This is a genomic window from Pseudodesulfovibrio indicus (genome assembly GCF_001563225.1).
GTDB classification, from domain to species: Bacteria; Desulfobacterota; Desulfovibrionia; order Desulfovibrionales; family Desulfovibrionaceae; genus Pseudodesulfovibrio; species Pseudodesulfovibrio indicus.
The window spans coordinates 1421805-1648870 of sequence record NZ_CP014206.1 but is presented as its reverse complement, the minus strand read 5'-3'; the positions used below and the strand labels follow the sequence as shown (position 1 = coordinate 1648870).

Annotated in this window: 215 protein-coding genes, 4 tRNA genes, 1 other RNA gene and 3 pseudogenes (2 of these 223 cut by a window edge); 120 read left to right on the top strand and 103 right to left on the bottom strand. The window is 64.0% G+C overall.

Annotated elements, in window-relative coordinates; genetic code table 11:
- Window positions 1–870, top strand: the 3' portion of a protein-coding gene (locus AWY79_RS07620) for a TolC family outer membrane protein (protein ID WP_066807093.1). It extends 462 nt beyond the left edge of the window; 870 of the gene's 1332 nt are visible here — the last part of the coding sequence; its start codon lies beyond the left edge, outside the window; its stop codon occupies window positions 868–870.
- Between the two features lie 668 nt (window positions 871–1538).
- Here AWY79_RS07620 and AWY79_RS07615 read toward each other — a convergent pair.
- The 5 genes from AWY79_RS07615 to AWY79_RS07590 all read right to left on the bottom strand — a co-directional run bounded on the left by AWY79_RS07615 (window position 1539) and on the right by AWY79_RS07590 (window position 9746).
- The gene (locus tag AWY79_RS07615; RefSeq protein WP_066802141.1) at window positions 1539–3635 is read right to left on the bottom strand and encodes an HD domain-containing phosphohydrolase; all 2097 of its coding nucleotides are present in this window, start codon (window positions 3633–3635) and stop codon (window positions 1539–1541) included.
- A gap of 50 nt (window positions 3636–3685) precedes the next feature.
- Entirely contained in the window at window positions 3686–4372 is a 687-nt protein-coding gene (locus AWY79_RS07610; RefSeq protein ID WP_066802140.1) for a transglutaminase-like cysteine peptidase, read from the bottom strand.
- Window positions 4373–4382: 10 nt separating this feature from the next.
- Entirely contained in the window at window positions 4383–5708 is a 1326-nt protein-coding gene (locus AWY79_RS07605) for an HlyD family type I secretion periplasmic adaptor subunit (protein ID WP_066802139.1), read from the bottom strand.
- A 7-nt stretch (window positions 5709–5715) separates the two neighbouring features.
- A complete protein-coding gene (locus tag AWY79_RS07600) occupies window positions 5716–7914 on the bottom strand; it encodes a type I secretion system permease/ATPase (RefSeq protein ID WP_066807092.1) in 2199 nt (732 codons plus the stop codon).
- Between the two features lie 836 nt (window positions 7915–8750).
- Window positions 8751–9746 (bottom strand): zinc-dependent alcohol dehydrogenase family protein, encoded by a 996-nt coding sequence (locus tag AWY79_RS07590; protein WP_066802135.1) that lies wholly within the window; start codon window positions 9744–9746, stop codon window positions 8751–8753.
- Window positions 9747–9889: 143 nt separating this feature from the next.
- On the opposite strand from AWY79_RS07590, the gene AWY79_RS07585 reads away from it, so the two are divergent.
- Both AWY79_RS07585 and AWY79_RS07580 read left to right on the top strand, forming a co-directional pair.
- Window positions 9890–11716 carry a YgiQ family radical SAM protein gene (locus tag AWY79_RS07585; RefSeq protein WP_066802133.1) on the top strand — a complete coding sequence of 609 codons (1827 nt, stop codon included), beginning with the start codon at window positions 9890–9892 and terminating at the stop codon, window positions 11714–11716.
- 152 nt (window positions 11717–11868) lie between these two features.
- Window positions 11869–13452: a sigma 54-interacting transcriptional regulator gene (locus AWY79_RS07580; protein ID WP_066802131.1), complete on the top strand. Its 1584-nt coding sequence runs from the start codon at window positions 11869–11871 to the stop codon at window positions 13450–13452.
- Between the two features lie 91 nt (window positions 13453–13543).
- Here the strand turns inward: AWY79_RS07580 and AWY79_RS07575 are convergent, their stop codons facing one another.
- The 12 genes from AWY79_RS07575 to nifH all read right to left on the bottom strand — a co-directional run bounded on the left by AWY79_RS07575 (window position 13544) and on the right by nifH (window position 24866).
- Window positions 13544–13789, bottom strand: a complete 246-nt coding sequence (locus AWY79_RS07575; protein ID WP_066802129.1) for a hypothetical protein — start codon at window positions 13787–13789, stop codon at window positions 13544–13546.
- 225 nt (window positions 13790–14014) lie between these two features.
- Entirely contained in the window at window positions 14015–15286 is a 1272-nt protein-coding gene (locus tag AWY79_RS07570; RefSeq protein WP_066802128.1) for a radical SAM protein, read from the bottom strand.
- 18 nt (window positions 15287–15304) lie between these two features.
- Window positions 15305–16672 (bottom strand): nitrogenase component 1, encoded by a 1368-nt coding sequence (locus tag AWY79_RS07565; RefSeq protein ID WP_066802127.1) that lies wholly within the window; start codon window positions 16670–16672, stop codon window positions 15305–15307.
- Window positions 16665–18059, bottom strand: a complete 1395-nt coding sequence (gene nifE / locus AWY79_RS07560) for a nitrogenase iron-molybdenum cofactor biosynthesis protein NifE (protein ID WP_066802126.1) — start codon at window positions 18057–18059, stop codon at window positions 16665–16667. Before nifE ends, AWY79_RS07565 begins: the two co-directional genes overlap by 8 nt.
- Before the next feature lie 26 nt (window positions 18060–18085).
- Window positions 18086–18520 (bottom strand): GNAT family N-acetyltransferase, encoded by a 435-nt coding sequence (locus AWY79_RS07555; RefSeq protein WP_066802124.1) that lies wholly within the window; start codon window positions 18518–18520, stop codon window positions 18086–18088.
- A gap of 15 nt (window positions 18521–18535) precedes the next feature.
- Entirely contained in the window at window positions 18536–18838 is a 303-nt protein-coding gene (locus AWY79_RS07550) for a (2Fe-2S) ferredoxin domain-containing protein (RefSeq protein WP_066802122.1), read from the bottom strand.
- 19 nt (window positions 18839–18857) lie between these two features.
- Complete coding sequence (locus tag AWY79_RS07545) at window positions 18858–20030, bottom strand: radical SAM protein (RefSeq protein WP_066802120.1); 1173 nt, start codon at window positions 20028–20030, stop codon at window positions 18858–18860.
- Between the two features lie 73 nt (window positions 20031–20103).
- A complete protein-coding gene (gene nifK, locus AWY79_RS07540; protein WP_066802115.1) occupies window positions 20104–21480 on the bottom strand; it encodes a nitrogenase molybdenum-iron protein subunit beta in 1377 nt (458 codons plus the stop codon).
- Between the two features lie 10 nt (window positions 21481–21490).
- Complete coding sequence (gene nifD / locus AWY79_RS07535) at window positions 21491–23128, bottom strand: nitrogenase molybdenum-iron protein alpha chain (RefSeq protein WP_066802114.1); 1638 nt, start codon at window positions 23126–23128, stop codon at window positions 21491–21493.
- Between the two features lie 22 nt (window positions 23129–23150).
- The gene (locus tag AWY79_RS07530) at window positions 23151–23525 is read right to left on the bottom strand and encodes a P-II family nitrogen regulator (RefSeq protein WP_066802113.1); all 375 of its coding nucleotides are present in this window, start codon (window positions 23523–23525) and stop codon (window positions 23151–23153) included.
- Window positions 23525–23878 carry a P-II family nitrogen regulator gene (locus AWY79_RS07525; RefSeq protein WP_066802112.1) on the bottom strand — a complete coding sequence of 118 codons (354 nt, stop codon included), beginning with the start codon at window positions 23876–23878 and terminating at the stop codon, window positions 23525–23527. The genes AWY79_RS07530 and AWY79_RS07525 overlap by 1 nt, the downstream gene beginning before the upstream one ends.
- A gap of 160 nt (window positions 23879–24038) precedes the next feature.
- Window positions 24039–24866: a nitrogenase iron protein gene (nifH, locus tag AWY79_RS07520; protein ID WP_066802111.1), complete on the bottom strand. Its 828-nt coding sequence runs from the start codon at window positions 24864–24866 to the stop codon at window positions 24039–24041.
- A 325-nt stretch (window positions 24867–25191) separates the two neighbouring features.
- Between nifH and AWY79_RS07515 the strand changes: the two genes are divergently transcribed.
- The 4 genes from AWY79_RS07515 to AWY79_RS07505 are packed head-to-tail and all read left to right on the top strand — an operon-like array spanning window position 25192 to window position 28009.
- Complete coding sequence (locus AWY79_RS07515) at window positions 25192–26286, top strand: LeuA family protein (RefSeq protein WP_066802105.1); 1095 nt, start codon at window positions 25192–25194, stop codon at window positions 26284–26286.
- Between the two features lie 8 nt (window positions 26287–26294).
- Window positions 26295–26426, top strand: coding sequence for a hypothetical protein (locus tag AWY79_RS19530; protein ID WP_257721333.1), 132 nt, complete (start codon window positions 26295–26297; stop codon window positions 26424–26426).
- A gap of 4 nt (window positions 26427–26430) precedes the next feature.
- On the top strand, window positions 26431–27183 hold the full coding sequence (gene modB / locus AWY79_RS07510) for a molybdate ABC transporter permease subunit (RefSeq protein ID WP_066802103.1): 753 nt from the start codon (window positions 26431–26433) through the stop codon (window positions 27181–27183).
- Entirely contained in the window at window positions 27155–28009 is an 855-nt protein-coding gene (locus tag AWY79_RS07505) for a hypothetical protein (RefSeq protein WP_066802101.1), read from the top strand. Before modB ends, AWY79_RS07505 begins: the two co-directional genes overlap by 29 nt.
- A gap of 4 nt (window positions 28010–28013) precedes the next feature.
- Here the strand turns inward: AWY79_RS07505 and AWY79_RS07500 are convergent, their stop codons facing one another.
- Genes AWY79_RS07500 through AWY79_RS07480 form a run of 5 tightly spaced genes read right to left on the bottom strand, consistent with a single transcriptional unit; the run spans window position 28014 to window position 34952 of the window.
- A complete protein-coding gene (locus tag AWY79_RS07500; protein WP_066802099.1) occupies window positions 28014–29078 on the bottom strand; it encodes a phosphatase domain-containing putative toxin in 1065 nt (354 codons plus the stop codon).
- Window positions 29071–31524 (bottom strand): PEP/pyruvate-binding domain-containing protein, encoded by a 2454-nt coding sequence (locus AWY79_RS07495; RefSeq protein ID WP_066802097.1) that lies wholly within the window; start codon window positions 31522–31524, stop codon window positions 29071–29073. The genes AWY79_RS07500 and AWY79_RS07495 overlap by 8 nt, the downstream gene beginning before the upstream one ends.
- A 55-nt stretch (window positions 31525–31579) precedes the next feature.
- Window positions 31580–31945: a response regulator gene (locus AWY79_RS07490; RefSeq protein ID WP_066802095.1), complete on the bottom strand. Its 366-nt coding sequence runs from the start codon at window positions 31943–31945 to the stop codon at window positions 31580–31582.
- A gap of 3 nt (window positions 31946–31948) precedes the next feature.
- Window positions 31949–34015: an ATP-binding protein gene (locus AWY79_RS07485; RefSeq protein ID WP_078063675.1), complete on the bottom strand. Its 2067-nt coding sequence runs from the start codon at window positions 34013–34015 to the stop codon at window positions 31949–31951.
- A 4-nt stretch (window positions 34016–34019) separates the two neighbouring features.
- Entirely contained in the window at window positions 34020–34952 is a 933-nt protein-coding gene (locus tag AWY79_RS07480; RefSeq protein WP_066802093.1) for a phosphate/phosphite/phosphonate ABC transporter substrate-binding protein, read from the bottom strand.
- A 162-nt stretch (window positions 34953–35114) separates the two neighbouring features.
- On the opposite strand from AWY79_RS07480, the gene AWY79_RS07475 reads away from it, so the two are divergent.
- Entirely contained in the window at window positions 35115–35627 is a 513-nt protein-coding gene (locus AWY79_RS07475) for a PH domain-containing protein (protein ID WP_066802091.1), read from the top strand.
- 68 nt (window positions 35628–35695) lie between these two features.
- Here AWY79_RS07475 and AWY79_RS07470 read toward each other — a convergent pair whose 3' ends face one another.
- The 3 genes from AWY79_RS07470 to AWY79_RS07460 all read right to left on the bottom strand — a co-directional run bounded on the left by AWY79_RS07470 (window position 35696) and on the right by AWY79_RS07460 (window position 38074).
- Window positions 35696–36355 carry a hypothetical protein gene (locus AWY79_RS07470; RefSeq protein WP_066802090.1) on the bottom strand — a complete coding sequence of 220 codons (660 nt, stop codon included), beginning with the start codon at window positions 36353–36355 and terminating at the stop codon, window positions 35696–35698.
- Between the two features lie 62 nt (window positions 36356–36417).
- Window positions 36418–37539: a sulfite exporter TauE/SafE family protein gene (locus AWY79_RS07465; RefSeq protein ID WP_066802089.1), complete on the bottom strand. Its 1122-nt coding sequence runs from the start codon at window positions 37537–37539 to the stop codon at window positions 36418–36420.
- Window positions 37540–37624: 85 nt separating this feature from the next.
- The gene (locus tag AWY79_RS07460; protein ID WP_066802088.1) at window positions 37625–38074 is read right to left on the bottom strand and encodes a 4Fe-4S dicluster domain-containing protein; all 450 of its coding nucleotides are present in this window, start codon (window positions 38072–38074) and stop codon (window positions 37625–37627) included.
- A gap of 276 nt (window positions 38075–38350) precedes the next feature.
- On the opposite strand from AWY79_RS07460, the gene AWY79_RS07455 reads away from it, so the two are divergent.
- The gene (locus tag AWY79_RS07455; RefSeq protein ID WP_066802085.1) at window positions 38351–40441 is read left to right on the top strand and encodes a molybdopterin-containing oxidoreductase family protein; all 2091 of its coding nucleotides are present in this window, start codon (window positions 38351–38353) and stop codon (window positions 40439–40441) included.
- A 736-nt stretch (window positions 40442–41177) separates the two neighbouring features.
- Here AWY79_RS07455 and AWY79_RS07450 read toward each other — a convergent pair.
- The gene (locus AWY79_RS07450) at window positions 41178–42536 is read right to left on the bottom strand and encodes a phosphomannomutase/phosphoglucomutase (RefSeq protein WP_066802083.1); all 1359 of its coding nucleotides are present in this window, start codon (window positions 42534–42536) and stop codon (window positions 41178–41180) included.
- A 223-nt stretch (window positions 42537–42759) separates the two neighbouring features.
- Between AWY79_RS07450 and AWY79_RS07445 the strand changes: the two genes are divergently transcribed.
- The 7 genes from AWY79_RS07445 to proX (AWY79_RS07415) all read left to right on the top strand — a co-directional run bounded on the left by AWY79_RS07445 (window position 42760) and on the right by proX (AWY79_RS07415) (window position 49665).
- Complete coding sequence (locus AWY79_RS07445) at window positions 42760–43107, top strand: ArsR/SmtB family transcription factor (RefSeq protein ID WP_066802081.1); 348 nt, start codon at window positions 42760–42762, stop codon at window positions 43105–43107.
- A 15-nt stretch (window positions 43108–43122) separates the two neighbouring features.
- On the top strand, window positions 43123–44226 hold the full coding sequence (arsB, locus tag AWY79_RS07440) for an ACR3 family arsenite efflux transporter (RefSeq protein WP_066802079.1): 1104 nt from the start codon (window positions 43123–43125) through the stop codon (window positions 44224–44226).
- 9 nt (window positions 44227–44235) lie between these two features.
- Window positions 44236–44658, top strand: coding sequence for an arsenate reductase ArsC (locus AWY79_RS07435; protein ID WP_066802077.1), 423 nt, complete (start codon window positions 44236–44238; stop codon window positions 44656–44658).
- Window positions 44659–45431: 773 nt separating this feature from the next.
- The gene (proV, locus tag AWY79_RS07430) at window positions 45432–46655 is read left to right on the top strand and encodes a glycine betaine/L-proline ABC transporter ATP-binding protein ProV (protein WP_066802075.1); all 1224 of its coding nucleotides are present in this window, start codon (window positions 45432–45434) and stop codon (window positions 46653–46655) included.
- Window positions 46655–47485 (top strand): ABC transporter permease, encoded by an 831-nt coding sequence (locus tag AWY79_RS07425; protein ID WP_066802073.1) that lies wholly within the window; start codon window positions 46655–46657, stop codon window positions 47483–47485. The genes proV and AWY79_RS07425 overlap by 1 nt, the downstream gene beginning before the upstream one ends.
- A 24-nt stretch (window positions 47486–47509) precedes the next feature.
- A complete protein-coding gene (gene proX / locus AWY79_RS07420; RefSeq protein WP_066802071.1) occupies window positions 47510–48517 on the top strand; it encodes a glycine betaine/L-proline ABC transporter substrate-binding protein ProX in 1008 nt (335 codons plus the stop codon).
- A gap of 128 nt (window positions 48518–48645) precedes the next feature.
- Window positions 48646–49665 carry a glycine betaine/L-proline ABC transporter substrate-binding protein ProX gene (gene proX, locus AWY79_RS07415; RefSeq protein ID WP_066802069.1) on the top strand — a complete coding sequence of 340 codons (1020 nt, stop codon included), beginning with the start codon at window positions 48646–48648 and terminating at the stop codon, window positions 49663–49665.
- A gap of 473 nt (window positions 49666–50138) precedes the next feature.
- On the opposite strand, the gene AWY79_RS07410 is transcribed toward proX (AWY79_RS07415), so the two are convergent.
- The gene (locus AWY79_RS07410) at window positions 50139–52649 is read right to left on the bottom strand and encodes a sigma-54-dependent transcriptional regulator (protein WP_066807085.1); all 2511 of its coding nucleotides are present in this window, start codon (window positions 52647–52649) and stop codon (window positions 50139–50141) included.
- Between the two features lie 277 nt (window positions 52650–52926).
- Between AWY79_RS07410 and AWY79_RS07405 the strand changes: the two genes are divergently transcribed.
- Window positions 52927–54552, top strand: coding sequence for a sensor histidine kinase (locus AWY79_RS07405; protein ID WP_158509870.1), 1626 nt, complete (start codon window positions 52927–52929; stop codon window positions 54550–54552).
- A 42-nt stretch (window positions 54553–54594) separates the two neighbouring features.
- Here AWY79_RS07405 and AWY79_RS07400 read toward each other — a convergent pair whose 3' ends face one another.
- Window positions 54595–57618, bottom strand: coding sequence for a hypothetical protein (locus AWY79_RS07400; protein WP_066802065.1), 3024 nt, complete (start codon window positions 57616–57618; stop codon window positions 54595–54597).
- Window positions 57619–57967: 349 nt separating this feature from the next.
- On the opposite strand from AWY79_RS07400, the gene AWY79_RS07395 reads away from it, so the two are divergent.
- The 12 genes from AWY79_RS07395 to AWY79_RS07345 all read left to right on the top strand — a co-directional run bounded on the left by AWY79_RS07395 (window position 57968) and on the right by AWY79_RS07345 (window position 70069).
- The gene (locus AWY79_RS07395; protein ID WP_066802063.1) at window positions 57968–58402 is read left to right on the top strand and encodes a response regulator; all 435 of its coding nucleotides are present in this window, start codon (window positions 57968–57970) and stop codon (window positions 58400–58402) included.
- Window positions 58403–58420: 18 nt separating this feature from the next.
- Complete coding sequence (locus AWY79_RS07390; RefSeq protein WP_066802061.1) at window positions 58421–59347, top strand: response regulator; 927 nt, start codon at window positions 58421–58423, stop codon at window positions 59345–59347.
- 3 nt (window positions 59348–59350) lie between these two features.
- Complete coding sequence (locus tag AWY79_RS07385) at window positions 59351–61201, top strand: SLC13 family permease (protein ID WP_066802059.1); 1851 nt, start codon at window positions 59351–59353, stop codon at window positions 61199–61201.
- A gap of 73 nt (window positions 61202–61274) precedes the next feature.
- Window positions 61275–61424 (top strand): hypothetical protein, encoded by a 150-nt coding sequence (locus AWY79_RS19105; protein WP_166671367.1) that lies wholly within the window; start codon window positions 61275–61277, stop codon window positions 61422–61424.
- A gap of 26 nt (window positions 61425–61450) precedes the next feature.
- Window positions 61451–61999, top strand: coding sequence for a YIP1 family protein (locus AWY79_RS07380; RefSeq protein ID WP_066802058.1), 549 nt, complete (start codon window positions 61451–61453; stop codon window positions 61997–61999).
- Window positions 62000–62117: 118 nt separating this feature from the next.
- Window positions 62118–62501, top strand: coding sequence for a response regulator (locus AWY79_RS07375; protein WP_078063672.1), 384 nt, complete (start codon window positions 62118–62120; stop codon window positions 62499–62501).
- 14 nt (window positions 62502–62515) lie between these two features.
- On the top strand, window positions 62516–65104 hold the full coding sequence (locus AWY79_RS07370) for a PEP/pyruvate-binding domain-containing protein (RefSeq protein ID WP_066802056.1): 2589 nt from the start codon (window positions 62516–62518) through the stop codon (window positions 65102–65104).
- Window positions 65092–66777 (top strand): sensor histidine kinase, encoded by a 1686-nt coding sequence (locus AWY79_RS07365; protein WP_335343135.1) that lies wholly within the window; start codon window positions 65092–65094, stop codon window positions 66775–66777. Before AWY79_RS07370 ends, AWY79_RS07365 begins: the two co-directional genes overlap by 13 nt.
- Entirely contained in the window at window positions 66774–67172 is a 399-nt protein-coding gene (locus AWY79_RS07360) for a sigma-54-dependent transcriptional regulator (RefSeq protein ID WP_066802053.1), read from the top strand. The genes AWY79_RS07365 and AWY79_RS07360 overlap by 4 nt, the downstream gene beginning before the upstream one ends.
- Window positions 67169–68101, top strand: a complete 933-nt coding sequence (locus tag AWY79_RS07355) for a sensor histidine kinase (protein WP_066802051.1) — start codon at window positions 67169–67171, stop codon at window positions 68099–68101. Before AWY79_RS07360 ends, AWY79_RS07355 begins: the two co-directional genes overlap by 4 nt.
- Window positions 68098–68526, top strand: a complete 429-nt coding sequence (locus tag AWY79_RS07350; RefSeq protein ID WP_066802049.1) for a response regulator — start codon at window positions 68098–68100, stop codon at window positions 68524–68526. Before AWY79_RS07355 ends, AWY79_RS07350 begins: the two co-directional genes overlap by 4 nt.
- Before the next feature lie 19 nt (window positions 68527–68545).
- Window positions 68546–70069 carry an ATP-binding protein gene (locus AWY79_RS07345; RefSeq protein ID WP_066802046.1) on the top strand — a complete coding sequence of 508 codons (1524 nt, stop codon included), beginning with the start codon at window positions 68546–68548 and terminating at the stop codon, window positions 70067–70069.
- A 213-nt stretch (window positions 70070–70282) separates the two neighbouring features.
- Here the strand turns inward: AWY79_RS07345 and AWY79_RS07340 are convergent, their stop codons facing one another.
- On the bottom strand, window positions 70283–70903 hold the full coding sequence (locus AWY79_RS07340) for a hypothetical protein (RefSeq protein ID WP_066802044.1): 621 nt from the start codon (window positions 70901–70903) through the stop codon (window positions 70283–70285).
- 274 nt (window positions 70904–71177) lie between these two features.
- Between AWY79_RS07340 and AWY79_RS07335 the strand changes: the two genes are divergently transcribed.
- A complete protein-coding gene (locus AWY79_RS07335) occupies window positions 71178–71888 on the top strand; it encodes a 4Fe-4S double cluster binding domain-containing protein (protein WP_066802042.1) in 711 nt (236 codons plus the stop codon).
- A gap of 83 nt (window positions 71889–71971) precedes the next feature.
- Here AWY79_RS07335 and AWY79_RS07330 read toward each other — a convergent pair whose 3' ends face one another.
- From AWY79_RS07330 to AWY79_RS07280, 10 genes are all read right to left on the bottom strand, one after another.
- Window positions 71972–73957, bottom strand: a complete 1986-nt coding sequence (locus AWY79_RS07330) for a monovalent cation:proton antiporter family protein (RefSeq protein WP_066802040.1) — start codon at window positions 73955–73957, stop codon at window positions 71972–71974.
- A 176-nt stretch (window positions 73958–74133) separates the two neighbouring features.
- Window positions 74134–75432, bottom strand: a complete 1299-nt coding sequence (locus AWY79_RS18205) for a (Fe-S)-binding protein (protein WP_078063671.1) — start codon at window positions 75430–75432, stop codon at window positions 74134–74136.
- Window positions 75433–75532: 100 nt separating this feature from the next.
- Window positions 75533–76438, bottom strand: coding sequence for a universal stress protein (locus AWY79_RS07315; RefSeq protein ID WP_066802037.1), 906 nt, complete (start codon window positions 76436–76438; stop codon window positions 75533–75535).
- Window positions 76439–76462: 24 nt separating this feature from the next.
- A complete protein-coding gene (locus AWY79_RS07310; RefSeq protein ID WP_066802036.1) occupies window positions 76463–77383 on the bottom strand; it encodes a CoB--CoM heterodisulfide reductase iron-sulfur subunit B family protein in 921 nt (306 codons plus the stop codon).
- Window positions 77380–77949, bottom strand: a complete 570-nt coding sequence (locus AWY79_RS07305; protein ID WP_066802035.1) for a 4Fe-4S dicluster domain-containing protein — start codon at window positions 77947–77949, stop codon at window positions 77380–77382. The genes AWY79_RS07310 and AWY79_RS07305 overlap by 4 nt, the downstream gene beginning before the upstream one ends.
- Window positions 77950–77984: 35 nt before the next feature.
- Window positions 77985–81428, bottom strand: a complete 3444-nt coding sequence (locus tag AWY79_RS07300; protein WP_066802033.1) for a 4Fe-4S binding protein — start codon at window positions 81426–81428, stop codon at window positions 77985–77987.
- A 16-nt stretch (window positions 81429–81444) separates the two neighbouring features.
- Window positions 81445–82575, bottom strand: a complete 1131-nt coding sequence (locus tag AWY79_RS07295) for a Coenzyme F420 hydrogenase/dehydrogenase, beta subunit C-terminal domain (protein WP_066802032.1) — start codon at window positions 82573–82575, stop codon at window positions 81445–81447.
- 17 nt (window positions 82576–82592) lie between these two features.
- Window positions 82593–83018: a hydrogenase iron-sulfur subunit gene (locus tag AWY79_RS07290; protein ID WP_066802030.1), complete on the bottom strand. Its 426-nt coding sequence runs from the start codon at window positions 83016–83018 to the stop codon at window positions 82593–82595.
- An 11-nt stretch (window positions 83019–83029) separates the two neighbouring features.
- The gene (locus AWY79_RS07285) at window positions 83030–85057 is read right to left on the bottom strand and encodes a CoB--CoM heterodisulfide reductase iron-sulfur subunit A family protein (protein WP_066802028.1); all 2028 of its coding nucleotides are present in this window, start codon (window positions 85055–85057) and stop codon (window positions 83030–83032) included.
- A gap of 25 nt (window positions 85058–85082) precedes the next feature.
- Window positions 85083–85352, bottom strand: a complete 270-nt coding sequence (locus AWY79_RS07280) for a transposase (RefSeq protein ID WP_066802026.1) — start codon at window positions 85350–85352, stop codon at window positions 85083–85085.
- Between the two features lie 581 nt (window positions 85353–85933).
- Here AWY79_RS07280 and AWY79_RS07275 point away from each other — a divergent pair.
- Together AWY79_RS07275 and AWY79_RS07270 are read left to right on the top strand one after the other, a co-directional pair.
- Window positions 85934–87343 carry a sigma-54-dependent transcriptional regulator gene (locus AWY79_RS07275; protein WP_066802024.1) on the top strand — a complete coding sequence of 470 codons (1410 nt, stop codon included), beginning with the start codon at window positions 85934–85936 and terminating at the stop codon, window positions 87341–87343.
- A 96-nt stretch (window positions 87344–87439) separates the two neighbouring features.
- On the top strand, window positions 87440–88156 hold the full coding sequence (locus AWY79_RS07270; protein ID WP_066802023.1) for a DUF599 domain-containing protein: 717 nt from the start codon (window positions 87440–87442) through the stop codon (window positions 88154–88156).
- Window positions 88157–88223: 67 nt separating this feature from the next.
- On the opposite strand, the gene AWY79_RS07265 is transcribed toward AWY79_RS07270, so the two are convergent.
- From AWY79_RS07265 to AWY79_RS07255, 5 genes and pseudogenes are all read right to left on the bottom strand, one after another.
- Entirely contained in the window at window positions 88224–88949 is a 726-nt protein-coding gene (locus tag AWY79_RS07265; RefSeq protein WP_066802022.1) for a 4Fe-4S dicluster domain-containing protein, read from the bottom strand.
- A 10-nt stretch (window positions 88950–88959) separates the two neighbouring features.
- Window positions 88960–91731 (bottom strand): annotated as a pseudogene (gene fdnG, locus AWY79_RS07260) (formate dehydrogenase-N subunit alpha); the annotation flags it as partial.
- 154 nt (window positions 91732–91885) lie between these two features.
- Window positions 91886–92161 (bottom strand): annotated as a pseudogene (locus AWY79_RS18200) (hypothetical protein); the annotation flags it as partial.
- A 22-nt stretch (window positions 92162–92183) separates the two neighbouring features.
- Complete coding sequence (locus AWY79_RS18730) at window positions 92184–92405, bottom strand: hypothetical protein (RefSeq protein ID WP_133987044.1); 222 nt, start codon at window positions 92403–92405, stop codon at window positions 92184–92186.
- Between the two features lie 602 nt (window positions 92406–93007).
- Window positions 93008–94243, bottom strand: a complete 1236-nt coding sequence (locus AWY79_RS07255) for an NAD(P)-dependent oxidoreductase (protein WP_066802021.1) — start codon at window positions 94241–94243, stop codon at window positions 93008–93010.
- Window positions 94244–94462: 219 nt separating this feature from the next.
- On the opposite strand from AWY79_RS07255, the gene AWY79_RS07250 reads away from it, so the two are divergent.
- Both AWY79_RS07250 and AWY79_RS07245 read left to right on the top strand, forming a co-directional pair.
- Window positions 94463–95332, top strand: a complete 870-nt coding sequence (locus AWY79_RS07250) for a DMT family transporter (RefSeq protein ID WP_066802019.1) — start codon at window positions 94463–94465, stop codon at window positions 95330–95332.
- A gap of 149 nt (window positions 95333–95481) precedes the next feature.
- A complete protein-coding gene (locus tag AWY79_RS07245) occupies window positions 95482–96297 on the top strand; it encodes a YkgJ family cysteine cluster protein (RefSeq protein ID WP_066802017.1) in 816 nt (271 codons plus the stop codon).
- A 232-nt stretch (window positions 96298–96529) separates the two neighbouring features.
- On the opposite strand, the gene AWY79_RS07240 is transcribed toward AWY79_RS07245, so the two are convergent.
- From AWY79_RS07240 to AWY79_RS07125, 24 genes are all read right to left on the bottom strand, one after another.
- Window positions 96530–97264 carry a hypothetical protein gene (locus AWY79_RS07240; RefSeq protein WP_133987042.1) on the bottom strand — a complete coding sequence of 245 codons (735 nt, stop codon included), beginning with the start codon at window positions 97262–97264 and terminating at the stop codon, window positions 96530–96532.
- A gap of 29 nt (window positions 97265–97293) precedes the next feature.
- Entirely contained in the window at window positions 97294–100050 is a 2757-nt protein-coding gene (locus tag AWY79_RS07235; RefSeq protein WP_066802013.1) for an FHA domain-containing protein, read from the bottom strand.
- Window positions 100051–100071: 21 nt separating this feature from the next.
- Entirely contained in the window at window positions 100072–101220 is a 1149-nt protein-coding gene (locus tag AWY79_RS19100) for a hypothetical protein (protein WP_199533841.1), read from the bottom strand.
- Window positions 101213–103462, bottom strand: coding sequence for a serine/threonine-protein kinase (locus AWY79_RS07225; protein ID WP_133987040.1), 2250 nt, complete (start codon window positions 103460–103462; stop codon window positions 101213–101215). The genes AWY79_RS19100 and AWY79_RS07225 overlap by 8 nt, the downstream gene beginning before the upstream one ends.
- Before the next feature lie 100 nt (window positions 103463–103562).
- Window positions 103563–104330 carry a ParA family protein gene (locus AWY79_RS07220; protein WP_066802010.1) on the bottom strand — a complete coding sequence of 256 codons (768 nt, stop codon included), beginning with the start codon at window positions 104328–104330 and terminating at the stop codon, window positions 103563–103565.
- Between the two features lie 21 nt (window positions 104331–104351).
- A complete protein-coding gene (locus AWY79_RS07215; RefSeq protein ID WP_078063668.1) occupies window positions 104352–106115 on the bottom strand; it encodes a protein kinase domain-containing protein in 1764 nt (587 codons plus the stop codon).
- On the bottom strand, window positions 106112–106846 hold the full coding sequence (locus AWY79_RS07210; protein ID WP_158509869.1) for a PP2C family protein-serine/threonine phosphatase: 735 nt from the start codon (window positions 106844–106846) through the stop codon (window positions 106112–106114). The genes AWY79_RS07215 and AWY79_RS07210 overlap by 4 nt, the downstream gene beginning before the upstream one ends.
- Before the next feature lie 75 nt (window positions 106847–106921).
- On the bottom strand, window positions 106922–108508 hold the full coding sequence (locus tag AWY79_RS07205; protein ID WP_078063667.1) for a protein phosphatase 2C domain-containing protein: 1587 nt from the start codon (window positions 108506–108508) through the stop codon (window positions 106922–106924).
- A 15-nt stretch (window positions 108509–108523) separates the two neighbouring features.
- Window positions 108524–110053 (bottom strand): VWA domain-containing protein, encoded by a 1530-nt coding sequence (locus AWY79_RS07200; protein WP_078063666.1) that lies wholly within the window; start codon window positions 110051–110053, stop codon window positions 108524–108526.
- Window positions 110035–110715 (bottom strand): FHA domain-containing protein, encoded by a 681-nt coding sequence (locus AWY79_RS07195; protein WP_078063665.1) that lies wholly within the window; start codon window positions 110713–110715, stop codon window positions 110035–110037. The genes AWY79_RS07200 and AWY79_RS07195 overlap by 19 nt, the downstream gene beginning before the upstream one ends.
- Before the next feature lie 46 nt (window positions 110716–110761).
- Complete coding sequence (locus tag AWY79_RS07190) at window positions 110762–112630, bottom strand: FHA domain-containing protein (protein ID WP_066801995.1); 1869 nt, start codon at window positions 112628–112630, stop codon at window positions 110762–110764.
- A 451-nt stretch (window positions 112631–113081) separates the two neighbouring features.
- Window positions 113082–113798, bottom strand: a complete 717-nt coding sequence (locus AWY79_RS07185) for a tetratricopeptide repeat protein (RefSeq protein ID WP_158509868.1) — start codon at window positions 113796–113798, stop codon at window positions 113082–113084.
- Between the two features lie 7 nt (window positions 113799–113805).
- Entirely contained in the window at window positions 113806–113991 is a 186-nt protein-coding gene (locus AWY79_RS18995; RefSeq protein WP_066801991.1) for a hypothetical protein, read from the bottom strand.
- A 16-nt stretch (window positions 113992–114007) separates the two neighbouring features.
- Entirely contained in the window at window positions 114008–115555 is a 1548-nt protein-coding gene (locus AWY79_RS07175) for a SpoIID/LytB domain-containing protein (protein ID WP_066801989.1), read from the bottom strand.
- 87 nt (window positions 115556–115642) lie between these two features.
- Window positions 115643–116476 (bottom strand): hypothetical protein, encoded by an 834-nt coding sequence (locus tag AWY79_RS07170; protein WP_066801987.1) that lies wholly within the window; start codon window positions 116474–116476, stop codon window positions 115643–115645.
- Window positions 116477–116495: 19 nt separating this feature from the next.
- The gene (locus tag AWY79_RS07165; protein ID WP_066801985.1) at window positions 116496–117689 is read right to left on the bottom strand and encodes an S-layer homology domain-containing protein; all 1194 of its coding nucleotides are present in this window, start codon (window positions 117687–117689) and stop codon (window positions 116496–116498) included.
- 227 nt (window positions 117690–117916) lie between these two features.
- On the bottom strand, window positions 117917–118399 hold the full coding sequence (locus AWY79_RS07160) for a hypothetical protein (RefSeq protein WP_066801983.1): 483 nt from the start codon (window positions 118397–118399) through the stop codon (window positions 117917–117919).
- A gap of 303 nt (window positions 118400–118702) precedes the next feature.
- On the bottom strand, window positions 118703–120256 hold the full coding sequence (locus AWY79_RS07155; protein WP_078063663.1) for an SUMF1/EgtB/PvdO family nonheme iron enzyme: 1554 nt from the start codon (window positions 120254–120256) through the stop codon (window positions 118703–118705).
- Window positions 120253–120669, bottom strand: a complete 417-nt coding sequence (locus AWY79_RS07150; RefSeq protein ID WP_066801979.1) for a hypothetical protein — start codon at window positions 120667–120669, stop codon at window positions 120253–120255. Before AWY79_RS07150 ends, AWY79_RS07155 begins: the two co-directional genes overlap by 4 nt.
- Before the next feature lie 82 nt (window positions 120670–120751).
- Window positions 120752–121468, bottom strand: coding sequence for a DUF4384 domain-containing protein (locus AWY79_RS07145; RefSeq protein WP_066801977.1), 717 nt, complete (start codon window positions 121466–121468; stop codon window positions 120752–120754).
- Between the two features lie 212 nt (window positions 121469–121680).
- Window positions 121681–121971: a hypothetical protein gene (locus AWY79_RS07140; protein ID WP_133987034.1), complete on the bottom strand. Its 291-nt coding sequence runs from the start codon at window positions 121969–121971 to the stop codon at window positions 121681–121683.
- Window positions 121972–122082: 111 nt separating this feature from the next.
- On the bottom strand, window positions 122083–122934 hold the full coding sequence (locus AWY79_RS07135) for a tetratricopeptide repeat protein (RefSeq protein WP_066801973.1): 852 nt from the start codon (window positions 122932–122934) through the stop codon (window positions 122083–122085).
- Window positions 122931–124418, bottom strand: coding sequence for a fibronectin type III domain-containing protein (locus AWY79_RS07130; protein ID WP_148651021.1), 1488 nt, complete (start codon window positions 124416–124418; stop codon window positions 122931–122933). Before AWY79_RS07130 ends, AWY79_RS07135 begins: the two co-directional genes overlap by 4 nt.
- Window positions 124415–126565: an AsmA-like C-terminal region-containing protein gene (locus AWY79_RS07125; RefSeq protein WP_066801970.1), complete on the bottom strand. Its 2151-nt coding sequence runs from the start codon at window positions 126563–126565 to the stop codon at window positions 124415–124417. Before AWY79_RS07125 ends, AWY79_RS07130 begins: the two co-directional genes overlap by 4 nt.
- A gap of 530 nt (window positions 126566–127095) precedes the next feature.
- Here AWY79_RS07125 and rsgA point away from each other — a divergent pair.
- The gene (gene rsgA / locus AWY79_RS07120; RefSeq protein WP_066801969.1) at window positions 127096–128202 is read left to right on the top strand and encodes a ribosome small subunit-dependent GTPase A; all 1107 of its coding nucleotides are present in this window, start codon (window positions 127096–127098) and stop codon (window positions 128200–128202) included.
- A 297-nt stretch (window positions 128203–128499) separates the two neighbouring features.
- Here the strand turns inward: rsgA and AWY79_RS07115 are convergent, their stop codons facing one another.
- Window positions 128500–130713, bottom strand: a complete 2214-nt coding sequence (locus AWY79_RS07115) for a response regulator (RefSeq protein WP_078063660.1) — start codon at window positions 130711–130713, stop codon at window positions 128500–128502.
- A 337-nt stretch (window positions 130714–131050) separates the two neighbouring features.
- Window positions 131051–131872: a hypothetical protein gene (locus AWY79_RS07110; RefSeq protein ID WP_066801966.1), complete on the bottom strand. Its 822-nt coding sequence runs from the start codon at window positions 131870–131872 to the stop codon at window positions 131051–131053.
- A 526-nt stretch (window positions 131873–132398) separates the two neighbouring features.
- Here AWY79_RS07110 and AWY79_RS07105 point away from each other — a divergent pair.
- Window positions 132399–132956 carry a cache domain-containing protein gene (locus AWY79_RS07105; protein ID WP_066801965.1) on the top strand — a complete coding sequence of 186 codons (558 nt, stop codon included), beginning with the start codon at window positions 132399–132401 and terminating at the stop codon, window positions 132954–132956.
- Between the two features lie 361 nt (window positions 132957–133317).
- On the opposite strand, the gene AWY79_RS18195 is transcribed toward AWY79_RS07105, so the two are convergent.
- Window positions 133318–133818 (bottom strand): helix-turn-helix domain-containing protein, encoded by a 501-nt coding sequence (locus AWY79_RS18195; RefSeq protein WP_158509867.1) that lies wholly within the window; start codon window positions 133816–133818, stop codon window positions 133318–133320.
- A gap of 272 nt (window positions 133819–134090) precedes the next feature.
- Here AWY79_RS18195 and AWY79_RS07095 point away from each other — a divergent pair, with 272 nt between their 5' ends.
- The 3 genes from AWY79_RS07095 to AWY79_RS18720 all read left to right on the top strand — a co-directional run bounded on the left by AWY79_RS07095 (window position 134091) and on the right by AWY79_RS18720 (window position 135434).
- On the top strand, window positions 134091–134519 hold the full coding sequence (locus AWY79_RS07095) for a hypothetical protein (RefSeq protein WP_066801963.1): 429 nt from the start codon (window positions 134091–134093) through the stop codon (window positions 134517–134519).
- On the top strand, window positions 134516–134779 hold the full coding sequence (locus AWY79_RS07090; RefSeq protein ID WP_078063658.1) for a hypothetical protein: 264 nt from the start codon (window positions 134516–134518) through the stop codon (window positions 134777–134779). The genes AWY79_RS07095 and AWY79_RS07090 overlap by 4 nt, the downstream gene beginning before the upstream one ends.
- A 385-nt stretch (window positions 134780–135164) precedes the next feature.
- A complete protein-coding gene (locus AWY79_RS18720) occupies window positions 135165–135434 on the top strand; it encodes a hypothetical protein (protein ID WP_133987030.1) in 270 nt (89 codons plus the stop codon).
- On the opposite strand, the gene AWY79_RS07080 is transcribed toward AWY79_RS18720, so the two are convergent.
- Window positions 135426–135683: a hypothetical protein gene (locus tag AWY79_RS07080; RefSeq protein WP_066801961.1), complete on the bottom strand. Its 258-nt coding sequence runs from the start codon at window positions 135681–135683 to the stop codon at window positions 135426–135428. The genes AWY79_RS18720 and AWY79_RS07080 overlap by 9 nt on opposite strands.
- A 213-nt stretch (window positions 135684–135896) precedes the next feature.
- On the opposite strand from AWY79_RS07080, the gene AWY79_RS07075 reads away from it, so the two are divergent.
- The 50 genes from AWY79_RS07075 (at window position 135897) to AWY79_RS06830 (ending at window position 168923) form a co-directional block, all read left to right on the top strand.
- Window positions 135897–137867: a DNA-binding domain-containing protein gene (locus AWY79_RS07075; RefSeq protein ID WP_470382002.1), complete on the top strand. Its 1971-nt coding sequence runs from the start codon at window positions 135897–135899 to the stop codon at window positions 137865–137867.
- 3 nt (window positions 137868–137870) lie between these two features.
- Window positions 137871–138563 carry an AAA family ATPase gene (locus tag AWY79_RS07070; RefSeq protein WP_066801960.1) on the top strand — a complete coding sequence of 231 codons (693 nt, stop codon included), beginning with the start codon at window positions 137871–137873 and terminating at the stop codon, window positions 138561–138563.
- Between the two features lie 2 nt (window positions 138564–138565).
- A complete protein-coding gene (locus AWY79_RS07065; RefSeq protein WP_133987028.1) occupies window positions 138566–139189 on the top strand; it encodes a helix-turn-helix domain-containing protein in 624 nt (207 codons plus the stop codon).
- On the top strand, window positions 139182–139391 hold the full coding sequence (locus AWY79_RS07060) for a hypothetical protein (protein ID WP_066801958.1): 210 nt from the start codon (window positions 139182–139184) through the stop codon (window positions 139389–139391). The genes AWY79_RS07065 and AWY79_RS07060 overlap by 8 nt, the downstream gene beginning before the upstream one ends.
- An 8-nt stretch (window positions 139392–139399) precedes the next feature.
- On the top strand, window positions 139400–140011 hold the full coding sequence (locus AWY79_RS07055) for a DUF3164 family protein (protein WP_066801957.1): 612 nt from the start codon (window positions 139400–139402) through the stop codon (window positions 140009–140011).
- A gap of 10 nt (window positions 140012–140021) precedes the next feature.
- Window positions 140022–140414, top strand: a complete 393-nt coding sequence (locus tag AWY79_RS07050; RefSeq protein ID WP_066801956.1) for a hypothetical protein — start codon at window positions 140022–140024, stop codon at window positions 140412–140414.
- 27 nt (window positions 140415–140441) lie between these two features.
- Entirely contained in the window at window positions 140442–140714 is a 273-nt protein-coding gene (locus AWY79_RS07045) for an HU family DNA-binding protein (protein ID WP_066801955.1), read from the top strand.
- Window positions 140713–140779: hammerhead ribozyme type II (locus AWY79_RS07040), an RNA gene on the top strand. The genes AWY79_RS07045 and AWY79_RS07040 overlap by 2 nt, the downstream gene beginning before the upstream one ends.
- 10 nt (window positions 140780–140789) lie before the next feature.
- Window positions 140790–141473 (top strand): DUF7168 domain-containing protein, encoded by a 684-nt coding sequence (locus AWY79_RS07035; protein WP_066801954.1) that lies wholly within the window; start codon window positions 140790–140792, stop codon window positions 141471–141473.
- A gap of 17 nt (window positions 141474–141490) precedes the next feature.
- Window positions 141491–142006, top strand: coding sequence for a hypothetical protein (locus tag AWY79_RS07030; RefSeq protein WP_066801952.1), 516 nt, complete (start codon window positions 141491–141493; stop codon window positions 142004–142006).
- On the top strand, window positions 141993–142268 hold the full coding sequence (locus AWY79_RS07025; protein WP_066801950.1) for a hypothetical protein: 276 nt from the start codon (window positions 141993–141995) through the stop codon (window positions 142266–142268). Before AWY79_RS07030 ends, AWY79_RS07025 begins: the two co-directional genes overlap by 14 nt.
- Before the next feature lie 39 nt (window positions 142269–142307).
- Window positions 142308–142796, top strand: coding sequence for a DNA adenine methylase (locus AWY79_RS18190; protein ID WP_158509865.1), 489 nt, complete (start codon window positions 142308–142310; stop codon window positions 142794–142796).
- Window positions 142733–143152 carry a DNA adenine methylase gene (locus AWY79_RS18185; protein ID WP_078063655.1) on the top strand — a complete coding sequence of 140 codons (420 nt, stop codon included), beginning with the start codon at window positions 142733–142735 and terminating at the stop codon, window positions 143150–143152. The genes AWY79_RS18190 and AWY79_RS18185 overlap by 64 nt, the downstream gene beginning before the upstream one ends.
- 29 nt (window positions 143153–143181) lie before the next feature.
- The gene (locus AWY79_RS07015) at window positions 143182–143598 is read left to right on the top strand and encodes a hypothetical protein (protein ID WP_066801948.1); all 417 of its coding nucleotides are present in this window, start codon (window positions 143182–143184) and stop codon (window positions 143596–143598) included.
- A gap of 13 nt (window positions 143599–143611) precedes the next feature.
- Window positions 143612–143881, top strand: a complete 270-nt coding sequence (locus AWY79_RS07010) for a hypothetical protein (protein ID WP_133987024.1) — start codon at window positions 143612–143614, stop codon at window positions 143879–143881.
- Window positions 143882–143898: 17 nt separating this feature from the next.
- Entirely contained in the window at window positions 143899–144096 is a 198-nt protein-coding gene (locus AWY79_RS07005) for a hypothetical protein (RefSeq protein ID WP_066801944.1), read from the top strand.
- A gap of 345 nt (window positions 144097–144441) precedes the next feature.
- Window positions 144442–144918 (top strand): regulatory protein GemA, encoded by a 477-nt coding sequence (locus AWY79_RS06995; RefSeq protein ID WP_066801940.1) that lies wholly within the window; start codon window positions 144442–144444, stop codon window positions 144916–144918.
- Window positions 144887–145201 (top strand): hypothetical protein, encoded by a 315-nt coding sequence (locus AWY79_RS06990; protein WP_233491025.1) that lies wholly within the window; start codon window positions 144887–144889, stop codon window positions 145199–145201. The genes AWY79_RS06995 and AWY79_RS06990 overlap by 32 nt, the downstream gene beginning before the upstream one ends.
- A gap of 16 nt (window positions 145202–145217) precedes the next feature.
- The gene (locus tag AWY79_RS06985) at window positions 145218–145652 is read left to right on the top strand and encodes a DNA-binding protein (protein WP_066801936.1); all 435 of its coding nucleotides are present in this window, start codon (window positions 145218–145220) and stop codon (window positions 145650–145652) included.
- A 10-nt stretch (window positions 145653–145662) separates the two neighbouring features.
- The gene (locus AWY79_RS06980) at window positions 145663–146265 is read left to right on the top strand and encodes a hypothetical protein (protein WP_066801935.1); all 603 of its coding nucleotides are present in this window, start codon (window positions 145663–145665) and stop codon (window positions 146263–146265) included.
- 185 nt (window positions 146266–146450) lie between these two features.
- Window positions 146451–146924, top strand: coding sequence for a DUF5675 family protein (locus AWY79_RS06975; protein WP_066801934.1), 474 nt, complete (start codon window positions 146451–146453; stop codon window positions 146922–146924).
- Entirely contained in the window at window positions 146921–147532 is a 612-nt protein-coding gene (locus AWY79_RS06970) for a hypothetical protein (protein WP_066801932.1), read from the top strand. Before AWY79_RS06975 ends, AWY79_RS06970 begins: the two co-directional genes overlap by 4 nt.
- A 3-nt stretch (window positions 147533–147535) precedes the next feature.
- Window positions 147536–147853 carry a DUF2730 family protein gene (locus AWY79_RS06965; protein WP_066801930.1) on the top strand — a complete coding sequence of 106 codons (318 nt, stop codon included), beginning with the start codon at window positions 147536–147538 and terminating at the stop codon, window positions 147851–147853.
- Window positions 147854–148153, top strand: a complete 300-nt coding sequence (locus AWY79_RS06960) for a VpaChn25_0724 family phage protein (protein WP_066801928.1) — start codon at window positions 147854–147856, stop codon at window positions 148151–148153. It begins immediately after the preceding gene.
- On the top strand, window positions 148153–148743 hold the full coding sequence (locus AWY79_RS06955; RefSeq protein ID WP_066801926.1) for a hypothetical protein: 591 nt from the start codon (window positions 148153–148155) through the stop codon (window positions 148741–148743). The genes AWY79_RS06960 and AWY79_RS06955 overlap by 1 nt, the downstream gene beginning before the upstream one ends.
- Window positions 148744–148746: 3 nt before the next feature.
- Window positions 148747–150234 carry a hypothetical protein gene (locus tag AWY79_RS06950; protein WP_066801924.1) on the top strand — a complete coding sequence of 496 codons (1488 nt, stop codon included), beginning with the start codon at window positions 148747–148749 and terminating at the stop codon, window positions 150232–150234.
- Window positions 150234–151751: a DUF935 domain-containing protein gene (locus AWY79_RS06945; RefSeq protein ID WP_066801922.1), complete on the top strand. Its 1518-nt coding sequence runs from the start codon at window positions 150234–150236 to the stop codon at window positions 151749–151751. The genes AWY79_RS06950 and AWY79_RS06945 overlap by 1 nt, the downstream gene beginning before the upstream one ends.
- Window positions 151744–151953 (top strand): TraR/DksA C4-type zinc finger protein, encoded by a 210-nt coding sequence (locus AWY79_RS06940; protein WP_066801920.1) that lies wholly within the window; start codon window positions 151744–151746, stop codon window positions 151951–151953. The genes AWY79_RS06945 and AWY79_RS06940 overlap by 8 nt, the downstream gene beginning before the upstream one ends.
- Window positions 151937–153214, top strand: coding sequence for a phage minor head protein (locus AWY79_RS06935; protein ID WP_066801918.1), 1278 nt, complete (start codon window positions 151937–151939; stop codon window positions 153212–153214). The genes AWY79_RS06940 and AWY79_RS06935 overlap by 17 nt, the downstream gene beginning before the upstream one ends.
- A 115-nt stretch (window positions 153215–153329) precedes the next feature.
- Window positions 153330–154193 (top strand): phage protease, encoded by an 864-nt coding sequence (locus AWY79_RS06930; RefSeq protein ID WP_066801917.1) that lies wholly within the window; start codon window positions 153330–153332, stop codon window positions 154191–154193.
- 9 nt (window positions 154194–154202) lie between these two features.
- On the top strand, window positions 154203–154559 hold the full coding sequence (locus AWY79_RS06925; protein WP_066801916.1) for a hypothetical protein: 357 nt from the start codon (window positions 154203–154205) through the stop codon (window positions 154557–154559).
- Between the two features lie 9 nt (window positions 154560–154568).
- Window positions 154569–155549: a major capsid protein gene (locus AWY79_RS06920; protein ID WP_066801915.1), complete on the top strand. Its 981-nt coding sequence runs from the start codon at window positions 154569–154571 to the stop codon at window positions 155547–155549.
- Between the two features lie 108 nt (window positions 155550–155657).
- The gene (locus AWY79_RS06915; protein WP_066801914.1) at window positions 155658–156083 is read left to right on the top strand and encodes a DUF1320 domain-containing protein; all 426 of its coding nucleotides are present in this window, start codon (window positions 155658–155660) and stop codon (window positions 156081–156083) included.
- Window positions 156084–156118: 35 nt separating this feature from the next.
- Window positions 156119–156529: a phage virion morphogenesis protein gene (locus AWY79_RS06910; protein ID WP_233491024.1), complete on the top strand. Its 411-nt coding sequence runs from the start codon at window positions 156119–156121 to the stop codon at window positions 156527–156529.
- A complete protein-coding gene (locus AWY79_RS06905; protein WP_066801912.1) occupies window positions 156526–157062 on the top strand; it encodes a hypothetical protein in 537 nt (178 codons plus the stop codon). The genes AWY79_RS06910 and AWY79_RS06905 overlap by 4 nt, the downstream gene beginning before the upstream one ends.
- Entirely contained in the window at window positions 157046–157237 is a 192-nt protein-coding gene (locus tag AWY79_RS06900) for a hypothetical protein (protein WP_066801911.1), read from the top strand. The genes AWY79_RS06905 and AWY79_RS06900 overlap by 17 nt, the downstream gene beginning before the upstream one ends.
- A gap of 9 nt (window positions 157238–157246) precedes the next feature.
- Window positions 157247–158941, top strand: a complete 1695-nt coding sequence (locus tag AWY79_RS06895; RefSeq protein WP_066801910.1) for a DUF2586 domain-containing protein — start codon at window positions 157247–157249, stop codon at window positions 158939–158941.
- Window positions 158941–159369 carry a hypothetical protein gene (locus AWY79_RS06890; protein ID WP_066801909.1) on the top strand — a complete coding sequence of 143 codons (429 nt, stop codon included), beginning with the start codon at window positions 158941–158943 and terminating at the stop codon, window positions 159367–159369. Before AWY79_RS06895 ends, AWY79_RS06890 begins: the two co-directional genes overlap by 1 nt.
- 33 nt (window positions 159370–159402) lie before the next feature.
- Window positions 159403–159711 carry a DUF6848 family protein gene (locus tag AWY79_RS06885; protein WP_066801908.1) on the top strand — a complete coding sequence of 103 codons (309 nt, stop codon included), beginning with the start codon at window positions 159403–159405 and terminating at the stop codon, window positions 159709–159711.
- 228 nt (window positions 159712–159939) lie between these two features.
- Window positions 159940–161997 (top strand): phage tail tape measure protein, encoded by a 2058-nt coding sequence (locus AWY79_RS06875; protein WP_078063654.1) that lies wholly within the window; start codon window positions 159940–159942, stop codon window positions 161995–161997.
- Entirely contained in the window at window positions 161997–162503 is a 507-nt protein-coding gene (locus AWY79_RS06870; protein ID WP_066801903.1) for a hypothetical protein, read from the top strand. The genes AWY79_RS06875 and AWY79_RS06870 overlap by 1 nt, the downstream gene beginning before the upstream one ends.
- Window positions 162500–163291 (top strand): hypothetical protein, encoded by a 792-nt coding sequence (locus AWY79_RS06865; RefSeq protein WP_066801901.1) that lies wholly within the window; start codon window positions 162500–162502, stop codon window positions 163289–163291. The genes AWY79_RS06870 and AWY79_RS06865 overlap by 4 nt, the downstream gene beginning before the upstream one ends.
- On the top strand, window positions 163284–164030 hold the full coding sequence (locus AWY79_RS06860) for a baseplate assembly protein (RefSeq protein WP_335343134.1): 747 nt from the start codon (window positions 163284–163286) through the stop codon (window positions 164028–164030). Before AWY79_RS06865 ends, AWY79_RS06860 begins: the two co-directional genes overlap by 8 nt.
- A complete protein-coding gene (locus tag AWY79_RS06855; RefSeq protein ID WP_066801897.1) occupies window positions 164027–164461 on the top strand; it encodes a contractile injection system sheath initiator in 435 nt (144 codons plus the stop codon). The genes AWY79_RS06860 and AWY79_RS06855 overlap by 4 nt, the downstream gene beginning before the upstream one ends.
- Entirely contained in the window at window positions 164454–165629 is a 1176-nt protein-coding gene (locus AWY79_RS06850; RefSeq protein ID WP_335343133.1) for a baseplate J/gp47 family protein, read from the top strand. Before AWY79_RS06855 ends, AWY79_RS06850 begins: the two co-directional genes overlap by 8 nt.
- Window positions 165629–166273: a phage tail protein gene (locus AWY79_RS06845; protein ID WP_066801893.1), complete on the top strand. Its 645-nt coding sequence runs from the start codon at window positions 165629–165631 to the stop codon at window positions 166271–166273. Before AWY79_RS06850 ends, AWY79_RS06845 begins: the two co-directional genes overlap by 1 nt.
- 10 nt (window positions 166274–166283) lie before the next feature.
- Complete coding sequence (locus AWY79_RS06840) at window positions 166284–167336, top strand: phage tail-collar fiber domain-containing protein (protein ID WP_066801887.1); 1053 nt, start codon at window positions 166284–166286, stop codon at window positions 167334–167336.
- A gap of 10 nt (window positions 167337–167346) precedes the next feature.
- Window positions 167347–167802 carry a tail fiber assembly protein gene (locus AWY79_RS06835; RefSeq protein ID WP_066801886.1) on the top strand — a complete coding sequence of 152 codons (456 nt, stop codon included), beginning with the start codon at window positions 167347–167349 and terminating at the stop codon, window positions 167800–167802.
- A 226-nt stretch (window positions 167803–168028) separates the two neighbouring features.
- Window positions 168029–168283, top strand: coding sequence for a Com family DNA-binding transcriptional regulator (locus tag AWY79_RS18180; RefSeq protein WP_078063652.1), 255 nt, complete (start codon window positions 168029–168031; stop codon window positions 168281–168283).
- Window positions 168186–168923: a DNA-methyltransferase gene (locus AWY79_RS06830; protein WP_066801885.1), complete on the top strand. Its 738-nt coding sequence runs from the start codon at window positions 168186–168188 to the stop codon at window positions 168921–168923. Before AWY79_RS18180 ends, AWY79_RS06830 begins: the two co-directional genes overlap by 98 nt.
- A 252-nt stretch (window positions 168924–169175) precedes the next feature.
- Here the strand turns inward: AWY79_RS06830 and AWY79_RS06825 are convergent.
- Window positions 169176–169251: transfer RNA gene (locus AWY79_RS06825), tRNA-Ala, on the bottom strand.
- A gap of 136 nt (window positions 169252–169387) precedes the next feature.
- Here AWY79_RS06825 and AWY79_RS06820 point away from each other — a divergent pair.
- The 3 genes from AWY79_RS06820 to AWY79_RS06810 are packed head-to-tail and all read left to right on the top strand — an operon-like array spanning window position 169388 to window position 171695.
- Window positions 169388–170386, top strand: coding sequence for an ABC transporter permease (locus tag AWY79_RS06820; RefSeq protein ID WP_066801884.1), 999 nt, complete (start codon window positions 169388–169390; stop codon window positions 170384–170386).
- Complete coding sequence (locus AWY79_RS06815; protein ID WP_066801883.1) at window positions 170383–171225, top strand: ABC transporter permease; 843 nt, start codon at window positions 170383–170385, stop codon at window positions 171223–171225. Before AWY79_RS06820 ends, AWY79_RS06815 begins: the two co-directional genes overlap by 4 nt.
- On the top strand, window positions 171222–171695 hold the full coding sequence (locus tag AWY79_RS06810) for a GNAT family N-acetyltransferase (protein WP_066801882.1): 474 nt from the start codon (window positions 171222–171224) through the stop codon (window positions 171693–171695). Before AWY79_RS06815 ends, AWY79_RS06810 begins: the two co-directional genes overlap by 4 nt.
- Here AWY79_RS06810 and AWY79_RS06805 read toward each other — a convergent pair.
- Window positions 171692–173992, bottom strand: coding sequence for an ATP-binding protein (locus AWY79_RS06805; protein WP_066801881.1), 2301 nt, complete (start codon window positions 173990–173992; stop codon window positions 171692–171694). The genes AWY79_RS06810 and AWY79_RS06805 overlap by 4 nt on opposite strands.
- Window positions 173993–174282: 290 nt before the next feature.
- Here AWY79_RS06805 and AWY79_RS06800 point away from each other — a divergent pair, with 290 nt between their 5' ends.
- The 5 genes from AWY79_RS06800 (at window position 174283) to AWY79_RS06780 (ending at window position 178630) form a co-directional block, all read left to right on the top strand.
- The gene (locus AWY79_RS06800; protein ID WP_066801879.1) at window positions 174283–175896 is read left to right on the top strand and encodes a DNA repair protein RecN; all 1614 of its coding nucleotides are present in this window, start codon (window positions 174283–174285) and stop codon (window positions 175894–175896) included.
- Window positions 175897–176028: 132 nt separating this feature from the next.
- Window positions 176029–176622 (top strand): MarC family protein, encoded by a 594-nt coding sequence (locus AWY79_RS06795; protein ID WP_066801877.1) that lies wholly within the window; start codon window positions 176029–176031, stop codon window positions 176620–176622.
- 72 nt (window positions 176623–176694) lie between these two features.
- Window positions 176695–177387 (top strand): substrate-binding periplasmic protein, encoded by a 693-nt coding sequence (locus AWY79_RS06790; RefSeq protein WP_066801875.1) that lies wholly within the window; start codon window positions 176695–176697, stop codon window positions 177385–177387.
- Window positions 177388–177440: 53 nt separating this feature from the next.
- The gene (locus AWY79_RS06785; RefSeq protein ID WP_066801873.1) at window positions 177441–178202 is read left to right on the top strand and encodes an acyl-[acyl-carrier-protein] thioesterase; all 762 of its coding nucleotides are present in this window, start codon (window positions 177441–177443) and stop codon (window positions 178200–178202) included.
- A complete protein-coding gene (locus tag AWY79_RS06780; protein WP_066807075.1) occupies window positions 178199–178630 on the top strand; it encodes a GNAT family N-acetyltransferase in 432 nt (143 codons plus the stop codon). Before AWY79_RS06785 ends, AWY79_RS06780 begins: the two co-directional genes overlap by 4 nt.
- Here the strand turns inward: AWY79_RS06780 and AWY79_RS06775 are convergent.
- From AWY79_RS06775 to AWY79_RS06750, 6 genes are all read right to left on the bottom strand, one after another.
- A complete protein-coding gene (locus AWY79_RS06775) occupies window positions 178620–179615 on the bottom strand; it encodes an HD-GYP domain-containing protein (RefSeq protein WP_066801872.1) in 996 nt (331 codons plus the stop codon). The two genes, AWY79_RS06780 and AWY79_RS06775, sit on opposite strands and share 11 nt — an antisense overlap.
- 154 nt (window positions 179616–179769) lie before the next feature.
- Window positions 179770–180660 carry a helix-turn-helix domain-containing protein gene (locus AWY79_RS18990; RefSeq protein WP_158509864.1) on the bottom strand — a complete coding sequence of 297 codons (891 nt, stop codon included), beginning with the start codon at window positions 180658–180660 and terminating at the stop codon, window positions 179770–179772.
- A gap of 19 nt (window positions 180661–180679) precedes the next feature.
- Entirely contained in the window at window positions 180680–181618 is a 939-nt protein-coding gene (locus AWY79_RS06765; RefSeq protein ID WP_166671371.1) for a tetratricopeptide repeat protein, read from the bottom strand.
- Window positions 181619–181728: 110 nt separating this feature from the next.
- Window positions 181729–182499 (bottom strand): hypothetical protein, encoded by a 771-nt coding sequence (locus tag AWY79_RS06760; RefSeq protein WP_066801868.1) that lies wholly within the window; start codon window positions 182497–182499, stop codon window positions 181729–181731.
- Window positions 182483–183055: a glycogen-binding domain-containing protein gene (locus AWY79_RS06755; RefSeq protein ID WP_078063650.1), complete on the bottom strand. Its 573-nt coding sequence runs from the start codon at window positions 183053–183055 to the stop codon at window positions 182483–182485. The genes AWY79_RS06760 and AWY79_RS06755 overlap by 17 nt, the downstream gene beginning before the upstream one ends.
- Window positions 183048–183605 (bottom strand): RNA polymerase sigma factor, encoded by a 558-nt coding sequence (locus AWY79_RS06750; protein WP_066801864.1) that lies wholly within the window; start codon window positions 183603–183605, stop codon window positions 183048–183050. The genes AWY79_RS06755 and AWY79_RS06750 overlap by 8 nt, the downstream gene beginning before the upstream one ends.
- Window positions 183606–183746: 141 nt before the next feature.
- On the opposite strand from AWY79_RS06750, the gene AWY79_RS06745 reads away from it, so the two are divergent.
- The 8 genes from AWY79_RS06745 (at window position 183747) to obgE (ending at window position 188354) form a co-directional block, all read left to right on the top strand.
- Window positions 183747–184268 (top strand): nitroreductase family protein, encoded by a 522-nt coding sequence (locus tag AWY79_RS06745; RefSeq protein ID WP_066801862.1) that lies wholly within the window; start codon window positions 183747–183749, stop codon window positions 184266–184268.
- A complete protein-coding gene (locus AWY79_RS06740) occupies window positions 184268–184888 on the top strand; it encodes an MBL fold metallo-hydrolase (protein WP_066801860.1) in 621 nt (206 codons plus the stop codon). The genes AWY79_RS06745 and AWY79_RS06740 overlap by 1 nt, the downstream gene beginning before the upstream one ends.
- A gap of 45 nt (window positions 184889–184933) precedes the next feature.
- Entirely contained in the window at window positions 184934–185134 is a 201-nt protein-coding gene (locus AWY79_RS06735) for a hypothetical protein (protein ID WP_066801859.1), read from the top strand.
- Window positions 185131–185733 carry a flavodoxin family protein gene (locus AWY79_RS06730; protein WP_066801858.1) on the top strand — a complete coding sequence of 201 codons (603 nt, stop codon included), beginning with the start codon at window positions 185131–185133 and terminating at the stop codon, window positions 185731–185733. Before AWY79_RS06735 ends, AWY79_RS06730 begins: the two co-directional genes overlap by 4 nt.
- A 2-nt stretch (window positions 185734–185735) precedes the next feature.
- Window positions 185736–186467: a ComF family protein gene (locus tag AWY79_RS06725; protein WP_066801857.1), complete on the top strand. Its 732-nt coding sequence runs from the start codon at window positions 185736–185738 to the stop codon at window positions 186465–186467.
- 142 nt (window positions 186468–186609) lie between these two features.
- Window positions 186610–186921, top strand: a complete 312-nt coding sequence (rplU, locus tag AWY79_RS06720; protein ID WP_066801856.1) for a 50S ribosomal protein L21 — start codon at window positions 186610–186612, stop codon at window positions 186919–186921.
- A gap of 21 nt (window positions 186922–186942) precedes the next feature.
- A complete protein-coding gene (gene rpmA, locus AWY79_RS06715) occupies window positions 186943–187212 on the top strand; it encodes a 50S ribosomal protein L27 (protein WP_066801854.1) in 270 nt (89 codons plus the stop codon).
- 110 nt (window positions 187213–187322) lie between these two features.
- Window positions 187323–188354: a GTPase ObgE gene (gene obgE, locus AWY79_RS06710; protein WP_066801852.1), complete on the top strand. Its 1032-nt coding sequence runs from the start codon at window positions 187323–187325 to the stop codon at window positions 188352–188354.
- An 80-nt stretch (window positions 188355–188434) separates the two neighbouring features.
- Here the strand turns inward: obgE and AWY79_RS06705 are convergent, their stop codons facing one another.
- A complete protein-coding gene (locus tag AWY79_RS06705; RefSeq protein ID WP_066801850.1) occupies window positions 188435–188812 on the bottom strand; it encodes a carboxymuconolactone decarboxylase family protein in 378 nt (125 codons plus the stop codon).
- A 90-nt stretch (window positions 188813–188902) separates the two neighbouring features.
- Between AWY79_RS06705 and AWY79_RS06700 the strand changes: the two genes are divergently transcribed.
- Window positions 188903–189832, top strand: coding sequence for a LysR family transcriptional regulator (locus AWY79_RS06700; protein WP_233491023.1), 930 nt, complete (start codon window positions 188903–188905; stop codon window positions 189830–189832).
- Here AWY79_RS06700 and AWY79_RS06695 read toward each other — a convergent pair.
- Window positions 189811–191556 carry a hypothetical protein gene (locus tag AWY79_RS06695; protein ID WP_066801844.1) on the bottom strand — a complete coding sequence of 582 codons (1746 nt, stop codon included), beginning with the start codon at window positions 191554–191556 and terminating at the stop codon, window positions 189811–189813. The genes AWY79_RS06700 and AWY79_RS06695 overlap by 22 nt on opposite strands.
- Before the next feature lie 197 nt (window positions 191557–191753).
- On the opposite strand from AWY79_RS06695, the gene proB reads away from it, so the two are divergent.
- Window positions 191754–192914: a glutamate 5-kinase gene (gene proB / locus AWY79_RS06690; RefSeq protein WP_066801843.1), complete on the top strand. Its 1161-nt coding sequence runs from the start codon at window positions 191754–191756 to the stop codon at window positions 192912–192914.
- Window positions 192914–194077 (top strand): MFS transporter, encoded by a 1164-nt coding sequence (locus tag AWY79_RS06685; RefSeq protein ID WP_066801840.1) that lies wholly within the window; start codon window positions 192914–192916, stop codon window positions 194075–194077. Before proB ends, AWY79_RS06685 begins: the two co-directional genes overlap by 1 nt.
- A gap of 70 nt (window positions 194078–194147) precedes the next feature.
- Here the strand turns inward: AWY79_RS06685 and AWY79_RS06680 are convergent, their stop codons facing one another.
- Window positions 194148–194354: a hypothetical protein gene (locus AWY79_RS06680; RefSeq protein WP_066801838.1), complete on the bottom strand. Its 207-nt coding sequence runs from the start codon at window positions 194352–194354 to the stop codon at window positions 194148–194150.
- Between the two features lie 91 nt (window positions 194355–194445).
- On the opposite strand from AWY79_RS06680, the gene AWY79_RS06675 reads away from it, so the two are divergent.
- The gene (locus AWY79_RS06675) at window positions 194446–194790 is read left to right on the top strand and encodes a helix-turn-helix transcriptional regulator (RefSeq protein ID WP_066801836.1); all 345 of its coding nucleotides are present in this window, start codon (window positions 194446–194448) and stop codon (window positions 194788–194790) included.
- Here AWY79_RS06675 and AWY79_RS06670 read toward each other — a convergent pair.
- The 4 genes from AWY79_RS06670 to AWY79_RS06660 form a co-directional block, all read right to left on the bottom strand.
- Window positions 194765–195550: a hypothetical protein gene (locus AWY79_RS06670; RefSeq protein WP_066807074.1), complete on the bottom strand. Its 786-nt coding sequence runs from the start codon at window positions 195548–195550 to the stop codon at window positions 194765–194767. The genes AWY79_RS06675 and AWY79_RS06670 overlap by 26 nt on opposite strands.
- 95 nt (window positions 195551–195645) lie before the next feature.
- Window positions 195646–195792 carry a hypothetical protein gene (locus tag AWY79_RS19095; RefSeq protein ID WP_166671361.1) on the bottom strand — a complete coding sequence of 49 codons (147 nt, stop codon included), beginning with the start codon at window positions 195790–195792 and terminating at the stop codon, window positions 195646–195648.
- Between the two features lie 116 nt (window positions 195793–195908).
- Window positions 195909–196760 carry an amino acid kinase family protein gene (locus tag AWY79_RS06665; protein ID WP_066801835.1) on the bottom strand — a complete coding sequence of 284 codons (852 nt, stop codon included), beginning with the start codon at window positions 196758–196760 and terminating at the stop codon, window positions 195909–195911.
- A 94-nt stretch (window positions 196761–196854) separates the two neighbouring features.
- Window positions 196855–198048, bottom strand: a complete 1194-nt coding sequence (locus tag AWY79_RS06660) for a putative sulfate/molybdate transporter (RefSeq protein ID WP_066801833.1) — start codon at window positions 198046–198048, stop codon at window positions 196855–196857.
- A 331-nt stretch (window positions 198049–198379) separates the two neighbouring features.
- Here AWY79_RS06660 and argB point away from each other — a divergent pair, with 331 nt between their 5' ends.
- Together argB and AWY79_RS06650 are read left to right on the top strand one after the other, a co-directional pair.
- Window positions 198380–199255, top strand: a complete 876-nt coding sequence (gene argB / locus AWY79_RS06655; RefSeq protein WP_066807072.1) for an acetylglutamate kinase — start codon at window positions 198380–198382, stop codon at window positions 199253–199255.
- Between the two features lie 8 nt (window positions 199256–199263).
- A complete protein-coding gene (locus tag AWY79_RS06650) occupies window positions 199264–200517 on the top strand; it encodes a molybdopterin molybdotransferase MoeA (protein WP_066801830.1) in 1254 nt (417 codons plus the stop codon).
- Between the two features lie 24 nt (window positions 200518–200541).
- Here AWY79_RS06650 and AWY79_RS06645 read toward each other — a convergent pair whose 3' ends face one another.
- The 3 genes from AWY79_RS06645 to AWY79_RS06635 all read right to left on the bottom strand — a co-directional run bounded on the left by AWY79_RS06645 (window position 200542) and on the right by AWY79_RS06635 (window position 204539).
- Window positions 200542–201282 carry an NADase-type glycan-binding domain-containing protein gene (locus AWY79_RS06645; RefSeq protein WP_233491022.1) on the bottom strand — a complete coding sequence of 247 codons (741 nt, stop codon included), beginning with the start codon at window positions 201280–201282 and terminating at the stop codon, window positions 200542–200544.
- A gap of 887 nt (window positions 201283–202169) precedes the next feature.
- Window positions 202170–203600 (bottom strand): adenosylhomocysteinase, encoded by a 1431-nt coding sequence (gene ahcY / locus AWY79_RS06640; RefSeq protein ID WP_066801828.1) that lies wholly within the window; start codon window positions 203598–203600, stop codon window positions 202170–202172.
- A gap of 27 nt (window positions 203601–203627) precedes the next feature.
- Window positions 203628–204539 carry an ArsR/SmtB family transcription factor gene (locus tag AWY79_RS06635; RefSeq protein ID WP_066801825.1) on the bottom strand — a complete coding sequence of 304 codons (912 nt, stop codon included), beginning with the start codon at window positions 204537–204539 and terminating at the stop codon, window positions 203628–203630.
- A gap of 174 nt (window positions 204540–204713) precedes the next feature.
- On the opposite strand from AWY79_RS06635, the gene AWY79_RS06630 reads away from it, so the two are divergent.
- The 7 genes from AWY79_RS06630 to AWY79_RS06600 all read left to right on the top strand — a co-directional run bounded on the left by AWY79_RS06630 (window position 204714) and on the right by AWY79_RS06600 (window position 208129).
- Window positions 204714–205535 carry a PEGA domain-containing protein gene (locus AWY79_RS06630; protein WP_066801824.1) on the top strand — a complete coding sequence of 274 codons (822 nt, stop codon included), beginning with the start codon at window positions 204714–204716 and terminating at the stop codon, window positions 205533–205535.
- Between the two features lie 177 nt (window positions 205536–205712).
- A complete protein-coding gene (locus AWY79_RS06625) occupies window positions 205713–206603 on the top strand; it encodes a universal stress protein (RefSeq protein WP_066801823.1) in 891 nt (296 codons plus the stop codon).
- Between the two features lie 8 nt (window positions 206604–206611).
- The gene (locus AWY79_RS06620) at window positions 206612–207034 is read left to right on the top strand and encodes a PEGA domain-containing protein (RefSeq protein ID WP_066801822.1); all 423 of its coding nucleotides are present in this window, start codon (window positions 206612–206614) and stop codon (window positions 207032–207034) included.
- 2 nt (window positions 207035–207036) lie between these two features.
- Window positions 207037–207519 (top strand): DciA family protein, encoded by a 483-nt coding sequence (locus AWY79_RS06615; RefSeq protein WP_066801820.1) that lies wholly within the window; start codon window positions 207037–207039, stop codon window positions 207517–207519.
- A 39-nt stretch (window positions 207520–207558) separates the two neighbouring features.
- Entirely contained in the window at window positions 207559–207909 is a 351-nt protein-coding gene (locus AWY79_RS06610; RefSeq protein WP_066801818.1) for an Atg14 domain-containing protein, read from the top strand.
- A 60-nt stretch (window positions 207910–207969) separates the two neighbouring features.
- Window positions 207970–208044, top strand: a tRNA-Gln gene (locus tag AWY79_RS06605).
- A 7-nt stretch (window positions 208045–208051) separates the two neighbouring features.
- Window positions 208052–208129 (top strand) — tRNA-Glu (locus tag AWY79_RS06600).
- Between the two features lie 79 nt (window positions 208130–208208).
- Here the strand turns inward: AWY79_RS06600 and AWY79_RS06595 are convergent.
- The 9 genes and pseudogenes from AWY79_RS06595 to AWY79_RS06560 all read right to left on the bottom strand — a co-directional run bounded on the left by AWY79_RS06595 (window position 208209) and on the right by AWY79_RS06560 (window position 219838).
- Entirely contained in the window at window positions 208209–209264 is a 1056-nt protein-coding gene (locus AWY79_RS06595) for a tyrosine-type recombinase/integrase (protein ID WP_066801816.1), read from the bottom strand.
- A gap of 39 nt (window positions 209265–209303) precedes the next feature.
- Entirely contained in the window at window positions 209304–209549 is a 246-nt protein-coding gene (locus AWY79_RS18710) for a MerR family transcriptional regulator (protein ID WP_133987020.1), read from the bottom strand.
- A 278-nt stretch (window positions 209550–209827) separates the two neighbouring features.
- Window positions 209828–210771, bottom strand: a pseudogene (locus AWY79_RS06585) (integrase domain-containing protein).
- Between the two features lie 785 nt (window positions 210772–211556).
- On the bottom strand, window positions 211557–212003 hold the full coding sequence (locus tag AWY79_RS06580) for a hypothetical protein (protein ID WP_066801812.1): 447 nt from the start codon (window positions 212001–212003) through the stop codon (window positions 211557–211559).
- Between the two features lie 41 nt (window positions 212004–212044).
- Complete coding sequence (locus AWY79_RS19590; protein ID WP_335343132.1) at window positions 212045–213481, bottom strand: efflux RND transporter permease subunit; 1437 nt, start codon at window positions 213479–213481, stop codon at window positions 212045–212047.
- Window positions 213403–216015, bottom strand: a complete 2613-nt coding sequence (locus tag AWY79_RS06575) for an efflux RND transporter permease subunit (RefSeq protein ID WP_335343131.1) — start codon at window positions 216013–216015, stop codon at window positions 213403–213405. The genes AWY79_RS19590 and AWY79_RS06575 overlap by 79 nt, the downstream gene beginning before the upstream one ends.
- A gap of 9 nt (window positions 216016–216024) precedes the next feature.
- Window positions 216025–218151, bottom strand: coding sequence for an efflux RND transporter periplasmic adaptor subunit (locus tag AWY79_RS06570; protein WP_066801810.1), 2127 nt, complete (start codon window positions 218149–218151; stop codon window positions 216025–216027).
- The gene (locus AWY79_RS06565) at window positions 218148–218456 is read right to left on the bottom strand and encodes a YHS domain-containing protein (RefSeq protein ID WP_066801807.1); all 309 of its coding nucleotides are present in this window, start codon (window positions 218454–218456) and stop codon (window positions 218148–218150) included. Before AWY79_RS06565 ends, AWY79_RS06570 begins: the two co-directional genes overlap by 4 nt.
- 2 nt (window positions 218457–218458) lie before the next feature.
- Window positions 218459–219838, bottom strand: a complete 1380-nt coding sequence (locus AWY79_RS06560) for a TolC family protein (protein ID WP_066801805.1) — start codon at window positions 219836–219838, stop codon at window positions 218459–218461.
- A gap of 353 nt (window positions 219839–220191) precedes the next feature.
- Here AWY79_RS06560 and AWY79_RS06555 point away from each other — a divergent pair, with 353 nt between their 5' ends.
- Window positions 220192–222264 (top strand): PP2C family protein-serine/threonine phosphatase, encoded by a 2073-nt coding sequence (locus AWY79_RS06555; protein ID WP_233491020.1) that lies wholly within the window; start codon window positions 220192–220194, stop codon window positions 222262–222264.
- A 434-nt stretch (window positions 222265–222698) separates the two neighbouring features.
- Window positions 222699–222773: transfer RNA gene (locus tag AWY79_RS18705), tRNA-Glu, on the top strand.
- A 64-nt stretch (window positions 222774–222837) separates the two neighbouring features.
- Here AWY79_RS18705 and AWY79_RS06550 read toward each other — a convergent pair.
- The 4 genes from AWY79_RS06550 to cooS all read right to left on the bottom strand — a co-directional run.
- The gene (locus AWY79_RS06550; protein WP_066801797.1) at window positions 222838–223464 is read right to left on the bottom strand and encodes a CatB-related O-acetyltransferase; all 627 of its coding nucleotides are present in this window, start codon (window positions 223462–223464) and stop codon (window positions 222838–222840) included.
- An 826-nt stretch (window positions 223465–224290) separates the two neighbouring features.
- Complete coding sequence (locus tag AWY79_RS06545) at window positions 224291–225916, bottom strand: sigma-54-dependent Fis family transcriptional regulator (protein WP_066801796.1); 1626 nt, start codon at window positions 225914–225916, stop codon at window positions 224291–224293.
- Window positions 225917–226080: 164 nt separating this feature from the next.
- Complete coding sequence (locus AWY79_RS06540; RefSeq protein ID WP_233491019.1) at window positions 226081–226824, bottom strand: HPP family protein; 744 nt, start codon at window positions 226822–226824, stop codon at window positions 226081–226083.
- A gap of 219 nt (window positions 226825–227043) precedes the next feature.
- Window positions 227044–227066, bottom strand: the 3' end of a protein-coding gene (cooS, locus tag AWY79_RS06535; protein ID WP_066801791.1) for an anaerobic carbon-monoxide dehydrogenase catalytic subunit. Its footprint extends 1969 nt past the window's final position; the window shows 23 of its 1992 coding nt (coding positions 1970–1992); its start codon lies beyond the right edge, outside the window; its stop codon occupies window positions 227044–227046.

Genomic DNA, 227066 nt, shown 5'->3' with positions numbered 1-227066 from the left:
GTCGGACTGGCTGAAGAGAACATTGCCGCTCACCAGCGCCTGCTCGACTCCATCACCGAGCGCGTCGAAGGCGGCGCCGGAAACCGCGCCGACGAGATGCAGGCCAAGGGCCGCGTCGCCCGCGCCGAGACCACCCTGGTCACCTACACCGGCGAGCTGCGCACCGCCGAGGCCGACTACACCCGCACCGTGGGTGCAGCCCCGAACGTCCTGGCCGAGCCCGAGTACAAGCCCGACTACATTCCGCCCAAGGCCGACCAGATTCTCGATCTGACCATGGAGAACAACCCGAAGATCGCCGTGTACAAGGCCGAGATCGAGGTTGCCGAGCAGACCAAGCAGCAGCTGATGTCCACCTACTACCCGAATATCGACGCCTTCGCGTCCACCCGCCACACCGACAACCTGGACGGCGTGGACTCCTACGTGCAGGACAACAAGGTCATGCTGCGGGCCAGCTGGAACATCTTCAACGGCCTGAGCGACTACAATGATGTCCGCACCGCCACCGCCCGCGTTCGCGAGGCGCAGGACAACCTGCAGAACACCTCCGACGACCTGGTTCGCCAGGTTGCCACCGCCTGGGCCGAGTACGAGTCCAGCCTGAACCAGATCGTCAAGTACCAGGAAGCCCTGCAGTACAGCATCGAATCCCTGGATATGTACCTGATGCAGTTCAACGTCGGTCAGCGCTCCCTGCTGGACGTGCTTGACGCCACCAACGAGGTGTTCTCCAACAAGGTGCAGCTCGAGACCGCCACCATGAACCGCGACTTCACCGTCTACAAGTTCCTGGCCCTGGAAGGTCAGCTGATGAAGACCCTGGACGTCGCCGCCGCCAACTACGACACGATGGCGGAATCCAAGTAAGTTCATAGGACTGCGAGAACAGTCTTCGAGGGCGTGGCCAGCGGGGCCGCGCCCTCTTTTTTTTGGTCATCCGTTCGCCTACGGACGCCCCTTTGCCTGTGCGTTTGCGCCTCGGACGGGCGAATGCGCGGGATGCGCACACCTCTCCCCTTCACTCCGCCGCCCGGCGTCTCCCGCGAAGGGCGACCGCGCTCCGGTGGACGCAGGCAGCCATCCAAGTCCTCCTTCCGATTCCCCCGCCGCCTCCTGACCGGTCATCCCCCCCCGGCATCCTGCCCGCCCTTCTTTCGGACGATTATCTCCGAGTCCGTGTTTCTCCCATACGCCCCCCCTTTCCTTGCGGGCCCCCGTCCCAACCCGCTGCCCGGCCCCCGCTTGCGCCGCTGCCCCGGAGTGGAGCCGCAGGGGAGGAACAAGAAGAGGAGCGGAGGGGTGTCCGCGCAGAGACTCGTTCAAGGCATTCGGCGCGGGGCGCTACGTGGATGGGAGGTAGCGTAATGGGGGAGGGCGCGAGGGGATGGCGTGTGGAGTGGAGTGTGGCCTCCCGCTACCCGAGCGGAGCGCAGTCGGGAGGGAACGATTCCGCAACAGGATTACCGACGAAAATAAAGGCCCCGGCGCGAATGCGCCGGGGCCTGATGACCAGATGGATGGGGTGCGAGTGTCCGCTATTCCTTTGCGCCGAGGAGCTTCTCTGCGGCAGGGGTCTTGATGACCTCGGCCAGGGCCTTGACCACGACGGAGTCGAACTTGGACGACTCGCTGGACAGGATGTCCAGGGCCTGTGCCGGGTCCTTGGCTCCACGGTAGGCGCGGGGGCGGATCATGGCGCAGAACACGTTCAGCACCGACAGGATGCGAGCCAGCATGATGATCTCGTCTTCCTTGAGCTTCTTGGGATAGCCGGAGCCGTCGAGGCGCTCGTTCATCTGATAGATGGCCTTGAGCACGCCCTCGGCGATGTCGATGTCCTTGAGGATGCGGTAGGCATGCTCCACGTGCTCCTCCATGGTCGCCATCTCCTCGTCGGTCAACCGGCCCGGCTTGGTCAGGATCTCGTTGGGCACGAACATCTTGCCGATCTGGGACAGGTTGGCTGCGGTCTCGATCTCGGCGATGTCCATCTCCGAGAGGTTCATGACCTTGGCCACCTCCACGGACAATCCCGCCAGCAATTTGGTGTGGCCGCCGAGGTACGGGTCCGCCGCCTCGATGGTCGAGCCAAGGGCTTCCATGGCGTTCTTGATGAGCCGCTTGTTCTTTTCCTGGGCGGCCACGAACTCGGTCACGTCGCGGTAGACCTCGACAATGCCCTGGCAGGAGTTGTCCACACCGCAGTAGGGCGATTTGGAGACCTGGAACTGGTGGCGCTGGGAACGGATGAAGATCGGCTCGTTGATGGTCATCTTGCGGTTCTCGCGGATGACCACCTCGTCAATGGTTTCCAGCCGCTTGGCGGTGTCGAAACCGAAGACCGCGGCGGTGTCCATACCGATGAGCTCCTCCTTGGGCCGCCCCGCCGCCTTGGCGAAGGCGTCGTTCACATAGGTGAACTTGCCTTGGGTGTCCTTGAGGACGATGAACTCGTCGATGTTCGCGTTGATGGAGTCGATGAACGCCTTCTGCTCCTCGATCTTGGTGGCCAGGGCGCGGAACTGCTCGGCGATGCGCTGGCTCTGCACGCCGGTCAGAATCCACCAGGCCAGCCCGGCGATGAGCAGCGCGGTCAGGATGCCCAGACCGGCCACGATGTAGACAGTGCGGTTGAAGTCCACAATGGGCTTCATGGCGTCGTCGTAGTTGATCTCCTGGACCAGCCACCAGGCCGGTCCCGGTATGCGCACGCCCAGAGAGAACACCTGGGCATCGTCGTCCTCGATGGACGGGCGGATGCCGAACGGGATGTGGCCCTGGTCATCCACCTTGATGGGGAAATTGACGTCCACGAACCCTTCCAGCGTCCACGGCGTGATCTCGCGGTAGCCCGGACCCGCCTTCTGCATGAGCCGGGTCTTCTCGCCCTTGACGGCCAGCGGCGAGTTCGAGAGGAGCTCGGTGATCTCGCCGGAGACCTGGCGGGTCATCATCAGGGCGCCCACGGCCCCCTGGGTGGTCTCGTCCGTGCCGCCGACCGGGTCCGGCGGATAGACCGGCACGAACACGTCCATCTCAAGGCCCTGCGCGGTCTTGCGCAGGGTCGAGTACTGCGGCCCGTTCTCCTTGATCGCGGCCAGGGCCAGGGCGATCTGCTCCTCGTTCATGGGGGGCAGATGGCCGTCGGTGGCGATGTACGCCTCACCCTTGCGGCTCAGGATGCGCGCGTTGAGAAAGCCCGCGTAGGTGGAGAACTCGCGGAGCATGTTCTCCATCATGGGCAGTTGGTCGGCCAGGATCATGCCGTCGCCCTCGACGGCCTGGTCCGAATGGATGGCCCCGAACAGGTTGGACAGGTCTCCGGCATAGGTGTCCACCTCGGAGGCGTAGAGCCGGAAGAGGTCGGACTTGATCAGCCGGTCGCCCTGGTGGGAAAGGTTCTCCAGCCAGGAAGCGATGACCTCGGTCCTGCCCTGGGTCAGCAGTTGAAATCGTTTCTGCTGGTTTTCGAGCACCCCGGCTTCCTTGTCCCGAACCGCCCTGGAGGCGAGGAGGACGATGCCCGCCGAGATGACCAGCACGAACGCCAGGACGACGCCGATCTTGACGCCCTGCCCGGCTCCCCCGATCGACTTCGGGATCGCTGCGGTCGGTGTGATGTTTTCAGCCATGACATTACTCCATCTGGTTTTGCGTGGCCCCGCCACAGGGCGGGACACGCCTATTTCTTCTCGTACGTGGTCTGCTTCTTGGGCGCCACGTGCATCCAGCGGTACTTCTCGTTGACCGAGTACTGCGGGATGTAATGCTTGTACTTCTCGTGGGAGAGGACCATGACGGTCTGGTTGTCGAGAATATAGATGTCGTCCGTTGCATAGACCGCAAGGACGGCGTGGCCGATGCCGCGAATGGCGTCCTTGACGGCCACGATGCGCATCTGGTCGCCGGAGAACCCCAGCTCCTGCAAGCCGTAGAACTTGGCTATGGAATAGTCCTCGCAGTCACCGGACTTCTTGAGGAACTCCCACGGGGTGGCCCAGTACTCGCTGACGCCCCAATTGGCCTTGTCCAGCCGGTACGGCCACTTGTTGAAAAACTTGGTCACCGCCTTGAGCTTGTCGAGCTCCGAAGCGTCCTTGAGGGACGCCTTGAGGGTGTTCCAGGCCTGCTTGGAGGGATGGCTGGCGGTGGCGGCGTCGTTGAAGTATCCCTTCCACGCCTTCATCTTGTCGAGCACGCGGGTCCACTTGGGCAGCTTGCTGAGGCTGCCCTTGAACTCCAGGGTCCCGAGGAGCTGGCGCTTGTCCGGCGAGGCGGCGTGGGCCGTCCCGGCCCAGCCGAGGGTTGCGACGATGGAGGCCGCGCAGAGCGTGACCACGATCGTCCTGTATATCCCCCGGCCAGGCATTCGGGATGTCCTAGCGTTCCCTGAGCGCGTTCTGCTTGGCCTTGAGGAGCGGCTTGAGCAGATAATCCAGGACCGACTTCTCGCCGGTCAGGATGTCCACGCTGGCGGTCATGCCCGGAATGATGGGCAGTTGCTGGCCGTGATAGGTTATGGCGTTCTGCTTGGTCCGGACCTTGACGAGATAGTGGCTCTCGCCGCGCTCGTCCTCGATGGTGTCCGCCGAGATGTTCTCCACCGTGCCTTGCAGTCCGCCATAAATGGAGAAGTCGTAGGCGGTGATCTTGACCATGGCCTTCTGGCCGGGGTGCAGGAAGGCGATGTCTGAAGGCATGACCTCGGCCTCCACCAGCAGGGTGTCGTCCACGGGCACGACCTCCATGATGGATTCGCCGGGCCGGACAACGCCGCCGATGGTGTTGACCATGATGTGCTTGACGATGCCCTTGACCGGCGAGCGCACGTCGGTACGGGTCACGCGGTCGCCGCCGGAACTCAGGTTCTCCATGATCGACTTGAGTTCCTGCCTGCGCTCGTTGATCTCCTCCAGGGCGTGGGTGCGGTATTCCGCCCGGGCCTGGTCGATACGTCCCTTGGCCTCCTTGGCCGCCCGCTGCACGCGGGGAATGCCCAGCGACAGGGCCTCCACGTCGCCGCGCATCTGGACCACGGTCTGTTCCAACCGCAGATAATCAAGCTCGGAGTGGATCTGCTTCTCCACCAGGGGCTTGGCGATGTCGCGTTGGCGCTCGGCCACCTGGAGGCTTTCACGCAGCTGCCTGCGGCGGCCGACCATCTCGTTCACTTCCTGTTGCCGCTGCTGGTACTGGTCCTCCAGCAGCCCGACCTCGATCTCCAGCTTGTCCCGCTGGGCCTTGAAGATGCGCAGCTGATCCTCGGCCAGCTGCGGAGCCTCCTTGAGAACCTCGTCGGGGAAGACCGGATCGGTCCCGTTCGCCTCGGCCTGGAGCCGGGCGATGGCCGCCTTGTGCTCCAGGGCCTTGCTGTAGGCGTCGCGGTAGTAGCTGGCCGCCTGCTCGTTGGACAGCCGGGCCAGGATATCGCCCTTTTGCACGTTCTGGCCTTCGCGCACGAAGAGCTCGTTGAGGATGCCGCCTTCCAGGTTCTGGATCTCCTGGATGCGCTGGGACGGGATGACCCTGCCGAAGCCGCGTGTCCGCTCGTCAAGCATGGCCAGGCTGGCCCATATGATGAAGATGACGATCAGCAGCAGGATGGCGGTGGACATGACATAGGCGAGCTTGTGGCCCTTGCCGTACATGGCCTGGTCCACCTCGCTCATGAAGAGCAGCGTTTCTCTGTCGTATTTATTACTCATTTCGTCCTCACAGGGAAACCTTGATTTGACCGGACCTGAGCCCGTCGAGCACGGCCTGCTTGGGCCCGTCCACGACGATCTTGCCCCGGTCCATGATCACCAGCCGATCCACCAGGTCGAGCATGGAATGGCGGTGGGTGATGACGATGAGCGTCTTGCCTTCGATATAGCTCCTGAGCCGCTCCTTGAGCCGATATTCGGACTGGTTGTCCATGTTGCTGGACGGCTCGTCCATGATCAGGACCTCCGGGTCGGGCAGCAGGGCGCGGGCGATGGTCACCGCCTGGCGCTGGCCGCCGGAAAGGGAGGTGCCGCGCTCGCCGACCATCATGCCGAAGCCCGCCGGATGGTCGCGCACGAAGTCGTTGACCCCGGCGATCTCGGCGGCGGCGTTGATGGACTGGTCGTCCGCCTCGGGCAGGCCGAAGGCGATGTTGTCCTTGAGCGTGCCGTAGAAGAGCAGGCTGTCCTGGGAGATGTACCCCACCTTTCTGCGCAGGTCGGCCACGTCCATCTGGCGCAGGTCGATGTCGCCCACCTGCACCGAGCCCTCCACGGGCTGGTAGAGGCCGACGCAGAGCTTGCCCAGGGTGGTCTTGCCCGCGCCGGTGCGGCCGACGATGCCGACCCGTTCGCCCGGCTTCAGGCTGAGGTTCACGTCGTGGAGAACGGCCTTGTCCGTGCCGGGATAGCTGAAGGAGACGTTGGTCAGGGTCACGGACGGCTCGATGGTGCCGTAGTGGAAGGCCTCCTTGTCCTCGGGCCGCTCGGACGGCATCTCCATGAGCATGTCCAGGGCGTTCAGGGCCATGCGGGACTGCTGATAGCGGGAGAGCAGCCCGGCCACCGCCGACAGCGGGGCCATGGACCGGCCGGACAGGATGTTGCAGGCGATCAGTGCGCCCACGGTCAGCTCGCCCTTGGAGATCAGGTACACGCCGGTGATGATCACGGCCACCGAGACCATCTGGGTGATGAACACCGAGAAGGTGATGGAGATGTTGGCCATGGTCTTGGCCCGGCTGTTGGAATGGGCGGACAGACCGACCACGTTTTCCCACCGCGCCTGCATGCGGCCTTCGGCCATGGAGGTCTTGATGGTCTCCAGCCCCTGGACGATCTCGAACAGGAGCGCGTGTTTCTGGGTGGATTCCTTGTAGTGGTTCTCGATGATGTGCTGGAACGGAATCTGGAGGAACACGCCCACCAGGATGACCAGCGGCACGGCCACGAAGATCGGATAGGCGATGGGCCCGCCGATGAAGTAGATGACCACGATGAACAGCACAAGGAACGGCATGTCGATGAGCGCCACCAGGGACGACGACCCGAAAAATTCGCGCAGGGACTCGAACTCGCGGATGTTGTTGGCCACCGCGCCCGCCGATTCCGGCATGTGGTCCAGCCTGGCGGACATGAGGTGGTTCATGATCTTGGAGCCGATAAGCACGTCCGCGTTGCGGCCCGCCACGTCCACGAAGTAGCTGCGCAGGTTCTTGAGCAGGAAGTCGAAGGTGTAGGCGATGACGATGCCGATGGCCAGCGCCCAGAGGGTGTCGGTGGCGTTGTTCGGGATGACCCGGTCATACACGTTCATGACGAAGAGCGGCGAGGCCACGATGATGATGTTGGTCATGATCGAGGCGCCGATGACGTGCTTGTAGATGGGCCAGAACTTGGCGAGGACGCCCCAGAACCAGCGCTTGGTCTTGATCAGCTTCAGCTCGCTGGCCCGCTTGTCCAGCTTGGACTTGCGGTGGCAGAAGATGGCGTACCCGGTGTACTCCTCCTCGAGCTTGGCCAGGGGAATCTCGGTCTCGTCCATGCCGTGGCCGGGGACCACCACGCGCGCCGCGTTGTTGGTGGTGTCCACCAGGACGCAGGCGTTGCCGCCGCGCAGCAGCAGGATGCACGGCATGACCAGCTTGGTGATGGACCGGAGCTTCTCGCGGTACACGGTCTTGGCGGTGATGCCGATGCGCTCGGCCGAGCGCACGATGGAGGCCGCGGTGATGACGCCCTCCTGCTGGGGAATGCCCGCCTTGAGGGTGGCCGAGGAGACCGGCTTGCCGAGCAGCCGGCTGATGATCGAGAGGCAGATGACCAGGGGCGGCTGGAAATCGATGTCCTTGGGGGTCAGCCGTTCGTCGGTCTCCACGCGCACGGGCTGCTGCATGCCCGGCACGCCGGGAAAGCCCGGAGGCATGCCGGGGGGCATCTGGCCGGGTTGCGGCTGGCCGGGAGCCCCTGGACCGGGTTGCGGCTGGCCGGGCTGTGGTTGGCCGGGAGCGCCTGGACCGGGCTGCGCCTGGCCGGGCTGCGGTTGACCGGCCTGCGGCTGACCCGGTTGTGCCGGACCGGGTTGCGGCTGGCCGGGCTGTGGTTGGCCGGGAGCGCCTGGACCGGGCTGCGCCTGGCCGGGCTGCGGCTGACCCGGTTGTGCCGGACCGGGCTGCGGTTGACCGGGCTGCGGCTGGCCGGAAGCGCCGGAGGTGGGTTGCGCCGGACCGGGCTGGGGTTTCCCGTTGACCGGGGCTCCCGCCGGTGGCTTTGTGGTTCCGCCCGAAGCGTCGGGGGCTGCCGGGGCCGGGCCGGGTTTGGCGGCGGGGGCCGGGTTGGGCATAGGCTTGGCCGCAGGAGCTGGCGCGGTCTTGGCCGCAGGGATAGTCGCGGTCTTGGCCGCGTCCACCGGCTTGGTATCCATCTGCGTCGGCTTGGACGCCGTCCTGGCGGCCGGCTTCGCGCTCTCCGGTTTTCCGGGGCCGGGCTTGGGGCCGTCCTTCGTCGGAGCAGCCTTTCCGTTTTTCGTGGCCGGAGCCGGCTTGGCGGCTGATTGTGACGCTGGGTTTTTTTCAGGGGGCATAGATTTCACTTGGATGAGGATTGATTCACAACGATCGAACCCCCTGTCCGGGGCCGACCGTCCAATTCTTACAGTATTAGATACACAATCTTTCCCCTGAGGCGAAATTTGTCAAGCCCCAAGTGGATTATTCCTTGCTATCCCGGATAGTTCATCCCCAAAATATTCCCGAGAGGAGACTATCCGCTTACCGATACTGCGATCTTGCCCATGGCTTCGCCCCGCTGCCAATAGCGGTGGGCCTCGGCGATCTCCCGGAATCCGAAGCTGCGCTCGTCCAGGAGCACGGCCAGCCGGTCGTCGTCCACCAGCCCGGCCACGTCCGCCAGGATGCGCCCGTGCAGTCCCCGGCCCTTGCCGGTGATCAGCGGCAGGAGCATGAAGACAACGTGCAATGACAGGCTCTTGGCGTGCATCAAGCTGAGGTCGTGGGTGGACCGGGTCACGGTGGAAACCACCCGCCCGTCTATCCGCGCGCCCTCGAAGGACGCATCCAGGGTCGGGCCGCCCACGGTGTCGAAGACCAGGTCGAACCCCTCGCCCCCGGTGCAGTCGGCAACGTATTCGGCCACCGGGGTCTCCCGGTAGTCGATGGGGATGCCGCCCAACGCCTCGACCACCGCCGCCTTGTCCGGGGAGGAGACCGTGGCGTAGACCTCGGCCCCGGCGTGGACGCCGAGCTGCACGGCCATGTGGCCCACGCCCCCGGCCCCGCCGTGGACCAGCAGCCGCTCCCCGCGCCGCAGCCCGCCCTTGTTGAACAGGGCCAGCCAGGCGGTGATGGAGACCAGGGGCAGGGTCGCGGCGTCGGCCAGGTCCATGCACTCCGGCGGCGCGGCCAGGAGGTGCTGGTCCGCGACCATGTATTCGGCCAATGCGCCGGGAATGCCGCGCACGCCGCCCGCACAACCGAAGACCGGGTCGCCCTCGGCCAGCCGGGTGACGCCCTCGCCCACCCCGGCCACCGTGCCCGAGACGTCCATGCCCAGCACGGCGGGCGCGTCCGGGGCGAAGGCCAGTGCCGACCCCAGGGTGGCGATCTTGTTGTCTATGGGGTTCAGGCTGGTTCCGGCCACCTTGATCAGGACCTCGCCCGGTCCGGGTTCGGGCATGGGCAGGTCGCGCTCGGCAAAGACGGGTTCCGGTCCGTATTGTTCCAAAAGCATCGCTTTCATGCAGTTCTCCTTTGACCTTTCCACACTACCGACATCCGGTTTGTCTGTACAGGCCGCAATGGGGTCCGCAGCGGCGACGCCGGGGCGAACAGCGAAAAAAAGTGGACCAAAGGGGGCGGGTGGTTCATCATGCGCGGATGGTTATGCACGCGAACACGAGTCTCGACCAGCCGATTGTGCTGCCCATGTCCCGCGAGGAGATGGATGCGCTGGGCTGGGCCGAGCTGGACATCCTGCTGGTCACCGGCGACGGGTATGTGGACCACCCCTCTTTCGGCGCGCCCCTGCTGGGGCGCTGGCTGGTGCACCACGGCTTCCGCACCGGCATCTGCGCCCAGCCCGCCTGGGACAGGCCGGACGACATCCTGCGCATGGGCCGCCCCAGGCTCTTCGCCGGGGTCACCGCCGGGTCCCTGGACTCCATGCTCGCGCACTACACCGCCTTCCGCAAGAAGCGGTCGGACGACGCCTACACCCCGGGCGGCCAGGCGGGCGCGCGCCCGAACCGCGCGTCCATCGCCTATACCAACGCGGTGCAGCGCGCCTTTCCCGGCCTGCCCGTGATCCTGGGCGGCATCGAGGCCTCGCTCCGGCGCATCTCGCACTACGATTTCTGGTCCGACTCGGTACGCAAGTCCGTGCTCCTGGACGCCAAGGCCACGGCCATCACCTACGGCATGGCCGAGAACTCCATCGTCACCCTGGCCCGGACCATCGAGACCGTGCTGGAGGAGGCGGGCGAGGTGGACCTGCGGGCGCTCAGGCCCCGGTTGGCCGCTCTGCCCGGACTGGTCACCGCCGGTTCGCGCGACGACATCCCGCCGGACGCCGAGGTCATGGAACTGCCCTCCCACGAGGCCATCCTGGCCGACCCGAAACAGCTCATCGAGGCCACCAGGCTGCTGGAGAAACAGGTCCATCAGAACAAGGCCTACGCCATCCAGGAGACCGGCGGCAGGCTGGTCATGGTGGCCCCGCCCGGTCCCCTTCTGGACACCGCGGGGCTGGACGAGCTGGGCGGGCTGCCCTTCACCCGGCTGCCCCACCCGTCCTACAAGCAGCGCATCCCGGCGGCGGACATGATCCGCACCAGCGTGACCACCCACCGGGGCTGTTCCGGCGGCTGCTCCTTCTGCACCCTGGCCCTGCACCAGGGGCGGACCGTCCGCTCCCGCAGCCGGGAGTCCATCATCCGCGAGGCCGAAGCCATCACCGAGGTCAAGGGATGGACCGGCTCCATCTCGGACGTGGGCGGCCCCAGCGCCAACATGTGGGGCGCGCACTGCGCCGCTGACCAGTCCGCCTGCGAGCGGGCGAGCTGCCTGACCCCGCGCATCTGCAAGCATTACCGGGTGGCCCAGCGGGACTTCGTGGGGCTGCTGCGCGCCGTGTCCGACGTGCAGTCCGTGAAGCACGTGCGCGTGGCCTCGGGCTGGCGCATCGATCTCGGGCTGACCGACATGGAGGCCCTGACCGGGCTGGTCCGCGAGTTCGTGGGCGGCCAGGCCAAGGTCGCGCCCGAACACCAGGCGGATTCGGTGCTCAAGCTCATGCGCAAGCCCCCCTTCTCGGTGTTCGAAAAGTTCCTCGACCTCTTCGACCGCGAGTCCAAGAAGGCGGGCAAGAAGCAGTACGTCATCCCGTATCTCATGTCCGCCTTCCCCGGCTGCACCGACGAGGACATGCGCGCCCTGCACGACTGGCTGAACCAGCGCGGCTGGAAGCCCGAACAGGTGCAGTGCTTCATCCCCCTGCCCGGCACGGCGGCGGCCGCCATGTTCCACGCCGGGACCGACATGCAGGGCAAGCCCATTTACGTGGCCAAGACCGACGCCGAACGGCTGCGGCAGCACGCCATCCTCATGCCGGACACCGGCCGCCCGCCCCGATCCGGACCCGGCGGACGTCCCGGGAAAGGGAGGAAGCCCCGGTCCGGAAAGGGTCCGCGCCCCCGGCGGCACCAGGGCTGAGCGCCTTCCGAATATTGCAGATATGTACATCCTCTTATTTGAGTTGACGTTTTTGTAATAATCTACCTCCCTTTTCGTATGCACCGACCGGGCGAAAAGCCAAGTACAGCGCCATTTGTCGCGCGTGGCACTCTGTTTGCTATCAAAGAGGTATGCACGCGAGCGTCCACGGATTAAAGATGTCGGCCCTGTTGGCCATCGCCCAGGTCATCGATCAGGCCATCGACCTGGAGTCGGCACTGGACGGCGTGCTCAAGATCCTTTCCGAACAGCTGTCCATGCAGCGGGCCACGGTCACCCTCTTCGACCCGGAAACCGGACAGCTCTCCATCAACGCCTCCTACGGCCTGACCCTGGAAGAGAAGCGGCGCGGGGTCTACAAGCTCGACGAGGGCGTCACCGGCCGCATCTTCCAGACCGGCGAGCCGTACTACGTCCCGGACATCGACAAGGAGCCGCTCTTCCTGGACAAGACCGGCTCGCGGCGGGTCAAACGCGGCATGATCTCCTTCATCGGGGTGCCCATCATCCTCCACGGCGACCCCATCGGCGTGCTCAACGTGGACCGGCTGTTCGAGGACGAAGTCTCCTTCGAGGAGGACGTGGACTTCCTCAAGGTGGTGGCCACGCTCATCGGCCAGTTCCTGAGCCTGAACGAGAAGATCATGGCCCGCGAGGCCGCCCTGAAACGGGAGAACACCTCCCTCAAGTACCAGATTTCCAAGAAGTCCAAGGGACCGTACATCGTGGGCCAGAGCTCGGCCATGGTCGAGGTCCAGCGCCAGATGGAGAAGGTCTCGCCCACCAGGGCCACGGTCCTGCTGCTCGGCGAATCCGGCGTCGGCAAGACGCTCATCGCGCGCATCATCCACGAGCTGTCCGAGCGCAAGGGCAACCCGTTCATCAAGGTCAACTGCGCCTCCATCCCCGGCAACCTGCTGGAATCCGAACTGTTCGGCCACGAGAAGGGAGCCTTTACCGGGGCCACCAACACCCGGCCCGGCCGGTTCGAGGAGGCGGACACGGGAACCATCTTCCTGGACGAGATCGGCGAGCTGCCCATGGGCCTCCAGGCCAAGCTCCTGCGCGTGCTCCAGGACAAGGAGCTGGAGCGGCTGGGGTCCAACCGAACCCGGACCATCGACGTGCGCATCCTGGCCGCCACCAACCGAGACCTCGGCCACCTGGTGGAGCGCGGCAAGTTCCGGCTGGACCTCTACTACCGGCTGAACGTCTTCCCCATCCGCGTGCCGCCCCTGCGCGAGCGCAAGGAGGACATCACCGGGCTGCTCAACCACTTCCTGCACAAGATGGCCAACGACTACGGGCGGTCCATCCACCTGACCTCCACGGCCCTGGACGCCCTGATCCGGTACGACTGGCCGGGCAACGTGCGCGAGATGCAGAACCTCATCGAACGGCTGGTGATCATGTCCGAAGAGGACCGCATCAGCCTGGAATTTCTCAAGTCCTACCTTTCGCCCGGGCAGACGGCGGCGGTCCAGGAGACCCTGCCCGTGTCCGAGGACGCCCCCCGCCACACCTCGCTCAAGGAGTTCGAGCGCAACGAGGTCATGGCCGCCCTGGAGCGCAACGGCTGGGTCCAGTACAAGGCCGCCGAGGCGCTCGGGCTGTCCGCCCGCCAGATGGGCTACCGGGTCAAGAAGTACGGGCTGGAATCCATGATCGCCGAGGGCCGTGCAAAGCTTCGGCGGCAGAAGGAAAACCAGCTGTAAATTTTCGGCATACCTACCTCCACCCCATACAAGACACCCCCCTCCGGACGGTCCGGCGGGGGGTGTCGGGTTTTTCGGGACGGGGGCGGAGCTATTCGACCGCGCCCAGGGTCCGCACGGAGGCGATCTTTTCCCAGTCGTAGTAGGTGTTGATGTTCAGGCCGTCCTTGACGCAGGTCACGCGGACGAATTCCTCGCCCAGGAACAGGGTCGCGCCCTCGTAGACCTCGCCTTCGTTGACCTGGATCTTCACGTCCTTGCGCAGCTTGCGGGACATGGTCCCCTGCACCGGTTTGGACGCGTATTCAAAGACTTTTTCCAACGTCGCTTTGTTCATCGCTTCATTCTCCTTGATCCGATTGAGGTTACGGGCCGGACAGGGCCGGACCGGCAAAGGGGCGGATCGGGAGCGAACGGAACGGATGCCGGTGCGCGGAGCGCGAGGTGACGTCCGGCACCGTCCGGCGCTGCCGCAACCGCCCCTTGTGGGCTTTTCGGAAGACTCCCCTCGGGCAGGCCGCGACGGCGCGGGTCCGGGACCTCGCGCCGCCGCGCAGCGGGATTAGCCGCAGCCCGCGCCGCCGCCCGCACAGCCGGAACCGATGCCGGACCGGCGGACCTTGAGCGCGTTGATGTCGCCGCCCTCGAACACGAAGCGCAGGGCGTCCTCGATGAAGCCGTCCACGGTGTGGCTCGCGATGCCGTGCTCCTCCAGGAGGATGCGCGGGGTCTCGCCGATGGCGGCGCACAGGACCGCGCGGCAGTCCTTGAGGGTGGCGGCCAGCTCGGCCCAGCGCTGGGGGCCGCACCCCGCTGTCGGGGCCTGGCGTTCCTCGACCATGCGGTAGCCGCCGGATTCGGACCGGCCCCAGATCTGGAAGGACTTGGCCTCGCCCAGGTGCTGGTTGACCAGCAATCCCTCGCGGGTGGCCACGGCCACGAACGGGCGGGCCGTCTCCACTTCGATGGGCTTGAGCTTGGAGCACGCCTGGAGGGTGCCGCACAGGGCGGCGGACTGGTCGTCGCCGAGCAGGCCGACGGCGTCGGCGCGACACCGCTTGCAGTGGGTCATCTGCTCGATGAACGCACCGGCCTCCTTGCGCAGGGGCAGGACGGTCTCGCGGCCCGGTTCCGGGACCTTGGCGAACGGGGTGTCCGCGGTGGGCTTCAGGGGGATCATGTTCTGGATGTCCGCGCCCAGCGAGGCGCAGACCTTGGCGACCTCGACGATGTGCTCATCGTTGACGCCGGGGATGACGATGGAGTTGACCTTGACCGTGATGCCGCGCTCCTTCAGCCCCTTGATGGCCGCGAGCTGGCGGTCCAGGAGGATCTCCGCGCCCTTCTCGCCCCGGTAGACGACGTTGCCGTCCTTGACCCAGGCGTAGATCTTGGCCCCGATGGCCGGGTCCACGGCGGAGATGGTGATGGTCACGTGGGACACGCCGAGCGCGGCGATGTCGTCCAGGTACGGGAGGATGCCCATGCCGTTGGAGGACAAACAGAAGAGCAGTTCGGGATGGCGCTCGTTCAGCAGCCGCATGGTCTCCAGGGTCTCGGCGGGGTTGGCGAACGGGTCGCCCGGACCGGCGATTCCGGCCACGGTGATGCGCGGCTCCCTGGCCAGGACCTTGTCCATGTATTCGGCGGCCTGGAACGGCTTGAGCACGCCGGAGGTCACGCCGGGGCGGGATTCGTTGACACAGTCGTACTTGCGGTTGCAGTAGTTGCACTGGATGTTGCACTTGGGCGCCACGGGCAGGTGCACGCGGCCGCAGCTTCCGGCGGTGGACTTGTTGAAACAGGGGTGCTTGGTGGTATCCTTGACGGTCATGGCCGATCCCTCCATTGGCTAGATGTATCCGTAGCCGATGCTACTATCCGCTTGCTTCTTCTCGATGACGGCGTTGACCACGCGGTCGAACAGCGCCTGGGTGCCCTTGTAGCCGAGGTGCAGCAGCCGCTGGCCGCCGAACCGGTCGTGGATGGGGAAGCCCACCCGGACCAGGGGAACGTTCCACTCCCGGGCGTAGCGGTAACCCTTGGAATGGCCCACCACCAGGTCGGGAGCGAGGGTTTCGGCCTCGGCGGCGATGTCGTGGAAATCCACGGCCTCGCGCACTTCCGGGGCCACTCGGGCCGTGCCGTGGGTGACCTGGGCGATGGCTCCCTCCAGCCCCTTGCCGCGGGAGCCGGTGCCGGCCAGGACCACGTCCACGCCGATCTCGGACAGGAAGGCGCACAGGCCGACGACCAGGTCCTCCTCGCCGTAGACCACGGCGCGCTTGCCAAAAATGTACTTGTGGCCGTCCACGTAGGCGTCCACCAGCCTGCCGCGCTCCAGCTCGTAGCGCCGGGGCATGGGGTTGCCGGACACGGACTCAAGGACCTCGAAGAACCGGTCGGACTCGCGCAGCCCCATGGGCAGGCCGATGCGGTGGTTCTCCACCCCGAACCGCGTTTCGAGGCTGGTGCCGCCGGTCTCGCGGGGCAGGCAGCGGCCGAATTCGATGGTCGCCCGCGCGCCGCTCATCGCCTTGATCTCGGAGATGGGGGTGCCGCCCTCGGGGATCTTCACGTAGTCCTCCAGCGCCGGGCCATCCAGGGTCTCGGAGATGTCGGGCAGGATGGTCGCTTCGATGCCGAAGTGATCGCAGATGTCCCGCAGGTGGCGGATGTCCTCGCAGGAGACCATGTTGGGCAGGATGTTCACCCGCCCGGTGTCCGCGTGGTCCTCGACGCACAGCTGCTCGACCATGGAGCGGACCGCGCCGTGCCACCCGTCGGTGTGGGTGCCGTTGTAGCTGGGGGTCGAGACCCGGACCAACTCTGGCAGGTCGAGGTCACCGAATTCCTTGAAAAACTCGTTGAAGTACATGGGTACGTCGTCGCCGATGGTCTCGGTCAGGCAGGTGGTGGCCACGCCCACGAGCTTGGGCTCGTACTTCTTCATGACGTTGAGAATGCCCTTCTTCAGGTTCGGGCCGCCGCCGTAGATGGCGTTCTTCTCGCCCAGGGCCGACGAGGCGATGTCCACCGGCTCGCGGAAGTGGGAGATGATGTAGCGGCGCATGTAGGTGGCGCAGCCCTGGGAGCCGTGCAGGAACGGGATTCCCCCTTCCACGCCCCGGAAGGCCAGGGAGGCCCCCAGCGGGGTGCAAAGCTTGCAGGCGTTGGTGGTGGAGACGAAATTGGGCCTTGCGGTCTTGACCTTACTCATTGACGGCCTCCTTGCGGGCTGCGCGGATGCGGTTGGCGCGCCGGGGCGCGAACTGCCAGACCGGGGACATGGCCGAGGCGTGGATCTCGCGGGCGAAGTTGAGCATGCCCGTGAACCCTTCCAGGGCCTCCTTGCGCTCGTGGTTGTGGTCACAGAATCCCACGCCCAGCTTGAAGGCGATGGGCCGTTCCTTGACCCCGCCGACAAACACGTCCACGTCCTTCTCCTTGATGAAATGGGACAACTCCAGCGGGTTGGCGTCGTCGATGATGACCGTGCCGGGATCGGTGATCTCGGCCAGCTCGGCATAGTCCTCCTTGGTGCCGGTCTGGGAGCCGACCACCACGACCTTCATGCCCAGGTGCCGGAACGCCTTGACCAGGGAGAACGCCTTGAAGGAGCCGCCCACGTACATGGCGACCTTCTTGCCTTCCAGGTCCTTGCGGTAGCGGGCCAGCTCGGGCATGAGCTTCTGCAATTCGTCGCGGACCAAGGCCTGGGTGCGCTCCACGATGGAGGGGTCCTTGTCCTTGAAGAAGTCGGCCACCCGGTAGAGGGAGTCGGCCATGTCCTCGATGCCGAGGTAGGAGACCCGCTGGAACGGGATGCCGTACTTCTCCTTCATCATCTTGGCCAGGTCCATGGTGGAACCGGAACACTGGACCAGGTTCAAGGCCGCGCCGTGACACCGGGCGATGTCGTTGACCCGGCCGTCGCCGGTCACGTTGGCTACCACCTGGACGCCCATCCTCTCGAAGTACTCGCGGATGATCCAGATTTCGCCGGCCAGGTTGAAATCACCGAAAATATTGACGGAAACAGGCGAGATGCCGGAGGTGTCGCCCTCGCCGATGAGCCGGAACATGGCCTTGCAGGCGGCCTCGTACCCGGCCCGCTTGTTGCCCTTGAACCCCTCGGACATGACCGGCAGCACCGGGATGCCCTTCTTCTCGGTCATCTTGCGGCAGACCGCCTCCATGTCGTCGCCGATGAGCCCCACGATGCAGGTGGAGTAGACGAAGGCGGCCTTGGGGGAGTGACGGTCGATGAGTTCGTCCAGGGCGGCTTCGAGCTTCTTCTCGCCGCCGAAGATGACGTCGGTCTCCTGGAGGTCGGTGGAGAAGGACAGGCGGTGCAGCTCCGGGCCGCTGGAGAGCGAACCGCGGATGTCCCAGGTGTAGACCGCGCAGCCGATGGGGCCGTGCACCAGGTGCAGGGCGTCGGCAATGGGATAGAGGACCACGCGGGACCCGCAGAACACGCAGGCGCGCTGGCTCACCGCCCCGGCCAGGGACTCCCGGTTGCAGGCTATGTCGATGGCGCCTTCGCCGGTCCGGTGGATCTGGTCGCGCCGCTCTTCCAGGATGTCGGCAATCTTGACTGTCATTGATCTTCCCCTAATTCCAGTAAGAATTATAAATGGATATCCGGATGCTTAAAGGTTGCTTCAGGACCGTTCGCCAAGGACGCATCCGGATCGGCAAGGAGCGCGAGCCTCCCCGCCTGGTCGTCCCTGGCCCGGTCGGCCAGCATGTCCACGAGCCGGGCCCCGAGGCCCTGGCCCCGCCTGTCCTCACGGACAACCACATCTTCGATGAGGACGGCGGGGCCGCCTTCGGCCATGCATGTCGTCAACGTCCCCGAACACATGCCGACCACGGTCCCGTCGACGCCGAACGCGGCCAGGACGCGTCCCCGACCGTTTGTCAGCATCCTTTCAAGGCATTGGTTCGGCGTGTCCCCGTTGACGGCGGCGTTCACCCCGCGAGGGGTCACCGTCAGGAGCAGGGACGCGAGACCTTCCAGGTCGCGCATGGTTGCGGGGCGTATGACGACGGCTTCAGGCATCGGACTCTCGATTCGTTAACCGGCCAGGTATTCGGCGCAGGGCTCGCCGTCTTCCAGACCGTCCAAAATTGCGTCGATGGCCTCTTCGGAATCCACACCCTTGAACCACCAGTTCTCGGGCTGGATGACCATGATCGGACCGGATTCGCACTGCTTCAGGCAGGTCGAGCCGACCACCAGAGCGTCCATGCCGCGGTCCAGGATTTCCTCTTCGATGTACTGCAGGAACCCGTCCGTCTGCTTGTTGCAGATGCCCTTGGGGTCCCCGGCTGCGCGGAAGGACTGACAACAGATGATCATTCTCGCAGGAATCGCCATTTCACTACTCTCCTCTTTGTTACTTCTTGTTCTTCTTGCCTTTCTTACCGCCCCCGTAGAGCACATCCACGGTTCCCTCGATCTCGCCGTCCGTGATCAGGACGGACAGACCCTTGCGGCTCAAAATTTGTCTGGGGCTCTCGCCCGCCGAGGCCGTGAGCAGGACGAAACAGTCGCTCAGGGTATCGGCCAGGGTCTCCCACCGCTTGGTCCCGGAACCGGGCTCCGGGGCGTCCCGGGTCTCCAGCAGGCAGGCCAGCCCGTCTTCGCGCGGGCCGTAGACCATGACCTTGATGGCGTGGCCCAGGTGCAGGTCCACGTCCATGCCGGTGGAGCTGACCACGGCCACGTTGGGCCGCTCCCTGGTGGGCTTGGGCAGGATGGCGATGCGGGCGTCGGCCTTGCCGGGATTGTCCAGGCCGACCACGTTCTCGCCGCACTCGTCCCAGGCGGGCATGATGTCTATGTGCCGCCCGGCCAGGTCGCGGATTTCGGCCAGCAGTTCGACGTTGGTCCCGGGGACGTCCTCGTCGGCGTCCTTGCCCGGATGGTAGGGGACCACGGCCATGATGTCCGCGCCCAGGCCGCCCATGGTCCGGGCGATCTCCTCCACGTGGCCCGCATTGTAGCCGGGGTACACGGTGGTGTTGATCTTCACGGTCAGCCCGGCCTTCTTGAAGGCGGACACCACGCGGGCCTGGTCCGTGATCAGCAGCCGGACCGCTTCCTTCAGGGGCAGGGTCCTGGTGGAGGGCCGGACCCAGGCGTAGAGCCGCTCGGCCACTTCGGGCGAGACCGCGTCCACCAGGAGGGTCACGTGGGACACGCCCAGGTCGACCAGCTCCTCGGCGTACTCCGCGCCGTTCATGCCGAGCGTGGTCAGGCACAGGGAAATATCGGGATACTTGTCGCGCACCAGTCGCAGGGTGCGCAGGCTCGGTTCGGGCACGGTCAGGGGGTCGCCGGGGCCGGTGATGCCCACGATGGCCACGGGCTTGCCCTGGTCCATGACGTGATCGAGCCAGTTGACGGCTTCCTCGGGGGCCATGGCCGCCTTGGAGCCGCCTGCGTCCGCAAACCGGATACGGGCATTGGAGCGAGGGGCCACCGGCAGGTGCAGGCGGCCCACGGTCTTGCGGGCGGTCATGCCGAAACAGGGATGGGATGCGTATTCTGCGAGGGTCTTGGACATGACGGCCTTCTTCTGTTTGGGGTTATGTCCGGGGCGGAGGGGGAAGGACTCCGCCCCGGACAGGGTATTGACGCTACAGGACGAGTTCGAACCTCGTCTCCGGATCGTCGCGGTCTTTACGATCCAGCAGCAGAGTCAGGATCTTTTCGAGGAGCCTGAGTCCGCCCTTGTAGCCGACTGTCGGGAAGTACTGGTGACCCTGGCGGTCCAGGATGGGGAAGCCCCAGCGCAGCAGCGGGATGTCCTCGTCGCGGGCGATGTACTTGCCGTAGGTGTTGCCGATGAGCAGGTCCACGGGCTCGTTCTTGATCCACTGGTGCATGAGGAACATGTCGCCCTTGGCCTTGACCTTGACCTCGAAGGGCTTGTCCGCGCAGATCTCCTTGATCCGGGCCTCGAACTTCTTGCCCGGGGTGCCGGTGACGACGTAGACGGGCTGCATGTCCAGGGAGACCAGGAACTCGCACATGGAGATGAGCTGATCCGGGTCGCCCCAGATGGCCACGCGCTTGCCGTAGAAGTACTGGTGCATGTCGGAGATCATGTCGACGAGCTGGCCGCGCTCGAAGGCCACGGAGTCGGGGACGGTCACGCCGGCCACGGTGCGCAGCACGTCGATGAAGCGGTCGGTGGCCGCCAGGCCGAAGGGCATGTCCAGCACGGTGCACGGGACCTTGCACTTGGCGTCGAGCCAGCGCGCGGCGTCGGCCGAGCACCATTCGCCCAGGGCGAGGGTGCCCATGGCGTCGCCGCAGCCCTTGAGCTCCTTGATGGTCACGCCGCCCTCGGGGAACATCTTGTATTCGCCGGTCAGGGGGGCGTTGAGCACGCCGTCGGTGTCCGGGAACAGTGTGATGTCCACGCCGACCATCTGGGCCAGACGCTTGATCTCGCCCATGTCGGCGGGCTCGACCCAGCCGGGGATGACGTTGACCTTGTGGTTCTTCTTGCCCGTGGGCTCGGCGAGCTGGGCCATGGCCTTGACCATGTTGGAGAAGCCGGTCACGTGGGAGCCGACGTAGCTCGGGGTGGGCGCGCCGAGGCAGGTCTTGCCCTCGGGGACCTTGCCGGTCTTCTGGGCCTTGTCGAAGATCTGGTTCAGGTCGTCGCCGATGGTCTCGGACAGGCAGGTGGTGTGGACGGCGATCGCTTCCGGCTCGTAGACCGTGAAGATGTTGTTGATCGCCTGGATCAGGTTGGCCTGGCCGCCGAACACGGATGCGCCTTCGGTGAAGGACGAGGTCGCGGCGGAGATGGGCTCTTTGTAGTGCCGGGTCAGCGTGGACCGGTGGTAGGCGCAGCAGCCCTGGGAGCCGTGGCTGTGGGGCAGGCACCCGTGGATGCCGAGCGCCGCGTACATGGCGCCGATGGGCTGGCAGGTCTTGGCCGGGTTGATGGTGAGCGCCTTGCGCTCCTTGATCTCGGTCGGTGTATGTCTGAGCAATGCCATTTGTCTTCTCCTATTCCCAAACAAAGGTGGCGGTCAGTTCGGGGGATTCCTGCCAGGGGGCCTTCATGTAGGACCACACCTTGGAGCTCACCAGGCGATCGATTTCCTTGTAGAAATTGATGGCACCCTTGAACCCCGCATAGGGGCCGCCGGAGTCGTAGCTGTGCAGCTGCTTCATGGGGATGCCGAGCTTCTGGATGGAGAACTTTTCCTTGATGCCCGCGCAGAAGATGTCGGGCTTGAGCAGTTCCACCAGCTTGTCGGCCTCGTACTGGTTCAGGTCGTCGATAACCAGGGTGCCCTTGTCCATCTGGTCGTTCATGCCCTCGTAGTGCTTGAACTTGAACCCGGCCTCTTCCAGGGCCTTGTATTCGGCCTCGGTCTTGCGCGGGCTGTAGAGCTTCTCGTCGGCCTCGACCTCGATCTCCTCGATGTTGCGGGAGTCGGCATCCACGGTCAGGTTCGGGAGCACCTCGCGGCCTTCGTAGTCGTCGCGGTGGGCGAACTCGTAACCGGCGGACAGGGTCTTCATGCCCATCTCTGCGAACAGGTCCTGGTAGTGGTGGGCGCGGGAACCGCCGACGAACAGCATGGCGGTCTTGCCTTCGGTCCGCTGGCGGACGTCGGCGGCCACGGCATCGACATCGGGCATTTCCTCGGCGATGACGGCCTCGACGCGGTCGATCAGCTCCTGGTCGGCGAAGTACTCGGCGATCTTGCGCAGGGACTTGGCCGTGGACTTGGCACCGATGAAGTTCACCTTGATCCACGGGATGCCGTACTTGGTCTCGAGCATGTCGGCCACGTAGTTGATGGACCGGTGGCACATGACGGTGTTCAGGTCGGCGTGCTGGGCGGAGGCGAACTGGTCGTAGGTCGAGTTGCCGGAGAAGGTCGAGATGTTGGTGATCCCGCACTTCTTGAGGATGCGGTCGATCTCGAAACCGTCGCCGCCGATGTTGTACTCGCCGAGGAGGTTGATCTTGTACTTGCCTTCCTTGGGGGTCTCGTTCTCGCCGACAAGGTGGCTGAAGACCTGGTTGTTGGCGATGTGGTGACCGGCGGACTGGGAAACGCCCTTGTACCCTTCACAGGAGAAGGCGAAGACGTTGCAGTCGCCGAACTTGGCCTTCATCTTCTTGGCCACGGCGTGGATGTCGTCGCCGATCAACCCCACCGGGCAGGTGGCGAAGATGCAGATGCCCTTGGGATGGAAGAGGTCGTAGGCCTCCTGGATGGCGGCCGCGAGCTTCTTCTCGCCGCCGAAGATGATGTCCTGGTCCTGCATGTCCGTGGAGAAACAGTAGGGCATGTAGTTCTCACCGTCGGTGCCCGCATCCGTCTGGTTGCGGCGGGTGAGCCAGGAGTAGAATCCGCAGCCGATGGGGCCGTGGGTGATGTTCACGATGTCGCGGGTGGGGCCCATGATGACGCCCTTGCAGCCTGCGTAGGTGCAGCCGCGCATGGTGATGATGCCCGGAATGGTGCGGACGTTCGCCAGAATCTCGGGCGGCGCCTCGGACTCCGTGGCTTCGTTGATCATTATCTGCTGTGCGCGCTTGCGGGCGACCTTGGGAGGATACTTCTTCAGAAGCTCTTCCTTGATGTCGGTCGGCATGAGCTGCACCACTTTCTTCGTCTTGGCCATTCTCAATACTCCTTATGCGGCCCTAGGATATGGCCTTTGCACCGGTTTCGGCGGTTCTGACGCGGACGGCGTCACCCACGGGCAGGACAAAGATCTTGCCGTCGCCCGGCTTACCGGTCTGATTCACTGCGGTGATGGCGTCGACCACGTCTTCCACCATGTCGTCCGGGACCACTACCGTGACCATGCGCTTGGGATACAACTTGCCCTTCTCGCCCAGCACTTCGGCGGCTTCTTCGTAACCGCTCTCCACGCCTTCGACGACGGCGGCATTGACGAACCCCTTGCCGCGTCCCTCGGCGGCGTGGGCGAAGAAGGCGTCCACGCCGGCCTTGGTCAGAGCGGCCTTGGTCTGGTTCATCATGTTCATGCGCACGACTGCGATGACTTCCTTCATTACGCGGCCTCCTCGGAAGCTGCGGCGGTGTCGCACACGCCGGAACTGATGGTGTAGACGTCCTCCACCGGGGAGACGAAGATCTTGCCGTCGCCGAACGCGCCCTTGGAACCGGAGCGGGCCGCGTCCATGATGGTGGCGATGACGAAGTCCTTGTCCGCGGCTTTGACGACGCACATCAGCATGGTCTTCGGGATCTCGTCGTAGGTGACCTCACCGATCTTGATGCCGCGCTGCTTGCCTCGACCGGCGACGGAGTACTTGGTGACTGCGGGAAAACCGTTGTCCATCAAAGACGCCAGAACCTCATCCGCTTTCTCGGGCCGCACAATTGCTCGTACCATGATCATCATTTTCGCTCTCTCCTATCTCTTCTTTATTGTTGGACTTTGATTGCTTAAGCCGCTTTTCGTCCGCCTGTTGTCGGGGATGGTTCTCCCCTGTGAGCGCGGAATCTTCCGGGGTCCCGCGCTTTCGAAACAGGCCTTTGGACCGGTTGTTCGAGTCGGGGGACTAGGCTTCCATGATGCCGTAGTCGAGGAGGAGCTGTTCGAGCTCTTCGATTTCCAGCGGGGTCGGGATGACGAACATCTCGTTGCCGTCGATGGCTTTGGCCAGGCCGCGGTATTCGTCGGCCTGCGGGACGGAGCCGTCCCATTCGATGACGGTCTTGCGGTTGATCTCGGCGCGCTGCACGTCGTTGTCGCGGGGCACGAAGTAGATCATCTGGGTGCCCAGCTTGGAGGCCAGCTCGGTGATCAGGTCGGCCTCGCGGTCGGTGTTGCGGGAGTTGCAGATCAGGCCGCCCAGACGGACACCGCCGGACTCGGCGTACTTCATGATGCCCTTGCAGATGTTGTTGGCGGCGTACATGGCCATCATCTCGCCGGAGCAGACGATGTAGATTTCCTGGGCCTTGCCGTCGCGGATGGGCATGGCGAATCCGCCGCAGACAACGTCGCCGAGAACGTCGTAGAAGGCGTAGTCGAGACCTTCGGACTCCTCGTAGGCGCCCAGGGACTCAAGCATGTTGATGGAAGTGATGATGCCGCGACCGGCGCAGCCGACGCCGGGTTCCGGGCCGCCGGACTCAACACACCAGGTGCCGCCGAAGCCGGGCTTGCGGATGTCGCCCAGCTCCACGTCCTCGCCTTCCTCGCGCAGGGTGTCCAGGACGGACTTCTGGGCCAGGCCGCCGAGCAGCAGGCGGGTGGAATCCGCCTTGGGATCGCAACCGACAACCATGACCTTGCGGCCCATTTCGGCCAGACCAGCGACGGTGTTCTGCGTGGTGGTGGACTTTCCGATGCCGCCCTTTCCGTAAATTGCTACTTTCCTCATGATTTCTCCTCCATGGGTTTGTTTGCGAAAGATGAAGTCCCTAAGGCAAAGGGTGTGCCAAACCGCAAACCACACTTCAACCTACCGGAATCATGGAGAATCTAGTAAAACCTACAGATCGGGCGTTACCTACGAAAAGTGTAGGTCCGCACAGCCGGAGCCGACACAAGTGTTGCAGCCTACAAAAACGTAGGTAATTCCCTCTCTTTTACGTCAACAAAAATATCATGTAAATTCGATGCATTAAGCAAAATACACCATTTGGCATCGTTCCTGCTCATGGTTGTTCAGAAGTTTTCGCAACCATACAGAGGATACAAACGACATGTTGATCGACACCACACTCAGAGAAGGGGCGCAGCTCTTCGGCGCCTATTTCTCCATGGAAGCGCGGGAACGGATCGTCACCGGCCTGCTGTCCGTAGGCGTGGACGAGATCGAGCTCGGCTGGGTCGGCCAGGAAGGGCTGGCCGAACTGGTCGGCCGGGTCCGGGCGAGACGGGGCGAAACCGCCCTGTCCGTGTGGTCCCCCTGCCGCGAGGCGGACATCCGCAAGGCCGCCGGGTTGGGCGTTGACCGCATCAACATCGGGGTCCCGGTCTCCGACCTGCACATTGAAAACCGCCTGGGAACCGACCGCGAGGGGCTGCTCGAACGCCTGGCCCGCACCGTTCTCGCGGCCGGGCTCCTCGGTATCCGCTACGTCTCGGTCGGCCTGGAGGACCTCTCCAGGGCCGACGCGGACTTTGCCCTCAAGGCGGCCCGGCTGGCCCAGGACGTCGGCGCGTCCCGCGTCCGCCTGTCCGATTCCCTGGGGCTGCTCACCCCGCTGCGGACCGCCGAGCTGGCGGCCGCCTTCGCCGGGGAACTCTCCATCGACCTGGCCGTGCACTGTCACGACGACTTCGGCATGGCCACCGCCAACGCCGTCACCGCGCTCCAGAGCGGAGTGCGCTACGCCGACGCCAGCCTGCTCGGTATCGGCGAGCGATCCGGCATCGCCGCCACCGAAGAGCTGGCCGCCTATCTGACCCTCAAGGAGGAAAGCCATGCGTACCACGTTGAGAACCTTCGCGACCTCTGCCATTTCGTTTCTCAGGCTGCCGGGGTGCCGATTCCCCGTACCAAGCCGGTTCTCGGCAAGGACATTTTCGCTTGCGAATCCGGCCTTCACGCGCACGCCCTCAGCAAGTCGCCTGCGCTTTTCGAGCCGTACGACCCCTCCCGCGTCGGCGCTGACCGGATGGTCGCGGTTGGCGGGAAAAGTGGGCGAGCGGCAATCCGCCACGCGCTCGCCGATCACGGCCTCGACCTTACGGAACAGGGACTCTCGGCCCTTGTCCATGAAGTGAGGAAATTATCCTGGGAACTGGAGCGCCCCCTGACCGGGAGCGAACTGACCAAGCTGATCAAGAACTAGGAGGGAGCATGTTCAAGAAGCTGTTCTACGTCTGCCTGTGGCTCTGTTTCCTGTCCACCACGGCCTACACCGACGCCGTCCCGGCCCGGTTGGCGCAAGCCGCCGTTCCCGCACCCGTCATCTCGGCCCTCGGCAGGTAGCCGGATGGATTTCGTCGCCCTGTCCGTGACCGGCAAGCTGGCCCTGGCGGTCACGCCCGCGCTGCTCGCCCTGTGCATGCCGCTCGCATACTGGCTGGCGGTCTCCGACACGCCGGGCAAGCGGTACATCGAGGCGGCGTGCAACCTGCCCATGGTCCTGCCGCCCACGGTCCTGGGGTTCGGCCTGCTCATGGTCATGAACCCCGGTTCGCCGCTGGGTGCGGCCTTCGAGTCGCTGTTCGGCTTCCCCCTGCCCTTTTCCTTCACCGGCCTGGTGCTGGGTTCACTGGTCTATTCCCTGCCCTTCGGGGTACTGCCCATGCGCGCGGCCTTCGAAAAGGTCGACCCCGGCATCGTCGAGGCGGCCCGCTGCTCCGGCATGTCCCACGGCCAGGCATTCCTCCACGTCATCCTGCCCAACGCCAGGGGCGGCATCACGGCCTCGGCGGCTCTGATCTTCGCGCACACCGTGGGCGAGTTCGGCGTGGCGCTCATGCTCGGCGGGTCCATCCCCGGACGGACCAAGGTGGCCTCCATCGCCATCTTCGAGCACACCGAATCTCTGGAATACGGCCAGGCGGGACTCCTCTCCCTGGCCCTGATGATCGTCAGCTACGCGGCCCTGCTGTTCATCGGGCGGCAGGGAGTGATGGGCCGGACCGTGCCCGTCGCCCGGACACCCCGCGCCCGGCAATGCCCCGGTTTCCAACCTTCCAAGAGAGGCTTTCATGCAGACCATATCCACGCAGTACGGTGACCTGATTCCCCAGTATACGGACGACGACCTGCGCAAGCGGGAAATCCTGCCCGTGGAGTACCATCCGTCCGGGGCGCTGAAATCCGTGCCCCTGGAGACGCAGACCGTCATCGCCACGCCGGCGGGCGACATCCCGGCGGAGCTGGTCTCCTTTCACGAAAACGGGACCATCAGCCGCATCTTTCCGCTGAACGGCAAGCTCTCCGGCTACTGGAGCCAGGAGGACGAGGCCGGGCTGGCCGAAGTGCTGACTCTGACCACGCCCTTCGGCCTGGTCCGGGCGCGAATCCTGTCGGTCAGCTTCCACGACAACCGCATCATGCGCAGCCTGACCTTGTGGCCCGGCGAGACCATCTCGGTCCCCACCCCGGCCGGTCCGGTGGAAACGCGCATCGGCGTGAGCTTCACCCGCGAGGGCAAGGTCGCCAGCCTGGAACCTGCCAAGCCGCTCTCCGTGCCCACCCCGGCGGGGGAGATGACCGTGTTCGATCCCGACGCCGTGGGCGTCAACGGCGACCGGAACTCGCTGGTCTTCGACGAGGACGGCAAGGTCGCGCAAGCGGTCACCACCCTGACCCGGCTGACCGTGGTCCACCCCGACGGTCACCACGAGAGCTTCATCCCGGAATACCGGGAGAGCCTGTGCGGCGACTCCGACAGGGAAGTGGTCCCCATGACCGTCTGTTTCGGGAAAAAGGAAGTGTCCATCCGGACGAACCCGGACAGCGCCCCCACGGTGCTGCCCAGGGTCGGCCACGTCTTCTTCGCGGAGCCGTACCTGCCCCAGCTGGCCAGCCCCTTCGGCGAGCTGCGCTGTTCGATCTAGGGGATTATTCCAGCCCCATGCGCATCATGTAGCGGAAGACCGTCTCCACGAACTTGCCGGAAACCACGTCCGACAGCGAGAAGCGCGGCATGTCCACTCCGGCCATGGAGCCGGTGTAGGCGAGCCACATCTCGGCGGAAATCTTGTCCAGGGCCGGGATGATCAGCGTCCCCCACAGCCCCCCCGCGTCCTCCCGGTCCATGCCGAAGGCGCGGCACTGCAACGGCCGGTGCTCGAAGATCATGCACTTGCCGTCCCTGAGCAGCGGACAGACGGTCCCGGCCTCGGACAGGCAGTACTCGCCGTCGCCGCCCTCGGCCAGGTCCCTGGCGGCCTTGCGCTCTGCCTGGGCCGCCTCCACGGCGCGCCCGATGACGTTCAGCCGTTCCTCGCCGGAGAGCTTCTGGTTGATGCGGTGGGAGATGTACACGGCCTCGGCCAGGGTCAGGGAGACCGGGGTGGAGCAGCACTGGGCGTGGTCCAGGCCGCAGGCCAGTCCGTCCACGGCGTGGCCGCTCTCCTCCACCCGCTGCACCAGTTCGCCGTAGTCGTTGAAGAACGGCGACAGGTCCACCAGCCGCTTGAACTCCAGGGACGGCTCGCGCACGGTCAGCTGGCCGGATTGCTTGCCGTATTTGCGGATGGTCCGCCACTGCACGAAGTTGGCGGGCTTGGACTTGAGCTTCTTGAGCGCCTTGCCCGCGAGCTTGTGGCCCAGGCCGCGCCGCAGCAGGTAGGCGTTGAGCACCGTGCCCGTGCGCCCGATGCCGTGGCGGCAGTGGATGAGCACCTTCTTGCCCAGGTAGATGGCCTCGTCCAGCCACTCCAAGGTCTTCTCCAGCTCGATGAGCCCGGGGGCCTCCTCGTCCTCAAGGGGCAGGTAATGGACCTCGAAACCGGCGTCCTTCTCGATGTCGTGCAGGTCGCAGAACTCGCCGCACAGGTTGAGGATGGCGTCCACCCCCTGCTCGCGGATGCAGTCCAGCTGCGGGTGGCTCATGGGCGCGTGGCCCACGCCGAGCTGGTCCGTGACCCAGGTCACCTTGTAGCAAAGCTTCTTCTCAGCCATCGCGCTGCTCCGCTTCGGCAAGGAACCGCTTCACCTCCGCCGCCACCTGCTCCTCGTCCTCCAGGCGCATGTCCATGAGCCGGGTGACGGCCATGAGGTAGCCGAGGCGCATGAGCAGCCGACGGGTCTCGTTCTCGGGCAGCCGGGCGCACTTGGCGTCGATCATGTCCCCGCGCGTGGCGGTGTCGAAGCCGTAGCTGTCGAGCACCTGGCGGATGAACTCCAGCCGCATGAGCCGCTGGTCGAACCCCGCGCCGCCCCCCTTGAACCGGAAATTGATGTAGTTGGCCCCCTGCTCCGGGCCGCAGATGGCGTCCACCACCGAGAAGTGGTAGCCGAACCGGACCATCAGGTGCAGGTAGTCCTCGGAGATCAGGCCGTAGCTGGCCAGCAGCTTGGAATCGAAGCTGAAGATGCCGCCCGAAACCTTGTCGAACTCCTCCCAGTCCATGGCCGTCAGCCGCGAGGGCCAGGTCACCCGCTCGTCGGACAGCCCGTACCACAGCGCCCACATGGGGCGGCACTTGATGTCCTGGGGCGACACGGTCTTGCCGTCGCCCGCGTTGGCGAACAGCCCGCCGCCGAGGTCGAGGATGTACATGACCAGGGGCAGGCTCGTTTCCAGCCGCTTGGCCGAGTGCATGCCCCGGCCCTTCTTGTCCATGACCGAGAACATCTCGTTCACCGACTTCTCGTGGCAGAAGCGGACCACGTCGTGCAGCGACTTGCAGCCCATGGGCGTGAAGTCCTCGGACTGGGGGTCGGTCAGGTTGAGCTTCACGGCCAGGGGCGCGACCTTGGCGTATTGCTCCACCACCCGCTCCGAGACCTGTTGCCCTTCGCGGGCGCGGGTCATGATCGCCTCGACGCAGCCGTCGAAGACCGCCCCGCCCGTGCCGTCCACGGTGACCAGCTGGCCCGGCTCCAATTCGGTGTGGATGTCGCCGACCACCACGGGGACGCCGGACTCGCGGGCCACCGAGGCGAAATGGCTCGCCCGGCTGCCCGTGGCCGCGATGACCCCGTTCATCTTGCCGATGAAGGTCAAGAGCGACGGCTTGAGGCTGGGGGTGACGACCACCGCGCCCTCGGGAATCTGGGCGATGCGCTCGCCCGTGTTGGCGAAATACACCACGCCGCAGCCCGCGCCCGAGGAGGCGCGCTCCAGCCCTTCGGCGATGGGCCGTGCCGAAACGGGCATCGGGCTCGGTTCCGCCGCGGCATCGCCCCGCTCCTCCTGGAGGGGCCGGGCTTGCAGAATGAACAGCTTGCCGGTGACGTCCTCGGCCCACTCGATGTCCTGGGGACAGCCGAAGGACTCCTCCAGGTGCATGGCCAGCTGCGCCAGCCGGGTCAGGGACGCTTCCGAGGGCAGCCCGCCCACGTCCGGCGTACAGGCCGCGTCCAGCCCGTGGGGATGGGTCCGGGCCAGGATCGCCTTGTCCGGCGAGGTGGAACCGTCCACCAGCCCGTGGCCCAAGCCGCGAACGCCGTACACGCCGATGGCCTCGCGCCCCCGGCAGTCCGGGTCGCGGGAGTAGAGCACGCCGGCGGTCTCGGCATCCACCATGGGAATGACCAGCACGGCCATGGCGGTCTCGCTGTCGGTCAGCCCGTTGGAGATGCGGTAGGCCACGGCGCGGGGACAGTATTTGCCCGCCAGCACCCGCTTGTATGCCTCCAGCACGTCGTTGGGCTGGACGTTCAGCTCCGAGGCGTACTGCCCGGCAAAGGAAATCTCGCCGTCCTCGGCCAGGGCGCTGGAACGGACCGCGATGAGGTCGTCGCCCTCGATGATCTCGGACACGCCGAACCGGATGCCGCGCGCGATCTCCTCCGGGACCTCGGCGGCCAGGATCAGCTCCTGCATCTCGGCGGTCAGCCGGGCCAGCAGGTCGCGGTCGCCCACGACCATCTGCCGCAGCCGCTTCTCGATCTCTTCGCCCAGCCCGTTGAAGTCGATGAAATAATTGAAGGCGTTGGCCGTGATGACGAAACCCGGCGGCACCGGGACGCCCTCCAGGACCGCGGCCCGGCCGAGGTTGGACGCCTTGCCGCCCGCCAGCCGGGGCACGCCCCCGGCCTCCTCCAGGGAGAGGATGTAGGGCGGCCCCACGTCGGGCTGCTCCAGTTGAAGCGCCATGCGCACGTAGAAGTCGATCTTGCGGAAGTATTCGGGCAGGTCCATATACCGGGTGGGATTCATCTCCACCAACTGCCCGGCCATGGTCCCCACCGCGGCGGACAGCCGGTTGGTCATCCAGACCGCCCGCTGCCGGTCGGCCAGCCGCTTGCCGTAGAACATCTCCTCCAGGTCGGCGATCAGCTCCAGGGCCACGGCGTCGTGGGCCAGGAGGGACTTGAACGCCTCGTATTTGCGCCGCAGCAAGGTGCCGGGGGCAAACACCTGATAGGTCCAGTGCCTGAAGAGTTGCTTGAGATGCATTGTCTGTCCTTGGCTAAACGGTACGGTTCACGTCAGGTCCGACTTCCGGTTCGGTTCACTCCTCGATCCCGAGGACCTCGGCCACCTTGGCCTCCAGTTCCTCCTTGTTGATCGGCTTGACGCAATATTCCTCGGCGCCCAACCGGAGCGACTCGCGGGCGGTCTCCAGGGTCGGATACCCGGTGAGCATGATCGCCTTCATGTCCGGGTGGATCTTCTTCAGCTCCTCCAGGGCCTCGACCCCGGTCATCTTCTTGAGCTTGATGTCGAGTATCGCCAGGTCCACGGGATTGCCCGCCGCATGCTTCAGGGCGTCCTCCTCCTCGGTGAAGCTGAACACCTTGTGCCCCTTGCGTTCCAATATGCGTTTGACCAGCATCCCCGCGTCGGAGATGTCGTCGAGTACCAGGATGTGAGCCATGGTCTACTCCTTTTCTGGCTCCCCGGGTTCATGGACCTGATGGTCCAGGGGGAGATTGACTTCAAAGACCGTCCCGCCGCCGTCAAGGCCGCCCTTGGCCTCCACCGGGAAACCGAACTCCTCGGGGATCGGGCTCACGGCGTGGATTTCGCCGCCGTGGTCCTCGATGATCCCGAAGGAAACGGAAAGCCCGAGGCCGGTGCCCTTGTCCACGGCCTTGGTGCTGTAGAACGGATCGAAAATTTTCTTGAGCGCGTCCTCGGCGATGCCCGAGCCGTTGTCCGCCACCCACAGGGAGACGATGCCGCCGGGGGTGTCCAGGCGGGTGCGGATGAGGATGGTGCCGGGCTGCCCGCCCATGGCGTCGCGCGCGTTGGTCAGCAGGTTGATCCAGACCTGCTTGAGCTTCTCGGGGTCGCCGTAGATGATCGGATAGCGGTCGTCGAGCTGGGTGACGATCGCCACCTTGTCCAGCTCCAGGGTGTGGCGCACCAGGCTGACCGCCTCCATGACCGAGTTGTTGAAGCACATCTCGCGCTTGGCGGACTGGGTCTGGCGGGAGAAGCCGAGCAGGTCGGCCACGATCTTCTTGCAGACCTGGGTCTGCTTCTCGATGATCGCCAGGTCCTGGTGGATCTGGCTGTCCGCGGGCACGTCCTCCTGGAGCAGCTGCGCATAGCCCAGGATGATCCCCAGCGGGGTGTTGATCTCGTGGGCCACGCCGCCCGCCAGCAGCCCGAGGGACTCCATCTTCTGGGCCTGGATGAGCTGGTTCTCGTAGCGCTTGATGTCGGTGATGTCGCGGTCGGTCCGCAGCAGACCGCCGATCCGGCCGTCCTCGCTCAGAACCGGGATGCAGACCACGTGGTACCAGCGCTCGCCGCCCGCCGTTTCGACCATGACCTGGGTGTCCAGCCGCCTGCCGGACTGAAGGATGTCGCGGGCCGCCATGTGGCGCTCCTCGGCCTCGGCCTCGGGGAAGAGATCGAAATCGGTCTTGCCGTCCACCTCGGCCAGGGACAGCCCCACGGACTCGGCGAAGCTCTTGTTGCAGCCCCGGTAGCGCATGGTGGAATCGATCAGGGAGACGCGGTCCGGGGTCACGTCCAGGATGGTCCGCGTGAGCCGCTGCTGGTCGCGCAGGTTGCGCTCGGCGCCGCGCAGCTCGTCGATGTGGCTCTTGAGCGACAGGGCCATGACGTCGAAGGTCTCGGCCAGGTCCTGTATCTCGTCGCCCGCGTTCTCGCGGTACACGGCGCACAGCCGGCAGGACTGGAGGCGGCACTGGAAATTGCCCTCGTTGTTGCAGTCCGGGCACATGGTCCCGGCGATGTACCAGCACCGCCGCCGAGTCTCGCCGTAGGCCGGGCACTGGGTGGTCCCGCATTGTTGCTTCTCCCAGCAGTGGATGCCCCAGGAGGGGCCGGAAATGGTGTCCAGGTTGCCGGTCAGCATTTCCTCGGCGTGGGCGCGCAGCCTGCCGAGCCTTGCGGTCACGCGCCGGGCGAAGACCGTGCCCAGCGAGGTGGCCAGGAACAGGGCCGCGGCAAACAGTCCGGCCATGATGGTGATCTGGCGCTGCACGGCCAGCTGGATGCGGGCCTGGGACAGCCCGATGCGCACCGTGCCGAGCCGCCCGTCCGAGACCAGCACCGGGGCCGCAAAATCATAGATGCGCCGGGAGCCGTCGGCCAGGAGCTGAATGTGCAGGGATTCGTCCGTGTCCACCTTGTTGGCGTCGATCAGGTCCACGGGGAAGCCGCGCTGGAAGGTGTGGGCCATGACGAACCCGTTCTTGTCCTGGACAAAGGCGTAGATCACGTCCTCCACCGTGGACTGCTCGTCGACCATGTTCTTCAACCGCAGGAAATCGCGGGCGAGCATGGAGTCGACCGCGCGCACGGACAGTCCTTCGGCCAGGGCCGATCCGCGCTTCTTGCTCTCCTCCACCAGGGAGTTGGCGCTCATGGTGCCGATCAGCGGCAGGAGCAGCAGGGCCATGACCACCAGGATGGAGGCCATGCCCAGGTTGAGCTTGGTGCGGAATCGGAGCCTGGGGAAAATACGCATGAAACTACCTGTCCAGCCCCAGTTTCACGATCAGTTCCCTGACCGGATCGTAATCGGCGTCCCGGGCCGGGATGATCCCCGTCATGCCCGCTGCGTTGAGAATGGAGCGCTGCTCCTCGGTATCCTTGTCCAGGGCGAACATGGCCGTGGAGATCGCTTCGATCACGGACGGGTCCAGCCCCTCGCGGGCCGCGTAGACCCAGCCGGGATAGGGCCGGGTCTCGGCCAGGATGCGGATGGCCCCGAGATCGACCTTCCCGGCGACCACGTCCAGGGTGCCCTTGCGGATGGTGCCGATGTCGTAGACGCCCGCATGCACCGCCAGGACGACCTTCTCCTGCTTGCCGCCGGGGCCGGGCGCGAAGTCCACGGTCTCGAAATCGGAAAGCCGGATGCCGTGGTCGTAGAACAACCCGAGCGGGAAGAGGTAGCCGCCCGCCGAGTTCGGGTCCACCGCAATCCACCGCTTGCCCCGGCAGTCCTCCAGGGAGTTCACGGCCGCGTTGTCGGCGCGGGCGATGATCTGGCCCCGGAAGTTCGGCTCGCCGGACGGCTCGATGACCCTGGCGAAGGCGTGCGCCCCGGCCTTGGCCAGCCGCACGTAGACGAACGGATTGGAATAGGAGATGTCGATCTCCCCGCGCTCCACCATTTTGACGTGCTCTTCGAAGGTGTCCGGGAATATCTGGCGCAGCGGCAGCCCGGTGGTCTTGCGCAGGTATTCCAGCAGTTGCCGATGGCGCTGATAGGAGATGGTGTGGGAGTACTGGGGCAGGTAGGCGTAGGTGATGGCTTCCGTCAGCCGGGGGGCCACCAGGTCCTCGCGCTTGGACAGGTCCACGCGCACCGGATCGTCGTCCGAGCAGCCCGCCGGAGCCAGGCACAGGGCGAGCAGGAGCGCGAAGGCTAAGGCGGCGGTAAAAGTCGTTCGCTTCATTACATTCACATCGGGCGCTTCCGCGCCGGGTTCGGGACATCCTTGGAAAGAGTACAATAATTCAGGCCGCAGTCCAACACCTCTTATCCCTTGGCAACTCGCACTCAAGACAGTATGTAGTCCACGGAGCACGCTGATGTGCCCGACCCAAGGAGACACCCAATGGCAACCACTTTCAAGGTCCCCATGAACAAGGCCGTGCTGACCCTCTTCCTCCTGGCCGTCGCCGCCGTCGCCGCGGTCGTGGCCTGGAGCTTCAACTCCGGCCTGACCTGGACGGGCATCTGCCTCATCGCCGTGACCGGACCGCTTTCGCTCTTCTACTGGTACATGCTGTACATCACGCCCAAACGGGCCTCGATCACCGTGGCGGACGAGGGCATTCTGCTGGCCGCCCCGCCCTTTTCCTCGGCCGTCATCCCCTGGGCCTCGGTGGAGAAGGTCTTCCCCGCCGACCTCGCCAAGGACGAAGCGTTCAAGATCACCAAGACCCGCAAGTACATGACCTTCGGCGGCTACAAGTCCGGCGTCGTGGAGGTCAGGGACGGCCGCGAGGCGGTCGTCGTGGCCAACCGCACGGACGTGCTCTGCATCCAGACGGGCGAGCGGTTCTACCTGCTCGGTCCCTCGGACCTCCCGGGGTTTCGGGAAGCGGTGGAGAAATCGGCTCCCTAGCCGATTTCCGGCCCGGCATATCAAAGAACAAAGCCGCCCCGTGGGGCGGCTTTTCCTTTTAGAAATCGCTAGGACCCTTCGGGGACCGGCTTGTGTTCGATGAGACCGGGCTTGTCCTTGCCCCTGGCCTTCCTGGCGTCCGCGTACGCCTTCTTGTCCTCTTCGCTGAGCAGGTCCGTGAAGGTCATCATCTCGTCGGCGGCCTCGTTCTCCTTGACCTTCTGGCGGATGGTCCGGAAGACGGGCAGCCACGGCTTGGAAAGGCTGAACAGGTAGCGGACGAGGATGTAGACCGGGATGAACAGGAAGGCCGGTCCGACGGCCCCGATCAGGGGCGCGGTGAAGTCCACGTCGCCGAAGCGGTAGAAGAGCCAGCCGATGGAAAACGGCACCACCCACAGCGAGGACGCGAACAGGGCGATGCGGGCGAAGAAGTTCTTGCCGAAGGCGTCGTTGGCCAGCGAGTTGCAGGCCTTCCAGGCGGTCTTGTCCTTGACCCCGAGGGCCTTGACCGAAAAATTGTGGTGGTCGATCATTTCGCGGTTGATCTTGGCGAAATGCTTCTTGTTGGAGAAATACACCGCGGCCATGCACAGCTCGCCGATGACCGTCGCGGCGAGGCAGACCCAGAAGAGGCCGATGGCGAATCCCAAGTAGGCGTTGGAGCTGGTGCGGAAAGCCCAGATGAGCCAGGGATCGAGAAACTGGTAGATTGCGGTACCGGTCATGTAAATTCCGTTTTTTGTGGCGGCCGCCCGCAAGGGGCGGCCGCCGTTCTTTCATGCAGGGACTAGATGGGCAGCAGGATGCCGAAGAAGCCCTTCAGGGTGTACTTCAGACCAACGTACACGGCCAGCACGATGAAGAGACGCTTCAGCCAGATGTCCGGGATGTACTTGGAGGTCTTGGGGCCGATGATGGAGCCGATGACGATGCCGACGAGCTCGGCGCCGATCAGGGACCATTCGACCGGGGTGGAACGGAGGATCATGTAGGAGGCGATGGAGTTCACCATGCCGACGAAGACGGCCATGGCGGAGGTTCCGGCCACCAGGTACATGGGCAGGCCCGCGACGGAGGTCAGGAACGGCACCAGGAGGAAGCCGCCGCCGACGCCCAGGAAGGAGGCCAGCGCGGAGATGAAGAAGCCGCCGACCACGGGGATCAGGGGGTTGAAGGAGAACTCGACGCCGAAGAAGGTGAACTCACAGGCGGTCGGGGTGAACTTCTGGACCTTGACGCCCATCTCGGTCATGTCAACGGTGCCGCCCTTCTGCTGTTCCTTGACGGACTTCTGGAAGGCTTCGGCGGCCTTTTTGGCGGCCTTCTTGCTTTCCTGACCCTTCGGGGTGGTTTCGTAGAAGAGGTAGCAGCCCAGGAACAGGACGAACAGGCCGAAGTAGCCGATGTAGGCCTTCAGGCTGATCTTGCCGGCGGTCAGCCAGGGCACCAGCCAGGAACCGGAGACGGAGCCGATGGCCAGGGCGATGCCCAGCGGCAGCACAAGGCGGCCGGCCTTCCAGTAGTTGAAGGAGGACAGGGCGGCGGAACAACCGACCAGCCACTGGTTGGACACGCGGATGGAGTCGGTGACGACCTTGTTCAGCTTGGCGCCTTTGCCGAAGGAGCTGGCGTAGTCGCCCAGGCCGTAGATGGTGATGTGACCGACACCGGCCATGATGCCGCCGAACGCGCCGACGGTGGAGAAAATCCAGCCAACCCAGATCGCCCACAGGAGGCCGATGATGATGTTGAGCTGCGGACCGCCGGGAATGCCCAGGTAGCCGGGCTCACCCTGCGGATTGGCCTCGGCGATGGCGTCGGCCAGACGATCGGCCCAGGCGGGTTCGGCGACGAAGCACACGACCGCCAGCAGGGCCAGCATCAGGAGAGTCTTTTTGGAACGTAACACAGTTACCTCCTCCTCAATGAATAGTTGTTAAGAACCCCAAAAAATCACTCCGCGCCCCCCAAGGCCGCGAAGTTGATACCTAAGACTATTCCGGCCGCACGAAGCTCAGGGCGTTCGCCGTGCAGCCTACGACGCAGGCAGGGGTGCCGCCGGCATCGACCCTGTCCACGCAGTAATCACATTTGAGAATCTTTCCGGTCGCCTCGTTGTAGACCGGAACGGTCCACGGACAGGCGTCGATGCAGGCCTTGCAGCCGTCGCACTTGTCCAGATCGACCAGCACCAGCCCGTCCTCGCGCTTGTACATGGCCCCGGTGGGGCAAGCGGGAACGCATTCGGGCTTCTTGCAATGATTGCAATTCTGGTACTTCAGCTTGGCCGAAGGTTTGCCGTCCTTGTCCGCGATGGGCCCCTCGGCGGTGAGCCGATTGAGGGACAGCCCGGCGGGAACCTTGTTCTTCACCTTACAGTGAACAAGGCAGGCGTTGCAGGCAATACACCGTTTCTTGTCAAATTTAATTCTGTAACCAGCCATGTTTCCACCTCTGCAGACTTCGATTTAGGCGCGCAGTTTCGTTGATAATCCACGGTTTGAAGAAAAATCCCCCGCGGGTCAATGGCCTCCCATCTTGTGAGATATTTCTCAATCAAAACGCACCATAACTCAGTTTTTCTCTCGATTGAAAGAAAAATCATGTTATAGATTTCACATTCCGGTATTGTGTTGCGGTCGCTTGACCCCGATGGATAAGGTCCAATCTACCAAAAATAGTGCGCAGATTCATCACTGTCTGTTTTTTAGGAGGAGTGTATGGGTAAGGAATATGTGAAGAGCATTTGCGGTATGTGCTCGGTACGCTGTCCCATCGAAGTCGAGGTGGTTGACGGCAAGGCCGAGTACATCCAGGGCAATCCCGATGCCGCGGGCATCATGGGCTCCCTGTGTCCGCGCGGCGCCGCCGGCACGGCGTTGACCTACGACGAGGACCGCCCGCAGTACCCCATGGTCCGCACGGGCAAGCGCGGCGAAGGCAAGTGGAAACAGGTCTCCTGGGACGAAGCCCTGGACTACGTGGCCGACGAGCTGACCCGCATCCAGGATACCTACGGCAAGAACTCGGTCCTGTTCTCGGACCGCGGCGGCCCGTTCCGCGATTTTTACCGCGCCTTCCTGCGCGGCATCGGCACGGCCAACTACAACAACCATGACTCGGCCTGCGCCCGCAACGTGCAAAATGCGGCCCTGTCCGTGTTCGGCTTCGGCCGCAAGGGCGTGTCCTACGACCTGAAGAACGCCAAGCACGTCATCCTGCAGCAGCGCAACATCATGGAAGCCATCAACGTGGCCGAGGTGAACAACCTGCTCACCGGCATTGAAAAGGGCTGCAAGCTGACGGTCATCGACATCCGCGCCAACGTCCCGGCGACCAAGGCCGACAACTTCTTCATGGTCCGCCCCGGCACCGACTACGGCTTCAACCTGGCCGTGATCAACGTCCTTATTAACAAGGAACTGTACGACAAGAAGTTCGTAGCCGACTGGTTCGAGGACTTCGACAAGCTCGCCGAGTTCATCAAGCCCTACACCCCGGAATGGTGCGAGGCCGAGACCGGCGTGCCCGCCGCCGACCTGATCGCCTTCTGCGAGCAGCTGGCCGAGGCCGCGCCGAGCGTCATCTGGCATCCCGGCTGGATGACCGCCCGCTACTCCGACTCGTTCTGGATGACCCGGACCATCTACATCATCAACGCCATGCTCGGCGCCATCGGCGCCAAGGGCGGCCTGCCGTTCATGAACAAGCCCGGCAACGTGGGCGCCAAGGGGCTGAAGAGCTTCATGGAGATCTATCCCAAGCCCGAGGGCAAGCGCGCCGACGGCATCGGCTGGATGGACGGCCGCAAGCACTTCGACGCCGGTCCCGGCCTGGTCCACCTGGCCTACGAGGCCGCCGTGGCCGAAGACCCGTACCCGATCAAGGCGTACATCGTTCAGCGCCACGACCCGCTGATGGCCTTCCCGGACAAGCACGACGTGCGCGCCAAATGGGACGACATCGAGCTCGTGGTCGCGGCGACCTTCTCCTGGTCCGACACCGCCTGGTACGCCGACGTGATCCTGCCCATCTCCCCCTACCTCGAACGGGACGAGATCCTCATGACCAAGAACGGCCCCAAGCCCGCCTTCCAGGTGCGCAAGCGCGCCATCGAGCCGGTCTACGACACCAAGGCCGTGTGGGAAATCTACGCGGGTCTGGCCAAGCGCATGGGCCTCAAGGAACTCGACTACACCAATATCGAAGACATCTGGAAATTCCAGCTGGAAGGCACCGGCGTGTCCGTCGCGGACTTCGAGAAGACCGGTATCGTGACACTGGCCTCCGAGCCCCTGTACCAGCCGGTCAAGGAAGGGTCTTTCAAGACCCCGTCCGGCAAGGTCCAGGTCATCGACGCCAAGCTCGAAGGCGACGGCCAGCCCTCGCTGAAGCCGTACGTGTCGCCGGAGCGCCCGCCCGAGGGCAAGTTCCGCATCACCTTCGGCCGCTGCGCGCTGCACACCCAGGGCCACACCGTGAACAACTCCCTGCTCTTCGAGCAGATGCCGGAGAACACCCTGTGGATCAACACCAAGCGCGCCGCCGAGCTGGGCATCGAGAACGGCGAGTACGTTTCGATCAGCAACACCGGCTACGAGGCCAAGATCAAGGCGTTCGTGACCGACTTCATCCATCCCGAAGCTGTCTTCATGATCCACGGCTTCGGCCATGACCTGCCCTGCGAGTCCCGTGCGAAAGGCATGGGAGCCGCCGACAACATGCTGATGCCCAAGGGCATTCAGAAGTGGGATCGCGGCGGCGGCGCCGTGGCCATGCAGGAGCACTTCGTGGAAGTAGCCAAGGCATAACTACTCTCACCCCCATACTTGAAGAGACCGGCATCGCCCCCGTTGCCGGTCTCTTCTTGTCTTTCATGCGCCGGTTTCCGATAGCTGGTTCATGGGGAGAGCCGTCGCTGGCGCTCCTCCAGGTTTTTTTGGAGCCCTCCCGGCGGGGTTCTTTCTTTTTCCAAAGCAAAAAAGAAAGAACCAAAGAAAATTGCTTTGCGGGGCTGCCCCGCCCGGAGTTTGGCCGCCAAGAATCCGATCCGCTCGGGGCGGCTCCATCCCATGAAAAGTAGAGTGCGAGTCTCCTCGGGAACGCACCTTTTATGGAATACCGAGCTATCACGGGAGCGGAGCCGCCGCCCCTTCGCGGTCGGCTTCTAGGCGTCCAGAACAGGGCTCGCTGCGTGCTGCCTGGCGGTATGAAGGGCGAAGGAAGAGGACCTTCGGACGGGACTTCGGGGTAGGAGAGCCACTGTTTGAGGCTGCGCCTCAAAGGCGTTCCATAAGAATGATTTTCGGAAGATGATTCCAAATAAGCCAAAGCCGCCAGGCTAATACCTCCAAAATGCTCCAAATGTGATTTTTCCGTCACCCTACCCCGCGAAGCGGCGCCAAAGAGTTTTGGAGGGGAGATGGGGGTCCAGGGGGAAGAGGGGGACCTTTTGCAAAAGGTCCCCCTCTTCCCCCTGGCCGCCGGAGGCAAAAAAATGGGCCGCCTCAGAGAGGCGGCCCCTTTTGTATGTCACAGGTAACCGGGTCAGCCTTCGGCGATCCAGGTTTTGAGTTTGTCTTCGAACATGGTCCGGATTTCGTCGAGGCGTTCGGGGGTCAGGGCTTCGAAGCGCAGGACGAGGACGGGCTGGGTATTGGAGGCGCGGATGAGGCCCCAGCCGTCGGGGAAGACGGCGCGGACGCCGTCGATGTCGATGGCCTCGAACTTGGAGCTGAAGTAGGCCACAGCCTTGCCCACGACCCGCTCCTTGAGCGCTTCGGGGCAGTCCACCCGGATTTCCGGGGTGGAATAGGTCTTGGGCCAGTCGAGCTGTTCGCTCATGGGCTTGTCGGAGTTGGACAGGATCTCGACCATGCGCAGGGCCGCGTAGGTGGCGTCGTCGAACCCGTAGTAGCGGTCCGCGAAGAACATGTGGCCGGACATCTCACCCGCGAACTTGGCCCCGATCTCGCGCATGCGGGCCTTGATCAGCGAATGGCCGGTCTTCCACATGACCGCGTCGCCGCCGTGGGCGCGGATGTCGTCGTACATCAGGTAGGAGCACTTGACCTCGCCGATGATGGCCGCGCCGGGGAACGCTTTCAAGATGTCCCGGGCGTAGATGGCCACCAGCTGGTCGCCGAAGAGCAGCCCGCCCTTCTCGGTGACCACGCCGATGCGGTCGCCGTCGCCGTCCAGGCCGATGCCGATGTCCGCCTTCTCGCGCAGCACCGCCTGCTGGAGGGCGGCCATGTTCTTCTCCACCACCGGGTCGGGATGGTGATTGGGGAAATCGCCGTCCGGGTCGCAGAAGATGCGCACCACCTCGGCCCCGGCCTTTTCCAGGGCGTCGGCGGTCAGGTTGCCGCCCGTGCCGTTGCCGCCGTCCACGACAACCTTGAGCTTCCTGCCAAAGGTCACGTCCCCGGACAGTTCGTCCACGTAGCGGCCGAGGATCGACTCGCTGCGCACGGTCCCCTTGCCGGTGGGGAAGTCGCCCTTTTCCATCAGCTCGAAGACGTCCTGAATTTCCTCGGAATGGATGGTGCTGATCCCCTGCCAGACCTTGAACCCGTTGTATTCCGAAGGGTTGTGGCTGGCGGTGATCATCACTCCGGCGGTCTCGCCGAGCTTGGTCACGGCCCAGTAGAAGGCGGGCGAGGAGAGCTGGCCGATGGCCACGACATCAACGCCGGTGCTGTTCAGCCCCCGGGTCAGCGCCTCGGCGTAGCCCGGCGAGGAATGGCGGCAGTCATGGCCGACCACGGCGGTTTTGGAGCCACGCTCCAGAAAATACTGGCCGCAGGCGCGACCCAACCGCTCGACCCACTCCGGGTCGAAATCCCTGTCCACGATACCGCGTATGTCATAGGTCCTGAACACTTCCCGCGTGATCGGCTTCATCGATATTCCTCCCTGCCCGGTAAACGGGCTTCTGGTCTTGCACGGGCGGCCGCCGGGCCGCCGGGTGATCCTCTTCAGGAGCGTGCGGTGCCGACCGCCGCTCCATCCATCCACCCTATACAGACATTCGCGCCGAAATGCCACCAACCCGGCAGCCGTCCCGCCGCACAATTGTCACCTGATCGTCATTGACATATCCGCATAAGCGGATATTTATCAACTCATGGAACAACTCGCACTCCGTCTGAAGGGTCTCGGCGACCCCACCCGGCTGAGGGTCATCCGCCTGCTCGATCACGGCGAGCTGTGCGTGTGCGACCTCATGACGGCGCTGGACATGCCGCAGTCCACGGTCTCCCGGCACATGTCCTTCCTGCGCAACGCCGGTTGGGTGAACTCCCGGCGCAAGGGGAAGTGGGTCTACTACTCCCTGGCCGAACCCACGGACGAGATACAGTCCCTGGTATTGCAGGTCCTGCGCCAGAACCTGCCCGCCCAGCCCCAGGCGCGGCGGGATTATTCCAGGCTCATGGACCATCTGGCGACCAAAACAACGGCCGAGTGCGGCTAGCGCACCGGAGGTATCATGGCGGACACTTCTCCGAAACAACTCTCCTTTCTCGACAGATTCCTGACCCTGTGGATATTCCTGGCCATGTTCACCGGCGTGGCCGCGGGCTATTTCTTCCCGGGCGTGAAGGGGGTCATCGACTCGTTCACCACAGGGACCACCAACATCCCCATCGCCGTGGGGCTGATCCTGATGATGTACCCGCCCCTGGCCAAGGTGAAATACGAGGAGCTGGGCCGGGTCTTCCGCAACTACCGGGTGCTGGCGCTGTCCCTGGTCCAGAACTGGGTCATCGGGCCGATCCTGATGTTCGGCCTGGCCGTGACCTTCCTGTCCGGCCACCACGACTACATGGTCGGCCTGATCCTCATCGGCCTGGCCCGGTGCATCGCCATGGTCATCGTCTGGAACGACCTGGCCGACGGCGACTCGGAATACTGCGCCGGACTGGTGGCCTTCAACTCGCTCTTCCAGGTACTCTTCTTCTCCTTCTACGCCTATGTGTTCATCACCATCCTGCCCGGCTGGTTCGGGCTTGAGGGCGTGGTCGTGGACGTGTCCATGGGCCAGATCGCCGAAAGCGTGTTCATCTACCTGGGCATCCCGTTCCTGGCGGGCATGGTTTCCCGGTTCATCGGCCTGAAGATCAAGGGACGGGAGTGGTACGAACAGGTGTTCATCCCGAAGATCTCGCCCCTGACCCTGATCTTCCTGCTATTCACCATCGTGGTCATGTTCTCGCTCAAGGGCGACCGCGTGGTGGCCCTGCCGTTCGACGTGGTGCGCATCGCCATCCCGCTGACCATCTACTTCCTGATCATGTTCCTGGCCTCCTTCTACCTCTCCTGGAAGGCGGACGCGACCTACGAGCAGGCCGCGACCCTGAGCTTCACCGCCGCGTCCAACAACTTCGAACTGGCCATCGCCGTGGCCATCGCGGTCTTCGGCATCGACTCCGGCGAGGCGTTCGCCGCGGTCATCGGCCCCCTGGTGGAGGTCCCGGTGCTCATCGGACTGGTCAACGTGGCCGTCCGGTTCAAGCGCCGCTACTTCCCCTTTGCCAAGGAAACCATAGGCGGCGTCTGCCACGTGCGCTGCGAAACCGCTGAACCCCGCTAGGAGAACGACATGAACATCCTTTTTCTGTGCACCGGCAATTCCTGTCGCAGCCAGATGGCCGAAGGCTGGGCCAAAACCCTCAAGGGGGACGTGTTCACGGCCTGGTCAGCAGGCGTGGAGACCCACGGCCTGAACCCCCTTGCGGTCAAGGTCATGGCCGAGGCGGGCGTGGACATAGCGGACCACGCCTCCAAGCTGACCACGGACCTGCCCGCCGACCTGGAGTTCGACTACGTGGTCACGGTCTGCGGCCACGCCAACGAGAACTGCCCGTATTTCCCGGCCCGGACCAAGGTGGTCCACGTCGGCTTCGACGACCCGCCGAGCCTGGCCGAATCACTGACCGACGAAGAGGAAATCCTGGACGTGTACCGCCGCGTCCGGGACGAGATAAAGACCTTCGTCCAGGGGCTGCCCGACTCCCTGTCGTAGCCCCGCACAAGGAGGACGACATGAAAAAGGTACTGACCCGCGTGCTCCGGGCATGGTCGCCGCTGGCGGCCTGGACCGGCTGCATCCACCGGGGCGAGAGCGGCGAACTCCGCTTCACCCTGTTCGATTAACCGACACCGAAACCATGCAACCGAGGCCCGGAGGGAAATTCCCCCGGGCCTTTGTCATGGTCGGCCGGATTCGGGTCCGGCACCGGGCGCAAAAACGCGGCCGGGGGGCAGAAAACAGCCGCCCGAATCCCCGCCGATCAATCCGCCGCGAATCCCGTCAATCACCTTGCCACCACTGGCATTGCGCCGCATTGCAATTTTGAATTATCGCCTGATATTCCGTGTCCATTTTTTCCAAAAAAATCATTTTTTGACATGATGAACATAATCACTTATCTTATCCGAGCATTAGCACTCGTTGCACACCCGAGAATGTTGTTTTTACACTGTAACAAAAGATTGCATGGATAGTACATAAATATATCAGCCAGTGCAGTTGCTGCAAACTAGTACAATTGCGTTTACTATTGATTTTTTACTGTACCAGTCATTAAACAACATTAATTCTGACGGAAAAGAAATTTTACATGCGACACTCCCGGAATTGTCTTTACGGTTCGGCTCGCCCCTCTTCGAGCTTGTCGTCCCACGGCACTCCCTGCGGTCTCCGCGACCGGGTCCCCCTCTTCTAGCCTTTTCCCGACGCCTGTTTTTATCCGCCCCGGCAGCGAAGCCAGGGCGCCATCAATTATTGGAGAAAGAATGGAAAAAATTCGAGTAGAAAACCTTTACAAGATTTTCGGGCCAAAACCCGGAAAGGGCCTTGAAATGCTCCGCAAGGGGCACGACAAGGCGTCGGTTCTGGAAAAGACCGGCATGACGGTGGGCGTGAACGACGCCTCCTTCTCCATAGAAGCCGGAGAAATTTTCGTCATCATGGGGCTGTCCGGTTCGGGCAAGTCCACCATCGTGCGCATGCTCAACCGGCTCATCGAGCCCACGGCCGGGCGCGTCCTGGTCGATGGCGAGGACGTCACCGCCATGGGCGAGGACGAGCTGGTCAGATTTCGGCTGCACAACATGAGCATGGTCTTCCAGTCCTTTGCCCTCATGCCCCACCAGACCGTGCTGGACAACGCCGCCTTCGGCCTCGAACTGGCCGGGGTGGACAAGGCCAAGCGGCACGAACGCGCCCGCGAGGCCCTGGCCCAGGTCGGCCTGGCCGGCTGGGAAGACCAGTACCCCTCCCAGCTGTCCGGCGGCATGCAGCAGCGCGTCGGATTGGCGCGCGGCCTGGCCGTGGACCCGGAAATCCTGCTCATGGACGAGGCGTTTTCCGCCCTCGACCCGCTCATCCGCACCGAGATGCAGGACGAACTGCTCAAGCTCCAGGAGGAATCGCAGCGGACCATCGTGTTCATTTCCCACGACCTGGACGAGGCCCTGCGCATCGGCGACCGCATCGCCATCATGGAGGGCGGCAACGTGGTCCAGGTGGGCACGCCGGATGAAATCCTCCAGAACCCGGCCAACGACTACGTGCGTGCCTTTTTCCGCGGCGTGGACCCCACCGGCGTCATCAGCGCGGGCGACATCGTGCGCGACACCCATCCGACCATCACCGTGACCAAGGCGGGCGGCAGCCTCCGCACGGCCCACGAGATCCTGAGCGGCAGCGAGCTGGAACACGGCTACGTGCTGGATTCCAAGCATCGCTTCCTGGGCATCATCTCCACCGAGGGCATCCGCAACGCCCTTGAGGCGGGCATCCCGGAGAAGCCCCTCAGCCAGGTCTTCCTGACCGGGGCCGAGTCCGTGCAGCAATCCGACTCCATGCAGGACATCCTGCCCCTGGTGGCGGCCTCGCCATGGCCCATTCCCGTCGTGGACGAGAACGGCCGCTATCTCGGCGTGGTCTCCAAGAACCGGTTCCTCAAGACCCTGCACCGCACCGAAACGGCCCTGTCCAATGGAGGTGAGCAATAATGTTTCAAGACGCGATAATCCCTCTCGACACCTGGGTCTCGGACGCCGTGGAATGGCTGGTGGACAACTACCGCGAGTTCTTCCAGATGCTCAAATGGCCCGTGGAACAACTGCTCAACGGGTTCGAGCACGGCCTCAACGCCCTGCATCCGCTGATCATCATCGCCGTGGTCTGCTTCATGGCCTGGAAGTTTTCCGGCAAGCGGCTGGCCCTGTTCTCACTGCTCTCCATGCTGCTCGTGGGCTTCCTCGGACTGTGGGAAGACACCATGATCACCCTGGCCATGGTCCTTTCCTCCGTGGTCATCTGCGCCGTGCTCGGCATTCCCCTGGGAATCATGTCCGGGCGCAGCGACCGGTTCGAGGCAGGCCTGCGGCCCGTGCTCGACGCCATGCAGACCACCCCGGCCTTCGTCTACCTCGTGCCCATCGTCATGCTCTTCTCCGTGGGCAACGTGGCGGGCGTGCTGGCCACCATCATCTTTGCCCTGCCCCCCATCATCCGGCTGACCGGACTCGGCATCCGCCAGGTCCACCCCGAGCTGGTGGAAGCGGCCCAGGCCTTCGGGGCCACCCGCTGGCAGGTGCTCATCAAGGTCCAGATCCCGCTGGCCCTGCCGACCATCCTGGCCGGCCTGAACCAGACCATCATGATGGCCCTGTCCATGGTCGTCATCGCCGCGCTCATCGGCGCGGGCGGACTTGGCTCCCCGGTCATCCTGGGGCTGAACACCCTGGACATCGGACGCGCCGTGGTCGGCGGCGTGGGCATCGTGCTCATGGCCATCGTCCTGGACCGCATCACCCAGTCAATGGCACAAAAGAAATAACTTCTTATAATTCAAGGAGAAAAGATGAAATTTATCAAACTCGCAATGGTGGCCGCCCTGTTCGTGGCCCTGGCCGCGGCATCGGCAATGGCCGTGGAGGCAAAGCCCGGCGAAGGCGTCACCGTACGTCCGGGCCGCGCCACCTGGAACACCGGCTTCTTTCAGGAAGCCCTGGCCAGGAGGGGACTGGAGGAACTGGGCTATGACGTGGAAAAGCCCAAGGACCTGCAGAATCCCATCGCCTACAAGTCCATTTACCTCGGCGACATAGACTATTGGTGCAACGGCAACTTCCCGCTGCACAACCCCCAGCTGCCCAAGAACTTCGAAAAGCGGGCCGTCATCCTCGATCCGATCATCAAGTCCGGCGGCATGCAGGGATATCTCGTTTCCAAAAAGGAAGTCGAGAAATTCAACATCAAGTCCCTGGACGACTTCAAGCGTCCCGAGGTGATCAAAGCCTTCGACCTCAACGGCGACGGCAAGGCCGATCTGACCGCCTGCCCTCCCGGCTGGGGTTGCGAGAAGGTCATCGCCACGCACATGGAGCTGTACGGGCTGAAAGACTACGTAAAGCCCAGCAAGGCTTCCTACGAAGCGGGCATGGCCGCGGCCCTGGGCGCCTTCAAGTCCGGTCAGCCGGTCTTTTTCTACACCTGGACGCCCAACTGGACCGTTTACAAATTCAAGCCCGGCACCGACGTCATGTGGATCAACGTGCCTGAGAAAGGCGACACCGGCAGCGTGGTTTCCGGCGTGGCCGGAGCCGTTTCCGACCCCCTCCGTCCGGGCTTCGTGGTCTATGACATCAACGTCGTCGCCAACAAGAAGTTCCTGGAGAAGAATCCGGCTGCCGCGACCTTCCTCAAGAGCTTCAAGCTGACCATCGATGACGTCAGCGCCCAGAACACTCGCATGAACGAAGGCGAAAAGTCCGACCGCGACATCGCCAAGCACGTTGACGAGTGGATCGCCGCCCACCAGGACACCTGGAACGCCTGGCTTGAAGCGGCCCGCAACGCCGCAAAGTAGTTTGGAAAGGAAGCACCCGCCCAATGGGTGCTTCCTTCTTTCGCCCGACATTTCCCGCAGCCTGCGGAATTGCCTCCGACCGAATCCGGCCGCGAGGCAAACGGGCCGACATTAACCAAGGAGTGTGTATGCATCGTATTGCAATGCTTGTTCTTTCCGTTGTCTTTATCGCCAGCAACGCCCTGGCAATGAACATGAAACCCGGCGAGGGCGTCACCGTACAGCCCGCGCGCGCCACCTGGAACACCGGCTTCTTTCAGGAAGCCCTGGTCAGCAAGGGGCTCCAAGAGCTCGGCTACGAAGTCAAGAGCCCCCGCGACCTGCAAAATCCAATTTTCTACAAATCCGTGACGCTCGGCGACGTTGATTACTGGACCAACGGCTGGTTCCCCATGCACAACGCCCAGCTGCCCAAGAACTTTGACGAAAAGGCCCGAAAGATCGGCTTCGTGGCCAAGGCGGGCGGCATGCAGGGCTACCTGGTGTCCAAGCGCGACGTGGAAAAATACAACATCAAGTCCCTTGAGGACTTCAAGCGCGACGATGTGAAAAAGGCGTTCGACTCCAATGGCGACGGCAAGGCCGACCTGACCGCCTGCCCCCCCGGCTGGGGCTGCGAACAGGTCATCGCCCACCACATGGAAGTCTACGGCCTGTCCGACCACATCAACCTGATCAAGGCCTCCTACGAGGCGGGCATGGCCTCCGCCCTGGGCGCCTACAAGTCCGGCAAGCCAGTCTTCTTCTACACCTGGACCCCCAACTGGACCGTGTTCAAGTTCAAGCCCGGCAAGGACGTGATGTGGATCAACGTGCCTGAGATCAATCCCACCGAGGCCCAGGCCCCGAACAAGGACCGCATGACCGTGTCCGGCGTCGAAGGCGCTGTTTCCGACCCGCTCAAGGCCGGTTTCGTGGTCTCCGACATCCGCACCGTGGCCAACAAGAAGTTCCTCGAAAAGAACCCGGCTGCCGCCAAGTTCATGGAACTCTTCACCCTCTCCCTGAACGACATCAGCGAGCAGAACACCCGCATGAGCGAAGGCGAAAAGTCCGACAAGGACATCGCCAAGCACGCGGACGAATGGATCGCCAAGAACAAGGCGACCTGGGACGGCTGGATCAAGGCTGCCCGCGAAGCCCAATAGATTGGGCTAGGCGAAACAATGCGGCGGCTCCCTTTTGGGAGCCGCCTTTTTTTTCGCAGGGGGGCGGCTTCCGATAGCGGCGCATCTGCACATTTTTCGAGGGCTTGTTTGATCCTCACGTACCGGGTGTACGCTGCGATGAAATGGCCCCGCGAAAAATGCACAGCTACACAACTCTCGAAAGCCTATTCCTGGCACGGGGAGAGAGCCGCTGTCGGGTGGCGGTGCCACCCGAATCGCTCCAGGGGCCGGAGGTGAAAAGGCCCGCCACTCAGCCCGAATTTGAAGCCTTCTCGGCGCGGCCCGCCCCGCGAAGCGGCGACAAGGAGTTTGGGAGGGGAGATGGGGGTCCAGGTGGAAGAGGGAAACCTTTTGCAAAAGGCTCCCCTCTTCCCCCTGGCCGATCGATGCTGTCTTCATCCGTAGGGCTCGAAGACCCGCCAACGCTGGAAGCCCGGAGGCATCCCCCCCCGCTACGGGAGTTCGTAGCGGGTGGAGGGGCCTTTGCCGGTCTTGACGAGCAACCCCCGTTTGACGAAGTCCTGGAGGTCGTAGATGGCGGTTCGGGTGGGCAGGTCGCCGCCCACCAGTTCCTGGTATTCCTTGCGGGTGACGGTCCCTTTTTTGCGGATCACGTCCCAGGCCTCTTTCTGGCGCGCGTTGAGACCGGGTTCGTGATCGCCGCGGGCGTGCGGTTCCGCGATTTCGGCGGCCGGGTGATCGCGGTGCGCCGCCACCGGTTCCGGCGCGGTTTCGGGCCGGGGTTCGGCGGGCCAGGCGTAGAGCTCGTTTTCCAGGCGGATCTCCTCGGCCTGGATGACGTCGGTCTCGGCCATGACCGCGGCGCGGGTGATGCAGTTGACCAGTTCCCGCACGTTGCCGGGCCAGTCGTAGGAGGTCAGCTTGACGAGCGCGCCCTTGCTCAGCTCCAGGTGCTCGCGCCCGGCCAGGGTAACGGCCTGTTGCAGGTAGTAGACGCAGAGCAGCGGGATGTTTTCGCGGTTTTCGCGCAGGGCGGGCGTGTTGATGGAGACCACCTTGAGCCGGTAATAGAGGTCCTCCCGAAAGGTCCGCTCCTCGATGAGCGACGGGATGTCCACGTTGGTGGCGGCCAGGATACGCACGTCCACGTTGACCTCGCGGTCGCTGCCAAGGGGCTTGATCTTGCGCGAGGCGAGCGCCCGGAGCAGGGACTGCTGGACCTTGGGCGAGGCGGACTGGATTTCATCCAGGAAGAGAATGCCGCCGTCGGCCTCGACGAACGCGCCGTTGCGGTCTTCCTTGGCCTCGGAGAACGCGCCCTTGACGTGCCCGAACAGGGCGTCGAGGAGCAGGTTTTCGTCCAGCGCGCCGCAGTTGATGGAGATGAACGGACGCTCCGACCTGCTGGAATGGGCGTGGATGGCCTCGGCCACCAACTGCTTGCCGGTGCCGGTCTCGCCGGTGATGAGCACGTCCACGTCCACCTGCGCGGCCTTGAGGATGTTCACCTTCAGGTTGGCCACTGCCGTGCCGATGCCCACGATCTCCGGTATGCGGCTCAACTCGGCCTCGACCAGGATTTCCCGCTCGCGGTCCAGGTTGGCGCGCTCGCGCCGGTTGACGTTCAGGATCGCTTCGTCCTTGGCCTGGATCTCCACCACCTGCTCCTTCACGCGCCGGATGATGTTGTTGATGGACCCCTGGAGCGCGGTGATGTCGTAGCCGCTGTAGGGGAGGTTGATCTCCTCCATGTCCTCCAGCGAGTCGAGGTCGTTCATCTTCGCGGCCAGCTCGCGGATGGGCCGGGTCAGGATGCGGCCGAACCAGAAGACCAGGAGCGAGATCAGGGTGATGGCCCCGATGGTCACGAAGAGCAGCACGTCCATGTTCTTGTAGCCCGCCACGATGGGCAGCTGGCTGCGGTCCACGAAGACCACCCCTCCGTAGACCGAGGGGGGCTGGCCGGGGGCGGTGCGGAACAGCACCGGCGCATAGGAGAAGTAATGGAATCCGACCCCGGAATCGCTGGTCCGCTCCTCCTCCACCTTTTGCAGCCCGTTGCTCCCCTTGGCCAGGTCCGCCACCGCCGCCCAGTAGGTGGCGTGCTTCTCGTTGGGTCGGAACGCGGCCTGGTGGCCCGGCTTGCCCAGTGAGCCGTCGTACCCTTCGCGGGCGTGGTAGGTGGTCAGGGGCGCGCCGGGGTCGGCAAAGTCCTCGGATTGGAAGAGTATCCATCCGTCACTATTGAGGAAATAGCTGAAGCGAAGTTCGTCGCTGCGCGGAAAGGCCCAGAGCGGCGACTTGTTGGAATTGTACCAGGAAAGGAGGTTGCGCAGGGTCGAGGCCTCCACGGACAGGTACAGGATGCCGGGCGGGATCGCGCCGTTGCCCGCATAGCGGGTATAGAACCGGATGACGTTGGCGGTCACGAACCGGTTGGCGCTGTCCGGGGTGGGCATGGGATAGGAGACTTCCAAGACGTCCGAGGGGAATACCTGGCCGGGTTGCAGCGTCCCCATGCGGTCGAGTTCGGCGAAGGGGTTGGGGCTGATGCGGGGATAGTCCTCGGGCGCGATCTCGCGGACCTCCCTGCCCTGGCGGACCAGGACCACGGGCTGCCCGCCGGAGGCAGGGAGAAAGCAGAGCTCCAGATAGGGAGTGCCGCCCGAGGCCAGGAGCCGGGCAAAGGCGTCGGCCAGGGAAGCGGCGTCGGGCGCGCCCCCGGCAAGGAACAGGAGATCCCGGCGGCAGCCGTCCAGGTACTGTTCCGTTTCGTGAGCCACGGCCAGGGTGTTCTGGCGCACCGTGCGCCCCAGGGCGATGTCGATGAACTCGTCCGAGACCCGGTAGGAGGCGTAGCCGGTGACCAGCATGACGGCCACGATGGGCGGCAGCAGAGCCAGGAGCAGCTTGCCGCGCAAGCCCAATTTGCGGGCGATGAAAGAAAGCCGCTTGCGCAGCCATTCGGGAAACGTGCGTTCCGACGAAAAGAAAACGGCCATGGCGTCCTCCGAAGTCTCGGCGGCGTCGAACAAACGGTAACGCCACCCGGATATTCATGGCCGTTATTCTGCCGGGCCACCCTTTGTCAAATCATTTCCGGCACGATGGTTGCTAAATGGTACACGCCAACCGCATGGCGCGACATTTTTTTGCGCGATTTATTAACTATTTGGAATAAATATCTATTTTTTAACACATCTGGCAAAACAATCAGGCAGAAACACCATGGACAAGCAAACTTCTCCTTGCGGGATTCACCGACTGCTCCTCATTTCCATGATTTTCATCCCGGCCATCCCCCTGCTCATCTCGGCGGCCATCGGCTTCTATTCCTTTGCCGGAGCCTCCAAACGGTTCGCGGTATCGTCCATCCGGCAGGCCGCCGTGGACCGCGCCAAGCTCATCGATGAGTTCCTGCACGAGCGCCGCTCCGACCTGGAGTCGTTCCTGGCCCTGGTGCCCGAGCAAGAGCTGGATTCGCCCGCCATGAAGGGAGAGGTGGCCGACTGGCTGCGCACCGGAGGCCAGGCGTTCCAGGACATGGGCCTGATCTCGCCCGACGGCAGGCACGCGGCCTACGTGGGGCCGTTCGAGCTGGCGGACAACGACTATCGCGACACGGACTGGTACAGGGAGACCCTGGCCCAGGGGTACTACGTCAGCGACGTGTACCTGGGATATCGCAACGCCCCGCACTTCGTCATCGCCGTGGGCCGCCGCGTTGGCGGGCGGGTCTGGATGCTGCGCGCGACCATCAACCCCACGGTGTTCGGCAACATGGTCAACGCCCCGGGACTCGGGGACACCGGCGAGGCGTACATCCTGAACCGCGACAACCTGTTCCAGACCGCCCGGCGGTCCGGCGGCGCGCTGCTGGCCCGCGATGAATACACCTACCCGCCCCAGGACGAGCAACTGGTCACCTTCACCGGATCGGACGGCGACGAGGACTACCTGTTCGCCTCGGCCCGGATGAACGACGGCAAATGGCGGCTCATCGTCCGCCAGAAGGAGGGCGAGGCGTTCCACACCGTGGTCATGGCCGGATACACCGTGATCCTGGTCCTGCTCTGCGGCGGCGCGGTGATCATCGTCCTGGCCCTGGTGGTCAGCCGCAGGCTGTCCGAGACCCTGCAGGGCCATGCCGAAGCGGTCTCCAAGCTGGAGAGCCAGCTCCTCCAGGCCGCCCGGCTGGCCGAGCTGGGCGAAATGGCCGCCGGGTTCGCCCACGAAATCAACAACCCCTTGCAGATCATGAAGACGGACCTGGCCCTGCTGGAGCTGACCCTCAAGGATGTGACGGACTCCGGCGGCAACCCGGAGGCGTGCGCGGAATTGCAGGAGATAGCGGACCAGTTCCAGGTCCAGATAGGACGGTGCGCGGCCATCACCCGCGAGATCCTGCGCTTCGGCAGGCGAGACGCGCCGCAGATTCAGGAGATGGACCTCTCCGAGTTCCTGCCCAAGGTCTTCGGCATGGTCCAGAACAAGGCCCAGGTGAACGGCATCCGGGTGAGCTGCGAGGTGGACCCGTCCGTGCCGCCCATCCTGGCAGACCCCGGCCAGTTGCAGCAGGTCATGATCAACCTCATGAACAACGCCATCCACGCGGTGGTGGACCGCCACGGCTCGGACGGCGGCGTCATCGACGTGGCCGCCGGTAGCGACGAGCGCGGCTGGGCCAGGATCACCGTCAGCGACAACGGGTGCGGCATAAACCAGGAAAGCCTGGCCAAGATATTCATGCCCTTCTTCACCACCAAGGCGCCGGGTCAGGGAACCGGGCTGGGCCTCTCCGTGTGCCACTCCATCGTGGACTCCCTCGGCGGGGAGCTGACCGTGGACAGCACCAAGGGCGAAGGCACCATCTTCACCGTACGCATTCCCGGCAAGGGCGCGTAGGCCGGGTCAAGGGACAGCCCGGCAGGGCCGGAGGACGGGGACCTACGCCTCGTCCTCCGGCTCGATGCCCACGGCCAGGGTGGCCATGCGCTCGATGTCCGCGAGATATGCCGGGTAGCGGGTCAGGTAGAAGGACAGCGCCTTGGAGAAGTTCCGCCCCACCAGACCGTCCACGAACAGCCTCGAAACCCACTGCTCCTCGCGCAGGATCTGCTGCGAGGCCAGGATGACCGCCACCTCGTCCGGGGACATGGCCTCCATGGCCTTGCGCAGGGCCTCGCGGGCGCGCGGCTTGTAGGCCATGATGTAGAGCATGTCCAGGGCGTTGGCCGCCACCTCCGGCACGTGGTTGATGCCGGACTCCTCGGACATGCGGATGAACTCCTCGGGCCGGTTCAGGATCTTGAGCATATCCCTGGTCGGAAAGGCGATCTCCAGCCGGGAGAAGATTTCCAGCACCTGGCGGGTCTTTTCGGCGTAGTCCCACCGGCGCAGGGCGATGTTCCGCCTGCGGTCCGCCAACCCCTCGATGACCCCGGCCACGCAGTCCGAGGCGAGCTTGGAGATGACCGCCGCCCAGAGCTGCAGCACGGCCATGGGGTCCGCGGACCCGGCCAGCACGAGGATTCCCTCCACGCCCCAGTTGAAGATCATGGCGATGGGAATGGAGAGCACGCTGCGGAAGAAGTTGGCCGCCGCCGCCTCGCGGGGCAGCCCGCGCACGATGTTGTGGCTGGAGATGTACACCCCGTTGGTCAGGGCCATGATGGTGTAGAGCATCAGCGGATTGGTGGTCGTGTTGATGCCGAACCCGGCGTCCAGGACCACGGACTTGCACAGCCAGTCGAGCAGGGGCACGGAAAAGCCGGTGTAGAGCAGCGATTCGGAAATGCGCTCCCAGTCCATGTAGTCGTTCCACGCCAGATACGGCGACCGCCGGAACCCGCCCCCGCCGAGCACGGACTGGATCACGTTGCGCAGCCCGGTGATGGAGAACCAGATCAGCCCGCCGAGATAGGCAAGCACCCACCAGTCCTTGGTCAGGTAGAAGGTCAGGAACGCGGGCACGAACCCGGCCAGAACCTTGAGCCAGTTCTTGAGCGCGGTGTTCAGGTGGCCCGGCGACGGCCTGCGGGCGCAATGGTCCACGGGGCCGAACAGGTCCAGCCCGTTGCCCTCGCGGCTGATGCCGCCCAGGGCGATGACGTTGCCGTCGCCCTCGGCGGTCACCGAATATTCGCCGACGTGCCAGCTGCTCCGGGTCTCGCAAACCAGCCTGCGCAGCACCGGCACTTGCGCGATCATTCGCGCAAGACCGTGCCACATCCCCCTGCCCGGCCTGGGCATGACGTATTCATTGGATTTGACCGCCCTGCCCTCCACCGGCAACCGGTCCGAGGGGCTCATGCGCGCCGCCTCCCGCTGTGCCCGCAGCGGCAGGGTGTCGGCCACGGCAAAGCCCATGCCGTGGGTCCGGGTGGAGCGGCCCGTGGAACCGGAACCGATGGACGCCATCAACGGCACCCGCTTGTAGTATTCGAGCAGTACGTGGAACCGGGCCAGGATGGCGTCCAGCACCTTCAGCCGGTCCTCGGCGTCCGGCGCGCCGGATTCGCGCACGCTGTCCATGCAGCCGCGGATGAGCCGCTTGAGCTTGACCGCGTTCTGTTCGTTGACGGCCTGCTGCAACTGGCTGAACGGCTTGCGCCGCCAGGTCTGCATGGGGTCCAACCGCTTGGTGTTGCAGACCTCCAGGTGGGTGACGCGCCCCCGGCAGTCGTAGAGAATCTCCAGGGCGTCCTCCAGCTCCAGGTCGGACAGGATCAGGGTCAGGTGGCTGGAATGGGCCGCCCCCCGCAACCGGGCCGTCATCGCATCCGGGGACAGGGTCAGCAGCGTGGGGCCTCCCTCGGCCATGGGCTTGTCCGGGTCCGGGATGTTCCGGTTCTCCTCCGGGGAAAGATAGCGCACGATGATGGTGTCCGCGTCCAGGGCGTCCAGGGACTCCACCTGCACGGCGATGGCCGCCTTGGCGTCGTAATCCGCATCCTCGTACTCCTCGCGCAACAGGGCCGTGCGCTCCTCGAAAAGAGGCATGGCGGTCTGGTGGATGTAGCTGCCCAGGTGCATGAGCGAGGGATGGGGAACGCCCGAAGCCTCGACCAGCTCGTCGTAGCTCACGGCGGGCAGGAGCACGCCGAATTCCTTTTGGATGGACTGCCGATGGCGTTCGTTGAACGCCTCGATCACAGCGCGGACGTACTCGGACCGCGCGGCCTGGACCTCGCGCCCCTCGGCCATCAACTCGCTGACGCGGTCCACGCGGAAGAACCCGTCGATGTCGCTGTCGTCGTGCAGCCCAATGGGATTCCAGACGAATTTCACGAACCGTCCACGATGCAACGCCCGGTATTCTATGCCGATGCGCACCTTGATGCCCAGGATGGCCGCCGAGGCGAACAGCTCGCGGGCCACGGCCAGATCCATATAGTCGTAATAGACCACCGTGAGATAGCGGATGCCCTTGATCCAGGCGTCCATGACCAGGTGGGTGGCGGACTTGCGCCCCTTGCTGTTGGCGTCGTGCACCCGGTCGTCAAAGGCGATCTGGGTCCATTCCTCGGGCATTTCCAGGAGATGGTACTTGCGCAGCTGCTCGCGCAGGAAGGAGAGCTTGCCTGCGGCGGCCCGCCGAAAATCGTGGGCCAGGGCCAGCTGGCGGCAACGGTCGCCCTTGGCCCGGATCAGCTCCTTGCCGATCTGGAGCAAAACCCGCGCCCGGTTGTTGCGCATGCCGCCCCGGGCTGCGGTCATGGTCTCGTCGCGCAGGGCGATGAGCGCCTTGGTCCGGTCGGACGCCTGGTCCGACTTCAGGGATTCCAGCAGGTGCATGATCGCATAGGCAATGCGCAATCCCCGGTCCGCTGCCAGTTCCTTGATGCCGTGCGGCTTCAGGTACGGCTCGAGCAGCGTCTTGAACTGCGCCCTGTCCACCCCTCGGTTAAGCAGGTCTTCAAGTATTTCCAATAATTTATAGTCATTCTTGTCGTAATATAGGCCGGGCATGATCTTTCCATTCTCCTTGTCCGCGCGATCTTCAATCGTCACATAATCGTAACATAGCCTAGCAGTATCCATGCCTTTCGTCATGCGCCGCAGAGGGGTCTCCCCCGGTTTTCCGGCCCAGCCCACGCATTCCGGGCCATTTCTCCCTTTGCCCCTTTCTCGCGCCGCTGCGCCGGGACAACGCGTTCGCGGGTCCGATTTGGCACGCAATTTTATCTCGCAAACTCGATTATAGCGTGATTTTGCGTGAATATATACAAAAAATTCAAATAGTTGAAGTTGGCATGCCGGTTGCTAAGTACGATCAGCTTTTGCTGAAAAACAACCGATCAACACAAGCGGTGGGAACATGGAAAAGATGAAAATCATGCTCGTGGACGATGAGGAGCGACTCCTCGCAACCACGAAAAAGCTCTTCGAGAAGATCGGCATCGAAGCGCTGACGGCCACCTCAGGGGCCGAGGCCCTCGACCTGCTGAAAGGCCATGAAGTGCACGTCATCTTCCTCGACATCAAGATGCCCGGCATGGATGGCATGGAGACCCTTCAGCGCATCAAGAAGGACTACCCCCTCATCGAGGTCATCATCCTGACCGGTCACGCCACCATGGAAACCGCAGTGGAGGGGCTGAAGCTCGGGGCCCTGGATTATCTCATCAAGCCCGTGAGCATGAAGGACTTCCTCGGCAAGGCGGAGGAGGCCTTCGAGAAGGTCACGCTGCAAAAACAGAAGATACACTCCGCTCGCATGGCCGAGGTCGGCGGGCAGGGTGAACTGCGCTAGTAACTCAAGGAGGTTGTAATGGTTAAAATCAAGGTCCTCATGGTCGACGATGAGGAACGCTTCCGTACCACGACTGCGAAGATATTGGCCCGCAAGGGGTTCGAGACCATTCTGGCGGCCAGTGGTGAAGAGGCGATGGAAAAAATGGCCGAAAAACCTGACGTCGTCATCCTCGACGTCAAGATGGGTGGCCTTGACGGCCACGAAACCCTCAAGCTGATGAAGGACAAGAACCCTGACCTGCCGATCATCATGCTGACCGGCCACGGGGACGTTCCCGGTGCCAAGAAGGCGTATGAAACCGGGGCCTTCGATTATCTCGCCAAGCCGTGCGACGTGGATCTTCTGGGGGCGAAGATCCAGGACGCCTTCGAGTACGCCAACAAGCGGCCGTACGTCGAGAAGGTCGCCCGGGGGATCATGATTCCCCTGGAGGAATATACCCAGATCCCCCTGGCCAGCACGGTCCGCGACGCCATCCAGGCGCTGGAGAAATCCATGCGGCATCTGCTGGCCACCGACCGACTCATGGACACGGGCCACCGCTCGGTCGTGGTCACCAACCTCGACGGCAGCGTGGCCGGTCTCCTGAGCCCGCTCGATCTGATCGACGCCGTCCGGCCCGGTTACCTGTCCGCGCCCAAGCCGTCCATGGCCGACTCCCTGCAGTACTCTGCCATGTTCTGGACCGGCCTGTTCACTACCCGCGTGAAGGAAATCATGAACAGCCCGGTGAGCGACTTCATGTCCGACTCCCTCCCGGTCATCGACGCCGACGCCAACCTGATGGAAGTGGCCAACAACATGGTCACCCTTCCGGCCCGGCGCATGCTCGTCAAATCCGGCCGCGAGGACATCGGCATCGTCCGCGAACAGGAACTCTTCTACGAAATCGCCAAGATCATCTCTACCGGCGGCAACCCGAAGCCCAACACGCGAGGTTAAGACATGGCTCAAGCAAAGAAGAAAGCAACCGGTTACGACAAGTTCGTCAACTGGAAGCTGCTCATAATTCCGGTGGTGCTTTTCGGCCTGATCCTCGCCCTTCCGACCCCCCAGGGCATGAAGGACGTGGGCATGCAGTACTCGGTCGGCCCCAAGGTCGTGACCGACTACCTGTGCAATGAACTTTTCCAGAAAAAGAGCTCCGATTGCGACCAGTGGGAGATCCTGACCGCCCGCATGATGGAGCAGAACATGCGCATGGGCGCCCTGTCCAAGGAACGGCTCATGAAGCGCAACGAGAAGTGGGCCAAGAAGTACAAGATCCCCGTGGACTCGGCGAACTTCAAGCGCGCTTACGAATACATCAAGGAAAAGGTGCCCGCCGACACGTACCTGTCCATGATGAAGGGCGCTTTCGACATGCGCATGAAGAACATGAAGTATGAGAACCTCTCGGACAAGGACCAGAAGAACGCCTCGAAGGGCGCGTGGAACATCAAGGTCTCCATCGCCATGGTCGTGTTCGTGGTCTTCTGCTTCATGACCGAGTGCATGCCGCTGCCCGGCGTGGCGTTCTGCATCGGCCTGATCCTGGTCTTCACCGGCGTGGTCTCGCGCAGCGAGGTCGCCGGGCTGTACTGGGACGACGCCTGCTGGTTCATCATGGGTTCGCTCATGTTCGCCGCCGCCTTCGTCAAGACCGGCGTGGACAAGCGCATGTGCCTCATGATGTTCAAGAAGCTCGCGGTACCCAACGTCCGTTGGATCACCCTGATCTTCTTCATCGTCATCAGCCCGCTGGCGGCGTTCATCTCCGACCACGCCCTGGCCGCCATGTTCCTGCCCATCGGCATGCTGCTCTACCAGAACAGCCTGACCGACGAGATTCCCGAGGACAAGGAACTGGCCAAGATGCTGATGATCTCCATCGCCATGGCCTGCAACATCGGCGGCCCCGGCGCTCCGTCCGGCGGCGCCCGCAACGTCATCATGATGACCTACCTGACCGACATGTTCGGCATGGACATCGGCTACGCACAGTGGATCATGTTCTGCTTCCCGTTCGTCATCGTCATGATCCCCATCACCTGGTTCGCCACCAACCTGCTCTTCAAGCCCCGCATCCGCTCCCTGGCCCCGGCCATGCGCCACCTGGAAGGGGAAATCAGCAAGATGGGCAAGTGGAACAAGCACCAGATCTGGGCGATGGTCATCTTCGTGGTCATGGTCTTCGGCTGGTTCACTGAGAAGGAGTTCTACAACCTGGGCATCTACCCCATCCGCCTCGGCATCGGCGTCATCGCGGTCGCGGGCGCCGTGGCCTACCTGCTGGCGGGCGTGGTCAACTGGCGCGACTACCAGGAGAAGGTCGACTGGGGCGTTGTCTGGCTGTACGCCGGTGCGATCATCTTCGGCCGCACCCTGGACAAGACCGGCGCCGCCTTCTGGCTGGCCCAGTCGGTCATCGACATGCTGGCCCCGCTGGGCATGGACCAGGGCATCCCGCTGATGCTGACCTCCAACGGGTTGACCGCCGTGCTGACCAACCTGATGGCCGACGGCCCGGCAGCCGCCGCGGTCGGCCCCATCACCCTGAACATGGCCAGCATCGTGCACCCCGGCACCACCTTCCTGCCCTTCATGGCAATGGCCACCGCAGTGGCGTCTTCCTTCGCCTACTGCCTGATCATCGGCACCCCGCCCAACGCCATCGTCTACGCCTCCGGCTACCTGGAGCCAAAGGACTACCTGCGCGTGGGCGTGCCCATGTGGTTCGTGGCCAACATCGTGATCGTCATACTCACGGCGGTCTACTGGAGCGGCATAGGGTTCGGCAGTCTGCCATCGTTCTGACGACCCTGACCTGAAACACAACCCGGCGGCCCGCCTTCGGGCGGGCCGCCGACAAAACAAAAGGATGCAGCCGATGCAAAACGAAAACGAAACCAGACGCGAAGTGATGCACAAGAACGGCGTCACCTATTTCACCAAGCGCGCCGAACGGCGGGTCCTGTTCCTGATGACCCTACTCATGCTGGCCTGGGGCGTCTTCGAACTGGGCAAGGACTATTTCTAGGCATTTTCAAGACAAGGAGAGGAGTTATGGAAGCCACGCGCAGCAACGATTCCCGGATGGGCATACGGGAATACTTCGACACCCTGATGGAGATCATGCGGACTCCCGCACGATATTTCGAAAAGATCTCGCAGGAGACCGGATCGCGGAAGGCGCTCCTGTTCCTGATGATCTCGTCCCTTTTCTACTGCTCCGTGAGCATGGCCTATTTCTTCGAGAATTCCCTGGCCATGGGACTGGTCATGATGGCCAACGCCATCATCATGCCCGCCTTCGGAGCGGTCATCACCTTCATCCTGGTCGCCATGACCGGGCAGGAACGGCTGCCCTTCGGGCGCATCTTCAACATCTACGCCTACGCCAGCGGCGCGGTCATGGTCATCTCCTGGATTCCGGGGCTGGCGTTCGTCATGGAGCCGGTCCGCGCCGTGCTCATCGGCGTGGGGCTGCACAAGAGCCTGGGCATCGGCAAGGTCCGGTCCGGGTTGCTGGTCATCCTGACCGCCGTGGTCATACTTCTGTTCTTCTGGACCGCCGCGCCCCTGATCGTCGAGATCAGCCACCTTTTCCGGTAGGGACTGCCCCACATGCAGGCGAGGGTTCGCGTGCATGCATTCCTTACTCCTCCCCATCCGGCCGGGGGCACTGCCCCGCCCCCGGCCACCGGAGGGGAAGCCGAACAGGAGAACCGAGATGAAGAAGATACGCTTGCTCCTCGTCGACGACGAGGCCGACTTCCGCACCGCCTACGCGCGCCGTTTCGTGCGCCGCAATGCGGAGATAACCCAGGCCGCAAGCGGCCAGGAAGCCATTGACAAGATTCGGGAAAACGATTTCGACGTGGTCATCCTCGACGTCATGATGCCCGAGATGAACGGCATCGAGACCCTGCGGCGGATCAAGGCCATCGACCCCACCCTGCCGGTGATCATCCTGACCGGCCACGCCGATTCCAAGGTTCTCATCCAGGGCATGGACATGGGCGCCTTCGACTTCCTGCTCAAGCCCGTGGGAACCGACGAGCTGTACTTCAAGGTGCTGGATGCCGTGCGCTCCCGGCATCGCGTCCAACCCTAGGCCGGAGGTGCGCCATGAAGACCGCGATCAGGACCCTGTTCAATTTCATTCACGGGAACCCGGAGGGCAAGACGGAGGCCGTTGATACGTTCCTCAACAAGTCTGAGGAGTTCCGCCTCCTGCTGTCGGCGAACGGCAAGGCCCTGGAGCTGATGGCGGAGATGACCGAGGCCGCGCAGACCGGCTTGCCCTCCGGGATTACCCGCGTGCGCGCCTATTCCGTGATGGTCGCGTCCAGCGTGCGCCAGATGATCGAGCGTTTGTGCCTCATGGCCCCCGGCAAGTACGACGGACTCCGCGACGTGTTCAACGACATCGTCCTCGCCATGGACCAGGCCTTCGCGGGCCCGTCCGCCCCGGCCAAGGGTCCGGTGGTCCTCGCCCTGCGCCAGGTCCGGGCCAAGGACATGCCGGAAACCGGCTCCAAGGTCGCCCTGCTCGGCGAGATACGGTCCGAGCTGGGCCTGGAGGTGCCGCACGGCTTCGCCATCACGGCCTCGGCCTTCCGGCTGTTCCTGGAGTCCAACGGGCTCGACGACGAGATCGGACGGCTGACCCAGATCCACGACGGCAATTCGCTCACCGAGCTGACCGAGCTGGGCCGGACCATCCGCCACGCCGTGGACATGGCCCCCATGCCCCCGGAACTGGAGGAGGCGGTCGAGGCGCAGTGCGAACGGCTGGGCGACATCCGGTTCGCGGTGCGCTCCAGCGCCCTGGGCGAGGATTCGGAACAGGCCGGGTTCGCCGGGCAGTTCCAGTCCGTGCTCGGGGTCCGGCCCTCTCAGATCCTGGACGCCTACCGCACGGTCGTCGCCTCCATGTATTCGGCCACGGCGCTGACCTACGTCCGCAACCGCGGGCTGCGCGAGGACGAGATGGTCATGGCCGCGGGGTGCATGGAGATGATCGACGCGGTGGCGGGCGGGGTCATCTACACCCGGCCGCCCATGGGCCACTCCGACGGATCGCTGATCGTCACCGCCGTGCCGGGGCTGCCCTGCGCCGTGGTGGACGGCAGCTCCCTGGTCGACTCCTGGACCGTGAACCGGGAGACCGGGCGGGTCCTGGACCGGGACGTGGCCGAAAAGGAGATCCGGTTCGTGCTCGCCTCCACGGGCAAGATCCGCAAGGAAAAGCTCTATGGCGGCAGGCAGCTCGCCCCGGCCATCTCCGACGGCGACGCCGAGCGGCTGGCGGCCATGGCCCTGCGCATCGAGCGGTATTTCGGCCGTCCCCAGGACATCGAATGGGCCAAGGCGCGCGACGGGCGCATCGTCATCCTGCAATGCCGTCCCCTGACCATCTGCGACCCGGTTCAGCCCGCCCCGCCCGTGGACGAGGAGAGCCGGGGCATGGCCCTCCTGTCCGGCTGCATCCCGGCCAGCCCCGGCGCGGCCGCGGGCTACGTGGTCAAGGTGGAGACCGAGGAGGACATGTTCCGCTTCCCGGACGGCGCGGTCCTGCTGGCCCGCACCGCCCGGCCCCAGCTTTCGGCCCTGCTGCCCCGCGCCGCCGCCCTGGTGGCCGAGTTCGGCAGCTCCGTGGGCCACCTGGCCAACGTGGCCAGGGAATACTCCATCCCGGCCCTGATCGGCGCGCCCGGCGCGGTGGAACGGTTGGCCGGGGTGGGCATGGTCACGGTCAACGGCAGCTCCGGGACCATCTACCTGGGCCGCCGCCAACGAATGATCGACCGCGAGGCCAGGCCCCCGGCCCGGTCGCGCACCACCGACGTCGGCCTGGCCCTGCAAGGGGTGCTCAAGCACATCACCCCCCTGAACCTGACCGACCCGGATTCTCCGGAATTCCGGCCCGAAAACTGCCGCTCCCTGCACGACATCACCCGGTTCTGCCACGAGAAGGCGGTCTTCGAGATGTTCGCCCAGGGCGACCGGCCCCTGGCCGGGGCGCGCCGACTCGCCGGGGAACGCGCCATGCAGTACTGGCTGGTGGACATCGGCGGCGGCACCCGCGGCTCGGGCGGCACCAAGTCCATCACCATCGAGGACGTCTGCGCGAGCCCCATGCGCGCCCTGTGGTACGGGATGATGGCCATCCCCTGGGAGGGCCCGCCCGCGCCGCGCATGGACGGATTCATGTCCGTGCTGACCAGCGCGGCCCAGAACCCGGCGCTCATGCCCGGCGCGCGCAACGACATGGGCGAGCGCAACTACTTCATCGTGGGCCGGAACTACTGCAACCTGCAATCGCGCTTCGGTTTCCACTTCTGCACCATCGAGGGGTTCGCCGGAGACGACCCGAACTCCAACTACGCCCTGTTCCAGTTCAAGGGCGGCGGCGCGAGCCTGGACCGCCGCCACGCCCGCTCAAAGCTGGTGGCCGAGATCCTGGAACGGCGCGGCTTCATCGCGGAGATACGCGAGGACGCGCTCTTCGCCCGGCTGGAGGGCGTGACCCGCAGGGCCGTGGAGCAGACCATGGCCATCCTCGGCTACCTGCTCATGCACACCCGGCAGATCGACATGTCCATGGCCGACCCCGGCACGGTGATCCGCTACCGCGACAAGTTCGAGGCGGACATCGAAACCCTGCTCGACGGCCTCGACGCCGAACTGCGGGAAGGGGGATGCGCCGCATGACCCCCTCCTCGTACTCCCGGCTCAAGTGGTTCCTGATCCTGATCACCCTGGCCCTGTCCCTGGTGCCGCTGTTCGTGGTCGGCTACGTCATCCACCGCGAGTTCCTGCATACGTACGAGGACAAGCTCACCGAGAACCTGCGGCTGATGACCACCAACCGGCGCGACGCCATCTCCATGTTCCTCAACGAGCGGGTGGTCCAGCTCCGCATGCTGGCCGATATCCACTCCTACGGCGAGATGTCCAACCAGGCGTACCTGGACCGCGTGTTCGACGCCCTGCACGACACCTCCGGGTCGTTCATCGACATCGGCGTCATCGGCCAGGACGGCGGCCACCTGGCCTACTGCGGTCCCTTCGACCTGATGCAGGTCAACTACAGCGAGGAGCCCTGGTTCCACCAGGCCATGCTCAAGGGGCTGTACATCAGCGACGTGTTCATGGGGTTCCGCAACTTCCCCCACTTCATCATCGCGGTGAAGCGGCAGGAGGCAGGACGGACCTGGATACTGCGGGCGACCATCGACTCCGACATCTTCACCTCCCTGGTGCGCAACGTCCGCACCGGGCAGCAGGGCGACGCCTATATCGTCAACGCCAGAAACGAATTGCAGACCCCGTCCCGGTTCGGAGGCAAGGTCCTGGCCAAGGTCGCCATCCCGGACGCCGGAAACGGCCAGGGGGTGGAGATCCACACCTGGAAGCGCGACGGGACGCCGGTCATCGCCGGGATCACCTCCCTGCCGAACACCGGCTGGCGGCTGGTGATCATGGAAAATCCCGACGAGGAGCTCTCTCCCCTGCTGCGCACCCGCTCGCTGATCTTCGGCCTGTTCGGGGCGTGCGCGGTGATGATCTTCATCGGGGCCTGGGTCACCGTGACCTCGGCCGTGGCGAGGCTCAAGGCGTCCGACCGCGAACGCGCGGCCATGGACGCGGCGGTCCTGCAATCGAGCAAGATGGCCTCCCTGGGCAAGCTGGCCGCCGGCGTGGCCCACGAGGTCAACAACCCGCTGTCCATCATCCGCGAGAGCGCGGGCTGGATACGCGACATCATCAACGACGGCGAGCTGGGCGAAGGCGAGGCCGTGGACGAATTGCAGGAGGCGGTCTCGGACATCGACCGGCACGTGGAACGGGCCCGCGCCGTGACCCACCGCATGCTCGGCTTCGCGCGGCGCATGGAGCCGCTCCACGAGGACGTGGACCTGAACATGCTGGCCAACCAGACCGTGTCCTTCCTGGAGAACGAGACCCGGCACCGGAACATCCTGGTGGAGACCCGGCTGGACCCCGAACTGCCGCTGATCACCACCGATTCCAACCAGGTGCAGCAGGTCATCCTGAACCTGCTCGAGAACGCCATCGACGCCATCCGGGAGGACGGGTCCATCACCCTGACCACCCGCACCGAGGGCAACATGGTCGCCCTGGACGTCGCCGACAGCGGCGAGGGCATTTCCAAGGAGAACCTGTCCCGGGTGTTCGACCCGTTCTTCACTACCAAGCCCACCGGAGAGGGGACCGGGCTGGGATTGTCCATCGTCTACAGCACCCTGAGCAAGCTGGGCGGAACCATCGGGGTGGACAGCGAACCGGGCGGGGGGACCACCTTTACCGTGCGGCTGCCCCTGGCCTGCCCCCACTTCCCCGGCTGCAAGGAGGAGATATGACCAGAATCCGCATTCTCGTGGTGGACGACGAGCACGACTTCCTGAAGCTCATCAAGCGCAGGCTGACCAAGCGCAACGTGGACGTGGAGACCGTGACCAACGGCGAGGACGCCCTGGCGTTCCTGGCCGAACACCCCGTGGACGTGGTCATTCTCGACGTGCGCATGCCCGGCCTGTCCGGCATCGACACCCTGAAGGAGATCCGCAAGCGGTTCCGCGACCTGGAGGTCATCATGCTCACCGGTCACGGCTCCATGCAGTCCGGCATCGAGGGCATCAACCTCGGGGCCTACGACTACATCCTCAAGCCGTTCTCCATCGACAATCTTCTTGATCGCATCCGGGCCGCCCACGAGCACGCCCGGCTGCGGATCGAGCGGCGGGCCCAGCAATGAGCCTCGCCCGCGCCAGCCGCGTCGTGCTGCTCGGACAGTACGCATATCCCGCTTCCTGCCTGGCCGTCGGGGCCATGGTCTGGATGCGCGGGGCCGTCGGGGATCCCCTCGCCCTCGGCGCTGCCATTTTGATCGCCCTGGGGACATGGGTATTGCTCCGGGCCTCGACGCGCTGGTTAGCGGACGCCTCCGCGGAACAGGAAGAGATGAACAGCCAGCTCATCCAATCGCAGAGGGTCATGGCCCTGGGCGAACTGTCCACGGGCATCGCCCACGAGATCAACAACCCGCTGAACATCATCCTCCAGGAGGCGGAGCTGATGCGCTACAACCTGGCCGGGACCCCGGACAGGGAGACCCTGGACGAGGTCAGGGCGGGCATCGACGTCATCTACGCCCAGGTGTCCCGCTGCTCGGACATCACCCACAAGCTCCTGGACCTGGCCCGCAAGCGCAAGCCCGTGTCCCAGTATGCGAACATCAATCGGCTGGTGGAGGACATGCTGGAGCTGGTGGAGCGCGAGGCGCGGCCCAAGAACATCCGCATCCACCGCAAGCTGGACCCGCAACTGCCCGGGCTGATGAGCGACCCGCCCCTGCTGCGCCAGGTGCTCCTGAACCTGCTCATCAATGCGGTCCAGGCCGTGGGAGAGGACGGGAACATCACCATCACGACCTTCCCCATGGGAAACGTGGTCTGCGCCAAGATCAGGGACAGCGGACCGGGCATCGCCCCGGAGCACATGGACCGGCTGTTCAACCCGTTTTTCACCACCAAGGCCCCCGGCGAGGGCACCGGGCTGGGCCTGTCGGTCAGCCTGCGCATCATGAACGAACTGGGCGGGGACATCGTTGTCGATTCCCGGCCCGGCCAGGGCGCTGCCTTCACCCTGCGCATCCCCATGAAATCCCAACGAGGTGCACAATGACGAACAAGGCGAGAATACTCGTGGTCGACGACGAGGACCGTTTCCGGCAATCCCTGAGCCGCCTGCTCAAGGCCGAGGGGTTCCCGGTGGAAGAGGCCCGCGACGGCCTGGACGCCCTGAACAAGCTGGCCACCAACGAATTCGACGTGGTGCTGCTGGACATGAAAATGCCCGGCATGTCCGGGGCCGAAACCTTCAACGAAATGCAGCTCCAGGGGTTCGACGTGGAGACCGTCTGCCTGACGGGCCACACCTCCATCAGCGACGCCATGAAGCTGCTCCAGAACGGCGTCTTCGACTACCTGCTCAAGCCCGCGTCCATGCCGGAGATCATCCAGACGGTGCAGCGGGCCATGGAGCGCAAGCTCCTGCGGCACGGGGAGATCGGCGTCACGGAACTGATAGACGGGTCGGCGTCGCGCTGACCCGAACCGGAGGACGCGCATGGAAGACTTCACCTACGAGAACCTCGGCATCTGCTACTGGAACGGCTCCATCGGCCCCTTCAACGTCGGCCTGGTGGGAACCGGCTCCATGCTCAAGGTCATGCTCGACATCATCTACAACGAAACCTTCCGCGAATTCCTGCCGGAGATGCGCCTGGCGGCCATCAGCAACGCCGATCCGGCCAAGAAGTTGCCCGAGGACTGCGAGACCTGCCCGGTCTACCGGGACTATGCCGAGATGCTCGCGGCCCACCCGGAGATCAACCTGGTCATCGAGATCACCGGCGAACGGGAGATCAGCTCCGGCCTGCGCCGGACCCTGCCCGACTCCGTGGCCCTCCTGGACCACCGGGACATCATCTTCCTGTGCGGCCTGCACGACATGGCCGTGGTCAAGGGCAACTACATGGCCAGCCTGGACCACCAGCGGACGCTCATCCAGTCCATCATCGACGAGATCCGAGAGGACATCTTCCTGCTCGACAAGAGCGGCAACATCCAGGACCTGAACCGCACGGTCTGGCAGCGGGCGGGCGTGACCCGCAAGGAGCTGCTCGGGCAGCCGTGCTGGAAGGCGGCGCGGCTGCGCGACGGGTCCTGCTTCTGCAACCAGCTCGACCCGGTCTGCCCCTTCCACAAGACCCTGCTCAGCGGGAAGAAGGAGGAGTCCATGGTAACCCGGGTCAACGGCAGCGGCCTGCTCCAGTACTACCGGCTCTATGCCTACCCCATCTTCGACATGCGCGGGAACATGTCCCACATCATGGTCATGCACCGCGACATCACCGAGCGCACCCGGCGCGAGAAGTACCAGCAGCAGCAGGACAAGTTCGCCATCATCGGCGAAATCTCCACCTACCTGGCCCACGAGATCCGCAACCCGCTGTACGCGGTGGGCGGGTTTGCCAACGCCCTGCTCCGCTCGCCCAAGCTGGACACCCAGGAGCGGGAAAAGGTCCAGATCATCGTGGACGAGACCAAGCGCCTCGACAAGCTGCTGACCAACATGCTCAACTTCGTGCGCCCGTCCCACGGCCCGGAGGGGACCGTGGACATCGTGGCCGTGTGCCGCGACGTAGCCGAGCTCATGGACGTGGGCTACGGAAGGCAGGGGTACAATATCGAGGTCCAGGCCGGGGAGCACCTGCCCTCGGTCCTGGGCGACGCCGATTCGCTCAAGCAGTGCCTGGTGAACATCCTGAAGAACTCCATCGAGGCCATGCCCGAGGGGGGAGACATCACCCTGGACGCCGCCATGGACGGGGGCGAGGTGGTCCTGAGCATCATCGACCGGGGCAAGGGCATGAACGAGACCGAACTGGACCGCGCCTTCAACCCCTTCTACTCCACCAAGGACGAGGGCAACGGCCTGGGACTGCCGCTGATCAAGAAGATCGTGGAGGAAGCGGGCGGCAGCGTCACCCTGGCCAGCAAGCCCGGCAAGGGAACCACCGTGACCCTGCGGTTGCAGCCAGCCCTGGACGTGGACCTGGCGGCCAAGGCCGCGGAAGCCGATTTCTAGAACCCATCCCTCCCCCCAAAGCAGAGTCCCCGCGCCCGACGGCGCGGGGGCTCCACTTTTTCCGGGCGCAGTCAACCGGATCGGAATGATTGGAGCATGGGGTTTTCCGCCGTTATCGGACGCCGAAAAGGAAAGCCCCTCCCGACGCCTTCGGCGCGGGAGGGGTCCCAGCGGGGCTGCGGATTGCCCCTGTCGGGAGAGGAGTGCCCGGGGCTAGCCCGGATGCTTCGTGGAAGCGGTGATGCGGGGGGAGGGGAAGGGAGAACCTATGTGCTCCGGTCCGCCTTCGGCCAGCTCGCGACGGACCTCGTCGAGGTCGATGATGCGCGGGGGAACCAGGGTGAAGCCGGAGGCGTCGCACCAATCGTGGTTGGTGGCGAATTCGTTGTTGTACCGGATTTCATCGAGGATGAAGTAGCCGTCCTCGCCCATGATGCGGTCCCACTGGTGGACCATGAACTCGAAACGGTCGGGGTTGAAGGAGTCCACGCCGGTCCACTTCCAGGAGAACCTGCAGACCTCGTTGTCGAACCCCAGGACGCAGAGGTACTTGGCCCTGCTGTCCAGGAACATCCGCCTGCGGATGCGCAGAGGATCGGCCACTATCCTTTCATAGTCGAACTCCACGGGCTTGCCGTCCAGGCTGACCTGGATGTGGCAGAGGTCGTCTATGCGCATGCCCCAGGTGGCCGTCTTGCCCTTGCGCCACCAATCCAGGGCCTTCATGGAATAAACTTCCGACCCGTACTTTTCGATGGTCCGGGCCGTCTTCTCCGATACGGGATGGAGGGCAAGGTCGCAGGAGTGCCCGTGAGCGGTAAAAACGAGTTCCATTATCCATACTCCTTGTTGGATGGTCGGTGTTCTTGCCCCAAGACTTTGCATAGGCCATGCCGCACTTCCCGCTTTCCCTATTTTATTTTTAACACACTATAATAAAAGCATATATTTTTTGCGTGACTGTTTGGCAAAACGCCTTTTGCGCGACTTTGCCGAAACCCGCAACATATGGCGAAACCCTTGCGAAGGGTGTTGCGCGGCGAATGGGGTGCGGCGCGGCCCGCCCGCACCCCTTGAAAAAGGGGGGCGGAAGTCGTAGCCTCGCGCCATGGATACCCAACAACTCAAATCCTTTGCCGTGGACCAGGGCGTCACCCTGGTGCGCGTGGCGGACCTCGACCGGCTGCGCGGGATCGAGACCAATCCGCCCGACCTGCTCGACGGGTTCACCCGCGCCGTGTCCATGGCCGTGGCCTTGAGCGACGCCGTCATCGAGACCATCGACGGCTGGCCCACGCCCATATACGCATCCCACTACTCCCGGGTGAACGCGCTGCTGGACGAGGCGGCCCTGAAGGTCTCGCGAGCCATCGAGGAGGCGGGCTTCAAGGCCATGCCCCTGCCCGCCAGCCAGGTGCTGGATACGGCCCGGAACATGTCCTTCCTCTCGCACAAGGCCGTGGCCGTGGCCGCGGGCATCGGCTGGCAGGGAAAGAGCCTGCTGACCGTCAGCCCGCAGTTCGGCCCGCGCATCCGGCTGGTCACGGTGCTCACCGACGCCCCGCTGGCCCCGGACGAGCCGCTGAAGAACCGCTGCGGCTCGTGCACCAAGTGCACCGAGGCCTGCCCTGCCGGTGCCATCCGCAACGTGAATACCGAGACCCACTATTCCTCGCGCCACGAGGCCCTGCACTTCGAGCGGTGCGTGCACCACGTCCGCGAGGTCTGCGCCAAGATGGAGCATATCGGCTCCTCCATCTGCGGAGTCTGCATCCGGGTCTGCCCCTGGGGCGGAAAACGGAAGAAAAATGCGGCCTGACGATCATCCTGGATCGCGCAACATCGTAAAAAAGGGCTTCCGGCCATTGCCGGAAGCCCTTTTTCATGCCGAAATCGGACGGATCAGCCGCACTGGACCGCTTCCTCGTTGCCATGTTTGGACAGGGAGCAAAAGCGCAGCCGGTCCGCGTCGCCGCCGATGACGGCAATGAGGTCCCCTGCCTCCAGCACGAAGGAAGCGTCCGGGTTGGTCTTGAGGTCGCCGTTTCGGACCACGCCCACGATGGACGCACCCGTGGTCTTGCGCACGTTGCTCTCACCGATGGACTTGCCCGCCAGCCCGCTGGCCGCGGCCAGCTTGACCCATTGCAGGTCGAACTGGTGCTCCGCGCCCCGGAGCTGGACCAGCTCCCGGTAGCCGTCGTTGGTGTCGCTGAGCACGGAATAGAGTTCCTGGCGCACCTTGTCCGTGTGCCGCTGGACCTCCATGGGGGACATCTTGAGCCTGAGCAGCGACTGGCGCGACATCTCCAGGCTCGCCTCCAGCTCCGGCAGCACGGTTTCGGACACGCCCATGTCCTTCATGACCTGCATGTTGTCCGGAGAGGACGAACGGGCGATGATCTGCAGCTCCGGATTGCGGTGCCGGGCGTTCTGGATGATGGCGCGGGTGGTGACCATGTCCGGCACGGTGACCACCAGGAGAACGGCCGTGCCGATGCCCGCCGCGTCCAGCACCACCTCGTGGCTGGCGTCGCCGTAGACCGCCGGGATGCCGGTCTTCTTGGCCTGCTCGAACCGCCTGTGGTCCAGCTCCACCAGGACGTGGGGGCGGTCCAGCCTACTCAGGATCTGGGAAATCTGCAGCCCCACCCTGCCCGCGCCGAGAATGACCACGTGACCGTCCAGCCCCTTGTCGGGGATGTTGGTGGACTCCAGCTGCTCCTGGCGGAACCACTTCTTGCGCAGCCCGTAAAGCCGGGCGGTCTGGCCCGAGATGATCGGGGTCAGGACCATGGAGATGATCGTCACGGTCAGGATCAGGGAATAGAGCTCGTGGTCGATGGACCCGGAGGACAGGCCGAGCCGCGCCAGCACGAAGGAGAACTCGCCGACCTGGAACAGACCGAGGCCCACGGCCAGGGGCACCACGTTGCGGTAGCGGAAGAGCTTGGCCAGCACGACGAAGATCGCGCCCTTGCCCACGCAGAGCACCAGCAGCAGCCAGAAGACCTGCTTGTAGTGCACGACCATGAAGTAGGGATCGAAGAGCATGCCCACCGAGGAGAAGAAGAGCAGCCCGAAGATGTCGCGCAGCGGGATGATGTCGCTCAACGCCTGGTGGCCGTAGTCGGATTCGCTGAGGACCATGCCCGCCACGAACGCGCCCAGGGCGAAGGAGAGCCCGGCCAGGTAGGTCAGGTAGCCCACGCCCAGGCCGATGGCCGCGATGGCCAGCAGGAACAGCTCGCGCGAGCCGAGGCGGGCGATGAAGGACAGAATCCACGGCAGCAGCCGGGTGCCGAGCAGGATGGTGGCCCCCAGGAACCCGGCCGCCTTGAGGGCGGCCAGCCCGAGCTTGGGCAGCCCCACCACGGGATCGTTCAGCTCCGGCAGGATGATCATCATCGGCACCACGGCCAGATCCTGGACGATGAGCATGCCGATCATGACCTTGCTCGACAGGGTGCCGAGCCAGCCCTGGTTCATGAGCGTCTTGAGGATGACCATGGTGGAGGAGAAGGAGGCCAGCGCGCCGAGCCACAGGGCGGACTTGAAGTCCAGCCCCATGTACTGGCCCACGGCCACGCCCAGGAACATGGTCAGAAGCATCTGCAACGGCGTTCCGATGAGCGCGATCAGCTTCACCGGCTTGAGGTCCTTGAGGGAGAATTCCAGCCCCAGGGCGAACAGGAGCAGGGCTATGCCGATCTCGGCCAGCAGCTCGATCTCGTGGGTGTCCGTGATGGTCAGCCCGCCGGTGTGCGGTCCCAGCAGCACGCCCGCCAGGATGTAGCCGAGAATCAGGGGCTGCCCCAGCCGCTGCGCGCCCAGCCCGCAGAAGAAGGCAAAGACAATGAGAAGAATGATGTCGGCCGTCAAGCCCATCGAAAATTCCGCCTTGTGGTATTCAAATTAGGGAAAAAGCGTTGCCAACGCCCGTCGTCAATGACTCCATGTGAATGTAAAAAGGAATTCAAAAGTTATCCAGCAGGAAAAGAAGGTTGCGAGCAAAACTCACAACCTTCCGTAATTGTTGTCTTTACAGCAGCAACGTTGCCTTTTTACAGCCCGACCTCCTTGAGATCGTCGCCCAGGTACTCCCGTTCGTTCTCGCCCAGGATGCCCAGGGAGAGGCAGATGAGGGTCCACAGATGGACCACCGGGAACCCCGCCTCGAAGTGTTCGCTGAGATCGTGGATCTGGGAATGGCAGTTGTGGCAGGGGGCGATGCAGTAGTCCGCCTTGGTGCGCAGGATCTGCTCCAGCTTGATCTTCCCGTATTGCCGACGCTCCTCGGCAAACCCGGATTGCAGGAACCCGCCGCCTCCGCCGCAGCAGTAGTTGTTGGACCTGTTCGGCCACATGTCGATGAAGTTTTCCTCGCCCACCACGGATTTGACCACGAAGCGCAGGTCCTCGGCCACCGGGTCGTGCAGGGACTTGCGCACCAGCTGGCAGGGGTCCTGGACCGTGAAGGTCACGCCCAGTTCCTTGTTCCAGTCGGAATTGACGGGCAGCTTGCCCTCGCGAATCCACCTGGCGTACAGGCGGATGATGGACTCCATGCCGAAGCTGTGCTCGACGTTGAACTTTTGCAGTCCGGCCCGGACCGCGTAGAATTCGTGTCCTCACTCGGTGTTGAGCCAGACCTTGCACCCCAGCTCCTCCACCGCCGCGGCCTTGTTGCGGATCACCTTTTCCCAGGACTCGTCGTCGGCCAGGAACATGCAGTAGTTCTCGGCCGCCCACCCCTTGGTGGAGTAGGTCCAGTCCGCGCCCACCAGGTTCAGTATCTTCCACAGCGGGACCATCTCGTCCGGCTCGGTCACCGGTTCGCGCGAGTTCTGGTTCAGAAAGTAGTAGGCCCCCTTCCGGTCGACGGAAACCTCCAGGTTCTCCATGCCGGGCTGGGTTTCACGGACCTCCTCCAGAACGTCCTCGACCACGAACTTGAAGTCCTCGCTGGACGCGCCCATGGCGCTGTTGCCCGAGGTGGCCAGGGCCTGCTCGCAGGAGCCGAGGATGCCCTTGGGGCGCTCCTCGCGGGGCCAGGACTGGCGGCAGTGGTAGACGAGCTGGGGGATGTCAACCTCCATGGGACAGGCATGGACGCACCGTCGGCACATGGTGCACAGCCAGACCCACGGCGTGGATCGAATCTCCTCCTCCTGTCCCCACAGGGCGAGCCGGAGGAACTTGCGCGGGTCCATGCCGTGCATGCCCGTGGCCGGACACCCGGATGCGCAGGCCCCGCAGGCCAGGCACATGCTCAGGTTGCCGCCCTCGGGCAGCAGTTCCTTGACCTTCTCAACCAATTCCGACCGCTTGGGTTCGATGAGCAGTTCCGCAGCTTCGGCCATGACGCTCTCCTTTTCCATCCCGTGCAGGGGGATGTCCCGGAGGCGGAAACCCGCCTCCGAGTCCGTTTTGGATCATTCGGGCCGCCGCGCGGCCCGTCCGCTAGACCAGGGCCTCGGCCTTGGCCACCTGGCCGGTCTGGTCGTACATCAGGCCGCAGCGCAGGTCGAAGTGCCGGTTGACGCTCATGGTCGGGCACGGGGCGTTCAGCGCCACCTGGGTGACGGTGGAGCCGAGGAACGCCTTCTCCGGATCGCTCTCCTTGGAGTGGTGGGCCATGATCACCAGGTCCGCCCCGCTCTGCCGGGCCGCGAGCAGGATCTCCATGGCGGGCTCGCCCGCTGCGGCCTTGAAGTCCACGCCGACGACCCCGTCCAGACGCGGCCCGTAGTCGTGCTCCAGCCTGGCCAGGCACTCGTTGCGCCCCTGACCGCCCGGTTCGCAGACGTGCATGACGGTCAGCTTGGCCTTGTACTGGCGGGCCATCTGGCCGCCGTAGGCTACGGCGCACTCGGCCTGGTCCGAGAAGTCGGTGGCGACCACGATGTTCTCGAACAGCGGGTCCTTGCACTCGACCTCCTTGTGCACGATCATCACCGGGCAGCGGGCGCGCTGACTGACGCGCTCAAGGGTGCTGCCCGCCATGCCCCACATCTTGGACCGCTTTTCCTCATACTCCTGGGTATGCGGCCCCATGACGATGAGGTCCGTGTTCTTCTGCCTCGCCAACCGCAACAGCTCGCTGTGCGGGATGCCCGGTACGACCACGACCTGCGCGCCCGGCGTGATGCCGAGGTACTCGGCGTACATCTCCCGGATCTTGGTCCCGATCTGATCTGTCTCGCCCGACGGCGCCAGGTGCTCGATGGAGCCCCATCCCTGCTCCATACCCGCCACATGGGTCAAATAGAGCTGGGATTCGAAACGCTCGGCGAACCGGATGGCCGCCTTGACCGCGCACGCATCGATGCCGGTGGGCGTGACTCCCACAATGATATCCTTGAACATGACTTGCCCCCTTTCCTTTCAGGTTTATCCGCTCGCCTCGACAGTTTCCGCACCTTGTCCGGGCGCGGGCTCGGCCCACGCCCTGGCTGCAATGCCCCGGCGCACCGCCGGGGTCATGGTCAGGTTGTCCGAAAGGCGCATGGCCTTGTCGTCCAGCCCCATGGCCAGTCCCATGAGCTGGGTCAGGTACAGGACCGGGACCCTTCGGCCGCCCGCCCTGGCCGCCTTGGCCTGGTAGGCCTCCAGGTTCATCTGGCACAGGGGGCAGACCGTGGCGATGGCGTCCGCCCCCCGAGCCGCGTTCAGGATTTCGGCCACGGACCGGATGGCCACCTCGGGATGGCCGACCATGAGCGAGGCCCCGCAGCACCGGTTGCCCATGTCCCAGCGATGGACCTCGCCGCCCATGGCCTCGATGAACGGCTCCATGGAGACCGGCTTGCCGGGATCGTCGAACACCGGGTACGGGCGCAGGATCTGGCACCCGTAGTAGGGCGCGATCTTCATGCCCTTGAGGGAGTCCGTGACCTTCTGCTCGACGATCTTCGCGCCCACGTCGTTTTTCAGCACGTCGAGCAGGTGGCGGACCCGCGCCTTGCCCCGGTAGACCAGGCCGGACGCGGCCAGGACCTCGTTGATCCGGCCATGCAGGTGCCGGTCGCCGACCGCCTCCCTGCCCACCTTGAGCAGGTTCAGGTAGCAGGCCGCGCACGGGGCCAGGACGTCCATGCCGTCCATGTCCTGCTCCGCGATGGCCAGGTTGCGCGCGGGCAGCGCGTAGTTCATGAGCCGGCTCACCGGCTCGGCGGCGCTCGCACCGCAGCAGGTCCAGTCCGGGATCTCGACCAGTTCGCAGCCGAGCCGCTCCATGACCAGCCGGGTGGAGACGTCGAATTCGCGGGCGCTCTCCGTCAGGGAGCACCCCGGGTAGTAGGCATATCTCATGGCGTTCCCTCCAGTTCCCGCGCCTTGGCGAACAGCGGCTTGAGCACCCCGCCCATGCCCCTGCCGGGCAGATGCACCTTGCCCTTGGAGAGCATGCGGACGCCCAGCGGCAGGAAGGCCAGCGGCGCGGCCGGGTCCCTCCGCCTGATGAAATAGCGCTGCATCATGCTCGTCTCCTGCACCCGGCCATGGGCCTCCACGTCGTCCATGAAGGCGGCGTAGAAGGACCCGTTGCGCCGGGCCGCCGGGCCGTTCGCGACTCCGGCCAGCCGCTTCAGGGCGGCCATGGCCGAGGTCAGCTTCAGCCCGCGCGGACAGCGCAGGGTGCACAGGTAGCAGGACGAACACATCCAGAAGGTCCGGCTCTCGAGAATCCGGTCGAGCATGCCGAACTGGATCATCCGCCACATGGCCCGCGGGGTCACGTCCATGGCGTGCCAGTTGGGGCAGGAGGCGGTACAGGTGCCGCACTGCATGCACGCGCCCACGGTCTCCCGCAGCTCCTTGAGGATCATCCGGTCGGATTCCGGGGCCGGGCTCCACGTCTCCCTGACTGCTCCGCTCATGGCTCGCTCTCTCCTTGGCAAAGGGTTGCCCGGCCTCAGGCCGGCTGCTCCAGGGCCGCGTCGATGACGGACATCATCGGCCCGTCGTGGAACCCCTTGAGCACCGTGGCGCTGTTGGGGCAGACGGCGGCGCAGGCGCCGCATCCCTGGCAGAGAATCTCGTCCACGACGATCTTCTCCTCGTTCATGTCCAGGACCCTGGCCCCGTACGGGCAGGCGCTGACGCACGCCTGGCACAGGGAGCACAGGGAATGGCGGACCGTGGCCACCACGGTCTCGCGCGGGATCTTCTCGGCGTTGAGGATGCGCAGGGCGCGCTGGGCGGCCGCCTTGGCCGAGGCCACGGCACCGGCCATGCGCCGGGGCGAATGGGCGATGCCGCACATGTAGATCCCCTGCTTGAGGAAATCCACGGGCCGCCACTTGAAGTCCGCCTCCTGAAAGAAGCCGTCCTTGTTGACCGCCACCTCGAAGACCTCCAGCAGGTCCTCCACGTCGTTGGGCTCGATGCCGCTCGACAGGGAGAGGATGTCGGGCCGCAGCTCCACCTGGCTGCCCAGGATCGGGTCGTAGCCCCGGACCACGGGCAACCCTTCCTCGAAGGTCACCTGCGGCGCGCTCCGGTCGTCGTAGCGGATGAAGATGGCCCCGGCCTTGCGCGCTTGGGTGTAGTAGGTTTCCAGGAACCCGGTGGCCATGATGTCGCGGTAGAAGACGTAGATGGGCAGGTCCGGATTGCGCGCCTTGAGGTTCAGGACATTCTTGAGCATCTCCGGGCAGCAGACCCGGCTGCAGTAAGCGCGGTCCTCGTTGCGGTTGCGCCAGCACTGGATCATGACCACGGAGGTCAGCTCCCTGGCGTCCAACTGGCCGGTCGCCAGCCGTTCCTCCAGGGTCAGGTGGGTCATGACCGTCTTGTGCACGCACAGGCCGGATTCGTAGACCTTGGCTTCGTGCCCGCCGGTGGCCAGGATGGTCACGCCGTGCTCCAGGGGGAAGACCCCCATGGGCGAGGCTATGGCGGACCGGAAGTGGCCCGCGCTGCCGCGCGACAGGACCACCCGCGAGTCCTTGAAGACCTTGATGTTCGGGTGCTTCTCCACCTGGGCGATGAGCTCTTCCATATACTTGCGCGGGTCCGAACCGTCGAGCTGGGTGTGCAGCCGCATGGCCGTGCCGCCCAGGTTCTCCTCGGACTCCACCAGGCAGACGCCGTACCCCTGGTCCGCGATGGACATGGCCGCGGTCATGCCTGCCAGCCCGCCGCCGACCACCAGGGCCGAGCGGATCACGTCCACGGTCACGGCCGGGCCGGACGGGTCCGCGCCCTGGAGCCGGGCCACGGCAGTGGACAGGGAGGCATAGACCTTCCGTCCCGTGCCGCCGTCGTCCATGCCATTGCCGTCCGGGCCGCCCACGGTGGGCGTGTAGATGTCCACCACGTCCATGAGCGCCGGGTTCAGGCCGATGGTCCTGCCCAGCTCCTTGAGCCGGGGGATGTAGGCGTAGGGCATGCACGCACCGATGAGGATGCGGTTGGGCTTGTACTCCCGGGCCGCCTCCTCGATGTCCCGCCACCCCTGGGCGGTGCAGGCGGAACCCACGCGCATGACCTTGCACACCGAGTGGACGCGGCCCATGCGATCGGCCAGACCGTCCAGGTCCACGGCCTGCTCCAGCGTCGGACAGGAGGTGCACACGGTGACCAGGGTCCGGGCCGGGTCCCTGGACACGTCCGGGTATTCCGGCTCCGGCTCGGCCTCGATGCCCGCCAGCACGTCATACGCCTTGATGATGCGCGAGGCGGACATGGCCGCGGCCCCGGCCTGAATGACCGACTCGGAGATGTCCCTGGGCTCGCCCATGGCCCCCGCCGCGAACACGCCGATCCGGCTGGTCCGCTCGTGCAGGTAGGGCTGGGCGTCCACGAACCCCCACTGATTGAGGTCCACGCCCAGGGTCAGGGCGAACTTGTCCGTCCCCTTGGGCGGGCGCGCGCCCGCGGCCAGTACGACCATGTCGAAGGTCTCGGAGACCATCTCCCCGGCGTCGGTCAGATAGCCCAGGGCCAGGCCGCCGTCCTCGGTGGGCCACACGGTGTGGGGCCGGTTGCGCACGAAGCGCACGCCGTGCTCCTTCTCCGCCGCCACCCTGTAGCGGTCGTACTCCTTCCCGGACGTGCGCATGTCCATGTAGAAGATGGAGGTGGCGACGTCGCCACCGGTGGCCTTCTTGGCCAGCAGCGCCTCCTTGATGGAGAACATGCAGCAGACTCCGGAACAGAAATCCGCGTTCTTCTTCACGTCGCGGGACCCCACGCACTGGAGCCAGGCGATACTGCGCACGGGCTGGCCGTCGGACGGCCGCCGCAGCCTGCCCCCGGTGGGGCCGGTGCCGGACAGCAGCCGCTCGAACTCCACGGCGGTGAGCACGTCGGGATTGTTGTAGCACCAGATGTCCGCGCCGCCCTCCGGGTCCATGGACGGGACGTAGCAGTCGAAGCCCCCGGCCAGGACCACGGCCCCGACCTCCAGCTTTTCCACGCCGTCGGACAGGATGCGCACGTACAGCTTGTCGAGCCACGGCACGAACCGCTTGCCCTTGAGCGGCTTGACCAGGTACTCGCGCGCGCCCTGGAGGACCAGGGCCCGGGCGGCCTCCTCCGCGCCGTGGTCGGCCAGGACCACCACGGGCAGGTCCGGGCGCAGCTCGCGGCTGCGGATCAGGACCCGCTCGGCGTCCATGTCGTTCAGCCCCATGCCCACCAGCAGCAGCCCCACCGGCTCCTCGGAGGCCAGCCGGTCCACGGCGTCGCGGCCCGTCTCGGCGAAGTGCAGCGGGAAGTTCTGCTCCCTGAGCTCCTCCTCCATCATGGCCCGGAGGTCCGGGTCGCGGTCGGCCACCAGGATGTGGAAGTCCTTGCGCTCCTCGAACTTGAAGTCGATGGCCCCCGTGGGACACGCCTCATGGCACTTCCAGCACCGCTGGCAATTGTCCAGGTCCAGGACGTAGTGGTTGGGGATGGCGTGGGGCACGGGCAGGTAGACCGCGGCACGCTCGGTCAGCCCGGCGTTGAACTCGCTGGGCACGCGCACCGGGCAGACCTCGGAGCACTCGCCGCAGCTGATGCACTTGGTCGGGTCGATGAGCGTGGACTTGCGCTTGAGGGAGACCAGGAACTTGCCCGGCTCGCCCTCCAGGTCCTCGACCTCGGTGGACAGCAGGATGTCGATATTGTCGTGGAACAGCCCCTTGCGCAGGCAATACTGGCTGGAGGAGTCGCGCGCCATCAGCGGCAGCATGCGGCACATGCCGCAGTGGTCCGAGGGGAACTGGTGGTCGAGCTGGCTGAGAATCCCGCCGTGGCTGGGCCTGCGGTCGATGAGCGCCACCTTGTGGCCGGTCACCGCCAGATCCAGGGCGGCGCGGATGCCGCCGATGCCCGCGCCCACCACCAATGCTCCGTATTGCTTTCTCATGTCGTCCTCCCTGGGATCAGGCCATGTGGGACACCGCGTCCTGGAACTCGTCCTCCTTGAACACCGAGAGCGGAGGCGCTTCGTCCAGGCTGCGCCCCGGCACGTAGTCGAAGCTCTGCTGGGTGCGCGACGCCACGGTGCGGAACAGCTCCATGACCGGGATGTCGTTGGGACAGGCGTTGGAGCACTGGCCGCAGCCCACGCAGGCCATGGACATGTGCGCCATGCGGGTCAGGTGATAGAAGATGGTGTCCGTGGGCATCTTGAGGGCCCCCTTCTGCTTGGCCCAGCCCATGTACTGCCACGGCTTGTGCTCGAAGACGTCGGTGTTGAAGACGCACTCCTTGCAGTAGCAGACCGGGCAGGCCACCCGGCAGTTGTAGCAGTTGACGCAGGAGGCCAGGTATTCGGACAGGTCGGTCAGGGTGCCGGTGGCCGCGCGGGTGCGCTCGAACATGGCGTCCCGGTTGGCGATGCGGACCTCGACCATGGCCTCGAGCGCCTTGTCGCGCCCGTTGGCCGACGCCATCTCCGGCAGCCCCAGCCCGTTGAGCAGGGATTCGCCGCGCGGGCTGGTGGCCATGACCGGGATGTGACCGGACAGGTCGGCCCCGGCCAGCCCCAGGACCAGGTCCGCGTTCTCCGGCGCGGGATACTCGCACGACTGGCAGGCCGGGGCTATCCCCGCCCCGCCGTCCGCCGCCGAGCCGTGGAAGTCCAGGGTGGCCTCGAAGGGGTCGCGGTCGCCCCGGAACCGCTTGTAGCCCGAATTGTCGAACGCCCCCATGCAGTCCAGCCCCACCAGGATGACGTCGTCGAGACTGCCCTGGTTGAGCTTGACCAGCTCCACGAACGCCCGGATCTCGCAGGGCCGCAGGACCGCGGCGATGCGCTCGCCGGACTGTCCCCGCGTAAGCCGGGCCAGGAGCTTGGCGCTGTTCATGGGGAAGGCCGGGGCCAGGGGGTCCGCGCCGGACAGCTGGTCCGGGTCGGTGACCAGGGTCGGCATGGGCATGCCCTTGCCGAACAGGTGCACCGGAGTGAGCACCCCGCCCACGCTCTCGTTCTCCAGCAGCCCGCGCAGGAACCCCTGCACCGCGGCTATGGGATTGCCCCCGTCGATCAATATCTTTGCCGTTGTCGCCATGACGCCCTCCCGCAGGCCTAGACCACGGCCATGGAACGCGTTTCCATGGGTCCGAGTTCTCTGATTTCGTTGATGAAGTTGTTGACCGTGGCGGCAAACTCATTGCCCTCGCTGGCCCCGACCCAGGTCAGCTTGACCCGTTCCTTCTCGATGCCGAACTGCGGCAGGATCTCGCTCAGGAGCTTGACCCGCCGCCGGGCCTTGTAGTTGCCGTTGATGTAGTGGCAGTCGCCGGGGTGGCAGCCGGAGACCAGCACCCCGTCCGCCCCGGAGAGCAGCGACTTGACGATGTACTTGGGGTCCACCATGCCGGTGCACATCATGCGCACCATGCGCAGGTTGGGCTGCTGGACCATGCGCGATGTCCCGGCCAGGTCCGCCGCGGTAAAGGTGCACCAGTTGCAGACAAAGGCCAGGATGGTCGGTTCGAACTCGTGACTCATGACGCGCCTCCTCAGGCCTGATCGCCCGGTTGCTCAGCCGTTGCCCGCGCCTGTTCGCCCCCGCCCGCCTCGGGCGGCAGCCAGCCGGGGATCATGCCGAGCAGACCGTCGATCTCGTTGAATATCTGGGTCTCGTTGAAGTGCTTGATCTGGGCCGCGCCGCTGGGACAGTACCCGGCGCAGGAGCCGCACCCCTTGCACATGGCCTCGTTGATTACCGCCACGTTGCGGCGCTCGTCGAATTCGATGGCCGAGTAGGCGCACAGCCCCACGCAGACGCGGCAGCCCACGCAGATGTCCGGATTGATCCAGGAGGTGGTCGGCGAGATGGAGACCGTACCCTTGGCCGCCAGGGCCAGGGCCTGGGCCGCCCCGCCCGAGGCGTGGGAGACCGCGTCCGGGATGTCCTTGGGCCCCTGGCAGGTCCCGGCCAGGAACACGCCGTCCGTGGCCGTGGAGACCGGCCCGAGCTTGGGGTGCTCCTCCAGGAAGAACCCGTCCTGGCCCTGGGCGATGCCGAAGACGCGGGCCACCTCGGTGGCATCCGGCCTCGGCTCCATGGCCGTGCACAGGATGACCATGTCCACGGGCAGCCGGACGTTGATCCCGAGCAGGGTGTCCTCGCCCACGACCACAAGCTTGCCGTCCTCCTCCACCACCTCGGCGGGCCGCCCCCGGATGAAGGTCACGCCCTCCTCCTGGACCCGCCGGTAGAACTCCTCGTACCCCTTCCCGAAGCAGCGCATGTCGATGTAGAAATTGTAGACCATGGTGTCGTGTCCGACCTTGTCCTTGATCAGATGGTCGTACTTGAGCGCGTACATGCAGCAGGTCCGCGAACAGTATTCGTGGTAATTCCTGTCGCGGCTGCCCACGCAGTGGATGATGGCCACGGACTCCGGCTTCCTGCCGTTTTTCATGACGATCTTGCCCTCGGTGGGGCCGACCGCGTTGTTCAGCCGCTCGAACTGGAGCGCGGTGTAGACCTCGTCGTAGCGGCCGAAGCCGTATTCGCGCATGGGGGTCGGGTCCATGGTGTCGTAGCCCGTGGCCAGCACGATGGAACCCACGTGGAAGACCTCGCGGGTCTCCTTCATCCCGTAGTCGATGGCCCCGGTGGGGCAGATGGTCTGGCAGATGCCGCACTTGTCCTTGGTGATCTTCTTGCAGGCGTTGCCGTCGATGACCGGAGTGCTGGGCACGGCCTGGGGCGAATTGCGGTAGATCGCCTTGCGGAACCCCAGTCCCTCGTTGAATTCGCTGATCGCCTTGGTCGGGCATTTCTCCAGGCAGGCGCCGCATCCGGTGCAGACGTCCTCGTTGACGTACCTCGGCTTGCGCAGGACCGTGACCGTGTAGTTGCCCACGAACCCGGTGACCTCTTCCACCTCGGACCAGGTCATCAGGTTGATGTTCGGTTCCTGGCTCACGGCCACCATCTTGGGGGTCGAGATGCAGGCCGCGCAGTCCAGGGTGGGGAAGGTCTTGTCGAACTGGGCCATATGACCGCCGATGGACGGGCTCTTCTCCACCAGGTGGACCTTGTGCCCGGACTTGGCGATATCCAGCGCGGCCTGGATGCCAGCGATGCCCGCGCCCACGACCATGACGTCCGGCAGGACGCCGACCTCGCGTGAGTAGAGCTTCTGGTGGTCGGCCACGCGCTTGACCGCGCCCTCCACGATGCGCCGCGCCTTGGCCGTGGCCTCCTCAGGGTCCGCCGTGGTCCAGGAGCAGTGCTCGCGGATGCAGCAGTGCTGCATGAGGTACGGATTCAGCCCGCCGCGCGCGCACGCCTTCTGAAAGGTCTTCTCGTGCAGCCGGGGAGAACAGGAGGCGACCACCACGCGATCCAGGCCGTAGTCCCGGATGTCCTTGATGATCATCTCCTGTCCGGGGTCCGAGCACATGAACTGGTAGTCGCGGGACACGGCCACGTTTTTGAGGCCCGCGGCGAACTCGGCCACGCCGGGACAGTCCACCTTGCCCGCGATGTTGGACCCGCAATGACAGACGTAAACTCCGATCTTTCTCGACATGGCCCATCCTCCATAAAAACGACGGTCAACGAACCGGCTTGCCGCTGGTCAGTTCCAGGGTCAGCTCGCCTACCAACTTCTTCAGTTCCTCGTTCTCGGCCGCCATCTCGGCGTCGGACTGCTCCGTGGGCGGTTTCTCGAACACCCGGTAGCTGTTCTCCAGAAAATGCCCCCGCCACTTGTAGTACTGGCCGGGCCGCAGATCGTGCGCCCTGCACAGGTCGTTGACGCAGGCCCCGGTCAATCCGGCCAGCACGATCCTCGCCTTGGTCTTCGCATCCCACTTTCGCCTCATCTGCCGCACCTCCTGCCGTTCTTCCCCCGTCTCGCCGCGCCTCGGTCTCCCGCTTGAGAGCTGGTGAATGCGGCGCTGTGGCGGCCCGTTCCTCCCTGCGCCTCCCGTCATTCGGCAACATTCTGAAATTGAAGAGGAATTGTATTTCCGCAAGCTGAACTCGATTTCGGTCAGGAGGACTCACTTTCTCCCTTAGTCAAAATGCATGCCGTTTCAAACATAGAGAGATAATTGGGGAGGATAGTCGTCGGCACTTGATAATCGGCCTCATAAACACTCAAAAAAACATGCATTTTATGTCTTGTGAAACAAGACGCGTCCTGCCGGGCAAGACGCCCGGCGCCCCCTTGGAGAGTCTGGAGACCATCCGACCGGGCAACGCCGTCCCCTCCGGAAGGCGGACACTCTCCATCTCACCCGGCGTCCATCCCGGCGAAACGGTCTTGCCGCACGAGATATCCCAGTGCCCAAGGGGGGATTTTGAAGGATTATGTTCAATAATGCCGAACAGTAATCTTCATTTCCAAGATAGGTAGAATGTGATAGGTTACCGCCAGCGCCATACTTCAAGGGAGGCGCCAATGACCGACATTCTGATAATCGACGGGGACGAGTCCTTTGTCGCCCGGCTGGCCGATTCGCTGCTGGAACACGGCTTCGCCGCCGACCGCTGCGACTCGCTGTCCAAGGCGATGGGCATCCTGCATACCGGGTCGTACAAGGTGGTCCTGATAGGCGACGACCTGCCCGACGGGGACGGGGTGGACTACCTGGCCGAGGTCAGGGAGGTGCCCTCCTTTCCCGAGGCCATCGTCCTGTCCCACCGCAGGGACCCGGACGTGGCCGAACGGGCCATCCAGAACGGGGCCTGGAACTACGTGCTCAAGCCGGTGAACCTGCAACGGCTGCTGGTCCTGCTGGAGCGGGCCGTCACCTACCACACCAAGGTCCACTCCGGATCCTGCCCGGTCTCCCTGCGCCGCCAGGGAATCATCGGCAACAGCCGCCCCATGCTCTCCTGTCTGGATTCCGTGGCCCAGGCCGCCACCAGCGACATCAACGTGCTGCTGGTGGGGGAGACCGGCACGGGCAAGGAACTGTTCGCCCGCTCCATCCACAAGAACTCGGCGCGCAAGGAAAAGCCGTTCGTGGTGGTGGACTGCGCCGCCCTGCCCGACACCCTGGCCGAGAGCCTGCTCTTCGGGCACGAGCGCGGGGCGTTCACCAGCGCGGACTCGCCCTCCGTGGGGTTGGTCAAGCAGGCCGACCGGGGCACGCTCTTCCTGGACGAGGTGGGCGAGTTGCCCATGTCGTTGCAGAAGGTCTTCCTCCGGGTCCTGGAGGGACGCAGTTTCCGGCCCGTGGGCGGGACCAGGGAGATCACCAGCGACTTCCGGCTGCTGTCCGCCACCAACCGCGACCTGGAGGACATGGTCGCCGAGGGCGAGTTCCGGCGGGACCTCTACTTCCGGCTGCGCGGCATGCACATCGCCCTGCCGCCGCTGCGGGAGATCGCCGAGGACATCAACGAGATGACCTGCAAGTTCATCCAGCGCCACTGCGAGAAGTTCCACATGTCCACCAAGGGATTCTCGCCGGACTTCCTGGACGCCCTCATGCACTACGAGTGGCCGGGCAACGTCCGGGAGCTGATGCACACCCTGGAGCAGGCGCTGTCGCGGGCGGGCGACGACGCGGTGCTCTTCCCCCGCCACCTGCCCAAGGCGATCCGCGCCCGGCTGGCCCGCCGCGAGCTGGAGTCGGACCGCTCCCGGCCCGCGCCGACGCACCACAGCGAGGCCGGCCCGGCCGAAACCTTCCCGGACCTGCGCACCTACCGCGACCAGCAACTGGCCCAGAGCGAGCAGCGATACCTGCGCAACCTGATGGAGATCACCGGGGGTGACATCGCCGCTTCCTGCTCCATCTCGGGCCTGTCCCGCGCCCGGCTCTACGCCCTGCTCAAGCAACATTCCATCCCGCGCAAGTGACCTCTGGCCCCCGGCGGACAAACGGGGTATCCTGTTGCGCGTACCCGCCCGGTCCGGGACCGGACCGGGCCATGCCGCCGACAAGAGGGAATCGAAATGAACCAGTTAATCGCACCGCATCTGACCGACGTGATCTGCCTGCTGCTCTCCGCCGGACTGTTCACCTTCTACCATTTCTTCGTGCGCTCCAAGCTGAAGACCGACCCGACCTACTCCCTGTACGGAGCGACCATGCTGGCGCGCACCGCCTGGGTGGTCAACGTCATGGAGGAGAAGAACGACATCCTGGCCGTGCAGACCCTGCGCAACTCGACCATGGCCGCCACCTTTCTGGCCTCCACCGCGGTCCTGCTGGCCGTGGGCCTGCTGACCCTCTCGGGCCAGGCGGACAAGCTGGGCCAGACCTGGCACGCCCTGAACCTCTTCGGCTCCCGGGCCGAGTCCACCCTGACCCTCAAGCTGCTGGTCATCCTGGCCAACCTGTTCATCGCCTTCTTCAACTTCTCCTTCGCCATCCGGCTCTTCAGCCACGTGGGATTCCTGATCAACACCCCGCCCGAGGAGGGCAGCTACGGGGCGTCCATCACCTTCGTGGCCATCCAGCTGAACAAGGCGGGCGGCTATTTCCACATGGGCATGCGCGCCTACTACTTCCTGGTCCCGCTCATCTTCTGGCTGTTCAGCCCGGTCTTCATGGTCCTGGCCACCGTGACCCTGGTGATCCTGGTCTGGCGCATCGAAAAGACCCCCAAGCTCGACTGCAGCTACCTGGGGGCCATCTACAAGAACTCCTGTCCCCTGCCGAACAAGTAGGTCCCCGGACCAAATAAGAACGGCCCGGCATGAAGCCGGGCCGAAGGTTTCGAGTCGGTCGGTCCGCCTAGGAGCGCATGCTCCGGATCGGCTTGCCGAGCTTGGCCAGGAACTGCTTCCTGGTCAGCGAGTCCGGCATGACGTCAGAGGCGTCCGCCTCCAGGTATTCGTAGTAGTTCTCGGGCGGCACGCCCGCCAGGTAGATGACCCGGGTCTCTTCGGGGTCGACCAGCATGGCCTTGGGGAACTTCTTCTTGGCCGCAGCGAGCCTCTCCTCGCCCAGCTTGAGCATGTCTTCCCTGTCGCCGAAGTTCATGGTCCCGGTGGGACAGGCCTGGACGCAGGCCGGGAGCTTGCCCGCCCGGACCCTGTCGATGCACATGTCGCACTTGTTCACGACCTTGGTCTTGGGGTCCACCCTGGGAATGTCGTACGGGCAGGCCATGCGGATGGACTCGCCGTCTTCCTTGGCCGTCAGTTCCGTGTACACCACGGCCCCGGTCTCCTTGTCGTGCAGGATGGCCTTGGGGTTCTCCGGCACCGTGGAGCACGGGGCCTCCAGGCAGTGGCGGCACTGTTCCGGGAAGAACAGCCAGCGCAGCGTGCCTTCGTCCACCACCTCCGAGAAGCGGACCAGCCGGATGGTCTCCGAGGACAGGTCCTTGGGATTCTGGTAGGACCCCCAGTTGGTGGTCTTCTCGGCGGGGAGCTTCTTCCATTGCTTGCAGGCGATCTGACAGCCGCGGCACGCCGTGCAGCGGGTCAGGTCCACCAGGAATGATTTACCGTTCATAACGTTCTCCTTACAGCTTGCGGACGTTGGCCACGAAGACCTTGGTTTCGGGGATGCCGGTGTTGGGATCGCCAACGGACGGGGTCAGCAGGTTGGACGAATCGCCGCCGCTGCCGTCGTGGGGCATCTGCCAACCGAAGCACCACGGCATGCCGAGCTGGTACACGGTCTTGCCCATGACCTTGAGCGGGTGCATCCGCTTGGTGACCATGGCGATGGCCCAGATGGAGCCCCGGATGGACTCGACCATGACCTTCTCGCCGTTCTCGATGCCCTTCTCCTTGGCCAGCTCCTCGCACATCTCCACGAACATCTGCGGCATGGTCTCCAGCAGCCACGGGGTGTGGCGGGTCATGAGGCCGGTCTGCCAATGCTCGGTCACGCGGTAGGTCGTGGCCACGTAGGGATACTTGGGATCGGCCACGGCCAGGGCCTCGCGCGCGAAGCGCAGCGCCGTGGGGTTGTTGAGCTGGTTCGAGAACTCGTGCTTGGTGAACGGGGTCTCCATGGGCTCGTAGTGTTCCGGGAACGGGCCGTCCTGGCGGCCGGGTCCGAAGACGTGGCCGTGGCCGTTGGGCAGCATGATGAAGGCGTACTTGGTGCCGGGCGCCCAGCCGCCGTCCGGCACGTCGCCGATCCAGCTCTTGCCGTTCCAGGCCACCACCGGCTTCTGCGGGGCATAGGGCTTGCCCGTGTTGTCGCAGGAGGCGCGGTTGTAGATGATCCGCCGGTTCACGGGCCAGCACCAGGACCAGTTGGAGAACAGGCCGATCTTCTCCTGCTCGGGGGTCTGCTCCCTGCTCCTGCGGGCGGCCCGGTTGCCGTCCTCGGTGTAGGAGTTGCAGTAGAGCCAGTTGCCCGAGCAGGTGGAGCCATCGTCCTGGAGCAGGGCGAAGCTCGGCACCAGGGTACCCTTCTTGTAGGTCTTGTCCTTGATGGTCACGTCCTTCAGGAAGTAGCCGTTGATCAGCTTGGCCACCTGGTGGGCGTCGAACTCGCCGCGGGTCTTCCACATGTCCACCGAGAGGTTCTTGATCGGCTCGGGGAACGCGCCGCCCTCCTTGGCGTAGAGCGCCCTGATCTTGTCAAAGAGCTCGGTCATGATGTGGCCGTCGGACTTGGACTCGCCGCGCGGCGTGGGACCCTGGTAGCGCCACTGCATCCAGCGGCCGGAGTTGGTGATGGACCCTTCCTTCTCGATGGAGACCGCGCAGGGCAGGAAGAAGACCTCGGTCTTGACCTTTTTCGGGTCCATGCCGGGGCCGCGCCAAAAGGAGCCCGTCTCGTTGTCGAAGATGTTGACGTTGACCATCCAGTCGAGGTTGGTCATGGCCTGCCGGTTCTTGCCCGCGTTGGCACCGCCGCAGGCGGGGTTCATGCCCCAGGCGAAGAAGCCGGTGAACTCCTTCTTGCGCATGGCCTCGAACAGCTGGAGCCAGGTGTAGGTCTTGCCGTCCTCGGCCTTGGGCAGCCAGGCGTAGGCGTCCTCGCTGGAGGCCTCCGGGTACATGGCCTTGAGGAAGCTCGACATGTATTTCGGGTAATACTGCCACCAGGCCGCGCTCTTCGGGTCCTTGGCCCCTTGCAGGTGTGGCTTGGCCTTGGCGTCCACGTACTCCCGGTAGGTGGGCAGTCCGGCGTTGGGGGTGGCCAGATAGCCGGGCAGGATGTGCCACAGCAGGCAGTGGTCCGTGGACCCCTGGACGTTGGACTCGCCGCGCAGGGCGTTCACGCCGCCGCCGGAGACGCCGATGTTGCCGAGCAGCAGCTGGACCATGGCCATGGTGCGGATGTACTGCGTACCCACGGTATGCTGGGTCCAGCCCATGGCGTACATGATGGTCCCGGCCTTGTCCGGCTTGCCCGTGGCCGAAAACAGCTTGTAGAATTCGAGCAGGCCGTCCTTGTCGATGCCGGAGACGCTGACCACCTTGTCCACGTCGTAGCGCGCGTAGTGCGCCTTGAGCAGGTTGTACACGCAGCGCGGATGCTTGAGGCTCTCGTCCCGCTTGGGCAGCCCCTGCTCGTCCCGCTCGTAGGCCCACTGGGACTTGTCGTATGCGCCGACGTAGTCCTCGTCGTCGCCGTTCTTGGTGTACCCGCTGAACAGCCCGTCGTTGAACGTGAACTTGTCGCTGATGATGAACGGGGCGTTGGTGTGGCTGACCACGTAGTCGCGCTGGATCAGGTCGTTGTCCAGGATGTACTTGATCAGGCCGCCGAGCACGGCGATGTCCGACCCGGCGCGGATCTGGCAGTACAGATCCGCCTTGGCCGAGGTGCGGGTGAAGCGAGGATCGATGGAGATCAGCTTGGCCCCCTTGACCATGGCCTTGGTCACCCACTTGAAGGAGATGGGATGGTTCTCAGCCGCGTTGGAGCCCATGACCAGGATGCAGTCGCTGTTGGCGATGTCGTTCCAGTGGTTGGTCATGGCCCCGCGGCCGAAGCTCTCGGCCAGGGCCGCCACGGTGGAGCTGTGACAGATGCGCGCCTGGTGCTCGACGTAGACCAGCCCGAGGGCGCGGAGCATGGCCTGATAGGTCCAGCACTCCTCGTTGTCGATGGCCGCCGAGCCCACGGACGCCAGCCCGTTGCAGCGGTTGACCACCTGCCCCTTGTCGTTCTTCTCCGTGAAGCTGGCGTCGCGGGTCTTCTTGACCCTTTTGGCGATCTCGCCCAACGCCCAGTCCCAGGAGACTTCCTTCCACTCCGAGGAATAGGGGGCGCGGTACAGGGGGCGCGGCGGGCGCTCCTTGTTCTCGGCCAGCTGCCAGATGGAGTGCGGTCCCTTGACCACGCCCATCTGTGGCCCACCGCGCGGCACCGCCTCTGGCCACTGAGCTCCGCTCGCCCACGACAAGCAGGCCGGGGGGGCGCGCGTACAGGGCGCGCGCGGCGGGCGCTCCTTGTTCTCGGCCAGCCTGCCAGATGGACGCGCCCTTGGCGCAGGTGGCGCCCTCGTTGATCGGATGGTCGGGGTCGCCCTCGACGTTGATCGCGCGCTTGGTCTTGAGGTCCGTGTTGACGATCAGGCCGCAGCCCACGGCGCAATAACAGCAGACCGAGGTGGTCTGTTTGCTCCACTTCGGCTCCAGCATGGCGATCCGGTCCGCGGCCAGCGCCTCGGTTTCGAACCCCAGCCCACAGAACGCCGACGAGACGGCGGTCACTGCGGCCAGTTGGAGAAAGCTTCTTCTGTTGACTTTCATACCCACTCCTTTGTGTTGATGGTCATCCGGCCCTGGTTTCCCGGCACAGGCGGCATTGGAGCCCGTATCCGTGGGGACCGGCGGCCCTGACGGGACGCCGCGCCACGACGGGCGAGGCTTGGCGGCCGGGCCGGTAAGACCGGGCCACGGCCTCCACCGCTGCCGTGGCGTGCCCGAGCCCGGCGAACGGGACACAGGCGGCCACGGCGTCGGACGACACCGTTTTACTGGTTGACGCGAACATCGATTCCTCCATTGACGGTATGGCGAATCCCGCAATTGCGGGCTGCTTTCATTTGGGGCGCATGGCGCTGTCGCAGAGAGCGATGGGAGGCTGGGACGGAAGGTCCCGAACGGGGAAAGCGAGGCGAGGTGGCGTCAGAGAACGGCGGCAGTTGCCAAGGGTCGCGCCCACGGCTTGAACAGGCTCCTGCGAGCGAGGATCGAAGGGAACCGGACCCGGCACCCATGCGGCCCTCCTCAGAGCCGCCGGGCCGATGTCTCCGACCCGACGATTTGTATCTGTTGCGCTCGTTGCATCAGCATCCTCTGGCTGTTCGCCTCCGGGACTCTTCCGCCGGAGGCGGGTCCGGCGCTATTCCGAACCATTTTGAACCTAGATGCTGGGCACAACTGTTACAAACAAACAAAACAATACAATGATTCCGCACAATTATGCTTATATTGGCATAATCTATCACCAGAATAGATCAATCAAATCAGAAGTTATGCAAAAACCGAAAATACTCCTATACCTCTATATGACCGAGTCGGCTCCCGCGGGCAACAAAAAAGCCCGGAAGGCGATCCTTCCGGGCGTTATTATTTTTCGCAGAGGGGGGAGGATCAGCCGTCCAACCCGTCCACGTAGTCCACGATGGCGCGGGCGGAGCGCTTGGAGAAGCTGACGGCCTCGGCCACGGTCTTGGCCCCGGTGACCACGTCGCCCGAGGCGAACACGCCGGGGCGGGTGGTGCGGCCCTCTTCGTCGGTGATGACCAGGCCGGTCTTGCCGACCTCCAGGCCGGAGAGGTTGTTGCGCGGGGCCTGGCTGACCGCGATGAACACGGAGTCGGCCTCGAACAGGGACTCGGAACCCTCCACCGGGACCACGCGGGCGCGCCCGTCCTCGCCGTGCACGGTCTCGGTGTCCACCACCACGATGCCTCGGTCCACGATCTCCACGGGCGAGGCGTGGAACCGGAAGCGGACGCCGTCCATCCTGGCGTAGTCGTACTCGTACCGGGTTGCCGAGATGTCGTCCTCGCCCCGGCGGTACAGGATGGTGACCTCCTGCGCGCCCTTGCGCAGGGCGGTGCGGGCCACGTCCATGGCCACGTTGCCCGCGCCGATGACCGCCACCTTGCGTCCCAGGGAATAGACGTTGGGGTTCTTCAGGTAGTGGATGGCGTAGTGCACGTGGCCCAGGGTCTCGCCCTTGAGCTTGAGGGGCCGGGGGTTCCACACGCCGGTGCCGATGAACACGGCCTTGTAGTCGTCGCGGAACAGGTCGTCGATGCTGATGACCGGCCCGATGAGGGTGTTGGGCCGGATCTTCACGCCCAGGCCGATGAGCTTGTCCTTGAGCCGCTCCAGGATGTCCTTGGGCAGACGGAAATCCGGGATGCCGTACTGGAGCACGCCGCCGATGCGCTCCTTGGACTCGAACAGGGTGACGTCGAACCCCTGCCCGGCCAGGAGGAAGGCCACGGTGATCCCGGCCGGGCCGGAACCGACGATGGCGATGCGCTTGGCGTTGTTGGCGTTGACGGGCCGCTTGGGGGTGAACTGCTCCAGGTAGTAGCGGGAGATGTACTGCTCGATGTCGCTGACCTGGACCGGGGCGCTCTTCTTGCCGAGGATGCAATGGCCCTCGCAGAAATTCTCGTGCGGGCAGATCAGCGAGCAGACCGCGGTCAGGGGGTTGTTCTCGAACAGCATGGCCCCGGCCTTGAGCATGTCGCCTTCGAGCAGGGCCTCGATGACCAGGTTGGCCGGAGTGGACACCGGGCAGCCCTTGCTGCACAGCGGCTTCTTGCACTTCAGGCAGCGCGATGCCTCTTCAAGGATGTGTTTTCCCATTGATTCCTCTCGTTACCGTTGATTTCCGCCCGCATGGGGCGGAGAGGTTACCTATACCAAGAGGGCGCAACACGCAAATGTGTGCAGTGGATGCACTCCGGCCCGGGCCGTGACGGACGTTCAAAAAGAGTTGCCATGCGGACCTCCGTTCGGCTACGCCCATCCGACGTCTCCGCCCCGGACCGGGAGGCGATATCACCCAGGCCAAGGGGAATTCGTATGAACTCCGCCCTCCTCGCTCTCGTGACCATCCTCCTGTGGAGTTCGCTGGCCCTGCTCACGGACCGCATATCCCACCTCCCGCCGCTGCTCTCGGTGGGGCTGGTCCTGACCGCGTGCGGGCTGGCGGGAGCGGTCAGGCTGCGTCGCTGGAGGGTCTCCGCCGCCACCTGGCTGACCGGCGTGGGCGGCATCTTCGGCTATCATTTCCTGCTCTTCGCCGCCTTCGGGCGAGCCCCGGCCGTGGAGGCGAACATGATCCAGTACCTCTGGCCCCTGTGCATCGTCCTGTTCTCGCCCCTGTTCCTGCCCCGCAACCGGCTGGCCGCGAACCACCTGCTCGGCGCGGGACTGGGCTTGGCGGGCGCCGGCCTGATCGTCACCGGAGGCAGCTTCGGCCTTCGCATGGAGTACCTGCCGGGCTACCTCTGCGCCCTGGGCGCGGCGGTGACCTGGGCCTGCTATTCGCTCCAGACCAAGCGGCTGCAGCCCTTCCCGTCGGCCGCGGTGGGCGGCTTCTGCCTGGTCTCCGGGCTGCTCTCCCTGGCCCTGCATTTTCTGCTGGGCGCTCCCGGACCCAACCCGACGGGGGCGGACTGGCTGGTCATCCTGCTCCTCGGCCTCGGCCCCATGGGCGCGGCCTTCTACACCTGGGACGCGGCCATGAAGCGGGGCGACCCGCGCATGGTCGGCGCCCTCTCCTACCTGACCCCCCTGCTCTCCACCCTGCTTCTGGTGGCGGTCAACGGCAAGCGGTTCACCCCCCTGCACGGGTTGGCCGTCCTGCTGGTCACGAGCGGGGCGGTGTTCGGCTCCCTGGACACCCTGCGTCCACTCTTCGCATCCCTTGCCCGACGCCGCCGGACCTGACGGGGCTGAGCCGCGCCCCCGGAACCGAACCCCACGCGAGGAGAAAACTTGCGGGGGCCGCCAACATTCGCTTGACAACGGAACCCATACGACCCGAAGGAGTGTATTGAACGGACCCCTGTCCGTACCCGCTTGGTCAAGAGGTATCCATGGCCGCTCGCTCCCGTTCCAAGTCCGGCAAGGTCCGGCGTCAACCCAAAGGAGGCGGCCGGGCCATCCCCTTTGCCGCGCCCTCGCCCGAAGACCAGGCCCAGGCACTGGCCGACCGCCTCTCCCGGGACCGCATGGAAACGTTCACCGCCACCCTGCGCCCGGAGGCAGGCAACCCCGCCGTCCCGGACATCCGCGCCCTGCACGAGGTCGTGCGCGGCTCCTTCGCCCTGTTCGACTCCCTGCTCGACGACCTGATCCTGGACCCGCCCCTGGCGTGCCAGCGGGGATGCATCCACTGCTGCTGGAACCAGGTGGCCCTGACCGAGCCCGAGGCGCTCTACCTGGGGCTGTACCTGCTCGACACGCGCACCCCGGAACAGCTTCGCGAACTGGCCGCCAAGACGGAAGGACTGGTGGACGGACTCAAGGGAAAGAGCTGGCGGGAAATCGGCATGGCCCGCCACCGCCTCCCCTGCCTGTTCCTGGAGAACGGCAACTGTTCCGTGTACCCGGCCCGCCCCCTGGCGTGCCGGGGCTGGAATTCGGTGAACGCGACCATGTGTCTTGAGAGCAACCTGACCGAAGACGCCCTGACCCCCATCGAAAACCACCCCATCCTGCGGCTCATGGCCGACTCCATCCAGGACGGGCTGCTGCGCGGCAGCAAGAATCTGGCCCTGGAGGCGGGCTACCTGCTCATGGCCCGCGCCACCCACCTCATGCTGCGGGACGACCCGGCGACGGCCATCCTGGCCTGCGCGGAGTCCTGGCTCCTGGGCCAGCCGTTCTTCGGCCGAAAGCGGGACTGGTAGCCCCGGGCTTGGCCGCACGGACCGGACGCAACGTGGCGTACCGCCGACCGGAATAGGGCTGAGCCCATCTCAACCCGTGTGATTGGGATTCGGGGATGAGCGCGGTTCGCTCGTGGAAGAAACGGGAGGGTGCTCGGCAACGGTCAGGGGACGCGCCGAGCGGCCCGGCAAAGGCTCAACGCCCGGCGCTTCGGTTCGGCCGCAGCAAGGAGCTGTCCTGGACGCGGGGAGATCACTGCGCCAGCAACGAACCGACCAGCGACCGCTGGACTTCGATGCACAGGGCCGAGCACTCCTCCGGCCCCATCAGCATGGACAGCATCGGGGCCATCCCGGCGTTCTGAAACATTGTCTGCACGAACTGGGTATCCCGCAGCCTGGCTGTGCTGCAGGCCAGGGAGCAGAACATGGCCATGCCCTGGGTGATGTTGCCGTCCAGAGCCGCCTCGCGCCGGGCCACGGTCCGGCGTATCTCCTGGTCCGGAGCCTTCCGCTCCTCGAGCTTCCGGATTTTCTCGTTCAGCTCCTCGACCTGGCTGTGGGTGTTTTCCAGCTCAACCTTCTGCCGGTCCAGGTCTTCCTTGAGTTCCTGGTTCTTCTTGATCGCCGCCACATCCCTGGGCATGTTGCTGGCGTCCACATCCCCCTTGACCTTGGTGTAGGCGGTCATCTGCTCGCCGCGCGGCTTGACGCACTGCTCGACGATTTCCACCCGCAGCGAGGCCATTGCGTAGGTCTGGATTTCATCCTGGGTCAGGACGCCCTCCGACACCTGCGTGGTGCTTTCGAGATAGGTCCCGGCCTTCTCCGTCAACAGCCGCTTGGCCTCCACGAAGCTGATCTTCTTCCCGTCCAGCATGCTGTCGCGCTCGCCCATGACATACGTGTATTCGCTGTAGAGCGTCTCGCCCTGCGCCCGCGCGCCGGGCGCGGAGGCAAGGATCAAAAGAACGGCCGTCAGCGCCAAGAACAATGCTTTCCTCACGTTTCACCTCGTCATATGGGGTCTTTCGTCTTCTGGACCAGGCAGGTGGCCAGGAGCAGGGTCGCGAGATAGCCAAGGAGCACGCCGCAACAGCCCCAGAAGCCTATCCGGTACTCCTCGAACAACGTCTCAACCAGATATCCGTCCGCAGGAACCGGGGGCGGTTCCGGCACGCTCTCCACGACCTTCTTGTCATGGTTCTCCGTCTCGAAACGCATCTGCTTCGTCTTGTCGTTGAGGACGGCGTTGATCTCCAACCTCGCCACGGACCTGGCCTCTTTTCTGGCCTGCTCCAACGCCTGCTGATATTGGGCCTCGCGCCGCAGGGCGTCCTCTTCCAGCCACAACCGGCTCTCGATTTCCACGGCGGCCTCGTAGCCCCACCGGGAGGGCATGGCGTGGGTCACGGCCTTGGCCACCGCCAGCTCGGTCTGGGGCAGCGGGATGATCCCCGCCCCGAGGAGGACCATGGGCAGCACGGAGAGCGGGATCAGCGCCTGGGCGGCGGCCCTGGAACGGACCAGGGCCGAGATGAGAAGCCCGATGCCGCACCCCACGCAGGTGACCAGCACCATGATCCCCATCAAGTCGAAGAAGGTCGAGCGCAGGTCCACGAACCGCTTGGCCATGCCGATCAGGAAGAAGCATTGGACCACCGACAGGCTCAGCAGGACCGTGAACTTGGACAGGATGTACTCCGGGATGCCCACCCCGATCATCCGTTCCCGCAGATAGATGGCCTGCTCGGAAACGATCTCCCGGACGGCGTTGGACGTCCCGAGCCAGAGCCCGGAGATGACCAGCATGAACAGCGGGAGATGGCGGTCCTCCTGGCCGTAGAAGATCAATCCCAGCAGCAGCCCGATGAGCGGGGCCTGGACGAGCAGGATCATGGTGTTCAGCCGGTCCTTCAGCTTCAGCCGGAAATTGCGCCGGGTCAGTATCCACCATTGCCTGAAGCTGAAAAGGCTCCTGGAGATGGTCCTGCCCTCGGACTCCTTGTTGATGAACCGCTCGCTCTTCTGGCGCTCCTCCACGTACAGCTTGTGCAGTTCGGAGCTGTCGTACCGCTTCCGCCAGTAGGCCGTGTCGTTCTTGCTCAGGCCGATCAGCCCGCTCTCCGGGCGGTGCACGACCTCCTCCACGGGCAGTTGGGGATTGAAGAATGTCAGGCTGTCGGGCCAGGCCGGGCCGTAGTAGACCAGCTCGCCGTGATCCAGGATGATGGTGTTGTCCAGTTGCCGGAAGCTCTCGATGTCCGGCTGGTGCAGGGTCAGGATGATCGTCTTGCCCTGGTCCGCCAGCCCCCGGAGCAGCTTCATCACGGAGATGGTGTCCACCGAGGAGAGGCCCGAGGTGGGTTCGTCCAGAAAGAGGATGGTCGGCTCGGTGATCAGCTCCATGGCCAGGTTGATCCGCTTGCGCTGCCCGCCGCTGACCCCTTTGCGCCCGGACGGGTTCACCGCCACATGGCGCACGTCCACGCTGCCGTCCTTGCGGTACAGGTCCAGCCGCTCCAGGGTCTCGTAAACCCTGGCCCGGATGTCCTCGGTGGACATGTCGTAGGGCAGCCGGAGCCGGGCGGCGAACATGAGCGCCTCTTCCACGTTCAGCTCGCCGTGCAGGATGTCGTCCTGGGGCACGTATCCGATCATGGTCTTGAACTGATCGTAGTGATCGTAGACGTTGAGGCCGTTGATCTCGGCCCGCCCCTGACTGAACTTCCGGTAGCCGATCAGGCTGGTCAGCAGCGTGGTCTTGCCCGCGCCCGAAAGGCCCATGAGGCCCACGAACTCGGAGGGGAAAATGGTGAAGGTCACGTCGTAGAGGAGCCGCTTGCGCTCCTTGCCCACCTTGATCTCCAGGCTCCCGGACACGGAGTCCAGGCGCAGATCGCCCGTGAGGTTCCGCGCCACGACCTGGTTGTCCACCGAGACGTTCAGCTCGTAGGAGCCGAGGGAAATTTTGTCGGTGGACCGGATCGTGGCCTTGGATATCCGGCCCCCGTTGACGAAGGTGCCGTTGCGGCTGCCGAGGTCCTCCACCACCCAGTTCTGCTCGCCCAGCGGCGTGATACGGGTGTGGTGCCAGGATATCTGCGGATAATCGAGCACGATGTGGGCGTCCGGGTCGCGCCCGACGATGATGCTCTCCCTGCCCGTGACGCGCAGGGTCACGTCGGCCTTCAGCCGCTCCCGCTTCTCCCGGGTCTTGTCGAACAGCTTCCGGGCCACGATCCCGTAGGTGCCGAAGTAGACCTTCTCGTTCTCCTTCAACTCCACCGGTCCGGTCACCCTGTGGCGGCGGCCGCCCACGAACGTCCCGTGCTTGCTCCCCAGGTCCTCGATGACCCAGCGCCCCCTGCCGACCTCGGTCAACAGCGCGTGCTCTCTGGATATGTAATCGAAGTTGAAACGGATATCCGCCTTGGGCGAGCGCCCGATGAGCAGCATCCGCCCGCCCTTGGGCCGTTTGGCCAGGGGGACGGGCGCGGGGTGCGCCTCGGCGTTCCGCCTGGCCAGCAGGTCGGCGAACTTCACGGGCACCGGCCCCAGATAGACGATGTCGCGCTTTTCCACCGGGGTCGGCCCCGCGATCCGCCGCTCCTTGTCGTTGACGCGGACCCCGTTCTTGCTGCCGAGGTCCTCTATCAGCCAGCGCCCGCCGTCCTGAATCAGTCTGGCGTGGCGGCCGGAGACGTAGGGCGAGTCCACGACGATGTCGCAGTCGGCGGACTTGCCTATGATCAGTTGCTGGCGGTCTTTCACGGTGCGCGGTCCCTGCCGAGCCTATTCGGGGTCGATGTCGCCCGCGAGCTTCTCGAAATACCACGAGAAGAACTTGAGCTGGTTCTCTGGGACATGGCGGCTGTCGTCTTCGAGCGGGGACGAGGCCTTCACCGAGGAGAACAGCTGGGCCTTGAATATGACCGCGCTGGCGCTCAGGGTCGAGACCTGCCCCTTGGGGATCATGCTGGAGACCACCAGGTACTTGTAGCCGCCCTGCTCCATGATGTACTTGCGCCCGCCGGGGATGTCCCTCTCCACGCCCTTGATCGAGTCCACGACCTCCTGGTCGATGACCCAGACCTTGCCCTCGAGCAGGTCCTGGCAATCCTCGACGCCGAACCGCTCCTTCATCAGCTTGTAGTCCACGTTGTTGACCAGCTCGATCTCGTAATTGGCGAAATGCTTCTGCATCGCATCGCGCCACTCCCGCGACTCGGTGGCTCCGTACACGTTCTGCAACCCGCCCTCGAAGCAGATGGGCAGGACGCCTATCTTCCGCGACTGGGTCAGGTCCTGCTTGGGAACGGCCGGGGTCTGAGCCGCGGGCGCTACGGCCACGGCGGGCGCTGCGGGCGCTGCGGGCGCGGCAACGGGTTCCGGGGGGGCGCACTTTTTCTCGGCAATGGCTATGAGGGACTTGGCGTTGACGCTGACCTTGGTGTACCAGCTCACGTCCCCCAGTACCTCGACGCACCCGCAGTACTCTCCCGAACCGAACAGCTGCTCGCCCCGGCCGACCACGCGCTCGGCCTCTTCGCTCATCTCCTTGAAGACCTTGGTCCGCCATTCGTCCAGCCGGGGATCGGCGAAATACTCCTTGTCCGGGATGGGCATGGCGGGGGCTGCCTTGATGGCCTCGCCCAGGGTCTTCTCCAGCAGTATCCTGTCGTGCCCGGAGTAGATGAGCAGCAGCGACTTCAGGTAGTAGACCTGCGCCAGGTCCGGCCCGGGCCCGCCCGCCTTGAGCTTGGCGATGGCCGCGTCCGTCTTGTCGAGGGCCGCATCGAAACGGGCGCCGAGGAGCAGATTCTCCGCCTCGGCATAGTCCACCTTCCATGCCCCATTGTCCTGGTCCACGGCCGCCAGTCCGCTGGTCGCCATGCACAGCGCCAAGGCTCCCGCCAGGCACAAGACCAATAACCTATTCATAAGCAATCCCATGTGTTGCATTGATATATTTCAACATGGCGGTCTTGCCGTGTTGCACATCCACCTGGATGGTCCGGGACGGGAACCTGCTCCCGCCCGAGCTGTCCACGATCTTGATCTCATGCGTTCCGGCAACCAGCTCCAGCCCGCTCAGCGGGGCCATCCTGCCGGTGTCCTTGCCGTCCACATACACCGTCCCCGACGGGATGCAGAAGATGTTCAACGCGGCCGTAATCCTGTTCGCTTCAGCGGCGAGCTGCTTCACTTCCGCGTCGCCGGGCGCGGCCTCTCCGGCCCTTTCCAGGTATTGCAACGCCTTCATCGCGTCCTTCTGGGCGATCAGCCCCTTGGCACCGCCCACGTACAGGTTGCGGATGTGCTTCAGGCGGCCCTCAACCTCGCGCTTCAGGTCTTCGGCACGGATGTTCTTCATCTCCTTGAAGATGGCCAGCCCGTTCCGCCAGGCCCCCCGTTCCACGGCATTGTCGCCCACCTCGAAGAGCTTCTCCACGCCCTTTCGGGCCTCTGCCCCGGCCGCCGTCTTCGACGCCAGGAGGCTGTCGTAAAGGGCGAACGCGTTGTTGCCCGGGGGCGAGACATAGGCTTCCCTGGCCATGAGCGCGGCGGCCTTCTCCAGCTTTCCGGTCTCCTCGGCCGTAGCCGCGACGGCCGCCTTTCCCTTGGCGGGCTGCTTGCCTTCCGCTTCGGAGGCCGTCTTTTCGGTGTGGCCCGGCGGGGCCTCGGCCACGCCGACGTCGACCCCCTTGCCGGGGCCGGACAGGGCGAAGACGAGCGCCCCGATGGCCAGAAGAACGGCGGCCGCCGCCCCGGCCAAGAGTTTGGTGTTCATTTTCCGCTCCGGCTTCTGCGCCGGTCCGGCGGGCCGGGTCTTCTTCGGGGGCGCGATCCGTTCCGCGCTGTGACTCCGGAGGCTGCCCAGGAAATCCGGGATGGCCTGCCACCGGTCCTCGACGCGGACGGCCAGGGCCTGGAGGATGTCCTCGTCCACGCCCGGCGGGATGGCGACCCCGGAGATCTCCGACAGGGGGATCAGTTCGTCCCGGTAGAGACGATCCGTGGCCTGGGGCGGGAGATGCCCGCAAAGCATCAGGTACATGCACGCGCCAACGGCGTAGATGTCGGTCCACGGACCGATCTTGCCCTTGGTGGCGAACTGTTCGAGCGGCGAATAGCCGGGCTTGAGCACCACATCGATGCTCCGGCTCTGCTCCCCGGCGACCACCCTGGCCGCGCCGAAATCGATGAGCACCGGTTCGGTGCCGTTGCGCAGCAGGATGTTCTGGATCGAAATATCGCGATGGTACAGATTCTTCCGGTGGATCATTTCCAGGGCATTCAGGATCGGGCTGAAGAGGGCGTAGACCTCGTCCCATTCCATCTTGCCGCCCCGCTGCTTCAGGTGTTCGGACAGCGACGGCCCCTGCACGTACTGCATGACCATGTATCCGGTGTTGTTCGCCTCGAAATAGTTCTCGATGAGGACCACGTTCCTGTGGCGGTCGAGCTTGGCGACGTTGCGCGCCTCCTCCAGGAACAGGCGCAACCCGCTGGCGAAGCACTCGCCGCCGTCGCCGTGGCCGGGGATGATGGTCACGCTGTCCCGGTGGCGGCTGGCCATGTGCGTGGGCATGTACTCCTTGATCGCGACCAGGTGCTGAAGCACCGAGTCGAAGCCGAGGTAGGTGACGCCGAAGCCGCCCTGCCCGAGAACGCGGCCTATTATGTAGCGCCCCTCCAGCAGCCGTATCCCGGCGTTGAGATACACGGGGTGCTCGTTCTGCGGCTGGGGGTTGTAGCCGCATGCGGGGCATGGCCCGCTCCCCGCCTTGGCCTTGAAGCAGCCGTAGCAGAGGTCGCCGTCCTTGGCGCCCGGTTCCGCGGCCGGCGCGGGCTTGGTGTGCGCCGGGCGCTGCGGCGCGTTGAGCGCCCTGGTCTTGACGTCCTCCCCGGACGAAACCGGACGCTGGCCGCCGCTGAAGGGCGATTTCACGGCCTTGGGCTCGAACGGGAGTTTGTCCTCGGCCACGGCCCTGGGCGCCGGCGCCTTGGGCTCCGGTGCCTTCTGCTCCGGAACCTTGGGTTCCGACGCCTGAACCACCCGGGCCTCGGGCACCTTGTCGGGCACCACCGGTTGCGCCGGTTCGGGCGCAGCGGACGCCTTTCGTGCCGGAGGAGTCTCCGCCGCCTGTTTGGGTTCCTTGACGCCAAGTGAAGCGTCCATTGCCGCCTTGGACTTCTCAACCGCCTCAAGGCTATCCGCGACCGCCTCGGAAAGGAGATCACCCAATCCTCTTCGTTTCCTGCTCATGACAACCCCGAACTCAGATTACGGCCAACAGTTCTTTGGTCAGCAGCCGGTAATTGAACGCCCCCGTGCTGGAGGGCGCGAAATCGACGACCGAACACCCGGCCATCTCCGCCTGCTGGATGCTGGAATTGATCGGAATGATCGCATTGAACACCCGGTCGCCGAAGGTCTTCCTCAGCCGAAGGTTGGACAGCTTGCCCACCGTGGTCCGACGGTCCAGACGGTTCACCAGGATACGGACGTCCTTGAGGCCGGGATTGGTCTTGTCCTTGATCTCGAGGATGGTGTCGATGATCCGCTTCAGACCGTCGATGGCGTACCGGCTGCCGCACTCGATGGGCACGATGACGTAGTCCGAGCAGACCAGCCCCTGGACGGCGTACATGCCGAGGTTGGGCGGACTGTCCAGGATGGTCACGTCGTAATGCTCGCGGGCGTAGGGCGCCAGCTTGTCGTGGAGCAGGTGGAACCCCTTGCCCGGCTTCTTGGCGAATTCCGATTCCAGCACGAAGGCTTCGGGGGCCGAAGGCAGGACGTCCAGGTTCTCGTACTTGGACGGATGGATGCAGTCAGGGGTCTTCACGTCGTCCGAGGTGTAGAGTTCGTAGATGGTCATCTCCGGCTCCTCCCCCAGCAGGGTGCCGGAAGCGTTGCACTGGCTGTCCATGTCCACCACGAGCGTCCTTTTCCCCGCCTGGGCGAGGCAGTGGCCGAGATTGCACGCCAGGGTCGTCTTGCCGACCCCGCCCTTGTTGTTCACTATCGAGATTATTGCACTCATGGTCTCTCTCCTTTGCCTAACCTAGACTTCGCTGAATTTCATATTGATGGGGTCGGGACCGTAACGGTTGGGTCCTTCCTCCCCTTTCTTGAACAGCAGAACACATCCCCAGTACAGGTTGACCAGGGGAATCAACATGAGAAAATAGTGATATCCGCTCCTGCCGAGGTCATGGAACCTCCGGACAACGGAGCTCACGGCAACGGCAAAACTGATGATGAAAAGGATCAGGGCCATGAACCCGATGCCGTCCACCCTGGTCTGCTCCAGAATGTGCGAGAAAAAATAGGTCCCGGCCGAAGAGGCCAGGATGAGCACGCAGTACTTCGCCCGGTTCAGCCGACCCTGGGCCTTGATCAGCCGCTCCAGGAAATGGCTGGAAACGCCGGGGACGGGCGTGACCACTTCGCTGGTGGGGGAAATGGTGGAGTGACCGACCGGCTCGACCCACGGGGCGGCCTCGCCTCTGGCCCCCGCGACCTCCTGCAGCTGGAAGACGAGGCTCCCGGCGAGGTTGAAGACGTCGCCCGGCCGGAGCACGGCGAAGGACCCCTTGTCCAGCCGCCGCTCGTTGACGAAGGTTCCGTTGAGGGAGCCGCCGTCCGCCAGGATGACCTTGCCGTCCTCGACCATGATCGAGCAGTGCTGCTTGGACACCGTCTTGGCCTCGACCCACAGGGACACATCGGCCATGGATCGGCCCATGATCATCTGGTTTTCGTCCAGGGGGATGCGCTCGCCCTCGTACTGCCCGGCCAGGCAGACCAGCTCGTAGTGCATGGGGGGCGGCGGCGGGGGCGGCGGCGTCTTCTGGTCGTAGAGCAACGCCCGGAACTCGCGGACCGATGCGGGCCGCGCGGCCACGGACATCTCCATGGCCCGCATGATCGCCGTGGCCGTGCTCTTCTTGATCTTGCCCTTGGCAACCCTGCCTATGTCCTCCAGGATATCGGCTTCCACCCGGTCCTCGGCCGGAGGCGGCGGCAGAAGCCTGCCGTCGCGGACCTCGCCTCGCAGGCAGCTGTACATGGTGGCCGCCACCGCATAGAGATCGGTATACGCCCCCTGGCTGCCGGTGGAGGAATACTGTTCCAGGGGCGCGTAGCCGTGGGTCAGCAGGATGGACAGCGGGTCGCTGCTGTGCACCGCCTGCCGCGCCGCGCCGAAGTCGAGCAGGAACGGCTGCTCGTCGCGTGCATCGGGGATGTAGATGTTGGCGGGCTTGATGTCCCGGTGCCAGACGCCCTTGCCGTGGACGGCCTCCAGCCCCTTGAGTACCGCGTCGATGATCTTCAGCAGGTCCGGTTCCGGGACGCCGCCGCCCTTCAGGGCGATCTCGGCCAGGGTTCTTCCCCGCACGTAGGGCATGACGAAATAGGCCGTGTCGTTGGCTTCGAAGCAGGTCAGGATGGGAACGATGTTCTCGTGCCGGAACTGGGCGATGGTCCGCGCCTCCTCGATGAACTGCTCCTTGCCCTTGGCGAAGGCGCCGAGATGGTTCTCGGATACGGGCACGATCTTGTTCCCGTTGGCTTCGCGCGCGGCCACCTTCTTGGGCATGAACTCCTTGATGGCGATCTTCTGCTTCAACATCCTGTCGTAGGCCAGGTAGGTGATGCCGAACCCGCCCGCACCGAGCTGCTTGCCGATGACGAACTGGTTGCGCAGGACGGCCCCGGGCCTGAGGGCGCGGGGGTCCTTGGGAACGTTGTGCACGTTCCTCCCGCAATCGGCGCAGGTATTGCCCCTCACCTTGTCGCTCAGGCAGTGCGGACACATCTTCATGACTGCATGACCTTGATCAGCTGGGCCGTTAGGTTGTCGAAATTCGGTCCCCGTTCACCGGCGCTCTCCCGGACCCGCTTGAAGACCCTTTCCAGCAGCTCGCGGGCGGGCATCTCCTTTTCCCGCAGGAGGATCTCGCCGAAGGCGTCCTCGTCGAAAAACTCCCAGAATCCGTCGGAGCAGAGCAGGAAGGCGTCGCCCTCCCGGTACTCCTCCCCTTCGACCTGGAGAAAGGGTCTCGGCTCCTCGCTCCCGCCCAGGACCTGGTAGACCTTGTTGCGGTCCGGGTGGTGCTTGGCCTCGGCCTCGGCGATCTCCCCCGTGTCGACCAGCAACTGCACCACGGAGTGGTCCTTGGTCCTGCGCAGGACCCGGCCGTCGCGGAACATATAGAGCCGGGAGTCCCCCACCGACCCCCAGTAGGCCCTGCCTTCCCGAAGGGCGAGGAAGACGCAGGTCGTCTTCATGTCCTGGTCCGAGCGCTCGTCCTTCTCGTAGTTGACGATGGCCCGGTGGGTTTCCGCGACGACCTCCTTGAAGGCGTCGGGCGTGCAGGAGTCCAGCCGGGACAGGCGGCGGCCCATGAGCTCGGAGGCCAGGCGGGCGGCGGTCCTTCCCAGCCCATGCCCGCCGAGGCCGTCGGCCACGACGAAGACCGGCCGGATGTCGCCTTCGTCAACGGCCGGGAAGAAGTGATCCTGGTTCTCTTCCCTGCCGCCGCGATCCGTCATGGAGCCAAAATCGGCCGTCAGCGGCCGTGTCTGCTTAAGCCATGAAAACATACGTCCTCTTGTCCTTCATGCCGTCTATTCGACGCCCGCGCCGCCGCCCAAACGGACCTTGGTGGCGGTCTTCATCAAACTCTGTTCCGAAGCGGCGGTCGTGTCGGCCGCGCCGTCCTGGGTGGTATCGTCCGCAGCGCCCTGAAGCGCACCCTCGGCCTTATTCGCCCTCTCGCGCTCCAATTCGGCCTGCCTCTCGGCTTCCGCCCGCTCACGCTCCAATTCGGCCTGTTTCTCGGCTTCCGCCCTTTCGCGCTCCAATTCCGCTTGCTTCTCGGTCTCGGCCTTGGCCTGGGCCGCCTGCCGTTCCGCCAGCCGGGAGTCCCTCTCCAGCTGGACCACGGTGGTCGCGTCGAATTCCCCGGTATCCTCCAGCCCGTTCTTTTCCTGATACGCCTTGAGCGCCTTCCGGGTTTGGCTTCCGTCCACGCCGTCCACCGCGCCCAAGTAGAATCCCTGGCTCTTGAAGACCTGCTGGTACCGTTTCATTTCACTGCGGGAAGGTTCGACAAGCGAAGAGGAATCCTCCTTGGTGGCATCCTTGGTGGTATCCTTGGACTCATCGCCCTCGGGCGTTGTTGTCTGCTGCTCGCCCGGAGCGGCCCCGGTCTCTCCGGAAACGGACGAGCCCTCCGCCTGGGTGGCGGAATCGGTCTTCTCTTCCGCAGCGGGGGGAGGAGCCTGGACGGGGTCATCGCCGCCGAAGAGCATCCCGAAGCCGAGGTAGCCGACCGCCACGCCGAGCAACGCGAGCAGGGCGACCAACGTCCAGTACTTCCACGAGCGGGCTGCTTTGGGGGCGGCCTGTTCCGGCATGGCGTAGACGATCGGGTCCTGGGCCAGTTCGAGGACCACGGCGGTGATGTTGTCCTGGCGCGGGCGGTTCTTGTCCAGGGCCCGCTGGATCAGCCGCTCGCACTTGTCCTGCGTCGGCCCGTCGCTCTCAAGCTCGGCCTGGATCTCGTGCGGGGCCAGGGCGTTGTAGAGCCCGTCCGAACAGAGCAGGATCTTGTCCCCGGGGTCGAGGTCGAAGGCCTCCACCGAGGCGTTGATCTTGGGAACGACCTTGAGGCCGAGATAGCTGGTCAGCATGTGGCGGCGGCCCGACTCCAACTGGACCTGATCTATGGTCAACTGGCCGTTACGGACCTTTTCGTCCAGCTCGGCCCCGTAGGAATGCTCCTTGTTGACCGCTTCGATCCGGCCGTTCCTGACGAAATACAATCGGCTGTCGCCCGCCGAGACCCAGTAGAGATTCATCCCCTGGATGACCGTGGCGAGCAGGGTTGTGCCCATGTCGGAGTCTTCGCCGAGCCGACAGTTCTCCTTGTATACCTGGCGGTTGGCAGTGAGCAGAGCCTCGTTCAGCGCCTCCGGAATCGTCTGGGTGTAGCGCTTGGCCGCATAGGCCTTCATGAAGCTCTGCACGGCCAGATAGCTCGCCTGCGCACCGCCTTCATGCCCGCCCATGCCGTCGGCGACCACGGCCACCACGCCCCGGTCGGACATGACCTCGTCCATATCGGGATTCGATATGCCGAAGAAATCCTGCTGCTCGCCCCTGCTGCCCTGATCCTGGTGACAACCGAAGTCCAAACGCCAATCTATCATATTCCACCCGAATCCTTAATGGTTAGCATCGGAGCCCAGCAGGCTCAGGAAACGCATGCGGAGCGTCCCCGCCTCGATCACGTCGTTGTGTTCGAGCACGGTCCGCTCGGCCAGGGGGATGCCGTTGACATGGGTCTCGACGTCCTGTGACAGCGGCTTGATCAGGAACCGGCCGCCGCTCTGGAGCAACCCCAGCTGAAGTTCGTCCAGCTGATTGGCGGTCAGGGTCAGTCCGCAAACCCCGGCGCCGACCGTGACCCCTTCCTCGGCCAGGTACAGTTGGAACCGCTTGCCCCGGTCCGGATCGGACATCAGCACCAGCTCGCAGTTGGGGTTGAGACGGTTCTCGCTGACGACGTTTACGGCCTGAAGGATCGGCACCTCCCGATCGGGATCGCCTATGATCGTGGTGTCTCCCCCGTTGAAAGACGGGGAATCCGGGTCAAGGCTTTCGGTCTCTTCCGGGAAGGAATCCGCCCCGGTCGCGCTCGGCGTTTCGGGGGCCTCGTGAAGGACCACCCGGGCGCGCCTTCTGCCGCGCAGAATCAACCACAGGAGCAGGAGCAGCAGGACCACGCCCGCGCCGATGCCCCCGTAGAGCAGCCGCTGCCGGTCCCGTCCGGCCAGGGCCTGCTCGTCCACATAGAGATAGGCCACCTTTCGCTCGGCGGAGAGGGTCCTGTCCCCAGTCTCAAGGAGGACCTGGACCACATGCTCGCCGCCGTCCGCCGTATACCCGCAGTCGGCCTCTATCAGCAGGCCGTTGTTCTGGTCTCCGGCCACCACGGCAAAGGGGTTCTCCCCGCCGCCGACGAGGGACAGCCCCCCGGTCAGCTCCGCCAGCCGCTTGAGCCCGAACAGATGTTTCTGGTCGATCCTCGTGTACCCCACGGTGTAGACCGGGATGGCGGTCTGCCGGTTCCTTTCGAGGATGTCGTCGAGAGTCAGGCCGCTGCCCTCGTCCTTGCCGTCGGTCACGGCCACGATGGCCCGCCGCACGGGCAGCTCGGCGGTCTGTACCTTGTTCATCTCCAGGGCCTTGTTCAGCCCGGTGTAGAACACGGTCAACCCATCCGTGGCGCGGATAGCGGAAAGGGCCTCCCTGATGGCGTCCTTGTCGGCGGTGAAGGGCAGCACCAGGGTGTAGTCATCGCCGAAGGTGCCGACCGCCACCAGGTCGCCCGGCCCCAGCGCGTCGACAAAGGCCAGCATGTCGCCCAGGGCGGTCTGGAGCGGGCCGTCCGCGACCGTCCTGGAGATGTCCACCAGGAGGGTGTAGGCCACGCCGGAAGGTCCCTGGGAAAGCGCCGTCACCTTGGCGGTCTCGGCCTTCACGCCGTCGATGCGGACCGAGAGCAGGTCCGTGTCGACCGGCTCGGCCGGTTCGCCCTGCTCGTCCAGGACCTGGGCGTAGATGCGCAGGGTCGGCAACAGGGGGGATAGCTGGGTTATGCGCACCGCCTCGGGCGCGCCGCCCGCCAGGACGGGTACCGCCCAGAGCAGGAGGGCCAGGGGCGCCCAGAACCTTAGTCCTTTACTGACCATTGGAATTTCTCCGAACACAGGGGGATGAAAAGGAACGCCATTTCTCCGAACTGGATGACGTCGTAGGCCGAGATCTGCTTCGGCTCGCGCACCTTGGTCCCGTTCAGGCGGACCTCGGGATTCTTCTTGCGGATCAGGTAGTAGGAATTCTCTTCCGGGTCGTATTCCAGCTCGGCGTGCTCCACGCGGGAGATGGTGTCGTCGCCCTTGATGACGATGTCGCAGGTGTCGCTCCTGCCCACGAGGTTGATGCCGGGACGGATGCGGTAGTCCTTGCCCCGCTCGCTGCCGTCCACGCAGACCAGCCAGCCGACGATGGGCGCGAACCGGGTCTTCTTGCGGAACCCGCCCACGGTGGGGGCGTCGGGGTCCAGGCCGCCGGGCACGGTGACGTACTGCTCGGTGTCGTAGCCCGCGGTGGTCATGTCGCCGATGCCGATGCTGACCGTCTCGTCCTCGTCGTACATGCCCTGGGTCGTGTCCGGGGAATTCCTCCTGCCGGGCATGGACATGCCGCCGGATTCGACCGCCACGGTCTCGTCCCCGGCCGCGGTGGTGGCGTCCCCCCCGTCCGAGGTTCCCTGAATGCGGCAATACGGGCAGCTGGTATTCTTTGCAGGATCATAGAAGTGCAAACCTGCGTCGCAACGTGTCAAAGCCATCGTGTTCTCCTCATGCTGTTAAATAACGACCCAATCAGTCCCATGCTCAATATGCGGTATCGCTACCGGCCGGCACGATCTTGAATTCAAGCGCCTTGGCCAGGGACACCACGCTTCCCATCTGCAATCGATATCGCTGGTTGGGCGGTATCCTGGCCCCGTCCACGTAAGTTCCGTAGGTGGACCCGACATCCACGACCACCCAGCCCGATCCGTTTTTCTCTATGCTGCAGTGCACCTTGGAAATGCTCTTGGACGTCAGGATCAGGGTGCAGCGGCCCGGATCGCGGCCCAGGACCAGAGGGGTCCCGTCCAGGGGGATCGTCTCGCCGCCGAACTCCCCGGAAAGGAAGAACAACTGCACGCCCCCGCCGCCGATGGCCCCGGCCGGAGCGCCAACCGCGCCGCCCTCTTCGCCGAACTCGGGCAGCCTGCGCGGGGCGTCCCCCTCGTAGGCCAGCCTGCGGCCCATGGACTGGGCAGCGCTCTGCTGACCGGCAATCCGTGCGTTGACGTTGAGCATGGCGTTGAGGTCCTCGTCCTGGACGTCCACCCCGGCCAGCTTGCCGGAGGTGTCCCGGAAGCTCAGGAAGGAATTGATGAACTCCTGGAGGCCCCGCCGAAACCCCTCGTCATGGACCGAGGACACGATCCACCGGGGTCCTTCCATGCCTTCGGAATAGGAAATGATGCGCCCGGCCCTGACCAGCAGGTTGGCGTCGCTCTGAACGGAAATTCTTTGCGAGTGCAGGGTGCCGCCGCGCCCGTCGCCCATGCCGATGCTCGCCGCGTCGTAGTTGCCCGACATGGTGATCTCCAGGAGGTCGCTCTGGAACATGAACGTGTTGAACAGGGAGAACGCCGCCTCCATGAGTTCCGCTCCGCACCGGGCGGCGAACAGGACAGCGACGAGGGAGGCCGCGTCCGCCCAATTCAGCGCCGGGTCCGGCGACAGGGCCGACAACAGCAGACGGAGGAAGAAGAACACGGCCAGGACCCGCAGCAGCAGACCGAAGACGTCCATGGACAGGGCGGCCTGCCAGGCACCGCGCTCCATGGGCACGGGCTGCGTTTCGAGGACCAGGTTGCCCGTGAACGAGTTGCTCTCGTTGAGTTCGACCTTGCCCTTGATGGGCAGTGTGGCCGCATAGACGCGGTTCTGGAAGGAGCCGACCCGCAGCTCGTCAAGCTTGCGTTCCAGGAAGCCGAAAAAGTTGTTGGGATTGCCGGTCCGGGACAGGTGCATGCGCTCCTCGACCACCGAGGCCTCGGGCCGGACGGCGGTCAACAGCAGCACGCCGACCCCGTAGCCTGCAAGGATCAGCAACAGCAGGAATGCGGCCACAATGGGCGCTTCATAGGAAAACTCGACCCCGGACGCCCGGACCGTCGCGTCCTGGAGGAAGTAGGGAAGCAGGCACAGGAGGAGCAGCAGCAGGGAATTTCGGCCCACCTTGATGGCCCGTTCCACGAACCGCGCCTGCGGGCGCACCATGTAGAGGAATCTATCGGAGACGAATCGGGAGGCCTTGATCAGGAGGCTGGAGGGGTTTTCAAAGTGGCCGATGACCCGGTCGAAGAGCAGCCGCGAAATGGAGGACGGGTCGGAGAGGTTCGCCGGGACGTTGACAGGAACGATGAAGCTGAGGGTGTTTTTCAGCCCCCCGAACAGGTTGGCCGCAGCCGACCCCAAACCGGCGACCAGCACGATGGTGAATCCGACGCTCCCTGCGAGGTTCAGGGGCGTGGCGTCCCGCCGCTCAAGGAGCGCATCGAAAATCTCCCGCAGCCGGTCGCTTTCGCTGAAGCCGAACCAGACGAGCAGGACCAACAGCAATCCGCCCCAGGCAATCTGGAAAATCCCGTGCGTGACAAACGGGTTTCTGATGTCCAGCCGGTTCCCGACAACGGACATGTCTCTTCCGGACACAGCCAACTCCCACGTAGACTGATAGGCTGACCCGGGCACGAGGCCCGAACCCTTACGTCAACCGGGAATCATCGGAATGCGATGGATTCTCCCCTCCGGTCGTTTTCAACCCTTTTGCTTCAAATCCGAACATCCCCCGGAAGACAGGCCGACCCGCCAGGGCGGGGCCCTCTCCTCCTTGTATTCGTTGCGGTCCATTCCGGACCGGGTTCGGGCGCACCGCCGCCCGGTTCCTCGACGACAATCGATTCGGCCCAAGCGCCAAACGATTATTGAATATCAAAATGCTCTCTATATATGTTAAGAAAAATCTATTACATACTTGACTATTAAAAGTGAAGGGCAAAAACAGGCACTCCCCCCCTACGCATGCAATGACAGGAACAGGATGAACGATAACCGCCCCGGCCACGAATCCGGCCCAGGCGTGCCGAGGCTATCCCCGCTTCACGTGCATCTTTCGCAGGAAAAAGAGCAGTTCGTCCTCGTATCTCTGCACGTCCACATAGGCCCGAATGATCCGCTCGACTTCCTCTTTCGGCATCTTGGCGAGCATCATCTCCATATTGGTGCGCAGCTCACGCTTCTTCCAGTTGGCGACGAGATTCTCCAGGATGTCCGTGACCGCATCCCAGTCCTGGCCGCTCAATGCCCTCTGGAAGTTCGATCGGGCGAAGCGGTTGGCCAGCCGCCCCGACATCATGGACAGGAGCATGCCGAACCAGACGCCGATGGCGATGACGGCCAGGTCCCCCAGCTTGTCCATGCCGAGGTTGACCAGCTCGTTCATCTCCCGGTCCTTGAGGGCGTCCTTGGTCAGCCGGATCTCCTTGATCAGCATGCGGGCCACTGGGTTGTCCTTGTTGATCTCGAGCGCCTGCTGGAACTGGTCCTCGGCCTCGTCCAGTCGGCCCTCGGAGAACAGCGAGCGCCCGTACAGGCTGCGCAGCCAATCCGAACCAGGATATGCCCGCACCCCCTCCTTGAGCAGGGCGGCGGCCTCACCGTTCTTCCCTTCGTTGAGGAGCTGCTGGGCCTCCTCCCCGTACTGCAACTCGGGAATCGCGGCCGCGGCCCAGGAAACGGTCACGGCCAGGGAGAGCACCAGGGCGGCAAGCCACAGCACCGCCGGAAGGCGCCCAACATTCGACACGATCTTGCTATTTTTCATCACTCTTGACCTTTGCCGGCGCATCGCCGACCGTACTCCCGGCCTCAACGGCCGCAGACTTGCCGTCCCGAAAACCGAAAAACAATTCATCGTTCCCGGCCCTGAGCGTCACGACGCCGAAATACACGGCGGCCAGGGCCAGGGCCGCCAGGCCGGTATAGAACCATTTGCCCATCCCGTTCCCATGCCTCTTATCGCCAGGTATCCTCGATGCTCGTCCCCGGGTAGTAGAACCCGAGGATTTTCGCGTAGCGCCATTCCTTGCCCAGTTCCGCGGCGCCCCATTGCGAATAGCCCACGCCGTGCCCATGGCCCCTGCCGTTGAAGAAATACGTGTCGCCCCGCTTGTCCACGCCCATGAGCACTTCGGGCAGGCCGAGCACCCGGGAGCTGGCCAGGGTCGTCCGGGTCCGCAGGACGGTGGAACCTCCAGCGTGGGTCAGCCGGACCTTGATGATCCTCCCGGACGGCCCGGAGACCTCCGGCTCGATGGACTTCAGCCCCGGCGCGTCGACGCCGATCTTCTTCAGCGAAGCGACGATCTCGGCCGTGGTGAACTTGCGGGTCCAGGTGGCCATTTTACCCTTGAGGCTCGCGGGGTCGGAGTGGGCCACCAGATAGGGCTTGGCCGCGCTGAACACCGCCCCGGCATCGGCGCAGTACCCGCCGCTGTTGGCCGTGTACTGGGCGAGGATCGGCTTGCCCCCGTAGGTCAGGACCTTGCCCGCCGTCTCGCGGACGGCCTGGTCCGTGCGGCCCGTTTCCCGCCCCACGCCGCCGTACATCTGGTCGAAGGTGTCGGCGCGGACGTCGTATTCACGGCTCGTGCGGTGCAGTTTCTGGTAGTAGGCATAGGTCCTCGCGGCCACGGCCTGGGCCTTGAGCGTCTCCAGGGGCCAGCTGGCGTAGGACTCGGCCGGGACCACGGAGCGGAGGTAGGCTTCGATGTCCACCAGGTTGGTGACCGAAAGCCGATTGCCGACCACGGTGATCCTGAGGTCGCCCCGGACCACCTTCTTCTTTCCGTCCATGTCGAGAGCCATGGGCTTGTCGGAGCGGACGTCGAGCCGCTGCAGCCCGCCGGCGCGGCCATTGACCAGGACCACGCCGTTCGCGGCCTGAAGCCTCGCCGTGGGGCCGCAGCCCACGCCGTCGACGCAAATATCAGCCCCCCGGCCGGACAGGGCGACCTTGCCGCACTTGGTGGCCAGCAGGACGCGGAGCACGGGGCGCTCCGCCGCCGGGGCGACCGGTTCGGGCCGCGCCGCAGGTTCGCCCAGGGTTTCGAGCATGGCCTCGGCCTGATACCGGAACCGCCCCTCGGGATACCGCTTGAGGTAGTCCCGGAATCCCTGCCGGGCCTCGTCCGTCCTGCCCGCCTGCATGGCCAGGAAGGCCGCCTGGTAGGCCGCGGTCTCCGCGGTTTCCGGGAACTCGCGGGCAAGCTGGCGGTAGACCTCCACGGCCTGCATGGGCGCGTCCAGGAAGATGGCCAGGATCATGGCCTTGGAGAACAGCGCATCGCGACGCGTCTTTGGATAGCGGCTGATCTCGTAGGAGGAGTCGACGTACTCCACCGCTTCCAGATACTTGCCCTCGTCGACCAGCAGATCGGCGTTGTTGAGCTGCCACCGGGCCAGCTGCTCGGCATCGTCGTTTGCGCCGCCCAGAGCGGAGACCGACGTACAGACCACCATCAGGACGGCCAGGATGACGGGGATGGTCTTACACTGTCTCATTGCTCACTCCACTCCTGAATAAAAGACCGGGACGGGCCGCGCTCGCAGTCTCCGTCCCGGTTCAAACATAGAGGTCCTCGCCTTTGCCTAGAGAACGAAGACGACTTTCGCCTGCGACAGTATGTTGGACTTCTGGTCCTGCTCGAAGATGACGGTGGCGTCCTGGACCGAAACCACGGCCTCGGTGCCCTTCTGGACCTTGACGCACTTGACCACCAGCGGAGAGGTGCTGCCCCAGGACTGCAGGAGCGTCTTGGCCTTTATCTCGGTGGTGGTGTAGCCGCCGCAGCCGCGCTCGATGAGCATCTGCGGGGAGACCTTGGAGGGCTCGAACAGGATGTTCTGGTTCTCGGCGATGATCCGGTTGGCCAGCGCGGGCTTGAACCCGGTGCCTTCGACGACGATGATCAGGCCGTCATAGGTCACGGGCTGCGGAGCCGGAGCCGCCGCTGCCTGGGGCTTGAACTCGGGCAGCTTTTCGACCTTCAAGGCCGCGGGGGGCTGCTGCAAGGTCGAGGCCATGGAGTTGTACAGGGAGGACTCGCCTCGCAGATTGAGGCGCATGACCACACGGGCATACCCCTCTCCCGGGAAGAACTGTTCGTCCACCACCATGGCACCCTGCAGAAATCCTCCGACAGCCGTCTTGATGTCGGCATCCACGAGCATGCCTTCCTGAACGGTCGTCGTCCCGGCAATGGTGACGCCCTTGACCACCGACAACAGGTTCGCCTGGGCGATGACCTTGGCTGCGGTCTTGGCGCGATACCGGGACTGTCCGGCTTCGGATTCGCCCACGACCTGGATGTACCCGTTCTCAAAAACCATGTTCGGCGCGGTCACCGACTGAAGGTCACCCTGGGCCATGGCCGTGGAGGCCAGCATCAGCACACAAACAACAATGGCAGCTATCCGTTTCATCTTCCTCACTCCTCTTTGATTAATCGGCATTGACGGCATTGCGCAGGCGAACCACGGCGAGCAGCAGCTCCGCTCCGTCCAGGTCGTCTTCGGGCCGGAAATTGCCGGAAAGGTCGGTTTCCATCAGGTTGCGCGTGACCACGTTGACCACGGCATTGTAGTGGGCCTCGGTGGGCTTCACGTCGGCGTAGGGCGAGTTGTCCTGCCCGAAATACCGGGTCGCCAGGGATTCGTCTCCGGAGACCTTGATCAGGATATCCTCCAGGGTCAGGGCCATCTCCTTGCGGCTGACCGGCTCCCCGGGGAGGAACAGCTCGGCCCTGGCCGTGGCGTTGTAGGTCGGCTCCAGCCCGCGCACGTTCCACTTGAGGATCTCGACGATCTCCACCTGGAAGGCGTGGCCGGACACGTCGGCGGGCACGAAGTCCGCCTTGGGTTCGGCTGCGGACAGCTTGCCGAACAGCTTGGGCAGGTTCAGCTCGTTGACGATCAACGCGGCCACGTCGGCGCGCGAGACGGAATCCTTGGCCGCGATGGCCCAGGATACGCCGGTCACAGTGTAGTTGGCGGCGGCCTGTTCGATCTTCTGGATGCGGGCGTAGAGGTCGTTGGCGGGCCGGTGCCACTTGCCGACGTCCGTGCCCACGACCGCGCCCAGGGAAGCCTTGGCCTTGGCGTAGTCGCCCGCCTCGAACCACGCCTTGCCCATGAAGAACTGCAGGGCCTCGACGTTGCGGTAGTACGGCAGCGCGCCTTCGTCCACGTCCTTGATGACGCGGCCCTTGGCGTCCCACTTCTCCACGGCCTGAATCCACCGGGCGTCCTTGGCCGCGGTCTCGGCGCGGACGCCGGTCACGGCGACGATGAACTTCTCGGCGGGCGTGGCGGCCTTGGCGTACCCCTTGTCGAGCAGCGCGCGGAACGCGTCGGTCGCGCCCTCGCGGTCCTTGCCCGCGGGCAGCGCCCCGGCGTTCAGGGCGGCCAACAGCGCCTGCCCGGCGAAACCGGGGGCGTACTTGGGATCGAGCTCCAGGGCCCTGGCGAACCGGGTCTGGGCCTCGCCCAGGTTGCCCGCGTCCACCAGCTCCATGCCGCGCAGGTAGTGATTGGGCGGCGTGTCTTCCAGCGAGGTGGGCGCGGCCCCCTTGGGACCGCAGGCCGCCAGCAAGACAACCGTCAGCAGACCGGCGAAAAACAACAGATGCTTTTTCATGACACGCTCCTTCAATCTGGCCCGGCCAAACTGTTTGTTTTTTTGCGGCACCCCGTTCCGGGTTTCTCCCGCGCCCCGGCCCGACCGGATCAGCGGCCGGACTCCGGGGCTATTTGGAAGAGGAGGTGCTTCAATTTCCGTATACGCGGGCCGAAAAGAAAAGCGTAGGGAAAGGAGTGCCCTCTCAACCCACGCTTCCAAACCGCATTTTCCCGTCGGTCCGGCCTTCATCGCAGCGTACCGTATTTCCGGTTCCACAACTCCAGATAACTGACCAGGGTCTCGTCCACCTCCTGCTTGACCCGCTCGGCCTGGCGCTGCACCACGCGGGGGTGCTCCCGCCGCCCGATGAGCCGGTCCAGCTCGGTCAGCTCGGGATAGTCGTCCAGGCACTCCTCCTCCACGGTGTCCTTGTCCGGCCGGGGCTTGCCCAGGGGCTTGACCCGACAGTCGATGCACTCGGCCAGGATGTTGAGGGAGGCGCGCACGAGTTCGTCCTCGCCGTTTTCGACGAGCTTCTCGAACATCAGCCGGAGGCGGTCCAGGGGGTTGCGCTGGGCGTCCCCGCACAGGGGGCTCATGCAGTACCGATTGATCTGGGTCTGCCCGCGCGAAAAGATCTTCTGCAGTTCAGTGGCCCCGACCTTGTCGCGGGACAAAAGCATTATCTCCCACGATTCAACGGCACGGGGTTTGTCGGATTCGGACATGGCGGCTCCACCGGTAAGGCATATAATATATAAACGAGTTTCAGCCCAAATGCCTACCCGATATCCACATCGCTTTCAAGCCGAAAACCGAATTAATGGGATGGGTTGAAAGGGAGGTTCCAGGTTCCAGAAAACGCTCGAGACATTCGTACACCTACCGAGCAGGACGGAAACGCAAATGTTACAGGCTGAAAGCCCTTTTCAATCTTGTTTTGTACCCTATCCCATGATTCATTCATCTCCGCCGTACCGAATCAGGTATAATGCTGTAAGGTAAAGGCAAGGATGTCAAAAGGGTAAAAACTAATTTGTTCTGAGAAGGCGGAAACCCCGGTAGCTGTTCCTGCTACTCGGAACGCTCTTCGCGCGATTGGCGGCCCGAACGTCCCAAGCCATGCCGCCCCAGCCCCCGCCACGCTCAACATAGTATCCGGTTTTGCCTGAATACACAGGGTTTTGGTGAGAATGCCGAGAATAGGCATTTTGATCGTACACGTCCTGACACCACTCCCAGACGTTTCCGGACATGTCGTATAGACCAAGACCATTGGGGGCCTTGGTACCCACAGGATGCGTTTTCCCATTGCTGGTATCTCTATACCAGGCGACATGGTCCACATTGTTGCCACCGGCGTACTTCTCGTCCCGGCCGCCGGAGCGGGCCGCGTATTCCCACTCCGCCTCGGTGGGCAAGCGAAACGTGCCGTTGCCCTTGGCGTTCAACCGCTTGATGTAATCCTGGACATCATTCCAGGAGACCTGTTCCACTGGATTGCGTTCACCCTTGAAGTGGGCAGGATTGTTCTTCATGACCCGCTGCCACTCGGTCTGGGTCACCTCGTATTTGCCCATCCAGAATCCGTCTACGCATACCTCGTGCACCGGCTTCTCATAATCGACACCGGAGCTGGAGCCCATCTGAAAACAGCCGCCGGGAACGAAGACGAACTCCATACCTGTTGTCGGGTCGCTCCAGGTATCGCCAACTGATGGCTCCGCGACCGCCTGGGGCTGCCCTTCCGGCACCCGGGCCATGTCCACCTGGGGCTGCGTATCCGGCATGGAGACGCCCGCAGCGGTGGTTTTTCCGGAAAGATAGACCTCGTCAAAGACGGAGGACGCGGTCCAGGGGACCTGGTCGCCCTTTGTCTCGCGCATGACGTCCCTGCCGGTGCGCTTGAACACCTGCTCCAGGGTCAGGCCGGATTGATCCACGTACGCAAGGAGGTGCTTGGTGAAGATACCGTTGCGCCCGCTGCCGTCCGCGGCCACGTCTCCCGGGGAGGTGGCGTAGACGATCATCGACCCGCTGGGCGCGTCCATGCGCGCCAGGCCGCGTGAACCGGACCGGAAGGACCGGGCAAAGGGATTGTTGCGGCAGGCGTCGAGGATGAGGATGTTGACGCCCGGCCCGGCATCGGCCATGCCGTCCAGCACCCGGCCCGCGTTCACCGCTTCGTACTTGATGTCGCGTTCGGCCCGCACCTCGGCGTCCACGGGAATGAGATAGTTGGCGCCCTGCACCTGCATCCCGTGGCCCGCATAGTAGAACAACCTGACGTTCGCCCCGCCCAGCCTGGCGTCAAAGGCGTGAATGGCGTCCTCCATCTTCCGCTGGCCCGCATCGGTCAGCAGCGTGACCTCGAATCCGAGCCCGCGCAGTTTGTCCGCCATGTCCTTGGCGTCGTTCACCGGATTGTTCAGCGGCGAACTCGCATACCCGCCGTTGCCGATGACCAGCGCCACGCGCTTGGCAGCGTGGGCCGGTTGGCACACGGCCAGCGCGGCCAGCAGGAAGACGGCCCGGACAACCCAATCAACTGTTTTCGCGCGCAGCATGGCTCTCCTCCCGGTCATCGAAAGCGGATGGTCCTGACCTTGTCGCTCTTGATCCACGACTTGGCCACGGATTCGGTCACCTCGTCCTCGTATTCATAGCGGATGGTGGAATAATGGCCCTGCTTCCAGTCCGACACGATCCCGGCGTTGGAGCCCGTGAACTCGAAGGACTTGCCGTCCTTGCGGGTCATGACCATGCGCCCGTTGCCGCGCTCGTCCATGCACTCCAGGCTCTGCATCCGCTTCACCGGGAATTTGACCTGGTTTCCCTTGTAGCGGAACCTGTAGAATTCGCCCAGGTTCACTATCCGTTTGGCGGTGATGACCTCGCCCTTGTACGTCTCGATGAGCACGTCGCCCGCCCGGCAGGGAGCAACGCCCGCCACGAGGAAAAAAACGGCTGCCGCCGCGAGAATGAAAAAACGGTTCATCGCTCCACCCTCACATCCACTTTTGTTTCGGCGAACTCCGCCTTGGGTTGCTTGCCCGCGCCCGGCACGCCCTGGAGCACGGTCAGGCCGCGCGTGGTCTGGCCCAGGTCCGGCCGCCGCCGCTGACCACGTAGAACGCCCCGGCCTCCTGGCCCGAATAGCTGTCCAGGGGTTGCGTGGAGGTGTAGAGGATCAGCTGCTCCTCGCCCAGGGGGGGCGTGATCATCAGGGTGAACTGGTCGCCCTCGCCGGGGATCTCGTAGGTCACGCCGCCCTTGTAGTACCGGGCCTTGCGGTACGGCGTGACCTCGATCAGATTGCCCTCGGCGTCCACGTACACGGCGCGGGCGTAAAACGGCTTGTTGCCGCGAAAGAAGAACTTCATGGCATCGCCCACGCGGTAGCTGTCCCTGTCGGTCCACAGCTCCACGGTGAGCGGCGCGCGCGGGTCGGCCATGGAGGACTGGACCGAGGGCGACGGATTCTCCATCTTCGCGGGGGTGACCTCGGCCTTGATCTTCACGTGGTAGCACGCGTCCACGAACCCGCCCGAGGCCTCGGACTGCCGCCACCCCTTTTCCATCTCCTCCAGGACGCGCACCGTGGCCTTGGAGTAGGCCTTGACCAGGTCCTCGACGAGCCGTCCGTTCTCCACGCCCGTCTCGCTCGAAACGTACGTCACGGCATACTCGGACGCCGTGCGCCGGGCCTCGTCCATGGCCAGCTTCTCGGTCTGGACGCGGGAACGCTCCTGGCCGAGGCAGGCCGACGCCTCGACCTCGACGATCATGGAGTTCATGGAATATTGCTTCGGCCCCTGTGCCGAGGCCGGAACAGGGGAAAAGAGGCAACAAGACAACAAAATGACGACAGCTTGCCGGAAACGCGACATACTCTTATCTCTCCTTGCGAAGCGGCTCGTCTGCCCGCCCCGTCCAACTCCAATGCGATACACAACCCTGCGTACCCAACCACGCAACCCTTTACGGCGTCAAGTTGCCCGCCCGCCGATCACAACAGAGCGCCGGGGATGTAGGCCAGGACCGAGAGGGCGAGCAGGGCGAGGGCGAAGAGGCCCTTGCCGATGCCCTTCACGGCCTGTTCCAGGGGCTTGTCCTCCGCCTCGGGAAGCTCCACTCCGGTCTGGCCGGGAGCGGCGCAGGACGCGTCGGCCCCGGGAGCGGCCGAAGGGGCGGTCACGGCCGGACTTGCGGCGGCCGCGCCAAGGGGCCCAACGGACGCGGTCTTGGGCGCGCAGGCGCTCAGGTACAGGCAAACCAGAAGCAGAATGACGATCCTCATGTCCAACCCCCGCGTTGAGATTTGCCTGAACCATACTCCAGGCACGCCCCGAAGCGTGGGGTTACAATGGCGCGCGAAACCTACGGTGGACCTCGCGGCCCAAGTGGGGCGCTATCTCGACCTGCCGCTCGCCTCGGTCCGCATCCTGCGGGCCTCCTCGACGACGTACTCGCGGAGGAACGTCAGATTCTCGTTGCCGGGGTCCATGCGCACGGCCTCGTCCACCACGGCCAGGGCCTTGGCGTCGTTGCCCGAACCGAGGAGGTAGCGCACGTAGACCTGCCTGAGCCGAAAGTCGTAGGGGAACGATTTGATGGCCGATTCCAGGGTCTTCCCGGCGCGCTCGTTCTCGCCCAGCTCCATCAGGGCGTAGGCCGTGTACAGGCTGGCGTCGCGGTCCGCACCGTACCGTCCGGCCTTGGCCAGCTCCACCAGGGCGTCGCCGTACTTGCGCTGGTTGAACAGCTCTATGCCGCACGCCTTGTGCTCCTCGAACCGCTTGGTGATCTGCTCCGCCGAGAGGTCCTCGTCCTCCATGAGCGCGATCACCCTGCCGTCCGGCCAGGGGGCGTCGAGCACGCTCTTGAGGATGACCTGCTCGGACACGCCCGCCTTGTCCGTCGTGGTCGCGCCCAGGAAGTTCGCCCGCACGGCCAGCTGTCTGCTGGCATTGATGTTGCGTTCGTTCTGGTGGATGTTGTTGTGGTCCAGGACCAGCTCCCCGCCGGAATAGGCCACACCGGTCCCGTTGCCTGTCAGGGCGGACTCGGCCACCACGCCCTCGCCGCCGGTCACGGACACGCCGCGCGCCCAGCCGCTCAGGTCCACGTCCTTCAGCTCGAACGCCCCGCCGGACAGGACGACGCCGTCGCCGCCCTCGCCCTTGGCATCGACGCCTTCCATGCGCAGCAACCCGGCGCTGGACACCGCCGTGGCGCAGCCGGACAGAACCAAGCCGGTCATGTCCGCGCCGCCCCCCCGGCCACGGTGACGCCACGCCACCGTTCTCCGGCCAGGACCACCGGAGCGTCCTTCGCGCCCTTGACCGCGAGCCGACCCGAAACCGTCAGACCGGCGCCGTCGGCAAAGGTCAGCCGGGAGCCGCGCATGATGGTCAGGACCTGGCCCGCTGGGACCACGCTGTCGCGCTCGACCCGGTAATTTCCGGTGATGAGCGTGCCGGATAGTTCGCCGCCGATGGTCATCTCGTCGAAACGGGGCATGACCACCTCGGTGGGCTTGCCGGGCGCGGAAAGATTGCGAGCGCCGTCCACGGAACGGATGCGATAGAAATAGGCGCGCCCCTGCTCCACCTCGCTGTCCACGAAGGCGGCGTCCTCGATGCGGGCAATGCGCGTGAACTCGCCCACGGGGCTGTCGTTGCGCTCCACCACGAAGGCCGCGACCTCCTCGCCCTCGGGCAGCTGCCAGGCCAGGTGTACGCCGTCGCCCTCGGCCCGGTAGACCGGCTTCTCCGGAGCCGAAGGCGGCACGCCGTCCAGGGAGATCAGGGCCTCGCCCTCGATCCATTCGCGTTCGGCCCCGTTGAGCCGGGCCACGCGCACCGTCAGAGGCTGGCCGGAGGTCCTGTCGCCGTCCCGGACCAGATAGAAGCCCTCGTATTCGCCCTCGCCGACCATCTTGAGCGGGATGCCCTTGCGGAAGTCGCCGATATCGAAGGAGGCCACCAGGTCCTTTTCGGCAAAGACCTTGACCGCCACCCTCTCCCCGGCCCCGAACACGCCCACGTCGACGTTGCTGTCCACGAGCATGATCTCGGGCAGGCTCCGCCCTTCGAGGCAGTCGGGCATGACCTGGGCCATCTTCCATCCCCAGTCGTAGGCCACATGGCGGAACTGCTTCTGGGGCGAATCGCTCAGGAACGCTCCGGCCAGGGTCCCGACCAGCCCGACCAGGCTGGTGGGAATGGAAAACTTCTGTTTCTCGGCGGTTTCGGTCCAGCTGCCGACCTCGCGGCCGGAAGCGCTCACCATGCGGGCGCCCGCGCTGAGCATGAAGGTCTCGACCGCGGCCGCGTTGACCATGGTCCAGCCGGAGATCTCGATGTAGACCAACCCCTGCACGTCCAGCAGGGCGCACAGCGCCTTGGCGTCCATGTCCCGCCAGCCGGGATTGTCGTGCAGCTTGCGGTCCACGGCGTTGTCGAGCTTGGGCAGGTATCCCTTGCCCGCCAGCTGGTTGCGCAGCACGCTGCGGGTCAGCCCGCCCACGAACTCCGCATCGGCGGGGTCCACCTCGCCGCCTTCGGTTGCCGCCCGCGCGAGTTCCACCCCGGCGGGCAGCACGGCCACGACCTGCGGCACGTCCTGCTCCAGGGCATAGGCTCCCGGCCCCTTCGCCTTCTTGCCGGCGACACAGGCGGCAAGCGCCAGACAGGCGACCGCGACCAGAACAACGTTTCTCACCCCGTACACTCTGCGCATCACGACTTCTCCTCGGCCAATATCATATCAATGGACACATCTTTGTTCACGCCGAACGGGGTCCCGACCTTTGCATCGAGACGCAGCCGCTTGTCGGCCAGATCGAAATTTCCCTTTCCGTCGACGGACACCCTCTCCCCGCCGAACCGGACCGCCTTGAGCTCTACCCGGCCGTTCCCCATGGAGGCGGATACCAGGCCGTCCCTGAAGGAGAGCGTGTCCCCCATGTCCGGCTCCAGGTTGACCGCGTTCATGATCTCCATGAAAAAGCCGAGCCGTCTGTCCAGGTTGGACAGTTTGAGCACCTGCATGCCCTGCAACCGCGTTACCACGCTCCCCCGCAGCGACTTCCGCAGCTCTCGGCCGCTGCCTCCCTGCATCAGGAAATTGGCCTGCACGGTCAACCGGCCCCGCAGGTACACGGGCAGCTCGTCCACGAAACATCCCAGCACGCCGGGCAACGGCACCCCTTTTCCCGTGACCGCGACGCTCGCGGCCAGCGCATCGGGCGCAAAGGCCATCTCCAGATCGGCCCGCATCAGGCAGACCCGCCCCCGGCCCCTGATCACGAGCCCGCCCTCGGCCGGGACGACCTTCGCCGACAGGTCGCGGATCACCGGCAGGTCGTTGTACTGCAGCCGCCGGGCCACGATGGTGCCGCTCATCGACGCGTCCCGGATGAACCCGAAGTCGAAGGGCTTGTCCTCGCCGTCCGCTTCCGATCCCCCGGCGGCGAGCCGGAAATCGTCGAAGACCACGGACCAGTTGCCCCTTCCGCCCAGTTCCCTGCGCGCGAGCCCCTTGGCCGCCAGCTGCACGGAACCGCTGTTCACGATCACGTCGAAGGTTGTCCGGGAGGAATCCTTCTTGTCCGCCGTGCCGTCAAGAACCGTCCCGAACCAATCCAACTGCCGGGCCTCGGCCTGAAAGCGAGTCCCGGCCAAGGCAAAAGGGAAGGAAAGCTCCCCCTTGAGCGAACCGCTTCCCCCGGCGGACGAGGCCAGTTCCAGTCGGTTCACGCCGACCAGCGGTCTGCCGTCCTTGAGGGTCACGGTCCCATCGAAATTTTCGAGCACGACATCCTGCTTCTCCCCCCTGGACGAGACCAGCGACAGCTTGAGGGAGGGGGAGGCCAACGAAAGGGACCCGGTCGGCCCGGTCGCGCCGGTCCGGCTCTGCACCCGGACGTCACGCAGGCTCAGCGCGCCCTCCGCGGCCAGTTCATTCAGTCCGAGAGTATGCACCCCGTCGGCGAAATGCTTCCCGCCCTCCGGGTGCGCGCGGACGAGCGCGACCATCTGCGCGGCGTCGAGGGTCCCTTCCCGGCAGGTCAGGGCCCAGTCCCCGCCGGGAACGGCCTCCACCGCGACATCGGCCAGCCCGCTGGCGTCCACGGACAGGGACCGGGCGGCAAAGGCGACCGCCCCCGTGCCCGCGTCGAAGTCGAGCCGGAACGCTTCCGCCGCAATCTTCTGCGTCCCCCCGAACATGGCCAGCTGCGGCGCATCGAGATAATTGAAACGGCGAAGGAACTCGAGCAGCCGGGAGGGATTGAACGTCCCGTGGCGGGCGTTCACGCCGATCTTCAGGGAGTCCGCCGAGTCCACGTCCACGGTGCCGCCGAAGGTCAGGCCGAATTCCGGGATGGACATGCTGTTGACCACGAACCCCGCCCCCACCGCCCGCTTCTCAACATCGGCGGAGAAGGACACGGGCGACCCCGGCACGCCGTCCCGGTCCACCACCAGCGAGGCATCGCGGATGCGCAGGGAGCGCGGCAGCAGGGCGGGGTCCATCGCCCCGCCCGGACCTTCCGAACCGTCCGGACCGCCGGTCCGGAGCAGCGGCCGATCGAGCACGGCCCGGTCCAGGGAGACCTCGCCCTCCATGAGCCTGGAAAAATCGGGATAGAGATCGATACGCGGGGCCTCGAACCGGCCGGAACCGGTATCAAAGGCGACGTTGTGGAGCGTCACGGACGGCGGCAGGTAGCCGATATCGATCCGCTCGACCCGCGCGCCCGCGCCGGTCAGCTCCTGCACCAGCAGCTCCGTGGCCTCCGCAAGGTAGACCCGCAACAGCCCGAGCACACCGGCCAGCACGGCCAGCGTGGCCAGAGGCCCCCAGACAAAGACCACCCTCCGATTCATGCCCCACTCCATTCAACAGGTTGCAATCGCCGTATACAACACGATAAATTCCTGCATTACAATACTGAATCAACGTCCAAGGCAAAGTCATGGTAGACTTCCCCAAGTCCGGGATACCCGAGACCGGCCCCGAAGCGTGGGACGGATGTGCGGAACTGAACCCACGCTTTGCCCGCCGGGCGAGCCGTTGACACCCGGGCGATCATCGGGCAACAAGACGGCCATACGGATTAATCAGGAGATTTGATGTTTACCCGGTTTATTGATCTTGCGTCGCAAGTTGCCGAAACAAAGGGCAATCGACAGGATTAGACCGCTTCCCTCCGCAGCCCTCCGGGGTTGCGCCCAGCCTCTCCGGGGCCGGTCCGGTTCGCGTTCCCCGCGAAACCCGTCTTTTGGTGCGCCCCTCGTTTCCGCAACCCCTCACCATCGTGAATTGCCCGATGCCGCCCACAGGGCCGCATCGGTTATCCGTTACGCTTATTCCCGACCGGTCCCGGCGACCGGCCGCAATGCCATGGTGAAGACAAATGACCGAACGAATCGAAATACCGGCACAGGCCTCCTTTGACCCGACCTCCCTCCGCCCCTTGGGCTGGAACGACCACTTCGACCGCGAGCTGGCGGCCATGAACCCCGGCCCGGGCCGCGTCGCCCGGGTGATCAGCGTGCAGCGCGGGCTGTTCCTGGTCTCTGACGGCGGCCGCGAATGGCTGTGCTCCCCGGCGGGCAGGCTCCTGCACGGCGCGACCGGGGATTATCCCGTCACCGGGGACTGGGTGCTGGCCGACGACGTCGTCGCGACCGCCATCATCCCCCGCAAAAACCTCCTCTCCCGGGGCGAGGCCGGGGCGCGCGGGACCCAGGCCAAGACCGCGCACCGAGCCCAGCCCATCGCCGCCAACCTGGACACGGTGTTCATCGTCTGCGGCCTGGACCGCGACTTCAACCTCCGGCGGCTGGAGCGATACATGACCCTGGTCCACAACTGCGGGCTGTCGCCCGTGGTGGTCCTGACCAAGGCGGACCTGCACCGGGACCCGGAGGAGTTCCGGCTGGAGGCGGAGTCAATCGCCTTCGGCGTGCCGGTGGCGCTGACCTCCCTGCCCGACGGCGCGGGCGTGAACGAACTGGGCCGGTATCTCGCACCGGGGCGGACCGTGGCCATGCTCGGCTCGTCCGGCGCGGGCAAGTCCACCCTGGCCAACATGCTCCACGGCAGCGACATCCGGGCCACCAGCGAGGTCAGCAAGAGCGTGGGCAAGGGACGCCACACGACCACCACGCGAGAGCTCATCCGCATGCCCCAGGGCGGGATGCTCATGGACAACCCCGGCATCCGCGAGATCGCCTTCCACGAGGACGGTCAAGGCGCGGACAGCGCCTTTGCGGACATCCTGGAGTTGTCCGCCGAGTGCCGGTTCGCGGACTGCTCCCACGACCTCGAACCCGGCTGCGCGGTCCGACGTGCCGTGGAGGCGGGCGAACTCGACCCCGCCCGCCTGGAGAGCTACCACAAGATGAAACGCGAGCTGCGCTACCTGTCCGACCGTCGGACCAAGGGCGCGAGCCGCGCGGAAAAGGAACGCTGGCAGGGCCTCGCTCTGATGCGCAAGGACCTGAACCGGAGAAGGTAAGGAAAGCAGGGGGCATCCGGGAGACCGGGTGCCCCTATTCCGGCTATGGGACGGCTATGGGGCCGGGGTCGTTGAGCACGAAACGCGAGACCTTGCCCGGCTTGCCGGTGGTCACCGGATGCAGCCCCAAACGATCCTGCTCCACGGTCGGGGACAGAGAGGCCAGCGCGCCGGAGCTACAGCAAGGTGGCGTAAGGCTCCCCGGAGGACCGGAGGGATCGGCCCGCGCCGACACGGAGCAGCGGCGTGCCAAACTCCCGCCATTGGGATGCAACAGTAACTTGCTGTAATACATATCTATTGTTGGCCACAAACCCCGTTCCGATCGTCCGCGCCCCTCACTCTGCCCAGCGCCGACCGCAGGTAATCGACATCGACCGGCTTGGCCAGGTAGTCATCCATGCCCGCGTCGATGAACCGCTCCTTGTCGCCGACCATGGCATGCGCCGTCATGGCGAAGATGGGAATGCGCTTGTTGCACTCCCCGGCCTCGCCCTCTCGAATGCGCCGGGTGGCCTCCACGCCGTCCATCACCGGCATCTGCACGTCCATGACGATGAGGTCGAAGGGCTTCTCCTTCAGAACATCCAGCGCATCCCGGCCATCGCTCGAATCCTCCACCTCATGGCCCAGCGCCTTGATGATCCGGCGCACGGCGGAACGGCTGACCGCGTCGTCTTCGACGACAAGCACGCGCAGGGCCGAGGCCGGGAATGCGTCCTTGCCCGGAGCCGTGGCCGTCGCCTCGACGCCGCCGGTTTCCTCCAGGATGTCGAAGGGAATCTTGACGTAGAACGTCGTTCCGACGTCCACTTCGCTCTCCACGGCGATATCCCCGCCCATCAGGGTCACCAGCCGCTTGGTGATGGCCAGCCCCAGACCGGCCCCCTGATAACGCCGGGTGAGCCCCGTATCCATCTGGGTGAATGACTCGAAGATGACGTCGAGAGCATCCTCTTCCATGCCGATGCCGGTATCCGTGATCGTGAACAGCACATGGCACACCCCCGGCTTTCCTTCCGGGAGGAGGTGGGCATCGACCGTGACGGCCCCCTGGACGGTGAATTTGATGGCGTTGCCGATGATGTTGGCCAACACCTGCTGGAGGCGAACGGGGTCACCGACCAGCCGGGGAGGCATGTCCGGATGGAGGTGAACGCTCAGGCTCACCCCCTTCTCCCTGGCGCTCAGTCCGAAAAGCTGGGCAATGGCTTCCATGATCTCCCGCAGGTCAAAAGCATCCCTTGCGACATTGAGCCGCCCCGCCTCCACCTTGGACAGGTCGAGGATATCCGAAAGCAGCCGGGTCAGGCGCCGACTCGACTGCATGGCCATCTCGACGTACTCCTGCTGCTCGCCGTCGAGGTCGCTCATCTCGATCAGCCGGAGCATGCCCACGATGCCGTTGAGCGGGGTGCGTATCTCATGGCTCATGTTGGCCAGGAATTCCGACTTCGCCTGGCTGGCGGCCACTGCGGCGTTTCTTGCGGCATCGGCCACCTCGCGTTGCCGTTCGAGGTCCCTGGTCCGTGCGGCGACCTGCCTTTGCAGGGACCGGTTGAAGATGACCGCCACGCCGAGCAGGGAGAGCAGGATCGCCAGAATGGCCACTATGTACTTGATGTTCCGCTCGAAAAAGCCGGGAACACGGTCAAGCTTGATCGTCACCCATTTGTTGTAGATATCCTTCCTCTGCTTCTCGTCCATGGTGGCGAGGACCTTGTCGAGAAGATCCCGGAGCGGAGCCTTGGCCTTGCTGATGGCGAATCGCAGGTCCCAATGATAATCGAGCTCCGCATCGTACTTGAGATTGGTGATGCCGTATTTTTCGATCAGATAGCTGGCCATCATATAGTCGACGACCGCCCCATCGGCCGCTCCGGCCGAAACCTTCAGCAGAACGGTCAGGTCGTCGTCGCAGTTGACGATCTTGCATCCCGGATACGTCCTCTTGACGTAATCCAGGCTGGAGTACCCTTCAATGCCGGCGAGCGTCATGGAATTGAGATCGTCCAGGGACTGCATCCGGGGAGCGTTCACCGGGGTCAGAATCACGAGGCGCGTCTTGAGAAAAGGTTCGGTGAACACGAGGACCTTGGATCGTTCCTCCGTCTTCTGGGCGGCACCGATCAAATCGAACTCGCCGGTCATCATGCCATTGTAGAGGGAAGCCCAGTCGGTGTAATGGACCCGCTTGAACCGGACATCGAGTTTCTTTTCGAAAACACGGATGTAATCCGAGACGATGCCCTTGTGCTCCCCGTCCTCGACATAGTCACCCGGAGGCCAGCTGGGATTCGGCGCATACAGGATGCTGTCCCTGTTCTCCTCAAGCCAGGCCTTCTCCTCGGCGGTCAGATTGAGCGCGGGATCGGGAGACACCGCCTGGGCAGCCCCCACGCCGACGGCCAGGAAGCCGCAGACGAGAATCAGGACACGCAACGACAGCCCAAGGGACAACCCGGGTCCGGCCCCGAAGAATCCATGCATCCCCGTACGAATGATCTTCATATCCACCCCGGCAGCTCGATGCGGCACCGTTTTCACCCATTACCCGAGAGCACCATCCACTGTCTTCCGGTATACGACACGCCTTCACCTTCGAAGTATTATAAACTGACCTTGCCATGGGCTCCGAGACAACGGGAAGGCGCCCCCGCCTTGCATTTGAGGACCATCCAAAGGCGCGAAAAAAGCCCGGAAGGAATACCTTCCGGGCCTATACTCCATTCGGATTTTGCGCAGGGGATTGGTCCTTCGGCCTCCTGCATGCCCTTCTCGAAAAGAGCCCAAGAAGCGGGGAGGACCTATCTGGACAAATGGACGGATAAACCGGCTCGACCTTTGTTCAGACAAACAAGTTGACGGATGCCCCCACTGCAGAGGCTTGGGCACTGTCCATTGCCCGGCCATCCTCGGCGGCACCGCCGTCAGCCGCCTGAAGCGCGGTTTCCGTCGAGACCGCGGCCCCCTTGTCCGCGTGGCTGCCGCGCTCCGACTCCTTGTCAATGGCCTCGGCCACCGTCAGGACTTCGGCTGCGGGTTCGGCCTTGGCTTGATTCTCGGGTTGCGTCGCTTCCTCGGCCTTCAGCTCGATGTCCTGCCGGACGGCTTCGGCTCCTTCCGCAGACGCCGGATCGCCGTCTTCCTCTCCACTGACCTTTTCTTCAATTTCCTCATCAAGCTCTTCCTCGGCCTCCTTGAAATCTTCCTCCGCGTCCTCATGGATTTTGCCATCGCCGGTCTGCTTGATCGACTCTTCGATGGTTCGCTCGATAAAGGCGGTAGATTCTCCGGCACGACTATTCATGATCGCCGTTTCAAGCACTCCATTCAGCTTGGCGGCAAATTCATTTTGCATCCTGAGGCCATCAAGGTGAGCCTGAAGATATTCGGAAGTGTCAGGGAGGAGACTGACGAACAGGTTGGAAACCATGTTTTTCCGTTTTGACTGGAAATTCGACAACAGCGCATCCTGAAGCAACTCCCCCTTCGACGCGCAGAAGCAATTTGACGAGGGCCCTTGAGGCCCGGCGATGGCTATATTCCGGCTTTCTTCCTCACCCGCCTGCGATTTCTCCTCGGTTTGTCTCTGTGAAGCAACGTTAAGGCGAAGACTTGCGAAAGACTGCCCATTTTGCATCATTCCGGCGCTGGCGCTCAGCGACATGGCGTCTCCTACGGTAAATCCCTCAATATGGACCATTTGTCCTATCGACCGATCGACGGATATCTTTAGGCCCAATGTATGGTTGCAGGCTTTTCACGAGGAAAGCGAAGGAACGGACGACTGCCGAGAGCCACAATCCGATTCAGGACCAACCCGGATGAATTCTCCGGGGTAATGCGGTGGATAACTCATTAAGGAAACATGTTGTCCCGAGTTGTCTCTCACGGAGATTGCGATCGGCCCATAAGGCTTTCATAAGCCATGCGCCGGGCGCGCCCTGCCGACATTCATGGATGTCCATCAATAGAACGGTGTTGCCCGCGCCGTACCCCCGGCGAACACATGATCCGTCGGCCTTTCGAGTATCTGAAGGATTACCCGTATTGCCCCGCAGTCCATGCCGACCACGAAGAATGGGGGGAGGGATTGACCCACCATTCATTTTTTTCTAATTCATTGTCATCACAGCAGGATAAGATACAATCGCAACACACTATCACTCCCCCCCTTTTGAACGGAGGCAATGATGAAAACGACAATCCTGGTATGCGCTCTCCTTGTTTTGACCCTGACGGCCGGCCTGGCTCTCGCGGATAGGGCCCCCCAGACGGTGTACGATCTTAGCGGGACACTGGCGGCAATCGGTTCCGACCCGGTTATCGTGGAAGCGGTCAAAGCCCAGAATGCCAAAGGGATGAAGCTGAGTGAAATCCAAGCCATGGATGAGAGGTGGAGAAATACCTACGACACGGCCGACTTCATGCTGGCCCTTATGACGTCCGAGCTCGGCAAGCACCTTCTGGAGATACTGAAATCCAAGGGCTACTGCACAAACATATTTGTCATGGACAATCAGGGAGCCCTTGTCGGCATGGTCGATAAAGTTTCCAATTACTGGATTGGCGACAGAGAAATCTTCAAAGCGTCCTTTTCGCATGGCGCTGGTGCCGTTTTCGCAGGCGAGGTGGACTACGATGACACAGATCTGGCCTATAAGTGCCCTGTATCCGTCCCCGTCGTTGACGGGGAGAAAGCCATTGGAGTCATCACGTTCATTATCAATATTGACGAGTTGGAAATGTGACCATCCGGCGGGTTGGCCGAAAGTCATGCGAGGGGGATGTTTATAGGGGGACAGCCAAGCTGAGAAACTAGGGAATGCCGGGGGAACATAGGACGAACGTGGGACGAACGTAGGACCGGCGTGGGATTTTCGGGGATTCGGTGTTTGGCCAGGTCTAATTCTTAACTTGAGAAATAGATCAAAGAGACAGGCTGTTTTTGCCAATCAAAATGAGAAAAGGGCCAGTGGTATTTGCCGCTGGCCCTTTTCTCATTTTGGCATTGAGGAATTCTAAAGATTGCCAAAGGTTGCGCAATGGTGTCATCGTATGCAGACTCCCGCACATTTCAGCCGAACAGTGGGATAACCTTTCCCCTGTGAGCTAACCGGCTTCTCTTATGGCCTCAGTTGGCGTGGTGTCTTCCGGCGCATCGCGGCTTTTCAGCCTTTCGTAGTATTCCTTTGCCATCTTGCGGGCCGTGTCCAACTCTCCTTCGAGTTTAACCTTCTGAACGTTTAGCTCCCCGATCTTAACCTTCAGCTCCCCGTTTTCTTTCCAGAGCATTCTGTTCTCGTCTACAAGAGTACGATTCATCTCCCGCTCTGCGCATAATTCTTCCTCTAAGGTGGCATCTCGATCCAGGCCGGAATCTCTGGTTGGTTCGGGGTAGCTCCCATCCATTGAGCCTTCCCCCAGAACAAGCCAGAAAACCGACACACCATATTTGGTGCATAGTGCCTCGATAAAATCTGTCCCAGGAATGCTGGAGTCTCTTTCGTAACGGCTAAGAGAGTTCTTGTGAACGCCTAAACTCTCAGCAAAATCAGCTTGTTTCAAGTCGCCACGAACTCTTTTTATCCTTTGACCTAGTGTGGTGTCCAAGATTGTCTCCCGAAGTTGGACAGAAAGTTGGACAGCCCGCAATACTTCTATCTTATTGATATTACAGAGAGTAAATCAAATATCTCAAAATTTCAACTTGGACACCAAAAAAGGTTGACCAGGCACTAAAAATGAGAATAAAAAGAAGCCGTGGGCAGTCATTAACAACACCGCTTGACAAATGCACAGTAAATGACGCCGCCCAAGGGGTCAACATCCGGCCCCGCATCCGTATCGGACAGCAACCTGCAACCCAGCGGACAGAGCGACACATGCGGCAGTTATCCCTCTTCGACACAGACCCGAGCGCCGAGCTGGCCATGTTGATGGCCAGCCTGAAGAGCGCCATGAACCGCGCCGCCGCGCGGTGTGGCTTGTCGCGGGAGGAAATCGCCGACCTCATGAACGAGATCGCCAAGAGCGCCGGGGTGAGCGTGAGCCGGGGGAACGCCAGGAGCGTCACGCTGGCCACACTGGAAAAGTGGCTCAACCCGGCCAACACGGAGCACCAGCCGTCGGTCCTGGCTGTGAACGTGTTCTGCATGGCCGTGAAGAGCGCCGAGCCTCTGGCTGTACTGCTTCGTCCGCACGGATGCGGGGTCATGACCCCGCAGGACAAGAAACTGCGGGACTATGCGAACGCGATCCTGGAGGAGCGCGAGGCCAAAAAACGCAAGAAACAATTGGAGATGAAACTATGACCACCATGAGCACCAACGCGCTCGCGGGAATCGGTGCCGGACGGCACCGGAAGCCGTTCAAGATCAAGGAGTGGATGTTCTCGTGCGGCCTGACCCAGTACGACATCCGCGACAAACTGGGCCTCAGCCAGTCTGTAGTGTCGCGGACCATATACGGTTCCGCCAACAACCGCCGGGTGCTCGGCTACCTGCGTGATGCAGGGTGTCCCGAAGAGGCCCTGGCTCTCCCCAAGGACATGAAGGAAAAGGAGGTGGCGTAATGCTGACCGCGACTCTTGGATTCGGAGTGAGTGGGGGCCAGAAAGTGCTCCTGACCTGCTGGCCCACCGGAGCTGGCGAACTCCCCGATGGCGGATTCGACGTGGACGCCTGGGAAGAAGCGCAGGTGCAATTGTGCATGGTTCCGGGAGCCGATCCCAAAACGGCGTGGAGGGCTGCGCACAGAAGAATGCGCGAAGTAGCCCGCCAGATGGGTGGCCTGGAATGGCTGGACATTTGCGGCGTGGATGGAGAGCCGTGCCCGCTGCCCGACAGAAAGACCACGGACCCCTTCGTGGGCGTACCCCAGTTGATCATGTCGGATAACGGTTCCGCTTTCACTTCCGGTTCACTCCGGGAGGGGACTCCGTCGAGGGAGGCTTTGAAATGAAGCCGCATATGATGTCGCTGCATGTTGAAATTGACGGTCTGTATGGACCGACACGAACAGGCGAAGAAACAGAATTGGCCGAGCAGTTACGCCGTGCGGTCAGTTGTCTCGGAATCGACAGAGCCAAAGTCCAATTAACGTTTTCGACAACAGCCTTTGCCCCTAGCCTTGGCGATATGCTGGAGAAGGTATTAGCAGATCGCGAACGCGATTCTGAATGTAGTGATTGCTACATGCAGTGCCCAGAATACAAAGGCTCATTTTAGTCTGTGATTTACGTTTTTATCAAAATAGGCGTGAGCAAGCATGACCCTGAGATATTCCGACATGTTGTCACGTTCTTGAGCGATTTTGAGCATATCGTGGATTTCCTCATCAAAAGAATCGCGTGTGACGGGTGTGTCAGAAAGCATCATTGCGGTAATCACGACTGCGAAAAAATCTTTTCCAAGAGTGTCTACGGCATGAAGAAACACAGCAGTATCGCGATACTTTTCCCATTCAGTGATCTGCATTTCCGGCTCCTTTTGTTGTGGGTGGGATGAGTGGAATCAAAAACCGATAGCAAAAGGGGCCGGACCCCACAACCGGGACGCACAGATATGAAAGACGCATATACCACCAAAGAGCTTGCAGTAGCTACCGGCACCACAGACCGTACGGTGAATCGCCGTGCAAAGCGCGAAGCGTGGCCATCGGAGAGCCGGACTGGCCGTGGCGGCGGGAAGGTGTGGAAGTTGAAGGGGCTGCCCCAGGACGTTCGCACGGCCATAGCCCTGCGTGAAGCGGAAGCGACCGTTCCGGCCCTGCCCGACAATAACGTCGTCATCCCCGACTGGGCGCATCAAGTGGGCATGGCCCGATTCCGGCTGGTGAGCGAGTGGCGGCAGTTCGTTGACAAGAGCAAGTCCACGAAAGGCCGGGCCACCAAAGCCTTCGTCTTGGCGGTCAATGCCGGTCAGATGCTGCAAGACGAACGGGAGATCGTCGGCGACGTGGCCGAAAAGACCCTCTACAGGTGGGACAAGAAGCTGCGTGACAACGACCATGATTACCGCGTCCTGTGCGACCGGCGCGGCAAATGGACCAAGGGCGGCAAGCAGGGACTCGGCCAGCTCGGCCTGAAGTTCGAAAAGGTGTTCCTGGGATGCTGGCTGACCGGCAACAAGCCGAGCGTGGCCCTGGCCTATGAAACCATGAAGGGGATTTTTGAAAAGCACGGTGAACCTGTGCCGAGCTACCGTTCCGTGGTTCGTTTCGCCCGGCGGTTCGATGAAGACCACCACGATCTGGTCGTGCTCAAGCGAGAGGGTGAAAAGGCCCTGAAGGACAAGGTCGGTCCGTATATCGCCCGGAACGACAAGCTGCTCTCCGTGGGAGACGTCATTTTCTGCGACGGCAAGGTCCTGAACTTCCAATGCATCCATCCCACGACCGGCAAGCCGTTCCGACCGACGCTCATCTGCTGGTACGACTGGCGGTCACGTATGCCGGTGGGCTGGGAGATCATGCCCTCGGAGAACACCATCGCCATCAGCTCCGCATTGCACATGGCGATCGGCACCCTGGCCCAGTACCCGCGCTGTGTCTACATCGACAACGGCAAGGCCTTCCGTGCCAAGTATTTCAGCCATATTGATGCGGACTTCGAAGAGTTCAACGGCCTCTATGCGCGGCTCGGCATCGCGGTCCAATACAGCCGTCCCTACGAGGCTCGGACCAAGATCGTCGAACGCTTTTTCCGCACCTTTGACGAACAGTGCGAACGCCTCCTGCCGAGCTATGTGGGCAACAATATCGACAACAAGCCCGCGTGGATGAAGCGCAACGAGAAGTACCACGAGGCGACTCACAACGAATGGGTGCCGACACTGCGCGAGGCCTCCGAGATATTCCGGCTCTACGCTTGGTGGTACGGCCAGCAGGCTCAGGATGATCTAGGCGGACAACGCCCCCTGGACCTTCTTCAGGGTGGCCTGGGCGACGGCGTAGACCTCACGGAATTGGACCGCCACTTCCTCTTCCGCCAGAAAATCCACCCCAAGAGGTGCGGCTTCACCATCGGCAACGTGCGCTTTGAATCCGACGCCCTGTACGGCCTAAACAAGGAACTCATGGCGATGTACCGGTGGAGCGACATGAGCGAGGTCTACTTGCACACCATGGACGGGGAGCGGATCGGTACGGCCCGGCCCACCGAGGCCCTCCATCCCCTGGCGCGGCTGTTCGGCGATGAGCTTGACCTCATCAAGGTGCAGGAAGCCAACAAGCGCCAGCGGCAGCTCAAGTCGGCCACCATGAAGCTGGTCAAGGACTTCGACGCCGAAGTGGGCGAAAGCGGCCTCCAATCGCTTCCGTGGATGAGGCAGGAAAGCGTCCCCCTCAAGGCGGTCCCCATGCCCAAGGCGGTCCAAGCCGAGCCGGTCATGGACGACGTTGAGAGGGAGCGTCTGGAAGCCCTTCAGGCCAAAGTCAGGCAGCTCCCTACGTCCACCCTGGAAATCCCTGATTTCTTCCCCTCCGAGTTGGAGAAATACGAGTGGTGCTTTGAGCAGACCGTGAAATACGGCCACGAACTGCCCGCCGAATACCAATCTTTCATGAACGCCTACGAGGCATCCAAGGAATACGAGACCGCCACGGGCGCACGATTTGAGCAACTGAGGACGTTCTACCTGAAACAGAACATAGCGAGGTAACGAATGCGGCGAGACATCTTCATAGAAACCGGCAACGTGGCGAAACTGCGCAAGTCCCTGAACACGTTGAGCGACACGGAACGTGGTCGCCCCGGCATCGGGGTTATCCAGGGGGAGGCCGGACGCGGCAAGACCATGGCGGCAAAGGAATGGCACACCGTCAATGGCGGCATCTTCCTGCGTGTCCTGGAAGGCTGGAGCCAGTTTGGCTTTCTCCAGGAACTGGCGTTTGAAGCCACGGGCGACCGCCCCGGAAACACTGCGAAGTGCCGCACGAGCATCATGAACGCTCTGAACAAATCCCACACGGCCATCATCGTGGATGAAGCGGACCGGTTGAACATAGGCCGCATCGAAGACTTGCGGGATGTCCACGACATGACCGGATGCCCCGTGATCCTGATCGGCGAAGAAGGGTTTTATCCGAAGCTCCACGCCCGCCGTCGTGTCCATTCCCGTGTGGTCGACGTTGTGAATTTCGATCCCATCAACGCCGAGGACGTGATGCTCTTCGCCATGCAGGCCGCTGCCCTGGAGGTCTCGCCGGAGGCCTGCCACAAGCTGGCCCAGTCGGCAAAAGGCAGCTTCCGCGTGGTGTATGGCTACATGCTTCGCCTGGAGGATTACGCCAAGGCTCAAAACACCAACGTGATCGACACCAAGGCTGTCGAGTCCCTGCGGATCGGGCGGGCCTAGCCATGACGACGCCTGAAATGGACAAGCTGCGGGGCGTGGTGATCGCCCTGAGCGAGAACGGCAAGAAAGAGATCAGCAACGCGCTGATCTACCGAGCCATGGCCCTTGAGGCTGAAGCGGAGAAGGCCCGCGTCCGCAGCCAGCTAGACGGCATGACGCGGCAGAACGAATTGGTCCGCATCAAGGCCGGACACTACACCTACCATCCCCAAGCCCCTGCACGTCGCGGCGAAGGCTACGTCCGAATGTGGAGAGCGGTCAGGGCGTCCACAGGCACCTTCCAGGTGGCCGAGATCGCCGCCGTGGCGCACGTGGATGCGTCCTCGGTAAGCAAATACATCAAGCACCTGCTTGAAGTCGGATATGTGCGGCGGAACGGGAAGAAAAAGAACGTGTTGCTGTTCTCCACTACGCCTGCTGGCCGGGATCAGCGCGAAACGCCCTATCCGGCCAAATCGCCCCGCGATCCGTTCGCGGTCGAACGCGCCGCCATGTCCCGGCTGGCCCGCGTGTTTTTCGAAAAGGATCTGCATTCCGAATCGGCCAGGAAGGCCGTGGTTAAGGAGTGCAAAACCATACTGAAGCGTTTTGACACCCAAAATGAGAAGGAGGCTCCCAATGAATGAGACCGCAAGAACCAACAAGGACACCGGCTGGAACCCTGACGGCGCGATCAGCGGCGATATCATGAACTGCGCGGCCCGTATCCGCCTGCTGGCCGACAAGCTGCCCTTCAGGGAACGGGAGGAAGCCAACGAGATCGCTTCCGCCCTGGCCGATGGGGCCATGCGCGTCAACGGCCTCGAAACCACCGTACCCGTCAACTAGGAGACACCATGGGAAATGCAACTCACGAAGGATTCTGGAAGGACGCGAAGGGTAACCTCGTTGCCCCTGAAAACGTCCGGGAATCCGACAAGCTGGCTGACGAGGTTGTCCGGGACCTGTTCGCCGAGGCCAAGAATATCAACGCCGCCCTGGTCGCGTTTAAGCAGAAGGCGCTTGACGACATCCGCACCCACCTCGCCCTGGTGGTGGAGAAATACGACGTCAAGCTGCGGGGGAAAAAAGGCAACCGCGTCCTCTCCACGTTCGACGGCTCCATCAAGGTCACGATCAACATTCAGGACCGCATCAGATTCGGTGAAGAGCTGGTGGCTGCGGAGCTGCTCATCAACGAATGCATGGCCGAGTGGACGCACGATGCCAACCCCAACCTGCGCACCATCGTCGAAAAGGCCTTTCAGGCCGATTCCGAGGGGAAGATCAGCGTCTACCGCGTCCTCGACCTGCTCCGCCTGCAAATCGACGACGAGCGCTGGCGTAAGGCCATGAAGGCCATTCAGGACAGCATCCGCGTGATCGACAGCAAGGAGTACGTCCGCATCTACACGCGCGACGAGAACGGCGAATATCAGGCCCTGTCTCTCAACATCGCACAGGCATAAGGACGGCGTCATGAAAGATACTCTCCTCATGTTGATTCTTGTGATGGCGTTTACCGGCGGTCTCCTTTCCTTTTGGGACCGGGTTTCGGAGAGGGTCAGCCTGACCTTCGGCTGCATGCGCTACACGTACGACGTCAGCATCTGGCGTGAATACGAGAGCGAGCTCGTCGTGCACCGGTTGGTTTCTCACGCTCCGATGAGTGATGCCGTGCATATCGACATCCTCAGATACATACACAGGCAATACTCTGAGTACGAACCCTGTGTCGTCATGTCTTGGCAACTCGTCAACAAACGATCCGTCATGCTTTCCACCTTTGGCCATTGGCTTTACCGCGCATTCACCCGCACTGCCGACGATGCAGTACGGGAGTGGAAGGAACAGACCGGGCTGGCTGTTTAACAATCTAACTTTCAGGAGAATCTCATCATGACCAAATGCGAACTGATCGCCAAGGTGGCGCAGGTTTCCGATCTGACCAAGGCGCATGCCGAACGGGTGGTGGAGGCGATCCTCGGCACCATCAAAGAGGGCCTTTCCGGCGGCGACAAGGTCACCCTGCGCGGCTTCGGCACCTTCAAAGTCGAACAGCGGGCCGCACGTGTGGGCCGCAATCCCAAGATCGGCACGGAGATCACGATCCCGGCCAAGAACGTGGTCAAGTTCAAGCCCAGCACCGAGCTGAAGGACTGGGTCAACTAAGCGAAACCGCCCCGCCTGGGGCGGTCGTGGGGGCGTGGTGGCCCCTGCCTGATGAGCAGCCAAAGGACTGAGAAAGTGGAAAGAAAAGACATCATCAAACGGATTCAGAAGCTCCTGAGCTTGTCCACATCCGACAACGAGCATGAAGCGGCAGCGGCAGCGGCCAAGGCCCAGGCGCTCCTGTCGAAGTACAACCTGGAGACGACCGATATACCGGACTTGGAATCAAGGTCCGGCAAGGCCGAAGAGGCAAAGACCCGGACGCGCCAGCGGCTCGAAAGGTGGGCCTTCAATCTGGCGCGGGTAACGGCGGATGCCTTTGATTGCGACTACTACCACTCCACAAAAGGAAACACCGTGTTTATCGGCGTTGGCGTGGACCAAGAGGTCTGCGCCTGGACCTACACGTATCTCTACCGGACGCTGCTCCGCATGGGGTCAACCTACCTCCGCACCGAATGCAGGAGGCTGCGTTCGAACCGCTCCAAAAAGATGGCCAGGGAATCCTACCTGAGGGGCGTTGTCCATACCATCAGCCAGAGACTGCAAGAACAGAAGCGGCAGACCCCGGTCACCGAGACCGGCTTGGTGGTCGTTAAGGAGGCGGCAATCGCCGACGCCATGCCTGACACCGTCCATACGAAGCAGTTCAAACCGGTAAACCTCCGGGGCGGCGATCTGTACAAAGGGATTCGGGATGGCCGGTCCATCCCCCTTTCTACCCCGTTGGGCCACGAACAGCCGTCCAAGCTCTCCTAGAAATCAAGAGGTAAGCAATGCCCAGCCTGAAAGCTCCCTTCAGAATCCCGGCCACCAAGGGGAAAAAAGCATGGCCGTTGCTCTGCGTTTTTCCCGGCGACCACGAGGAAAGCTGGTCTAAGTACGGTGGAAACAAGAATAATTTTCGTCTCCAAATCGGCAACGCCTTTTATCGCCGTCCCACGGAACGTCGGAGCTTCCTGAGCGCCGCCGAGCTGGGGCAGCTCCTCGGCAAGCGGATCGCGGAGGTGTTCGGAGTTGAGCCGGGACAGCCTGAGAACGGCGCGATCCGCGTCAACCTCTACCTGCCCCAGGGGGCGAAGGTCTGGTACCGCGAGGGCGGCATGTTGCCTGAAGCCGAAATGATCGGCGCTCCACCCCGGCAGAACGCCGAGGGCGAATGGGTTGTGGTGCTCGCCTACTCCCGGAAGACCGTACCCGTAACAGCGGTCCGGCCCCGGACTGAATCTTTGGCTGAATGCACCATGGAACCTGAAGCGTGCATGGAGGGGTATTTCGATGATCAGGACTGATTTGTTCATCAAGGAAGAGGATCGCGGCCAGCTCTCCGGTGATGGCCCTGTCAATTTGCGGATGCCCATAGGGCTGAAATGCAAGCAATTGCCGACGAACACATATGGCGACAAGACCCGCTACTACGTGATTGCCAGGGCCAGGGAGCTGGCTGGCGGTCGGGTTGTTTGCGCGGAGTGCGGCCACGGCCCCTGCAAAGTCCCGGACGGGATCGGCCATGACAGGGAACTGCATATTTACAGGGAATCGGCAACTCGCTGAATCAGCATAACTACGACTATGAGTAAAATGAAAAGACCTATGGCCCTGCACCATGGCGGCAAGTTCAAGCTCCGCCATTGGGTGATCGAGCATTTCCCCATGCACCGGGTGTACATCGAGCCGTTCGGCGGCATGGCTTCCGTACTTATGGAAAAAGAGCGGGCCGACCTGGAGGTTTTGAACGACTTGGACAACCAAGTTGTGAACCTCTACCAGGTCATGCGCGACCCGGTTGCATCGGTGCGGCTGGCCGAAGAGTTGCAACTGACGCCGTATGCAAGGGCAGAGTTCGACGCGGCCTATGGGGTTTGCACAGATCCAGTGGAGATGGCCCGGAGATATCTGGTCAGGGCGTTCATGGGCTTCGGTGCAAACTCAGCGACATGCCCCTACAAGAATGGGTTCCGCTCCAAGCGGCCCAATTTCAAGTCTCCGGCCTATGAGTTTGTGTCCTACCCCCACACATCGAGTATTTCCGCGAACGTCTCGCCGGAGTCACCATCGAGTGCAAGCCCGCTGCGGACGTAATTCAGCGATACGATGAACCGGACGCGCTGATCTACGTTGACCCTCCTTACATGCCGGAAACGCGCATAGCGTCATCCACGATCAGCTATCGATGCGAGATGACCGAGGCCGATCACGAAGCCCTGGCCAGAACTCTCCACGAAGCGGAAGGCATGGTGGTTTTGTCTGGCTATCGCTGCCCGGCATACGATGAATGGTTTTCGACATGGAGGCGTATCGACAGGGAGGCATGGGCCGAACGTGCGGCCAAGCGGATTGAAAGTCTCTGGATCTCGCCCAGCTGTGAGGAACGGCTCCGGCGAGAAACCGAGATCCAGGAAGCGAACATTATGCCGCTCATGAGGGCGGTCAACTGATCCGCAAGATGCAAACAAAAGGAGATAACATGGACCATTTTGGCATTGGCCCCGCCATTCAGGGCGCGGCAAGAATCTATTCCTACTCCGCTAGACGGACCGGGCGCACACAGTCCCTCTTGGAGAGTGTGAAGGATGGCGACCGGGTTGTTTTCCTCAACCACCGCCACGCTGAACAGTTCAAATCGTTGTGCCGCGAGCGAGGAATTAATGTTGATTGCATTTCCTCTCCTGCGGAAGAACCTGACCACGTTCTGCACCGTGGCCGTAGCAAAGGGCGAACAATTTTCGACCATTGTTGGGTGGAAGCCTATTACTATCACCATATTGAAAGGGGCATGCGCTTGCTCGACCAGATTTCGGAACGGGCTTCCGGTCACCTCCATGTTGCCGCCGAAACCGACGCGGCCAGATATGAACGTGAGAAGTGGTCACAGAATCTGTAAGGAGATGACGAAAGTGAAATACGCAGTATGCCCCTGGTTGTTCACCGACACCATGACGCAACTCTATGGAGCTACGGCCACCAAGGACGGAAGACGTTTTTGCTTGTCACGGGACAACAAACCTCTCCTTTTCGACACCGAGGAGGAGGCGCAGGACTTCGTCAAGGAAATAAACTCCCTGCCCCGCTGCGGTGTATGCGGCAAGCCCATGACCTTAGCCGAGGCAAAAGCCCACGACCCTAAACTTGGCGACTGCTGCGCTGCTCATTTCGACAACGAATAGGGAACGAGGAGGCGACTATGGAAACGAAAAAGGTGAGCTGCCCCCACTGTGGGCATGATGTGTCCCTGGACGGAAGCCGTGTGGAACTGGACGGCAAGGTGTTGCAGCAAGGTGGCTGCGTCTCGATCGAGTGGGCCGAGGAATGCGCGGCCTGTGGCAAGGAATACATCATGGACGTCGACGTCGGTCCGGTTGGCGTGTCGGTCAGGGCGTAGCAAAAGGTTTTCCAATGCAGTTGAAATGCAACGAATGTCCCCATGTCGATTGGGCCGATGGCGGTTTTTGCTGCCCGGAAACGCAGCTCTGCACGTATGGCGGCAGGAGTATGCCCATCAAGTGGTATACGCCCTGCCCCATGGCCCTGGAGGCGGCGAGGGAAGAGGCGGATCGCCGGTACCCCGATCAGACCTGCGAGGAATGCGCCAGCTTCCAGGCCCGCGTGGACATGGGCTGGTCTCACTCGGACATTGTAGACCTGTGTTGGACAACCCAGCAGCGCAACCCGACCAGGGGCGGCGAGGGGTGCATATTTCGGCCAAAAGCAAGGAGAGAGTTCCACCATGGCAAAGACGGTTAGCCCCAAATGGCGCAATGCGCTGCTGGCAAAGGTTCACATAGCCAAAAAGCAGATGCCGAACCTGGACGACGACACCTACCGGGGTTGGTTGGCCGAGATGTACGGCAAGACGTCGGCAGGCAAGCTGTCCATGCATGAGCTGGCCGATTTTGCGGACTTTCTCGCAGGTAAGGGGGCTGCTTTCCCCAACAGCCACAAGCGGTCCGGTTCGTCTCGCGATGATTTTTACGAAGTCCCGGATGGGACGCCGTTCGCCCGGCAGAAGCGGTGGATCGCGGCCATGTGGAACGCGCTGGACTGGAAAATGTCCGGTTTGGATACCCGGTGCGCCAGCCAATTCGGAGTGGATAAGTTCATTTGGCTGAACGACCAGCCCGCTTTGCAAACCCTCTCCAAGGACCTCGTTGGCCGGTGCAGGAAGAAAGGAATTGACCCATACGATGCACAACCTGCGAGCTGACATCCTGGCTCGGTTCGGGTCGGTGCATCGGTTCTGCCGCCAGCACCCGTTCCTCAACCGGTCCACCGTCTACATGGTGTTGGCAGGGAAATACGGCGGCAACACGGAATTGCAAGTCCAGCGCATACGAGACGCGCTGAATGGGAAGAACAACGAGAAGCGAATCATGGAAACGATCAAGTTCACGGCCTGTGGCCGGTGCAGTGTCACCGGAAAATGCAACCGGTGCGACGAATTGTTCTCCGCACAGGCCAAGGCCGTTGCCGATTTGTTCTCAAGTTGATTGTCACGGAGGTTTTATGACCACTCGGCTCTTCAAGGAATTCACGGAACTCTACGGCCAGGGCTTTCGGCCCTACACCGGGGAAGTCCTGGCGGAAGTGTACGAACGGCTCAAATGCAACGACCCGAAAAAGGCGTACTGGGTGTGCCGGTGGCCGTTGCTGTACTGCTTCGGCTGCACCAAGCGCTGTGCGCCACGGACCCCCGATGGGTTCCAGGTGATGCTTCCTGAAGGCGGCCAGTGCGTTCCCGGAAAATTTGCAATTTCCCCGGCTGAAATGTTGGCTTCCAAGCCGTTCCTGAGGGCAGACGAGGCCGCATATTGTTTGTGCATCAGCCAGAGCCAGGTGTACGCCATTACGGCAGAGGGGAAATTGGTACGTCATTTGGATAAACCCTTTCGCGTAACCTCCGAAAGCGTTAGGGAAGAAATGAATCGCATTGATTTATAAGGAGGCTCCAATGCAAGCTCTACTGTCCCTCGTTGTCCTCATTGCCCTTGTCGCCGCCATTCTCGGCCTCTTCAAGCCCGGACTGGTCCTGTTCTTTCTGCCGCCCGAAAAGCGGACCAGGCTGAAGGCGTTCGGCCTCTATGCCGCTGTCTTCGTCCTGTGCGCCTTTCTCCTGCCCATGGTGAGCGAGCCCGACAAGTCCGACAGCTATCTGGCCCAGTTGGAAACTGAAGCCCAACAGGCTCAAGCGGGGCGCGCGCCGACAACGGAAACAGCCAAGGCCGCGACCACGAAAACAGGATTTGATCCCATGCAACATGAGGAAAACATAGAGGCGTTGGGGATGCTCTTGGACAGCCTGACCGCGTTCAAGGGAGACCCCGAATTCCATAAGCTTGGGTTTGGAGCCAACTTGCCCTATACGCATACATGGCTGAACTCCGTGAAGGACTTAGGCAAAATCATGACGACCGAAAATGGTTATACGCTCGCCCAAGCGTCCGCACCCGGCTATCTCCGGCAACTCGGCATGGAATACATGCGAAGCGCCGGGCGGGAGAACCAATATACCCGCGACTTCCGAAAATTCGTTGAGGAAGGACTCGCCAAGTAGCCACAGCCCCACCTCACCTTTCCAAAAGCACCCCTTACCGGGTGCTTTTTTTGTTCCCACAGCTTCCACGGCTTCCTGCGGCAGGATCACAATACCGATACTCTATCCCTGTTTGAACCACTCCTACGGTTCGAGAGCACCCATCAACGGCGGGGCCGGGAGGCCCCGCCAAACAGGGAGAGATCATGCACAAGAAAAGCGTCACCATCGTCCGGGTCGGCCAAGGCCTCGACGGCACGTTCGGGCGTATGTTTCTGCCCGGCGGCGTGGAGCGCGTCAGCGCTGAACCGCCGTGGAAGGACAACCGCACGGACGTGTCCTGTATTCCCCCCGGAAAATACGAATGCGAAATCAATGAGTCCCCGCACTTCGGGCTTTGCCCTGAAATCCTGGACGTGCCGGGCCGGACGCACGTCCGCATGCATGCGGGCAACTGGGCCGGGGACGTCGAGCAGGGCCGCCGATCCGATTCCCAGGCCTGTGTCCTTCCCGGCCTGCGTTTCGCCACACTCGATGGACAACCGGCAGTGTCCAACTCCCGTGCCGTCCTGGGCGAACTCATGGATGCGGTCAGCGACGGCGATCCGCGTCCGGGCGTCCGGTTCGACCTCGAAATCATCGACATGACCGGCGAGGCCGGAAAGGGGTGGCAAGCATGATTCCCGCAATCATCGGTGCGGCGGCCACGATCGTGCCGTCCATCATACGGTGGGCCGCCGGGGACAAGGCCGGTGAGGTCGCCGACAAGGTTGGGGCCATCGCCAAGGAGCTTGTCCCCGGTCATGACGGCGAGCTGGACGCCATGCAGCGCATCGCGGAAGACCCTGCCCTGAGCAGGCGGTTCCAGAACGAATATTACGCCTTCGAGCTGGAGCTTGCGAAGCTGGAGCACGAGCAAAGAATGGCCGAGATCGGCCTCGCCGACACGGAAGGCGGGCGGGAGTTGGCCAAGACCGAAGTCGCCTCCAGCGACGAGTATGTGCGCCGCACGCGGCCCCAGCTCCTCCGCTGGTACGGCAAGGGGTCGTTCCTGCTCATTTTCGCCTGTGTGGCCGTGGCCTTTGTTTCGACGTTCACCACGTCCGTGACCAAGGAAGAGGCCACGTTCATCATCGACGTCCTGAAGTGGGCGCTGCCCACCGTCTCCGGCACGTTCCTGATGATGTACCGGGCGTACACCGGCAAGCGCACCCAGGAGAAGTTGGGGGCCATTGGCCTCCAGCCGGAGTCCTCCCTGGACAAAGTCGTCAAGATGGTACGGGGGTAGCCAGTGGACCTGCATACCCTCGACATCCTGCTCCGCATTATCCAAGTCGTGGTTCTGCCCATGCTCGCCTTCCTGGTGAAACTCCTGATCGACCAGCGCAGGCAGGTCAATGGCTTGGCGTCTCGGCTGACAAAGGCCGAGGCGTGCCTCGAAAACGTCCCCACCGAGAAAACACTCCACGAACTGGCCCTGACCATCCGAGGCCTTGGCGGCGACCTACACGTGGCCGTTGAGAAGATCGAAGGCATGGGCCGCATCGTGGACCGCCTTGAACGCGTTGTCTCCCGACACGAAGAACATCTGCTCAATGGAGGAAAATAGATGAGCTACGGAGAAGTGGTGGCCGAGCACCTGCGCATCACCATCCTGCGCCTGCTTGCCGAGCAGCCCGACTACACCCTGAACGACAGCATGATCCGCGACCTGGTTCCCCAGTTCGGCTTCCGCCCCTCGCGCGACAACGTCCGCACCCAGCTTGCGTGGCTGGCCGAGCAGGGCCTTGTCTCCACGCAATGCAACGGGGGCTGCTACATCGCGCACCTGACCGAACGCGGCGAAGAGGTCGCCAAAGGATATGCCACGGTCCCCGGCGTAAAGCGGCCCTCTCCCGGAGGCGCGTGATGGCCCTCGACGCCGGACGCGAATACCCGCCCGAAACCGTGTGGCACGCGCAAGAGCTGTACTGCGTTGCGCGGCTCACTTTTGATCAGGTGGCCGAGGAAACCGACGTGGCCGTGTCCACGCTCAAGCGCTGGTCTGCGACCTACGGCTGGCGCGACAAGCGGGAGAAGCTCGCCCAGGCCGAAGCCGACCTCCAGGCCGACACGATCATGGCCCGGTCCGTCATGCTGAAGAAACTGATCGTAAGCCAGGACGCTCAAACCGGTTTCGCCGTTTCGGCCCTGGAGAGCCTCGCCATGAAACAGGCCGAGGCTGCCCGCGCCCAGAAGCTCATGAGCGCCGCCACCAGAAACGAGCTGCGCCCGATCCGCACGAAGGAAGACGCCGTGGCCGCCCTTGAAGAGGCTGTGGAACTCAAGCTCAACAGCATGCTGCAAAGCCCGCAGGACCTGGACTTCAAGGCCGTGCAGGACGTGCGCAAGGCGATGGAGCTGGTGGCCGAGATGAAGGCCGTCGAGACCAAGGAAAAAGACGATGGCCGAGGCGTGCGCGGCACGAATATCGAAGCCATGCTGGATGCATTGAGGTAGCCCGTGGGTATCCGTCTGCTCCAGTATCAGCACGAGCTGCGCCAAGCCCTGAAGCTTTCGCCGGTCGTCGTTGTCGAGAAATCCCGTCGCACCGGCTATTCGTGGGGAGCGAGCTGGGTGGCAGCCGAGTATGCGGCCAAGGCCAAGTCCGAAGGCGGCATGAACGTCTATTACATGGGCTACAACCTGGATATGGCCCGCGAGTTCATTGAGTACGTGGGTGAGGCCGGGAAGACATTGGAACTCGGTGCCTCCGCCATCGGCGAAACTCTTTGGCAGGATGCTGGCGATCCCGACAACCAGATCAAGGCATTCCGCGTCGACTTCCGTCATGGCCGCGTGACGGCGCTCCCGTCCCGTCCCCGCTCCCTCCGGGGCATGCAGGGGCTTGTCATCCTGGACGAGGCCGCGTTCCACGACGATCTGGACGAATTGCTCAAGGCCGCACTGGCCCTGACCATCTGGGGCGGCAAGGTGCTCATCATCTCCACCCACGATGGTGAAGACAATGCGTTCAACCAGCTCGTGCAGGATTGCCGCGCCGGGCGCAAGCCCTACACCGTCCTGCGGTGTGATTTTGACCGCGCCATTTCCGAGGGGCTTTACAAGCGCATCTGCGAACGCACCGGCAAAGTATGGAGCGCCGAAGCCGAGGCCGCTTGGCGCGAAGACATCATCAAATTTTATGGAGATGGGGCGGATGAGGAACTCTTCTGCATCCCCTCCCGTACCGGCGGCTCCTACCTCGTGCGCACCGTCATTGAGGGGTGCATGGACCCGACCATTCCCGTCCTACGCTGGGAGCCTCCCGCCGGAGACTTCGTGGATTGGAGCGATGACCAACGGCATCGGGAAATGAGGGACTGGCTCAAGGGCAACCTCGGCCCGCTGCTTGCCACCTTGCCCCAGCGCCAGAGCTGGGTGGGCGAGGACTTTGGCCGAGACGTCGACCTGACCGACATCTGGCCGCTCATGGACGCGCCGGGATTGACCTACCGCACCCCGTTTCTGCTCGAATTGCGCGATTGTCCGTTCACCCAACAGGAGCAAGCACTTTTCTACGTATGCCACGGCCTGCCCATGTTCTCCGGCGCAGCCTTGGACAAGGGCGGCAACGGCGCATTCCTGGCCGAACGCGCACGACAGGAATTCGGGCCGGAGATCATCGAACAGGTTCATTTTTCCGAGAACTGGAATCTTGAGAACTGGCCTCCGGCCAAAGCGGCCCTGGAGGATCGCACGGCCATCATTCCCAGAGACGAGAACGTTCTCGACGATCTGCGGGCGGTCAAGGTCGTCAAGGGCGTTCCCAAGGTCCCCCGTGACGCCCGGACCGTGGACCGCAAGGATTCCGGCAAACGCCACGGCGACTCCGCCATCGCCTTTGCCTTGTCCTACTTCGCTGCCCGCAAATTCGACTCCGCATACACCGAATGGGACTTTTGCACGGGTGGTTCCAGCAGAGCGTCCCGAATCATGAGAGGTTTCTGATGCCCACGATATACGACCACAAAGGCGATCCCATCAATTTCGAGGCCCCCGCCGTCGACCTGACAACGGAGTTCGCCACGCGCGTTGCCGCCGGAGCCGACTTCGGCAGCTTCCTCGGCATTCTCCCCGACCCTGATCCGGTCTTGCGGCAACGCGGGGAATACTCGTCGGTTCTGGAAGACCTGACCGCCGACGATCAGGTGTGCATGGCAATGCAGAACCGCAAGCTGCGCGTTCTGAATAAGCAGGATTACGACTTTTCGCCGGGTCAGGCCAAGGGCAAGGATGTCTCCGCCCAGGCCGCCCAGCTCTGCGATGATCTGGTGGCGGACCTGGAGGCGATCCCCCTGCGCGACGTCTTCAGCTCCATGCTGGATGCGCCGTTTTTCGGTCTGACCGTACTGGAACTCATATGGGAGCCGCGCGGCGGCAAGCTCCGGCTGGCCGACATCGTCGCCAAGCCGCGCACATGGTTCGCCTTCGACGATCGGAACAAGCCGGTGTTCTGCGGCAACACGCTTGCCGACGACATTCCCCTGCCGACCGGCAAGTTCGTCCTAGTGCGCCACTTCCCGACCTTCGAGAACCCTTATGGCCTTCGCCTCCTCTCCCGTTGCCTGTGGCCCGTGGCCTTCAAGCGCGGCGGCATCGAATTCCTGACCCGGTTCTGCGAGAAGTTCGGCATGCCATGGGTGCTGGCCAAGGCCCCGCGCAATGCGACCAGGGCGGACCGGATGAGCATGGCCAGCGATCTTGCGGCCATGGTCCAGGATGCGGTGGCCGTACTGCCGGGCGGTGCCGAGGTAGACCTCGCCAGCGCTTCGGGCAAGGCCGGGGACCTGCACGAGGGCTACCTCAGGCGGTGGGACAAGGCCATATCCAAGGTGCTCATGGGCCAGACCCTGACCGCAGAAATGGACGGCTCCGGCAGCCGCGCGGCCAGCGAGACCCACTATAGCGTGGGCAACGATATGGCCGAGGCCGATCAGTTCCTTGTGACAAGCGCCATGAACGAGATCGCGCTCGTCTACCGCAACATCAACGCTCCCGCCGGGGTGATCGCTCCGGTGTTCGGCTACAACGAGCCGGAGGACTACGACGCCCAGGCGAGCCTGGACACGAAGCTTCACGGCATCGGCGTACGCTTCAAGAAAAGCCATTTTTCCCGCCGGTACGATCTGGCCGAGGATGAATTCGACCTCGAGGGCGAGACCGAATCGCTTCCGGCTGACCATTCCGCCTGCATCGAATTCGCCAATGCCCAGGACGCCCAGGACGTGGTGGACAGGGCCGTGGCCGACATCATGCCCCAGGCGGTCAAGGCCAATGCTGAGATTGTCAGCCAAATTGAGAAAATCGTGCAAAGCGCGGAATCGTTCGAAGACATGCAGGTCATGCTGGCCGAACTGCTCGGCCAGGACGCGGAGGAGAGCGAGCTGGCCGATCTGGTCGGCAGGATCATGCTCAACGTCCAGGCCTTCGGGACCATGGCCGCCCAGGAGGAAGCCGATGGCTGATGAATGCGACATGGCCCAGGACATGGAGGCGCTGCACCGCAGGATAGCGCTGGAAAGCCTGCACAGCGCCACCACAGGACGCAATTCGCTGTACTACTGCGAAGAGTGCGGTGATCCGATCCCGGAAGCCCGTCGTCAGGCGGTCCCCGGCGTGCGCCTGTGTCTGGAATGCCAGGAGGAAGCCGATGCCTGTCACCGTTGAGCCGCTGGCCCCCGCCGAGGCCATCCAGTTTTGGAAGGGCAAGGCCCCGGTCTCCGCAAAGGAGTTCGAGGCCATGGATGCGGCTGCCCGTACCCGCGCCTTTGCCGTGTCCGGCCTCGCCAAAATGGATCAGGTCGGCAGCGTCTATGCTGCCATAACCAAGGCCCTGGATGACGGCGAGACCCTACGGGACTTCAAGGGCCGCATAGGTTCCATCATCGAACAGCAAGGGTGGACCGGAAAGAAGGCGTGGCGCGTCGAGAACATTTTCCGCTCGAACATACAGAGCGCCTACATGGCGGGCCGCCACCAGCAGATGAAGCGCGTTGCCAAGTCCCGGCCCTACTGGCAGCTCGTTGCCGTCCGCGACCGGCGCACGCGGCAGACGCACCTTGCCGTGGACGGGCTGGTCTACCCGCATGACCACCCGTTCTGGCAGACGTGGTACCCGCCCAACGGCTTTGCCTGCCGGTGCGTGGTGATCACGCTCTCGGAACGCCAGGTCAAGGCTCGCGGCCTGACGGTGCAGACCGAGATCCCCGACATGATCCGCGTGGTGGACCCGGAGACGGGCATGGAATCCTTTGTGACGCCGATCCCGGACAAGGGGTGGGCAACCAACGTCGGGGAAGACTGGCTGGCCGGTCTTGCTCCCTCCGAAATGAGCGGCATGAAGGACAGGGACTTTCCGACCTTGTGCCGTCGCGGCGACTTCGCGGACGATCCCTGCAAGCTCCCCATTTCGGCCATCGACCCCAAACACGTCCATGTCGTGAAGGACAGCGATCTGCTGCCCAAGACGGGCCTCGCCACCGAAGAATATGTTCGGGCCTTCCTCCAGGAGTTCGGCATCGGCGACCTTGGCGGCAGCAAGGTGGTCAACGTGCACGGCTTCCCCATGACGGTCAGCAAGTGGCTTTTCACCGAAAAGGCGACCGGGGAATGGAAAAAGACATGGACGGACAAGCGGCCCTACATGCGGCTGCTCGCCCGCGCCATCCTCGACCCCTACGAGGTTTGGTGGCGGCCCATGGACCACGAGGCTACCGGCAGGATGTACTTCACCCTCCGCATGATCCGGTTGTTTCGTATGCCCTCGACGAAAGAGGTGTGCGGCTTCAGCTCGTTTTCATTGTTCGGACGGAACTGGACAGGGGCCACGGCATTCGCGCCAAGGGCGAACCGAAGCCAGAAGACGATCTATGAGCAGGCGGAAAAGGAACGGGCGGGAATACTGATCTATCGTGAATCGCTCAAGTAGGCCGGTCCTTGAGCCAGCTCCGTACAGTTGTGATCCCTGACCCCGGCGGGACTGATACGGACGCCGACAGTATTCACGATGAAAAAAACCTAATCCCCAAAACGAGGAAAGTCAAATGACCAAATGGATCAACATTTTCAAGACAGGCACCCATACGGACAGCGCGGGCCGCACCCGCACCTGGACCGAAGCGGACCTGGACAAGATCGTCAGCAACTATGAGCAGCGCACCGAGGACCCGCCCCTGGTCTTCGGCCATCCCAAGTCCAATGACCCGGCGGAGGGGTGGATAGTGGCGGTGCGCCGGTTCGGCGAATTTTTGCAAGCACAGTTTGCACGCCTTACGGACAAAGCCCGCGAAGGCGTGAAGAATAAGGCCTACAAGTACGTCAGCCTCAGCCTGACGCCCGAACTCAACATCCGCCATCTCGGACTGCTCGGAGCGGTCCCGCCCGGCGTCAAGGGGTTGGGTGAAGTCGAATTTCAGGACGGCGAGGGCATGACCGTCATCTTCAATTTCAACGAGCCGGGCGACCCGGCACCGGAGGACACCGACATGACCAAGGAACTGGAGGCCAAGCTCGCCGAGTCCGAGCGGAAGCAGGCCGAGGCCGAAAAGAAGCTGGCCGAAGAAAAGGCGGCCCGCGAGAAGGCCGAATCCGACCTCAAGACCAAGGAAGAGGCCGCCGCCAAACGCGAGGCCGAGCAGCGGGCAGCCGACCATTCGGCCAAGGTCGACAAGCTGATCGAAGACGGCAAGCTCCTGCCCGCCGACAAGGAAAAGGTTCTGGCGTTCTGCGCGGCCCTGGACGGCGGCGAGGAGCTGAGCTTCAGCGCCGACGAAGGCAAGAAGCCCGTCGTGGACCACTTCCTGAGCTTCATGGCCGAAGGCCGCAGCAATGCGTTGATGACCGAGTTCAGCGCTCCCGGCAAGGATGGCGGAAGCGCTGTGACCGAAGACATGACCCAGTACGTCTAGGAGGCGAGCATGGCAATCAAAGGCAACATCGGCACCATCAGCGCCGGAGGCGACCGCGCCCACACCGATCACCATCCCGCCGTCACCGGCTCCCGGTCGGTCAAGGCGGACAACGGCGAGTACCCCATCGGCCTGATCGTCAAGGAAGACGAGAATGGCGATCTGGTTCCCTATCTCGGAGACGCCGACACCGACGCCCCCGTGGCCGTCATCGACGAGCCCGTGGACACCGCCGTCGAAACCGCAGCCTTCACCCTGGAGCACGGAACCGTGCGCGGCTCCACCCTCAAGATCGGCGCGGCGGGCGACCCGGCCACGGCGGCGGACATCAAGAAACTCGCAACCATCGGCATCTACGCCGTCTAGGAGCATTGAATGTTTACCAAGCTCAAAGGGCTTTTCTCCCCGGAAGCGGTGGCCCTGCACCTCAAGGGGCTGCCCAAGATCAAGACCACCATCATGGACAGTTGTTTCCCCGGACGCGCCCAGAAGCCGTTCGCCCTGGTCGGCATCAGCGACATCCTGGACATCGTCGGCACCGCTCCCGTCATCAGGCGCGGCGGCCTGTCCACCCCTGTCGGCTCCGGCGAGATCAGCATCAACATGATCGAACCGCTGCCCGTCAAGCCGTCCAAGGACATCACCGGTCAGGACCTCAACAACCTGCGGATGATCCTGGCCGACAAGGCGAGCCTGGACGTCTGGACCCGCGACACCATCGCTTACCTGCGCGACACCTGCCGGTTCACCACCGAGGGCATCGCCGCCACCGCTCTGACCGGCACCATTTCCTGGCCCGTCAAGGTGGACGGCGGCTGGGACACCTACGAGGTCGAATTCGGCGCTCCTCACCGCGTCGATCCCGCCAAGCTCTTCACCGCCGCCGACATCAAGGTCGCCGACATCCACGAGGCCCTCTCCGACATGGAGACGGCGATCCAGGACGGCGGCTACGGCGGCGACATTGAGTTCCTCGCGGGCAAGGCCGCCTATCAGGCGATCTACGCCGTGGTCGAGGACTACAAGTCCACGGCCAAGCTGAAGGTGGGGATCGAGGCCGGAGTCATCGACGTGGGCGGCTACAAGGTCCGCAAGATGTCCGAGAAGTACCGCAACCCCGCGACCGGCAACATGGTGCCCAAGGTGCCTGTGGACGAGATCGTGGGCTACGCCAAGGACGCCCCGGCCAAGGTCATTTACTGCGCCCTGGACGACGTGGACGCCAAGCTTCAGCCGTATCCGTTCTTCCCCAAGCCGGTGGTCCTGCCGGAAGGAAACGGCTACCGCGTCATCGGCCAGTCCAAGCCGCTCCCGGCCCGTTCGCCCAAGTCCATCTGCTGGGCAAAGGTCATTTAAGGCCATATTCGCGCCCTGCCGCGTTTTCCCTACCGGCAGGGCGCGTCATGCGACGGACATACCTTGGACTAGTCTAAAACTAGTCCAAAACGCGAAAGAGAGGCATCTGTGTACTGCGAAAGAATCGATCTGACCGACTACGTCCTTGAGGCGTATCTCACCGCCGCCGAGAACCAGACCGCCGGGATCGTCGATAAGACCATCGCCAACGTCTCCGGCGAGATCGACGACGCCCTCCGCGCCCGGTTCGAGCTGCCGCTCGTTTCCACTCCGCACACCCTCAAGCGCATCGCCGCCGTCATCGTCTCCTACAGGGTGGTGGGCGGCATCACCTCGCTCATGACCAGCGAAGGCGGTTCCAACAACGATTGGATACCGCTTCAGACCCAGTACAAGCAGGCCGTCAGGGACCTGGAATCCATCAGGGACGGCAAGCTGAATGTCGGCCTCGTCGAGCTGGGCGAAGAGGCCCGCGTTGACGACGAGTTGATCGTGATCACCCGCGCGCCGTCCATCGACATGGGGAGATGGTGATGGGCGGCACCAGCTTCAAGCTCGACTGGGGCGGTATGGATCGGATGCTCGGCACCGCCGTCGCCAAGGCCGGGCAGAGCAAGGCGGCCATGGAAGAGATCGGCGAAATGCTGGTCTCGTCCACCGTGGAGCGATTCGATACGTCCACGGCTCCTGACGGCACGTCGTGGCCGGTCTCGCAACGGGCCGAAGAGGAAGGCGGAAAGACGCTCGTTGATACCGGACGGATGCGCGGCTCCATCGGCTACGAGGCCAGTCCCGGCCAGATCGTGGTGGGCAGCAACCTCGTGTATTCGCGCATCCACCAACTGGGCGGCGAGACAGGGCGCGGGCATGCCGTCACACTGCCTGAGCGCCCCTACCTCGGCATTTCCGAAGAGGACATCAAGGAAGCCCGCGCCATCCTGGCGGACCACCTGATCGGCATCCTTGGAGGCTCAAAGTGAGGCAGTTCGCAACCGAGGCCATCACGGCGGCAGCCGTGGCCGCCGGTCTGCCGGAATCCGCCGTCATGGTCGAGCCGGACAAGGACGGGATCATGCTCCCGCCCCGCCGCGTGGAGATAGCCTATCTGGCCGAACAATACACTTACACGGGCCGCCCGATCCGCAAGACGCGGACCGAAGGCAAGGAATCCACGCACAGGACGCTGACCCGTGAGAGGCAATCCGTTCGCCTGCCGGTCCGGGCGGTGGTCAGGGCCGACGACGAGGCGTGGCTCAAAGATTTTTCCCGCCGGTTCATCGCCGCGCTGCCCAAGCGCATGACCGATGAAGACGGCAACACGGTCACCGTGGCCGTTGAAAAGGCCGAGTACGGCGGATTCACGACCAAGCAGGTGGAAGTCTTCAAGAAACGGTCAAAGAGCTTCCATGTCGCATTCACCGGAATGACCGTCACCGAAAAAGAGATCTCGCTCATCAAGAGCGTGGACATCAACCCCAGCTATCGGGAGGCAGGAAATGAAGAAGAAAACTGAGGCCCCGCTGGTGCCCGTTGAAACGCTGGCCGAGGCTGCCAAGCTCCCCGCATGGGAACTTGCCGCGCTCCGGCAGGCGGCCAACTGGGCCGAAGGCAAGCATGTCACCCAGGCCGAGTTCGACGCCGCGTTGGCTCGCCTGCGCAACCGCCCTCAGGGCGGTGGCACCATCTAGGGGGACAAGATGAATGATGTAATCGAATACTTGGTGGATGGCACCAGCGGCCTCGCTCCCGGCGACGTCTCCGGCTCGTGCCTCGTCGCGGGCGTCTGCTCGGCTGGCACGGTCGGCAAGGGTTACTTGCTCGGCAAACGGAGCGACCTGACCGACCTGCTCGGCGTAGGCCCCCTGGTGGACCGGCTGCGCGACATCTTCGCCACCGGCGGCCAGGAACCCGTTGTCATCGCAGTACCGGTCGAGGGTTTGCCCGGCGGCTATATCGGCAATGTTCAACACACCGGCACCGGCCCGGACGCCTCCGCCAGCGGCGTGGGGGCGGCCAATGCGGACGCCAAGGTGCAGATCGTGGTCGCGGGCCAGCTCGGAACCGCAACCTACAAGCTCTCCCTGGACGGGGGGGCGACGTGGGAGAACGATACCGCCACCCCGGCCAACGGCCAGATCACGCTGGGCGCTTCCGGCGCTGTCCTGACCCTGGACGAAGGCGCTCACGTTAAGGATGACGTCTACGCGGTCACCGTGCGCGGCCCCATCGGCCCGGTGGAAAAGGTGGGCAACGGCCCGGACGTGACCGTCGCCGGCACGGTCAAGGCCGCCGCCGATCTGGTGCTCCTCATCACCGGGGCGGGCGGACGGAATGTGGGGACCTACCAGCTCTCCGAGGACGGCGGCGACAACTGGGGCTCCATCCGCACCATCCCGGTGGACGGCGCGATCCCGGTCAGCTCCACCGGCGTGACGATCACCGTCCCCGACGAGGACATGATCCTCGGAACCGAATACCGCTGCACGCTGAACCCTCCGGCCCCGTCCATCACGTCCGTCATGACGGCCCTGGAAACGCCCCTGGCGCTGTACGACATGGAATTCGTCTATGTGGTCGGTCCCAGTGACGCCGTGGACTGGGCCGCATGCGGGGCCAAGGCGGACGAGCTGTGGAACCAGCACCGGCCCACCTACTTCAAAACCGAGTTCCGTCTTCCCTACGATGGTGAGGACCTCAACGATTGGGTGGCCGCGTGGCTGACCGAACGGGATCAGTATGCCCACCGGTTTGTCCAGGCCGTGGTCGCGTTCGGCGAAGTCTCTGACTCCACCGGCTTGCGGCGGCTGCGCAACTGGGGCGGCTTGCAGGTCGGGCGCGTCTTGTCCATCCCGGTCCACAGGGCAACCGGGCGCGTCCTGGACGGCCCCATCAGCCAAGGGCAACTCCCGGACGGCTGGGTGGAAAACGGCATCCATGAAATCCTGGAGAACTCCGGGGCGGTTTCCGCCAAGGCATATGCCGGACTGACCGGCCCGTACTGGGGCGACTCCCGTACCCTGGCCGAGCCGACCAGCGACTACCAGTATGAGGAAATCCTCCGCACCGTATTCAAGGCCGTGCGGTTGTCCCGTATCGCTGCCCTCAAGGGCATGTACGACGAAGCGGGCGACCCGGCTGCCGAAGGCAACGCGGGTGGCCTCGCCTACCTGAAGGGAAACATCGAAAACGCCCTCGACACCATGACCAAGGCCAAGCCCAGGGAGCTGGTGGGGTACGTCATCACCATCCCGCCGGGGCAGGACGTCGCCAACAACGGCGTGGCCGTTGAGGAGGAGCTGATCGGCATCCCCATCATCCGCAAGATCAAGCTCTTCACCAGCTACACCTACGCCGGTTCCAACTTCGATCCGCGCCTGAAGGAGGTGGCATAATGTCCGTCAACGGCAATCTCTATGACTGGGAATCCGTGGAGGTCCAGCTCCCCAACGGCGTGGCCGTTGGGATCACCAGCATCAACTACAACGATGAACGGCCCATCGAAGCCCGGTACGGCAAGGGCAACGTCCCGCGCGGATATGGCCGCAAGAACTACAAGGCGTCCGGCTCCATGGAACTGGACCGCGACGAGGCCGAAGCCCTGCGCGAAGCCCTCGGCGGTTCGGTCTATTCCGGCGAGCCGTTCCAGATCGTGGTCAGCTACGGCAACAACGACATGCCCACGGTCACGGACACGCTGCCCAAGGTGAAGATCACCAAGCAGGACTCCGGCGCGAGTCAGGACGACGACAACGCCGGTGCCGTGAAATACGACCTCAACATCATCGCCCCCATCAAGTGGGGCGGCACTCCGGCTCTGTAAACCGGGACACCCAACCTGAGAAAAGAGGATACCATGGCAGACGACACCCCCACCAAGGCAACGGAATATGTGGAGCTGAAGCACGAGTTCTTCGACCGGTTCAAGGACGCGGACGTGACCTTCAAATTCCACTTCAAGCGGCCCTCCACTCCCCAGGTGGCCCGCGTGCAGAAGTCCGTGCTGAAGAACGCGGGCCAGGCCTTCCGCAACCTGATCATGGAAACGGTCAAGCCCGAAGACAAGGACGCCCTCAAGACCGCCCTGGACGAATACTCCGGGCTGGCCTCCACCTTCGGCGGGGCGCTCATGGCCTCGTGCGGCTTCGGTGACCTGGGAAACTGATCCAGCGCAACCTGCAAAGCATCACCGGGGACGGTCTGACTCAATTCGCCGTGCTCATCAAACACTGGCTCCATGAGCAGCCGTCCCCGGTAACGGATGTATTCGCCCAGCAGGCAGCCCAGGCCATGTGGCTGGAGAGGCGATACCATCCCAAAAAGGACAAATAAAACACAGCCACAGTTTCCACAGCTTCCTGAATGAAAATCTCCATGCGGCTATTCTGTCCGCATGGAGATTTTCAGCGTCATGGCATCCATGTCCCTTGTCGACATGATCACGGCCCCGCTTAGAAAGATTGCGGGGCAGATGAACGTCACCGACAAGGCCGCAGCATCGCTCAGTAGCGGTGCTCTTGCTTTGAGTAAGTCCCTGCTGCCCATTGCGCTTGCGGCTGGCGTCCTGCTGGCGGCGCTCGCCCCATGCATATCGACGGCAGCGGAATTCGAATCGGCCATGGCTGGCGTCGGCGCTGTCTCCCGCGCTACCCCCGCCGAGATGAGAGAGCTGTCCGACGCGGCCCGCGAGCTGGGCGCGACCACTGCATGGTCCGCCATGCAGGTGGCGGAAGGGCAGAAGTACCTGGCTATGGCCGGATTCTCCGTGCAGGAGAACGTGGCCGCCCTGCCTGCCGTGCTGAACATGGCGAGCGCCGGGGCCACCGAGCTGGGGCGCGCCGCCGACATTTCCTCCGACATCCTTTCCGCGTTCAACCTGGAAGCGGCGCAAATGCCGCGTGTCGCGGACACGCTGACCGCCGCGTTCACCACGTCGAACACCTCCCTGGAGCTGCTCGGCGAGACCATGAAATACGTGGCTCCGGTGGCGGAAAAGGCGGGCGTCTCCCTGGAAGGGACCGCCGCCATGGCCGGGCTGCTCGGTAACGTGGGCATCAAGGGATCACAGGCCGGAACCGCGCTCCGTGCCATGCTCAACGGGCTGGCCGCGCCGTCCTCCGAGGCCGCCAAGTCCATGGCCGCCCTCGGCGTGGTCACCACGGATGCCGTGGGCAACCTGCGCAACCCCATCGCCATCCTCGGCGACATGGCAAAGGCCACGGAATCCATGGGCAGCGCTCAGAAGATGGCCTTCACCAAGACCGTCTTCGGCACTGAGGCCATGAGCGCCGTGCTGGCCCTGTTCGATCAGGCCGGGGCGGGCGGCATCACCGAATACGCGGCCCAACTCACCGCAGCAGGCACAGCCGCTGAAGTGGCCGCCCGGCAGAACGATAACCTTGTCGGGGACCAAAAGGCCCTCGGCAGCGCCTTCGAGTCCCTGCAAATCACCATCGGATCGCTTTTCCTGCCTGCCATGCGCGGGCTGGCGCAGGCGGCCACTTGGGTGGTGCGCGGGTTGGACATGATCGCCGCCAGCCCGGTGGGCAAGTTCCTGCTTGGTGCCGCCGCCGTGCTGTCCGTGACCGTCATCGCCATAACGCTGCTTTCCGGGGCCGTGTGGGCCGGGACCGCCGCGTGGGCGGCCTTCAACGTCGTGATCCTCGCCAACCCCATCGGCCTCATCATCCTGGCCGTGGTCGGACTCGTTGCCGGGCTGATTGCCCTATACAACAAGTGCGACAAAGCCCGGGAGATCATGGACTACTTCGTGGTCGGAGCCGTTGCGGTGTGGGAGTGGATCAAGGCCGCCGCTTCGGCGGTCGGCGACTTTTTCTCCATTCTCTCCGGCGCTGGGATCATGGGGGTGTTCGCCTACTACTTCACGGACATTTACAACGCCGCCGGTGCGCTTTGGGATCGGCTCAAGTCCCTGTTCGACATCGACTTGAGCGAATCCGGGCGCAAGCTGATCACCACTTTGGCGGACGGCATCAAGTCCGTCCTCACCGCCCCCTATGATCTGGTAAAAGCCGGGTTGGACAAGGTCCGCAACCTCCTGCCGTTTTCCGACGCCAAGGAGGGACCGCTTTCGTCGCTGACGCTCTCCGGCACCAAGATCATGGATACGCTCGGCTCCGGCATTCGCGCCGCCGCCCCAAATTTGCACGCCACCGCCACCGGCGCACTGGCGGGCGTGGCCGTGGCCGCCAACCTCGCGGTGGCTCCGGTCGCGCCCGCCCCATCGCCTCTCGAAGGCCCGGCCCCGATCCAGGCGAATGCGTCCGCCAAGGGGCAAGCTCCGGTTCAGCGATCGGGCAAGTCTGTCATTATCCAGAATCTGACGGTGACCCTGCCGGGCGTTCAGGACGCGGACGGCTTCGTGGCGGCCTTGCAAACGCTTATCGCCCAGCATGACGGCTCCGGCGACGAATCAGGAGGTTGGGACTAATGGACGGCGTGTTGACCTTTTTCCACGGGGAGATTCGTCTCGGTTCCAAGCTGGTGCCGGGAATCCTCAAGGGCGTACAGGTGCGCGGGACCGTGGTGTTCGACGAAGCCGAAAGCGACGGTCTTTCCGGCAAGCTCAAGACGCCCAAGGGGTGGGACGATTGCGCCGTGACCTTCACGGTAGAACTGCTCACCGAAGCGGACTCCACCTGCTACGACAAGCTGGCGAACCTGGACGCGCTGTTCCGGGGCTACGACAACGCGGCCAATCCGCGCGTCCTCGATGTCGCCAACCCGCATATCACGTCGCGCGGCATCGAGCGCGTGGTGTTCGCCGGTTTGGACTCCTCGGAGACGGATCAGGACGACGTCGTCCTGGCCGTCCTCAATTTCACCGAACACCGTCCGCCCGTGATCCGTGCCGAGAAGCGCACGGCCAGCGCCAGCGCCGAAAGCCAGGGCAACGGCCCCGGACTCGACGCGTCCATTGGGGAGCGTGCCCGATGATTGCCGGTGTTCGTCTGCATCTGGAGGTTGGCGGCGCCGTAATCCAGCGGTCCCCGCGCGTGGAGATCGTTTCGGTCCGCCACCATCCACTTGATCTGGCCCGCATCCATGTCCCGGACCCCAAAGGGGAGGCCGGGGACCTGTTCACCTACGGCGATCCGGTGCGCATCGAATACGGCTATCGCGGCGGCGAATCCGCCGTATGGCAGGGGACGCTTCGCGCCCTGGATCGCGTCTCCCGCGATCAGGTCTGCCTGACCGCAGACAGCTTGGCGCTACCCCTGGCCAGCACCTTCATCACCGAGTGCTATGCCGACGACTACAGCCAGCCCCTTGCCGAGCATATCCTCGCCCAGGCCGGGCTGCCCATGGGCCGGGTCGACATTCCCAACGAGCTGATTCCGCGCCTGCCTCTTTCCTGTGTCCCGATCTGGCAGGCGGTCCACCAGTTGCTCCACACCTTGCAGCGCGGCCACGGCCATGACCGCAGCCGGATCGCGCTCTGGCTCGGCGTGGACGGCCTCAACCTCGGCGACTTCGACGAACCCGGCGACGTGCCGGTGATCGCCACCGGCGAGAACCTGATCAAGCACTTGCCCGACGGGAAGAACCTCGGTCTCCATCGGCTGGAAACCGTTCTTCTGCCGGGCCTGTCCCATTCGCGCGTGTTCCACCTCAATGACGCCCGTCTTCGCATTTCCCGGTCTTTCCGGGCGCTCCACGTAAAGCATTCGATCGCTTCGGAAGGTGTGCGGACGTTTATCAAGTACGGGAGGGAATGTGGGTAGCGCCGACCTGAAGGCCCTTCTGAAGCGCGTGGTCGAGATCGCCATGCCCAACCTCCGCGCCTACTACCGCGTGGTGCGCAAGGCCAAGATCGTCGCCACCTATCCGTCCGAAGACGGGCGGTACTGGGCGGACGTGCAGCCGCTTTGCAATGACGATTCGGTGGATGAAAAGGAGCCGGTCATTCCCCGCGTGGAAATTCCCATCATGTGGGCCGGGCCGAATCGCGGCGTGGTCTGCCCGCCGCTGGTCGATTCGCTCTGCGACCTCGAGTACTACGACGGCGACCCGGATTACCCGCGCATCTCCAATTTCCGCTGGACCGGCAACGGCGCACCGGCCTGCGAGATCGGGGCCTACGTCATCCACCACAGCGACGGCACGTACATCAAAATCGACGCGGGCAAGAACATCCTGGAGATCACCCCGGCCAACGCCACTACCCGGATCGGCACAGACATGACGATCGAGGTGGGCGGCAGCAAGACCGAAACCATCGGCAACCTGTGGACGCTGAAATGCCCGCTCATCATTCAGGAAGGCAATGTCCAATCCTCCGGCCCCGGCGGGGCGATCGGCAATGTGAGCTGCAAGGCGCACACCGCCCAGGAAGGCAGCCTTCAAATGGTCGGTCCCATCGTCTGCACCCGCCTCACGGTGCTTGAGGACGCTGAGATCGGCGGCAACCTGGAGACCACCGGGAACAGCTATGCCGGGAGCCGGAGCGGAGGGACGATATGACTGACATTTTCGGCCAAGACATAGCCCTCGACGACGACAAGCAGGCCCGCGTGGCCGCCAACGGCGAGCTGGTGCTCACGGACGGAACGGACACGGGCGTGCAGGACATCGTACTCCGGTTGGATACGTACCTCGGAAGCCTGTTTTATGACAAGGAGTACGGCTCATTGGTCAGGGATTGGGTCTACGAGGACAATGACGAGCTGGCGCGGATCAGCTTTGCGGCGGAGGTCAAGCGTCGGGTCAACGAGGACCCGCGCGTCCAACCCGGTACTGTGGCCTGTTCGGTCACGCAATGGGATGAAACGTCCATCAGGGCCGAGGCCTCCTTCAGCTTCATCGCCACCGACCATGAACAGAACCTCGTCATTGAGGTCGATAAATCCAGAAAGGAAATGGTGATCAGGGATGCCGACCCCGCAGTTGTCTAAGACCCTCGACGAGGTGCGCTCCATGGTCTTCGGCCACGTGGAGGATGTGCAGGAGGAATACGCGGCCAAGGGCTGGCTTCCGCGCCGTCTGAACCTGAACAAGGGCGTGGTGCGCGGTCTGCTCGAAATCTTTTGCTGGGGGCTGTACCAGCTCTACCAGCTCCTTGCCGCCGTGTTCGTCCAGGCCGCGCCCACCGAGGCCACCGACGAGGCGTGGATGGAATGGCACGCCGAACAGGTTGAGGCCCCGCGCAAGCAGGCGACCAAAGCCGTGGGCATTGTCCGTTTCGCCCGTACAGCAACCTCCGGGAACACCCCCATTCCGGCGGGCCGGATCGTCCGCACCCTTCCTGATGGCAGCGGCAACGTCTACCGTTTCGTGACCACCGCTGGCGCCGTCATTGCGGACGGCACCAACGAGGTCGCCGTTCCCGTCGTGGCCGAGGAGTACGGGGCCGCCTCCAACGTGTCCGCCGGGCAGATCACGGAACTGGTCACCACGGTGCCGGGTGTGGACATCGTCGGCAACTCGGCGGACTGGCTGACTTCCGAAGGGGCGGACCTCGAAACCCTGGAGAAGCTCCGCGAACGGTATATCCTGCGCTGGCTCGGCAACAACGGTATGACGAAATACGCCTATGCGTCGTGGGCGCTGTCCGTGGCGGGCGTGGTCGCCGTCAAAGTGCTGGACCAACATCCGCGAGGCCAAGGGACCGTTGACGCCATCGTCAAGGGCTCCGCCGGTATTCCCACCGACACGCTGCTTGGTCTGGTTCGGGCCGCCGTCGCCACAGGCGCGAAGCCGGAAGAGGTTCAGGCCGGGCCGCCGATCAACGATGACTGGGAAGTGCGCGGTCCGCAACCGCTCTCGCTTGCCATAGCGGGCGAATTGGAGATCAAGCCCGGCTATCACGTGGACACGGTCGTGGCCCTGGCCGAGCAAAGGGTACGCGCCATATTCACGGACCCGGCCACCGTGGCCGGAGTGATCCCTCTCCAGATAGGCGAGGACGTACCGCTTGACCGCCTGACCGGAGTGGTCATGGCCGTTGAAGGCGTCAAGCGCGTCAACTGGACCTCCCCGGTCGCAGATCAGGTCGTGGCCGACGATGGGCTTGCCGTCCTGGAATCCCTGGCCTTCACCACGGTTGAGGCTGGAGAGGAATAATGTCCATCTTCAAGGAGTACTTCTTCAAGACCCTGCGCTGGCCGCTCATCCACAGCGTCGGTCCCCTGGCCGCCCTGGTGGAAGGTCTCGCCAGGGCGATGGACGAAGTCCGGGAGGATATCATCTGGCTCCGCGACCAGTTCAACCCGTGGACCTGCGATGCCGGAATGATCGTCAAGCACGCCGAGAGTCGCGGCATATCCCGGCACCCGGCTGAGTCCGAGGAGGGATACCGGGAGCGCTGCATCCGCGCCTTCGCATGGCACCGTCTCGGCGGCGGCCAACTCGGCATGCCGCAAATCCTCGCCCACTTCGGCTACCCGGACACCGAGATACTCAACGTCCGCCAGGAAGACCCGGAACGTTGGGCCGAGTTCAAACCCCAGGTGCCGATTCCCGAGTCAGGCCTGCATGCCGATGATTTTCCACATATCGGCTGGATAGCCAACGAGACCAAGCCCGCCCGCTCCAAGTTGGCCGGTATATGCGTAACCAGCTCGGTGCAGGGAGCAACACACGCGGGCGGCATAATCTACACGACGCAATACAGCCAGTTGCTCCCGCAACCGGTCACCGCGATAACCCTTGACTCCCACGTTCACGGCGGCGGCTATCTGCACACCGTGGGCCGGATCAGCATCTAGGAGGATCATCATGGCGCTCATACTGACAAAGGCCGGGGCCGAGGCCTATGCCGAGGCGGAAGCAACCGGCATCAAGCTCCAGGGCACGCACATGGCCGTTGGCGACGGAAACGGCGTTGCCGTCTCCCCCACCAACGCCTGGGAATCGTTGACCAACGAAACGTGGCGCGGCGATCTGCAATCCATCACCGCCAACGAGGCCGGGCAAGCGGTCTTCGTGGCCCATGTACCCATCACCGTGGGCGGCTGGTACATCCGTGAGGTCGGCATCTTCGCCGGAGAGACCCTCATCGCGGTGGCCGCCTACCCGGAAGCCTGGAAACCGGCCCCCGAAGCGGCGGACAAGGTCGAGTTGGTCATCACCGCCCCGCTGGCATTTTCGGACACGGAGAACATCTCGCTCACCGTGGACACCACCAAGGTGCTCGCCTCCCAGGTACACGTGGCTGAAGCCATTGACACCCACGACACCGATCCCGGAGCGCACGCGGACATCCGGCAGGCGCTCATCGAAAAGGTACACAATTCCCTTAGTTTTCGTGATGCTGCCGACGCTCACCCCATGAGTGCGGTAACAGGACTTGCCGACGCTCTGTCGATTCTTGACCAGGATTTGGCGCAGATTGAAATTGACTACCTCGATTCCTCTGACATTGGTGTTTCCGTGCTCGCCCCGGACGGGGACGGCTCGGCTGTGACCGGAGTCGACGCCAATTTGCTGCGGGGGCTGACCCCCAACGCAATCATGCAGTCGCCGTTCATCGGCAACAGGACTGCCACCGGTACCTGGACATTGACGGTTACCGTAGCAAGGCCCGTTTTTCTGGTTGCCCATGCCCCCCTGGATCAAGGCACCGATGCCTATGTTGAATTCAAGGTGATATCCGGTTCCATCTCGTCCAGCATCTCTTCGCTGAACCGAGTCTCGGGATTAGGCCTTGCTGCAACGGGGGCTGGTTATAGCAATTGCGCTGTGATTATTCCGAGCGACACGACGTTGGAAATTCAAATCACGAAGCGTCTCGGCGGGGCCGTGGTTACGGCGTTCCAGAACAACGCATAGGAGGTGCGCGATGTTACGAGTATTTCGACTCTCTGGCGGTGGCATCCTCAACGTGGATAACGACGTTGATGCGGATATGTGCGTGAGACAAGGCGGCGTAGAAATCGATAGTGAAGTGGCCTTGGAGGTGTTCGGCGACGACTGGTCGTGCGTGGCTCCGAGTTGTGCGCGGATGGCCGAGGACGGAACCATCACCTACACCCCGCCCGACAGGTCCTCACGCGGGCTGTTGTGGGATGCGGCAAGCAAGACGTGGATCGTCGACCAGTCGTCTCCCATCCTGGCGGCAGCCGTTCGTGATGAACGGGATCGGCTGCTGGCCGCGTGCGATTGGACGCAGATGCCCGACAGTCCGTTGGATGCCGACACCCAGGCCGCGTGGACGGCATACCGGCAGGCTCTCCGAGATGTGCCGGAGCAACCCGGATTCCCCGTCAGCGTGGAGTGGCCCGAGGAACCCGCATAACACCCCCGATGCTCCGTTCTTTGAAAATCGAATAGGCCGCTGAAAGACAAAGACCCGCCGGACGAATCCGGCGGGCCATTACGAGAGGAACAGGCGGGGGCGTGGCCGCCCCCACTGGCGCGGTACGGACATACCGCACCACAGCTCAACGGGTGGCGGCTACCATCCCGTCAAGTATCTGCTGCTCCAGCGGTGGGTATCACAGAGCCAACCCATTTAAGTCAATATGAGAAACGAAATCCGTTGTGGCAATTGCAATCGCCTGCTCGGCAAAGGGCAGGCGTATGAAATCCAGATCAAGTGTCCGCGTTGCGGCACCATGAACCACCTGATCGCCAGGAGCGTCGACCCAGAAAGCCCGCGAGCCTCAACAGAGGATTCGTATGAAGATACAGATAGGCAATGCGACGATGTGCAAAGGCGAGGCCCTGAGCGTCTTGAAGGACATGGACGACGGGAGTGTCGACGCGGTATTGACTGATCCGCCGTACTCCAGCGGCGGACTGACGGTCGGCCAGCGTCAGCAGGCCCCGTCCAAGAAGTACCAAAGCTCCGACGCCCTGAAGAAGTTCGCCGACTTCCCCGGAGACAACCGGGACCAGCGTTCGTTCATCACCTGGGCCACGCTCTGGCTCGCCGAGGCCTACCGGGTGGCGAAACCCGGAGCGCCGCTCATGATGTTCACGGACTGGCGGCAGCTCCCGGCCATGACCGACGCGCTCCAGGCGGGCGGCTGGCTCTGGCGGAACATCGTCGTCTGGGACAAGCCCACGGCCCGACCGGCCAAAGGTGAATTCAAGCGGCAATGCGAGTTCGTCCTCATCGGCAGCAAGGGCAAACTCGCACCGGCCACGGAACGATGTCTTCCCGGAGTCTTCCGGCACTCCATCGTCTCCGGCGGCAAGCGCCAACACCTGACCGAGAAGCCCGTGCCGCTCCTCCGCGATCTGCTTCAGATCAGCCCGGAGGGCTGCACCATCCTCGACCCCTTTGCAGGCTCGGCCACCACGGCCCAGGCCTGCCTGGAAACAGGCCGCAAGTTCATCGGCGTGGAACTCTCCGAGGTATACTTCGACGTCGCCTGCGCCCGCCTCAACACCCTCGCAAACTGGACGATCTAAACGCCCCCCTCACGCGCACGCGTAGCAGACGACGTGCCAACCAAAGACACGGGCCACGTAAGCTTTCTCAACTTACGTGGCCCAATTTCTCAAGTTGTATGTCAGCTTACAATGTTCCTAGCGATCAGAACGGCAAACCCGGCCATACCGTAACCGCGCCCCCAAACGGAAGAAGTAGAGTTCACTCGCATCAAAAAGGCATATACCACGAAAAAAGGCTTGGAAGTCATACTTCCAAGCCTTTAAATTCATTGGTGGAGCTGGAGGGAATTGAACCCACGACCTCTTGAATGCCATTCAAGCGCTCTCCCAACTGAGCTACAGCCCCACGTCGTTGGGTGGAGGTGTGTTTAGCCAAGGGGCGCACGGTTGTCAACCGGAAAATCGCGGGGGAGTGTTGTTGATTGATTCGGGGGCGGTCTTGCAGTAAGAAATGAGGGCGGTTGGAATCATTAGGAGAATCCATGGGTCAGGTTCTGAAGAAAATTTTGATCAAGCTCCTGTGGGTGGGCGTGGTGTTTCTGGGAATCACGGTCATCAGCTTCTGGGTCATCCATCTGGCCCCGGGCTCGCCCACGGACCTGCAGACCACCCTCAACCCCGAGGCCGGGGTGGAGGCGCGGCTGCAGCTGGAGCAGCTCTACGGACTCGACCAGCCCCTGCACGTCCAGTACGGGAACTGGCTGAAACGGCTGGTCCACCTCGACTTCGGCCAGTCCATGTCCGGCGACCACCGCCCCGTGTGGGACAAGATCAAGGAGCGGCTGCCCCTGACCTTCGGCATGAACGTGGCCTCCCTGATCCTGACGCTGCTGATCGCCGTGCCCGTGGGCGTGGCCGCGGCCTGGTGGCGCGGCGGGGCCTTCGACAAAATCTCCACGGTCGTCGTGTTCATAGGCTTCGCCATGCCCGGCTTCTGGCTGGCCCTGCTGCTCATGCTCTGGCTGGGCATCAGCTGGCCCATCCTGCCCATCTCCGGCCTGACCTCCATGGGGTTCGACTCCATGTCCGCGCCCGAGCAGTGGTGGGACGTGACCAAGCACCTGATCCTGCCGGTGTTCATCTACACCTCCGGGTCCTGGGCGGGCATGTCCCGGTTCATGCGCTCCTCCATGCTGGAGGTCCTGCGCCAGGACTACATCATGACCGCCCGCGCCAAGGGGCTGTCCAGCCGGGTGGTGCTGTTCAAGCATGCCCTCCGCAACGCGCTCATGCCGGTCATCACCATCCTCGGCCTGTCGGTCCCGGCGCTCATCGGCGGCTCGGTGATCATCGAATCCATCTTCGCCCTGCCCGGCCTGGGCCAGCTCTTCTACCAGGCGGTCATGGCCCGCGACTATCCGCTGATCATGGGCAGCCTGGTCCTCGGCGCGGTCTTGACGCTGGCGGGCAACCTGCTGGCCGACGTGGGCTACGGGCTGGCCGATCCGCGCATCCGGGTGGGCCAGGGGAGGGGCCGATGAAGCGCCGCCCCCTGAAACGGGTTTCCCCCTGGGCACGCCACGCCCTGCTCGTGCTCGGCGCGCTCATCGTGGGCGTCATGTCCATCGGGGCCGTGTTCGCCCCGCTCATCGCGCCCTTCGACCCCAACCTGATCAACGTGGACGCCCTGCTCCTGCCGCCCGGCCCCGTACACCTCATGGGCACGGACGCGCTGGGCCGCGACATCTTCTCGCGCATCCTGTACGGCGGGCGCGTCTCCCTGTGGGTCGGGTTCGTGGCCGTGGGCATCGCCACCTCCATCGGCGTGGTCCTGGGACTGATCTCCGGCTATTTCGGCAGGCTGGTGGACGAGATCATCATGCGCGGCGTGGACGTCATGCTCTGCTTCCCTTCCTTCTTCCTGATCCTGGCGGTCATCGCCTTCCTGGAGCCGAGCCTGACCAACATCATGATCGTCATCGGCCTGACCGGCTGGATGGGCGTGGCCCGCCTGGTGCGCGCCGAGACCCTGTCCATCCGCGAGCGGGACTACGTCCTGGCCGCCCGCGCCGCCGGAGCCGGGCCGGGCCGCATCCTGTTCCGCCACATCATGCCCAACGCCCTTGGGCCGGTGCTCGTCTCCGCCACGCTCGGCGTGGCCGGGGCCATCCTGACCGAGTCCTCCCTCTCCTTCCTCGGCCTGGGCGTGCAGCCGCCCGACGCCTCCTGGGGCAACATTCTCATGGAGGGCAAGGAGGTGCTCGGCATCGCCTGGTGGCTGTCCGTGTTCCCCGGCTTGGCCATCCTGATCACCGTGCTCGGCTACAACCTGCTCGGCGAATCCCTGCGCGACCTGCTCGACCCGAGGCTCAAACAGTGATCGTCCTGCGCCCGTCCCTGGACGGAGAAGAACCGCTCATCGAAGACATCATCCGCCGCTCCATGCTGGCGAGCTACGCCCATTTCCTGCCCGCCGACCGGTTCCAGCGCATCCTGGACCTGGACCGGCCCGGCACCGTGGCCCGCGAGAACGGCCCGAATTTCCTCATTGCCGAAGTGGACGGCACGCCCGCCGGGGTCATGCTCCTGAAGGGCGACTACGTGGACCACCTCTGGGCCGCCCCGGACTTCATGGGCTGCGGGGTGGGCACCGCCCTGCTCGCGCACGCCGAGGAGCTGGCCGCGAAGGCGGGACACGAACGGCTTGTCCTGGATTGTTTCGAGAAGAACGTGAATGCCCTGGCCTTCTACCGCGCCAGGGGATTCGTCGTGGAGCGGACCTACGACTCCACCACCTATCTCGCGGGCGAGATGACCTGCCGCCTGGGCAAGGATCTGGCCCGCCCCTAACCGCGCCGCGCCTTTCCCGCCAGCAGCAGGTTGACGACCTCGGCCAGCCGGTCCAGGTCCACGGGCTTGGGCAGGTACTCGTCGGCCCCGGCCTCAAGAAAGCTTTCCCGATCCCCGGCCATGGCAAAGGCGGTCAGGGCCACGATGGGGATATCCCGGTTGCGCTCCCCGGCCTCGCCCATGCGGATGGCCCGCATGGCCTCGACCCCGTCCATGAACGGCATCTGGATGTCCATCAGCACCAGTCCGTACTCCCCCTCGCGCAGGGCGCGCAGGGCCTCGATCCCGTTGGCCACGCCCGCGGCGGCAAAGCCGAGCTTCTCCATGTAGCTGGTGATCGCCACCCGGTTGACGGACTCGTCCTCGGCCAGCAGCACGGCGCAGCGCTCCCTGCTTGGGCAGCCGGGGGCCGTCTCCACGACCTCCGCGCCCGCGTAGTCCGACAGCCCGAATTCCAGGCAAAAGTGAAAGGAGGTCCCCCGGCCCGGAACGCTGGCCGCGTCCACCTCTCCGCCCATCAGCCCCACCAGCCTGCGGACGATGGACAACCCCAGGCCCGCGCCCTGGAACGGCTTGCCGTAGCTGCTGTCCGCCTGGATGAACGGCTCGAACAGCCGCTCCATGTCCGCCTCGTCCATGCCGACGCCCGTGTCGTCCACGGCGAAGAGCACCCGGCAGCGGCCCGCCTCCCCGCAAGGCAGAGGATAGGCCCCCACGGACACGGTCCCGGCGTCGGTGAACTTGACCGCATTGCCAACCAGGTTGTTGACCACCTGCTGGAAACGCACCGGGTCGCCCACCAGATTGTCCTCCACCGCCGGGTCCACGTACGCCTCGCAGGCGATCCCCTTCTCCTGGCAGGAGGACGCGAAGAGCTGGTGCACGAACCCCAGGGTCTCGCGCAGGCTGAACGGGTGGCTGTACAGGACCAGCTTGCCGGACTCGATGCGCGTCAGGTCGAGAATGTCGCCGAGCAGGTCGGTCAGGCGGCGCACGGACTGCACCGCCAGGTCCACGTACTCCGTCTGTTCGGCGGAGAGGTCGGTCTCCTGCAGCAGCCGGTGCATGCCCACGATGCCGTTCAGCGGCGTGCGCAACTCATGGCTCATGTTGGCCAGGAAGAACGTCTTGGCGGCGCTGGCGGCCTCGGCCATCTCCTTTTGCCGGGAAAGCTCGGTCTTCTGGCGCAACAGGTCCGTGCGCGCCAGGTTGAGCTTCTCGACCATCCGGTTGTACGCCTCGGCCAGGTCCAGCAGCTCCGGCGGCAGCCCCTCGACCCCCACCCAGGAGTCCGGGCGGCCCCGGCCGAGATTGTTGAACGCCTCGCGGAACTGCTCCTTGGCCGTGTCCAGCAGGTCGTCGCGGCACAGCACGCTGACGCACAGCCAGTCCATGCTGTGCAGGTCCACCCAGCAGACGTGAAAATCGTCGTCCCTGGCCCGCACGGTACGGCATCCCTGGCGCAGCTCCAGCAGCTCCCGAAGGTCCAGCCCGGCGAAGGCCGGGTGCATGTTTCGGAAGGGAATGACCGACATCTCGCCCTTGCCCATATCGTCCACCATCACGCCCCGGCTGGAGGCGATGACCGTGCCGTCGTCGCCCACCACGCAGGTCAACTGCGACGGCCGCGTCGGGGCCAGGACCGAGGCGCGGACCAGGCTGTCCACATTGAGATCGATGGACCACAGCCCGATGAACGCGTCGTCCTCGTAGACCGGGATGGAGGCGGCGATGATCAGCCCCTGGCCCGCGTAGTCGATGTGCGGCGGCGACCAGCGCACCAGCCGCTCCGGGTTGTTCTCCGGGCAGACCGATTGCCAGGTGTGGTACTCCGACCACTGGAAATCAGGCGTGATGGCCGTGATCTGATCGATGTAGGGATATTGCAGGGCGGTATTGGTGACGTCCTGGTAGTAGACCCAGACCGTGCCGGGCAGCCGCTCCTGCAGGGTCCGCAGCAGATCGCCCATGTTGCGGTGGCAGAACAGGCGGTAGCGGGCGTCCGGGTCGTCCGCCCGGTCCGGCGGCCAGGAGTAGCTCATGATCCCGCCCGGCAGCTTCCCGGCGCGGAAGGCCTCCAGCCGGTCCAGGCTCAGGAAGAAGCCGTCCTCGCCCACGGCGAACCCCTCGCGCGCAAGCCAGGCGTCGATGACCGCAGGGTCGCGCGGCGTGATCTGGAACAGCTCCAGGGTGTGGCACGCGAGGTAGTGCAGGGTGTCCTTGACCCTGTCCAGCTCGCAGGAGATGACCCTGGAGACGATTCCCAGCCGCGTCAGTATGCGTTGCAATTCGAGCATGCTCGACTCCTCGTGCTTGGCCCGCACCCCGCAAGTCTACTCCCGGCCCGGGAACCCGGACATTATTATCGAGCCCCCAGCCCCTCCCCTTCGAAGGTTCCCCTTTTCCGCCGCGCGGCTCTGGTGTATAAAGGCGATCGTTATCTGAATATCCGGACGCGCCGGACGCGAAACCCCTCGCTCCCGGCCTGTCCCGCACCGAATACCGTAACGAACGACCGTCCCCTCCTTTCCGCGAAACGGAAACGAACAATCGGGAGAGGGGACGAGGGGGCCGGAGGCGCCACCACATGCTCGAACTGCTGCGCATCAGGAACCTGGCTCTCATCGAGGACGCGGAGCTGGAATTTTCTCCGGGCCTCAACGCACTGACCGGCGAGACCGGCGCGGGCAAGTCCTTCATCATGCGCGCCGTGGACTTTCTCATGGGCGAGCGCATGGACAAGAAGCTCGTCCGGCCCGGCGCGGAAAAGGCCACGGTGGAGGCGCTCTTCGTCCTGCCCGAGGGCGAGACCGTCATCCGCCGCGAGCTATCCGCCGACACCGGGCGCAGCCGGGTGTTCGTCAACGATGCCCTGTCCTCCCAGCCGACCATCCGCGACATGGGAACCCGGCTGATCATCCACACCTCCCAGCACGGCCAGCAGAAGCTCCTCTCCCCGGCCTTCCAGTCCGAGATCCTCGACTCCTTCCTGCCGGACCAGACCCTGCTCGACGAGCGCAACGACCGCCTGGCCGTGCTGCACGACGTGCTGGAGCGCAAGCAGCGCTTGTCCGAGAAGTTCGACGACCTCAACAAGCAGCGGGAGTTTCTGGAATACCAGCGCAAGGAGATCGACTCCGTGGACCCGCAGCCGGACGAGGAAAACGAGCTGGAGGAACGCAAGAAGATCATCAAGGACCGCGAACGCGCGGGCGAATGCCTCCAGAACGCCCTGAATCTCCTGCACGGCGAGGTCGGCCTGCTCGACGCCATGACCCTGCTCAACCGCGAGATGGAGATCGTCGCCCGGCTCTTTCCCGGCTTCGACGAGGACCGCGAGGCCATCGAGGAGCTGCGCATGCGGCTGCACGACATGGACTCCCGGCTGCGGCGCGGCCCCGGCGACTTCGATGACGAGGATTCCATGTCCCTGGACGACATCGAGGCCCGGCTCTACGAACTGGCCAAGCTCAAGCGGAAACTTCGGCGCGGCCTGGACGAAATCGTTGACATGAAGCGGGAGATAGACGAAAGCCTCTCCTTCCTGGACGCCTGTGCCCTGGACATGAAGGTCCTGAACCGCGAGGAGGACGCCGCCGCCTCCGCCCTCCGGGAGACCCTGGACAAGCTCAACAAGGCGCGCAAGAAGGCGGCCGGCGAGCTGGCCATCCGCATCGTGGACGAGCTCACGGACCTCGGCTTTTCCGAGCACGTGAAGGTGCATTTCGAATTCGACGCCCGCGAACTCCACCCCGGGTGCGAGGACATGCGCGGGCGGCTCATGTGGGTGCCGAACCCCGGCCAGCCGGCCCAGCCCCTGGACCGCATCGCCTCGGGCGGCGAGCTCTCGCGCTTCCTGCTCGCCCTGGTGACCATGCGCGGCAACGGCGAGGTGGACAAGGACGCCCTGCCCTCGCTCATCTTCGACGAGGTGGACGCGGGCATCGGCGGGCTGACGCTCAACTCCGTGGGCGCCAAGCTGCGCGCCCTGGCAGACCGCCAGCAGATGCTGCTCATCACCCACTGGCCGCAGCTGGCGCGCAAGGCGGACCGCCACTTCCTGATCAAGAAGGAAGTCATCGACAACGTCACCTACACCCGCTGCGAGCGGCTCGAAGGCGACGAGATCAAATGCGAGCTGGCCCGCATGGCCGGAGGCGGCGAACAGGGCGCGGCCCTGGCCGAGAAATTGTGCAAGTAGGGGAGCCTCCGGCGGCCGGGGGAAGGGGAGAGGGGAACCCTTTGTAAAGGGCTTCCCCTCTCCCCTTCCCCCGGACCTCCATCCCCTCTTCCCTCCTAAACTTTTTGGCGCGCGCTTCGCGCGGGGGTGGTCATGACCAACCTGTTCATTTCGCTCTATATAAAGCTGTTTTTCCTGCTCACGCCGTTTTTCGTGCTCTCCGTGTTCCTGTCCCTGACCGAGGGCATGGAGAAGCGGGAGCAGCGCAAGCTGGCCGTGCGGACTATCTCGGCGGTGTTGATCATCGCCCTGGTGCTCTACTTCGCGGGCAACCCGATCTTCTCCACGCTGGGCATCACCCTGGACGGGTTCCGGGTGGGCGCGGGCGCGCTGCTCTTCCTGTCCGCCGTGTCGCTCGTGTCCGGCAAAAAGCAGCGGCCCGAGCCCGAGGACGACTCGGACGTGGCCGTGGTGCCCCTGGCCATGCCCATCACCGTGGGCCCGGCCACCATCGGCACCCTGCTCATCCTCGGCGCGGAGCTGTCCTCCACCTCCGACAAGCTGACCGGTGCGGCGGCCCTGGTCTGCGCCTGCCTGTCGGTCGGGCTGATCCTGTTCTCGGCCTCCACCTTCAAGCGGGTCATCGGCAAGATGGGGCTGAACGTGCTGACCAAGATCACCGGTCTGGTCCTGTCGGCCATGGCCGCCCAGATCATCTTCTCCGGCGTGCGCAACTTCCTGGCCTGATCCGGCCGGGACCGGACACCGCGCCTCACCCCCATGGACCCGTCTCCGATTTGGGGCTATGGTGGTGCATCCATGCGCATTCTCCTGATCGGCATACTGACCCTGTTGCTCTGCTTTCCGGCTTCGGCGGGGCAGCGGCTCGTCTTCGGCTATGGCGGCAGCTCCCTGTCCCTCGGCTCCCTCAAGGTGCTGGAGGCGGCCTACGGCCGGATGGGCATCGAGGTTGCCGGGAAAAAGCTGCCCGCGGCCCGCTCCCTGGCCCTGGCCGACAAGGGCGAGCTGGACGGCGAGGTCAACCGCATCGCGGCCATCGAGCGCGACTACCCTGATCTGATCCGCGTCGACGTGCCCATCAACTCGGTGGAGGGCGTGGTCGTGACCAATGGCCGGACGCTGGAGAACACGAACCTGGAGACCCTGCGCACCATGCGGGTGGGGATAAAGATAGGCAACAAATACGCTGAATTGCTTACCGAGGGATTCCCGGAGCTGACCCGGATGCCCGACGAGAACAAGCTCATGCAGCTTCTCCTGGCCGGGCGGCTGGACGCCCTGCTGGTGGACCGGCCCTGGGCCCTGACCCAGGTCCGCACCCCGGACGGCGACCGCCTGCGCATCAACGAGTCGCCCCTGGCGGTCATCCCCCTGTACCATTACCTGCACGCCCGCCACGCGGGGCTGGTCCCCGGCATCACGGCGGAACTCCGGTCCATGCGGGACTCCGGCGAGATCGACCGCATCCAGAGGGAGCAGGGGATACGCTGAACGCGCACTCCCCCCTTTACACCGGGAACGATCTCCCCTAGACATTGGTTGCTATGACAACCAAATCCGATCTGACCTTCGAACACGGCTACGACATCCGCTCCTACGAACCGCGCCTGGACGGGCGGGTTTCCATCTCCGCCCTCTGCAACCAGTTGCAGGACATAGCCTCGCGCCACGCCGACGCCCTGGGGTTCGGCTTTCACGACCTGGAGCAGTCCGGCCACTTCTGGATACTCGCCCGGCTGCACATCATGGTCGACCGGCTGCCCGGCTTCGGGGAGCGGACCGCCATCGTGACCTGGCCCTCGGGCAACGAGCGGCTGGTGGCCCTGCGCGACTTCCTGATCAGCGACCGGGACGGCGTCATGGGGCGCGCCACCACCTCCTGGGTGACCATGAACGTCAAGACCCACCGCCCGGACCCGCCCGAGACAGTGCTCAACGAGCGGTTCATCCCGGAGCGCGACCGCGCCCTGGTCTTCCCGTCCAAGGCCGTGACCCGGCTCAAGGAAGGCGAGTTCCGGGCCGGGATCGTCGCCCGCCGGGCTGACGCGGACGTCAACGGCCACGTCAACAACGTGAACTATCTGGATTACTGCCTCGAGGCAGTGCCCGAGGAGTGGATGGCCGGGCGTTCCTGCGTGGGCGTGGACATCCAGTACCGGACCGAATCCTTTGCCGGGGACCGGCTCACCGCCGCCTGCGCGCCCGCCGAGCCGGACAACGGGCTGGACACCCTGCTCCACGGGCTGACCCGTGACCAGGACTCCAAGGAAGTGGTGCGCATGCGCTCCTGGTGGACCCGGCCATGAGCGACAACATCAGCATCAGCTTCGAGCGCGACGGCGTGGACTGGACAAGGGCGGCGGAAATCTTCGAGAAGGCCCCGCTCGGCACCCGCGAGCCGGACACATTGCGCCGGACCTTCGAGAACAGCGACCTGAACTGCTTCGCCTGGGACGGGGACGCGCTGGTGGGCATCGCCCGCGCCCTGAGCGACGGGCTGGTGCAGTCCGTGATCTACGACCTGTGCATGCTCCCGGAGTACCAGGGCAAGGGGCTCGGCACCCGGATGATGCAGGGCATGATGGAACGGCTGAACACCGCCAATGTGGTGCTCTGGGCCGTGCCGGGCAAGGAGGGGTTCTACGCCCGCTTCGGGTTCCGGCCCATGCTCACGGCCATGGCCCTGGTCGAAGACCCGGCCCGAACCGCGTCCCAGGGGTACATCAGGCTGTAGCGGACTCGCGCATGACCACGGCCAGAAGCGCGGTCAGCTTCGGGTCGTACTTTCGGGAATCCCCGGCCAGGGTTTCGGCGGCCCGCGCCGCGTCCAGGGCCGAACGATGCGGCCGGTCGCCGATCATGGCCGAAAACGAGTCCGCCACCGCGCAGATCTTCCCGGCCTCGGAAATCCCCTTCACGAACCGCCGGTCCGGATAGCCGGAGCCGTCCGTCCGTTCGTGGTGCTGCTCCATGCATTCCAAGATCACCGGGTCCGCGACCTTGAGCCGCCGGAGCATGTTCCGCCCGGCCTCGATGTGCCGCTCGATGGACTCCCGGTCCCGGCGCACCAGGTACTGTTCCTTGTCCCGGATGAACTTCGGGACCATGGTCATGCCCACGTCGTGGAGCAGAAGCCCCAGGATCAGGCTGACCAGCACGTCCTTCTCGACCTTGCCCCCGGTCAGCCGCAGGTAGAGAGCCAGCCCCACCAGCATGGTGTTGACCGAGTGTACGGCGAGGCTGTACTCGCGGTCCATGGTGTGGGTCAGGAAGGCCACCCGAGCGGGGTCGATCCACAGGTACTCGGCCAGGACGGAGGCGTCCTTTCGCAAGGCCTCGAAAGACTCCTCGCGCGGCTGGGCCAGGAAATCCTCCATGCGGTCGCGGAAGGCGAGGAAGAATATCTCCGCCACCTCCTGGGGGGTGAACCCCTCCTCCACCAGCAGCAGGCCGAGCCGCTTGCTCAGGTGCTCGGCATAGATGCGGTAGTCGTCGCGCAGCAGAAAGAGCAGCCCCCCCTCGGCGAACCGGGCCACCTCGGCCTGCCCCTCGGTGGACAGCCGTTCCCCGGCCTTGTGGAAGCAGCCGGTCCGGCCCAGCGCCGGGTCGTACACGTACAGGTCGACGGGCGGGCGGAACTTGGGAAAGCTGGCCAGGATGTTCGGACTGATCTGGAGGTAGGTCTCGTTCAGGGAAGCGTTGTCGGGGGTCTGCGCCATGGGATCGCCTTGGTTGATTCGCGGATGAACCGAGCATAGCCGGATTCAACCCGCATTTGAAGGGCGGAGACCGGCCTAATACGGTGCCGGGCGCAAAAAAAGGGACCCGATCGGCCGGGTCCCTTTTTACGCACAGTGTGGCTGGCGCGGAGAGTCACTTGCTCTTGCCGTTCCCTTTGCCGTTGCCTCCGGCATTGGAACCGCCCTTGCCCTTGCCCTGGCTCTTGCCGTTGCCTCCGGCATTGGAATTGCCGGCGTTGCCGCGCCCGGACGAGGAATTGTCGTTGGAGGACTTGGAACCCTTGGCCCCGGTCTGGGCCTTTTCAGAGGCACGGGAGAGACCCACGGACTTGGACCCCTTGCCGCCGGACACGCCGGGGGTCCGGGACACGCCGGCCTTGGTGTTGCGGCTGGTGGCCTTGCCCGCCTTGGCGGCCACTGAGGCCTTCTCCTTGCCCACGCCCCGGCTGGCGACCTCGGCGCGGGTCCGGTTCTGGTGGCGGTGGCCGAGCCCCACGGTGGACGGATGCACGCCCAGTTCCTGAGCGATCTCGCCCCAGCCCATGCCGTCTGCGCGCATGGAGGCGATGTCATCCACCGAGATGGAAGCGGCGTCCGACACGGCCTGGTCGGCACTCGCCTGGGCGGCCTCAAGGTCGGACATGGCGGCGTCCAGGTCGGCCTGGGCCTGGGCCTCGGCTTCGGCGTCCTCGGCCTCCTGGGCGGCGGCCAGAGCCGCAGCGGCGGTATCCACGGCGGTCTGGGCGTCGGCCACGGCCTGCTCGGCCTCGGCCAGAGCCTCGGCATTGGCTTCGGCGGCAGCCTCGGCGGCGGCCTCGGCCAATGCAGCGGCCTTGGCGGCCTGCGTCGGATTGGCGAAAGCCGGGGCTTCGTCTTCAGGGGTTTCGGCCGGAGCGGCCTCTTCGGTCACGCCGGGGTCCGCAGGGGGATCCTCGGTCTGGGCCATGGCGGCGGGAGCGGCCAATGCCATGGTCAGCAGGGCCAGGATGGCCCAAACGCTCAATTTCCTAAATATGGCTAACATATCCTTACTCTCCAATTGATTACCGTAGGTCGGTTATGAAGGTCACCGATTCGTCCAGGGGGAACTGCTTCCCGCCTGCGTTTACCGTCTCGGCATCTCCGAACCAACTCAGAGGCAGCCTTTGCGGATCAACGTCCCGGACACCGTTCAGCATGGTCTCGCGAACCGCCTCGGCCCTGGCCCTGGCCAGGGACTTGTCGCCCTTGACGTAGGCGACGATGTGCAGCCGCAGCTTCTTGTTGACCTGCATCATTGCCGTCAAGACCTGCAACGATGGCTTGCTGTCCTTCTCCAGTTCGCTGGTCCCGGGTTTGAAGGCCGCGCTTCGCAGCGTGACGTTTCGTCCCCCGATTATGTGATTGCGGTAGGTGAAGTCCCCTTGCAGATTGAGTTGCTCCGTGGCCGTCATGGCCATGCTCCCGTCGGGATAAAACTCAAGGAACTTTTTCCAGGCCGCTATCTCATCCTTTGTCTTGCCGAGGGCGGCCAGGGCTCTCGCCCTGTTGTACAGCGCCTCGGGGTTGTACTTGTCCAGTTTCAGGACCGTGTCGTACTCTTCGATGGCCTTGCCCCATTGCTCGTGGTCCATGTAGCCATGGCCGAGGTAGAGGTGGGCCGAAATATGGTTCGGGTCGAGGCTCACGGCCCTCAGGTAGGCCGCCCGTTCCCGGTCGAAGTCCAGGAGCGCCCAGTAGGCCACTCCGGTCCAGAACGCGTAATCCGCGTTGTCCGGCTCCAGCCGGGCCGCCGTCTCGAGGAAGGGCAGCGCTTCCGAGGGCTGGTTCAGGGCCAGGTGATACCGGCCCACATAGTAGGACGACGACGCGTCGTCCGGGTTCTCCTTCAGCCTCTCGCCCAGGACTGAAATGCCTTCCTCGTACTGTTCCTGTTCCAGGTAGTACGGCCCCATGACCGTGGCGCAACCGGCCAAAGTCAGTGTCAATGCGACCAGCAACATCGCAACGATATTTCTCACTCGGAGGCTCCCATGGGTTTCCGGGTCTCTCGACCTCTCATTAAGAATATACCCCGTACAGTCGCTCAGGGTCACACGGAAATCAATGATAGTTACTTGACGGAGGAACGCCCGCTCAGATTGCGGCTGGAGAAGCCGAGGCGGGAGGAGACGTCGGACGGCGCGCCCTTGTCGGCCAGCACCAGCACGGCCTCGTGCGCGATCTGCGGGTCGGTGATGCCGCGCTGGCGGGCCACCAGGACGGTCCAGATGAAGAACCGCCATTCGCCGTCCAGGCCGCCGGACTTGAACCCGGCCTCGAGCATGGTCCTGGTCAGCCCGTAGTCGAACCGGACCTGGCCCAGCAGGCAGACCATCTCGGCCCCGGCCAGAAACGGCTCGGGCGGCTGCGAGGAGAACTCGCCCACATAGGCCTCGACGTCGGCGCGCGGGGTACCCTTGGACAAGCCCTCGCCCAAAATGGTCAGCAGGCGCGGGTTGATCTCCTCCTGCGGGCCGGGCAGCAGGGAGCGGGCGAAGACGTAGTCCTCGATCTTGAGCTGCAGGGCGCGGACGATGAGCGGGGGCCGGACGTGCTTGGACAGCCCCTCCTCCAGCTTTTCGCAGAACGGGTTCAGGGGCAGCCTGAGATCGCAGGCCTCGATGAGCGGCCGAATCAGGGACGCCCCTTCGGGCTCGGTGACTTGGGATTCCCCGGCCGAATCAAGGACACGGTCCAGGGTTTCGGAGCAGACGCCGCATTCGCGGGCGCGGGCGGCCAGAGAGGAAAGGCTTTCATCCTGGGCCCCTGCCGGCAGCGCCTGGAAGGAAAGGCAGACTGCCAGCAGGAAGGCCAGGGTATGGAGGCTACAATGCTTGCTCATGTTCTCCGTTCACAAACACGATCGAATTCCGGTTTCCGAACCCGTCGTCGCTGGTCATGGGCGCGTTGGGGTCGGGCACGAGCTGTTCCCCGTTGACCAGGAACAGGTATTCATGGTCGCCCGTGGGCAGCTGCGCTTCGAGTATCCACGCTTTCGCCTCTGAACTGTACCACATGACCGAACGGTCCGCCCGCCAATTGTTGAACGACCCGATGACGGACACGTTCCGGGCGTGCATGTCCGTATCGTGCAATATGAAACGAACCGTGGCAAGCCGCATGGCGGGATCTTCCACCACGGGCTGGTTCTTGACCACGGCCAGGGCGATCAGGGCCACGGCCAGGGTCAGGGCCGGAATGGCCGTGAGCGGGCGCACGGCCAGAACCTGCGGCCGGATCAGCCACAGCCGGACCCGCGTCCACAGGGACGGCCGCTTGGGCTCAAGCCCGTCCATGACGCGCCGGTAGAGATCCGCGGGCGGGTCCACCTCGGGCGCGCTCTGTATGGATTGGATGATGATGTCTTCCATCCGCATTTTCTTTTTTTCTTCAGTCATGGGTTCCCCCCGTAAATCGGTGCCGGACCATGTCCAGCCCCCTGCTCAGGCGCATCTTCGCCGCACTGACGCTGATCCCCAGGGTGTTCGCGATCTCCTGCATGGTGAAATCGTGCCGATACCTGAGGATGAGCGCTTCGCGGTACTTGGGATCAAGTTCCATCACCGCATCGAACGCCTTGGCGCCGTCTATGCGCGCGTTGATCGACTTCGGTTCGTCCGGCACGTCCTCGTCGCGGATCATTTCCGTTGCGTCCTCGACGAAGATGTGTCTGTCGCGCCCTTCCTTCCGGAACCAGTCCCGGGCCACGTTCAGGGCCAGCGTATACAGCCATGGGAAAAACCGCCTGCGCTGGTTGAACGTTTCGAGCTTCTCGTATGCCCGGGCGAACGCTTCCTGGGATAGGTCCGCTGCCGTTTCCGCGTCGCCGGTCATGCGCAGCATGAGATTGAACACGGGCCTCTGGTACTCGCGCACCAGAATGCCGAACGACTGGACGTCGCCCAGCAGTATGTCGCGTACAATTTCCGCTTTGCGCTTCTCTTTCATTTCGTTTCCGGCGATCCCGAATCGGAATCGCAACTCATCTGCACCTTGATATACGTCCCAATCCCGGAACGGGTCACACCCCTTGCCCGGACTTTTGTCCTGAGCTAGAAACATACACGCATACGAAAGGAGAAGACAACCATGGACAGCAAAGACAACCCCGTGCTCCGAGCCATCCGCGAGCGCCGCTCCATCCGCAGGTTCACTTCGGAGCCGGTTGAACGGGCCGCCCTCCTGACCATCCTGGAGGCGGGCCAATGGGCGCCCAGCGGGCTGAACAACCAGCCCTGGCGCTTCCTGGTCGTCACCCGCGACGATCCCCGCCACACCCTCCTGGCGGAGTGCACCAAGTACGCCCAGATCGTCCGGGACTCGGCGGCCTGCATCTGCGTGCTGCTGCAAAAGGACGCCATGTACAGCGAGATGAAGGACCACCAGGGAGCCGGGGCATGCATCCAGAACATGCTCCTGGCCGTCCACGCCCTCGGCCTGGGCGCGGTCTGGCTGGGCCAGATCGTCAACGACCAACCGGCCACCCTCGGCGCGCTCGGCCTGTCCGACGCCGAGTACGAGATCGAGGCCGTCCTCGCCCTGGGCCACCCGGACCAGAAGGGCGATTCCAAACGCAAACCGCTTTCCGAGCTCCTGTTGGAGGACTTTTGATGGATATAGCGACCTTTCCCCTCGGCCCCCTGCAGACCAACTGCTTTGTCCTGGCCAACGGCGACCAGGCCGTGGTCGTGGACCCTGGCGGCGACCCCGCCCCGGTGCTGGACCACCTGAAGGAACAGGGGCTGACCCTGACCCACATCCTGAACACCCACCTGCACTTCGACCACACCGCGGGCAACAAGGCGCTGAGCGAAGCCACGGGCGCGCCGGTCCTGGCGCACCAGGCGGACGCCTCCCTGCTGGAAACCTGGCTGGGCCGGGGCGGCGACATGGGACTGCCCCTCATCGACGTCTACGATTGGACGCCGCTCGAACCGGGCGAAGGGGTCTTTGCCGGGGCCGCCTGCCGCATCCTGCACACCCCGGGCCACTCCACGGGCAGCCTGACCTTCCACTTCCCGGACGCCGGGGCGGCCTTCGTGGGCGATCTCATATTCTACCGTTCCATAGGCCGTACCGACTTCCCCGGCGGGGACCTGCCCACCCTCAAGCGGTCGGTGGAGGAGCACATCTTCACTATGCCGCCCGAGACCCGGCTCCTTTCCGGGCACGGCCCGGAGACCACGGTGGGCGACGAACGCAACCACAACCCGTTCTTCGGGGGGTTCTAGATGAGCGAGCCGGTCAGGATCGACATCCGCGACAAGTGTTGAGGCGTGGGACTGGAGGTAGGTTGGTACCTCCGTTTCGCCAAGGCCGACCGCATCGAGGCCCTGGTCTCCCTCAAGGGAGCCCCCCAGGTGCGGCATGAGGCCCACATCTTCCCGGACTGGGACTTCGAGATAACGGAGTTCGAGGACCACGCGCGGGCCGTCATGACCCGCCGCGAACCCCTTTGGAACAAGGAGCAGCCGTGAGCCAAGCCGTCGTCTTCGCATGCAGCCACCGCCGGGGCGGAAACTCGGACCTGGCCGCCGAACTCCTGGCCCAGGGCGTCCGCCGGGCCGGGGGCGAGGCCGAGGTCGTCCACCTGCGCAACTTCCAGGTCATGCCCTGCCTGGCCTGCGGCTATTGCGACGCCGACGTGCGCCAGGGGGTGGACCGCTGCGTGCTGGGCCGCCAGGACCAGGCCTTCGACCTCTTCGCCCGCTGCTTCGAGGCCCGGACCGTGCTCTTCGCCTCACCCATCTACTTCTACCACCTCCCCTCCCGGCTCAAGACCTGGATCGACCGGGGCCAGCAGTTCTGGACCGCCCGCCGCGACAACGAGCCGTGGGTGGCGGACCTGCCCGCGCGCACGGCCAGGGCAGTGCTCGTGGCGGGCCAGCCCTCCGGGGAGAAGCTCTTCGAGGGCGCGCGGCTGACGCTCAAATACTTTGTCCGGAATTTCAATATGGAACTCGCCGAGCCGCTGACCATCAGGGGCGTGGACCAGCGGACCGACCTGGACGGCCGGGCCGACCTGGAGGCGTCCGTCATCGAACTGGGCGAGACCGCCTGGAACTCGGCGGGCTAGCCGTGCTCCGCCGGTTCGCGCCCCTGGCCCGCAGGCTCGGCCTGACCGCCGCGCGCTGTCCCGTCTGCGGAACGGTCATGGCGGACCGCACCCGTCCCCTGTGCGCCCGGTGCGCCGTGGAGCTGCCCCTGCGCACCGGGGGATACTGCCCTTCCTGCGGCGAGATGTACGGCCGCGAGGCGGACCCGCCCACCCGCTGCGCCGAGTGCCGCCTCACGCCGCCGCCCTGGGACGGGCTGTATCTCCACGGGCGATACGCGGGGCTGCTGCGCGACCTGATCCTGGGCTTCAAGTTCGGGAACTCCTACGGCCGGGCGCGGCTGCTGGCCGACCTGGGCGCGCTGGCCTACGGAAGCGGGCGGGGACTGCCCCCGGACCTGGTGGTCCCGGTGCCGCTCCACACCCGGCGGCTGCTGTGGCGCGGATTCAACCAGAGCCTGGAGATCGCGCGCGGGGTGGCCGGAAGGCTGTCCGTCCCCCTGTCGACCGAGGCCCTGACCCGGACCCGCAACACCCCGCCCCAGACCCGGCTGGGGGTGAAGGAACGGCAGGCAAACATCAAGGGGGCCATCGCGGCAAGGCCGGACCTGGTGCGCGGCAGGCGCGTGCTCCTGGTGGACGACGTCTACACCACCGGCTCGACCCTGCGGGAATGCGCCCGAACCTTGCGCCGCGCGGGTTGCGAGGGGGTGGAGGTGCTGGTCCTGGCGCGCACCCAGCGGGAGCCGGACTGACCCCGGATCGGGCGGGCGAACCGCGTCCTGCGGCCCGCGTTGCGGAAAAGGGGAAAATTTACGAAAAAAACGAAACTGGGACTTGACTTTCACCGGGGGTTGCGGCTAGGTTGCCTCCTCTTACGAATTGGAGGTTTTCAATATGTTCGCAATTATCGAGACCGGCGGAAAACAGTACCGCGTTGAAGAAGGTCTTGAACTCAATGTAGATTTGCTGAAGGCTGATGCCGGCAATGCGCTGAGCATCGATTCCGTTCTCCTGGTCGACAAAGACGGCGACACCAAGATCGGCGCCCCTTACGTCGAGGGTGCGAAGGTCGAGTGCGAAGTGCTCGGTCATCTCCGCGGCGAGAAGATCGTGGTCTTCCACAAGCTGTCCAAGAAGGACGCCCGGAAGACCCAGGGTCACCGCCAGGATTACACCAAGATCAAAGTCAAGTCCATCACGGCCTAGCGGCCTGGAAGGGAGGATAACATGGCTCATAAGAAAGCTGGTGGTAGCTCCAGAAACGGTCGCGACAGCGCCGGACAAAGACGTGGCGTGAAACGCTTCGGCGGTCAGGAAGTTCTGGCCGGGAACATTCTCGTTCGTCAGCTCGGCACCAAATTTCACCCCGGCGAGAACGTCGGCGTGGGCAGGGACTACACCCTGTTCGCCCTGATCGACGGCACCGTCAAGTTCGAGAAGTTCACCCGCAAGAAGGTCGTCAAGACCCGCGTGAGTGTGACGCCCGCCGAGGCCTAGTACTCGACGATCCGCGCATTTGCCGGGCAGGGAGCCTTCATGCTCCCTGCCCGTTTTTTGCGTTCGGCGCGAAACCGCCGGGACCCGGTTCCCGGCAGTGAGGTAACAGCATGAAATTCGTGGATGAAGCTACCATCAAGGTGACCTCGGGCAAGGGCGGCAGCGGCTGCGCGAGCCTGCGGCGCGAGGCCAACCTGCCCAAGGGCGGCCCGGACGGCGGCGACGGCGGCAAGGGCGGCGACGTGATCTTTCGCGCCTCCGAACGCCTTGTCACGCTCTACGACTTCCGGCTGAAGCGCAACTACATCGCCAGGAACGGCCAGCCCGGCATGGGCCGCGACAAGTACGGCAAGGCCGCCGAAGACCTCGTGGTCGAGCTGCCCGTGGGCACCCTGATCTTCGAGGTCACGGAGGACGAGGACGGCAACGCCAGCGAGCGGCTGATCGCCGACCTGGTGGAGGACGGCATGGAAGTGACCATCTGCGAGGGCGGTCGCGGCGGACGGGGCAACCTGCACTTCAAGTCCTCCATCAACCGCACCCCCCGCTACGCCGAGCCCGGCTTCCCCGGCGAGGAAAAGCAGCTCCGGCTGGAGCTCAAGATTTTGGCGGACGTGGGGCTTCTCGGCCTGCCGTCGGCGGGCAAGTCCACCTTCATCGCCCAGGTCTCCGCAGCCCGGCCCAAGATCGCGGCCTACCCGTTCACCACCCTGGTGCCCAACCTCGGCGTCATCGAGAACGACGAGTTCGACCGCATGGTCATCGCCGACATTCCCGGCCTCATCGAAGGGGCCAGCGAGGGACGCGGCCTGGGCATCACCTTCCTCAAGCACGTGGAGCGCACCCGCTTCCTGGTCCACATCCTGGCCGCCGAGGACGTCAACCGCGACGACCCGACCGACGGCTACGAGATGCTCAACCAGGAGCTGGCGCAGTACAATCCGGAGATGGCCCTCAAGCCGCAGATCAAGGTCATCAACAAGATCGACACCCTGAGCGAAGAGGAGCTGGCCGAGCTGAAGGCCAAGGTCGAGGCGACGGGGGAAAAGGTCTACTTCATCTCCGCCCTGACCGGCGAGGGCGTGGACGAGCTGATCGCCGAGATGTGGCGCAGGCTCGACCTGCTCAACCAGGCCGAATAACCCGCCCCACCGGCGGCACCAGGCCGAAGAACGCAACCCCCGCACGCCGAACCGCGTGCGGGGGTTGCGTTTTCCGCGCCCTATCCGTCGCGCTCCGCGAACACCGCCTTGGCCGCGAAGACCGCGTTCAGGGCCGCCGGGAACCCGGCATAGACCGCTATCTGGAGAAAGGTTTCCACGATCTCGTCGCGGGTCAGGCCCACGTTGAGCGCGCCGTTCACGTGCACCTTGAGCTGCGGCTCGCACCCTCCCTTGGCGGCCAGGGCCGCGATGGTCACCAGCTCCCGATCCCTGAGGTTCAGGGCGGGCCGGACGTAGACGTCGCCGAAGGCGAACTCCACCATCAGCCGGGCCAGATCCGGGGCCACGTCCGACAGGGACTCCACCACCCGGTCGCCCAGCTGGCCGTCCACCTCCCGCAACATCTCCATTCCGCGTTCAAACCGTTCGTTGTCCATGACAACCTCCTTTTTCCCCACCCTGAACCCTGATCACAGATTCGTCCAATTCCGCTTTTCAGCCTCTGTGATATGTATTACATATCAAGGATGACGACGCGACAGTTGCGCTATTTCCTGGCCGTGGCCGAGACCCTGCACTTCCGCAAGGCGGCGGAGCGGCTGCACATGACCCAGCCGCCCCTGTCCCAGCAGATCGCTGCCTTCGAGGCCGAGCTGGGCGTGGCGCTCTTCGAACGCGACCGGCGGTCCGTGAAGCTGACCGAGGCGGGAGAATCCCTGCTCCGGGACGTGCGCACCATCCTGGCGGCCATCGACCAGGCGCGGCGCAGGACCGTGGACACCGGGCTGGGGCGCCGGGGCAGACTTCGGGTGGGATTCATGGGACCGGCCATCGACGGGCCGCTGGGACCCGACCTCAAGCGGTTTGCCGAGCGGCATCCGGGCATCGTCCTGGAGCTGACCGAAAAGTCCACCCCGGAGCTGACCGCGCTGGTCCGCGAAGGGGGGCTGGATGCGGCGGTGGTCCGGGTGTCGGGCGCGGTCCCGGCCGGGCTGGTCCGGCGCGTCTATCACCGGGAAACCTACGTCCTGGCCGTGCCCGCCGCCCACCGTCTGGCCGGGGAGCGCGCCGTGACCCCGGGGATGCTCGACAACGAGCCCATGATCATGCTCCCGCGCGCCCTCAACCCCACGCTCTTCGATCAGTGGGCCGGGCTGTTCTCCCGGGCCGGGGCGCGGCTCAACGTGGCTCAGGAGGTGCTCACCAAGCACGCCACCGTGGCCCTGGTCGCCGCCGGGCTGGGCGTGTCGCCGGTGCCCCTGTCCACGGCCGGGACCGGACGCAGGGACCTCGCCTTCATCCCCTTTGCCGGGGAGGTGCCGGAGCTGGAATTTCACCTCGTGGCGCGCGACGAAGCGCACGGACCGCCCCTTGCGGCCTTCCTCGAAGAACTGATGACGGGAAAGGGATCGCCCGAAGGCGCGGCCGCGCCGGACTATCCGTCCAGCGGCTCGTAGCGCAGGATGCTGTCCGGGCCCGCCGAGGCCGTGTCGCCGCGCAGGTCGCGGTACATGTGGTGGACCTCCGTCATGGTCAGGTCCACCTCGTCGCCCATGGAGCGCAGGGCGGCCCGCGCGTCCGGGTCGGCCAGCTCCAGTCCGCCCTTGAAGATCACGTTGACCCCGTCGTTGCCGTCGTCGTTCAGCCGCTCGTAGTGGGCCAGGGTCATCAGGGTGTCCGGCCCTTCTTCGCTGGGCTGGATGATCTCCCTGGAGGACATGGCCTCGCGGGCCACGGTCTTGCCGTTCTCCAAGAGCGTGGTCTCGTGTTCGGCGCTCTCCAGGACCACGGGCCGGTCGCCGTCGGACAGGCCGCCCACGGTGCGGAACGGCAGGCGCTCGTCCACGCCCCGGTAGGGTGCGCTCACGGCCCGCTGGCTGTCCCGCTTACGCATGACCACTTCGCCATCCTCGTACAGCTCGGTGGTCCAGTCCACGGCAAAGGGTTGGCCCCGATGGCCGTACTCGCCCATGTCCGCAGCCGATCCGTACCAACCCTTGGCCGCCGCCCTGCCCGCCCCTTCCAGGAAGAAGTCGGCCTGAGCCGAGCTGTCCAGCGCCTTGCGGCCGAGGAGCTCATCGGCTTCCTGGGGTTCGGGCGAGAGGTACTCGTCGGGCTTGAGGCCGAGCAGGTCCAGAATGCCGGGGCGCTTCATCAGCCCTGCGGTCGCGACCTCCTCCAGCACTAAGGAGCCCTTCCCGTGCTTGACCTTCTCGCCGTCCTTGTACCAGCTGACGTCCGCGGTCTGCGTCTGCTTGCCGTCCTCGCTCCCCGTCCCGTCCTTCTGGTTGTCGATGACCGTGGCCTCGCGGATCATCTCGCCGTCACGGTCGTATTCCCAAATGCGGACCTCCAGCCCGGTGTCGTGGGACAGCTCATTGGTCGACATCTCGCCCATGCCTTCCACCTCGAACCCATGGCGGTTGGAGACCTGGGCGTACTCCCCGGTCTGGCCGATGATCATGCTCCGGGAGAGTTGACCGTTGTCGTAATATTCCTGGATGTCCGCGTGGTAACCAAGGCTGTGTTCCTCGCTGGTCAGCATCCGGACCAGGCTGTCGGAGTCGTTCTTCATCTCGCCGGTCATGCGCCCCCACTCGTTGCCGGCCACGCTGGCCGGCCCATCGTTCCTGGTCCGCAGGTACATCTCGTCGCCCATGGTGCGCACGGTGCGCCCGTCCTCGAACCACTGCACCGAACGGGTCATGACCGCGCCGGACCAGCCGTTCCGGGTCTCCAGGGTGGCCAACTCGGCGTGGATGGTCTGGGAAGCCTTGCCGCTCTCGTCGTAATAGGTGGTGTCCAGCACGGCCCGGCCGTCGGCCATGGTCCCGTCCACGGACTTGACCAGCCGGTCGCCGTCGTACTCGCGCACGGTCAGGGTCCCGCCGTCGATGTCGATGATCTCGGTATGGCCGTTCTTGAGGGTGCGCTCTGCGTGGGTCAGGCCCGAAGGGAGTTTCCAGGGTGAGGGGGCTGCGGAATCCGCCTTGTCCCGCTCGGCCTGGCGGACCATTTCCCCGACCGCCATGTCGGCCTTGAAGCGCGTCATGGTCTCCTCACTGATGCCGACCACCACGGCGGGGCCGGAAGAAGACGGGAGCCGTTCGGCCTTTGGAACGGCCTTGAACTGGGGCTCGACGGAGGAAGCTGGCGAGTAGGCGGATACCGGATCGATCATGGAAACTCCTTGGCGCTTTGCAGACGGGCCGCCCGACCGGCCGTCTCCCAGTTCATTTCGGCATTTCTTAATATTTCTTTATGTCAATCCGGGCATAAAAACAGTTTTTCGGACACGCCGTCCGGGTCCGTCGCGCCGCTCCTTTCCGGCCAAGTACCTCCTTGCAGGCCGCAACCAGTTGGAGTACCGTGCGCCCCATGACGAAAACGGACATTTCCAGGAGCAATCTGCTCGAAAACGTCCGGCGCGTGGTCATCAAGGTCGGTTCCGCCGTCCTGACCACCGCCGACGGCCTCAATCCCAAGGCGATCAACCGGCTGGCCGACCAGCTGGCCGAACTCTCCTCGCGCGGGCTGGACGTGGTCCTGGTCTCCTCGGGCGCGGTGGCCGCCGGTCGCCAGCGCATCTTCGAGCGGACCAGCCGCAAGCAGCACAACGGCAAGGACATGGCATCCCGCCAGGCGGCCTCCGCCGTGGGCCAGGGACGCCTCATGCACGACTACGACGAGGCCTTCGCCCGCCACGGCAAGGTCACGGCCCAGGTCCTGCTGACCCGGTCCGGCCTGAAGCTGCGCGAGCGGTTTCTGAACGCCCGCAACACCATGGAGCGGCTGCTGGAATGGGGCGTCATCCCCATCGTCAACGAGAACGACACCGTGTCCACCCGCGAGCTGGAGTTCGGCGACAACGACACCCTGGGGGCCATGTGCCTCGGCCTGGTCGGCGCGGACCTGTTCGTCAACCTGACCTCCGCCGACGGCGTGTTCGACAGGAACCCGGACGGCAACCCGGACGCCAAACCCATCCCGGTCATCGAGGACATCGCCTCCCTGGACCTGGAGGCCATGTGCGACGGCAAGACCAGCGTCGGCACCGGCGGCATGTACTCCAAGCTGCGCGCGGCGCGGCGGGCGGCCCAGCTGGGCGTGCCCACCCTGATCGTGTCCGGCAAGGGGGAGTTCGACATCATCGACGTGCTGACCGGCGGCGCGGGCGGCACCCTGGTCCTGCCCGAGGACCGGGTGGTCTCCAGCAAGAAATTCTGGCTCGCCTACCACGACAACCCGTCCGGGGCGATCCTGGTGGACGGCGGCGCGGCCAACGCCCTGATGACCAAGGGCACCTCGCTGCTGCCCATCGGCATCACCGGGGTCGAGGGGTGCTTCGACCGGGGCGCGCTGGTCTTCATCAAGACCGCGGACGGCAGTGAACTGGGCGTGGGGCTGACCAACTATTCGGCGGACGAGATCTGCCGCATCAAGGGCAAGCGGACCGACGAGCTGCCCGCCATCATGGGCCCCGCCCCGTCCGATGTGGCCGTCCACCGGGACAACATGCTCCTGGACGCGGCCATCTGATGCGAAGGCTGTATCTCGACCGCGACCTGCAATACGTCTTCGGGGTCACGCTCATGGCCGTGCTGGGCGTGTCGTCCATCATCCCGGCCCTGCCCGACATCATGCGCGGGCTCGACCTCGGCCCGGTCCAGATCGGGCTTGTCATCTCCGCCTTCACCCTGCCGGGCGTGCTCTTCTCTCCGGTGGTGGGCATCCTGGCCGACCGCGCCGGGCGCAAGGTCATCCTGGTCCCCTCCCTGTTCGTCTTCGCCGGGTTCGGCTTCGCCTGCTTCTTCGCCCGAACCGTGGAACAGCTCCTGGTCCTGCGCTTTCTCCAGGGCATGGGCGCGGCCCCGCTGGGCGTGCTCTACTCGACCATGATCGGCGACCTCTACTCCGGGCCGGAACGCGGCCAAGCCATGGGCTACAACGCCAGCGTCCTGGCCATGGGGACCGCCGGATACCCCGCCCTGGGCGGGTTCCTGGCCCTGCTCGGCTGGAACTACCCGTTCCTGCTGCCCCTGCTGGCCGTCCCCCTGGGGCTGGCCATCCTGTGCTGCATGGACACCCCGGAACCCAAGAAATCCGGCAGCCTGAAGGACTATTTCCGCGACGCCCTGGCGCTCATGGCGACCCGCCAGGCGCTCAGCCTGTTCGCCACCACCCTGTTGACCTTCGTCATCCTGTACGGGCCGGTGGTGACCTACCTGCCCGTCCTGCTCAACCACCGGTTCGCGGCCTCGCCCGCGACCATCGGCATGGTCTTCCTGGTGGCCTCGGGCTTCACCGGCGTGGCCTCGTTCCAGCTCGGCCACCTGACCCGGCGGTTCGGGCAGCGCAGCCTGCTCAGCACCGCGGCCGTGTTCTACGCGCTGGCCATGCTGCTCATCCCCCACGCGTCCACCCTGTGGCTGACCGTCCCGGGCGTCATCTGCTTCGGCGTGGCCCAGGGGCTGAACATCCCGACCATCATGACCATGTTGACCACCATCGCGCCCATGGAGCAACGCGGCGCGTTCATGGCCGCCAACGGGCTGCTCCTGCGCCTGGCCCAGACCGTGGCCCCCATGCTCATGGGCGGCCTCTACGCCCTGGCGGGCATGGAAGCGGTCTACCTGGGCGGGCTGGTCGCCGCCGGGACGATCTTTTTCCTGGCCCTGTTCTTCATCTCCAACGCGGAATAGCGGCTGGTCCCAGACGCAAAAAAAGGCCCGGCAGCGGTATGCTGCCGGGCCTCTTTTTCGCTACTGCGGGCTAGCCTTTCTTGCCCTCGGCGCCTTCGCCGTCCCTGGTCAGGTAGACGATCTCGGCCCCGGTGTGCTCGGCCAGTTCCTTGAGTTCCACCTTGCGGATGCGCTTGGCGTAGATCTTCAGATCGCCGCCCTGTACACCAACGACCCGGAAACGAGGCTTCTTGGTCCCTTCCTCTGCCCGCATGCGTTCACGCACGAAAATCTTCATGGCTACCTCCTTGGCATTGTGCCTTATGGGATGCTTGTGTATACTGTATATATATCCTCTAAGCACATATAGTCAAGAAGGACTTTACAAGATGTCGCAAAAAGTCGGCGGCGGAAAGCCGCAACGATACGTCCAGCCCTCGCTGCTCATGGCCCTGAAGGCGGGACCTTCCTATGGATACCAGCTGATCCAGACCATCGCGGACTACGGATTCATGCGCGATGAGGCGCCTCCTGGCATGATCTATCGGCACCTGCGCCAGATGGACGAGGAGGGACTGGTGTCGTCCTCATGGGACGCGGAGGGAGACGGCCCGGCCAAGCGGGTCTATTCGGTCACCGCCGAAGGACTGGAGATTCTGGAGGCGTGGATACTCCACATGGAGCGGCAGAGGGACCGGCTGGACGCCTTTATCCGGCGATACCGGGAGTCCTGACCGCATCCTTGCGCGAGCCGGGGCCGTGTCCCGCGCCCTTGCCGCGCTTGGAGTGGGCCGGTTCCCATACGCCCAGCCCCAGGGAACGGACCTGGAGCACGGGACGCCCGCCCCACAGGGAGGGACGAATCCAGGCCGCGTCCAGCACGGAGTCGCCCGCCTGGGGGACCAGCGGGTCGCGGTCCACGGAGACCACCTCAATGCCGGTGTCGAGCAGGTCGCGCACGGTCAGTGACGCGGGCAGCTCGCGCAGCCGTCCGTATTCGATGAACCGGCCGCACCAGCCGTAGCGGGTCAGCCCCACGGCGGCCATGGCCCCGATGATTCCGTCGTTGGTCCCGCCCAGGCCGAGCAGGTCGATGGGCCGGGCCGCGTCCATGGCGTCGCGCTGGGTGAGCTGCACCCCGGCGGCCCGTTTGCCGAACTCGACCATGCCGGGCGTGACCTCGGTCTCGAACGCCAGGCACAGCCCTGGATCGCTGCCGGGCGCGCACTGTTGCGCCAGGTAGTCGGCGGCCAGGTCGCGGAGCGCCAGGCGCAGGGATTCGCGCTCCCCGTCCTCGGGCACGTCCACCACGGCGCAGGCCGAACTGTTGTTGGAAGTGAAGGGAATGGAGTCCATCCGGGGGAGCTGGTGGCGGATAATGCCGATCAGCGTGTGTCCGGTCGGCAGCAGGCGGGCGAATTCGCGGACCAGCCGCCCGGTGCCCATCACGGAATCATGGTCGTCGGTATCATCAAAACCCAAATATGCCAGCATCTTGGCCTCCATCCTGTTATTTTCAGCATAATCCCACAGGTCGAGCCCCGCTGGCAAGGAAAAGTCCACCTGCGGACGGTATGGCACCAGGAAAATCAGGCCAGGACGCGGCGGTACAGGGCGCGCTCGTAGCAGAGCGAGACCGCCGAGGCGGTGCGGTGGGCCAACCCCAGGCTGCGCAGTCGGCAATAGACGTGCAGCGGGTTGAGCCGATGCTGGAGGCGGGAGCGGAGTCCATTCATGTCTTCCTTATCGGCTACTCACGTGCCGGGTATTAGGCCCGAACCGCAAAATCCCCGCGCCGGACGCAAAAAAGCCCCCCTGCCGTCGACAGGGGGGCCGTTTGGACAATTGCCGCCTAATCCTTGTAGATGATCGTGCCCACGTGCTCGCCCGCCAGGGCGGCATGGAGATGCTCCGGGTGCCTGAGGACGTCGATGATCTGGAAGGACTTCAACGTCTTGGCGTTCTTGAGGAAGGTCAGGACCGGCCGCTCCACGATGAGGTCCTCCAGGTCCATGGCGATCAGCTCCTCCACATGGATCTTGTCGATGAACTTGAGCTTGGCCGTATCCTTGGCCTTCTTGGGATCGCTCTCGAACATGCCCTTCTCGTCCTTGAGGTAGATCAGGGACTTGGCGCCGATGTTCTCGGCCAGGAGGAACGCGCCGGAGTCGGTCCGGTGGGGCGGGATGGACCCGTGCTCCGCCGGATGCTCGAAGAACCCGTAGGGCGGGATGCCGGTGGTGATGGGCAGATAGCCGAGCTGGCAGTACATGTGCAGCTGCTCCAGGTGCGCGCCGTGGCCGATGAGCGCCGCGCCGTGCTTGGCCAGGAGCACGGAGAGCATCTCCGCGTTCTGGGCCGAGACCTTGTCGCCGAGCTTGGAGAGCACGCCCGTGGGCATGCCCAGGTCCACGCCGATGGAGTAGACGTGGCGGGCGCGGGTGCCGCCGCCGCACATGAGCAGGAGCTTGTGCTTCTCCTTGGCCTTGACCAGTTCCTCCAGGATGGGAAACAGCGCCTTGGCCCCGCGGTCCATGATGGACTGGCCTCCGATCTTGAGCACGTTGACGTCCGGCTGCATGCGGAAGTACTCGCTGGCCTCCGTGCGCTTGAGCAGCCCACGGTCCACCAGGGATTCGCCCATCAGCGGGGTATCAATATGCAGTCTGCCTTTCTCGTCCTTTTCCTTGATGAGCTTGCCCATCCGGCTTTCCTCCGAAGTTGTGGTTGGAGAGGGCATTGTACCATCCGTCAACCAAATGGCAAGCCCGTTAGCGTTACCGGGATTCCGGCACCGGCTAGATCTTGATCCTGCCCCGGTCGAGGAGATGGCACAAGCAGATGCCGGCGCCGAAGGCCCAGGCCAGGTTGGAGGCCAGGGTGATGCCGAGCATGACCACGACCACGAACAGATGCGACCGGGACGACACGTCCTGCACCGTCAGGGCCAGCTGTGACCCCGCGAAGAACAGGAGCACCCCCAGCACGCCCATGGGCAACAGGTGCAGCACGTTGACCGCGCCGTCGCCCAGGAGCAGGGCCAACCCGGCGAACAACCCGCCGATGATCAGATTGGACCCGGCGGTGCGCGCCCCGAAGGCGTAGTGCGCGGCCAGGCCGCCCGCCCCGTGGCAGACCGGCATGCCGCCCACCAGGGCGGAAAAGACGTTGGACAGCCCCATGGACACGCACAGGGCGCGGTTGGTCACCTTCCGGCTTTCCTCGCCGAAATACTCGTGGCTCAGGTCCCTGTTGGCGATGACCGCGTTGCCCATGGTCATGGGAATCTGCGGGGCCACCAGGATGACCAGGGCGTAGGAGAAGTCGGCCATGGACGGGAACCCGAAGGGCAGGATCGAAGGGATGTGCACCCCCGGCTGGACCAGTGTCAGCTCCCGCCACGCACCCAGGGCAATCCCCGCTATCGCCCCCGCCGCGACCACCACCAGCCCGGCCGGGAAACGACGGCTGCGCAGGAGAAACAACGTGACCACGCCGAACGCCAGGCCGAGGATCAAGGACAGCGGCACCGGGCCGATGGACTGGAAGGCCAGGTAGGGCTCCACCGCGCCGCGCATGGTCTGGAAGCTGTTGCTGCCCGCGATCAGGGACGCGCCCTTGGTCAGCAGCAGGATGCCGGTGGCCATCTGCACCCCCCGGATGACGGGCAGGGGCACGATGCGGGCCACGGTGTTGACCAGCCCCGTCGCTCCCAGGACCAGCAGCACCACGGCCAGCAGGATACCGGATGCCGTGATCACCTGCGGCGAAAGCGCCATGGCGATGCCGTAGGCGGAGATGACCTTCATGGGCTGCACCGCGATGGGTACGCGGTAGTACAGGCCGCCCACGATGTACATGAGGCCCACCGTGAGAAACAGGCCCGTGGCCGACAGCCCGTTGATCATGATCATGCCGAAGGCCAGGGGGAGCAGCGTGCCGAGGTCGCCCATGGACCCGGCCCATTCCATCCTGTTGAAGCTCAGTTTCATACTAACCGCCCTATGGTAATTCCCTCGCAGTTTACGAGGAAATAACAGAACCCGCATAATGCCCGCAACTGTAATCTGTTGACTTCGCGCCTGTTTTTCATCTCTTTTTCCCTATATACATCATACGGAATATCAATACACCCCCTTCCGGCTGTCACGGGGGCAAAAAAAACGGGGAGCGGGCCGCCCGATCGTCCGCAGCCGGGATGGCCCGCCCGGAGAACGTTGACTTCCCGGCGTGTTTCCACGACAATCCGGGCCTATTCCGAGCCGATTCCCGGCAAGGCAACCAGGAGCCGACATGAAACACGAGTCCATCAGCAAGCGGGACATGAAGCGGTACCAGCTTCAGGCCAAGTCCATCATCGAGACCCTGCCGTTCATCACCGAGTTCTACGGCAAGACCATCGTCATCAAGTACGGCGGCAACGCCATGATCGACGAGGAACTGAAGCGCGCCTTCGCCCTGAACATCATCCTGCTCAAATACATCGGCATCAACCCCGTGGTCATTCACGGCGGCGGGCCGCAGATCGGCAAGATGCTCTCGGCCCTGAACATCGAGTCCCACTTCCGGCAGGGATACCGGGTCACGGACGCGGCCACCATGGACGTGGTGGAGATGGTCCTGGTGGGCAAGGTGAACAAGGAGATCGTCAACCTGATCAACCTGCACGGCGGCCAGGCCGTGGGGCTGTCCGGCAAGGACGGACGGCTGATCACCGCCGAGCCCAAGGAGCTGGCCATCGAGAAGAAGGACGCCCCGCCCGAGATCATCGACCTGGGCAAGGTGGGCGAGGTCACCTCGGTCAACACCAAACTCATATACTCCCTGCTGGGCGACGGGTTCATCCCGGTCATCGCGCCCGTGGGCGTGGACGACCAGGGCGAGACCTACAACATCAACGCCGACTCAGTGGCCGGGGCCGTGGCCACCGCGCTGGGGGCCAAGCGTCTCTACCTGCTGACCGACGTGCCCGGCCTGCTGGACGGCGAAGGACAGCTGATCACCTCCCTGACCGCCAAGGAGGCGTTCGAGGCCATCCGCTCCGGCGTGGTCACCGGGGGCATGATCCCCAAGATCAAGTGTTGCCTGGAGGCCGTGGCCGGGGTCGAGAAGTCGGCCATCATCGACGGCCGCGTCGAAAACTGCATCCTTTTGGAGCTGTTCACCAAATCCGGCATCGGCACCGAGATCATCTACTAGGCGGACGGATGCAACACGGATTTTTCACCATCATTTCGCGGTCCGAGTTCGAAGACAAACTGCGCGGGTTCACGCCGCTTGAGGCGGAGACCGTGGACCTGGCCGGGTGCGCCGAGCGCGTCCTGGCCCAAGACATGATCGCGCCCCACGACTGGCCGCTGCTCAACCGGTCCTGCATGGACGGGTTCGCGGTCAACGCCCGCGACGCCTTCGGGTCCAGCGAGACCAATCCCGGCTACCTGGAATGCGTGGCCAGCCTGCCCATCGACAAGTTGCCGGACATTGTCCTCAACCCCGGAGAATGCGCGCGCATCGCCACGGGCGGCGTGCTGCCCGAAGGCGCGGACAGCGTGGTCATGGTCGAGCATACCCAGGCCATGGAACAGCAGGTGGTGGGCGGGACTATCGAGATCCGCAAGTCCGCCGCGCCCTTCGACAACGTCATGCAGCGCGGGGAGGACGCCCGCGAGGGGGCCGTCGCCCTGAACGCCGGGACCCTGCTCCGGCCCCAGGAGATCGGCCTGGCCGCAGCCCTTGGTTTCGAGAGCCTCGCCGTGCGCCGCCGCGCCAGGGTCGGCATCCTGTCCACCGGCGACGAGCTGATCGAGGTGGGCGAGATCCCCCGCCCGGGTCAGGTGCGCGACGTGAACACGCACACCGTGGCCGCCCTGGTGGAGCAGGCGGACGGTCTGCCCACGCGCTACGGCATCGTCAAGGACGACATGGTCAGCCTGAGCCACGCGCTCAAACGGGCCATCGAGGAGAACGACCTGGTTCTCCTGTCCGGGGGCAGCTCCATCGGCGTGCGCGACCTGACCGTCCAGGCCATCGAGGCCATGGACGACTCGGAGATCATGGCCCACGGCGTGGCCATCAGCCCCGGCAAGCCGACCATCCTCGGCCGCGTGGGGCAAAAGCCGGTCCTCGGCCTGCCCGGCCAGGTGACCTCGGCCCTGGTGGTGGTCCACGTGCTGGTCCTGCCGCTCATCCGCCACCTGCACGGCGACCCGGGCGCGTTCTCCCCGAACCGCCGCTGCCTGCGCAAGGCGGAGCTCGCCCGCAACGTGGCCTCCAAGCCGGGCCGCGAGGACTATGTCCGCATCCGGCTGGAGGAGCGCGAGGGGCAGCCCCCGCTGGCCCACCCGGTGCTCGGCAAGTCCGGCCTGCTTCGGACCATTGTCCAGGCCCACGGCCTGGCCGCCATCCCCGCCGAGTCCGAGGGACTCTACGCCAACGACCTGATTGATGTATGGATTGTGTAACTGCTTGAAAACGCAGTTATTCGATTAAAACAAGTCTTCCTGGCCATCGAGTTCCAGGATCTTCCAACCTTCGGTGCCCTTCATGAGCACGAAGACCGAATCCTCGGTCAGGTTCTCGTCCAGGTTCGCCACCTGGACGCGGTAGGAGCCGAACACCCGGACCTCGGCCACGTCCTTGTCCAGATAGACCAGCTCGAAGCCCAGCCCGGACGGGTCCACCATGGCGGTGCGCAGCACGCGGTAGGTTCCGCGCTGGCGCTGCATCTCCTTGAAGACCTCGAACTGGAAGTCGAAACGGTCGCGCACGTGGGGCGCGAAGAGCTGGGCGTAGTCCTCGTCCAGGGAGGTCTGGAGGACGTAGAAGGTCCGGAGCAGCTCCTTGATCTCGTCTGGAACGGGGTTGACGGTGTCCACGGGCGGCGGCCCGGGCGTGAAGTCCGCACCGGCAGGAGCGCCGTCGGGCAGGGACATCAGGGTCAGGTAGAGCTTGATCTCGGACACGGCCAGCTTCATCCGGGCCAGGGGCGCGCCCTCGGGAAAGACCGTATCGACCACGATGCGCAGGGACTTGTAGGGCTTGCCCGGACATTCGATGATCTGTTCGCCCTTTTCGTCGCGCAGCCAGAACGGGAACTCCGTGCCGTCGGGATAGACCACCCGGCCGGACCGGATGCGCCGAAATTTATCGAACTGCCCTTCGCCCTGGTGCCCGTTGTACACGCCGAGCCGGGTGACCCGCACGGGCATGCCGAAGGAGAACTCCATCCACTGCCCTTCGCCCGAGGAGATGCTCCCCCGGCCCAGGCCGTGGCCGGGTCCCCGTCCATCAGGTTCCCCGGCGCATACTCCAGCCCCAGGTCCATCTTGAAGCTGGACACCTTGACGTCCACGTCCAAGGCCCACCCCGCCCCGCTCCAAAGCAGGACGGCCAGGACCACAATCAGGAGGATATGAGGACGGACTCCGCGCATGCCCGGTTCTCTATCACACCACCCCACCCCCCGTCCTGTATAAAAACACCCCCTCCGCAGCCACCCTCCCCTCTCCTTGGAATGCCTTTGGGGCGCAACCTCAAACAGCGCCACCCCGGCATCGCCAAAGCGAACAACACACCTCCTATGAAGCGCCTTTGAGGCGCAGCCTCAAACAGCGAATCTCACTCCGCACCGCGTAACGAACAACACACCTCTTCTGGAGCGCCTTTGAGGCGCAGCCTCAAACAGCGACCCCAGCCCCCGCACCGCCATAGCGAGCCCCCCCCTCTTTGGAGCGCCTTTGAGGCGCAGCCTCAAACAGCGAATCTCACTCCGCACGGCGTAACGAACAACGCGCCTCTTTGGAGCGCCTTTGAGGCGCAGCCTCAAACAGCGGCTCTCTCCCCCGCACGGCGAAAAGAACAGCGGCCCTCTTTGGAGCGAAGCGGCTCCCCCCTCCGCGTCCGTAAGCAGTGAGGCTTTCGAGAGTGGGTCAGGCGTGCATTTTCTTCCGGGGGGCTTTCACCGCAGCGTAGCCGTCTACGTGAGGATGAAAGCCCCCCGGAAAAAATGTGCGAATGGCCCGCTATCGGAAGCCGCCGCCCCTAAAACGAGACCCGATAAAAAAAGGGGGGAGCCGCTCGGCTCCCCCCTTTTTTTATCGGGTCTCGTTTTAGGCTAGTACCTGTAATGGTCGGGCTTGTAGGGTCCTTCGGGGTCCACACCGATGTAGTCGGCCTGCTTCTTGGTGAGCTTTTCGAGCTTCACGCCGAGGCGGGCGAGGTGCAGGCGGGCGACTTCCTCGTCGAGCTTCTTGGGCAGGATCATGACCTTGGGCTCGTAGTCGTTCAGGGCCAGGTCGATCTGGGCCAGGGCCTGGTTGGTGAAGGAGTTGGACATGACGAAGCTCGGGTGGCCGGTGGCGCAGCCGAGGTTGACCAGGCGGCCTTCGGCCAGGACGATGATGGACTTGCCGGAGGGCATGGTCCACTTGTCCACCTGGGGCTTGACGGTCTTCTTGACGCAGCCCTTGGTCTTCTCCAGGTAGATCATCTCGATCTCGGAGTCGAAGTGGCCGATGTTGCAGAGGATCGCCTCGTCCTTCATCATCTCCATGTGCTGGCCGGTGACCACGTGGTAGTTGCCGGTGCAGGTGACGAAGATGTCGCCGCGCGGGGCGGCGTCGTCCATGGTGGTCACCTCGTACCCTTCCATGGCGGCCTGCAGGGCGCAGATGGGGTCGATCTCGGTGACCAGCACGCGCGCGCCGAAGCCGCGCATGGACTGGGCACAGCCCTTGCCCACGTCGCCGTAGCCGACCACGACCACGACCTTGCCCGCGACCATGACGTCGGTGGCGCGCTTGATGCCGTCGGCCAGGGACTCGCGGCAGCCGTAGAGGTTGTCGAACTTGGACTTGGTCACGGAGTCGTTGACGTTGATGGCCGGGAAAAGCAGTTCGCCCGCGCGCTGCATCTCGTAGAGACGGTGCACGCCGGTGGTGGTTTCCTCGGACACGCCCCGGACCTTCTTGGAGATTTCGGTCCACTTGGTCGGGTTGGCCTTCACGGACGCGGCCAGACGGTCCATGATGATCTGGAACTCGTGCACGTCGTAGGTCTTGTCGCACAGGGACGGGTCGGCCTCGACCTTGACGCCCTGGTGGATGAGCAGGGTGGCGTCGCCGCCGTCGTCCACGATCAGGTCCGGGCCGGAGCCGTCGGGCCAAGTCAGGGCCTGCTCGGTGCACCACCAGTAGTCCTCCAGGGTCTCACCCTTCCAGGCGAAGACCTTGGCCATGCCGGAGTCGGCAATGGCGGCCGCGGCGTGGTCCTGGGTGGAGAAGATGTTGCAGGACGCCCAGCGGATGTCCGCGCCCAGGGCGTGCAGGCATTTGATGAGCATGGCGGTCTGGATGGTCATGTGCAGGGAGCCGGTGACCTTGAGCCCCTTGAGCGGCTTGTCCTTGCCGTATTTATCGATGATGGACATGAGGCCCGGCATCTCGCGCTCGGACAGCTGCATCTCCATGTGGCCCCACTCGGCCAGGGACATGTCGGCGACCTTGTTCTCGCATTTGGGATCGACGGGCGTGACGTTCTTGGACATAATTTCCTCCAAATATGGGGTTGGTGACTATCGTTTTTCGGCCTCGTACAAAACGACGACGAGGCCCATGTTGACGGTGAATTCCGTGACCGAGAGGACGTTGAAGCGGGCCTGGTCCAGCCAGCCTACCATCTTTTCCCGGGGTATGCCCAGCCTGCGGTCACCGTACTCGGTGCGCATCAGCTCGTTCTCGTGCTGGTCGAACTCGGCGATCAGCAGCCGGCCGCCGATCTTGAGCACGCGGGCGGCTTCGCGCAGGGCGTCCACGGGCCGCGCCAGGTGGTGCAGCACCAGGGACATGACCGTGCAGTCCGCCTCCCAGTCGCGCAGCGGCAGGTGGGTCATCTCGCCGATGCGCAGGGACATGCGCGCATCGCCGGAGAACCGTTCCTCGGCCAGCTCCAGCATCTTGGGCGAGTTGTCCACGCCGATGACGGTCTTGGCCGACCGCGACAGGATCTCCAGCATGTCGCCGGTGCCGCAGCCGATGTCCGCGGCGCAGTCGCATTGCGGCAGCCGGGACCGGATCTCGCGGCCCAGGTCCAGATCGCCCAGGACCTCGGCGGTCATGCGGTCCCACTCGGACGCGATGTCGTCGAAGAACTGGCGGGTGGCGGCGGTCCGCTCGCGGATGACCTTCTCGGCCCGGTTGCGGTCACGGGTCAGCTCGGGCTCATCGGCCATGAGCTCGCGCACCCCGTTGAGGAACGCCCGGCCGGGGCCTTCCTCGCTGGCCCGGTAAAAGGCCCACAACCCGTCCCGGCGCACGTGCACCAGCCCGGATTCGGACAAAATCTTGAGGTGCCGCGATATCCGCGACTGGCCCATCTCCATGACCTGGACGATCTCCCCCACGTTGAGCTCGTATTCCAGCAGGACATTGACCAGCCTGGCCCGGGTGTCGTCCGACAAGGCTTTGCAATATTTTATTATTTCCATAAGCTGCGCTCTATATCAGGATATCTTGATATACGGAACAATCGTTAACTAGCGTATGCGCCCCACGCCGTCAAGCCCCGGATGGTCGTACCCGCCATATAATCAATTATATCATTGTAGCGGCTTGAAATGTTTCGTATAGGCATTTCAAAGCAACCCCTACAGGAGCGTATGATGAAACTCGGTTATCCCTTGATATTCATGGCCTGCCTCGTCCTTTCTGCCTGTTCGGCGGCCACCCAGAACATCCCGGTCAGTTCCAACCCCGACGGGGCCATGGTTCTGGCCGACGGCCAGCAGGTGGGCACCACGCCCTGCAACGTGACGCTGGAAAAGACCCAGCCGCACATCCTGACGCTGAAAAAGGACGGCTACAAGCAGGTGGACGTCCAGATCACCCGCAAGTACGACACCGCGGGCGTGACCCGCAACGCCACCCAGTCCGGCATGTGGCAGAGCTCCAACGGGGCCAACACCGAAGGCGCGGTGGCCAACGCCCTGATGAGCGTGGGCGCGCAGGAGGAATCCGGCGACGCCTACGTGCTCTCGCCCGCCTCGGTGGTGGTCAACCTGCGCCCCCTGGGCGGAAATCCGCAGGCCGCCCGGGAACAGGCTCCCCGACAGGTGGCCCAGGGCGACGAGCCCATCGTCATTTCCAAGGACCAGCTCGATCCGGCGGACCAGCAGCGGCTGGATGAGCAGAAAAGCGGCGACGTCTCCACCACCGAGCCCGCCACCTTCGGCGGCGCGGTGGCCGACGACCCGGCCAAGGAGGCCGAGGCGGTCCTCGAAGGCGGGGCCGTGGCCGCGCCCACCGTGGGCACGGACAAGTCGTGGGGCTCCAGCCACAGCTCGGAGCATCACGGAAACGACGGCTCCTACACCAAGACCACGACCAGCACCAAGGCGAGCGTCGGGGTGCACGTCAACCCGGTCGAAGCGGGCCTGGAAGCGATCAAGCTCCTGGAAGGGGCGGAAGGCGAGTCCGCACAATAGCCGAATACGCGTTCAAAGGCCCCGCTCCGGCGGGGCCTTTTCTTTTTTTGCCAACAACGTCCGCATCGTATTATGCTTGCGCTGCCCTGCCGATGTTTGCCATAGTATCATCGGACACTCGCCCAGCCGGTTGGGCGGGACCCCGGTCAATACACACCGGCAGGTAAAGGAGACGTCATGTTCAAGAAGATACTCCTGGCGGCCGCCCCGCAGATCGACACCCAGACCGCGCCCAAGGCCGCCTTCGACATTGCCCGCAGGCGCGGCTCCGAACTCATCCTGTTCCACACCCTGCCCCTGGGACGCGATCCCTGGTGCTCCTTCGACGACGTCGTCCCCTGCGAGACGCTGGTCAAGTCCGCCGAGAAGAAGATCGCCGAGTTCTATGCCGACGACCTCAAGGACATCCCCAACCATTCCATCCGGGTGACCACGGGCACGGCCCACGAGCAGATGCTCAAGATCATCCACGCCGAGGGCATCGACCTGATCGTCATGGGCCACCACACCCAGCCCCCGCACCGGGCCGACCGCATGTGGGGCGTGGTGGACACCACCATCCGCAAGGTCTGCGCCAACGTGTTCTGCCCGGTCATGGTGGTCACCAACGCCATGCCCGACCAGGGCGAGATCAGGCGCATCGTCATGGCTACGGACTTTTCCACCCCGTCGGACTCGGCCCTGTGCTACGCGGCCCAGCTGGCCGGGGCCAACGACGCCCACCTGGACATCTTCCACGTCCTCGACGTGGGCCAGGCCACGCCCAATCCCGAATACTACATGCAGAACATGGACGTCTTCATCGACAAGGCGCTGGACAGGATGAAGAACCGCTATTCCAAGGCGCTCGACGGCATCAGCCACTCCTTCCACTGCTGGGAGGGCGTCCCGTACACCGAGATCCTCAAGCAGGCCCGGTGGCAGGACGCGGACGTGGTCATCATGGCCCAGTACTCCTCCAGCGAGGACCACGCCAAGCCGTCCGTGGGCTCCACCACCATCCAGGTGGCGCTCTCGCCGGGCTGCCCGGCCATCCTGGTCAACTACCGGCCCCGCCGGTGCATCTAGGAGCGCCCATGGCCCGGCCCATCGCGCTCCTCGCCACCCTGGCCTGCCTGGTCCTGGCCTGCGGCTGCGGCGTGCCCAAGCAGAAGATACCGGTATCCACCGACCCCCTGGGCGCGACCGTGTACGCGGACGGCAGGAAGGCTTGCTCCTCCACGCCCTGTGCGGTCAGCCTGGACCGGACGTCCGATCACCTCCTGACCATCGTCAAGGAGGGGTACGTCCAGGAAGAGGTCGTCATCCGCCGGCGGTTCAAGCCCGACCGGGCCCTCCGCGACGGCATTCTCTCCGGCATCGTCAAGGGCGGCGACCCCGAGACCGTGGCCGCAGAGACCGCACGCGAGGTGGACGAGCAGGAACGCAGCGGCGAGGCGTACGAACTCGTGCCGCCCATCGTGACCATCCGGCTGACCCCGGCCGGGAAGGAGATTTGATCATGGCGTACAGACGCGGCAGCGGGCCGAAACGGCGCAAGGGAGCGGCCAGCCTGAGCGACGCCCTGCCCCGGTTCCTGGACCGGCTGGACACGCGCGGCGGCATGGCCCTGGTCCGGCTGTGGCGCAATTGGGACGAGTTGCTCGGCGAAATGGCCCGGATGGCACGGCCCCTGGGGCATCGCGGGTCCAAGCTCATCCTGGCGGCGGAAGACCCCGTGGTCATGCAGGAAGCGTATTATCTGGGGCCGATGATCCTCGAAAAGGTCAATGGTTTTTTGCGTCAGGAAGTCTTTGACAAAGTGGTGTTCGAGCTGCTAAACGGCAGAGTTCCTTTGGACGGAGAGATCCGGCCGGAGGCTCCCAAGCCTCCGAGGAAACTTAAAAAACCTGAGAAGTTAGGCAGCCTTAATGAAGAGCTGGACCCGGATTCGCCTGTTGGCAGGTGCTATCGGGCTTACCAGCAGATGTTTGACGACTCGTAACCCAATTCCGCTTCAGGTATTTTTTTTAAGGAGTACACCATGAGCGAAGAAGTAAAAGAGATTTCCTTTGACGAGCTTGGCCTGACCAAGCCCCTCGAGAAGATGACCGCCAAGGAGCTGCGTGCCCTGTGCATGGACAAGCTCCCGATGATCACCGGCGCCTCCGGCAAGGAGAAGGACGAACTGGTCCAGGAGATCAAGGACGTGTTCGGCATCGTGGACGAGGAGCAGGTCTCCCCGTACAAGAAGCAGATCCACGAGATCAAGCGCCAGATCCGCGCTCTCCGCGTGAAGAAGGCCGAGATCGAGGACCGCACTCAGCGCGACCGCGTGCGCCGTCAGATCACCAAGCTGAAGAAGCGCACCCGCCGTCTGGCCCGCGCAGTCTAAATTAATTGAAAAAAGAAGTTGACATAAAGAGGTCCAACCCTTAAATCAACTTCTCGCTGCTGGGCTGTCGTTCAATTGGCAGGACGACGGGTTCTGGCTCCGTTAATCAAGGTTCGAGTCCTTGCAGCCCAGCCAATCTTCTGTCCCCATCGTCTAGCCTGGTCCAGGACGACGGCCTTTCACGCCGTTAACAGGGGTTCAAATCCCCTTGGGGACGCCAAGGAATTACAAGGCCTTACGCAGATTGCGTAAGGCCTTTTCCTTTTCACGTGTCACCCGCAAGTGTCATTTTTTCGGGATCAGCTTCCGACCGCATCGGCCAGGGCCGCATCCAGGGCATCCACAGCCCCGGTGGTCTTCTTCACCCGAAGGATGTACCGCTGGGTCGTGGCGATGGACTTGTGCCTGAGCAGGTGCTTCACTTCCATGATGGTCGCGCCGTTGTCAATGGCCACACGAGCAGCCAGGTGACGGATGCCGTGAAAGCCGAACGCCTTCACCCCGGCTTCGGCGCACAACCGCTTCAGCCACCGATTGTTCGGGTCCAGAAGGCCGTTGAACCGACTGCCAAAGACCAGGTCCTCGGAGCCGGACACCAGCTTCCATTCGGCCAGCTTGGCGCGAAGCCCTGCGGACATGGGGAGTTCGTCGAATTCCGCGTTTCCGCTTCGCCGCTTCCGTGTCCAGTAGCCGACAAGCCCGGAACCGAAGTCAACCTCGCTCCACTTGAGCTTCCAGAGCTCGCTCCTGCGCGGCGCGGTATGGAAGGCCAGCAACAGCAGTTGCCTACGACGAGGTCCGGCCAAGCCCACCGTCTTGCGGAAGTCGTCCAACGGCGGGACGTATCGCGGATGGCGATCCTCGGGGAACCTGTCCACATGCTGAAAGGGATTGTCCCGGTCCAGATTGAGGTACTTGATCCCCCACACCCAGGCTGCGGCAAGGTTCTTGCGATCCTTGTTCGCCGAATTCCCGGATACCGCCTTGGAGACCCTGGCCAGATGCTCCAGAGCCACGTGAAGGCTGATTCGCCCGACCAGCGACCGGTCGTCCCTGAGGAAAGCCCCCAGTCGCTGGAAAGCCAACCGCTTTTCGTTGTAGGTCTTCCGGCACATCGTGGCCTCAACGTGATCGAGGTAACGATTCGCCCATTCCGTCACGGTCAGAGCCCGGCCAATCACATCGGCCTTGGCAGGATTTCTCTGGTCGGCCACCTTCAATGCCTTGACGGTTTCGCCTTCCCAATCTTCTGCCTGTCTCTTGGTTTCAAAGAACTTCGTGCGCCTGATGATCGGACCATGTGTCGGGGTGAAACGCACCACGCCCCGCCACCGTTTTCCTTCCTTGTAAGGCATATTTTCTCCTGCAGGGAAGGTCGCTTACCATTATTGAAGTTACCAAATGCCATGACGATCCGTCAAATCGGACCGACTTGCGCCTTCGTCCGAGACTGGCGTCTTTTCTGCATGGCCGACCTGGCCCCTGGCGATGTACGCCTTGAGCAGATCATGGTGAAATCGGATGCCCCGTTTCCCGATCCGAAAAGCCCCCAGCGCGGCAAGCATGGCCGGAGTTCTGACCAGGCTTTCCGAACAATTCAGGATTCGGGCGACATCCTTGACCTTCAATGCGTTCGACATGCGACCTAAACCAAAGGGTTAAACACCTGTCCCGCTTCGGGACTCCCAGCCAACCCTTCAGTCTGATCACACCGGCACCTTTGAACTCAAGGAATCGGGATAGGGTATTTTCACTTTTTTCGATGAGTCGCTCATGAGGGGCGAAAGTCATCCCTGCCCATCGGCCACAAGCCGATGGGCGGGGATGACGGTTGCCTGGAGATGGATCGCCTGAGCGATCCATCTCCAGGCAACCTCACGCCCAAAAGGAAGCCCCGCCGGAAATGGCGGGGTTTCTTCTAACGGGAGCTGCCAAGATAGGCGTCGGACACATCCCGGCGACCGGGGGAATGGCCGGCAGTGACTTCGATGTCGTGTCGAGTCGGGGCCATTCGTCCCCAGCAGTGTCCCGCGCAGCCTCCTGGAAGGCCGCCACGGATTCGTGCTGGTTGGGCGGCTGAAAGCCCGTGTGTTCGACGTACATGTGGTGGAACCGCTCATGGCGGTTGCCGTGCATCGTCCACCCGCTTTCCTTCTTGGTGAAGCCGCAAAGCCTGGCCGCGTAGGACAGCTTGTTCAGCCATTTGTCGCCCATTCCTTCGGGCATCAGGGTGTTGATACCGGGCCTGTCGGATTGGCTGACATAGGGCAGCGCTCTCTCAAGAGCATCCTGCTGCCGATCGGACAGGTTGTACAGCGTCCTGGGTCGTCCCCCTTTGGGCCCGTGCTGGATGAGCAGGCTGCGGCCTTCCTTGTCCCAATCGTTGATCAGATCGACTTTTGCCGATTCTTCCCGGCGAAGACCCAATTCGTACTGAAGACGGATCTGGGCGGCACACCGGGGACCGTATTCGTAGCCAACCTTGTTTTCCAGCTTCTCGATTGCCCCATGGACGAAGGCGGGGGCAACCGCTTTGCTGTTGGCATTGGCTATGGTCCCGCGCTTCACGCCGAACACGTCATTGGTCGGGCTGATGCTGCCATTCCCATAGGTTTCACATAGGACTCGGGCCGCCGAAAAGACTTCGGCGATACGCCCGTCCCCTATGTTTTCGTCTTCCATTTGCTTGGCTACCGCCGCGAAATGCTTGTTCGTGACATTGGTCCATTTGCGAACCCCGAACCCTGCACGGCGAAGCCGCTTGGCAAAGGCTCGGGCATTCTGACGGACCCTGTGTTGTTTTGAGCGCGGACCGGACAGGGTTGCCCTGTTCGCGCCCAGTACCAGACTGATGGATTTCATATGGAATCTCCTTCCTGAAGTTCGGGGCAGTGCCCTGGGACAAAGCAGGTCGGACCTTCCCCGTTCGCCGGGAAATGACCTGCCTATGGCGCGAATGCGCCACACAACAACCGACACGGGACAAATCAATGTCCGTTTCCCACAGAAGGAAAAATCCTGAGAATCCATTCAATAAGGGGTGCCACCACGCAGGCTCGTTCGTCCTGCGCATAAGCGGTGGCCGTGGGGGAATTTCGACAACGGCAGACTTCTAGATGCCTGTCGTTTGTCCGGCGGGGGTGCTGTGCTTCAGCCTGGCGCTTGGATGTGAAAGTGTGCCGTTTGGAAATAAACGGCAGCGAAGTCTTTGGCATTACGGCATGTTAGTGCCTACTTAAGCGTTCATCAGTTTAGACTTCGTCAAAACTTATGAACGCGCCTGAACGCGATCTATACCTCCTTCAGGTGACCAATTTATCCGGTGGATATGCCCCACCATATGACGCCGCAAAACATTCGCGCAAGCTCCGGCGGCACGAATTCTTCACCTCCCGCCGTTTTCCCTGCGAGCGTGACGCAAGCAGCCGCCGAGGCAAGGCCAAGCCCTTCGGGCGGACGTTTCGCGATCCGGCCTTGCCCCGACGACTTTGCTTGCGTCGTCATCCGCGCAGGCGACGGCGAGAGGGATGGCGGTTTCGACTCCGGCTCAAGGGATATGAATTGAGATAACAACTATCTTAAGACGAAGAAAAGCCAGGGCAACGGAATCCGTTGCCCTGGCTCTTTTGGATTGGATTGCGGCGGAACTACATCATGCCCTTCATCTTGGACATGGTCTGTTCCATCTGGTTGATGCCTTCCATCATCATGGACATGCCCTTGTCGGCGTCCTTCTTCATCACGCCCATGCCCTTCATGGTGGTCATCATCTCCTTGTTCATCTCGGACATGTGGGCCTGCATCCCGGCGTCGCCCTGCTTCTTGGCGTGCGCCTCCATGCCGGCCATGCCGTGGTGCATGTCGGTCATGTGCTTGTCCATGGCCTTCATGGCCGCCTCGCGGCCCGCCGGGTCCTTCATGGCCTCGACGTCCATCTTCATCATCTGGAGGTTCTCCTCCATGACCTTCATGCTCTGGGCCGGGGTCATGTCTCCGGCCTTCATGTCGCCGTGGCTCATGTCCATGGCGAAAGCCAGACCCGAAACGAGCAGGGTCAGGGTCAGGACCAGGGTGGCGGTGGTAACTTTCTTCATAGTGATACTCCTTGAAGTCATTGGTTTATGTGTTGCTATGGTTAGACAGTGTCGCTTTCCGGAAGCCCCTGCTTCGCGGCGCGCTTGAACTTGATCTCCTCGACCCAGCAATACAGCGTGGGCACCACGAAGACCGTCAGGATGGCGATGGTCATGCCGCCGAAGGAGGGGATGGCCATGGGCACCATGATGTCCGCGCCGCGTCCGGTGGAGGTCAGCACCGGGATCAGGGCCAGGATGGTCGTGGCCGAGGTCATCAGCGCCGGGCGGATACGCCGCTGAGCGCCCTCCAGGATGGCCGCCCGGATGGCCGGGACGCTGGCCGTGTCCCGCCTGTCCCGGCTCTCATCCAGGTAGGTGGCCATGATCACGCCGTCGTCCGAGGCGATGCCGAACAGGGCCAGGAAGCCGACCCAGATGGCCACGCTCAGGTTGATCTGGTGGACCTGGAAGAGGTCGCGCATGTGGGTCCCGAACACGCTGAAGTTCAGGAACCAGTCCTGGCCGTAGAGCCAGATCATCAGGAACCCGCCGGACCAGGCCACGAGGATGCCCGAGAAGACCATCAGGGTCGTGGCCATGGACTTGAACTGCAGGTACAGGATGACCACGATGACCATCAGCGCCAGGGGCAGGATCACTGCCAGCTTCTTCTGGGCGCGGATCTGGTTCTCGTAGTTGCCCGCGAACTCGTAGGAAACGCCGCTCGGCACGGTCAGCCCGCCCGAGGCGATCTTGCTGTCGATGTAGCCGCGCGCGTGCTCCACTACGTCCACCTCGGCGTAGCCGGGCTTCTTGTCGAAGAGCACGTACCCGATGAGGAAGGTGTCCTCGCTCTTGATGACCTGCGGTCCGCGCACGTAGCGCAGCTCGGCCAGCTGCTTGAGCGGGATCTGCTGGCCGCCTGGCGCGGCCACGAGGATGTTCTCCAGCGCCTCCATGGAGTCGCGCAGCTCGCGCAGGTAGCGCACCCGCATGGGGTAGCGCTCGCGGCCCTCGACGGTGGTCGAGAGCATCTTGCCGCCCACAGCCACCTCGATGACGTCCTGGACCTTGGTCAGCTTGATGCCGTAGCGGGCGATCGCCCTGCGGTCGATGACGATCTCCAGGTACGGCTTGCCCACGATGCGGTCGGCGACCACGGCCGCGGGCTGGATGGTCGGGACTTCCTTGAGCAGCCGTTCCAACTGCAGGCCAAACCGTTCGATGGTCGCCAGATCCGGTCCCTTGACCTTGATGCCCATGGGGGCGCGCATGCCGGACTGGAGCATGACGATGCGCGCGGCGATGGGCTGGAGCTTGGGGGCCGAGGTCGAACCGGGGATATCGGCGGCGACCGCGATCTCGTCCCAGATGTCGTCCGGCGAATGGATGCCCGGCCAGGAGGCCCTTCCGGGGTTCAGGTCCGGGTCCAGCGGCGTGCCGCCGAGCGAGGTGCGCTTCCGGGGTTCAGGTCCGGGTCCAGCGGCGTGCGCCACTGCCGGAAGGGCTTGCCCTCGGGGTCGGGGATGAGCTTCCCGGCTTCGTCGCGGGCGTAGTAGCCCCGGACGATGTAGGGCAGACCGTCTCCCGCGGGCAGCGGTGTGCCGTCCACGGAGCGGAAGTAGTCCTTCTGGTCCTCGTCGAAGCGGAAGCGCAGCCGCTCGCCGGACTCGTCGATGATGTACTCCGGCTTGTAGTTGATGACCGTCTCGATCATGGACACCGGGGCCGGGTCCAGCGGGGTCTCCGCGCGGCCGAGCTTGCCCGCCGCTTCGTCCACCTCGGGGATGGTCCGAATGGACATGTCCTGCTTGGACAGGACGTCCTGGACCTCGCCGATGGAGGCGTGGGGCATGGTCGTGGGCATGTACAGGAACGAGCCTTCGTCCAGCGGCGGCATGAATTCCTTGCCCAGGCCGGGAAAGACGTTCATCAGCCCGCCCACCGGCCCGGAGGCCCGGACCGAGTCGGGCAGCCAGGAGGTCATGGCCCCGGCGCCGAACCAGATGGTCCCGCCGAGCAGAATGATCGCCGAGGGCAGGCTCAGGAAGGCCAGCTTGTGGTCGAGAACCCAGTGCAGCATGTTCGGGTACCAGCGCTGGAAGAGCTGGAAGAAGAGCATCAGCCCGCCGATGAGCATGGAGACGAAGAGCACGTTGCGCATGTCGCCCTTCTCCGGCCCCAGCGGGAGCCAGTGCGAGGCCAGGAAAATGGTCACCAGAGCGATGACGCCCCAGTTCTCCAACTTGGAGAAGATGATCTCGCACCTCGGCGGCAGGTGATGGCCGAAGATGCGGTGCAGCCCAAGGACGATCAGGAAGAGGCCGACCCACCACTTGACCAGGATGCAGATGGCCAGACCGACACCGATGTACAGGATGTCGACCAGATGGTTGGGCAGCCGCTTCTTCGCGTTGGGGTCCTTGCGCCGGTAAATCAGGTGGGCGATGGCCGGGAGCACGGTCAGGGCCACGATGATCGAGGCGATGAGCGCGAAGCTCTTGGTGTAGGCCAGCGGCTTGAAGAGCTTGCCCTCCGGCCCTTCCATGGCGAAGACGGGCAGGAAGCTGACGATGGTCGTGGCCACCGCCGTCATGATCGCGCTGCCCACCTCGGACGCCCCCTCGTAGATGACCTTGAGGCGGCTCTCGTCCAGGGAGGCGTTCTCGAATTTATTGATGATGTTCTCACAGATGATGATGCCCATGTCGACCATGGTGCCGATGGCGATGGCGATGCCGGACAGGGCCACGATGTTGGCGTCCACCTTGAACGTCTTCATGCCGATGAAGACCATCATCACGGCCAGCGGCAACAGCGAGGAGATGAGCAGCGAGCTGCGCAGGTGCATGACCGCGATGAGGACCACGATGATGGTGATCAGGATTTCCTCGGTCAGGGCCGTGTCCAGGGTGCCAAGGGTCTCGTTGATCAGCCCGGAGCGGTCGTAGAACGGGACGATGGTCACCTTGGAGACCGTGCCGTCGGGCAGGACCTTGGACGGCAGGCCGGGAGAGATGTCCGCGATCTTGGCCTTGACGTTCTTGATGACCTGGAGCGGGTTCTCGCCGTAGCGGACCACGACCACCCCGCCCACGGCCTCGGCCCCGCCCTTGTCGAGCACGCCGCGCCGAAGCGCCGGGCCGAGCGAGACCTTAGCCACGTCCTTGACCCGGATGGGCACGTTGTTGGAGACCTTGATCACGGCCTCTTCGATGTCGCCGAGATTCTTGACGAAGCCGATACCCCGGATGAGGTATTCCACGCTGTTGATCTCGATGGTCCGCGCGCCCACGTCGAGGTTCGACTGCTTCACCGCCGCAAAGACGTCCTCCAGGGCGACCCCGGCCGCGCGCATGGCGTCCGGGTCCACGTCGATCTGGTATTCTTTGACGAAGCCGCCCACGGACGCGGTCTCGCTGACGCCGTCCGCACCGAGCAGGGCGTAGCGCACGTACCAGTCCTGGATGGAGCGCAGCTCGTCGAGGTCCCAGCCGCCGACAGGGTTGCCGTCCTCGTCGCGGCCCTCCAGGGTGTACCAGAAGACCTGGCCGAGCGCTGTAGCGTCCGGACCCAGCGTGGGCTGGACCTCCTGGGGCAGGGTGCCGGGCGGCAGGCTGTTCAGCTTCTCCAGGAGCCGCGAGCGCGACCAGTAGAACTCCACGTCCTCGTTGAAGATGACGTAGATGGTCGAGAAGCCGAACATGGAGTAGCTGCGCACTGTCTTGACACCGGGTATGCCGAGCAGGGCCACGGTCAGCGGGTAGGTGACCTGGTCCTCCATGTCCTGGGGCGAGCGGCCCATCCACTGGGTGAAGACGATCTGCTGGTTCTCGCCGATGTCCGGGATGGCGTCCACCGGGACCGGGTCGCGGGGCAGCCCTTCGATCTTCCAGTCGAACGGGGCCACGACCAAACCCCAGCCCAGGATCAGGAAGACCATGAGGAAGACGACCAGCTTCTGCTCCAGGCAGAACCGGATGATCTTGTCGGTCAGGTTCTTGGCTTCCAAACGGGGTTGCTTTTCCATCTGCCGCCCCTAGCGCTTGAGCTGCTTGTTGATTTCACCGCAGGTGGACATGGCCGCGCCGAAGTACGGGTTGTGCACCTCCTCGCTGCGCTGCAGCCAGACCGCGCCCTCGTAGTCGAAGGCCATGGGGCAGAATATCTCGAACAGCGGGCCGTCGGTCTCGACGCCGAGCTTGAGCACGGCCTCGGACAACCCGGCGGAGAGCGGGTCGAACCCGGTGCGGATGCCGACGATGTCTCCGGCGTCGCGGATGGCCGCCAGCCCGTCGTTCATCCGGGCCAGGGCATCGCGCCAGACGTTGTGGGCCGGGCCGCTGAGGCCGGATTCATCGACCAGGCGCAGGGACTCGGACATCCGGGCTGCGGCCTTGCGGGCCGCCTCGGCGTCGTCCACGGCCAGGGCGGCGGCCAGCGGCTCATAGCTGGCGTAGACCAGGCCGAGCTGCTGCCGGAACGGTTCCGGGGCGGTCAGCGACTGCGCGTCGCCCAGGTTGAAGTCCTTGCGCAGGGCAGCATAGTGGCCCTGCATCTCCGTGAATATCTCGTTCAGCCGCTGCCCGTCGGCGGCCTCGGCCCCGAGGATCGCGTCGTTGCCGAGCAGCATGGAATGCTCGTTCCAGCGCAGGGCCGGAACGCCCTCCAGGGAGGAGCCGTCGATCAGGCGCAGGTCCTTGTTGAACTGGCCGAAGGCGAGGTGCGTCTTGTCGAGCTCCCCGGTCCCGACCGCCGCGCTCAGCGACTCGAAGGACTGGTCGAGCAGCGCGAGCTTGGAGACGAACAGGCTCGGAAGCTCCTCGCTCACCGGCGTGCTGGCGCTCGTCGGGTTCATCATGGACGGCCGGGCCACGATCTGGACCGCGCTGTCGATCTTGAAGTTGCCCTTGGTCACGACCAGGTCACCTTCCTTGAGGCCGCTCTTGACGATATAGTAGTTGCCGGCGCGGGGGCCGAGCACTATCTCGCGGCCCTCGAAGGCCCCGGGCTTGTCCGGGTTGGCCACGTAGACCACGGCGCGCTTGCCGGTGATCAGCGGGGCCGAGGCCGGGATGACCAGGGGCGACTCCCCTGCGGTCTTCTTGCCGCCCTCCTTCTGCTGGGTGGCGCGCACGAGCATGCCGGGCTTCAGGCTGCCGTCCTTGTTGCCGACCTCCAGCCGGACCCGGACGGTCCGGGTCTGCTCGCTGACCAGCGGGTCGATGTACACGACCTTGCCCTTGAACATCTTGCCCGGATAGGCCTCGGTCTGGAACTCGACCTGCTGGCCGAGCGCGATCCACGGGAGGTCGGACTCGTACGCCTCCAACACGACCCACAGGGTCGAGAGATCGGCCACGGAATAGATGGAGGTGCCGGTCTTGACGTACTGGCCCTCGTTGACGTCCTTCCTGATGACCACGCCGCCCTGCGGGGCGTAGAGGGTGATGTGGTCCGCCGCCTTGCCCTCGCTCGCCACCTTGTCGATTTGTCTCTGGGTCAGCCCGAGCAGCCGCAGTTTCTCGCGGGACGCCTCCTCGGTGCGCTTGGCGCTCTCCTTGACCAGATTGAGATTGCTTCCCTTGAGGTCCTCCATGGCCTTGATCGCCTGGATCAGCTCGGCCTGGGCGGTGAGCAGCTCCGGGCTGTAGATGGAGACCATGGGCTGGCCCTGCTTGACCCGGCTGCCGGTGTAATCCACGTACATGGTATCCACGCGACCGCCGGTCCAGGCGGTGATGCTGCGCACCCTGGTCTCGTCGTAGTCGACCTTGCCGACCATGCGCGTCTCGACCGCGACATCCAGCCGGCGGACCGCCTCGGTGGCGATCCCGGCCAGCTTTTGCGCGGAGTCGGTCAGGGTGATCTCCCTGACGCTGGCCCGGGTGCCCTCGGCCTCGCGCTTGAGGGGGATAAGTTCCATAAAGCAGATGGGGCACTTGCCCGGTTCGGGCAACTGGATCTGCGGATGCATGGAGCAGGTCCAGATGACGTTGCCCTTGTCGTCGAAATGTTCCTCAAGGTCGTGGTCGCCTTCGATCTGGCCGACCTGGGCCGGCATGTCCGGGACGCTCGCGCCCTTGACCAGGTAGCCGGCGGCAAACGCGGCCAGGGAGAGGAGGAGGATGGCGGTGACCATCCGGGGGTTCCTGAATCTGATCATGATGTCCTCTGCTTCGGCTCGGCCTGGGCGGCGGGGGCGTCTTCGGGGACGACGCCGTCGGCCTCCATGGCGGCCATGTACGTATCCGGTGTTTTCTTGAACTCGGGCGGACAGGACGGACAGCAGAAATAGACCCGTTTGCCCTGATAGTCCGTGAAGAGTTCCCTGTTGATCTCGAATCCCATGACCGGGCAGAGCTGCTGATTACCCGGTGCGGCGTCCACCTGTCCGACCGTCAAGACCCCCAGCGGGGTGAGGACGGCGAAGAGAAGAACCACGGCCATGGTCCATGCAAGTCGTTTCATCCCTACTGATCCTTGCTCAGGAGCGAGCCGTGGAATTCGCACGGCAGCTCGACCCCGACCAGGGTCTCTATCTCGGCCAGCCGCTGCGCCTGATCGGCCAGGGCGCGGTAGTAGGCGAGCTTGAGTTCCAGCAGGGTCTGTTCGGAATCGATAAGATCCAGCGAGGTCCCGGTGCCGGTCATGAACCCCTCCATGACCACGCCCAGGGACTGCTCCGCCTTGGGCACCAGGGTGTCGCGGTAGAGGTCTATCTTCCTTCCCGCGTCGCGATACTTGTACAGGGCCAGCTCCAGGTCGGCCCTGAGCTTGCGCTGAAGCCCCATATGACTCCGCTTGGCCGAGATAATCTTGGCCTGGCTCTCCTCCACGGCCGCCTCGCGGGCGCCGAACCACAGAGGCACGTTGAAGGACATGGTGGCCATGACCGGGTTGTCTCCGTCGCCCATGACGCCGGGGTTGCGGGCCTTGTCGACCTCGGTCACGTCGAGGCCGAAGGTGAAATCAGGGTAGTAGTCGCGCTCGGCCAGGTCCCTGCCCGCCTCCTCCCTGGCCAGGACGGTCTCCCAATAGGCCAGCTGCGGGTTGGATTCGTCGAGCATGGCGACGAGCGCGTCGTCGCTGTCGGTGATGGACATGGCCGGCACGGATGCCGGGAAGGGGATGTCGGCGTCGGGCGGATTGTCGAGGAGGGAATTGAGGCGGGCCGCCAGAGGGCGCTTCAGGTCCTTGAGGGAATTGAGCCGGTCCTCAAGCTTGCCCAATTCGACCTGGGGCCGGATGATGTCGGAGTGCTTGGCCGAGCCCGAGGTGTAGCGGGCCGTGGCGATCTTTTCCAGGTACTGCATCAGCTCGATGTTTTCCCCGGTGATCTCGATGGCGCGGGCCAGATAGGCGTATTCGTAGTAGAGCTTCTTGACCTCGAGGAAGGTGGTCAGCTTGAGGGCGTCGAACTTGGCCTTGAAGCCGTCCGCCTCGCGCAGGGCCATGCGCTCCTTGGCCCCGAGCTTGCCGAAGAACGGCAGGGACTGGGAGAGGCCGTACTTGTAGCGGGCCGGGCCGCCGCGCGTCTCCAGCGGGGTGGTGTAGTAGCCGAAGTTCAGCCGAGGGTCGGGCAGCGTGTCGGCCCGCACGGCGCGCTTGATGGCGGCCTGCCACTGCTGGAAGGCGGCCCGCAGGTCGTTGTTGTTCTCGGCGGCCAGACCGAGGTACCCCTTGAGATCGGCCAGCTCGGCCCGGTCGCCGAGGTAGCTCCCGGGTACGGCCTCGTCCCGGACGGTGGTTTCCGGGGCCACGGTCTCGGTCTCGGACGCGGCTCCCGATGCGCCCGTCATGGCGATGAGCATGACTGCGGTGAGGGAAATGGTCTGGAAGATTCTGTTCATTACGGCTCCACGCTTTTTTGATAAGCATTACCAATGTGCATGCCAGTGTTTCTGTTTGTCCTTTATTTCAGTATATTGCCTGTAGGGCTGCGGGTATTTCCGACTAAAATGGTCAAGAACTGTGCATTCCACTGCACACAGTGTGCACAAATATGTGCAAGAATTGGTTGTGCAAGACTCCCAACCATAAAAGACTACTACAGATCGGCCCGGTTGTGGTATGATAATCGGGAAAAGTCCGGACCGGGTCCGATGTGGAACAAAGGGTGCATTCCCACCGGGAAAATCTCAGGGCCGCGGGCCGCCCCGCAGCCGCCAAGGTATGACTCCGTATGCGCATTCAATACAAATTAATGATCCTGCTGATGTCGATCTCCCTGATCCCCCTGCTGGTGGTCGGGGTCAGCGTCCGCAGGGACCTGATCGCCATGAGCGAGACCCTGGCCACCCGGAGCGGCAACATCCTGGTGCACAAGGCGAGCACCGGGCTGCAGCGCATCGTCGTGGACCACGCCCGGGTCCTGCTGGGTGAGCGGCAGCTGCTCGAATCCACGGCCCTGCTGCTGGCCTCACGCATCGAGGGCGTGCTCTCCGGCCACGCGCATATGCCGGACGAGGAGACCTTCACCCTGGGCGAAACGGCCCAGCGCGAGGCGGCCGGAGACTATTTTATCCTGCACATGGGCAACCCGAGCCCCCTGGTCGTGGACTTCTCCCGGGCTGACAGCGAGGGGCCGGGCGTCGGGACCACGGCCGAGCACCTGATCCCGCTGCTCGGTAAGGTCAAGTTCGACTACCCCGGGCTCATCCTCTGGCTCCGCGTGACCCTTGATGACGGCACGGTGCTGACCTACCCGCAGGCCAAGTCCGGGAGAATGCGGGGCAGGGGCGGCATGAACGCCCCGCAGGCCATGGACGGCGAAGGCGGGCCGCTGCAATCGAAGCTGGCCTGGACCACGCCCAAGGTGGACCCGGCCACCCGGCGTATGGCCTTCGAGGTCTCGGCCCCGATCCGCGATGCCCAGGGAGCGCTTCAGGGCAACCTGACCCTGGTCATCCCGGTGGACTCCGTGCTGCGCAAGAACCGGCACGTGAGCATCTTTTCCTCCTCGGCCGACGCCCTTCTGGTCCGGCCGGAACCGGGGGCGGAGGGCAGCCCCGCCCGGGTCAGAATCGTGGCCGAGGAGCAGAGCGACCGCAGCGGTCCTGCCCACTGGATGGTCCCGGAGAGCGAATCCTGGATCGAACCCACGGACCCGGAGCAGTTCGGCCTCATGGCCGACAGCCTGCTCGCGGGCAAGCCGGGCGTGGTCGGCATGGAGCACCTCGGCGGACAGGCGCTGTGGGCGTTTTCACCCATGGACGAGAACGGCACCTCGCTGTTGATCATCGTCCCCAAATCCGACATCGTTCGCGACGCACAGGCCGCCCGCGCCTTCGTGGAGGAACAGGTGGACGAGCACAACAGCAAGATGGGGTTCGTGGCCCTGGCCGTGGCCGTCTCCGTCCTGCTGCTCTCGCTGTTCCTCTCCCGGATGTTCACGCGGAACATCAGTGAACTGGCGGACTCGGTCCGGAGCGTGGCCAAGGGCAACTTCGCGGTCCGGGCGACCATCCGCTCCACGGACGAGGTCGGTCAGCTCGGCATGGCCTTCAACAGCATGATCCCCGAGCTGAAGGAACGGGTGAAGCTGAAGAATTCCCTGGAGGTCGCCCAGGAGGTGCAGCAGAGTCTGCTTCCAGCAAAGCCGCCCGCTTTCGACTGGGCGGACGTGGCCGCCACAAGTTCCTATTGCGATGAAACCGGAGGCGACTATTACGGATTCATCCGCCGTTCTTCGGGGGAAAGCGAAGGGTTGATCGTGGCCGTGGGTGACGTCAGCGGTCACGGCATGCAGGCTGCGCTGCTCATGGCTTCGGTTCGCGCTTACTTGCGCGGCCAGCTCTCCGGCGACGCCGGGCTGGACGAGGCCGTGCGCCGGGTCAACGAGCTGATCACCGATGACGTGGAAGGGACCGGCCGATTCATGACCCTGTTCCTGCTGGAGCTGGTCGATGGCGGCGCCCGGTGGGTCCGCGCAGGCCACGACCCTGCCCTGCTCTTCGACCCCGAAGCCGGCACCTTCGAGGAGCTGCTCGGCGACGGGCTACCCCTGGGCGTGACCCATGACGTCGATTTCGAAGTCGGATCCAAGCCGGCGCTTAAGTCCGGGCAATACATCATCATCGGAACCGACGGCATCTGGGAGATGCACTCCCCGTCCGGCGAGATGTTCGGCAAGGAGCGGCTCAAGGACCTGGTCCGGGCCAATGCGGGCCAACCCGCCCGGGCGATCATCACTGCCCTGGAAACGGCCCTAGTCGCATTCCGCGGCCAAGCCGGGCAAATGGACGACATGACCATCGCCGTGGTCCGGAGACGCTGATCGCCGCTGACGCAATCGGTTGAAATTCTGTGGAGTTTTTGACAACCCTGCGCAATGTTGCGCAATCGAAGGCGCAAGAATATGCCATTGATTACATACAAAGGCACCAGGACCGTCTGCCGCTTCGTGGAGACGATATCGCCAACCGGCTCAATTGTATATCAACAGAGTCGGAATTGAAGGTTATGGCACGGTGATTGCGAGGAGTGTGTTGAAACGCGCCCCGAAAAACCCGATGAAGGCATCCATGCGTATGATCACCAATACTTTTCTTTCGATCACAGCCCTGGCCCTAATAGTTTCGTTCGCAGGGCGAGCTCTTCCAATTCCATCTTCTTTCCGACAAATTGTGCGTGTCACCCAAGTGTCATTTTCAGCGGCAACTATTGTTTTAGTGTTGAATGTGGCTATTTCAACCCATTGAAATAACGTATGTAAGCGACCTTCCGGTTGATTGTTTACGGCCTTTCACGCCGTTAACAGGGGTTCAAATCCCCTTGGGGACGCCAAGGAATCAAAAGGCCTTACGCCGCGAGCGTAAGGCCTTTTTCGTTGGCGACGCAGCGAACGGCGCTACTCTCCCACGGACTCCCTCAATGCCGAGACGTCGCCCATGAGCAGGTGCAGGTCGCGCTTGATGCGTTCCTCGGACCAGTCCCACCAGCGGACTTGTTCCAGCAGGGCGATGTCCTCGTCCGGGAACCGTTTCCTGATCAGCTTCGCCGGGGCCCCGGCCACCACGGCATAGGCGGGGACGTCGCGGGTCACGATGGCCCGGGAGCCGATCCGCGCCCCGTCGCCGATCGTGACCCCGGCCATGACCAGCGCCTCGAACCCAATCCAGACGTCGTTCCCGATGACGATGTCGCCCCGGTTGTCCCAACTGTCGGCAATGTGCAGCTCGTGCTCCCACAGCTCGCCGAAAATGGCGAACGGGTAATTGACGCAGGCGGCCTGCTTGTGGTTGCCGCCGTTGAACAGAAACTTGGCCCCGTGAGCGATGGAGCAGAACTTCCCAATGACCAGTCTATCGTTGTTCACGGGGTAATGGTAGAGGACGTTCCTGTCCTGGAATCGCAGCGGATCGTCGAAATCGTGGTAATAGGTGTATTCGCCCACGACGATGTTCGGCTTGGTGACCGCTTCGCTCAGATTGCACGTGTGCTTGTCCCCGGACCGCGGAAACAGAGGGAGGCTCATATGATTTTCCTTTGTTCGGGGCGGGCCGAATCGGTCCCGCCCGCTTCATGCGGATTGGTTGACTTTGACGACGGCATATAGACCCTCCCGAAGGCAAATGTCAAAATCCGGGAGATCGGCGTCGAGGGCCTGATCCTCTTTATCCAGTCAGGCACTGCGCCACGGCCGCGGACATGACCGCCCGCATCGGCTTGCGCATCCGGACCATCTACCGAGACCTCAAGGCGCGGGGCTAGGTGGGGCGACGGTCCAGGCAGCGGCGGGAGTGGGATACTGGATACTCCCTGATGAAGAGGTACAGCCTGCCGCCCGTGAACTTCAACAGGGACGAGGTCCCTGGCCGACAGCGGCATGCGCCCCCGGATTTCAAGGGGCGAACGCGGGTCCTGGACAGGGCCGGACAAAATGGTGGATGGGCCCGGTCTTGCCCGCGCACCCGCCAAGGAAGGCTAAAACCGATGCAAGTTGGTCGAAACCCCGATTGCCGCATTGAGCAAATGAGGCAACGCGAGTCTTGTCCCCCTCTCTGGAACCGCACTCCTCGGGGCGCAGCCAAGAAACCTGGCAGCAGATTCAAGATCGTCGAGTCCGGTTTCCGAAACCGCATTGCACATGGGATAGGGGCTTAGAGAAAGCGTCGAGCCAGGTATAACCCAGCCAATTCAATATCCAAAACGAAGCCTGCCGCCTGGTTCGACTCCATCCTGGGAGTGTCGGGCCTCAGGTCTCGCTGCAATCTTCCCGAGAGAAGACGCCAGCCAGGCTGCCCGGCCTTTACGATGTAAACAACAGCTCCGTTGCCTGACAGTCCGCATCTCCCCGGCGGCTACTTGGCGACCCGCTGGATATTCATCTTTCGTATCCGCGTCGACAAGGTGGTCGGCTTCAGCCCCAGCAGGGCGGCGGCGCCGTCGGGGCCGTAGATCTTCCCTTTGCACCGCGCCAACGCCTTGGCGATGTTGTTCTCCTGCAACCGGATCATTTCCTCCTCGGTCAGCACCGCATCGCCCGCATCGGAAACCCTCGGTTTGGAACAGGACCTGGACTCTTCCCCGATTCCACTGAACAACTCGACCCGGGCTGCCCCTGCAATGGACGAAATGGCGAACCGTTCGACAATATTTTGCAGTTCGCGGACATTCCCCTGCCAATTGTACTCGACAAGTTGGGCGAGCTGTTCCGGGTTGAATCTGAGAGCCGGGCGATTCATGGCCTTCAGGGAACGCTTGAGAAAATACTCGGCCAGCGGGGCGATGTCCTCTCTCCGGGCGCGCAGGGGCGGGACCGTGATGGGGAAGACGTTGAGCCGGAAATAGAGGTCCTCGCGGAATCGTCCGGCCTCGACTTCCTTTTGCAGGTCCCGGTTGGTGGCCGCGATGACGCGTACGTCCACCTTACGGACCTTTTCCTCTCCAATCCGTTCGTATTCCCCTTCCTGAAGAACGCGGAGGAGTTGGGCCTGGAGCTCAAGCGGGATTTCGCCCACTTCGTCCAGAAAAAGGGTCCCCTGATTGGCGGCGCCGAACTTGCCTTCCCGGTTGACGTGCGCCCCGGTGAACGCCCCCTTGACGTGCCCGAAGAATTCGCTGGCGAAGAGTTCCTTGGGAACCGAGGCGCAATTGACCTTGATCAGCGGCTTGTTGTTCCGCTTGCTGCGCTGATGCAGCTCCCGGGCGACCAGTTCCTTGCCGGTGCCCGATTCGCCCTGGATGAGCACGTTGGCGTCGGTGGGAGCGACCAGGTCGATCTGCTGGACGATCCGCTGCAGGGCAAGGCTGCGACCGATGAATCCCCCATAGAAACTGGTCTCGCTCAGTTCTTCGCGCAGGAGACTGTTTTCCGCCTCAAGCTGTCTCTTCAGGTCTTCAATTTGTTCGAAAGCCCGGGCGTTCACAAGGGCGGTGGCCGCGTGGTTGGCGAGGATGTGCAAAATGTCCAAGGCCGGTTTGTTGATCCTCGTCGTCGTGAAGACGGCCAGCACGCCGAGAATCTCGCCGTGAAACCGCATGGGTTGCCCAGCGAAGCCGTTGATCCCTTCTTCCTTGGCCCATTCCGGGTGGGCTATCCATTTGGAGTCTTCGGGAATTGACTCGACGACCACAGGTTGTCCCGTGGCTGCAATATGCCCGACTTTTCTCACGCCCATGGGGAACCGTTTGAACTTGCCGTCCAAACGACTCCATTCGAGCGCCTCATTGCAGGACGAATGTCCCGCGCTGGCGACCAGATGCAGACAAAGCTCCCTGCTGGGGCACTCGTCGGCCATGAGACAGGAAGAGCAGATATCGCCCTCCTTGATGAGCCATATCCGAACAAGCGAGACTTCCTCAAATGCGGATAGGCGATCGACGACAAGGCTGAAGAGCGACTCGGTCGAACGCTGCTCTCCCATCGCCAAAAGCAATGACTGGATTTCCATATTTCTGAAATGAAAGATCTGATCGGCGGTCATGGCGTATGATTAAACGAAACGACCACCCATCACAACACAAATGGTTCCCGCGAGGACTTTGGTGAAGAAAGGGGGCGCGCCATGAGGGAGCCAAGCGAGGTGATGAGGCGACAGTGAGTCAGGCTCGACGCGCCCTCCCTTTCTTCAGGCCGGGTGTCCATGAATTATGTAGCGCGCCGTATTCCGAAAAAATGATGCGTGCCGAGCAGCGCAACCCCGAGGAGCATGACCGCCGTTCCCGCCGTATGCGCTGCGGGGAGAAGACGCTGCAGGCACAAGAGAGCGAACCCGGCCGCGCACACGGCCAGACCGGCAATTTGCGGCAATTGCATATACAGTCCGCAGGCCCTTTCACGGTGGTCGATGTCGGCTGCCGGGAACTCGAACCACAGTCGGTTCCAGACCATGGCGAACAGCACGGCCAGGGTGGCTCCCCAGGCCATGTGCACGGGCAACAGGTAGGCGGGCATGGGCAGCGGAAGGATGGCCGGAATGGCCGCCGTGGCGGCTGCCGGCGGGTGGTCGGCGTCGAAGATCTGCATCAGGACGGCGGCGAACATCACCGCAAAACCGAGTTTGAGGGCAACCGCATACCCTATCTGCGCGCCCAGGAGGGAACCGACCCAGCACCCCGCCAACCCGCCTATGGAGGCGACGAAATGCCCGACGATGACCGGCTTGGGCCGGGCCACGCGTAAAAAGACGCAGGTCGAGTTGATGAAGCAGGTGGCGGCCAGGGGCGGAAACAGGACGGCAATACCGGTCAGCCGGGATGCGAGGGCGATGACCGCCAGCAGCAGGCCGCCGCCCAGCGACCCCCACAACAAACGGGAAAGGGAGATGACCCCCGGACGGTAGACCTCGGGCGCGAACTCCTCACGGCACAGGGAGGCCAGTCTGAATTGCACCGAACCGGATTTGAACAACATCGATACGTCCCTTTTCCCCATCGGCCCGTTTCGGACGGCGGAACCGGAGGTTTGCACGGCCCGCTCCCGGACGGCGTCCCACCGGACGGCTGCCGGGAGCGGGTATGCAGGCTGTTGGTTGAAAACCGTTCATAGGAGGAAGAAGGTCCGCGCCGGGGGGCCGCCTCGGACGCGGACATCCTCCCTCCTCCGGTGAGGCTACGCCCAGCCCAGTTTCTTGC

Coding starts and splice junctions, on each gene's coding strand:
- AWY79_RS07615 (WP_066802141.1), bottom strand. CDS start 3,635: ATGGCTGAAAACATCACACCGACCGCAGCGATCCCGAAGTCGATCGGG.
- AWY79_RS07610 (WP_066802140.1), bottom strand. CDS start 4,372: ATGCCTGGCCGGGGGATATACAGGACGATCGTGGTCACGCTCTGCGCG.
- AWY79_RS07605 (WP_066802139.1), bottom strand. CDS start 5,708: ATGAGTAATAAATACGACAGAGAAACGCTGCTCTTCATGAGCGAGGTG.
- AWY79_RS07600 (WP_066807092.1), bottom strand. CDS start 7,914: ATGCCTCCGGGCTTTCCCGGCGTGCCGGGCATGCAGCAGCCCGTGCGC.
- AWY79_RS07590 (WP_066802135.1), bottom strand. CDS start 9,746: ATGAAAGCGATGCTTTTGGAACAATACGGACCGGAACCCGTCTTTGCC.
- AWY79_RS07585 (WP_066802133.1), top strand. CDS start 9,890: ATGCACGCGAACACGAGTCTCGACCAGCCGATTGTGCTGCCCATGTCC.
- AWY79_RS07580 (WP_066802131.1), top strand. CDS start 11,869: ATGCACGCGAGCGTCCACGGATTAAAGATGTCGGCCCTGTTGGCCATC.
- AWY79_RS07575 (WP_066802129.1), bottom strand. CDS start 13,789: ATGAACAAAGCGACGTTGGAAAAAGTCTTTGAATACGCGTCCAAACCG.
- AWY79_RS07570 (WP_066802128.1), bottom strand. CDS start 15,286: ATGACCGTCAAGGATACCACCAAGCACCCCTGTTTCAACAAGTCCACC.
- AWY79_RS07565 (WP_066802127.1), bottom strand. CDS start 16,672: ATGAGTAAGGTCAAGACCGCAAGGCCCAATTTCGTCTCCACCACCAAC.
- nifE (WP_066802126.1), bottom strand. CDS start 18,059: ATGACAGTCAAGATTGCCGACATCCTGGAAGAGCGGCGCGACCAGATC.
- AWY79_RS07555 (WP_066802124.1), bottom strand. CDS start 18,520: ATGCCTGAAGCCGTCGTCATACGCCCCGCAACCATGCGCGACCTGGAA.
- AWY79_RS07550 (WP_066802122.1), bottom strand. CDS start 18,838: ATGGCGATTCCTGCGAGAATGATCATCTGTTGTCAGTCCTTCCGCGCA.
- AWY79_RS07545 (WP_066802120.1), bottom strand. CDS start 20,030: ATGTCCAAGACCCTCGCAGAATACGCATCCCATCCCTGTTTCGGCATG.
- nifK (WP_066802115.1), bottom strand. CDS start 21,480: ATGGCATTGCTCAGACATACACCGACCGAGATCAAGGAGCGCAAGGCG.
- nifD (WP_066802114.1), bottom strand. CDS start 23,128: ATGGCCAAGACGAAGAAAGTGGTGCAGCTCATGCCGACCGACATCAAG.
- AWY79_RS07530 (WP_066802113.1), bottom strand. CDS start 23,525: ATGAAGGAAGTCATCGCAGTCGTGCGCATGAACATGATGAACCAGACC.
- AWY79_RS07525 (WP_066802112.1), bottom strand. CDS start 23,878: ATGATGATCATGGTACGAGCAATTGTGCGGCCCGAGAAAGCGGATGAG.
- nifH (WP_066802111.1), bottom strand. CDS start 24,866: ATGAGGAAAGTAGCAATTTACGGAAAGGGCGGCATCGGAAAGTCCACC.
- AWY79_RS07515 (WP_066802105.1), top strand. CDS start 25,192: ATGTTGATCGACACCACACTCAGAGAAGGGGCGCAGCTCTTCGGCGCC.
- AWY79_RS19530 (WP_257721333.1), top strand. CDS start 26,295: ATGTTCAAGAAGCTGTTCTACGTCTGCCTGTGGCTCTGTTTCCTGTCC.
- modB (WP_066802103.1), top strand. CDS start 26,431: ATGGATTTCGTCGCCCTGTCCGTGACCGGCAAGCTGGCCCTGGCGGTC.
- AWY79_RS07505 (WP_066802101.1), top strand. CDS start 27,155: ATGCAGACCATATCCACGCAGTACGGTGACCTGATTCCCCAGTATACG.
- AWY79_RS07500 (WP_066802099.1), bottom strand. CDS start 29,078: ATGGCTGAGAAGAAGCTTTGCTACAAGGTGACCTGGGTCACGGACCAG.
- AWY79_RS07495 (WP_066802097.1), bottom strand. CDS start 31,524: ATGCATCTCAAGCAACTCTTCAGGCACTGGACCTATCAGGTGTTTGCC.
- AWY79_RS07490 (WP_066802095.1), bottom strand. CDS start 31,945: ATGGCTCACATCCTGGTACTCGACGACATCTCCGACGCGGGGATGCTG.
- AWY79_RS07485 (WP_078063675.1), bottom strand. CDS start 34,015: ATGCGTATTTTCCCCAGGCTCCGATTCCGCACCAAGCTCAACCTGGGC.
- AWY79_RS07480 (WP_066802093.1), bottom strand. CDS start 34,952: ATGAAGCGAACGACTTTTACCGCCGCCTTAGCCTTCGCGCTCCTGCTC.
- AWY79_RS07475 (WP_066802091.1), top strand. CDS start 35,115: ATGGCAACCACTTTCAAGGTCCCCATGAACAAGGCCGTGCTGACCCTC.
- AWY79_RS07470 (WP_066802090.1), bottom strand. CDS start 36,355: ATGACCGGTACCGCAATCTACCAGTTTCTCGATCCCTGGCTCATCTGG.
- AWY79_RS07460 (WP_066802088.1), bottom strand. CDS start 38,074: ATGGCTGGTTACAGAATTAAATTTGACAAGAAACGGTGTATTGCCTGC.
- AWY79_RS07455 (WP_066802085.1), top strand. CDS start 38,351: ATGGGTAAGGAATATGTGAAGAGCATTTGCGGTATGTGCTCGGTACGC.
- AWY79_RS07450 (WP_066802083.1), bottom strand. CDS start 42,536: ATGAAGCCGATCACGCGGGAAGTGTTCAGGACCTATGACATACGCGGT.
- AWY79_RS07445 (WP_066802081.1), top strand. CDS start 42,760: ATGGAACAACTCGCACTCCGTCTGAAGGGTCTCGGCGACCCCACCCGG.
- arsB (WP_066802079.1), top strand. CDS start 43,123: ATGGCGGACACTTCTCCGAAACAACTCTCCTTTCTCGACAGATTCCTG.
- AWY79_RS07435 (WP_066802077.1), top strand. CDS start 44,236: ATGAACATCCTTTTTCTGTGCACCGGCAATTCCTGTCGCAGCCAGATG.
- proV (WP_066802075.1), top strand. CDS start 45,432: ATGGAAAAAATTCGAGTAGAAAACCTTTACAAGATTTTCGGGCCAAAA.
- AWY79_RS07425 (WP_066802073.1), top strand. CDS start 46,655: ATGTTTCAAGACGCGATAATCCCTCTCGACACCTGGGTCTCGGACGCC.
- proX (WP_066802071.1), top strand. CDS start 47,510: ATGAAATTTATCAAACTCGCAATGGTGGCCGCCCTGTTCGTGGCCCTG.
- proX (WP_066802069.1), top strand. CDS start 48,646: ATGCATCGTATTGCAATGCTTGTTCTTTCCGTTGTCTTTATCGCCAGC.
- AWY79_RS07410 (WP_066807085.1), bottom strand. CDS start 52,649: ATGGCCGTTTTCTTTTCGTCGGAACGCACGTTTCCCGAATGGCTGCGC.
- AWY79_RS07405 (WP_158509870.1), top strand. CDS start 52,927: ATGATTTTCATCCCGGCCATCCCCCTGCTCATCTCGGCGGCCATCGGC.
- AWY79_RS07400 (WP_066802065.1), bottom strand. CDS start 57,618: ATGCCCGGCCTATATTACGACAAGAATGACTATAAATTATTGGAAATA.
- AWY79_RS07395 (WP_066802063.1), top strand. CDS start 57,968: ATGGAAAAGATGAAAATCATGCTCGTGGACGATGAGGAGCGACTCCTC.
- AWY79_RS07390 (WP_066802061.1), top strand. CDS start 58,421: ATGGTTAAAATCAAGGTCCTCATGGTCGACGATGAGGAACGCTTCCGT.
- AWY79_RS07385 (WP_066802059.1), top strand. CDS start 59,351: ATGGCTCAAGCAAAGAAGAAAGCAACCGGTTACGACAAGTTCGTCAAC.
- AWY79_RS19105 (WP_166671367.1), top strand. CDS start 61,275: ATGCAAAACGAAAACGAAACCAGACGCGAAGTGATGCACAAGAACGGC.
- AWY79_RS07380 (WP_066802058.1), top strand. CDS start 61,451: ATGGAAGCCACGCGCAGCAACGATTCCCGGATGGGCATACGGGAATAC.
- AWY79_RS07375 (WP_078063672.1), top strand. CDS start 62,118: ATGAAGAAGATACGCTTGCTCCTCGTCGACGACGAGGCCGACTTCCGC.
- AWY79_RS07370 (WP_066802056.1), top strand. CDS start 62,516: ATGAAGACCGCGATCAGGACCCTGTTCAATTTCATTCACGGGAACCCG.
- AWY79_RS07365 (WP_335343135.1), top strand. CDS start 65,092: ATGCGCCGCATGACCCCCTCCTCGTACTCCCGGCTCAAGTGGTTCCTG.
- AWY79_RS07360 (WP_066802053.1), top strand. CDS start 66,774: ATGACCAGAATCCGCATTCTCGTGGTGGACGACGAGCACGACTTCCTG.
- AWY79_RS07355 (WP_066802051.1), top strand. CDS start 67,169: ATGAGCCTCGCCCGCGCCAGCCGCGTCGTGCTGCTCGGACAGTACGCA.
- AWY79_RS07350 (WP_066802049.1), top strand. CDS start 68,098: ATGACGAACAAGGCGAGAATACTCGTGGTCGACGACGAGGACCGTTTC.
- AWY79_RS07345 (WP_066802046.1), top strand. CDS start 68,546: ATGGAAGACTTCACCTACGAGAACCTCGGCATCTGCTACTGGAACGGC.
- AWY79_RS07340 (WP_066802044.1), bottom strand. CDS start 70,903: ATGGAACTCGTTTTTACCGCTCACGGGCACTCCTGCGACCTTGCCCTC.
- AWY79_RS07335 (WP_066802042.1), top strand. CDS start 71,178: ATGGATACCCAACAACTCAAATCCTTTGCCGTGGACCAGGGCGTCACC.
- AWY79_RS07330 (WP_066802040.1), bottom strand. CDS start 73,957: ATGGGCTTGACGGCCGACATCATTCTTCTCATTGTCTTTGCCTTCTTC.
- AWY79_RS07315 (WP_066802037.1), bottom strand. CDS start 76,438: ATGTTCAAGGATATCATTGTGGGAGTCACGCCCACCGGCATCGATGCG.
- AWY79_RS07310 (WP_066802036.1), bottom strand. CDS start 77,383: ATGAGATATGCCTACTACCCGGGGTGCTCCCTGACGGAGAGCGCCCGC.
- AWY79_RS07305 (WP_066802035.1), bottom strand. CDS start 77,949: ATGAGCGGAGCAGTCAGGGAGACGTGGAGCCCGGCCCCGGAATCCGAC.
- AWY79_RS07300 (WP_066802033.1), bottom strand. CDS start 81,428: ATGAGAAAGCAATACGGAGCATTGGTGGTGGGCGCGGGCATCGGCGGC.
- AWY79_RS07295 (WP_066802032.1), bottom strand. CDS start 82,575: ATGGCGACAACGGCAAAGATATTGATCGACGGGGGCAATCCCATAGCC.
- AWY79_RS07290 (WP_066802030.1), bottom strand. CDS start 83,018: ATGAGTCACGAGTTCGAACCGACCATCCTGGCCTTTGTCTGCAACTGG.
- AWY79_RS07285 (WP_066802028.1), bottom strand. CDS start 85,057: ATGTCGAGAAAGATCGGAGTTTACGTCTGTCATTGCGGGTCCAACATC.
- AWY79_RS07280 (WP_066802026.1), bottom strand. CDS start 85,352: ATGAGGCGAAAGTGGGATGCGAAGACCAAGGCGAGGATCGTGCTGGCC.
- AWY79_RS07275 (WP_066802024.1), top strand. CDS start 85,934: ATGACCGACATTCTGATAATCGACGGGGACGAGTCCTTTGTCGCCCGG.
- AWY79_RS07270 (WP_066802023.1), top strand. CDS start 87,440: ATGAACCAGTTAATCGCACCGCATCTGACCGACGTGATCTGCCTGCTG.
- AWY79_RS07265 (WP_066802022.1), bottom strand. CDS start 88,949: ATGAACGGTAAATCATTCCTGGTGGACCTGACCCGCTGCACGGCGTGC.
- AWY79_RS18730 (WP_133987044.1), bottom strand. CDS start 92,405: ATGTTCGCGTCAACCAGTAAAACGGTGTCGTCCGACGCCGTGGCCGCC.
- AWY79_RS07255 (WP_066802021.1), bottom strand. CDS start 94,243: ATGGGAAAACACATCCTTGAAGAGGCATCGCGCTGCCTGAAGTGCAAG.
- AWY79_RS07250 (WP_066802019.1), top strand. CDS start 94,463: ATGAACTCCGCCCTCCTCGCTCTCGTGACCATCCTCCTGTGGAGTTCG.
- AWY79_RS07245 (WP_066802017.1), top strand. CDS start 95,482: ATGGCCGCTCGCTCCCGTTCCAAGTCCGGCAAGGTCCGGCGTCAACCC.
- AWY79_RS19100 (WP_199533841.1), bottom strand. CDS start 101,220: ATGAATAGGTTATTGGTCTTGTGCCTGGCGGGAGCCTTGGCGCTGTGC.
- AWY79_RS07225 (WP_133987040.1), bottom strand. CDS start 103,462: ATGGACGCTTCACTTGGCGTCAAGGAACCCAAACAGGCGGCGGAGACT.
- AWY79_RS07220 (WP_066802010.1), bottom strand. CDS start 104,330: ATGAGTGCAATAATCTCGATAGTGAACAACAAGGGCGGGGTCGGCAAG.
- AWY79_RS07215 (WP_078063668.1), bottom strand. CDS start 106,115: ATGAAGATGTGTCCGCACTGCCTGAGCGACAAGGTGAGGGGCAATACC.
- AWY79_RS07210 (WP_158509869.1), bottom strand. CDS start 106,846: ATGACGGATCGCGGCGGCAGGGAAGAGAACCAGGATCACTTCTTCCCG.
- AWY79_RS07205 (WP_078063667.1), bottom strand. CDS start 108,508: ATGATAGATTGGCGTTTGGACTTCGGTTGTCACCAGGATCAGGGCAGC.
- AWY79_RS07200 (WP_078063666.1), bottom strand. CDS start 110,053: ATGGTCAGTAAAGGACTAAGGTTCTGGGCGCCCCTGGCCCTCCTGCTC.
- AWY79_RS07195 (WP_078063665.1), bottom strand. CDS start 110,715: ATGGCTTTGACACGTTGCGACGCAGGTTTGCACTTCTATGATCCTGCA.
- AWY79_RS07190 (WP_066801995.1), bottom strand. CDS start 112,630: ATGTCCGTTGTCGGGAACCGGCTGGACATCAGAAACCCGTTTGTCACG.
- AWY79_RS18995 (WP_066801991.1), bottom strand. CDS start 113,991: ATGGGCAAATGGTTCTATACCGGCCTGGCGGCCCTGGCCCTGGCCGCC.
- AWY79_RS07175 (WP_066801989.1), bottom strand. CDS start 115,555: ATGAGACAGTGTAAGACCATCCCCGTCATCCTGGCCGTCCTGATGGTG.
- AWY79_RS07170 (WP_066801987.1), bottom strand. CDS start 116,476: ATGAAACGGATAGCTGCCATTGTTGTTTGTGTGCTGATGCTGGCCTCC.
- AWY79_RS07165 (WP_066801985.1), bottom strand. CDS start 117,689: ATGAAAAAGCATCTGTTGTTTTTCGCCGGTCTGCTGACGGTTGTCTTG.
- AWY79_RS07160 (WP_066801983.1), bottom strand. CDS start 118,399: ATGTCCGAATCCGACAAACCCCGTGCCGTTGAATCGTGGGAGATAATG.
- AWY79_RS07155 (WP_078063663.1), bottom strand. CDS start 120,256: ATGACCGGGAGGAGAGCCATGCTGCGCGCGAAAACAGTTGATTGGGTT.
- AWY79_RS07150 (WP_066801979.1), bottom strand. CDS start 120,669: ATGAACCGTTTTTTCATTCTCGCGGCGGCAGCCGTTTTTTTCCTCGTG.
- AWY79_RS07145 (WP_066801977.1), bottom strand. CDS start 121,468: ATGAACTCCATGATCGTCGAGGTCGAGGCGTCGGCCTGCCTCGGCCAG.
- AWY79_RS07140 (WP_133987034.1), bottom strand. CDS start 121,971: ATGAGGATCGTCATTCTGCTTCTGGTTTGCCTGTACCTGAGCGCCTGC.
- AWY79_RS07135 (WP_066801973.1), bottom strand. CDS start 122,934: ATGACCGGCTTGGTTCTGTCCGGCTGCGCCACGGCGGTGTCCAGCGCC.
- AWY79_RS07125 (WP_066801970.1), bottom strand. CDS start 126,565: ATGAATCGGAGGGTGGTCTTTGTCTGGGGGCCTCTGGCCACGCTGGCC.
- rsgA (WP_066801969.1), top strand. CDS start 127,096: ATGACCGAACGAATCGAAATACCGGCACAGGCCTCCTTTGACCCGACC.
- AWY79_RS07115 (WP_078063660.1), bottom strand. CDS start 130,713: ATGAAGATCATTCGTACGGGGATGCATGGATTCTTCGGGGCCGGACCC.
- AWY79_RS07110 (WP_066801966.1), bottom strand. CDS start 131,872: ATGTCGCTGAGCGCCAGCGCCGGAATGATGCAAAATGGGCAGTCTTTC.
- AWY79_RS07105 (WP_066801965.1), top strand. CDS start 132,399: ATGAAAACGACAATCCTGGTATGCGCTCTCCTTGTTTTGACCCTGACG.
- AWY79_RS07095 (WP_066801963.1), top strand. CDS start 134,091: ATGCGGCAGTTATCCCTCTTCGACACAGACCCGAGCGCCGAGCTGGCC.
- AWY79_RS07090 (WP_078063658.1), top strand. CDS start 134,516: ATGACCACCATGAGCACCAACGCGCTCGCGGGAATCGGTGCCGGACGG.
- AWY79_RS18720 (WP_133987030.1), top strand. CDS start 135,165: ATGAAGCCGCATATGATGTCGCTGCATGTTGAAATTGACGGTCTGTAT.
- AWY79_RS07080 (WP_066801961.1), bottom strand. CDS start 135,683: ATGCAGATCACTGAATGGGAAAAGTATCGCGATACTGCTGTGTTTCTT.
- AWY79_RS07070 (WP_066801960.1), top strand. CDS start 137,871: ATGCGGCGAGACATCTTCATAGAAACCGGCAACGTGGCGAAACTGCGC.
- AWY79_RS07065 (WP_133987028.1), top strand. CDS start 138,566: ATGACGACGCCTGAAATGGACAAGCTGCGGGGCGTGGTGATCGCCCTG.
- AWY79_RS07060 (WP_066801958.1), top strand. CDS start 139,182: ATGAATGAGACCGCAAGAACCAACAAGGACACCGGCTGGAACCCTGAC.
- AWY79_RS07055 (WP_066801957.1), top strand. CDS start 139,400: ATGGGAAATGCAACTCACGAAGGATTCTGGAAGGACGCGAAGGGTAAC.
- AWY79_RS07050 (WP_066801956.1), top strand. CDS start 140,022: ATGAAAGATACTCTCCTCATGTTGATTCTTGTGATGGCGTTTACCGGC.
- AWY79_RS07045 (WP_066801955.1), top strand. CDS start 140,442: ATGACCAAATGCGAACTGATCGCCAAGGTGGCGCAGGTTTCCGATCTG.
- AWY79_RS07030 (WP_066801952.1), top strand. CDS start 141,491: ATGCCCAGCCTGAAAGCTCCCTTCAGAATCCCGGCCACCAAGGGGAAA.
- AWY79_RS07025 (WP_066801950.1), top strand. CDS start 141,993: ATGATCAGGACTGATTTGTTCATCAAGGAAGAGGATCGCGGCCAGCTC.
- AWY79_RS18190 (WP_158509865.1), top strand. CDS start 142,308: ATGGCCCTGCACCATGGCGGCAAGTTCAAGCTCCGCCATTGGGTGATC.
- AWY79_RS07015 (WP_066801948.1), top strand. CDS start 143,182: ATGGACCATTTTGGCATTGGCCCCGCCATTCAGGGCGCGGCAAGAATC.
- AWY79_RS07005 (WP_066801944.1), top strand. CDS start 143,899: ATGGAAACGAAAAAGGTGAGCTGCCCCCACTGTGGGCATGATGTGTCC.
- AWY79_RS06995 (WP_066801940.1), top strand. CDS start 144,442: ATGGCAAAGACGGTTAGCCCCAAATGGCGCAATGCGCTGCTGGCAAAG.
- AWY79_RS06985 (WP_066801936.1), top strand. CDS start 145,218: ATGACCACTCGGCTCTTCAAGGAATTCACGGAACTCTACGGCCAGGGC.
- AWY79_RS06980 (WP_066801935.1), top strand. CDS start 145,663: ATGCAAGCTCTACTGTCCCTCGTTGTCCTCATTGCCCTTGTCGCCGCC.
- AWY79_RS06975 (WP_066801934.1), top strand. CDS start 146,451: ATGCACAAGAAAAGCGTCACCATCGTCCGGGTCGGCCAAGGCCTCGAC.
- AWY79_RS06970 (WP_066801932.1), top strand. CDS start 146,921: ATGATTCCCGCAATCATCGGTGCGGCGGCCACGATCGTGCCGTCCATC.
- AWY79_RS06960 (WP_066801928.1), top strand. CDS start 147,854: ATGAGCTACGGAGAAGTGGTGGCCGAGCACCTGCGCATCACCATCCTG.
- AWY79_RS06955 (WP_066801926.1), top strand. CDS start 148,153: ATGGCCCTCGACGCCGGACGCGAATACCCGCCCGAAACCGTGTGGCAC.
- AWY79_RS06945 (WP_066801922.1), top strand. CDS start 150,234: ATGCCCACGATATACGACCACAAAGGCGATCCCATCAATTTCGAGGCC.
- AWY79_RS06940 (WP_066801920.1), top strand. CDS start 151,744: ATGGCTGATGAATGCGACATGGCCCAGGACATGGAGGCGCTGCACCGC.
- AWY79_RS06935 (WP_066801918.1), top strand. CDS start 151,937: ATGCCTGTCACCGTTGAGCCGCTGGCCCCCGCCGAGGCCATCCAGTTT.
- AWY79_RS06930 (WP_066801917.1), top strand. CDS start 153,330: ATGACCAAATGGATCAACATTTTCAAGACAGGCACCCATACGGACAGC.
- AWY79_RS06925 (WP_066801916.1), top strand. CDS start 154,203: ATGGCAATCAAAGGCAACATCGGCACCATCAGCGCCGGAGGCGACCGC.
- AWY79_RS06920 (WP_066801915.1), top strand. CDS start 154,569: ATGTTTACCAAGCTCAAAGGGCTTTTCTCCCCGGAAGCGGTGGCCCTG.
- AWY79_RS06910 (WP_233491024.1), top strand. CDS start 156,119: ATGGATCGGATGCTCGGCACCGCCGTCGCCAAGGCCGGGCAGAGCAAG.
- AWY79_RS06900 (WP_066801911.1), top strand. CDS start 157,046: ATGAAGAAGAAAACTGAGGCCCCGCTGGTGCCCGTTGAAACGCTGGCC.
- AWY79_RS06895 (WP_066801910.1), top strand. CDS start 157,247: ATGAATGATGTAATCGAATACTTGGTGGATGGCACCAGCGGCCTCGCT.
- AWY79_RS06890 (WP_066801909.1), top strand. CDS start 158,941: ATGTCCGTCAACGGCAATCTCTATGACTGGGAATCCGTGGAGGTCCAG.
- AWY79_RS06885 (WP_066801908.1), top strand. CDS start 159,403: ATGGCAGACGACACCCCCACCAAGGCAACGGAATATGTGGAGCTGAAG.
- AWY79_RS06875 (WP_078063654.1), top strand. CDS start 159,940: ATGGAGATTTTCAGCGTCATGGCATCCATGTCCCTTGTCGACATGATC.
- AWY79_RS06870 (WP_066801903.1), top strand. CDS start 161,997: ATGGACGGCGTGTTGACCTTTTTCCACGGGGAGATTCGTCTCGGTTCC.
- AWY79_RS06865 (WP_066801901.1), top strand. CDS start 162,500: ATGATTGCCGGTGTTCGTCTGCATCTGGAGGTTGGCGGCGCCGTAATC.
- AWY79_RS06855 (WP_066801897.1), top strand. CDS start 164,027: ATGACTGACATTTTCGGCCAAGACATAGCCCTCGACGACGACAAGCAG.
- AWY79_RS06845 (WP_066801893.1), top strand. CDS start 165,629: ATGTCCATCTTCAAGGAGTACTTCTTCAAGACCCTGCGCTGGCCGCTC.
- AWY79_RS06840 (WP_066801887.1), top strand. CDS start 166,284: ATGGCGCTCATACTGACAAAGGCCGGGGCCGAGGCCTATGCCGAGGCG.
- AWY79_RS06835 (WP_066801886.1), top strand. CDS start 167,347: ATGTTACGAGTATTTCGACTCTCTGGCGGTGGCATCCTCAACGTGGAT.
- AWY79_RS18180 (WP_078063652.1), top strand. CDS start 168,029: ATGAGAAACGAAATCCGTTGTGGCAATTGCAATCGCCTGCTCGGCAAA.
- AWY79_RS06830 (WP_066801885.1), top strand. CDS start 168,186: ATGAAGATACAGATAGGCAATGCGACGATGTGCAAAGGCGAGGCCCTG.
- AWY79_RS06820 (WP_066801884.1), top strand. CDS start 169,388: ATGGGTCAGGTTCTGAAGAAAATTTTGATCAAGCTCCTGTGGGTGGGC.
- AWY79_RS06815 (WP_066801883.1), top strand. CDS start 170,383: ATGAAGCGCCGCCCCCTGAAACGGGTTTCCCCCTGGGCACGCCACGCC.
- AWY79_RS06805 (WP_066801881.1), bottom strand. CDS start 173,992: ATGCTCGAATTGCAACGCATACTGACGCGGCTGGGAATCGTCTCCAGG.
- AWY79_RS06800 (WP_066801879.1), top strand. CDS start 174,283: ATGCTCGAACTGCTGCGCATCAGGAACCTGGCTCTCATCGAGGACGCG.
- AWY79_RS06795 (WP_066801877.1), top strand. CDS start 176,029: ATGACCAACCTGTTCATTTCGCTCTATATAAAGCTGTTTTTCCTGCTC.
- AWY79_RS06790 (WP_066801875.1), top strand. CDS start 176,695: ATGCGCATTCTCCTGATCGGCATACTGACCCTGTTGCTCTGCTTTCCG.
- AWY79_RS06785 (WP_066801873.1), top strand. CDS start 177,441: ATGACAACCAAATCCGATCTGACCTTCGAACACGGCTACGACATCCGC.
- AWY79_RS06780 (WP_066807075.1), top strand. CDS start 178,199: ATGAGCGACAACATCAGCATCAGCTTCGAGCGCGACGGCGTGGACTGG.
- AWY79_RS06775 (WP_066801872.1), bottom strand. CDS start 179,615: ATGGCGCAGACCCCCGACAACGCTTCCCTGAACGAGACCTACCTCCAG.
- AWY79_RS18990 (WP_158509864.1), bottom strand. CDS start 180,660: ATGTTAGCCATATTTAGGAAATTGAGCGTTTGGGCCATCCTGGCCCTG.
- AWY79_RS06765 (WP_166671371.1), bottom strand. CDS start 181,618: ATGTTGCTGGTCGCATTGACACTGACTTTGGCCGGTTGCGCCACGGTC.
- AWY79_RS06760 (WP_066801868.1), bottom strand. CDS start 182,499: ATGAGCAAGCATTGTAGCCTCCATACCCTGGCCTTCCTGCTGGCAGTC.
- AWY79_RS06755 (WP_078063650.1), bottom strand. CDS start 183,055: ATGACTGAAGAAAAAAAGAAAATGCGGATGGAAGACATCATCATCCAA.
- AWY79_RS06750 (WP_066801864.1), bottom strand. CDS start 183,605: ATGAAAGAGAAGCGCAAAGCGGAAATTGTACGCGACATACTGCTGGGC.
- AWY79_RS06745 (WP_066801862.1), top strand. CDS start 183,747: ATGGACAGCAAAGACAACCCCGTGCTCCGAGCCATCCGCGAGCGCCGC.
- AWY79_RS06740 (WP_066801860.1), top strand. CDS start 184,268: ATGGATATAGCGACCTTTCCCCTCGGCCCCCTGCAGACCAACTGCTTT.
- rplU (WP_066801856.1), top strand. CDS start 186,610: ATGTTCGCAATTATCGAGACCGGCGGAAAACAGTACCGCGTTGAAGAA.
- rpmA (WP_066801854.1), top strand. CDS start 186,943: ATGGCTCATAAGAAAGCTGGTGGTAGCTCCAGAAACGGTCGCGACAGC.
- obgE (WP_066801852.1), top strand. CDS start 187,323: ATGAAATTCGTGGATGAAGCTACCATCAAGGTGACCTCGGGCAAGGGC.
- AWY79_RS06705 (WP_066801850.1), bottom strand. CDS start 188,812: ATGGACAACGAACGGTTTGAACGCGGAATGGAGATGTTGCGGGAGGTG.
- AWY79_RS06700 (WP_233491023.1), top strand. CDS start 188,903: ATGACGACGCGACAGTTGCGCTATTTCCTGGCCGTGGCCGAGACCCTG.
- AWY79_RS06695 (WP_066801844.1), bottom strand. CDS start 191,556: ATGATCGATCCGGTATCCGCCTACTCGCCAGCTTCCTCCGTCGAGCCC.
- proB (WP_066801843.1), top strand. CDS start 191,754: ATGACGAAAACGGACATTTCCAGGAGCAATCTGCTCGAAAACGTCCGG.
- AWY79_RS06685 (WP_066801840.1), top strand. CDS start 192,914: ATGCGAAGGCTGTATCTCGACCGCGACCTGCAATACGTCTTCGGGGTC.
- AWY79_RS06680 (WP_066801838.1), bottom strand. CDS start 194,354: ATGAAGATTTTCGTGCGTGAACGCATGCGGGCAGAGGAAGGGACCAAG.
- AWY79_RS06675 (WP_066801836.1), top strand. CDS start 194,446: ATGTCGCAAAAAGTCGGCGGCGGAAAGCCGCAACGATACGTCCAGCCC.
- AWY79_RS06670 (WP_066807074.1), bottom strand. CDS start 195,550: ATGCTGGCATATTTGGGTTTTGATGATACCGACGACCATGATTCCGTG.
- AWY79_RS19095 (WP_166671361.1), bottom strand. CDS start 195,792: ATGAATGGACTCCGCTCCCGCCTCCAGCATCGGCTCAACCCGCTGCAC.
- AWY79_RS06665 (WP_066801835.1), bottom strand. CDS start 196,760: ATGGGCAAGCTCATCAAGGAAAAGGACGAGAAAGGCAGACTGCATATT.
- AWY79_RS06660 (WP_066801833.1), bottom strand. CDS start 198,048: ATGAAACTGAGCTTCAACAGGATGGAATGGGCCGGGTCCATGGGCGAC.
- argB (WP_066807072.1), top strand. CDS start 198,380: ATGAAGCGGTACCAGCTTCAGGCCAAGTCCATCATCGAGACCCTGCCG.
- AWY79_RS06650 (WP_066801830.1), top strand. CDS start 199,264: ATGCAACACGGATTTTTCACCATCATTTCGCGGTCCGAGTTCGAAGAC.
- AWY79_RS06645 (WP_233491022.1), bottom strand. CDS start 201,282: ATGGAGTTCTCCTTCGGCATGCCCGTGCGGGTCACCCGGCTCGGCGTG.
- ahcY (WP_066801828.1), bottom strand. CDS start 203,600: ATGTCCAAGAACGTCACGCCCGTCGATCCCAAATGCGAGAACAAGGTC.
- AWY79_RS06635 (WP_066801825.1), bottom strand. CDS start 204,539: ATGGAAATAATAAAATATTGCAAAGCCTTGTCGGACGACACCCGGGCC.
- AWY79_RS06630 (WP_066801824.1), top strand. CDS start 204,714: ATGAAACTCGGTTATCCCTTGATATTCATGGCCTGCCTCGTCCTTTCT.
- AWY79_RS06625 (WP_066801823.1), top strand. CDS start 205,713: ATGTTCAAGAAGATACTCCTGGCGGCCGCCCCGCAGATCGACACCCAG.
- AWY79_RS06620 (WP_066801822.1), top strand. CDS start 206,612: ATGGCCCGGCCCATCGCGCTCCTCGCCACCCTGGCCTGCCTGGTCCTG.
- AWY79_RS06615 (WP_066801820.1), top strand. CDS start 207,037: ATGGCGTACAGACGCGGCAGCGGGCCGAAACGGCGCAAGGGAGCGGCC.
- AWY79_RS06610 (WP_066801818.1), top strand. CDS start 207,559: ATGAGCGAAGAAGTAAAAGAGATTTCCTTTGACGAGCTTGGCCTGACC.
- AWY79_RS06595 (WP_066801816.1), bottom strand. CDS start 209,264: ATGCCTTACAAGGAAGGAAAACGGTGGCGGGGCGTGGTGCGTTTCACC.
- AWY79_RS18710 (WP_133987020.1), bottom strand. CDS start 209,549: ATGTCGAACGCATTGAAGGTCAAGGATGTCGCCCGAATCCTGAATTGT.
- AWY79_RS06580 (WP_066801812.1), bottom strand. CDS start 212,003: ATGAAGAAAGTTACCACCGCCACCCTGGTCCTGACCCTGACCCTGCTC.
- AWY79_RS06575 (WP_335343131.1), bottom strand. CDS start 216,015: ATGGAAAAGCAACCCCGTTTGGAAGCCAAGAACCTGACCGACAAGATC.
- AWY79_RS06570 (WP_066801810.1), bottom strand. CDS start 218,151: ATGATCAGATTCAGGAACCCCCGGATGGTCACCGCCATCCTCCTCCTC.
- AWY79_RS06565 (WP_066801807.1), bottom strand. CDS start 218,456: ATGAAACGACTTGCATGGACCATGGCCGTGGTTCTTCTCTTCGCCGTC.
- AWY79_RS06560 (WP_066801805.1), bottom strand. CDS start 219,838: ATGAACAGAATCTTCCAGACCATTTCCCTCACCGCAGTCATGCTCATC.
- AWY79_RS06555 (WP_233491020.1), top strand. CDS start 220,192: ATGATCCTGCTGATGTCGATCTCCCTGATCCCCCTGCTGGTGGTCGGG.
- AWY79_RS06550 (WP_066801797.1), bottom strand. CDS start 223,464: ATGAGCCTCCCTCTGTTTCCGCGGTCCGGGGACAAGCACACGTGCAAT.
- AWY79_RS06545 (WP_066801796.1), bottom strand. CDS start 225,916: ATGACCGCCGATCAGATCTTTCATTTCAGAAATATGGAAATCCAGTCA.